At 65.4% G+C, this 229056-nt stretch carries 206 protein-coding genes, 8 tRNA genes, 3 rRNA genes, 4 pseudogenes and 2 riboswitches (2 of these 223 running past the window's edge); of the genes and pseudogenes, 141 read left to right on the top strand and 80 right to left on the bottom strand.

All coding sequences use genetic code 11. The features are described from left to right. The 14 genes from atpA to EPAKOI_RS15975 form a co-directional block, all read left to right on the top strand. Positions 1-524, top strand: the end of a protein-coding gene (gene atpA, locus EPAKOI_RS16040; RefSeq protein ID WP_124682908.1) for a F0F1 ATP synthase subunit alpha. 1018 nt of this gene lie to the left of the window's left edge; 524 of the gene's 1542 nt are visible here — the last part of the coding sequence; its start codon lies beyond the left edge, outside the window; it ends in the stop codon at positions 522-524. 70 nt (positions 525-594) lie between these two features. Then, positions 595-1470: a F0F1 ATP synthase subunit gamma gene (gene atpG, locus EPAKOI_RS16035; protein WP_124682909.1), complete on the top strand. Its 876-nt coding sequence runs from the start codon at positions 595-597 to the stop codon at positions 1468-1470. Positions 1471-1503: 33 nt separating this feature from the next. Continuing rightward, positions 1504-2907, top strand: coding sequence for a F0F1 ATP synthase subunit beta (gene atpD, locus EPAKOI_RS16030; protein WP_124682910.1), 1404 nt, complete (start codon positions 1504-1506; stop codon positions 2905-2907). Between the two features lie 129 nt (positions 2908-3036). Beyond that, on the top strand, positions 3037-3453 hold the full coding sequence (locus EPAKOI_RS16025; RefSeq protein WP_124682911.1) for a F0F1 ATP synthase subunit epsilon: 417 nt from the start codon (positions 3037-3039) through the stop codon (positions 3451-3453). Positions 3454-4267: 814 nt separating this feature from the next. Continuing rightward, a complete protein-coding gene (locus tag EPAKOI_RS16020; protein WP_423192604.1) occupies positions 4268-5224 on the top strand; it encodes an alpha/beta hydrolase in 957 nt (318 codons plus the stop codon). A gap of 114 nt (positions 5225-5338) precedes the next feature. Further along, complete coding sequence (gene hemE, locus EPAKOI_RS16015) at positions 5339-6430, top strand: uroporphyrinogen decarboxylase (protein WP_423192603.1); 1092 nt, start codon at positions 5339-5341, stop codon at positions 6428-6430. 497 nt (positions 6431-6927) lie between these two features. Then, a complete protein-coding gene (locus tag EPAKOI_RS16010) occupies positions 6928-9264 on the top strand; it encodes a primosomal protein N' (protein ID WP_423192602.1) in 2337 nt (778 codons plus the stop codon). Positions 9265-9440: 176 nt separating this feature from the next. Further along, positions 9441-13403: a trifunctional transcriptional regulator/proline dehydrogenase/L-glutamate gamma-semialdehyde dehydrogenase gene (gene putA / locus EPAKOI_RS16005; protein ID WP_423192601.1), complete on the top strand. Its 3963-nt coding sequence runs from the start codon at positions 9441-9443 to the stop codon at positions 13401-13403. Positions 13404-13563: 160 nt separating this feature from the next. Then, complete coding sequence (locus EPAKOI_RS16000) at positions 13564-14715, top strand: branched-chain amino acid ABC transporter substrate-binding protein (RefSeq protein ID WP_124682916.1); 1152 nt, start codon at positions 13564-13566, stop codon at positions 14713-14715. 261 nt (positions 14716-14976) lie between these two features. Further along, on the top strand, positions 14977-15342 hold the full coding sequence (locus EPAKOI_RS15995; protein ID WP_313837237.1) for a hypothetical protein: 366 nt from the start codon (positions 14977-14979) through the stop codon (positions 15340-15342). A 2-nt stretch (positions 15343-15344) separates the two neighbouring features. Next, positions 15345-15719: a hypothetical protein gene (locus EPAKOI_RS15990; protein WP_124682918.1), complete on the top strand. Its 375-nt coding sequence runs from the start codon at positions 15345-15347 to the stop codon at positions 15717-15719. A gap of 189 nt (positions 15720-15908) precedes the next feature. After that, on the top strand, positions 15909-17876 hold the full coding sequence (locus EPAKOI_RS15985; protein ID WP_423192600.1) for a hypothetical protein: 1968 nt from the start codon (positions 15909-15911) through the stop codon (positions 17874-17876). A gap of 185 nt (positions 17877-18061) precedes the next feature. Next, on the top strand, positions 18062-19285 hold the full coding sequence (locus EPAKOI_RS15980; protein WP_172966016.1) for a cation:proton antiporter: 1224 nt from the start codon (positions 18062-18064) through the stop codon (positions 19283-19285). Further along, a complete protein-coding gene (locus EPAKOI_RS15975; RefSeq protein WP_124682921.1) occupies positions 19285-20400 on the top strand; it encodes a YbdK family carboxylate-amine ligase in 1116 nt (371 codons plus the stop codon). Before EPAKOI_RS15980 ends, EPAKOI_RS15975 begins: the two co-directional genes overlap by 1 nt. Before the next feature lie 12 nt (positions 20401-20412). Here EPAKOI_RS15975 and EPAKOI_RS15970 read toward each other — a convergent pair whose 3' ends face one another. The 6 genes from EPAKOI_RS15970 to EPAKOI_RS15945 all read right to left on the bottom strand — a co-directional run bounded on the left by EPAKOI_RS15970 (position 20413) and on the right by EPAKOI_RS15945 (position 27956). After that, positions 20413-21159 (bottom strand): MBL fold metallo-hydrolase, encoded by a 747-nt coding sequence (locus tag EPAKOI_RS15970; RefSeq protein ID WP_124682922.1) that lies wholly within the window; start codon positions 21157-21159, stop codon positions 20413-20415. A 79-nt stretch (positions 21160-21238) separates the two neighbouring features. Then, positions 21239-22615: an L-serine ammonia-lyase gene (locus EPAKOI_RS15965; RefSeq protein ID WP_423192599.1), complete on the bottom strand. Its 1377-nt coding sequence runs from the start codon at positions 22613-22615 to the stop codon at positions 21239-21241. A 101-nt stretch (positions 22616-22716) separates the two neighbouring features. Continuing rightward, positions 22717-25641: an aminomethyl-transferring glycine dehydrogenase gene (gene gcvP, locus EPAKOI_RS15960; protein WP_423192598.1), complete on the bottom strand. Its 2925-nt coding sequence runs from the start codon at positions 25639-25641 to the stop codon at positions 22717-22719. 75 nt (positions 25642-25716) lie between these two features. Next, a complete protein-coding gene (gene gcvH / locus EPAKOI_RS15955) occupies positions 25717-26097 on the bottom strand; it encodes a glycine cleavage system protein GcvH (RefSeq protein WP_124682925.1) in 381 nt (126 codons plus the stop codon). 113 nt (positions 26098-26210) lie between these two features. Then, a complete protein-coding gene (gene gcvT / locus EPAKOI_RS15950) occupies positions 26211-27338 on the bottom strand; it encodes a glycine cleavage system aminomethyltransferase GcvT (RefSeq protein ID WP_423192597.1) in 1128 nt (375 codons plus the stop codon). 62 nt (positions 27339-27400) lie between these two features. Then, positions 27401-27534: riboswitch (glycine riboswitch) on the bottom strand. A 21-nt stretch (positions 27535-27555) separates the two neighbouring features. Further along, a riboswitch (glycine riboswitch) is annotated at positions 27556-27643 on the bottom strand. A gap of 88 nt (positions 27644-27731) precedes the next feature. After that, entirely contained in the window at positions 27732-27956 is a 225-nt protein-coding gene (locus EPAKOI_RS15945) for a glycine zipper 2TM domain-containing protein (RefSeq protein WP_124682927.1), read from the bottom strand. Between the two features lie 277 nt (positions 27957-28233). Here EPAKOI_RS15945 and EPAKOI_RS15940 point away from each other — a divergent pair, with 277 nt between their 5' ends. The 3 genes from EPAKOI_RS15940 to EPAKOI_RS15930 all read left to right on the top strand — a co-directional run bounded on the left by EPAKOI_RS15940 (position 28234) and on the right by EPAKOI_RS15930 (position 32684). Beyond that, complete coding sequence (locus EPAKOI_RS15940; protein ID WP_313837220.1) at positions 28234-30321, top strand: UvrD-helicase domain-containing protein; 2088 nt, start codon at positions 28234-28236, stop codon at positions 30319-30321. Between the two features lie 352 nt (positions 30322-30673). After that, entirely contained in the window at positions 30674-31405 is a 732-nt protein-coding gene (locus EPAKOI_RS15935) for a response regulator (RefSeq protein WP_124682929.1), read from the top strand. 4 nt (positions 31406-31409) lie between these two features. Continuing rightward, the gene (locus EPAKOI_RS15930; protein ID WP_423192596.1) at positions 31410-32684 is read left to right on the top strand and encodes an ATP-binding protein; all 1275 of its coding nucleotides are present in this window, start codon (positions 31410-31412) and stop codon (positions 32682-32684) included. A gap of 265 nt (positions 32685-32949) precedes the next feature. On the opposite strand, the gene EPAKOI_RS15925 is transcribed toward EPAKOI_RS15930, so the two are convergent. Continuing rightward, entirely contained in the window at positions 32950-34116 is a 1167-nt protein-coding gene (locus EPAKOI_RS15925; protein WP_423192595.1) for an ABC transporter substrate-binding protein, read from the bottom strand. 264 nt (positions 34117-34380) lie between these two features. Here EPAKOI_RS15925 and hemN point away from each other — a divergent pair, with 264 nt between their 5' ends. Next, positions 34381-35847 (top strand): oxygen-independent coproporphyrinogen III oxidase, encoded by a 1467-nt coding sequence (gene hemN, locus EPAKOI_RS15920; protein WP_423192594.1) that lies wholly within the window; start codon positions 34381-34383, stop codon positions 35845-35847. Positions 35848-35965: 118 nt separating this feature from the next. On the opposite strand, the gene EPAKOI_RS15915 is transcribed toward hemN, so the two are convergent. After that, the gene (locus tag EPAKOI_RS15915) at positions 35966-36871 is read right to left on the bottom strand and encodes a c-type cytochrome (RefSeq protein ID WP_423192593.1); all 906 of its coding nucleotides are present in this window, start codon (positions 36869-36871) and stop codon (positions 35966-35968) included. Positions 36872-37193: 322 nt separating this feature from the next. Between EPAKOI_RS15915 and EPAKOI_RS15910 the strand changes: the two genes are divergently transcribed. The 4 genes from EPAKOI_RS15910 (at position 37194) to EPAKOI_RS15895 (ending at position 42701) form a co-directional block, all read left to right on the top strand. Next, a tRNA-Arg gene (locus EPAKOI_RS15910) sits at positions 37194-37269 on the top strand. A gap of 244 nt (positions 37270-37513) precedes the next feature. Further along, on the top strand, positions 37514-38905 hold the full coding sequence (locus EPAKOI_RS15905) for an FAD-binding oxidoreductase (RefSeq protein WP_423192592.1): 1392 nt from the start codon (positions 37514-37516) through the stop codon (positions 38903-38905). A 72-nt stretch (positions 38906-38977) separates the two neighbouring features. After that, positions 38978-39382 carry an alternative ribosome rescue aminoacyl-tRNA hydrolase ArfB gene (gene arfB / locus EPAKOI_RS15900; RefSeq protein WP_124682934.1) on the top strand — a complete coding sequence of 135 codons (405 nt, stop codon included), beginning with the start codon at positions 38978-38980 and terminating at the stop codon, positions 39380-39382. A gap of 124 nt (positions 39383-39506) precedes the next feature. Next, the gene (locus EPAKOI_RS15895; RefSeq protein ID WP_423192591.1) at positions 39507-42701 is read left to right on the top strand and encodes a bifunctional cytochrome P450/NADPH--P450 reductase; all 3195 of its coding nucleotides are present in this window, start codon (positions 39507-39509) and stop codon (positions 42699-42701) included. Positions 42702-42726: 25 nt separating this feature from the next. On the opposite strand, the gene htpX is transcribed toward EPAKOI_RS15895, so the two are convergent. Further along, positions 42727-43605 (bottom strand): protease HtpX, encoded by an 879-nt coding sequence (htpX, locus tag EPAKOI_RS15890; RefSeq protein WP_423192590.1) that lies wholly within the window; start codon positions 43603-43605, stop codon positions 42727-42729. Between the two features lie 115 nt (positions 43606-43720). Next, positions 43721-44116, bottom strand: a complete 396-nt coding sequence (locus tag EPAKOI_RS15885) for a hypothetical protein (RefSeq protein WP_423192589.1) — start codon at positions 44114-44116, stop codon at positions 43721-43723. Between the two features lie 302 nt (positions 44117-44418). Between EPAKOI_RS15885 and EPAKOI_RS15880 the strand changes: the two genes are divergently transcribed. From EPAKOI_RS15880 to EPAKOI_RS15870, 3 genes are all read left to right on the top strand, one after another. Next, a complete protein-coding gene (locus EPAKOI_RS15880) occupies positions 44419-44853 on the top strand; it encodes a Cd(II)/Pb(II)-responsive transcriptional regulator (RefSeq protein WP_124682937.1) in 435 nt (144 codons plus the stop codon). 400 nt (positions 44854-45253) lie between these two features. Further along, positions 45254-45667, top strand: coding sequence for a nucleoside diphosphate kinase regulator (rnk, locus tag EPAKOI_RS15875; RefSeq protein WP_124682938.1), 414 nt, complete (start codon positions 45254-45256; stop codon positions 45665-45667). Between the two features lie 514 nt (positions 45668-46181). Then, positions 46182-46526, top strand: coding sequence for a hypothetical protein (locus EPAKOI_RS15870; protein WP_124682939.1), 345 nt, complete (start codon positions 46182-46184; stop codon positions 46524-46526). A 174-nt stretch (positions 46527-46700) separates the two neighbouring features. Here EPAKOI_RS15870 and ypfJ read toward each other — a convergent pair whose 3' ends face one another. From ypfJ to gcl, 6 genes are all read right to left on the bottom strand, one after another. Continuing rightward, positions 46701-47579, bottom strand: coding sequence for a KPN_02809 family neutral zinc metallopeptidase (gene ypfJ, locus EPAKOI_RS15865; RefSeq protein WP_313837197.1), 879 nt, complete (start codon positions 47577-47579; stop codon positions 46701-46703). A 105-nt stretch (positions 47580-47684) separates the two neighbouring features. Beyond that, the gene (gene pyk, locus EPAKOI_RS15860) at positions 47685-49151 is read right to left on the bottom strand and encodes a pyruvate kinase (RefSeq protein WP_423192588.1); all 1467 of its coding nucleotides are present in this window, start codon (positions 49149-49151) and stop codon (positions 47685-47687) included. Positions 49152-49196: 45 nt separating this feature from the next. Then, positions 49197-50519, bottom strand: a complete 1323-nt coding sequence (locus tag EPAKOI_RS15855) for a glycerate kinase (RefSeq protein ID WP_313837194.1) — start codon at positions 50517-50519, stop codon at positions 49197-49199. A 66-nt stretch (positions 50520-50585) separates the two neighbouring features. Next, complete coding sequence (glxR, locus tag EPAKOI_RS15850; RefSeq protein WP_423192587.1) at positions 50586-51509, bottom strand: 2-hydroxy-3-oxopropionate reductase; 924 nt, start codon at positions 51507-51509, stop codon at positions 50586-50588. Between the two features lie 223 nt (positions 51510-51732). After that, positions 51733-52512 (bottom strand): hydroxypyruvate isomerase, encoded by a 780-nt coding sequence (hyi, locus tag EPAKOI_RS15845; protein WP_124682944.1) that lies wholly within the window; start codon positions 52510-52512, stop codon positions 51733-51735. Between the two features lie 110 nt (positions 52513-52622). Then, positions 52623-54407, bottom strand: a complete 1785-nt coding sequence (gene gcl / locus EPAKOI_RS15840) for a glyoxylate carboligase (RefSeq protein ID WP_124682945.1) — start codon at positions 54405-54407, stop codon at positions 52623-52625. Positions 54408-54769: 362 nt separating this feature from the next. Here gcl and EPAKOI_RS15835 point away from each other — a divergent pair, with 362 nt between their 5' ends. Together EPAKOI_RS15835 and EPAKOI_RS15830 are read left to right on the top strand one after the other, a co-directional pair. After that, a complete protein-coding gene (locus tag EPAKOI_RS15835; protein ID WP_124682946.1) occupies positions 54770-55438 on the top strand; it encodes a hypothetical protein in 669 nt (222 codons plus the stop codon). Between the two features lie 113 nt (positions 55439-55551). Continuing rightward, complete coding sequence (locus EPAKOI_RS15830) at positions 55552-56505, top strand: LysR family transcriptional regulator (protein WP_124682947.1); 954 nt, start codon at positions 55552-55554, stop codon at positions 56503-56505. 216 nt (positions 56506-56721) lie between these two features. Here the strand turns inward: EPAKOI_RS15830 and EPAKOI_RS15825 are convergent, their stop codons facing one another. After that, positions 56722-57414, bottom strand: a complete 693-nt coding sequence (locus tag EPAKOI_RS15825) for a GntR family transcriptional regulator (protein WP_124682948.1) — start codon at positions 57412-57414, stop codon at positions 56722-56724. Positions 57415-57465: 51 nt separating this feature from the next. After that, positions 57466-58869, bottom strand: a complete 1404-nt coding sequence (locus EPAKOI_RS15820; RefSeq protein WP_124682949.1) for a C4-dicarboxylate transporter DctA — start codon at positions 58867-58869, stop codon at positions 57466-57468. 382 nt (positions 58870-59251) lie between these two features. Between EPAKOI_RS15820 and EPAKOI_RS15815 the strand changes: the two genes are divergently transcribed. Together EPAKOI_RS15815 and EPAKOI_RS15810 are read left to right on the top strand one after the other, a co-directional pair. Further along, positions 59252-60508: an allantoate amidohydrolase gene (locus EPAKOI_RS15815; protein ID WP_124682950.1), complete on the top strand. Its 1257-nt coding sequence runs from the start codon at positions 59252-59254 to the stop codon at positions 60506-60508. A gap of 66 nt (positions 60509-60574) precedes the next feature. Then, a complete protein-coding gene (locus tag EPAKOI_RS15810; RefSeq protein WP_253700053.1) occupies positions 60575-61825 on the top strand; it encodes a M20/M25/M40 family metallo-hydrolase in 1251 nt (416 codons plus the stop codon). A 99-nt stretch (positions 61826-61924) separates the two neighbouring features. Here EPAKOI_RS15810 and EPAKOI_RS15805 read toward each other — a convergent pair whose 3' ends face one another. Next, positions 61925-62440 (bottom strand): MarR family winged helix-turn-helix transcriptional regulator, encoded by a 516-nt coding sequence (locus tag EPAKOI_RS15805; RefSeq protein WP_423192586.1) that lies wholly within the window; start codon positions 62438-62440, stop codon positions 61925-61927. 58 nt (positions 62441-62498) lie between these two features. Between EPAKOI_RS15805 and EPAKOI_RS15800 the strand changes: the two genes are divergently transcribed. The 3 genes from EPAKOI_RS15800 to EPAKOI_RS15790 are packed head-to-tail and all read left to right on the top strand — an operon-like array spanning position 62499 to position 64054. Continuing rightward, positions 62499-62972 (top strand): carboxymuconolactone decarboxylase family protein, encoded by a 474-nt coding sequence (locus EPAKOI_RS15800; RefSeq protein ID WP_124682953.1) that lies wholly within the window; start codon positions 62499-62501, stop codon positions 62970-62972. Beyond that, entirely contained in the window at positions 62969-63406 is a 438-nt protein-coding gene (locus EPAKOI_RS15795; RefSeq protein WP_423192585.1) for a GNAT family N-acetyltransferase, read from the top strand. Before EPAKOI_RS15800 ends, EPAKOI_RS15795 begins: the two co-directional genes overlap by 4 nt. A gap of 24 nt (positions 63407-63430) precedes the next feature. Next, on the top strand, positions 63431-64054 hold the full coding sequence (locus tag EPAKOI_RS15790; RefSeq protein WP_313837177.1) for an FMN-dependent NADH-azoreductase: 624 nt from the start codon (positions 63431-63433) through the stop codon (positions 64052-64054). Here the strand turns inward: EPAKOI_RS15790 and EPAKOI_RS15785 are convergent. Continuing rightward, a complete protein-coding gene (locus tag EPAKOI_RS15785; RefSeq protein ID WP_423192584.1) occupies positions 64043-64615 on the bottom strand; it encodes a GNAT family N-acetyltransferase in 573 nt (190 codons plus the stop codon). The genes EPAKOI_RS15790 and EPAKOI_RS15785 overlap by 12 nt on opposite strands. A 205-nt stretch (positions 64616-64820) precedes the next feature. On the opposite strand from EPAKOI_RS15785, the gene arsC reads away from it, so the two are divergent. After that, on the top strand, positions 64821-65180 hold the full coding sequence (gene arsC, locus EPAKOI_RS15780) for an arsenate reductase (glutaredoxin) (RefSeq protein WP_124682957.1): 360 nt from the start codon (positions 64821-64823) through the stop codon (positions 65178-65180). A gap of 99 nt (positions 65181-65279) precedes the next feature. On the opposite strand, the gene EPAKOI_RS15775 is transcribed toward arsC, so the two are convergent. The 3 genes from EPAKOI_RS15775 to EPAKOI_RS15765 form a co-directional block, all read right to left on the bottom strand. Next, a complete protein-coding gene (locus EPAKOI_RS15775) occupies positions 65280-65510 on the bottom strand; it encodes a hypothetical protein (protein WP_124682958.1) in 231 nt (76 codons plus the stop codon). A 169-nt stretch (positions 65511-65679) separates the two neighbouring features. Further along, a complete protein-coding gene (locus EPAKOI_RS15770; protein ID WP_423192583.1) occupies positions 65680-66324 on the bottom strand; it encodes an exonuclease in 645 nt (214 codons plus the stop codon). Positions 66325-66335: 11 nt separating this feature from the next. Continuing rightward, positions 66336-66986, bottom strand: a complete 651-nt coding sequence (locus EPAKOI_RS15765) for an MBL fold metallo-hydrolase (RefSeq protein ID WP_124682960.1) — start codon at positions 66984-66986, stop codon at positions 66336-66338. A gap of 297 nt (positions 66987-67283) precedes the next feature. Between EPAKOI_RS15765 and EPAKOI_RS15760 the strand changes: the two genes are divergently transcribed. After that, positions 67284-68048 carry a septal ring lytic transglycosylase RlpA family protein gene (locus tag EPAKOI_RS15760; RefSeq protein WP_423192582.1) on the top strand — a complete coding sequence of 255 codons (765 nt, stop codon included), beginning with the start codon at positions 67284-67286 and terminating at the stop codon, positions 68046-68048. Between the two features lie 142 nt (positions 68049-68190). On the opposite strand, the gene rsmI is transcribed toward EPAKOI_RS15760, so the two are convergent. Then, complete coding sequence (rsmI, locus tag EPAKOI_RS15755; RefSeq protein WP_313837168.1) at positions 68191-69120, bottom strand: 16S rRNA (cytidine(1402)-2'-O)-methyltransferase; 930 nt, start codon at positions 69118-69120, stop codon at positions 68191-68193. Between the two features lie 15 nt (positions 69121-69135). Here rsmI and EPAKOI_RS15750 point away from each other — a divergent pair, with 15 nt between their 5' ends. The 18 genes and pseudogenes from EPAKOI_RS15750 (at position 69136) to EPAKOI_RS15665 (ending at position 82404) form a co-directional block, all read left to right on the top strand. Next, entirely contained in the window at positions 69136-69558 is a 423-nt protein-coding gene (locus EPAKOI_RS15750; RefSeq protein WP_124682962.1) for a YraN family protein, read from the top strand. Positions 69559-69589: 31 nt separating this feature from the next. Next, the gene (locus EPAKOI_RS15745; RefSeq protein ID WP_124682963.1) at positions 69590-70177 is read left to right on the top strand and encodes a phosphoheptose isomerase; all 588 of its coding nucleotides are present in this window, start codon (positions 69590-69592) and stop codon (positions 70175-70177) included. Positions 70178-70343: 166 nt separating this feature from the next. Then, positions 70344-71189, top strand: a complete 846-nt coding sequence (locus EPAKOI_RS15740) for a BON domain-containing protein (RefSeq protein WP_423192581.1) — start codon at positions 70344-70346, stop codon at positions 71187-71189. Between the two features lie 10 nt (positions 71190-71199). Beyond that, positions 71200-71613 carry a c-type cytochrome gene (locus tag EPAKOI_RS15735; RefSeq protein ID WP_423192580.1) on the top strand — a complete coding sequence of 138 codons (414 nt, stop codon included), beginning with the start codon at positions 71200-71202 and terminating at the stop codon, positions 71611-71613. 4 nt (positions 71614-71617) lie between these two features. Beyond that, complete coding sequence (locus tag EPAKOI_RS15730; protein WP_423192579.1) at positions 71618-72883, top strand: NAD(P)/FAD-dependent oxidoreductase; 1266 nt, start codon at positions 71618-71620, stop codon at positions 72881-72883. A 124-nt stretch (positions 72884-73007) separates the two neighbouring features. Then, positions 73008-73901: an EamA family transporter gene (locus EPAKOI_RS15725; RefSeq protein WP_124682967.1), complete on the top strand. Its 894-nt coding sequence runs from the start codon at positions 73008-73010 to the stop codon at positions 73899-73901. A gap of 289 nt (positions 73902-74190) precedes the next feature. Next, a complete protein-coding gene (locus tag EPAKOI_RS15720) occupies positions 74191-74520 on the top strand; it encodes a c-type cytochrome (RefSeq protein ID WP_124682968.1) in 330 nt (109 codons plus the stop codon). A gap of 136 nt (positions 74521-74656) precedes the next feature. Then, entirely contained in the window at positions 74657-75112 is a 456-nt protein-coding gene (gene soxY / locus EPAKOI_RS15715; RefSeq protein ID WP_124682969.1) for a thiosulfate oxidation carrier protein SoxY, read from the top strand. 56 nt (positions 75113-75168) lie between these two features. Further along, positions 75169-75480, top strand: coding sequence for a thiosulfate oxidation carrier complex protein SoxZ (gene soxZ / locus EPAKOI_RS15710; protein WP_124682970.1), 312 nt, complete (start codon positions 75169-75171; stop codon positions 75478-75480). A 29-nt stretch (positions 75481-75509) separates the two neighbouring features. Further along, the gene (locus tag EPAKOI_RS15705) at positions 75510-75965 is read left to right on the top strand and encodes a DsrE family protein (RefSeq protein WP_423192578.1); all 456 of its coding nucleotides are present in this window, start codon (positions 75510-75512) and stop codon (positions 75963-75965) included. 116 nt (positions 75966-76081) lie between these two features. Next, positions 76082-76933, top strand: a complete 852-nt coding sequence (gene soxA, locus EPAKOI_RS15700) for a sulfur oxidation c-type cytochrome SoxA (RefSeq protein ID WP_124682972.1) — start codon at positions 76082-76084, stop codon at positions 76931-76933. A gap of 12 nt (positions 76934-76945) precedes the next feature. Further along, a complete protein-coding gene (gene soxX / locus EPAKOI_RS15695) occupies positions 76946-77635 on the top strand; it encodes a sulfur oxidation c-type cytochrome SoxX (RefSeq protein ID WP_423192577.1) in 690 nt (229 codons plus the stop codon). Between the two features lie 147 nt (positions 77636-77782). Next, positions 77783-79506, top strand: a pseudogene (gene soxB, locus EPAKOI_RS15690) (thiosulfohydrolase SoxB). Between the two features lie 68 nt (positions 79507-79574). Next, positions 79575-79650 (top strand) — tRNA-Ala (locus EPAKOI_RS15685). 389 nt (positions 79651-80039) lie between these two features. After that, positions 80040-80252, top strand: a pseudogene (locus EPAKOI_RS15680) (PAAR domain-containing protein); the annotation flags it as partial. 108 nt (positions 80253-80360) lie between these two features. Then, the gene (locus tag EPAKOI_RS15675) at positions 80361-81092 is read left to right on the top strand and encodes a thioesterase domain-containing protein (protein WP_423193528.1); all 732 of its coding nucleotides are present in this window, start codon (positions 80361-80363) and stop codon (positions 81090-81092) included. Further along, positions 81089-81412 carry a hypothetical protein gene (locus EPAKOI_RS15670; RefSeq protein WP_124682975.1) on the top strand — a complete coding sequence of 108 codons (324 nt, stop codon included), beginning with the start codon at positions 81089-81091 and terminating at the stop codon, positions 81410-81412. Before EPAKOI_RS15675 ends, EPAKOI_RS15670 begins: the two co-directional genes overlap by 4 nt. A 62-nt stretch (positions 81413-81474) precedes the next feature. After that, complete coding sequence (locus EPAKOI_RS15665; RefSeq protein WP_124682976.1) at positions 81475-82404, top strand: cation diffusion facilitator family transporter; 930 nt, start codon at positions 81475-81477, stop codon at positions 82402-82404. Here EPAKOI_RS15665 and EPAKOI_RS15660 read toward each other — a convergent pair. The 4 genes from EPAKOI_RS15660 to EPAKOI_RS15645 all read right to left on the bottom strand — a co-directional run bounded on the left by EPAKOI_RS15660 (position 82396) and on the right by EPAKOI_RS15645 (position 85953). Beyond that, a complete protein-coding gene (locus EPAKOI_RS15660) occupies positions 82396-83025 on the bottom strand; it encodes a LysE family translocator (protein ID WP_124682977.1) in 630 nt (209 codons plus the stop codon). The two genes, EPAKOI_RS15665 and EPAKOI_RS15660, sit on opposite strands and share 9 nt — an antisense overlap. A gap of 385 nt (positions 83026-83410) precedes the next feature. Then, positions 83411-84034 carry a DNA-3-methyladenine glycosylase I gene (locus EPAKOI_RS15655; protein WP_423192576.1) on the bottom strand — a complete coding sequence of 208 codons (624 nt, stop codon included), beginning with the start codon at positions 84032-84034 and terminating at the stop codon, positions 83411-83413. 160 nt (positions 84035-84194) lie between these two features. Next, the gene (locus EPAKOI_RS15650; RefSeq protein ID WP_423192575.1) at positions 84195-85505 is read right to left on the bottom strand and encodes an MFS transporter; all 1311 of its coding nucleotides are present in this window, start codon (positions 85503-85505) and stop codon (positions 84195-84197) included. A 160-nt stretch (positions 85506-85665) separates the two neighbouring features. Then, positions 85666-85953 (bottom strand): hypothetical protein, encoded by a 288-nt coding sequence (locus EPAKOI_RS15645; protein ID WP_423193527.1) that lies wholly within the window; start codon positions 85951-85953, stop codon positions 85666-85668. A gap of 292 nt (positions 85954-86245) precedes the next feature. Here EPAKOI_RS15645 and EPAKOI_RS15640 point away from each other — a divergent pair, with 292 nt between their 5' ends. Next, complete coding sequence (locus EPAKOI_RS15640; protein ID WP_313837455.1) at positions 86246-87127, top strand: class III extradiol ring-cleavage dioxygenase; 882 nt, start codon at positions 86246-86248, stop codon at positions 87125-87127. Positions 87128-87143: 16 nt separating this feature from the next. Here the strand turns inward: EPAKOI_RS15640 and EPAKOI_RS15635 are convergent, their stop codons facing one another. The 4 genes from EPAKOI_RS15635 to EPAKOI_RS15620 form a co-directional block, all read right to left on the bottom strand. After that, on the bottom strand, positions 87144-88358 hold the full coding sequence (locus tag EPAKOI_RS15635; protein ID WP_124682981.1) for an MFS transporter: 1215 nt from the start codon (positions 88356-88358) through the stop codon (positions 87144-87146). Positions 88359-88392: 34 nt separating this feature from the next. Further along, positions 88393-89616, bottom strand: coding sequence for an MFS transporter (locus EPAKOI_RS15630; protein ID WP_423192574.1), 1224 nt, complete (start codon positions 89614-89616; stop codon positions 88393-88395). A 112-nt stretch (positions 89617-89728) separates the two neighbouring features. Continuing rightward, on the bottom strand, positions 89729-90079 hold the full coding sequence (locus EPAKOI_RS15625) for a GFA family protein (RefSeq protein ID WP_124682983.1): 351 nt from the start codon (positions 90077-90079) through the stop codon (positions 89729-89731). 201 nt (positions 90080-90280) lie between these two features. Beyond that, the gene (locus EPAKOI_RS15620) at positions 90281-93874 is read right to left on the bottom strand and encodes an indolepyruvate ferredoxin oxidoreductase family protein (protein WP_423192573.1); all 3594 of its coding nucleotides are present in this window, start codon (positions 93872-93874) and stop codon (positions 90281-90283) included. Between the two features lie 324 nt (positions 93875-94198). On the opposite strand from EPAKOI_RS15620, the gene EPAKOI_RS15615 reads away from it, so the two are divergent. Beyond that, positions 94199-95587: an NYN domain-containing protein gene (locus EPAKOI_RS15615; RefSeq protein ID WP_423192572.1), complete on the top strand. Its 1389-nt coding sequence runs from the start codon at positions 94199-94201 to the stop codon at positions 95585-95587. A gap of 242 nt (positions 95588-95829) precedes the next feature. Here EPAKOI_RS15615 and gspF read toward each other — a convergent pair whose 3' ends face one another. The 11 genes and pseudogenes from gspF to gspG form a co-directional block, all read right to left on the bottom strand. Continuing rightward, positions 95830-97047 (bottom strand): type II secretion system inner membrane protein GspF, encoded by a 1218-nt coding sequence (gene gspF / locus EPAKOI_RS15610; protein ID WP_124682986.1) that lies wholly within the window; start codon positions 97045-97047, stop codon positions 95830-95832. Positions 97048-97050: 3 nt separating this feature from the next. Next, the gene (gene gspE, locus EPAKOI_RS15605; RefSeq protein WP_172966018.1) at positions 97051-98592 is read right to left on the bottom strand and encodes a type II secretion system ATPase GspE; all 1542 of its coding nucleotides are present in this window, start codon (positions 98590-98592) and stop codon (positions 97051-97053) included. Between the two features lie 5 nt (positions 98593-98597). After that, on the bottom strand, positions 98598-100973 hold the full coding sequence (gene gspD / locus EPAKOI_RS15600; protein WP_124685016.1) for a type II secretion system secretin GspD: 2376 nt from the start codon (positions 100971-100973) through the stop codon (positions 98598-98600). A gap of 37 nt (positions 100974-101010) precedes the next feature. Beyond that, a complete protein-coding gene (locus EPAKOI_RS15595) occupies positions 101011-101817 on the bottom strand; it encodes a type II secretion system protein N (RefSeq protein WP_124682987.1) in 807 nt (268 codons plus the stop codon). Further along, complete coding sequence (locus EPAKOI_RS15590) at positions 101817-102422, bottom strand: type II secretion system protein M (RefSeq protein WP_124682988.1); 606 nt, start codon at positions 102420-102422, stop codon at positions 101817-101819. The genes EPAKOI_RS15595 and EPAKOI_RS15590 overlap by 1 nt, the downstream gene beginning before the upstream one ends. Continuing rightward, positions 102419-104007, bottom strand: a pseudogene (gene gspL, locus EPAKOI_RS15585) (type II secretion system protein GspL). Before gspL ends, EPAKOI_RS15590 begins: the two are co-directional and overlap by 4 nt. Positions 104008-104251: 244 nt before the next feature. Continuing rightward, a complete protein-coding gene (gene gspK / locus EPAKOI_RS15580; protein ID WP_423192571.1) occupies positions 104252-105259 on the bottom strand; it encodes a type II secretion system minor pseudopilin GspK in 1008 nt (335 codons plus the stop codon). Continuing rightward, on the bottom strand, positions 105259-105984 hold the full coding sequence (locus tag EPAKOI_RS15575) for a PulJ/GspJ family protein (RefSeq protein ID WP_124682991.1): 726 nt from the start codon (positions 105982-105984) through the stop codon (positions 105259-105261). The genes gspK and EPAKOI_RS15575 overlap by 1 nt, the downstream gene beginning before the upstream one ends. Beyond that, on the bottom strand, positions 105974-106372 hold the full coding sequence (gene gspI / locus EPAKOI_RS15570) for a type II secretion system minor pseudopilin GspI (protein ID WP_124682992.1): 399 nt from the start codon (positions 106370-106372) through the stop codon (positions 105974-105976). Before gspI ends, EPAKOI_RS15575 begins: the two co-directional genes overlap by 11 nt. Continuing rightward, positions 106369-106878 carry a prepilin-type N-terminal cleavage/methylation domain-containing protein gene (locus EPAKOI_RS15565; RefSeq protein WP_313837452.1) on the bottom strand — a complete coding sequence of 170 codons (510 nt, stop codon included), beginning with the start codon at positions 106876-106878 and terminating at the stop codon, positions 106369-106371. Before EPAKOI_RS15565 ends, gspI begins: the two co-directional genes overlap by 4 nt. Positions 106879-106896: 18 nt before the next feature. Beyond that, entirely contained in the window at positions 106897-107331 is a 435-nt protein-coding gene (gene gspG / locus EPAKOI_RS15560) for a type II secretion system major pseudopilin GspG (protein WP_172966019.1), read from the bottom strand. Positions 107332-107556: 225 nt separating this feature from the next. Here gspG and EPAKOI_RS15555 point away from each other — a divergent pair, with 225 nt between their 5' ends. The 5 genes from EPAKOI_RS15555 (at position 107557) to EPAKOI_RS15535 (ending at position 111521) form a co-directional block, all read left to right on the top strand. Continuing rightward, positions 107557-108012, top strand: coding sequence for an RrF2 family transcriptional regulator (locus EPAKOI_RS15555; protein WP_172966020.1), 456 nt, complete (start codon positions 107557-107559; stop codon positions 108010-108012). Between the two features lie 94 nt (positions 108013-108106). Further along, entirely contained in the window at positions 108107-109327 is a 1221-nt protein-coding gene (locus EPAKOI_RS15550; RefSeq protein WP_423192570.1) for a globin domain-containing protein, read from the top strand. Between the two features lie 177 nt (positions 109328-109504). Next, on the top strand, positions 109505-110029 hold the full coding sequence (locus EPAKOI_RS15545) for a type II secretion system protein N (protein WP_423192569.1): 525 nt from the start codon (positions 109505-109507) through the stop codon (positions 110027-110029). 175 nt (positions 110030-110204) lie between these two features. Beyond that, complete coding sequence (locus EPAKOI_RS15540; protein WP_313837121.1) at positions 110205-110819, top strand: EF-hand domain-containing protein; 615 nt, start codon at positions 110205-110207, stop codon at positions 110817-110819. Positions 110820-111026: 207 nt separating this feature from the next. Then, positions 111027-111521, top strand: a complete 495-nt coding sequence (locus EPAKOI_RS15535; protein WP_124682997.1) for an Lrp/AsnC family transcriptional regulator — start codon at positions 111027-111029, stop codon at positions 111519-111521. 76 nt (positions 111522-111597) lie between these two features. On the opposite strand, the gene EPAKOI_RS15530 is transcribed toward EPAKOI_RS15535, so the two are convergent. Beyond that, the gene (locus EPAKOI_RS15530) at positions 111598-112296 is read right to left on the bottom strand and encodes a GNAT family N-acetyltransferase (RefSeq protein ID WP_124682998.1); all 699 of its coding nucleotides are present in this window, start codon (positions 112294-112296) and stop codon (positions 111598-111600) included. A gap of 344 nt (positions 112297-112640) precedes the next feature. Here EPAKOI_RS15530 and EPAKOI_RS15525 point away from each other — a divergent pair, with 344 nt between their 5' ends. Continuing rightward, complete coding sequence (locus EPAKOI_RS15525) at positions 112641-113228, top strand: NAD(P)H-dependent oxidoreductase (RefSeq protein WP_313837116.1); 588 nt, start codon at positions 112641-112643, stop codon at positions 113226-113228. After that, complete coding sequence (kefC, locus tag EPAKOI_RS15520) at positions 113228-115051, top strand: glutathione-regulated potassium-efflux system protein KefC (RefSeq protein ID WP_313837114.1); 1824 nt, start codon at positions 113228-113230, stop codon at positions 115049-115051. The genes EPAKOI_RS15525 and kefC overlap by 1 nt, the downstream gene beginning before the upstream one ends. Here the strand turns inward: kefC and EPAKOI_RS15515 are convergent. The 17 genes from EPAKOI_RS15515 to EPAKOI_RS15435 form a co-directional block, all read right to left on the bottom strand. Then, on the bottom strand, positions 115048-115686 hold the full coding sequence (locus EPAKOI_RS15515) for a TetR/AcrR family transcriptional regulator (RefSeq protein ID WP_423192568.1): 639 nt from the start codon (positions 115684-115686) through the stop codon (positions 115048-115050). The genes kefC and EPAKOI_RS15515 overlap by 4 nt on opposite strands. A gap of 44 nt (positions 115687-115730) precedes the next feature. Further along, a complete protein-coding gene (locus tag EPAKOI_RS15510; RefSeq protein ID WP_313837110.1) occupies positions 115731-116528 on the bottom strand; it encodes a DUF1835 domain-containing protein in 798 nt (265 codons plus the stop codon). Positions 116529-116742: 214 nt separating this feature from the next. After that, on the bottom strand, positions 116743-117837 hold the full coding sequence (paaE, locus tag EPAKOI_RS15505) for a 1,2-phenylacetyl-CoA epoxidase subunit PaaE (protein WP_423192567.1): 1095 nt from the start codon (positions 117835-117837) through the stop codon (positions 116743-116745). Between the two features lie 12 nt (positions 117838-117849). Next, a complete protein-coding gene (paaD, locus tag EPAKOI_RS15500) occupies positions 117850-118482 on the bottom strand; it encodes a 1,2-phenylacetyl-CoA epoxidase subunit PaaD (RefSeq protein ID WP_423192566.1) in 633 nt (210 codons plus the stop codon). Between the two features lie 13 nt (positions 118483-118495). Continuing rightward, positions 118496-119347 carry a 1,2-phenylacetyl-CoA epoxidase subunit PaaC gene (paaC, locus tag EPAKOI_RS15495; protein WP_423192565.1) on the bottom strand — a complete coding sequence of 284 codons (852 nt, stop codon included), beginning with the start codon at positions 119345-119347 and terminating at the stop codon, positions 118496-118498. Positions 119348-119357: 10 nt separating this feature from the next. Next, the gene (gene paaB / locus EPAKOI_RS15490; protein ID WP_124683005.1) at positions 119358-119648 is read right to left on the bottom strand and encodes a 1,2-phenylacetyl-CoA epoxidase subunit PaaB; all 291 of its coding nucleotides are present in this window, start codon (positions 119646-119648) and stop codon (positions 119358-119360) included. Between the two features lie 22 nt (positions 119649-119670). Further along, positions 119671-120690, bottom strand: coding sequence for a 1,2-phenylacetyl-CoA epoxidase subunit PaaA (paaA, locus tag EPAKOI_RS15485; RefSeq protein ID WP_423192564.1), 1020 nt, complete (start codon positions 120688-120690; stop codon positions 119671-119673). Positions 120691-120889: 199 nt separating this feature from the next. Continuing rightward, positions 120890-122428 (bottom strand): IS66 family transposase, encoded by a 1539-nt coding sequence (tnpC, locus tag EPAKOI_RS15480; RefSeq protein ID WP_423192563.1) that lies wholly within the window; start codon positions 122426-122428, stop codon positions 120890-120892. 30 nt (positions 122429-122458) lie between these two features. Continuing rightward, complete coding sequence (tnpB, locus tag EPAKOI_RS15475) at positions 122459-122806, bottom strand: IS66 family insertion sequence element accessory protein TnpB (RefSeq protein ID WP_423192562.1); 348 nt, start codon at positions 122804-122806, stop codon at positions 122459-122461. Next, on the bottom strand, positions 122803-123168 hold the full coding sequence (gene tnpA, locus EPAKOI_RS15470; RefSeq protein ID WP_423192561.1) for an IS66-like element accessory protein TnpA: 366 nt from the start codon (positions 123166-123168) through the stop codon (positions 122803-122805). Before tnpA (EPAKOI_RS15470) ends, tnpB (EPAKOI_RS15475) begins: the two co-directional genes overlap by 4 nt. Positions 123169-123680: 512 nt before the next feature. Further along, on the bottom strand, positions 123681-125141 hold the full coding sequence (locus EPAKOI_RS15465; protein ID WP_423192560.1) for an N-6 DNA methylase: 1461 nt from the start codon (positions 125139-125141) through the stop codon (positions 123681-123683). A 1-nt stretch (position 125142) separates the two neighbouring features. Next, a complete protein-coding gene (locus EPAKOI_RS15460) occupies positions 125143-125946 on the bottom strand; it encodes a hypothetical protein (protein ID WP_423192559.1) in 804 nt (267 codons plus the stop codon). Between the two features lie 5 nt (positions 125947-125951). Beyond that, the gene (locus tag EPAKOI_RS15455) at positions 125952-127700 is read right to left on the bottom strand and encodes an AAA family ATPase (RefSeq protein ID WP_423192558.1); all 1749 of its coding nucleotides are present in this window, start codon (positions 127698-127700) and stop codon (positions 125952-125954) included. Between the two features lie 2 nt (positions 127701-127702). Continuing rightward, entirely contained in the window at positions 127703-129466 is a 1764-nt protein-coding gene (locus EPAKOI_RS15450; protein WP_423192557.1) for a restriction endonuclease subunit S, read from the bottom strand. Beyond that, on the bottom strand, positions 129463-132252 hold the full coding sequence (locus tag EPAKOI_RS15445; RefSeq protein WP_423192556.1) for a DEAD/DEAH box helicase family protein: 2790 nt from the start codon (positions 132250-132252) through the stop codon (positions 129463-129465). Before EPAKOI_RS15445 ends, EPAKOI_RS15450 begins: the two co-directional genes overlap by 4 nt. A gap of 23 nt (positions 132253-132275) precedes the next feature. Then, positions 132276-132662, bottom strand: a complete 387-nt coding sequence (locus EPAKOI_RS15440) for a type II toxin-antitoxin system RelE/ParE family toxin (protein ID WP_423192555.1) — start codon at positions 132660-132662, stop codon at positions 132276-132278. A 16-nt stretch (positions 132663-132678) separates the two neighbouring features. Next, positions 132679-132981, bottom strand: a complete 303-nt coding sequence (locus tag EPAKOI_RS15435) for a type II toxin-antitoxin system Phd/YefM family antitoxin (RefSeq protein WP_423192554.1) — start codon at positions 132979-132981, stop codon at positions 132679-132681. Between the two features lie 442 nt (positions 132982-133423). Here EPAKOI_RS15435 and EPAKOI_RS15430 point away from each other — a divergent pair, with 442 nt between their 5' ends. The 13 genes and pseudogenes from EPAKOI_RS15430 to tnpC (EPAKOI_RS15370) all read left to right on the top strand — a co-directional run bounded on the left by EPAKOI_RS15430 (position 133424) and on the right by tnpC (EPAKOI_RS15370) (position 147079). Continuing rightward, positions 133424-133813 carry a helix-turn-helix domain-containing protein gene (locus EPAKOI_RS15430; protein WP_423192553.1) on the top strand — a complete coding sequence of 130 codons (390 nt, stop codon included), beginning with the start codon at positions 133424-133426 and terminating at the stop codon, positions 133811-133813. Between the two features lie 318 nt (positions 133814-134131). Beyond that, on the top strand, positions 134132-134938 hold the full coding sequence (locus tag EPAKOI_RS15425; RefSeq protein ID WP_423192552.1) for a hypothetical protein: 807 nt from the start codon (positions 134132-134134) through the stop codon (positions 134936-134938). Continuing rightward, on the top strand, positions 134935-136914 hold the full coding sequence (locus tag EPAKOI_RS15420; protein WP_423192551.1) for a hypothetical protein: 1980 nt from the start codon (positions 134935-134937) through the stop codon (positions 136912-136914). The genes EPAKOI_RS15425 and EPAKOI_RS15420 overlap by 4 nt, the downstream gene beginning before the upstream one ends. Positions 136915-136916: 2 nt before the next feature. Beyond that, on the top strand, positions 136917-137867 hold the full coding sequence (locus tag EPAKOI_RS15415; protein ID WP_423192550.1) for a TniB family NTP-binding protein: 951 nt from the start codon (positions 136917-136919) through the stop codon (positions 137865-137867). After that, positions 137864-138244: pseudogene (locus EPAKOI_RS15410) on the top strand (TniQ family protein); the annotation flags it as partial. The gene EPAKOI_RS15415 and the pseudogene EPAKOI_RS15410, both read left to right, overlap by 4 nt. 60 nt (positions 138245-138304) lie before the next feature. After that, positions 138305-138859, top strand: a complete 555-nt coding sequence (locus EPAKOI_RS15405) for a hypothetical protein (RefSeq protein WP_423193535.1) — start codon at positions 138305-138307, stop codon at positions 138857-138859. A gap of 595 nt (positions 138860-139454) precedes the next feature. Further along, the gene (locus tag EPAKOI_RS15400; protein WP_423192549.1) at positions 139455-140321 is read left to right on the top strand and encodes a DNA adenine methylase; all 867 of its coding nucleotides are present in this window, start codon (positions 139455-139457) and stop codon (positions 140319-140321) included. Positions 140322-140335: 14 nt separating this feature from the next. After that, positions 140336-142348: an ATP-binding protein gene (locus tag EPAKOI_RS15395; protein WP_423192548.1), complete on the top strand. Its 2013-nt coding sequence runs from the start codon at positions 140336-140338 to the stop codon at positions 142346-142348. Then, positions 142349-143692: a hypothetical protein gene (locus EPAKOI_RS15390; RefSeq protein WP_423192547.1), complete on the top strand. Its 1344-nt coding sequence runs from the start codon at positions 142349-142351 to the stop codon at positions 143690-143692. After that, positions 143673-144476 carry an NYN domain-containing protein gene (locus EPAKOI_RS15385; protein WP_423192546.1) on the top strand — a complete coding sequence of 268 codons (804 nt, stop codon included), beginning with the start codon at positions 143673-143675 and terminating at the stop codon, positions 144474-144476. Before EPAKOI_RS15390 ends, EPAKOI_RS15385 begins: the two co-directional genes overlap by 20 nt. A 167-nt stretch (positions 144477-144643) precedes the next feature. After that, the gene (tnpA, locus tag EPAKOI_RS15380; protein WP_008652244.1) at positions 144644-145108 is read left to right on the top strand and encodes an IS66-like element accessory protein TnpA; all 465 of its coding nucleotides are present in this window, start codon (positions 144644-144646) and stop codon (positions 145106-145108) included. Continuing rightward, the gene (gene tnpB / locus EPAKOI_RS15375) at positions 145108-145458 is read left to right on the top strand and encodes an IS66 family insertion sequence element accessory protein TnpB (protein ID WP_008652247.1); all 351 of its coding nucleotides are present in this window, start codon (positions 145108-145110) and stop codon (positions 145456-145458) included. Before tnpA (EPAKOI_RS15380) ends, tnpB (EPAKOI_RS15375) begins: the two co-directional genes overlap by 1 nt. 31 nt (positions 145459-145489) lie before the next feature. Next, on the top strand, positions 145490-147079 hold the full coding sequence (gene tnpC / locus EPAKOI_RS15370; protein ID WP_008652249.1) for an IS66 family transposase: 1590 nt from the start codon (positions 145490-145492) through the stop codon (positions 147077-147079). A gap of 133 nt (positions 147080-147212) precedes the next feature. On the opposite strand, the gene EPAKOI_RS15365 is transcribed toward tnpC (EPAKOI_RS15370), so the two are convergent. Together EPAKOI_RS15365 and EPAKOI_RS15360 are read right to left on the bottom strand one after the other, a co-directional pair. Continuing rightward, positions 147213-148625 carry a tyrosine-type recombinase/integrase gene (locus EPAKOI_RS15365; protein WP_423192545.1) on the bottom strand — a complete coding sequence of 471 codons (1413 nt, stop codon included), beginning with the start codon at positions 148623-148625 and terminating at the stop codon, positions 147213-147215. Beyond that, entirely contained in the window at positions 148603-149592 is a 990-nt protein-coding gene (locus tag EPAKOI_RS15360; protein ID WP_423192544.1) for a hypothetical protein, read from the bottom strand. Before EPAKOI_RS15360 ends, EPAKOI_RS15365 begins: the two co-directional genes overlap by 23 nt. Positions 149593-150764: 1172 nt before the next feature. Between EPAKOI_RS15360 and tnpA (EPAKOI_RS15355) the strand changes: the two genes are divergently transcribed. Then, on the top strand, positions 150765-151142 hold the full coding sequence (gene tnpA, locus EPAKOI_RS15355; protein WP_038319240.1) for an IS66-like element accessory protein TnpA: 378 nt from the start codon (positions 150765-150767) through the stop codon (positions 151140-151142). Further along, positions 151139-151495 carry an IS66 family insertion sequence element accessory protein TnpB gene (gene tnpB / locus EPAKOI_RS15350; protein WP_423192543.1) on the top strand — a complete coding sequence of 119 codons (357 nt, stop codon included), beginning with the start codon at positions 151139-151141 and terminating at the stop codon, positions 151493-151495. Before tnpA (EPAKOI_RS15355) ends, tnpB (EPAKOI_RS15350) begins: the two co-directional genes overlap by 4 nt. Positions 151496-151581: 86 nt before the next feature. Here tnpB (EPAKOI_RS15350) and EPAKOI_RS15345 read toward each other — a convergent pair whose 3' ends face one another. The 4 genes from EPAKOI_RS15345 to EPAKOI_RS15330 form a co-directional block, all read right to left on the bottom strand. Then, positions 151582-151797 carry a hypothetical protein gene (locus EPAKOI_RS15345; RefSeq protein ID WP_011229369.1) on the bottom strand — a complete coding sequence of 72 codons (216 nt, stop codon included), beginning with the start codon at positions 151795-151797 and terminating at the stop codon, positions 151582-151584. Positions 151798-151850: 53 nt separating this feature from the next. After that, positions 151851-152684, bottom strand: coding sequence for an ExeA family protein (locus EPAKOI_RS15340; protein WP_008651548.1), 834 nt, complete (start codon positions 152682-152684; stop codon positions 151851-151853). Further along, a complete protein-coding gene (locus EPAKOI_RS15335) occupies positions 152681-154120 on the bottom strand; it encodes an IS481 family transposase (protein ID WP_008651549.1) in 1440 nt (479 codons plus the stop codon). The genes EPAKOI_RS15340 and EPAKOI_RS15335 overlap by 4 nt, the downstream gene beginning before the upstream one ends. A 111-nt stretch (positions 154121-154231) precedes the next feature. After that, positions 154232-154777, bottom strand: coding sequence for a transposase (locus EPAKOI_RS15330; RefSeq protein ID WP_124682078.1), 546 nt, complete (start codon positions 154775-154777; stop codon positions 154232-154234). Positions 154778-155077: 300 nt separating this feature from the next. On the opposite strand from EPAKOI_RS15330, the gene tnpC (EPAKOI_RS15325) reads away from it, so the two are divergent. Further along, positions 155078-156634, top strand: coding sequence for an IS66 family transposase (tnpC, locus tag EPAKOI_RS15325; protein WP_133428611.1), 1557 nt, complete (start codon positions 155078-155080; stop codon positions 156632-156634). Between the two features lie 5 nt (positions 156635-156639). Here the strand turns inward: tnpC (EPAKOI_RS15325) and EPAKOI_RS15320 are convergent, their stop codons facing one another. Then, complete coding sequence (locus EPAKOI_RS15320) at positions 156640-157164, bottom strand: hypothetical protein (protein ID WP_423192542.1); 525 nt, start codon at positions 157162-157164, stop codon at positions 156640-156642. Positions 157165-158135: 971 nt separating this feature from the next. Here EPAKOI_RS15320 and EPAKOI_RS15315 point away from each other — a divergent pair. Continuing rightward, positions 158136-158801 carry a GIY-YIG nuclease family protein gene (locus EPAKOI_RS15315; protein WP_423192541.1) on the top strand — a complete coding sequence of 222 codons (666 nt, stop codon included), beginning with the start codon at positions 158136-158138 and terminating at the stop codon, positions 158799-158801. A gap of 317 nt (positions 158802-159118) precedes the next feature. After that, entirely contained in the window at positions 159119-160036 is a 918-nt protein-coding gene (locus EPAKOI_RS15310) for a GIY-YIG nuclease family protein (protein ID WP_423192540.1), read from the top strand. Between the two features lie 153 nt (positions 160037-160189). On the opposite strand, the gene EPAKOI_RS15305 is transcribed toward EPAKOI_RS15310, so the two are convergent. Further along, a complete protein-coding gene (locus tag EPAKOI_RS15305) occupies positions 160190-161389 on the bottom strand; it encodes a hypothetical protein (protein WP_423192539.1) in 1200 nt (399 codons plus the stop codon). A gap of 301 nt (positions 161390-161690) precedes the next feature. On the opposite strand from EPAKOI_RS15305, the gene EPAKOI_RS15300 reads away from it, so the two are divergent. Next, positions 161691-162161, top strand: coding sequence for a universal stress protein (locus EPAKOI_RS15300; protein ID WP_124683007.1), 471 nt, complete (start codon positions 161691-161693; stop codon positions 162159-162161). 57 nt (positions 162162-162218) lie between these two features. Here the strand turns inward: EPAKOI_RS15300 and EPAKOI_RS15295 are convergent, their stop codons facing one another. The 4 genes from EPAKOI_RS15295 to EPAKOI_RS15280 form a co-directional block, all read right to left on the bottom strand. Beyond that, entirely contained in the window at positions 162219-162497 is a 279-nt protein-coding gene (locus EPAKOI_RS15295) for a DUF1488 domain-containing protein (protein ID WP_124683008.1), read from the bottom strand. A 95-nt stretch (positions 162498-162592) separates the two neighbouring features. Further along, positions 162593-164701, bottom strand: a complete 2109-nt coding sequence (locus tag EPAKOI_RS15290) for an FUSC family protein (RefSeq protein WP_423192538.1) — start codon at positions 164699-164701, stop codon at positions 162593-162595. 385 nt (positions 164702-165086) lie between these two features. Further along, a complete protein-coding gene (locus tag EPAKOI_RS15285; RefSeq protein WP_423192537.1) occupies positions 165087-166331 on the bottom strand; it encodes a nucleoside recognition domain-containing protein in 1245 nt (414 codons plus the stop codon). A 73-nt stretch (positions 166332-166404) separates the two neighbouring features. Next, positions 166405-166791 carry a DUF488 domain-containing protein gene (locus EPAKOI_RS15280; RefSeq protein WP_423192536.1) on the bottom strand — a complete coding sequence of 129 codons (387 nt, stop codon included), beginning with the start codon at positions 166789-166791 and terminating at the stop codon, positions 166405-166407. 531 nt (positions 166792-167322) lie between these two features. On the opposite strand from EPAKOI_RS15280, the gene EPAKOI_RS15275 reads away from it, so the two are divergent. The 18 genes from EPAKOI_RS15275 to rpoC all read left to right on the top strand — a co-directional run bounded on the left by EPAKOI_RS15275 (position 167323) and on the right by rpoC (position 187009). Then, positions 167323-168854 (top strand): 16S ribosomal RNA (locus EPAKOI_RS15275). A 64-nt stretch (positions 168855-168918) separates the two neighbouring features. After that, positions 168919-168995: transfer RNA gene (locus tag EPAKOI_RS15270), tRNA-Ile, on the top strand. An 8-nt stretch (positions 168996-169003) separates the two neighbouring features. Then, positions 169004-169079, top strand: a tRNA-Ala gene (locus EPAKOI_RS15265). 271 nt (positions 169080-169350) lie between these two features. After that, positions 169351-172229: ribosomal RNA gene (locus EPAKOI_RS15260) — 23S ribosomal RNA — on the top strand. Between the two features lie 120 nt (positions 172230-172349). Then, positions 172350-172463: ribosomal RNA gene (gene rrf / locus EPAKOI_RS15255) — 5S ribosomal RNA — on the top strand. The 16S, 23S and 5S rRNA genes sit together here with 5 tRNA genes alongside, the layout of an rRNA operon. 273 nt (positions 172464-172736) lie before the next feature. Continuing rightward, positions 172737-172822 (top strand) — tRNA-Tyr (locus EPAKOI_RS15250). A gap of 49 nt (positions 172823-172871) precedes the next feature. Beyond that, positions 172872-172945: transfer RNA gene (locus EPAKOI_RS15245), tRNA-Gly, on the top strand. A 37-nt stretch (positions 172946-172982) separates the two neighbouring features. Continuing rightward, a tRNA-Thr gene (locus EPAKOI_RS15240) sits at positions 172983-173057 on the top strand. Positions 173058-173101: 44 nt separating this feature from the next. Next, on the top strand, positions 173102-174292 hold the full coding sequence (gene tuf / locus EPAKOI_RS15235; protein WP_124683012.1) for an elongation factor Tu: 1191 nt from the start codon (positions 173102-173104) through the stop codon (positions 174290-174292). 88 nt (positions 174293-174380) lie between these two features. After that, a tRNA-Trp gene (locus EPAKOI_RS15230) sits at positions 174381-174456 on the top strand. 58 nt (positions 174457-174514) lie between these two features. After that, a complete protein-coding gene (gene secE / locus EPAKOI_RS15225) occupies positions 174515-174895 on the top strand; it encodes a preprotein translocase subunit SecE (RefSeq protein WP_124683013.1) in 381 nt (126 codons plus the stop codon). Between the two features lie 10 nt (positions 174896-174905). Next, on the top strand, positions 174906-175487 hold the full coding sequence (gene nusG, locus EPAKOI_RS15220; protein ID WP_124683014.1) for a transcription termination/antitermination protein NusG: 582 nt from the start codon (positions 174906-174908) through the stop codon (positions 175485-175487). A gap of 160 nt (positions 175488-175647) precedes the next feature. After that, a complete protein-coding gene (gene rplK / locus EPAKOI_RS15215; RefSeq protein ID WP_124683015.1) occupies positions 175648-176079 on the top strand; it encodes a 50S ribosomal protein L11 in 432 nt (143 codons plus the stop codon). Further along, positions 176080-176775: a 50S ribosomal protein L1 gene (gene rplA, locus EPAKOI_RS15210; protein WP_124683016.1), complete on the top strand. Its 696-nt coding sequence runs from the start codon at positions 176080-176082 to the stop codon at positions 176773-176775. Positions 176776-177152: 377 nt separating this feature from the next. Further along, positions 177153-177674, top strand: a complete 522-nt coding sequence (gene rplJ, locus EPAKOI_RS15205; RefSeq protein WP_124683017.1) for a 50S ribosomal protein L10 — start codon at positions 177153-177155, stop codon at positions 177672-177674. A 60-nt stretch (positions 177675-177734) separates the two neighbouring features. After that, on the top strand, positions 177735-178109 hold the full coding sequence (gene rplL, locus EPAKOI_RS15200; protein WP_124683018.1) for a 50S ribosomal protein L7/L12: 375 nt from the start codon (positions 177735-177737) through the stop codon (positions 178107-178109). A gap of 436 nt (positions 178110-178545) precedes the next feature. After that, positions 178546-182652 carry a DNA-directed RNA polymerase subunit beta gene (rpoB, locus tag EPAKOI_RS15195; protein ID WP_124683019.1) on the top strand — a complete coding sequence of 1369 codons (4107 nt, stop codon included), beginning with the start codon at positions 178546-178548 and terminating at the stop codon, positions 182650-182652. Positions 182653-182767: 115 nt separating this feature from the next. Then, the gene (gene rpoC / locus EPAKOI_RS15190) at positions 182768-187009 is read left to right on the top strand and encodes a DNA-directed RNA polymerase subunit beta' (protein WP_124683020.1); all 4242 of its coding nucleotides are present in this window, start codon (positions 182768-182770) and stop codon (positions 187007-187009) included. Between the two features lie 138 nt (positions 187010-187147). Here rpoC and EPAKOI_RS15185 read toward each other — a convergent pair whose 3' ends face one another. From EPAKOI_RS15185 to EPAKOI_RS15175, 3 genes are read right to left on the bottom strand one after another with little or no spacing between them, the layout of a single operon-like run. Further along, entirely contained in the window at positions 187148-188338 is a 1191-nt protein-coding gene (locus EPAKOI_RS15185) for a hypothetical protein (RefSeq protein WP_423192535.1), read from the bottom strand. Beyond that, positions 188322-189122, bottom strand: coding sequence for an outer membrane lipoprotein-sorting protein (locus tag EPAKOI_RS15180; protein WP_423192534.1), 801 nt, complete (start codon positions 189120-189122; stop codon positions 188322-188324). The genes EPAKOI_RS15185 and EPAKOI_RS15180 overlap by 17 nt, the downstream gene beginning before the upstream one ends. After that, positions 189119-191521: an efflux RND transporter permease subunit gene (locus EPAKOI_RS15175; RefSeq protein WP_423192533.1), complete on the bottom strand. Its 2403-nt coding sequence runs from the start codon at positions 191519-191521 to the stop codon at positions 189119-189121. Before EPAKOI_RS15175 ends, EPAKOI_RS15180 begins: the two co-directional genes overlap by 4 nt. 280 nt (positions 191522-191801) lie before the next feature. Here EPAKOI_RS15175 and EPAKOI_RS15170 point away from each other — a divergent pair, with 280 nt between their 5' ends. Both EPAKOI_RS15170 and EPAKOI_RS15165 read left to right on the top strand, forming a co-directional pair. Continuing rightward, positions 191802-193301, top strand: a complete 1500-nt coding sequence (locus EPAKOI_RS15170; protein WP_423192532.1) for a cytochrome D1 domain-containing protein — start codon at positions 191802-191804, stop codon at positions 193299-193301. Between the two features lie 11 nt (positions 193302-193312). Beyond that, entirely contained in the window at positions 193313-193666 is a 354-nt protein-coding gene (locus EPAKOI_RS15165) for a c-type cytochrome (protein ID WP_423192531.1), read from the top strand. 3 nt (positions 193667-193669) lie between these two features. On the opposite strand, the gene EPAKOI_RS15160 is transcribed toward EPAKOI_RS15165, so the two are convergent. Continuing rightward, on the bottom strand, positions 193670-195205 hold the full coding sequence (locus EPAKOI_RS15160) for a PLP-dependent aminotransferase family protein (protein ID WP_423192530.1): 1536 nt from the start codon (positions 195203-195205) through the stop codon (positions 193670-193672). Between the two features lie 183 nt (positions 195206-195388). On the opposite strand from EPAKOI_RS15160, the gene recQ reads away from it, so the two are divergent. The 36 genes from recQ to dsbD all read left to right on the top strand — a co-directional run bounded on the left by recQ (position 195389) and on the right by dsbD (position 219664). Further along, positions 195389-197239, top strand: coding sequence for a DNA helicase RecQ (recQ, locus tag EPAKOI_RS15155; protein WP_423192529.1), 1851 nt, complete (start codon positions 195389-195391; stop codon positions 197237-197239). A gap of 313 nt (positions 197240-197552) precedes the next feature. Further along, a complete protein-coding gene (rpsL, locus tag EPAKOI_RS15150) occupies positions 197553-197930 on the top strand; it encodes a 30S ribosomal protein S12 (protein WP_006576501.1) in 378 nt (125 codons plus the stop codon). A gap of 208 nt (positions 197931-198138) precedes the next feature. Further along, a complete protein-coding gene (rpsG, locus tag EPAKOI_RS15145; protein WP_124683028.1) occupies positions 198139-198609 on the top strand; it encodes a 30S ribosomal protein S7 in 471 nt (156 codons plus the stop codon). Positions 198610-198727: 118 nt separating this feature from the next. Continuing rightward, entirely contained in the window at positions 198728-200839 is a 2112-nt protein-coding gene (gene fusA / locus EPAKOI_RS15140; protein ID WP_423192528.1) for an elongation factor G, read from the top strand. A gap of 77 nt (positions 200840-200916) precedes the next feature. Next, positions 200917-202107, top strand: a complete 1191-nt coding sequence (gene tuf / locus EPAKOI_RS15135) for an elongation factor Tu (protein WP_124683012.1) — start codon at positions 200917-200919, stop codon at positions 202105-202107. Positions 202108-202186: 79 nt separating this feature from the next. Continuing rightward, the gene (gene rpsJ, locus EPAKOI_RS15130) at positions 202187-202495 is read left to right on the top strand and encodes a 30S ribosomal protein S10 (protein WP_006160488.1); all 309 of its coding nucleotides are present in this window, start codon (positions 202187-202189) and stop codon (positions 202493-202495) included. 349 nt (positions 202496-202844) lie between these two features. After that, a complete protein-coding gene (gene rplC, locus EPAKOI_RS15125; protein ID WP_066731279.1) occupies positions 202845-203489 on the top strand; it encodes a 50S ribosomal protein L3 in 645 nt (214 codons plus the stop codon). 12 nt (positions 203490-203501) lie between these two features. Further along, on the top strand, positions 203502-204122 hold the full coding sequence (gene rplD, locus EPAKOI_RS15120; RefSeq protein WP_313839996.1) for a 50S ribosomal protein L4: 621 nt from the start codon (positions 203502-203504) through the stop codon (positions 204120-204122). Then, complete coding sequence (gene rplW, locus EPAKOI_RS15115; protein ID WP_061956557.1) at positions 204119-204433, top strand: 50S ribosomal protein L23; 315 nt, start codon at positions 204119-204121, stop codon at positions 204431-204433. The genes rplD and rplW overlap by 4 nt, the downstream gene beginning before the upstream one ends. Positions 204434-204435: 2 nt before the next feature. Continuing rightward, a complete protein-coding gene (gene rplB / locus EPAKOI_RS15110) occupies positions 204436-205266 on the top strand; it encodes a 50S ribosomal protein L2 (RefSeq protein ID WP_124683031.1) in 831 nt (276 codons plus the stop codon). 22 nt (positions 205267-205288) lie between these two features. After that, positions 205289-205564 (top strand): 30S ribosomal protein S19, encoded by a 276-nt coding sequence (gene rpsS, locus EPAKOI_RS15105; protein WP_124683032.1) that lies wholly within the window; start codon positions 205289-205291, stop codon positions 205562-205564. 9 nt (positions 205565-205573) lie between these two features. Then, positions 205574-205903, top strand: coding sequence for a 50S ribosomal protein L22 (rplV, locus tag EPAKOI_RS15100; protein ID WP_092602198.1), 330 nt, complete (start codon positions 205574-205576; stop codon positions 205901-205903). Positions 205904-205912: 9 nt separating this feature from the next. Next, a complete protein-coding gene (rpsC, locus tag EPAKOI_RS15095; RefSeq protein WP_092602196.1) occupies positions 205913-206710 on the top strand; it encodes a 30S ribosomal protein S3 in 798 nt (265 codons plus the stop codon). Between the two features lie 2 nt (positions 206711-206712). After that, positions 206713-207129: a 50S ribosomal protein L16 gene (gene rplP / locus EPAKOI_RS15090; RefSeq protein ID WP_006576240.1), complete on the top strand. Its 417-nt coding sequence runs from the start codon at positions 206713-206715 to the stop codon at positions 207127-207129. A gap of 10 nt (positions 207130-207139) precedes the next feature. Next, on the top strand, positions 207140-207334 hold the full coding sequence (gene rpmC, locus EPAKOI_RS15085; RefSeq protein ID WP_008642937.1) for a 50S ribosomal protein L29: 195 nt from the start codon (positions 207140-207142) through the stop codon (positions 207332-207334). Continuing rightward, on the top strand, positions 207331-207609 hold the full coding sequence (rpsQ, locus tag EPAKOI_RS15080) for a 30S ribosomal protein S17 (RefSeq protein ID WP_008642939.1): 279 nt from the start codon (positions 207331-207333) through the stop codon (positions 207607-207609). The genes rpmC and rpsQ overlap by 4 nt, the downstream gene beginning before the upstream one ends. Before the next feature lie 271 nt (positions 207610-207880). Continuing rightward, entirely contained in the window at positions 207881-208249 is a 369-nt protein-coding gene (rplN, locus tag EPAKOI_RS15075) for a 50S ribosomal protein L14 (RefSeq protein WP_006576237.1), read from the top strand. Positions 208250-208258: 9 nt separating this feature from the next. Then, entirely contained in the window at positions 208259-208567 is a 309-nt protein-coding gene (gene rplX / locus EPAKOI_RS15070; RefSeq protein WP_124683033.1) for a 50S ribosomal protein L24, read from the top strand. A 25-nt stretch (positions 208568-208592) separates the two neighbouring features. Then, positions 208593-209135: a 50S ribosomal protein L5 gene (gene rplE / locus EPAKOI_RS15065; RefSeq protein ID WP_124683034.1), complete on the top strand. Its 543-nt coding sequence runs from the start codon at positions 208593-208595 to the stop codon at positions 209133-209135. Between the two features lie 9 nt (positions 209136-209144). Continuing rightward, positions 209145-209450, top strand: a complete 306-nt coding sequence (rpsN, locus tag EPAKOI_RS15060) for a 30S ribosomal protein S14 (RefSeq protein ID WP_008642942.1) — start codon at positions 209145-209147, stop codon at positions 209448-209450. Positions 209451-209477: 27 nt separating this feature from the next. Then, on the top strand, positions 209478-209873 hold the full coding sequence (rpsH, locus tag EPAKOI_RS15055) for a 30S ribosomal protein S8 (protein ID WP_124683035.1): 396 nt from the start codon (positions 209478-209480) through the stop codon (positions 209871-209873). Between the two features lie 9 nt (positions 209874-209882). Next, positions 209883-210416 (top strand): 50S ribosomal protein L6, encoded by a 534-nt coding sequence (gene rplF, locus EPAKOI_RS15050; protein WP_124683036.1) that lies wholly within the window; start codon positions 209883-209885, stop codon positions 210414-210416. A gap of 11 nt (positions 210417-210427) precedes the next feature. Next, positions 210428-210784 carry a 50S ribosomal protein L18 gene (rplR, locus tag EPAKOI_RS15045; protein WP_061956591.1) on the top strand — a complete coding sequence of 119 codons (357 nt, stop codon included), beginning with the start codon at positions 210428-210430 and terminating at the stop codon, positions 210782-210784. A 21-nt stretch (positions 210785-210805) separates the two neighbouring features. Further along, the gene (rpsE, locus tag EPAKOI_RS15040; RefSeq protein WP_124683037.1) at positions 210806-211324 is read left to right on the top strand and encodes a 30S ribosomal protein S5; all 519 of its coding nucleotides are present in this window, start codon (positions 210806-210808) and stop codon (positions 211322-211324) included. A 10-nt stretch (positions 211325-211334) separates the two neighbouring features. Beyond that, on the top strand, positions 211335-211517 hold the full coding sequence (gene rpmD / locus EPAKOI_RS15035; RefSeq protein WP_008642953.1) for a 50S ribosomal protein L30: 183 nt from the start codon (positions 211335-211337) through the stop codon (positions 211515-211517). A gap of 19 nt (positions 211518-211536) precedes the next feature. Then, positions 211537-211971 (top strand): 50S ribosomal protein L15, encoded by a 435-nt coding sequence (gene rplO / locus EPAKOI_RS15030; RefSeq protein ID WP_313839994.1) that lies wholly within the window; start codon positions 211537-211539, stop codon positions 211969-211971. A 49-nt stretch (positions 211972-212020) separates the two neighbouring features. Continuing rightward, positions 212021-213364 (top strand): preprotein translocase subunit SecY, encoded by a 1344-nt coding sequence (secY, locus tag EPAKOI_RS15025; RefSeq protein ID WP_124683039.1) that lies wholly within the window; start codon positions 212021-212023, stop codon positions 213362-213364. A gap of 28 nt (positions 213365-213392) precedes the next feature. Further along, positions 213393-213611, top strand: a complete 219-nt coding sequence (gene infA / locus EPAKOI_RS15020; RefSeq protein WP_010812378.1) for a translation initiation factor IF-1 — start codon at positions 213393-213395, stop codon at positions 213609-213611. A gap of 31 nt (positions 213612-213642) precedes the next feature. After that, on the top strand, positions 213643-213759 hold the full coding sequence (gene rpmJ, locus EPAKOI_RS15015; RefSeq protein ID WP_008642959.1) for a 50S ribosomal protein L36: 117 nt from the start codon (positions 213643-213645) through the stop codon (positions 213757-213759). Between the two features lie 19 nt (positions 213760-213778). Further along, positions 213779-214144, top strand: a complete 366-nt coding sequence (gene rpsM, locus EPAKOI_RS15010) for a 30S ribosomal protein S13 (protein ID WP_423192527.1) — start codon at positions 213779-213781, stop codon at positions 214142-214144. A gap of 24 nt (positions 214145-214168) precedes the next feature. Beyond that, positions 214169-214570 carry a 30S ribosomal protein S11 gene (gene rpsK, locus EPAKOI_RS15005; protein ID WP_008642963.1) on the top strand — a complete coding sequence of 134 codons (402 nt, stop codon included), beginning with the start codon at positions 214169-214171 and terminating at the stop codon, positions 214568-214570. Positions 214571-214851: 281 nt separating this feature from the next. Continuing rightward, complete coding sequence (gene rpsD / locus EPAKOI_RS15000) at positions 214852-215475, top strand: 30S ribosomal protein S4 (protein ID WP_423192526.1); 624 nt, start codon at positions 214852-214854, stop codon at positions 215473-215475. A 175-nt stretch (positions 215476-215650) separates the two neighbouring features. Then, entirely contained in the window at positions 215651-216631 is a 981-nt protein-coding gene (locus EPAKOI_RS14995; RefSeq protein WP_124683041.1) for a DNA-directed RNA polymerase subunit alpha, read from the top strand. A gap of 160 nt (positions 216632-216791) precedes the next feature. Beyond that, positions 216792-217187: a 50S ribosomal protein L17 gene (gene rplQ, locus EPAKOI_RS14990; protein WP_011299296.1), complete on the top strand. Its 396-nt coding sequence runs from the start codon at positions 216792-216794 to the stop codon at positions 217185-217187. Between the two features lie 101 nt (positions 217188-217288). Then, the gene (gene cutA, locus EPAKOI_RS14985) at positions 217289-217669 is read left to right on the top strand and encodes a divalent-cation tolerance protein CutA (protein ID WP_423192525.1); all 381 of its coding nucleotides are present in this window, start codon (positions 217289-217291) and stop codon (positions 217667-217669) included. A gap of 99 nt (positions 217670-217768) precedes the next feature. Then, positions 217769-219664, top strand: coding sequence for a protein-disulfide reductase DsbD (dsbD, locus tag EPAKOI_RS14980; protein ID WP_423193526.1), 1896 nt, complete (start codon positions 217769-217771; stop codon positions 219662-219664). Positions 219665-219694: 30 nt separating this feature from the next. Here the strand turns inward: dsbD and EPAKOI_RS14975 are convergent, their stop codons facing one another. From EPAKOI_RS14975 to yihA, 3 genes are all read right to left on the bottom strand, one after another. Beyond that, complete coding sequence (locus EPAKOI_RS14975; protein WP_423192524.1) at positions 219695-220978, bottom strand: magnesium transporter CorA family protein; 1284 nt, start codon at positions 220976-220978, stop codon at positions 219695-219697. A gap of 10 nt (positions 220979-220988) precedes the next feature. Beyond that, entirely contained in the window at positions 220989-221987 is a 999-nt protein-coding gene (gene hemB / locus EPAKOI_RS14970; protein WP_423192523.1) for a porphobilinogen synthase, read from the bottom strand. A gap of 316 nt (positions 221988-222303) precedes the next feature. Next, positions 222304-222972 (bottom strand): ribosome biogenesis GTP-binding protein YihA/YsxC, encoded by a 669-nt coding sequence (gene yihA / locus EPAKOI_RS14965; protein WP_124683045.1) that lies wholly within the window; start codon positions 222970-222972, stop codon positions 222304-222306. A 330-nt stretch (positions 222973-223302) separates the two neighbouring features. Here yihA and EPAKOI_RS14960 point away from each other — a divergent pair, with 330 nt between their 5' ends. From EPAKOI_RS14960 to msrP, 5 genes are all read left to right on the top strand, one after another. Beyond that, positions 223303-223965 carry a c-type cytochrome gene (locus EPAKOI_RS14960; RefSeq protein ID WP_124683046.1) on the top strand — a complete coding sequence of 221 codons (663 nt, stop codon included), beginning with the start codon at positions 223303-223305 and terminating at the stop codon, positions 223963-223965. Positions 223966-224163: 198 nt separating this feature from the next. Next, positions 224164-226407 carry a cytochrome c biogenesis protein ResB gene (locus EPAKOI_RS14955; RefSeq protein WP_423192522.1) on the top strand — a complete coding sequence of 748 codons (2244 nt, stop codon included), beginning with the start codon at positions 224164-224166 and terminating at the stop codon, positions 226405-226407. A 73-nt stretch (positions 226408-226480) separates the two neighbouring features. Beyond that, on the top strand, positions 226481-227698 hold the full coding sequence (gene ccsB, locus EPAKOI_RS14950; protein WP_423192521.1) for a c-type cytochrome biogenesis protein CcsB: 1218 nt from the start codon (positions 226481-226483) through the stop codon (positions 227696-227698). A 207-nt stretch (positions 227699-227905) separates the two neighbouring features. Further along, the gene (locus tag EPAKOI_RS14945) at positions 227906-228337 is read left to right on the top strand and encodes a hypothetical protein (protein ID WP_124683049.1); all 432 of its coding nucleotides are present in this window, start codon (positions 227906-227908) and stop codon (positions 228335-228337) included. Between the two features lie 144 nt (positions 228338-228481). Beyond that, positions 228482-229056 carry the 5' portion of a protein-methionine-sulfoxide reductase catalytic subunit MsrP gene (msrP, locus tag EPAKOI_RS14940; protein ID WP_423192520.1) on the top strand. 436 nt of this gene lie beyond the right edge of the window, so 575 of the gene's 1011 nt are visible here — the first part of the coding sequence; its start codon is at positions 228482-228484; its stop codon lies off the right edge, out of view.

The raw sequence follows: 229056 nt of genomic DNA, 5'->3' as shown, positions 1-229056 counted from the left end.
TCGTGCCGACCAACGTGATCTCGATCACCGACGGCCAGATCTTCCTGGAAACCGATCTGTTCAACGCCGGTATCCGTCCCGCCATCAACGCCGGTATCTCGGTGTCGCGCGTGGGTGGTGCAGCACAGACCAAGGTCATCAAGAAGCTGTCCGGCGGTATCCGTACCGACCTGGCCCAGTACCGTGAACTGGCTGCGTTCGCGCAGTTTGCCTCGGACCTGGACGATGCCACCCGCAAGCAGCTGGAGCGCGGCCGCCGCGTGACGGAACTGCTCAAGCAGCCGCAATACCAGCCGCTGCAGGTGTGGCAACTGGCCGCGTCGCTGTACGCCGCGAACAATGGCTTCCTCGACAACGTCGACGTGAAGGACATCCTGCCGTTCGAAAAGGGCCTGCACGACCACCTGAAGACCAAGTTCGCCGACCTCGTCAACCGCATCGAAGAGACCAAGGATCTGTCGAAGGACGACGAAGCCGCCCTGCGTGCCGCGATCGAGGATTTCAGGAAGTCCGCCGCGTTCTAACCGCGTGATTCCACGGACCGCGCCGTGACGCCGCAAGGCTGACGGCGCGGCACGAATGGAGAGGAAAGATATGGCCGGAACGAAAGAGATTCGAACCAAGATCAAGAGCGTGCAGAACACGCGCAAGATCACCAAGGCGATGGAAATGGTCGCCGCGTCCAAGATGCGCAAGGCGCAGGAACGGATGCGCAACGCCCGCCCGTACGCCGAGAAAGTGCGCAATATCGCCGCGCACCTGGCCACCGCCAACCCCGAGTTCAAGCATCCGTTCATGATTGGCCGCGACGTCAAGCGCGCCGGCATGATCGTGGTGACGACCGACAAGGGCCTGTGCGGCGGCTTGAACACGAACGTGCTGCGTGCGGTGACCAACGAGCTGAAGACCCTGCAGAACCGTGGCGTGGCCGTCCAGGCCACCGCGATCGGTACGAAGGGGATGCAGTTTCTGGGCCGTATCGGCGCCAAGGTGGTCTCGAACGTTGTGCACCTCGGTGACACCCCGCATCTGGAAAAGCTGATCGGCGCCATCAAGGTCCAGCTCGACGCCTTCACCAACGGCGAAGTCGACGCGGTGTACCTGGCCTATACCAGGTTCATCAACACGATGAAGCAGGAGCCGGTGGTCGAGCAACTGCTGCCGCTGGCGGCAGACAAGCTGAACCAGACCGAAGATGAAAAGCGCGCCTACTCGTGGGATTACATCTACGAGCCCGACGCCCAGACGGTTGTGGAAGAGCTGCTCGTCCGCTACGTCGAGGCGCTGGTGTACCAGGCCGTGGCCGAGAACATGGCGTCGGAACAGTCGGCGCGCATGGTGGCCATGAAGGCGGCTTCCGACAATGCCAAGAACGTGATTGGCGAACTGCAGCTGGTCTACAACAAGACCCGCCAGGCCGCGATCACGAAGGAACTGTCGGAAATCGTCAGCGGCGCAGCGGCGGTCTAAGGCGTCAAGAATTCAAGCTATCGGAGATACGAAATGAGTATCGGAAATATTGTGCAGTGCATTGGCGCCGTGGTGGACATCGAGTTCCCGCGCGACGCAATGCCGAAGGTGTACGACGCGCTCGTGCTCGAAGAGGGCAACGACAAGTCGTTCGCCGAGAAGGGTCTGACCTTCGAAGTGCAGCAGCAGCTCGGCGACGGCGTGGTGCGTACCATTGCCCTGGGTTCGTCGGACGGCCTGCGCCGCGGCATGTCGGTGAAGAGCACCGGCGCCCCCATCTCGGTGCCGGTTGGCCACGGTACGCTGGGCCGCATCATGGACGTGCTGGGTCGCCCGATCGACGAAGCCGGCCCGATCGCCGCCGATGAAAAGCGTGCGATTCACCAGAAGGCCCCGCGCTTCGACGAACTGTCGCCGTCGGTGGACCTGCTGGAAACCGGCATCAAGGTGATCGACCTGGTGTGCCCGTTCGCAAAGGGCGGCAAGGTGGGCCTGTTCGGTGGCGCCGGCGTCGGCAAGACCGTGAACATGATGGAGCTCATCAACAACATCGCCAAGCAGCACAGCGGTCTGTCGGTGTTTGCCGGCGTGGGCGAGCGTACCCGTGAAGGGAACGACTTCTACCACGAAATGAAGGACTCGAACGTGCTCGACAAGGTGGCCATGGTGTTCGGCCAGATGAACGAGCCGCCGGGCAACCGTCTGCGCGTGGCGCTGACCGGCCTGACGATGGCCGAGCGCTTCCGCGACGAAGGCCGCGACATCCTGTTCTTCGTCGACAACATCTACCGCTACACGCTGGCCGGTACCGAAGTGTCGGCACTGCTGGGCCGTATGCCTTCGGCCGTGGGCTACCAGCCGACGCTGGCTGAAGAAATGGGCAAGCTGCAGGAGCGGATCACGTCGACCAAGACCGGCTCGATCACGTCGATCCAGGCCGTGTACGTGCCTGCCGATGACTTGACCGACCCGTCGCCGGCCACCACCTTCCTGCACCTGGACTCGACCGTCGTGCTGTCGCGTGACATCGCCGCGCTGGGTATCTACCCCGCCGTCGACCCGCTCGACTCGACCTCGCGCCAGCTCGATCCGCAGATCGTCGGCACGGAACACTATGAAGTGGCCCGCCGCGTGCAGCAGACCCTGCAGCGCTACAAGGAACTGCGCGACATCATCGCGATTCTGGGCATGGACGAACTGTCGCCGGAAGACAAGCTGGCCGTGTCCCGCGCCCGGAAGATCCAGCGTTTCCTGTCGCAGCCGTTCCACGTGGCCGAAGTGTTCACGGGTTCGCCGGGCAAGTACGTGCCGCTGAAGGAAACCATCCGTGGTTTCAAGATGCTGGTCGATGGCGAGTGCGATCACCTGCCCGAGCAGGCGTTCTACATGGTCGGTTCGATCGACGAAGCCTTCGAGAAGGCCAAGAAGCTTCAGTAAGCGGCGTCTTTCGCTTTCGCGCTGCGTCGCGGCGGTCGTGCCCAGGCACGGCGCCGCGGCCAGCGTGAAGGGGGGACACAGGCTTCCTGATGTGCAGGGAGCCAACGCTTTCTGGAGAAAGGATCTTATATGGCAACCATTCTTGTAGACGTCGTCAGCGCGGAAGCGTCGATCTTCTCCGGTCAGGCGAAGTTCGTGGCGCTGCCCGGCGAGACGGGTGAACTGGGTATCCTGCCCGGCCACACGCCGCTGATCACGCGCATCCAGCCGGGTGCCGTGCGCATCGAGAAGGAAGACGGCAGCGAGGAATTCGTATTCGTTGCCGGCGGCATTCTCGAAATCCAGCCTCAGCACGTGACCGTTCTGGCCGACACCGCGATTCGCGGCGGCGACCTGGACGAAGCCAAGGCTCAGGAAGCCAAGCGTGCTGCGGAGGAACTGATGCAGAACCAGAGCAGCGACCTGGACCTGGCGCGCGCCCAGAGCGAACTGGCCGTCGCCGCTGCCCAGCTCGCCGCAATCGCCCGCCTGCGCCGCAAGAAGTAAGCGCGTCACGCAGGCCCGCCGCGCTGTTGTTTTTTCGGCGAGGCATTAAAAAAGGCAGCCAATGGGCTGCCTTTTTTATTTTCCAAACGCTATATTTCTGTGCCTGGACCACAAAAAAAAGCGCGCGGGCCGGGGAGGCTCCGCGCGGACGGGAAAATCCCTTCGAGGGGTCAATTCGAAGGAACGGGTTCGGTCCAGGATTCACTTACAAGCGCAACGGAACTTTGCGTCCGTATATTCTGGCGAGATTCCATGCTCGGAACCTCAAGCCACGCGCTACCGGTCTTCCTGGTGCCGGATCAGGCATTTGCACGAAATGTCTGATCCGGTAAATCGGGGCACTGCTCAGGCTTTCTTCCACACCCCTTATTATTTAAGGCTTTAGCGGCGGGGGTGCCTCACACCAAGCGCTGGTCTGTCAATGCATTGTGGGGGAAACTTCCGGGCGTGGCAGTAACAAAATGTATCGTTTTGCAAGTAGATGAAAGGCCGGCGAGTAAGCGGCCGGCGTTTTGAACACATTTATTCGATTTTGAAAGCGTTTTCACGGCGAGAGTTCGCCGGCGGTTACAGTCGAAATGTTAAGACATTTAATTCGTAGTGTACTGAATACATTACGTTTTTTCCGTGTCCGCTTAAGTCATTCCCTACTTTCGTGGGATGCCAGAAACGTGTTTCGCAGAAGTGTGTTCGGTAGCGCATTCAGCGTTACGATTTGAAACGGTGACTCGCAACGGCGCGCCAGCCGTTTCTGATCGCGGACAAGGGTGGCCGCCGCTACACTGGCGGACGTTTGCACCCAAGCTCGCATCTCATGGCCATCGATCCCCAGCTGCAATCCTATTACCGCCAGATGGCGGACCGTTATGCCGGCCAGCCCGCCGCCGTGACCGCGCCCGAACGTCGCGCACGTTTTGAGGACGTGGCGGCCCAGTCCCAGCTACCCGATCCGGACGGCATGACTGTCGAGGATTTCGCCATCCCGGCCGGCGGTGCGTCGCTGCCCGTCCGCCTGTTCCGTCCCGCCGGGGAAGCCAGCCCGAAGCTGATCGTCTACTTCCACGGTGGCGGCTGGGTCGTCGGATCGCCGGCCACGCACCATACGGTGGCCGCGCTGCTGGCAGCCGATACCGGGTGCGCAGTGGCCAGCGTGGACTACCGGCTGGCGCCCGAAATGCCTTTCCCGACCCCTTGCGATGACGCCATAGCCGCCGTGCAATGGCTGGCCGATGCGCGCGCATCGCTCGGCATGGCGGCCGACTTCCTGGGCGTGGCCGGCGACAGCGCCGGCGGCCACCTTGCAGCCGCCGCGGCGCGGCATATCAACGACGCCGCCGGCCGTCACATCGTCAACGCGCAACTGTTGATTTACCCGGTGACCGCGCCGGTGCTGACCACCGAAAGCTACCGCGCCTTCGCGGACGGCCCCGGCCTGACCCGCGACGAGATGGCGTGGTTCTGGACGCAGTACATCGGCGCCGATGCCTTGGCGCTGGGCGCCGACCAGTCCGACCCGCGCATCTGCCTGATGGCGACGCCGCCCGCCTGCCTGCCGCCGGCCAGCGTGGTGATGGTGGCGTCGAACGACGTACTGCGCGACGACGGCCTGGCCTATGCCGATTTCCTGGTCCGCCGCGACGCGCCGGTCATCACGATCGAAGCCAGCGGCATGACCCACGGCTTTGCCCGGCTGCAACCGGAAGCGCCGCGCGCCCGCGAATGGATGCGCCGCGCCGCGCAGGCGTTCGTGGCGAGCTTCGACGACGCCTGAAATCCAGCCCGGCGAGGCACCGCCGAAAGCCGGCGCGGATATGACGGCCATCATCCCCGTGGACGGCTGCATGCAGCGGCCTTCCCGTAGAATGGCGGTCTTACGAGGATGACCATGACCGTACTGCAGAACGACACCTTCCTGCGCGCGCTGCGCCGGCAACCGACCGAATACACGCCGCTGTGGCTGATGCGCCAGGCGGGCCGTTACCTGCCCGAGTACAACGCCACGCGCGCCCGCGCCGGTAGCTTCCTGGGCCTGGCCAAGAACCCGGCGTACGCCACGGAAGTCACGCTGCAGCCGCTGGACCGCTATCCGCTCGACGCGGCGATCCTGTTCTCGGACATCCTCACGGTGCCCGACGCCATGGGCCTGGGGCTGTCGTTCGCGCAGGGCGAGGGCCCGCGCTTTGCCCATCCGCTGCGCACCGAGGGCGACGTGGCCAAACTGGCGGTGCCCGACATGTCGTCGTTGCAGTACGTATTCGACGCGGTCAGCGAAATCCGCCGTGCGCTGGTGCAGGACGGCAAGCAGCGCGTGCCACTGATCGGCTTCTCGGGCAGCCCGTGGACGCTGGCCTGCTACATGGTCGAAGGCGGCGGCTCGGACGACTTCCGCACGGTCAAGGCCATGATGTACGGCCGCCCGGACCTGATGCACCGCATCCTCGACATCAACGCCCAGGCCGTGTCGGCCTACCTGAATGCCCAGATCGAAGCGGGCGCGCAGGCCGTGATGGTGTTCGACACCTGGGGTGGCGCGCTGGCCGACGGCATGTACCAGACGTTCTCGCTGGCCTACATGCGGCGCGTGCTGCAGGGCCTGAAGCGCGAGCACGACGGCCAGCAGATCCCGGTCATCGTCTTCACCAAGGGCGGCGGCATCTGGCTCGAACAGATCGCCGCGATTGAACCGGACGCCATCGGCCTCGACTGGACCGTCAACCTGACCCAGGCGCGCCGCCGCACCGAGGGCAAGGTGGCGCTCCAGGGCAATATCGATCCGACGGTACTGTTCGCCCCCGAAGCCGCCATCCGCGAACAAGTGCGCGGCGTGCTGGACAGCTACGCCGCCGGCGGGGGCAGTGACGGTCACATCTTCAACCTGGGCCACGGTATCTCGCAGTTCACGCCGCCGGAAAACGTGTCGGTCCTGGTGGACGAAGTCCACAATCACAGCCGCCGGCTGCGCGGCATGGCCGCCTGAACTGCTTTCCCCGCGCCGCAGCGATGTGATGGGTACGGGCGCCGCAGTGTCGCGAGAGGCGCTGCGGGCGCGCTGTCAAGTAAACTATTTCACCGCTTTTCGCCAAAAAGGTGCCCGGGGCTTGTTGTCAAGGCTTGACTTATGCACACCGATAGGTTTGCGGCACTGCACGAGCGGGTTACCCCTTAACTCAGTTGGGGGGTGTTTGCAAGTTGTTGATTCATAAGGATTTGAATCTTCTGCAACACAGGGTGCAAGGTCGATGAAAGCCTTGTGTCAAGCGCCTTGGCGGGAAGTCGGTGCGACTTTTCAACAAAGTTATCCACAGGCCCGATGGTAGGGTTGGAAAACCGTCCGTGGATCATCGACTTAGGGTCACATTTGAAGTTTTACTTTAAGTTGATGCTGCGCCGCACACCGTCTTTCGCTCCTCTTTCGCCCACTGCGCGCGTGCACAACGCCGGCGCAAAAGCGCTGCACCAGCTCGGGGTGCGGCCATGAGCGCGGGTCCGACGGACGCCGTCACTGTGGCGAATACCTTACAGACAACGAACGGCCCGACGACCGACCTTGCGCCCGATCAGCGCCCGGCCATCGTTCGTGTCGCGCTCGATACCCCGGCTGACGATTGCTTCGATTACCTGGCTGGCGATATCGACATCCAGCCCGGCGAACTGGTGGCCGTGCCGTTCGGCAAGCGGCAGGCCGTCGGGGTAGCGGTGGCGCTGGCCGACCACTCCGATGTCCCCGCGGACAAGATTCGTCCTATCGCGTCCCGAATCGGCTGGATGCCGCCGCTCAGCACGGCATGGATGGCGCTCGCCCGCTTTGCCGCGCGCTATTACCACCGCCGGCTCGGCGAAGTGATGCTGCCGTCGCTGCCCCCGTCGCTGCGCGAGGCCGAGCATTGGGATCGGCTGGGCCAGCGCGCCCGGACCACGCAGTATCAGGTACACGCCGACCACGCCCAGGCGCTGGTCGAATCGGTGCCGGCCCGGGCGCGCAGCGTCCGCGCGCTGGCTGACGCGCTGGCCGCCACCGCCGGCACGCAGGACTGGGTACGCTCGGCCGACGCCCGCGCGCTGTGCACCGCCGCCCCGCAGCGGCTGGAGGAATGGCTGGCCGCCGGCTGGATCGTGTGCCGCCACGCCGACCGGCCGCTGCTGGAGCCCGACGCCAGCCGGGCCCCGTCGCCGTCGCCCGCACTCCACGCCGAGCAGCAGCAGGCGGTCGATGCCATCGGCGCCGCAGCGGGCTATACGGCCTACCTGCTCCATGGCGTGACTGGCAGCGGCAAGACCGAGGTCTACCTGCACGCCATCGCCGCCCGGCTGGCGGCCGACCCCGCGGCGCAGGTCCTCATGCTCGTGCCTGAGATCAATCTCACCCCCCAGTTGCAGGCCCGGATCGGCGAGCGCTTCCCCCACATGCCGCTGGCCGTGCTGCACAGCGGCCTGGCCGACCAGGAGCGCAGCCTGCAGTGGCTGGCCGCCCATCGTGGCGAAGCCCGCATCGTGCTGGGTACCCGCATGGCCGTGATGGCATCGATGCCGCACCTGGCGCTGATCGTTGTGGACGAGGAGCACGACACGTCCTACAAGCAGCAGGAGGGACTGCGCTACTCCGCCCGCGACCTCGCCGTGTGGCGGGCCAACCAACTCGGGATTCCCGTGGTGCTGGGGTCGGCCACGCCGTCGATGGAAACGTGGCAGCGGGCCGAGCAGGGCGCCTATCGCAAGCTGGTGCTGCGCGAGCGCGCGCAGGCCGATGCCGCGCTGCCCGCGGTGCGGCTGATCGATCTCAACCACGAGCGCCAGCGCCAGCGTCCGCTGTTCGAGGGGCTGTCGGTGCCGCTGCTCGATGCGATCCAGCAGCGGCTGGACCGTGGCCAGCAGAGCCTGCTGTTCCTGAACCGGCGCGGCTACGCGCCCGTGCTGGCGTGCGATAGCTGCGGCTGGCTGTCGGGCTGCCCGCGCTGCTCGGCGTACCTGGTGCTGCACCGTCCGGAGCGGCGGCTGCGCTGCCACCACTGCGGCCTCGAATCGCCGGTGCCGCACCATTGTCCCGATTGCGGAAATGTGGATATCGCGCCGCTCGGACGCGGCACGCAGCGCATCGAGGAAGCGTTGTCCACACGTTTTCCACAGGCCCGGATCGCGCGGATCGACGCCGACTCCACGCGCCGCAAGGGCAGCGCGCAGGCCATGTTCGACGAGGTGCATGCCGGCGAGGTCGACATCCTGGTGGGCACCCAGATGGTCGCCAAGGGCCACGACTTCCAGCGGGTGACGCTGGTGGGCATCGTCCACCCCGATGCGGCGATGTTCAGCCACGACTTCCGGGCCGCCGAGCACCTGTTCGCGTCGCTGATGCAGGTGTCCGGGCGCGCGGGCCGCGCCGGGCTGGGCGGCGAGGTCATGATCCAAACCCGCTATCCGGACGACCCCGCGTTGCAGGCGCTGGCGCGGCATGACTATGATGGATTCGCGGCCAGCCAGCTGCGCGAGCGCCGGCAGGCCGGCCTGCCTCCGTTTGCGTACCAGGTGCTGGTCACCGCCGAGCACGGGCAACTGGAGCGGGCGCTGGACTTCCTGAAGGCGGCGCGCGAGAACGCCGAATCGTGTCCGATGGCGTTGGAGGTGCAACTGCACGACCCGGTGCCGATGTCGATGGTGCGGCTGTTCAACAAGGAACGCGCCCAGATGCTGGTGGAAGCGGCGTCGCGCCCGGTGCTGCAACGGTTTATCAGCGAGTGGGTACCCACCTTCGACGACGTCGCCACGCGGGTCAAGGGCGTCCGCTGGCAGCTCGAAATCGATCCGCTGCGCATCTGAAATGTTGCGTCAGTGCAACCTGCCCGCGCCGTCCGGAGATTAGGGGTTGCACTAGGTTGCACCTAGTAATTCAGCGAGAGTAAGATCGCGCCAATCCGGCAGCCTGCCCGGCTTGCGCGCGCGCATCGCCCAGGCTGCCTCCCGACTTTCCCGAGATCCGCTGGAGAACTGCCCGCATGGCCACCACCACCCTTGGCGTCAAGCTCGACGATGCTTCGCGCGAACGCCTGAAACGCGCCGCCCAATCGATCGACCGCACGCCCCACTGGCTGATCAAGCAGGCCATCTTCACGTACCTGGAACAGGTGGAACGCGGCCACATGCCGCACGAAGCGGGCGCCACCGCGCTGGCCGATGGCGATGGCGCCGACGCCGGCGACACCGCCCAGGCCGACGCGATGCCGCAGCCGTTCCTGGAATTCGCCCAGAGCATCCAGCCGCAGTCGGTGCTGCGCGCGGCCATCACCTCGGCCTACCGCCGCCCGGAGACCGAGTGCGTGCCGGTGCTGCTGGAGCAGGCCCGGCTGCCGCAGGCGCAGGCCGAGGCCGCCATCAAGATGGCCAAGGCGCTGGCGCAGAAGCTGCGCGAGCAGAAGGTGGGCACCGGCCGCGAGGGCCTGGTGCAGGGGCTGATCCAGGAATTCTCGCTGTCGTCGCAGGAAGGCGTGGCGCTGATGTGCCTGGCCGAGGCGCTGCTGCGCATTCCGGACAAGGCCACGCGCGACGCGCTGATCCGCGACAAGATCAGCGGCGCCAACTGGCAGTCGCACCTGGGCCAGAGCCCGTCGCTGTTCGTCAACGCCGCCACCTGGGGCCTGCTGCTGACCGGCAAGCTGGTGGCCACGCACACCGAGGCCGGGCTGTCGAAGGCGCTGACGCGCATCATCGGCAAGGGCGGCGAGCCGCTGATCCGCAAGGGCGTGGACATGGCGATGCGCCTGATGGGCGAGCAGTTCGTGACCGGCGAGACGATCTCCGAGGCGCTGGCCAACGCGCGCAAGTACGAGGCCGAAGGCTTCCGCTATTCGTACGACATGCTGGGCGAGGCCGCCATGACCGAGGCCGATGCCCAGCGCTACCTGGCGTCTTACGAGCAGGCCATCCACGCGATCGGCCAGGCGTCGCGCGGCCGCGGTATCTATGAAGGCCCCGGCATCTCGATCAAGCTGTCGGCGCTGCATCCGCGCTACAGCCGCGCCCAGCACGAGCGCGTGATTACCGAGCTGTACGCGCGGCTGAAGTCGCTGACCGTGCTGGCGCGCCAGTACGATATCGGCATCAACATCGACGCCGAGGAAGCCGACCGCCTGGAAATCTCGCTGGACCTGCTCGAACGGCTCTGCTTCGAGCCCGAGCTGGCCGGCTGGAACGGCATCGGCTTCGTGGTGCAGGGCTACCAGAAGCGCTGCCCGTTCGTGATCGACTACCTGATCGACCTGGCCCGCCGCAGCCGCCACCGCCTGATGATCCGCCTGGTCAAGGGCGCGTACTGGGACAGCGAGATCAAGCGCGCCCAGGTGGACGGCCTGGAAGGCTACCCGGTCTATTCGCGCAAGGTGTACACCGACGTGTCGTACGTGGCCTGCGCGCGCAAGCTGCTGTCGGTGCCGGACGCGATCTATCCGCAGTTCGCCACGCACAACGCGCACACGCTGTCGGCCATCTACCAGATCGCCGGCCAGAACTACTATCCCGGCCAGTACGAATTCCAGTGCCTGCACGGCATGGGCGAGCCGCTGTACGACCAGATCGTGGGCACCAAGGCGGACGGCAAGTTCGGCCGCCCGTGCCGCATCTACGCCCCGGTCGGCACGCACGAGACGCTGCTGGCGTACCTGGTGCGCCGGCTGCTGGAAAACGGCGCGAACACGTCGTTCGTGAACCGGATTGCCGACGACACGATTCCGCTCGACGAGCTGGTGGCGGACCCGGTGGCCGTGGTCGAGCAGATGCACAAGACCGAGGGCGCATTGGGCCTTCCGCACCCGCGCATTCCGCAGCCCCGCACGCTGTACGGCAAGGCGCGCGCCAATTCGGCCGGCATCGACCTGTCGAACGAGCACCGCCTGGCGTCGCTGTCGTCGGCGCTGCTGGCCGGCGCCAGCGAGACGCACCGCGCCGAGCCGCTGCTGGGCGCCGATGTGCCGCGCGGCGACGCCAAGCTGGAACCGGTGCTGAACCCGGCCGACCACCGCGACGTGGTGGGGCAGGTGGGCGAGGCCACGCCGGCCGAGGTGGAAGCCGCGCTGACGGCCGCCGTGAACGTGGCGCCGATCTGGCAGGCCACGCCGCCCGAGGTGCGCGCCGCCGCGCTGGAACGCGCCGCGGACCTGATGGAAGCCCAGATGCAGTCGCTGATGGGCATCATCATGCGCGAGGCCGGCAAGACGTTCTCGAACGCGATTGCCGAAGTGCGCGAGGCGGTGGACTTCCTGCGCTACTACGCGGTGCAGGTGCGCGAGACGTTCTCGAACGATACGCACCGCCCGCTGGGCCCCGTGGTCTGCATCAGCCCGTGGAACTTCCCGCTGGCGATCTTCACCGGCCAGGTGGCGGCCGCGCTGGCCGCCGGCAACCCGGTGCTGGCCAAGCCGGCCGAGCAGACGCCGCTGATCGCCGCCGCCGCCGTGCGCCTGCTGCGCGAGGCGGGCGTGCCGGCCGGCGCGGTGCAGTTGCTGCCGGGCCGCGGCGAGACCGTGGGCGCCGCGCTGGTGGGCGACGCCCGCGTTAAGGGCGTGATGTTCACGGGATCGACCGAAGTGGCGCGCCTGCTCCAGCGCAATGTCGCCGGCCGGCTGGACGCCGCCGGCCGCCCGATCCCGCTGATCGCCGAGACCGGCGGCCAGAACGCGATGATCGTCGACTCGTCGGCGCTGGCCGAGCAGGTGGTGGGCGACGTGGTCAGCTCGGCCTTCGATTCGGCCGGCCAGCGGTGCTCCGCGCTGCGCGTGCTGTGCCTGCAGGAAGACGTGGCCGACCGCATCGTCGAGATGCTCAAGGGCGCCATGGGCGAACTGACGCTGGGCAACCCCGACCGGCTGTCGACCGACGTGGGCCCGGTGATCGACGAGGAAGCGCGCGGCAACATCGTCCGCCATATCGAGGCCATGCGCGCCAAGGGGCGCCGCGTGCACCAGGCCGATCCGAACGTGGTGCAGTCGGGGGCGTGCCGCCATGGCACGTTCGTGCCGCCGACGCTGATCGAACTGGACTCGATCGACGAACTCAAGCGCGAGGTCTTCGGCCCCGTGCTGCACGTGGTGCGCTTCCCGCGGGCCGCGCTGGACACGATGATCGGCCAGATCAACAGCACCGGCTACGGCCTGACGCTGGGCATCCACACCCGGATCGACGAGACCATCGCGCATATCGTGGACCGCGCCCACGTGGGCAACCTGTATGTGAACCGCAACATCGTGGGCGCCGTGGTGGGCGTGCAGCCGTTTGGCGGCGAGGGCCTGTCCGGCACCGGCCCGAAGGCGGGCGGCCCGCTGTACCTGCACCGCCTGCTGTCGGTCTGCCCGCAGGACGCCGTGGTGCGCGGCGTGCGCACGTCCGACATGGGCGGCGCCACGCCGCCGGCCCCGGAAAACGCCGCACTGGCCGCGCTGAAGGGCTGGGCGCAGGGCAACCTGCCGGACGTGGCCGACGCCTGCGAGCGCTTTGCCGCCGCCTCGGCCTCGGGCATGTCGGTGACGCTGCCGGGCCCGACCGGCGAGCGCAACACCTACTCGCTGCTGCCGCGTGAGCGGGTGCTGTGCCTGGCCCAGACCGACGCCGACCTGGCGCTGCAGCTTGCCGCCGTGCTGGCGGTGGGCTCCGAGGCGTTGTGGACTGACACACCGGTGGCCAAGGCCCTGTTGGCGCGGCTGCCTGCCGCAGTACAATCGCGCGTCCGCGTGGTTTCCGACTGGCAGGGCACGGATATCGGCTTCGACGCGGTGCTGCACCACGGTGATTCCGACCAGCTCCGCACCGTCTGCGAACAGGTGGCCACGCGCCCCGGCCCGATCGTCAGCGTCCAGGGCCTGGCCCAGGGTGAACCGAATATCGCGCTGGAGCGTTTGTTGATCGAGCGTTCGCTGTCCGTGAACACGGCGGCGGCGGGCGGCAACGCAAGTCTGATGACGATCGGCTGAGGCTCCGGCCTCACGCGGGTGGTCACATGAAGCGCGTGGCGGGGGCCGGCGATCCCGACCCTGCCGCGCAACCCAGGAACGGGCCGGTGCTGCCAACGCCGGCCCGCAAATATGCCGACACCGGCACCATATGGCACCCTATGGGACCCAAGGAGAACTGATGAGCTCGACATTCCGCAAGACGGCCATGACCGTCGCCATGGCCGTTGCAGGCCTGACCGCCGCCTCGGCCGCTTTCGCGCAGGCGCAGGAAATCAAGCTGGGCTACGCCGGCCCGCTGACCGGCGGCCAGGCCCAGTACGGCAAGGACATGCAGAACGGCATCGTGCTGGCCATCGACGACATGAACGCCACCAAGCCGAAGATCGGCGGCAAGGAAGTCAAGTTCGTCCTGGTCTCCGAGGACGACCAGGCTGACCCGAAGACCGGTTCCGTCGTGGCCCAGAAGCTGGTGGACGCCGGCATCCAGGGCATGCTCGGCCACTTCAACTCGGGCACCAGCATCCCGGCGTCGATGGTCTACAACCGCGCCGGCATTCCGCAGATCGCCATGGCGACGGCCCCGGAATACACCCGCCAGGGCTTCAAGACCACGTTCCGCATGATGACGTCCGACACGCAGCAGGGTTCGGTGATCGGCGCCTTCGTGGTGAAGAAGCTGGGCGCCAAGAACATCGCCATCGTCGATGACCGCACCGCCTACGGCCAGGGCCTGGCCGACGAGTTCGAGAAGGCCGCCAAGGCCGCCGGCGGCAAGATCGTGCGCCGCGAGTTCACGAACGACAAGGCAGTGGACTTCAAGGCCGTGCTGACCAACATCAAGCGCAGCAACCCGGACGTGATCTTCTACGGCGGCGCCGAGACGCAGTCGGCTCCGATGGCCAAGCAGGTCAAGGAACTGGGCCTGAAGGCACCGATCGTCTCGGGCGAAATGTCCAAGACCGACAACTTCCTGAAGCTGGCCGGCACGGCCGCCGACGGCACGGTGGTGTCGCTGGCCGGCCTGCCGCTGGAGCAGATGCCCGGCGGCGCCGCCTACGAGAAGAAGTACGAGAAGCGCTTTGGCTCGAAGGTCCAGACGTACTCGCCGTACGCCTATGACGGCGCCACCGCGATGATGACCGCCATGATCAAGGCCGGTTCGGCAGACCCGGCACGCTACCTGCCGGTGCTGGCCGCCACGAACATGCAGGGCGTGACCACCAAGACCCTGGCCTACGACGCGCGCGGCGACCTGAAGGACGGCGGCATCACCGTCTACAAGGTCGAAGGCGGCAAGTGGACCGTGCTGGAGACCGTGGGCGGCAAGTAATCCCGCCCCAACGCGCGCCGGACGGCTTTCCTACGGCCGGCGCGCAGGCAGAACTGACGCCACCCGGGCATCGGCCCGCGGTGGCGTTTTTTATTGGCCGTGATTTTCAGGGAACACCGATTGCGGCCTATCGCCCACGCCTACTAGCCTGCTGCGTCAGCTTCGACAAACAGGGGGAACGATGGCGATGTTCTACGCGGCGGTGGAGGGTGATCCGCTGGATGTCTCTCTGCAATTCGATAGCTGGATCCGCTGACGGTCATGTGGCGCTACCTTAGGAGGCTTCTTCCCTGGGCCTTCCTTTATATCTGCTTCGGCTTCGCCGTCTTCAAGTTCCAGCGCGGCGCTCCCTACGACGACGAGTGCTGGAGCCCGAATCATGAGTACTTTATGGTGCGGAGGGAGTCGCTTGTGTCCTCCTGGACTTCGCGGCATGGAGACAGGGACGGTTGGGTCCTGATCTACGACAAGTACGGCAAGTTGCTACATCGGTGGGACGGCGGGCTCAGTTCCGAGGGCGGGCCGTGGTGGTCGGGCACTGCTATCCATTTCTTCAATGAGCCCCAAGCCACGCTCGATCTTCCGACCGACGCGGGACGGACTGATTTGGTACGGCTCTGCTATTGACCATGAGGCGTTTTTTCCGGTGGCTGCTACGCGTTTTGCCATGGCTCGTGTTTTATATCTGCTTCGGCTTCGTCGTCTTCAAGTTCCAGCGCGGCGTTCCCTACGACGACGATTGTTGGAGCCCGAATCACGAATATTTCATGGTGCGCAAGGAATCGCTGGTGTCCTCGTGGACGTGGCGACACGAAGACCGGGAGGGTTGGGTGCTGATCTACGACAAGTACGGCAATCTCGTGCATCGATGGGATGGCGCGCTCAACACCGAAGGTGGGCCGTGGTGGTTTGGCACCGAGGTCCATATCTTCAACAAACCTCAAGCCACGCTGCATCTCCCGACGGACGCGGGGATGAGCGATTTCCATCGGCTTTGCTATTAACCATGGATGCGCTTCCGGTGGCTGCGACAGGTCTCGCCATGGCTCGCGTTCTATATCTTCGGCTTCGTCTTCAAGCTCCACCCACCCCCCAAAATCCCCCCGTCAACCCCGATCAACCCCCATTCTTCCGCTGTTCTCCCGGGAGCATGTCGCGCCGTTGGCGCATAATTCCGCTTTTGCTGAATTCTGATGAAGGAGCGGGCCTTGCAGGATGTCCGTTACGACCAAGCCATTGCGCTTGCGAACGCCGGGCGCCATGACGATGCCTTGCAGGTAGCCGACCAGCTCTGGGCGGCGCATCCCGAGGTTGTCGACTACGCCGCGCTGCGTGCGCAGATCCAGTCCGACCGGGGCGACGTGGCCGGTGCGCTGGCTGCGCTGGACGAGGCGATGTCCCGGCTGCCGGAGTTGTCGCTGGCGCCGATGCACCGCTGGGCGTCGCGCGGGGCGCTGGCGCACATGTATGGCACGTTGCTGATGCGCGAAGGCCGCGACGCCGAGGCGCAGCCGTGGCTGCACGAGGCGGCGCGGCGCAACGGGCTGGCTACTGGCGAGTGGGCCGCGCATTTCTACGCCGGCTTTGTCGCGTTCCGGCTCAACGATTTCGCGTTGGCCGGCCGGTACTGGCACGACCTGCTGTACCGGGCGCCCGATCTCGGTGCGGGCGACATCCTGCCGCTGGTGCAGGACTACGTGGCCCGTAGCGACGCCGCCGCGCAGCTTGGCGAGCCGCTGTTGCGGATCTGCTTTGGCCGCATCGCGCTCGATTCGCCGGAATTGCTCGATCTCACGCCGGCGCAGGGCGATGCCCTGGCGGCGGCGCAGGCCGAACGCGTGCTTGCCGAGCAGCCCGACCATCCCGAGGCGCGCCGCCTGCGGGCCCCGCTGCGGCTGGGCTCGGAGCCGGCTGCCGCGCTGGACGACCTGGAGACCTATCTGCGCCAGCGGCCCGATCCGCTCGCGCAGGTGCGCGCGCTGACGTGGCGCCACCAGTCGCACGTGGCCGCCGGGGCCAGCGCGCCGGCCCAGCCTGCCTGGACCGGTTTTGCGGTCACCGCCGATGCCGACGATGGCGCGCTGTATTTCCACGCCGCCACGGCGCTCGGCAGCTTCCTGGACGAGGTGCCCGCCTCGCAGGCCGCGCTCAAGCCGATGCTGGAGGCCATGTGCCGCAAGGGGCTGGCCTGTTTCGAGTCGTATTTCGAGACCGGCGAGGGCGACGCCCACGGCCACGGCGGCAACGCCGATCCGCATCTGTACTCGCTGCTGTGCCGCCTGCTGGCGCGCACGCTGCCGGCCGACGCCACGCACCTGGAAGAGAAGGTCGCGCTGCACCAGAAAGGCATGGCCGCCAGCGAGTTCATCGACCACTGGATCGACCTGCTCGACGCCCACGCCGCGGCTGGCCAGCACCAGCAGGTGGTGGACCTGGCCGGCGAGGTGCTGAACCGGTATCCGGTCGAGCGCGATCCGGCCCGCGTGAGCTGGGCGTTCAGCCGGCTGGTGGCCGCCTGGGCGGCGATCGGCGGCCGCGATGCCACCGAATCGGCCAGCGCCGCGCTTTCCCATATGGACATGCGGCTCGACGCACTGCCCGTGGAGGCCCGCACCGAGGGCGCCCACGCCATGGCCCATGCCCGCGCCCACTATGCCGCGCTGCTGCAAGCCGGCATGGCGACCATGGATGAGCACGACAAGGCCGACGCGGTGGCCGAGCTGGAAGCGCTGCAACGGCGGTCGCTGCTGGTCGACGATGCCTGGGTATCGGGCCGTTTCGGCCAGCTCTGGCGCGACCTTGGCGACCACGAACGCGCGCTGCCACTGCTGGAACAGGCCGTGACGCTGGCGCAGGCCGATGCCCGCGTCCAGGCTACGGCGCGCGTGCAGCGCGCCCGGCTGCTGGTTGATCTGGAGCGTTACCCCGAGGCACTGACGGACTTCCAGATGGCGTTTGCCGCACGCGACGACTGGGACGCCCATACCTGGCTGGTGGCCGTGCAGGCGGCCCTCGGCATGGGTCAGCGCGAATCGGCGCTGGCGTGGTTCGAGCGGGCCCGTGCGCAGGATGCTGAAAAGGGCAGCACGCGTGGCTTGTTCGTCAAGGTTGAGGCGTCGCTGAAGGCCACCCGTCCCAAGTGGAAGCTCTGGGGCGTGTGAACCGGGCGCCGCGCCATGTGAGCCACCGCACGCGGCGCCATATGCGACGATTCTGATTTTGAAAGACCTACAAAACCGCTATCGGAGACGATGGCGGTTTTTGTTTGTGGATGGCGTAAGTTGCGCGCATGTTCGAGAAAGTGTCGGACAAGCACTTACATTTCCCGACGTGTCCTTCCGTTACCATGTCGCGCATGAACGGATTGAGCCAACTTTTCCCCTCCCTGCCGCTGGCGCCGGGCGGACTGTTCTGGGTGGGCCTTGCGCTGGTTGGCGCGGGTCTGGCCGGAGAGGTCTGCCGCCGCTGGCTGGGGTGCCCGCGTATCGTCGGCTACGCGGTGGTAGGGCTGTTTGCCGGCATGCTCGGCCGCAGCATCGTCGACGACAACATGATTGCGCAGACGCGCGTGCTGATCGACATGGCGCTGGCCCTGGCGCTGTTCGAGCTCGGGCATCGGGTGTCGCTGTCGTGGCTGCGGGCCAACCCGTGGCTGCTGATCACCAGCGCGGCGGAAAGCCTGCTGACCTGGGGCCTGGTGTCCACGGTGCTGCAATGGCTGGGCGCCTCGCCCGGCGTGGCGATCCTGGCTGGCGGTATCGCGGTCAGCACGTCGCCGACCATCGTGCTGCAGCTCAAGAACGAGCTTCGGGCGGATGGCCAGGTGACCGAGCGGCTGCTGGCGATGGCCGCGCTGAACTCGATCTATGCCGCCGCGATCGTCCAGGTGGCCACGGGCTGGCTTCATTCGGAATACGGCAACATCGGCGCCGCGTTGCTCCATCCGCTGTACCTGCTGGTGGGGTCGAGCCTGCTGGCGTGGGTGGTGGGCAAGGTGGGCCATGCGATCTACGCCCGGATGTCGGCTGACGACCACTACAGCTTCCTGGTGCTGGTGGGGCTGGTGCTGTTCACGCTGGCGCTGACGCGTGTGCTGAAGCTGTCGATGCCGCTGACGCTGATGCTGGCGGGCATCGTGTTCAAGCACCAGGACCGCCAGCCGCATGTCTGGCCCACGCACTTCGGCAGCGCCGGCAGCCTGCTGATCATCGTGATGGTGGTGTCGCTGGGCCTGCCGCTGACCGCGAAGGACTGGGTCATCGGCGGCACGCTGGCCGTGGCGCTGGTGTTCTTCCGCCACGTGGCCAAGCTGGCCGGCGTGGTGTCGCTGGGTTCGTTCTCGGGCCTGAGCCTGCGCCAGTGCATGGCGCTGGGCCTGGCGCTGGCGCCAATGTCGGGGCTGGCTTATCTTCTGATGAGCGACGTCGCCCGCCTGTATCCGGGCACGGGCGCGCCGCTGGCATCGATCATCCTGTGCGCGCTGGCGATCGAGCAGCTGCTCGGGCCCATCATCGCCGCGTGGGCGCTGCGGTACGCGGGCGAGGCACGGGTCAATGGAGGAGGGCGCTGATGTCGCTCGAACCGTTCAAGCATTCCGAGGCACTGACCTTCGGCGTCGAGCTGGAACTGCAGCTCGTCAATCGTCATGACTACGACCTGGCGCCGTTCGCGCCTGACCTGATCCGGGCGCTGAAGGGCGCCCAGCACGCCGGCGATATCAAGCCGGAAATCAGCCCGTCGATGATCGAGATCAGCACCGGCATCTGCCGCGACTACGCGCAGGCGCTGGAGGAGCTGACCGTGATGCGCGACCTGATGGTCAATGCATCGCGCGGCCTGAACCTGGGCATCTGCGGGGGCGGCACCCACCCGTTCCAGGTGTGGTCCGAGCGGACGATCTCCGACTCGCCGCGCTACCAGTACATTTCGGAGCTCTACGGCTACCTGGCCAAGCAGTTCACGGTGTTCGGCCAGCACGTGCATATCGGCTGCCCCAGCGCCGACGAGTCGCTGTTCCTGCTGCACGCCATTGGCCGCTACGTGCCGCACTTCATCGCGCTGGCCGCGTCGTCGCCGTACGTGCAGGGCGTGGACACCGGGTTTGCCTCGGCGCGGCTCAATTCGGTGGCCGCGTTCCCGATGAGCGGCCGGGCGCCGCATGTGCTGACGTGGGAGGGCTTCCGGGCGTACTTCGACAAGATGCACGCCACGGGCGTGATCGAGAGCATGAAGGACTTCTATTGGGATATCCGTCCCAAACCGGAGTTCGGCACGATCGAGGTGCGCGTGATGGACACGCCGCTGACGGTGCAGCGCGCCTGCGACATCGCCGCCTATATCCAGGCGCTGGCCCGCTACCTGCTGCTGTCGCGGCCGTTCATGCCCCAGGAAGACGACTACCTCGTGTACACGTTCAACCGCTTCCAGGCGTGCCGCTTCGGGCTGGAGGGCGAGTACGTGCATCCCAACGAGCTGACGCGGATGCCGATTGCTGACCATATCCTGTCGATCTGCGACGCGCTGGAGCCGCACGCCGAGGCGCTGGGGTCGCTCCAGGCGCTGGCGAACATCCGCGCCCAGGCGGCGGCGCGCGACAACGACGCGCGCATGGTGCGCACCGTCAACGACGAGGCGCACAGCCTGCGCGACACGGTGCGGCGGACCTGCGAGCAGTGGGAGTCGTAGCCGCGCGGTGCGTCAGGCCCCGTGCGGCACGCTTTCCCCGTCCCGGCCGGTCACCAGCCCAAGCTGCTGGTTCGCCGGCACGGCGACGTCGATCAGCTTCGGACGCGGCAGGTTCAGGCCGCGCATCATCGTGATGAACTCGTCGCGGGTGCGCCCGGCAACGCGGCTGTTGGTGGCGCGTTCGCGCCCGATGGTCGATTCGGTCTGGCCCTTGTAGTCGTGGGCCGGATAGACGCGCGTGTCGTCCGGCAGCCGGAAAAGCTTCTGCGTCAGGCTGTCGAACAGCGTGCCGGCATCGCCGGACTGGAAGTCGGTACGGCCGCAGCCGTCGATCAGCAGCGCGTCGCCGGTAAAGATGCGGCGCGTGGTGCCTTCCGCCGTGGTTTCTTCCCACAGATAGCTCATGCTGCCCGCCGTGTGGCCGGGCGTGTGGATCGCGCGCAGCACCTGGGTGCCGAAGGCCAGCGTGTCGCCGTCGATCAACTGCTTCAGCGCGGGCTTGATGTCGCAGCCGGCCGGGGCGGCCGTGCCGGCGCCGGTCAACCGGGCCAGATGGCCGGCCGAGGTGATGTGGTCGGCGTGGGCGTGCGTTTCCACGATCCAGACCAGCCGGGCGCCCGCCTGCTCCAGCACCGCCAGGTCGCGCGCGGACTGGCGGTCCACCGGGTCGATCAGCAGCGCGTCGCGCGTGGCGGCGTCGATCAGCAGGTAGGTGAACGTGGATGAGACATCGTCGAACAGCTGGTGAAAGGTCTGCATGGCGGTGTTTTTCTGGCAAACCGGAAAAGTGCTTCCATCATACGTCGCCGGCGCGGGCCGGCAAGCCGCGCACGGCGCGTCAGCACTCGACGATATTGACGGCCAGTCCGCCGCGCGCCGTTTCCTTGTACTTGGTCTTCATGTCGGCACCGGTCTCGCGCATCGTCTTGATGACCGAGTCCAGCGACACGTAGTGCGTACCGTCGCCACGCAGCGCCATGCGGGCCGCGTTGACCGCCTTGACCGATGCCATGGCGTTGCGCTCGATGCACGGAATCTGCACCAGCCCGCCCACCGGGTCGCAGGTCAGGCCCAGGTTGTGCTCCATGCCGATCTCGGCGGCGTTCTCGACCTGTCCGGGCGTGCCGCCCAGCACGGCGGCCAGCGCGCCGGCCGCCATCGAGCACGCCACGCCCACCTCGCCCTGGCAGCCCACCTCGGCGCCCGAGATCGACGCATTGAGCTTGTAGAGCAGGCCGATGGCGCCGGCCGTGAGCAGGAAGTCCACCACACCCGCGCGGTTCGCGCCCGGCACAAAGCGGTCGTAATAGTGCAGCACGGCCGGGATGATGCCCGCCGCGCCGTTGGTCGGCGCCGTCACCACGCGCCCGCCAGCGGCGTTTTCCTCGTTGACGGCCATCGCGTAGAGGTTGACCCAGTCCATGACCGACAGCGGGTCTGACAGCGTCCGCTCGGCGCGCTGGGTCAGGTTGCGGTACAGCTCCGGCGCGCGCCGCTTGACCTTGAACGGCCCGGGCAGCTCACCCTCGGTGCGGCAGCCGCGCGCCACGCATTGCTGCATGACGTCCCAGATGTGCAGCAGGCCGTCGACCACCTCGCTCTCGGTGCGCCACGTCAGCTCGTTCTCCAGCATGAGCCGCGCGATCGACTTGCCGCTGCCGAGCGCCATGTCCAGCATCGCCCGGCCGCTGCGGAACGGGTGCGGCAACTGCTTCTCGGCCGCCAGCACCTGCGTGTTCGGGGCGCCGGCCGTGACCACGAAGCCGCCGCCGACCGACAGGTAGCGCGCCTCGCGCAGCGGCGTGCCGTCCGCGTCATAGGCGTGGAATTTCATGCCGTTGGGATGCTCGGCCATCGCCTCGCGGCGGTAGAACGCCACGTGCTCGCGCTCGACGAACGGCACCGCGTGCCGGCCCAGCAGCGACAGCGTCCGGCTCGCGCGCAGCGCGGCCAGCCGGGCGTCGATGGTGTCGGGATCGACGGTGTCCGGCGCCTCGCCCATCAGCCCCAGGATCACGCCCTTGTCGGTGCCGTGGCCCTTGCCCGTGGCGCCCAGGGACCCATACAGCTCCACGCGCACGCTGGCCACCTTCGGCAGCAGGCCGTCCCGCTCCAGGCCGTGCGCGAACATCAGGGCGGCACGCATCGGGCCGACGGTATGTGAGCTCGACGGGCCGATACCCACCTTGAACAGATCGAAAACGCTGACTGCCACGGCTGACTCCAGATGCAAAGACGGCGTGCCCCATGGCACGCCGCCAGAACCGCCCGGCGGGGCGGATGCGTGACGCAGGGAACGGGTGCTCGCCGAAGGGCTTATTCCCCTTCAGCGTACTCGCTCATCGGCACGCACGAGCAGAACAGGTTGCGGTCGCCGTAGACGTTGTCGGCACGGCCAACCGGCGGCCAGTACTTCTGCGTGCGCAGCGACGCCACCGGGTACGCCGCTTCCTCGCGGGTGTACTTGTGGGTCCACTCGTTGCCCACCACCACGGCGGCCGTGTGCGGCGCGTGCCGCAGCGGGTTGTCCTCGCGGTCGAAGCTGCCGTCCTCCACGCGGGCGATCTCGCCACGGATGGCGATCATCGCGTCGATGAAGCGGTCCAGCTCGGCCAGCGCCTCGCTCTCGGTCGGCTCGATCATCAGCGTGCCCGGCACCGGGAAGCTCATGGTCGGCGCGTGGAAGCCGTAGTCCATCAGCCGCTTGGCCACGTCCTCGTTGGTGATGCCGGTGCTCTTCTGCAGCGGCCGCAGGTCCAGGATGCACTCGTGCGCCACCAGCCCGCCCTGGCCCGCGTACAGCACCGGGTAGTGCGGCGACAGGCGCCGGGCGACGTAGTTGGCGGTCAGGATCGCGTTCTCGGTGGCCGCGGTCAGGCCGGCCGAGCCCATCATCGCGATGTACATCCACGAGATCGGCAGGATGCTGGCCGAGCCGAACGGCGCGGCCGAGATGCCGCCGATGCCGTTGTCGTCGCGGCGATAGCCCACGCTGTCCTGGTTCGGCAGGAAGTCCGCCAGGTGCGGGCCCACCGCCACCGGGCCCACGCCCGGGCCGCCGCCGCCGTGCGGGATGCAGAAGGTCTTGTGCAGGTTCAGGTGCGACACGTCGCCGCCGAACTGGCCCGGCGCGGCCACGCCGACCATCGCGTTCATGTTGGCGCCGTCCACGTAGACCTGGCCGCCGTGCCTGTGCACGATGTCGCAGATCTGCTGCACGCCCGGCTCGAACACGCCGTGCGTGGACGGGTACGTGATCATGATCGCCGCCAGGTTCTGGCTGTGCGCCTCGGCCTTCTTCGCCAGGTCGTCCAGGTCGACGTTGCCGTTCTCGTCGCAGGCTACCACCACGACCCGCATGCCGGCCATCTGCGCCGACGCGGGGTTCGTGCCGTGCGCCGACGACGGGATCAGGCAGATGTTCCGATGGCTCTCGCCCCGGCTGGCATGGTAGGCCTGGATGATCAGCAGGCCGGCGTACTCGCCCTGCGACCCGGCGTTCGGCTGCAGGCTGACCGCCGCGTAGCCGGTGGCCGCGCAGAGCATGGCTTCGAGCTGGTCGATCATCTCGCGGTAGCCCACGGTCTGGTCCAGCGGCGCGAACGGGTGGATGTTGCTGAACTCGGGCCACGTCACCGGGATCATCTCGCTGGTCGCGTTCAGCTTCATCGTGCAGGAGCCCAGCGGGATCATCGTGCGGTCCAGCGCCAGGTCCTTGTCGGCCAGCGAGCGCAGGTAGCGCAGCATTTCGTGCTCGGCGTGGTGCGTGTTGAACACCGGGTGCGTCAGGTAGTCGCTCTGGCGGGCCAGCGCGGCCGGAAAGCCGTCGCCCACCTGCGCCTCGATCTGGTCGAAGTCGGGCACCGGCTTGCCGTGCGCGAAGATTTCCCACAGCGTGACCACGTCCTCGCGCGACGCGGTTTCGTCCAGCGAGATGCCGATGCGCGTGGCGCCGGCATGGCGCAGGTTGATGCCGCGCTGCGTGGCCGTGGCGTGGAAGGCGTCGGTGTTGAAGCCGGTTTCGAGCGTGAGGGTGTCGAAGAACGTGGCGTTGACCGGCGGCAGGCCCAGCGCCTGCAGGCCGGCGGCCAGCGTGGCGGTCAGGCGGTGCACGCGCTGGGCAATCCGCTTCAGGCCCTGCGGGCCGTGGTAGACGGCGTACATCGACGCCATCACGGCCAGCAGCGCCTGCGCGGTACAGATGTTCGACGTGGCCTTCTCGCGGCGGATGTGCTGCTCGCGCGTCTGCAGCGCCAGGCGGTATGCCCGGTTGCCCTGCGCGTCGATGGTCACGCCCACGAGCCGGCCCGGCATCGAGCGCTTGAAGTCGTCGCGCACGGCCATGTAGCCGGCGTGCGGGCCGCCAAAGCCGAGCGGCACGCCAAAGCGCTGCGAGTTGCCGACGGCCACGTCGGCGCCCCATTCGCCCGGCGCGGCGATCAGCGTCAGCGCCAGCAGGTCGGCCGCGGCCACCACCAGGCCGCCGGCGGCGTGCACGGCGTCGGCAATCGCGCGGTAGTCCGACACGTCGCCGTTGACGCCGGGGTACTGCAGCAGCACGCCGAAGGCGTGGGCCTGCGCGGCGTCGGCGGCGGGGCCGACCTTGACCTCGATGCCCATCGGCAGCGCGCGCGTGCGCACCACTTCCAGCGTCTGCGGCAGCACGTCGTCGGCCACGTAGAACGTGTTCGACGCATGCTTGTTCACGCGCTGCAGCAGCGTCATGGCCTCGGCGGCGGCCGTGCCTTCGTCCAGCATCGACGCATTGGCGATGTCCAGCCCGGTCAGGTCCGTCACCATCTGCTGGAAGTTCAGCATCGCTTCCAGGCGGCCCTGGGAGATCTCGGGCTGGTACGGCGTGTAGGCCGTGTACCAGGCGGGATTCTCGAAGACGTTGCGCAGCACCACGCCCGGCGTCAGCGTGTTGTAGTAACCCTGGCCGATGAAGCTCTTGAGCACCCGGTTCTTGGTCGCCAGGCCGCGCAGGCGCGCCAGCGCGGCTTCCTCGGTCAGCGGGGCGGTGAATTCGCCCAGCGGCATGCCGTCGCGGCGGCGGATGGCGGCGGGCACCACGGCGTCGATCAGCGCGGCGCGGCTGTCGAAGCCCAGTACCTTGAGCATGTGCTGCTGTTCGGCGGAATCGGGGCCGATGTGGCGGGCGGCGAAGGCGTCGCGCGCCTCCAGTTCGGCCAGCGTGGGCCGGGCTTGGGCGGCTGCGTTCATGGGAAGCGGGGCATTCATGGCAAGGATCTCGAGGAGCGGGCGGCGGCCGGGTGGTCAGCCCGGCGCGCCGCGCGCGGCATCAAACGGGCGGGCTCAGGCGCCGACGCTGGCCTTGTAGGCGTCGGCGTCCATCAGGCCGTTCACGTCGTCGCCGTTGGCCGGCTTGATCTTGAACAGCCACGCGTCAAACGCGTTGGCGTTGACCGATTCCGGCGAGGCCGAGGCGGCGTCGTTCACGGCCACCACCTCGCCGGCCACCGGGGCGTAGATGTCGGAGGCCGCCTTCACGGACTCCACCACGGCCAGCGCGTCGCCGGCGCCAACCGACTTGCCCACCTCGGGCAGTTCCAGGAAGACGATGTCGCCCAGCGCGTCCTGCGCGTGGTCGGTAATACCGATCGTCAGCGTGCCGTCGGACTCGACGCGCACCCATTCGTGCGACTCGGTGTACTTCAGGTCAGCGGGGAAGTTCATGAGGTTCTCCGTCAATGCAGTGTGTTTCTTGTTTCAATCACCCGGCCCGCAGCAGGTTGGGCTCGACGCGGACGGGTGGAAGGGGCGACCGTTGGGTGAAGCCGGGCGATGCCTCAGCTCACGAGTGCCTTGCCATTGCGCACAAACGGCAGTTTAACCACAGTCGCGGTCAGTTTGCGGTCGCGGATCTCGACCTGGACGTCGGTGCCGGGCGCCACGTCCTTCGGCAGCCGTGCGAAGGCGATGGACTGCTGCAGGCTCGGGCTGAAGGTGCCGCTGGTGATCTCGCCGTCGCCGGCGGGCGTGACGACCTTCTGGTGCGCGCGCAGCACGCCGCCCTTGTCGCGCAGGATCAGGCCCGCGAAGGTCTGCTTCTGGCCCCCGGCCACCAGGGCCGACTTGCCGACGAAGTCGCGCTCGCTCTGCAGGTCGACCGTCCAGGCCAGCCCGGCGTCCAGCGGCGAGGTGTGGATGTCCATGTCCTGGCCGTACAGGTTCATGCCGGCTTCCAGGCGCAGCGTGTCGCGCGCGCCCAGGCCGGCCGGGCGCACGCCGACGGCGGACAGCTTTTCCCAGATGCCGGCGACGTTCTGGGCCGGCACCACCAGCTCGAAGCCGTCCTCGCCGGTGTAGCCGGTGCGGGCCACCATCAGCTCGCCCATGTCGGGGTCCTGCACCACCAGCGCGTTGAACGGCTTGAGCGCGTCGGCCGGCTGCGTGGACGGGAAGGCCTGGTAGACCTTGGCGCGCGCGTTGGGGCCCTGGACGGCCACGATGGCCAGCTTGCCGGCGCCGTCCGGCGCCACGTCGCCCCGGCGCGGCGTGATCGTCACGTCGCTGCCGGTGGCCGCGTTGCGCTGCTGGATCCATTCGATGTCGCCCAGCGCCGTGCTGGCGTTCACCACCAGGCGGAAATGGTCCTCGGCAAAGAAGTAGACGATCAGGTCGTCGATCACGCCGCCTTTTTCGTCGAGCATGCACGAGTAAAGCGCCTTGCCCGGGGTCTGGAGCTTGTCGACGTTGTTGGCCAGCAGGCCGCGCAGGAAGGCGCGGGTCTGGGCGCCGTGGAGATCGACCACGCACATGTGGGAGACGTCGAACATGCCGGCGTCGGCGCGCACGGCGTGGTGTTCCTCGATCTGCGAGCCGTAGTTGACCGGCATGTCCCAGCCGCCGAAGTCGACCATGCGGGCGCCGAGGGCGCGGTGGATAGCGTTGAGAGGCGTGGCCTGAAGCGTCATGGAGTTCCCTCGGGGCGGTTCGAAAACGAAAAAAGGGTCATCGCCGTGACCCGTGTCACGGCGATGACCCCTCTGTCCTCGATACCTGAGAGATTACGAAGCCTGGCGCTTGCGTGCGCCGGCGTCGTGCGCCCCTTCGGTGGACATGCTCGCCTGGCCTGTGCCGCGGCGGATGTCGCTCTCCAGAGTGCGGCATGCATCGTGTGCATGTTGCATGCCGATCCGGTCGGTCCATGGTGCCTGAGAGTTTTTGGGTAGTTCCCCTTCGGCGGCGCAGTCGCTGCGCGCTCTCCCGGCCGGATGCGCGAGAATGTACGGGACCGGTCTGCCTTTGTCAAACGCGCCAGCGGCGCCCTTGCGCGGGCAGCCCGGTCTTCCCCCAGGCCGGCAAGATCAGCGGCGGTCCTTGGTCACGACGTTGCCGACCACGCCGCCGACGGCCGCGCCGCCCAGCGTGCCCAGCGCGCTGCCGTCGGTCAGCACGGCGCCGCCCAGCGCACCGGCACCCGCGCCGATGGCCGTATTACGTTGTTTCGGGGTCATGTCCGCGCAGCCGGCGAAACCTGCCAGCGTGGCACCGATCAGCACGACCTTGGAAATGGTGCGAAGCGTCTTCATGATGGGCTCCTTCTTTTCAATGGATTGTCATGGTTGCGATGGCCGTTGGCCTGGTCTCCCGAGCCGGTCGCGCCTGGCGCAAAACCCGCGCGGTCGTGCACGGTAAGAGGCAATCTCCATGCCGCGGGTGCCCCCGCTTTACGATTGTTACCAGCCTGAAACGCCTCTTGTCGGACGCCGCCCGACACCGGCCCGCGTGTTAACATCGACGCCTTTCGCGCCCGGCCCGCACGTGCGCCTTGCGCCATCCCGGCCGCACCCGTTTTCCCCCCTGCCCATGACCCACGGACTCAACGCCGCGCAATCCGAAGCGGTTCGCTACCTGGACGGCCCCTGCCTTGTGCTGGCGGGCGCCGGCTCGGGCAAGACGCGCGTGATCACGCAGAAGATCGCCCACCTGATCGAGGACAAGGGGTTCGAGCCGCGTCACATTGCCGCCGTCACGTTCACGAACAAGGCGGCCAAGGAGATGCAGGAGCGCATTGCCAAGCTCATGGAGGGCAAAACCACGCGCGAAGGGAAGCGCATTCCACTCAAGCAGCTCACGGTTTGTACGTTTCACTCGCTCGGCGTGCAAATTCTGCGCATGGAAGCCGAGCACGTGGGGCTGAAGCCACAGTTCTCGATCATGGATTCGGACGACTGTTTCGGGCTGGTCCAGGAACAGCTGGGCACCACCGACAAGAAGCTGATCCGCAGCGTGCAGAACGCGATCTCGCTCTGGAAGAACGGCATGGTCGACCCCGAGACCGCGCTGGCCCAGGCCGCCGATGCCGACCAGCACCAGGCCGCCATGGTCTACCGCAACTACGTGGCCACGCTGCACGCCTACCAGGCCGTGGATTTCGACGACCTGATCCGGCTGCCGGCCGAACTGTTCGCCCGCGACGAGGCCGTGCGGCTGAAGTGGCAGAACCGGCTGCGCTACTTCCTGGTCGACGAGTACCAGGACACCAACGCGTGCCAGTACCAGTTGCTCAAGCTGCTGGCCGGGGGCTCGCACCTGCGCGCGCCGGCGTTCACGGCTGTGGGCGACGACGACCAGGCCATCTACGGCTGGCGCGGCGCCACGCTCGACAACCTGCGCCTGCTGCAAACGGATTTCCCGGACCTCAAGGTCGTCAAGCTCGAACAGAACTACCGCTCGACGGTGCGCATCCTGGAAGCGGCCAACGCGGTCATCGCCAACAACCCCAAGCTGTTCGACAAGAAGCTCTGGTCCGAGCACGGCATGGGCGATCCGATCGCGGTGCATCCGATGAACGACGAGGAGCACGAGGCCGAGTCCGTGGTGTTCCGGCTGTCGGCCCACAAGTTCGAGCGCCGCGCGCAGTTCCGCGACTACGCGATCCTGTACCGCGGCAACCACCAGGCACGGCTGTTCGAGCAGATCCTGCGGCGCGAGCGGATTCCGTACGTGCTGTCGGGCGGCCAGAGCTTCTTCGACAAGGCCGAGATCAAGGACATCTGCGCGTACCTGCGGCTGATTGCCAATCCGGACGACGACCCCGCGTTTATCCGCGCCATCACCACGCCGCGCCGGGGCGTGGGCAATACCACGCTGGAGGTGCTGGGCACGTTCGCGGGCCAGGCCAAGGTGTCGCTGTTCGAGGCGGCGATGATGGGCGGCATCGAGGCAAAGCTGCAGCCGCGCCAGCTTGAGCCGCTGCGCGTGTTCTGCGAGTCGATGGTGCGGCTGGCCGACCGCGCCGCGCGCGACCCCGCCACCGTGGTGCTGGACGACCTGATGGAAGGCATCCACTACGAGGCGTACCTGTACGACACCTTCGACGAACGCCAGGCGCAGTCGCGCTGGACCAACACGCTGGAATTCCTGGACTGGCTCAAGCGCAAGGGCACCCGGCCCGAGCCGGAAGGCGAGGGCGAGGCCACCGGCTTCGACAACGCCGACGGCTTTGGCGACGAGGGCAAGAACCTGCTGGAACTGACGCAGACCGTGGCGCTGATGAGCATGCTCGAAGGCCGCGAGGAGGACCCGGACGCCGTGCGGCTGTCCACGCTGCACGCCTCGAAGGGGCTGGAATATCCGCACGTGTTTTTGGTGGGCGTGGAAGAGGGCATCCTGCCCCACACGCGCGAGGACGAGGACCTGGGCGACGACAAGATCGAGGAAGAGCGCCGGCTGATGTACGTGGGCATCACGCGCGCACAGCGCAGCCTGCAGATCAGCTGGTGCAAGAAGCGCAAGCGCGCGCGGGAGACCTACTCGGTCGAGCCGTCGCGCTTCATCGCCGAGATGAAGCTGGAAGAAGCCCCGGCGCCGCAGGACGCCATGCCGGCCATGAGCCCCAAGGACCGGCTGGCCGGCCTGAAGGCGCTGCTCAACAAGCCCGCCGCCGGCTGACGCTGATACAAGGCCGACAAGATTCGGCCGGGTCGTCTCACTACGATGGACATCGCGTGGAAACGTCTCGGCGTTTCTCCGACACACCGCGCCAGCCCTTCGGTTGCGGTGTGGCTGGGCGCATGCGAGCCCGGCTTCTTCCCTGTTGAACGCTCCCGGCTGCGGCAGCACCGGGAGCGTATTTTTCGGCACCCGGCGCCGATCATCGTCGATGGCGGCCCCCCCAGGTGCCGTATGGCGCACGTATCGGCGCTGATACAAAGCGGGCATCGCCTGTAATCTCGCGGCTGGTACATTGGCCGCTCGGATTTCCCGCGTTCCACCCTCCCGTTTCCCGCTTTCCCCGTTTGCCATGGACCTGTCGCTGAACCTGCCCACCCGTCTGCTGATCGTCGACGACGATCCCCAGATCCGTTCCATGCTGGCCGAATACCTGGCCACGTTCGGCATGGAGGCGGAGGGCGTGGAAGGCGGCGCGGCCATGCGCGCGGCGCTGGGGCGGCAGACGTACGACCTGGTCATCCTGGACCTGTCGCTGCCCGGCGAAAACGGCCTGACGCTGTGCCGCGAAATCCGCGAGCAGAGCGACCTGCCCGTGATCATGCTGACCGCCCGCGCCGAGCTGGCCGACCGCGTGGTGGGCCTGGAAGTGGGCGCCGACGACTACGTGACCAAGCCGTTCGAAATGCGCGAGCTGGTGGCGCGCATCCACACGGTGCTGCGCCGCAGCCGGGGCGAGACGCGCCGCGCGCCGGCCGCCGCCGCGGGCCACGAGATGCGGTTCGGCGGCTGGCGGCTGAACACCACGCTGCGGCAACTGGTCGATGCCGAGGAAACCGTGGTGCCGCTGTCCAACGCCGAATTCCGGCTGCTGCTGACGTTCATCGAGAACCCGAACCGCGTGCTGGACCGCGAGATGCTGATCAACAACGCGCGCGGCCGCGACTTGGACGTGTTCGACCGCAGCATCGACCTGCTGGTGTCGCGGCTGCGCCAGAAGCTGCGCGACGACCCGCGCGATTCGTCGCTGATCCGCACCGTGCGCGGCGAGGGCTACGTGTTCACGGTCAACGTGGAACACTGAGCGCATGGCCGCAACGCCCCCGTCCGCTGCCGGCGCCCCGGCCGCGCCCCCGCAAGCGGTGCGCCGCCGCCGGTTCAACTCGATGTTCACGCGCCTGTTCTTCGTGATGACGGCCATCATGCTGGCCGTGCACGTGCTGGGCGTGACGGTGATCGAGAGCGTGTTTCCGCGCCCGGGATCGGAGCGCTACATGGAACGGATGCGCCGCGCCGCGTCCGACGCCGAGGTGGCCGGCAAGCTGCTGTCCGGCCCGCCCGCGCATCCGCTCGAAGGCGTGTTCATGCCCGGCCATCCCGCCGGCCCGCCACCGGGCATGCGCGGCAACGAACCCTTCGATTTCGATGGCCCGCCGCTGCGCCCGGACGCCTTCATGGAACGCCCCGGCGGCCGCCCCCAGGGCCGGCCCGACGGCTTCCACATCCGCGGCATCTGGCCACCGCACCTGGGGCTGCTGTTCCAGCTCGCCGCCATCCTGATCGCGTCGTGGGTGGGCGCGCGCCTGCTGGCGCGGCCGGTGCAGCAGCTTGCCAGCGGCGCCAACCGGCTGGCGCAGGACGTACACGCGCCGCCGCTGGACGAGGACACCGGCCCGGCCGAGGCCCGCGACGCCACGCACGCGCTGAACCTGATGCAGCAGCGCATCCGCACGCAGCTCGCGCAGCAGTCGCGCTTTCTGGCGGCCGTGTCGCACGACCTGCGCACGCCGCTCACGCGCATGAGCCTGCGCATCGAGCGGATCGAGGACAACGACGTGCGCTACCGGCTGCGCCAGGACCTGGCCGAGATGAACGGGCTGATCGACGCCACGCTGTACTACCTGCGCGAGCGCGACGACGCCACCGGCCCGCGCCAGCGCGTGGACGTGCTGGCGCTGCTGCAGGCCGTCGTCGACGACGCGCAGGAGATCGGCCAGGACGTCCGGCTCTCGGGCGAGGCCGCGCCGCTGCTGGCGTACCCGGCGGAACTGCGCCGCGCCGTGGTCAACCTGGTCGAGAACGCGCACCGCTACGGCGGCGCCGCGCACATCGTGCTGGCCGACAGCCCCGAGCGCGTGACCATCGACGTCTGCGACAACGGCCCGGGCATCCCGCCCGCCGAACTTCAGCGCGTGCTGGAACCGTTCTACCGCGTGGAGTCGTCACGCAGCCGCGCCACGGGCGGCGTCGGCATGGGCCTGGCGATCGCCGCCGACATCGTGGCGCGCCACGGCGGCGAACTGAAACTGTCCAACCGCCCCGAAGGCGGCCTGCGCGTCAGCATCACGCTGCCCAGGGGATAAACCGCGCCGGTTTGCTCCCCGCTCCCGCCCCGCGCGAGAAATGTCCAGCACGAGCGCCGGCGCCGGTTTGCTCCCCGCTCCCGCCCCGCGCGAGGAGGCACGAAGGCCGGCGCCGGTTTGCTCCCCTCTCCCGCCTGCGGGAGAGGGGCCGGGGGAGAGGGCCGGCGTCTCAAGATGCGCATGTCGCAAATCCAACCACCATGCCTCACCCCAACCCCTATCCCACCGCGTGAGAGAGGGGACCAACCACCAGCATCCAGCCCCCTCAAGCCCGCTGCGGCAACCCGCTTTTCCCGATGGCCGCAAGCTGCACGTACTGCGACCCGCGCAGCCCGCGCGTGAAATCTAGCGTGAAATCGCCGACGTCGATACGGGTCTGCAGCGCGCGGCGCAGCTCGGCGGTGCCGGGCGCCTTCATGCCGGCGGCGGCGCGGACCAGCCACGCCGCGCCGATATAGCCGGCCAGCGTGGCGGGCGGTTCGTCGAGATACTGCTTCATGCGCGCCACGTGTTCCTTCACCACGCGCAGCGTCGATTCCTGCGGCCCCGGCGCGATCTGCGTCACGACCATGCCGCCGGCGTAGCCGCTGCCCAGGATCTCGCGCGCGGCCGACGGGCTTACCGCCGACAGCCCGACCAGGAAGCCATACCAGTTGCGCGCCGCCAGCGCGCGGCCCAGGCTGCCGTAGGCCAGCGTGTCGCCGGCCACGATCACCGCGCCCGGCCGCGCTGCCGCGATGCGTCGCGCGCTGTCGTCGAGGTTGCCGTCCAGCGCGACGGCCCGCGTGCCCATGTCCTTCTCCAGCCGCGCCAGCCACGGCGTGCCGGTGCCGAGCGTGCCGGCCGCGAAGTCGGGCGACACGGCCAGCGCGATGCTGCCGAGCCCGTAGCTGCGCAACTGGCGGACCGCCGCATCGAGTTCGGACTGATAGTCGGCGCGCGTGAACCAGACGTTGTCGGCGGCCAGCGCCAGCCCGGACAGCGGCGCCACGATCTGCACGCCGCGCCGGCTCAGTTCGGATGCGCCCGCCAGCGTCGGCAGCAGGCTGTCGCCGGGTCCGAACAACACTTCGGCGCGCTCGTTGTCAGCCAGCGCCACGGCCTGCGCGGCCGCGCCGCGCGGGTTGGCGGCGTCGGCATCGCGCACCACGTGGACGATGCGCAGGCCGCCGCCGGCGCCGGGCGAGGCGTTCCAGGCATCGAACATGACCTTGGCGCCGGCCAGGTAGTCGCGCGCCTGGTCGGCCTGCGGCCCGGCGCGATCGACCAGATGCGCCACCACCAGCTGGCGACGTACCGCCGGGCCCGCCGGCTGCGCGAACGCGGGCACCATCGCGGCGGACGCCAGCGCGCCCAGCGTGCGCAGCGCGGTGCGGCGGCCGGCCTGGGCGGGGGCGCAAGAGGGGATCGACTGCGGCAAGGCTTGGCGCATGGCAGTAGGCAAGTGACGGTGGAGCGGGGGTGCGAAGGCGGTGCAACGGCGGCCGGCAGACATCGCAATAAAGCGAGCCGGCACCGGGCCGGAAGCGAGACTATCGGCCCTTCATGACGCTTCCGTGACTTTTACCCGACTTGGCGCCCCCCGTCGGCGGGGCTGGCAGGCGTACGGTTGCCGTGACCTTGATTGGCATCAAGGTTTGGCGATCGGGCGAGGCATAGGATCGTTTGTCCCCCCACGCGAACCCAGAGTTTTGCCATGTCCGCCCCCAATCCCGACGTCGCCGGCACCGCCTTCGACCGCCGCGCGCTTGCCGATTTCCGCAGCCTGGCCGGCCGCATCGACGGTAACGGCCCCCGCTATACCTCCTACCCCACCGCCGACCGCTTCCACAACGAGATCGGCGACGCCGGCTACCTGCGCGCGCTGCAGGACTGCCGCGCCAACGCGCCGGCCCCGCTCTCGCTCTACCTGCACATCCCGTTCTGCGAAAACATCTGCTACTACTGCGGCTGCAACAAGATCATCACCAAGGATCACAGCCGCAGCGCGCAGTACGTCGACTATCTGGCGCGCGAAATGGCGATGGTGGCCGGCCGGCTCGGCCAGCGCCGCGCGGTGATGCAGTCGCACTGGGGCGGGGGCACGCCGACGTTCCTGGACCCGGACGAGATGCGCCGCGTCATGGCGGCGCTGCGCGAGCACTTCGACCTGCTGCCCGAGGGCGAACACTCGATCGAGATCGATCCGCGCCGCGTGACCGACGCGCGGATGGACCTGCTGGCCGAACTCGGCTTCAACCGGATCAGCCTGGGCGTGCAGGACTTCGACCCCGAGGTGCAGCAGGCCGTGCACCGCGTTCAGTCGTACGAGGAAACGCGCAACATCGTGCTGGCCGCGCGTCGGCTGGGATTCCAGTCGGTCAGCGTGGACCTGATCTACGGCCTGCCGCACCAGACCACGGCACGCTTTGCGGCCACGGTGGATCGCGTGCTCGACCTGCGCCCCGACCGGCTGTCGGTCTACAGCTACGCCCATCTGCCGCACGTGTTCAAGCCGCAGCGCCGCATCGACGCCGCGACGCTGCCGCCGGCCGCCGAGAAGCTCGACATCCTGGTGTCGACCATCGAGCGGCTGACCGCCGCAGGCTACGTCTACATCGGCATGGATCACTTTGCGCTGCCCGACGACGACCTGGCCGTGGCCCAGCGCGAGGGCTGGCTGCAGCGCAACTTCCAGGGCTACGCCACGCATGCCGGCTACGACCAGATCGGGCTCGGCGTGTCGGCCATTGGCGCCGTGGCGAGCCACTATGTCCAGAACGCCCGCACGACCGATGCCTACTATGCCGCGCTCGATGCCGGCCGGCTGCCCATCGTGCGCGGGCTGGAAATGACCGCCGACGACCACCTGCGCAAGGCGATCATCGGCGCGCTGATGTGCAACGGCACGCTGGACATCGCCATGGTGGAGGCCGAGCACGGCATCGACTTCGCATCGACGTTCGCGGCCGAGCTGGCCGACCTGGACACGCTGGCCGCCGACCACCTGGTGCGCCGCACCCCGGAACGGATCGAGATCACGCCGCTGGGCCGCCTGCTGGTGCGCCGCGTGGCGATGGTGTTCGACCGCTACCTGCGCGAGGACGCGGCCCGGCCGCAGCCGGCCCCGGCGGCAAACGATGGCAAGGTGATTCCGCTGGTGCGCTACTCGCGCGTGGTCTGAGCCTGATCGTCAGGCCAGGACTGTCCGGCCCCACAAGCAAAAAGCCCGCGATGAATCGCGGGCTTTTTCGTTCCGGAGCGGCCGGCTTGGCCGCTGAACCGGGGGCCTGGTTCGCAGCTTACTTCGCGGCGTTGGCCATGTAGTCCGACGCGGCGATCACGTCGGCATCGGGGCCGGCGTATCCGCCCTTGGGCGGCATCACGCCCTTGCCCTTGAGCGCGTAGTTGTGGACGACGTCCATGCCTTCCTTGAGGCGCGGCGCCCAGGCGGCCTTGTCGCCAAACTTCGGCGCACCGGCCACGCCAGCCGCGTGGCAGGCCGCGCAGACCTGTTCATAGACTTTCTTGCCGGTCTCGGCCGATGCCACGGCCGGTGCGGCGGCTGCAGCCGGTGCGGCAGCAGGGGCTGCCGGCGCGGCGGCGGCGGCGGGAGCGGCCGGAGCCGGGGCCGCAGCGGCGGCCGGGGCCGATGCCGCCGGTGCGGAGGCAGCCGCCTGCGCGGTGGCGCCCTGGGCCGGTGCGGCCGGCTCGGGGAACTTGGCACCGCCGGCGTCGGCCATGTAGACCACGGCGCGCGCCAGTTCGTAATCGCTCATGTCGTCGGGCGAGGTGCCGGCGCGGGCGGGCATCGCGCCCTTGCCTTGCAGCACGGCCTTGAGCAGGCCGTCGAAACCCTGGCCGATACGCGCCGTCCAGTCGCCAGCCACGCCGTACTTCGGCGCGCCCGCGGCACCCGTGGCGTGGCAGGCCGCGCACACTTCCTTGTAGACCTGCTCGCCGGTCTTGAACACGCGCGGCGCGTTGGGATCCTTGATTTCCAGCGAGGCCACCGGCGCGATACGCCCGTTTACGGCTTCCGCGCTGAACGCGGTGCCGTCCCCGTCACGGGTGCCGTGGCCGACAAAATTGACAAGCAGGATGATGACGATGATCGGCACCAGAAAGGCGGCGATCACCACGGCAATTAGTTGCTTAGGGGTCTTGATTGGCGACTCGTGGTGGTCGTTTTGATGGACGTCACTCATACAGAACTCTCGATTTTGCGGGAAACCTGGTGCACAGCACGTGGGGGCGGCTTGCTTGTCTGGCCCTGTTTTCGGGGATGAATCTGTCGGTCTTTGCGTCCGGGGCTGTCTCCACCCCGCTCGCGTCTCTGTTACGACGCAAATAGCTGCCGATTATAGACCCAAGACTTCGGCACAGGGGCCAAATGCGACGGCTCAGAGACCTGTGGAAACCCCGACCCCGCCGGCCCCGGCCCATCCCGCATGGACGCCGGCGGACAACTCGGGTATCCTATGCGACTTTCCGACGCCGGCACTCGCCGGAGTCAACGCCGTACACATCGCGCCCGTAGCTCAATGGATAGAGTACTGCCCTCCGAAGGCAGGGGTTGCTGGTTCGATCCCAGCCGGGCGCGCCAAGTCCTTCCTGGTTTTCCTCCTCCGTCGTTTTCACCCCCTTGATCGTCCCGCCACGCAGGCCGGCCGCCCCATGTCTCGCGTCCGCCGCCTCACCGTTGCAACCTTTCGTGCCGATCCGGGTGACGCGGCCAGCGGCTGCCGCGGGCCAACGTTGATGCGAGGCCGCTTGCCGGCCGCTGGCGCGTGCCTTGCATCGACGTTCCTTCGCCCATCGGATTCCGATGCAGAAGGGGAGGACCTGCCATGCCCACGCTTTCCGCCGATCATCTCGACATGCTGCGCCACGCCGTGCGCGGCAAGGTGCTGCTGCCGCAAGACGCCGGGTACGACGTCGCACGCACCGTCTGGAACGCCACGGTGGACCGACGGCCCGCAGTCATCGTGCAGTGCACCGGCACCGCCGACGTCATCCAGGCCGTCAACTTCGCGCGCGACCATGGCCTGACGCTGGCCGTGCGCGGCGGCGGGCACAACATCGCCGGCAGCGCGATCTGCAACAACGGGCTGGTGGTCGACCTGTCCCAGCTACGCAGCGTCCACGTCGATCCGCAGGACAACGTGGCGTGGGTTAGCCCGGGCGCCACGCTGGGCGATTTCGACCACGAGGCCCAGGCGTTGGGGCTGGCCACGCCGCTCGGCATCAACTCCACCACGGGCGTGGCCGGGCTGACGCTCGGCGGCGGCTTTGGCTGGCTGACGCGCCAGTACGGCATGACGGTGGACAACCTGCTGGGCTGCGAGGTGGTGACGGCCGACGGCCAGCGCCGCTGGGCCGATGCCAACCACGAGCCCGAGCTGTTCTGGGCGCTGCGCGGCGGCGGGGGCAACTTCGGCGTGGTCACGCTGTTCCAGTTCCGGCTCCACCGGGTGGGGCCGATGGTCACGGCCGGGCTGATCGTCTTCCCGGCTGTGGAGGGCAAGTCGGTGCTGCGGCAATATCGCGCGTACACGGAATCGGCGATGCCGGACGACATGAACGTCTGGGTCGTGCTGCGCAAGGCGCCGCCGCTGCCGTTCCTGCCGTCGTCGGCCCACGGCGCCAACGTGGTGGTGCTGGCGGTGTTCCATGCCGGCGATCCGGGCGCGGCCGCGCAGGCCATCGACCCGCTGCGCGGCTTTGGCCAGGCCATCGGCGAGCACGTGGGCCCGATGCCCTACACGGCCTGGCAGCAGGCGTTCGACCCGCTGCTCACGCCGGGCGCCCGCAACTACTGGAAATCGCACAACTTCACGCGGCTGGACGATGCCGCCATCGACCTGATGACCGACTACGCCGCGCGCGGCCCGTCGGCCAATGCGGAGATCTTCATCGGGCAGGTGGGCGGGGTGGCCAACCGCGTGGCGCCGGACGCCACCGCGTACCACCACCGCGACGCGCGCTATGTGATGAACGTGCACTCGCGCTGGGACCGCGCGGACGAGGACGCCACCTGCATCGGCTGGGCGCGCGACTTCTTCAACGCCTCGGCGCCGTACGCCACGGGCGGGGTCTACGTGAACTTCATGACCGAGGATGAGACCGCGCGCGTCAACGCGGCCTACGGCCACAACTTCGACCGGCTGGCCCGCGCCAAGCGCACCTACGATCCGCAGAACCTGTTCTGCACCAACCAGAATATCCAGCCGGCGCCCTGACGGCCGGCGGGCGGGCGTGCCGGAGACCATCCGGCATACTCCCGGTGGCCATGCGTTGCTATGATGCGGCGCATGGCCGACGACCTGTTCATTCCCCACCACGAGTACGAGATCACCGCCATCCGCGCGCAGGGCGCGGGCGGGCAGAACATCAACAAGGTGTCCAACGCCGTGCACCTGCGGTTCGACGTGCGGATGTCGTCGCTGGCCGCCGACCACAAGGACCGGCTGCTGGCGCTGCACGATCACCGCATCACGCGCGACGGCGTGATCGTCATCAAGGCCCAGCAGCATCGCAGCCTGGAGATGAACCGCGAGGAAGCCGTGCGCCGGCTGCACGACCTGGTGCGCAGCGTGGCCGAGCCGCCGCGCGTGCGGCGCGCCACGCGGCCCACGCGGGCGTCGAAGGTGCGCCGGGTGGACGCCAAGGTCCAGCGCGGCCAGATCAAGGCGCTGCGCGGCCGGGTGACCGACTGAGCGCCCGGCGCAAATCCGAACAAAGATTTCAAACGCCCGGCGCGGGGGCGGGACAATGCGGCGGCGGGCGGGCATGCTGTGGAGCCACGCGCCCGTCCGCCCACGACCAGGAATGCCCCCAGCCATGTCATCCGTCCCCGCCCCCGACGCCCTCGAACCGATTCCGCGCGATCCGGGCTGGCCCATCGTCGGCAACCTGTTCCAGATCACGCCGGGCGAGGTCGGCCAGCACCTGCTGGCGCGCAGCCGGCATCACCAGGGCATCTTCGAACTCGATTTCGCGGGCCGGCGCGTGCCGTTCGTGTCGTCGGTGGCGCTGGCGGCCGAGGTCTGCGACCCGGCCCGCTTTCGCAAGATCATCGGCCCGCCGCTGTCGTACCTGCGCGACATGGCCGGCGACGGCCTGTTTACGGCCCACAGCGACGAGCCCAACTGGGGCTGCGCGCACCGCATCCTGATGCCGGCGTTCAGCCAGCGCGCGATGAAGGGCTATTTCGACGTGATGCTGCGCGTGGCCAACCGGCTCGTCGAAAAATGGGACCGCAACGGCCCCGACGCAGACATCGCCGTGGCCGACGACATGACGCGGCTGACGCTCGACACCATCGCGCTGGCCGGCTTCGGCTACGACTTCCGGTCGTTCGCCAGCGACGCGCCCGACCCGTTCATCGTGGCGATGGTCGGCGCGCTCGAAGAGGCCATGCGCAAGCTCACGCGACTGCCGATCCAGGACCGCTTCATGGGCCGCGCGCACCGGCGCTTCGCCGACGACGTGGCGACCATGCGCAACCTCGTGGACGACGTGATCCGCCAGCGGCGCGCCACGCCCCGGCCCGGCATGGACCTGCTGAACCTGATGCTGGAGGCGCGCGACCCCGAGACCGACCGCCAGCTCGACGACGCCAACATCCGCAACCAGGTCATCACGTTCCTGATTGCCGGCCACGAGACCACCAGCGGCCTGCTGACCTTCACGCTGTACGAACTGCTGCGCAACCCCGCCGTGCTGGCCCAGGCCTACGCCGAGGTGGATGCCGTGCTGCCCGGCGATGCGCCGCCCGTCCATGCCGACCTGGCCCGCATGCCGGTGCTGGACCGCGTGCTCAAGGAAACGCTACGCCTCTGGCCCACCGCGCCGGCCTTTGCGGTGGCGCCGTTCGAGGACGTCGTGCTCGGCGGCCGCTACCGGCTGCGCCAGAACCGGCGGATCTCGGTGGTGCTCACCGCGCTGCACCGCGACCCGGCGGTCTGGGACAACCCCGAGCGGTTCGACATCGACCGCTTCCTGCCCGAGCACGAGGCAAAGTTGCCCGCCCATGCCTACCTGCCGTTCGGGCACGGCGAGCGCGCCTGCATCGGCCGGCAGTTCGCGCTGACCGAGGCCAAGCTCGCGCTGGCGCTGATGCTGCGCAACTTTGCGTTCCACGACCCCTACGACTACCAGTTCCGGCTTAAGGAAACGCTGACCATCAAGCCCGACAACCTGGTGCTGCGCGCGCGCCGGCGGCGTCCGCACGAGCGCATCGCCGCGCCGGCCGCCACGCCGGCCGTGACCGATGCGGCGCAGGCCGACGTGCGCGGCCACGGGCAGCCCATGGCGGTGCTCTGCGCGTCGAGCCTGGGCACCGCGCGCGAGCTGGCCGAGCAGATCCACGGCGGCGCGGTGGCGGCGGGCTTCGACGCCACGCTGGCCGACCTGGACGATGTGACCGACGCGCTGCCCACATCGGGCCTGCTCGTTGTGGTGGCCGCCACCTACAACGGCCACGCGCCCGATTCGGGCCGGCGCTTCGAGGCCATGCTCGACGCGGGCGGCGCCGACGGCTATCGCGCGGACAGCCTGCGGCTGGCGTTGCTGGGCTGCGGCAATTCGCAGTGGGCGACGTACCAGGCGTTTCCGCGCCGCGTGTTCGACGTCTTCACGCGGGCCGGCGCGGTGCCGCTGCTGCCGCGTGGTGAGGCCGACGGCAATGGCGATTTCGACCAGGCGGCCGAGCGCTGGCTGGCCGCGCTCTGGCAGGCGCTGCAGGCCGACGGCGCCGGCGCGGGCGGCATCGGGGTGGATGTGGACGTGCGCAGCGTGGCGGCCATCCGCGCGGACACGCTGCCGGCCGGCACCCGGAGCTTCACGGTGCTGGCCAACGAGGAACTGGTCGGCGACCCGGCCGGGCTGTGGGATTTCGCCGTCGAGCCGCCGCGCACGTCCACGCGCGCCATCCGCCTGCAACTGCCGCCGGGCATGACCTACGAGACCGGCGATCATGTGGCGGTCTGGCCCCGCAACGCGGACGCCGTGGTGGACGACCTGTGCGCCCGGCTGGACCTCGATGCCGACGCGATGGTCACGCTGTCCGCCCCGCATGGCGCCGGACGCGGGCTGCCGATCGGCCAGCCGCTGCCGCTGCGGCAACTGCTGACGCATTTCGTCGAACTGCAGGACGTGGTGTCGCGCCAGACGCTGCGCGCGCTGGCGCAGGCCACGCGCTGCCCGGCCACGCGCGCGGCGCTGGAACGGCTGGCATCGGACGATGAGGCCGACGGCTACGCCACGCAGGTGGCGGCCCGCCGCCTGAACCTGTGCGACGTGCTGGCGGCCCATCCGGCCGTCACGCCGACGCTGCCGCAACTGCTGGCGTGCACGGTACCGATGCGGCCGCGCTTCTATTCGATCGCGTCGTCGCCGCGCGTGTCGCCGGACGTGGCGACGCTGCTGGTGGGTACGGTGTGGGCGCCGGCGCTGTCGGGGCGCGGCCAGTTCCGGGGCGTGGCGTCCACGTGGCTGCAGGGGCTGGCGCCCGGCGCGACGGTGTCGGCATCCATCCGCACGCCGAACCCGCCGTTCGCGCCGCCGGCTGATCCGTCGGCGCCGATGCTGCTGGTCGGGCCCGGTACCGGCATCGCGCCGTTCCGGGGCTTCCTGGAAGAACGCGCTGCCCAGCAGGCGGCCGGGCAGCGCGTGACGCCGGTGCAGCTCTACTTCGGCTGCCGGCATCCACGCCACGACTGGCTGTTTCACGACGAGATTGCCCGATGGGCGGCGGCGGGTGTGGCCGAGGTGCACACCGCGTACTCGGTGGTACCCGGCGCGGCGCGCTACGTGCAGGACCTGCTCTGGCAGCGCCGCGCCCAGGTCTGGACGCAGTTGCAGGCGGGCGCAACGGTCTATGTCTGCGGCGATGGCCGCCGCATGGCGCCGGCCGTGCGGCAGACGCTGATCGACATCGGCGCGGACCAGGGCGGCATGGCGCCCGAGGCCGCGTCCGACTGGTTCGCGGCCCTGGTCCGGCAGGGCCGGTACCGGCAGGACGTGTTCAACTGAACCCGTCCCGCGCGGCGCCTGCCGGTCAGCGTGCGTTCTGCAGCGCGGCGATGCGGGCTTCGATCGGCGGATGGCTGGAGAACAGCGCCAGCCACGGCTTGCCGCCCGAGATGCCCATGGCCTGCATGTTCTGCGGCAGGCCGTCGGCGTCCAGGCCGCCCAGGCGGCGCAGCGCGGCCACCATCGGCGTCGGGGTGCCCATCAGGCCGGCCGCGCCGGCGTCCGCGCGGTACTCGCGGTGGCGCGAGAACGCGGCCACGATGATGCTGGCCAGGATGCCGAACACGATCTCGCAGATCACCACGGTGATCATGTAGCCGATGCCGGGGCCGCTCGATTCCTCGTCGTTGCGGCGCAGCCACGAATCGACGAAGTAGCCGACCACGCGCGCCATGAAGATCACGAACGTGTTCACCACGCCCTGGATCAGCGTCAGCGTGACCATGTCGCCGTTGGCCACGTGGGCCACCTCGTGCGCCAGCACGGCTTCCACCTCGTCATGCGACATCGATTGCAGCAGCCCCGTGGACACCGCCACGAGCGAGCTGTTCTTCGACGCGCCCGTGGCAAAGGCGTTGGGTTCGCCATCGTAGATGGCCACTTCGGGCATCGGCAGGCCGGCGCGCGTGGCCAGCTTTTCCACGGTCTGCATCAGCCACAGCTCCGTGCTGGTGCTCGGATGCGTGATGACCTGCGCGCCGGTGGACCACTTGGCGATGGTCTTGGACATCAGCAGCGAGATGAACGAGCCGCCAAAGCCCATCAGCGCCGCAAAGGCCAGCAGCATGCCGAGGTTCAGCCCGTTGGCGGTCAGGAATCGGTTCACGCCCAGCAGGCTGGCCGTGATACTGAGGACGAGCATGACGGCGAGGTTGGTCGCCAGGAACAGGAAGATGCGTTTCATGGTTGTGGGGCAATACGGGTAGAGGCGCGGCCGTGGCCGCAGGGGCGCGCGGCACGCGATGCGCGTGCCAGGCGTTCAGGGCAGGCGCGGGCCGCCAGGGCGCGCGCGAAACGGGTCAGCCGCGCGGCGGGCGCGGCGGCAGGGGCAGGTCGGGATCGGGCAGCGCCGCGGCGGCATAGCGCGGCACGGTGCCGCGCGCGCCCGACGTTGCCACGCGGGGCAGCGGCGCCGGCAGCAACTGCTCGGCAAAATCGGCGCCCGGCGGGGTCGGCTCGGCGGTGTCGCCGGGCAGGGAAGGGTCGGGCGTGTCCGGCGCCGCATCGGAGTGGCCGGCCACATCGGCAAGCGCGGCCAGGTCGGCCGGGTGGGCAAGGTCGGTCCGTTCTGCGCTGGCGGCTGCCGGCGCGACGGTCACCGTGTGCGCCGCGCGCGCCATCCCGGCCACTGATGCGGACGCGCCCATGCCCGCCCACGCCTGCAGCGGCAGGAAGGCAAGCAGCACGATCATCATCAGGAATCGAAACGGGTGCACGGGGGCGGGTGACGCGGAAGACCAAAAAACGATGCGCCGATTCTACAGGATGGCGCGCGGGCCGGCAGGGCGGGGCCCGCACTATCCGACGATTCTCATATGGGGCAATGGCCGGGCGGCACAAGGCCCGGCCTGGCTGGCCGCGTCGCCGCCAGACCCTGCGCGCGGCCGGGTTTTGCGCGCTGCGGCAGACAGGTCTACACTGCCGCTTAACCCTGTAGTCACTACAGAGATAGCGGCACGGCGCGCGTCACGGCGGCCGGCCATCGCGGAGATTGACCATGCGAATCGGCGAACTGTCGCGCCATAGCGGCTGCGACGTGGAAACCATCCGGTATTACGAGCGCGAGGGCCTGCTGGACGCCCCGCAGCGCGAGGACAACGGCTATCGCCGCTATGGCGACAGCCACCTTGTGCAGCTCAACTTCGTGCGGCATTGCCGCTCGCTCGGCATGACGCTGGCCGACGTGCGGCGGCTGCGCGATTTCCAGCGCAATCCGTCGCTGGCCTGCGACGACATCAACACGCTGCTGGACCGCCAGATCGAACAGATCCACGCGCAGCGCGTGGCGCTGGAAGCACTTGAAGTCCAGCTTCGGGCGCTGCGCCATACCTGCGAGAACCCCGACCCGCACCCGGCCAGCGAGTGCGGCATCCTGCAGAACCTGCAGCAGGCGGCCGAGGGCGCCGGCTGCGAATGCCATCCGCGGCACTAGCACCCGGCCCGCCGCCGCCGCGCCGGGCCTGTGCTAGCATGGCCGTTCGCGTCACCCATGACGCTCCTTCGCTACCCAGAACATTCTCATGATGTCTCGCCACCTTCCGTCCGCCGTACTGGCCCGGGTCCGCTCCATGCGGCCGGCCCGCGCGCGCATGGCGGTGGCGCAGTCCATCACCGCCAGCCGCCGGATCGACGCCCCGCTTGATCCCGCCCGGTCCCGGCCTGACCGCCCCCACGCCTGAACGGCACGGGTCCGGCGCCGAACCGGGCCCCAGCCACCCCGCATCGCCGCTGTAGAACCGCCGCGCGCCTGCGCGCTGGCGCCGACCGATTTTTCCCTGGCTGCCGTCCGCGTCGCCCCGACGCCACGCCGCCGCTTTTGCGAGACACCCGTCATGGCAAAGACCCAGAACCCGACCCTCTACCTGACCGAACTCGACGTGACGCGCCTGGAAGGCATTGCCAGCCGCGCCGGCACCGCCGAACTCGACGAGATGCTCGACGCGCTGCTGGCCCGCGCGGCCATCGTGTCGCCCGACGCCATCCCCAAAGACGTCGTGACGATGAACTCGCGCGTCGTCTGCACGCTGGAGGGCGAGCCCGCGCCGCGTGAGTGGACACTGGCTTACCCCGACGACGCCGACCTGTCCGCCGGCCGGCTGTCGGTGCTGTCCCCGATCGGCCAGGCGCTGCTTGGCGCCCGCGCCGGCAAGACGGTGGACTACCGGCTGCCCAACGGCAGCGCCCAGCGCGTGACCATCGTCAGCATCGCATTCCAGCCGGAGGCCAGCGGGCAGTTCACGCTGTGAGGCTGGCTGGGTTGGCCGGCATGGTTGGCCTGTATCCGGCGATGTCTGGCTGCCGCTCTCACCGCAGCGCGGGAGAAGGGCCGGGGGTGAGGGCGTTGAGGTACTGCTTGCCGACCTGTCGCGGATTGGACCGCTGGCCCTCTCCCCCAACCCCTCTCCCGCGCGCGGGAGAGGGGAGCTGAACCACCAGCCGTCCCAACCTCTTCCCCGTAGACCGCGCCTCCTCCCCGTAGACCGCCTCCTTCCGAAGACCGCCTCCCCGTACCGCCCGGTAGGTGGCCCATTCCGCTCCGCAGAATGACGGCCGCTTTTCCATTCGGCCGGCTACCCCTACCGTTCGTCCACAGACCCAGCGTTTCACGGCGTGCAACGCACCATTCGTCGCAGCGGTATTTCTCGTAGAACTACGAGCCACTAACCTTCACTCCGTGCTCGCATCGCTACACAGAGAGCGTCGGCGGGCAGCAGTCGGCAGCACCCATAACAAGTCGTAAATCAGTTGAAGGAGTCCCAGATGAACGCCAAACGTTTCGTTGGCGGCGCCCTCGTGCTCGCCGCGTTTGCCGCGTCGGCAGCGATTGCCGCGCCCGCCGCCACCAAGAAGGTCGGCAAGTTCGACGTGTATGCCGACGCCGCGCGCACCGGCAAGTTCGACACGTTCAGTGAAGGTTCGAAGATCAGCAAGTACGACACCTTCACGGACGGCGCCCGCCAGGGCTCGTTCGACACGTTCAGCGAAGGTGCCCGCACCGGCAAGTTCGACAGCTTCAGCGAAGGCTCGCGCGCGTTCAGCGGCGAGATCTCGGGCTCGGCGCTGGACAACGCACGCAACGGCGACCTGTACGGCTACAAGGTCTGATGACCCGTCAGCCGGCCAGAACGCAAATCGGCGGCCCCGTTCCACACGCTGGCCGCCGATCCTGATTTCCGGTTTCTCTCCCACCTGCGCGACCGACCTCCTCCTTCTCTCTCACGTCGCGCAGGTGATTTTTGCCCCGCCCCGGTCTTCTCCCCTGGTCGTTCCCCTGAATTCCTAAAGCTGCTTTTGCGCGAACGTGTCGCATTTGCGGATGTCGCCGCTCGTCAGCCCCTGCCGCAGCCAGCGCACGCGCTGTTCGCTGGAGCCGTGCGTGAAGGCTTCGGGCACCACATAGCCCTGCGACTGCCGCTGCAGCCGGTCGTCGCCGATGGCCGCCGCCGCCTTCAGCCCTTCCTCGATGTCGCCCGGCTCCAGTAGCTGCTGGTTCATCTTCTGCGCCGTGGCGGCCCAGACACCGGCCAGGCAGTCGGCCTGCAGTTCCATGCGTACCGACAACTGGTTGGCCTGCGCCTCGCCCATGCGGCGGCGCGCCGCGTCGACCTTGCCCGACACGCCCAGCAGGTTCTGGATATGGTGGCCCACCTCGTGCGCAATCACGTACGCCTGCGCAAAGTCGCCGCTGGCGCCAAAGCGCTGGCGCAGTTCGTTGTAGAACGACAGGTCGATGTAGACCTTCTGGTCGGCCGGGCAGTAAAACGGACCCATGGCCGACTGCCCCGTGCCGCAGGCCGTCGGCGTGGCGCCCGAGAACAGCACCAGCGTGGGCGCCGCGTAGCGCCGGTTCAGGTCGGTCTCGAAAATGTGCGACCACGTGCGCTCGGTGTTGCCAAGCACCTTGCGCGTGAAGACGGTGAGCTCGTCGGTGGCCGGGGCGCGCTGGGCCTGCGATGACGGCGCCGGCTGCTGCTGCACGTTGGACGCGCCGCCCAGGATCAGCATCGGGTCGATGCCGAAGAAGTAGGACGCCGCCAGCGCGATGACGATGGTGCCGATGCCGATCGACTTGCCGCCCAGCGGGAAGCCACCCCCGCCAAAGCCGCCCCCGCGGCGATCTTCCACGTTCTGGCTTTCGGCTTCGTCGTCGAGACGCATTTGGGGGCTCCGTCGGGTTTGTTGGGGTGTCCGAGGGAGTATAGCAACGGGGCACGGGGCGCCGGAGGCCGGGGCTGGCCCGGCCGTCGTCCCTCCGTCCCCCGGTCAGACCGCCGCGGCCGCCGGCGACCTGCCCAGCGCCAGCGCGCCCACTTCCGTGCCCACCTCGGCCACGCGCAGCAGGTTGGTGGTGCCGCCCTGGCCGAACGGCATGCCGGCGGCGATGGTGATCTGGTCACCGGGCGACGCGTAGCCCTCCACCAACGCGGCGCGCGCGGCGGCCTCCACCATTTCGTCCACGCTCTGCACGTCGGGGCTCACGGTGGAATGCACGCCCCAGGCAATGGCCAGCCGGCGGGCGATGTCCAGGTTCGGCGTGATGCTGACGATGGGCGCACCCGGCCGCTCGCGCGCGGCGCGCAGCGCGGTGGCGCCCGACGACGTGTAGGTGACTGTGGCCCGCGCGCCGATGATGTGCGTGACCTCGCGCAGCGCGGCACAGATGGCGTCCTGGCGCGTGGACAGCGGCACCTCGTGCTGCGCATCGATCATGTTGCGGTACAGCGGGTCGCGCTCCACCTCGGTGATGATGCGATCCATCATCGACACGGCCGGCACCGGATGGCGCCCGTTGGCCGATTCGGCCGACAGCATCACGGCGTCGGCGCCGTCGTAGATGGCGCTGGCCACGTCCGACGCCTCGGCGCGCGTGGGCACCGGCGAGTCGATCATCGACTCCAGCATCTGCGTGGCGATCACCACCGGCTTGCCGAGCTGGCGGCAGATGCGCAGGATGCGCTTCTGCACGCCGGGCACGCGCTCGGGCGGCAGTTCCACGCCAAGGTCGCCGCGCGCGACCATCACGGCGTCGGAGACACGCACGATTTCCTCCAACTGCTGCAGCGCGGCCGGCTTCTCGATCTTCGACAGCACGCCGGCGCGCGTGCCGATGATCTCGCGCGCCTCCACGATGTCCGACGGCCGCTGCACGAACGACAGCGCGATCCAGTCGGCGCCCAGTTCCAGCGCGAAAGCCAGGTCGCGGCGGTCCTTGTCGGTCAGCGCCGGGATCGGGATCACCGCGTCGGGCACGTTCACGCCCTTGCGGTCGGACAGCGTGCCGTTGTTGGCCACGCGCGTGATGATGCTGCCGCTGGACACCGACTCGATGTTCAGCCGCGCCTTGCCATCGTCGATCAGCAGCGACTGGCCCGCGCTGGCGGCCTTGAACAGTTCCGGGTGCGGCAGGTGCACGCGCGTGCCGTCGCCGGGCGTGGGGTCGCTGTCGAGCACGAACGGGTCGCCGGCGCGCACGGCCACCTTGCCGGCCGCGAACGTGCCGATGCGCAGCTTCGGGCCCTGCAGGTCCGCCAGGATCGCGATCGGGCGGCCGGTCTCGGCCTCTACCTGGCGCACGGCGTCGTAGCGGGCGCGGTGGTCCTCGTGGTTGCCGTGGCTGAAGTTCAGCCGGAACACGTCGGCGCCGGCATCGAACAACTGGCGGATGACCGCGATGTCCGAGCTGGCCGGGCCCAGGGTGGCGACGATCTTGGCTTTGCGCTGGCGTCTCATGTGTGTCTCCTTCTCCATCCTCTTTTATGCGGGGTCGCGCGTCGGTCAGACGATCAGGATCGCGCGGAAATCGTTGACGTTGGTGCGGGTCGGGCCGGTGACGATCAGGTCGTCGAGCCCGGCAAAGAACCCGTAGCCGTCGTTGTTGTCCAGGTGCGCCCGGGCCGACAGGCCGCGCGCGGCGGCGCGGGTCAGCGTGTCGGGGTCCAGCAGCGCGCCGGCGTTGTCCTCGGAGCCGTCGATGCCATCGGTGTCGCCCGCGATGGCGTGCACGCCGGGCAGGCCGTCCAGCGCCACGGCCAGCGCCAACAGGAATTCGGCATTGCGGCCGCCGCGGCCGTTGCCGCGCACCGTGACCGTGGTCTCGCCACCGGACAGAATCACGCACGGCCGCTGGAACGGCTGGCCGTGCGACGCCACCTGCCGGGCGATGGCGGCGTGCACCTCGGCCACGTCGCGGGCCTCGCCCTCGATGCTGTCGGACAGGATGTGCGCGGTCAGGCCCAGCTCGCGGGCGCGCGCGGCGGCGGCTTCCAGCGACTGCTGGGCACTGGCCAGCGTGACACTGCGGTGGCCGTCGAAGCGCGGGTCGCCGGGCTTGGGCGTCTCGCCGGCGCCCGATTCCAGATGGGCGCGCACGGCGGCCGGCACCTCGATGCCGTACTTGGCGATGACCGCGAGCGCGTCGGCGCAGGTGGTGGCATCGGGCAGCGTGGGGCCGCTGGCGATCAGCGTCGGGTCGTCGCCGGGGATATCGGAAATCAGCAGCGTTTCCACGCGCGCCGGGGCACACGCCAGCGCCAGCCGGCCGCCCTTGAGCGCCGACAGGTGCTTGCGCACGCAGTTCATCTCGCCGATGCTGGCGCCGCTGCGCAGCAGCGCCTTGTTCACGGCCTGCTTGTCGGCCAGCGTCAGCCCCGGCGCGGGCGCGGCCAGCAGCGCCGAACCGCCGCCCGAGATCAGGCACAGCACGAGGTCGTCGGCGGTCAGCCCCTGCACCATCTGCACCATGCGCTGCGCGGCCTGCTGGCCGGCGGCGTCCGGCACCGGGTGCGCGGCTTCCACCACCTCGATGCGCCGGCACGCGGCGCCGTGGCCGTAGCGCGTGACGACCAGGCCCGACAGTTCGCCCTGCCAGTGCGATTCCACGGCCTGCGCCATCGCGGCGGCGGCCTTGCCGGCGCCGATCACGACCGTGCGGCCACGCGGGGGCTGCGGCAGGTGCGGCGGCAGGCAGTGGCTGGCGCTCACGGCCGCGACGGCCGTGTCGAACAGGTCGCGCAGCAGCGCGCGGGCCTGCGCGGGGTGGCGGTAATCGGGCGGCCGCTGGGGTGACAGCAGCGCGGCATTGGCGTCGGTGGCGAACATGCGGGTCCTGGAAGGCGGGTGCGGAAAAACGGGGCCACCGCCCGGCGCGGGCGGCAGCGGTGCGGCTTAATTCGCGTTCTTGGCGATTTCGTGATTCGACATGATCTCGATCGCACGGCACAGCGCCGAGTGATCCTGCTTGCCGAAGCCGTTGGCCGCGCACGTGTTGAACAGTTCCTGCGCGGTGGCCGTGTTCGGCAGCGCCACGCCCAGCGCCTTGGCACCCTGCAGCGCCAGGTTCAGGTCCTTTTGGTGCAGTTCGATGCGGAAGCCCGGGTCGAAGGTGCGCTTGACCATGCGCTCGCCGTGAACTTCAAGAATCCGCGATGCCGCGAAGCCGCCCATCAGCGCCTGGCGCACCTTGGCCGGGTCCGCGCCGGCCTTCGATGCAAACAGCAGCGCCTCGGACACGGCCTGGATGTTCAGCGCCACGATGATCTGGTTGGCCACCTTGGTGGTCTGGCCGTCGCCATTGCCGCCCACGAGCGTGATGTTCTTGCCCATCAGTTCGAACAGCGGCTTGACCTCGTCGAATGCCTCCGACGGGCCGCCGACCATGATCGTCAGCGACGCGGCCTTGGCGCCCACTTCGCCGCCCGACACCGGGGCGTCCAGGTACGACGCGCCGAGCTTGTTGATGCGCGCCGCGAAATCCTTGGTGGCGATCGGCGAGATCGAGCTCATGTCGACGACGATCTTGCCGTAGGTGGCTTCCTTGCCGGCGGCCTTGTACGCGGCGGCCACGCCCTTGTCGGCGAACAGCACGGCCTCGACGTGCGGGGTGTCCGGCACCATGACGATGACGATGTCGGCGCGCTTGGCCACTTCCTCGGCGCTCGTGCAGACCGTCACGCCGGCATCGACCAGCGCCTGGGGCGCCGGGTTCACGTCATGCACGAACAGCGTATGCCCGGCAGCGCGCAGATGGCCCGCCATCGGCGCACCCATGATGCCCAGGCCGATAAAGCCGATGTTTCGTTGATTTGCCATGTTTGTCTCCGGTGGATGAATGAAATGTTTTGAAGCTGGTTTTCTCCCCTCTCCCGCATGCGGGAGAGGGGCCGGGGGAGAGGGCCGGCGGTTCAAGTTGCCAAGGTCGGCAAGCAGAACCGCCTTGCCCTCACCCCCAACCCCTCTCCCACTACGCGGGAGAGGGGAGCGAGAAGCGGGGGCTCCCACACTCGGGGAAACCGGCGCAACAAGCCAGCGCCGCTCAGACCCCGTGCGCCTTGCGCCAGCCCAGGCCTTCCTCGGTGGCTGTCTTCGGCTTGTATTCGCAGCCGATCCAGCCGTCGTAGCCGATCTCGTCAAGGAAGCGGAACAGGTACTGGTAGTTGATCTCGCCGGTGCCGGGCTCGTTGCGGCCGGGGTTGTCGGCCAGTTGCACGTGGCGGATCTTCGGCAGGTTGGCGCGGATCGTGTTGGCGATCTCGCCCTCCATGCGCTGCATGTGATAGATGTCGTACTGCACGTACAGGTTCGGCGCGTTGACCTGGCCGATCAGGTCCACGGCCTGCCGCGTGCCGGACAGGTAGAAGCCGGGGATGTCGAACGTGTTGATCGGCTCCACCAGCAGGTCGATCTGCTCGCGGGCCAGCGCGCCGGCCGCGAAGCGCAGGTTCTCCACCAGCGTCTCGCCGGCCTGCTCGCGGCGCACGTTGGGCGGCACGATGCCGACCAGGCAGTTCAACTGGCGCACGCCCAGCACCTTGGCGTACTTGATGGCCTCGCCCACGCCGTCCTGGAACTCGCCCACGCGGTCCGGGTGGCAGGCAATGCCGCGCTCGCCCGCATCCCACTTGCCGGCCGGCAGGTTGTGCAGCACCAGGTCGAGCTGAAAGCGGTTCAGGCGGTCGGCGATCTGGTCGGCGTGGAACGCGTACGGGAACAGGAACTCCACGCCGCGAAAGCCGGCGCGGGCGGCGGCCTCGAAGCGGTCCAGGAATCCCACCTCGTTGAACAGCATCGTCAGGTTGGCTGCGAGCTTTGGCATTGTGTTGTCTCTCTCGGTGTCTGGGGAAAAAGCACCGCACCTGCCCGCAAGGGGGCGGGGCAGGGGCGGCTTGCTGCGGAAAACTCGTGGAATGACGACTGCCGCGAAACTCAGGCGGTGGCGGTTTCCTCGGCCAGGATGGCCTCGTCGGCGTCCTCGATGTCCTCGATCGGCTCGAACTCGTTGATGTTGTCGATCTCGGTGCCCATCGCGATGTTGGTCACGCGTTCCAGGATCACCTCCACCACCACCGGCACCGAGAACTCGGCCATCAGGTCGCGCGCCTCGGCAAAGGCCGGGGCGATGTCCTCGGGCTTGAACACGCGGATCGCCTTGCAGCCCAGCCCTTCCACCACCTTGACGTGGTCCACGCCGTAGCCTTCCAGCTCGGGCGCGTTGACGTTGTCGAAGGCCAGCTGCACGCAGTAGTCCATCTCGAAGTTGCGCTGCGCCTGACGGATCAGGCCCAGGTACGAGTTGTTCACCACCACGTGGATGTACGGCACCTTGAACTGCGCGGCCACGGCCAGTTCCTCGATCATGAACTGGAAGTCGTAGTCGCCCGAGATGGCCACCACGTCCGAATCGGGCGAGGCGGTCTTCACGCCGATGGCGGCCGGGATGGTCCAGCCCAGCGGGCCGGCCTGGCCGCAGTTGATCCAGTGGCGCGGCTGGTTCACGGACAGGAACTGCGCGGCGGCGATCTGCGACAGGCCGATCGTCGTCACGTAGCGCACGTCGCGCGGGAAGTACTGGTTCATCTCGCGGTACACGCGCTGCGGCTTGACCGGCACGTTGTCGAAGTCGCTCTTGCGCTTCATGGTGCGGCGGCGCTTCTGCACGTCGGCCACCCAGCCCTTGCGGCACGGCAGGCGGCCGGCCATCTTCATCTCGCGCGCCACCTCGACGAACAGCTCCAGCGCGGCCTTGGCGTCGGACACGATGCCCAGGTCCGGCCCGAACACGCGGCCGATCTGCGTGGGCTCGATGTCCACGTGCACGAACTTGCGGCCCTTGGTGTAGACGTCGATGCTGCCCGTGTGGCGGTTGGCCCAGCGGTTGCCGATGCCCATCACGAAGTCCGACGCCAGCAGCGTGGCGTTGCCGTAGCGGTGCGACGTCTGCAGCCCGACCATGCCGGCCTGCAGCGGGTGGTCGTCGGCCAGCACGCCCCAGCCCATCAGCGTGGGCACCACGGGCACGTTGACCAGCTCGGCAAACTCCACCAGCAGTGCATTGGCGTTGGCGTTGATCACGCCGCCGCCGCAGACGATCAGCGGGCGCTCGGCCTGGTTCAGCATCGCGATGGCCTTTTCGATCTGCGCGCGCGACGCGGCCGGCTTGTACGGCTGCAGCGGCTGGTAGGTCTCTGGATCGAACTCGATCTCGGCCACCTGCACGTCGAACGGCAGGTCGATCAGCACCGGACCGGGACGGCCCGAGCGCATCAGGTGGAACGCCTGCTGGAACACCTGCGGCACCAGCGCCGGCTCGCGCACGGTCACGGCCCACTTGGTCACCGGCTTGGCGATCGACTCGATGTCGACGGCCTGGAAGTCTTCCTTGTACAGCCGCGCGCGCGGCGCCTGGCCGGTGACGCAGAGGATGGGAATCGAATCGGCCCAGGCCGAGTACAGGCCGGTAATCATGTCGGTGCCGGCCGGGCCCGAGGTGCCCACGCACAGGCCGATGTTGCCGGGTTCGGCCCGGGTGTAGCCCTCGGCCATGTGCGACGCGCCCTCCACGTGGCGCGCCAGCAGGTGCTTGATCGAACCGGCCTTGCGCATGGCCGAGTAGAACGGATTGATCGCGGCGCCGGGCACGCCGAACGCGGTGGTGATGCCTTCCTTTTCCAGCACGGCAATGGCCGCGTCGACTGCTCTCATTTTCGGCATGTCTCTCTCCAGTACGCTCAAAAACAATGGGTGGGATTCGTTCTGGCGTTGATGCTATGCCGCTGCAGCCTGTGGATAAACGGAAGGGGGATCAGTTGATTCGATACGTGGGGTTTGCAATGGCAGCGAGGAAGATGGAGGTTTATGGCGCTTTGCGCACTTCGCGCTTGGCCAATTCGCCGATGTTTGCTCCCCTCTCCCGCCATCGGGAGACGGCCCAGGGGAGGGGGCCTGCCGCCCAACCCGCGACGCGACCCATTCCAGGCCAACCTCCACCCCAGACCAAAAGAGGGTCACGCCGCACTATCGCGCGCAAGGGGCTCGGGCCAGAATAGCGGGTTTGGAATTGCCATCGCCTTGCCATGTACACGCGGCTGCCCACCACCTTCGAACTGATGGAAGCGCTCCAGACGGCGCCGGCCCAGAAGCGGCCCGACAGCCGGCTGGGCGCGGTGCTGTGGGCCGGCTTCGTGCTGGCGCTGGTGCCCACGCTGGTGGCCGGCGGGGCGCTGGTCTGGTGGCACCAGGTCCTGCTCCAGCCGCCGCCGGGCTGGCTGCCGCAGGCGTTCCACATCCTGCTGGCGGTCAGCGGCGTGTTCTACGTGGCGGCATGGCTGGCGCGGCTGCTGGGCGGGCGCGAGGTGTGGCGGCATCCGCGGCACTGGCTGTCGCGCCGGGTGGATAGCCAGAACGAGGTCGAGAACGCGCTGCTGCGGCGGCTGGGCCGGATTCCAGCGCTGCAGTTGCGCGCGCGGCAGCGGCGCATCCTGCTGCAGGCCCGCATCTGGGAAGGCAGCGCCCGTACGGTGGCGCTGGTGCTGGCGCTGGTCCCGGCCGCCGTGGTGCTGGCCGACGGCATGGCCGTGGTCAAGCCGGGCCACGCGCCGGCCGTGGTGGCCATCTACGGCGTGGTGCTGGTGCTGGGCGCGGCGCTGGCGCTGTTCGCCCAGCTACAGTGCAGCGCGCCGCTGCGGCGGCTGGCCTACGTGCTGGGCGAGGCGGCCGAGATCAGCGAGAAACTGGCCCGCTAGGGCCGGGCTGGCCCCGGTCCATGGCCGCCCGCGCATGGGCGGCATCGCCGGGCGGGCATACCGCATGGCGGCGCCCATGCCTCACAATGTGGCGGCAGGAGACAAATGGCGTTATGGACAAACTCAAACAAATCGAAGCATTCATCGCCGTGGTCGAGCACGGCAGCATGGCGGCCGCGGCGCTGACGCAGAACGTCACGCCGGTCATGATCGGCCGGCGGATCAACGCGCTGGAGGCGCGCATCGGCGTGAAGCTGCTGCACCGGTCCACGCGGCGCATCGTGGTGACGGAGCAGGGCGCCGCGTTCATGGAACAGTGCAAGAAGGCGCTGTCCGACCTGGACCGGGCCGAGATGCTGATCGCCGAAGGCAAGCACAAGGCCACCGGGCACCTGATCGTGTCGGCGCCCGCCGCGTTCGGGCGCAAGCACGTGGCGCCGCACGCTCCGGCCTTCCTGGCGGCCAACCCCGAAGTCCAGATCTCGTTCAACCTGACTGACCGCGTGGTGGACCTGGTGCGCGAGGGCTACGACCTGGGCATCCGCATCGGCGGCGCCATCGACCCCAACTTCGTGGCGATCAAGCTGGCGACGAACAAGCGCGTGGTCTGCGGCACGCCGGCCTACTTTGCGCGCCACGGCGTGCCCCACACGCTGGAAGACCTGGAAAAGCACAACTGCCTGGCGTTCAACCTGCAGGGCGGGCAGCAGCGCGGCTGGTACTTCCAGCAGAACGGCAAGACCGTGACCGTGCGCGTGCGCGGCAACCTGGACTGCAACGATGGCGAACTGCTGCACCGCTGGACCGGCGAGAGCCTGGGGCTGGGCTGGCGGTCGACCTGGGAAATCCTGCCGCAGCTGGAGAGCGGCGAGCTGATCACGGTGCTCGACGAGTTCGCGCTGCCCGACTACGACATCCTGGCCGTGTACCCGCAGCAGCGCCCGGTGCCGGCCAAGATCCGCTTCTTCATCGAGCACCTGAAGCAGGCGTTCGGCAAGCCCGGTTACTGGACCGAGCGCGACAGTAGCTGGACGCCGGGCAGCACGCGCCGGCATGGGAACGGATAGCTATCGGGTATGAAGGATCGGGAAGGGGGATGGGCGCCCGGCCGGAACCGGACGCCCGAAAGAAAAAGCCCGCAGCCATTGCGGTCTGCGGGCAGTCCTTCTTGCGAAGGACGGGGAGAGCTCATGAAGTGCGCCCCCGCAACTCCATGGCGAGAGGAATGATGCGCCTCCCACCCCGTCCTCGTCCTTGATGGCGATCAAGCCGATCGCACTGTCCTAGGCCAGCAGCGCGGCCACGAGGTCCTTGCCGCGCGCGGCGGCCGGGGCTTCCTCGAAATGCAGCGCGCTTTCCACGTGGTTCAGGTGCTCCACCATCAGCGCCACGGCGCGGTCGGCGTCGCCGGCCTTGGCGGCGTCGATGAACGCGCGATGCTCGTCCGACGAGCACGTGGCATCGCGACGGCTCTGATAGAGCATCGTGATCACGGCGCTGCGCATCGACAGCTCGCGCATGATTTCGGTCAGCACGTTGTTGCCCGCCACTTCGGCCAGCACGATATGAAAGTCGCCCAGCAGCCGCGTGCGCGTCTGCGCGTCGTTGCCGGCCAGCGACTTGCGCTCGGCCACCAGGTGCTTCTCGATCCGCTTGTAGTCGGCCGCCGTGGCGCGGGCGACGAACTCGCGCGCCAGCGCGGCCTCCAGGATGCGGCGCACGGCAAAGACCTCGCGCGCTTCCTCGGCGCTGGGCTTGGCCACGAAGGCGCCCTTGTCCGGCACGATCTGGATGACCTTGTCCTTGGACAACATCAGCAGCGCCGCGCGTACCTTCGTCCGGCTCACGCGGTACACGCTGGCCAGCGCTTCCTCGCGCAGCTTGGTGCCGGGCGGCAGACGGTGCGAGACGATGGCGGCGACGATGTCGTCGGCAATCGCCTCGGCGGTCATGTCGGGATCGATATGCTCGGGCATGGTGAGCGCGCGTCTCTTGCCGGACCTGCGCGTTGACTGGGATGCGCGATTCTACCGCCCCGGGGCCGTGCCCGGCAGCGGCGCCGGCACCGGGACTTCCCCCGGTGCCTCCGGCAGCGCGGGCAGCCCCTCGTCCAGCTCGCCGGCCGGCACCGTGCCGTTGAGCACGGCGTGCGCGCGGTCGCGGTCGATATCGCGCTCCCAGGCGGCCACCACCACCGTGGCCACGCAGTTGCCGATCAGGTTGCCCACGGCGCGCGCAATGCCGATGAACCAGTCCACCGACAGCACCAGCACCAGCCCGATGGCCGGAATGGCCGGGTGGGCCGAAAGCGTCGCGGCCAGGATCACGATCGCCGAGCCCGGAATGCCGTGCGCGCCCTTGGACGTGACCAGCGCCACGGCCAGGATGCCGAGCAGGTCGCCCAGCGCCAGCGGCGTGTTGGTGGCCTGCGCGATGAACACGGCCGCCAGCGTCAGGTAGATCGAGAACGCATCGAGGTTGAACGAGTAGCCCGTGGGAATGACCAGCCCGACCACCGACTTGCGGATGCCCATGAATTCGAGCTTCTTCATCACCTGCGGCAGCACGCTGTCGGACGACGCCGTGCCCAGCACCACCAGCAGCTCGGCGCGCAGGTAGCGGATCAGCTTGAGCACCGAAAAGCCGCACAGGCGCATGACCACGCCCAGCACGCCGAACACGAACACCGCCACGGCGCCGTAGAACAGGATCACCAGGAACCCAAGCTGCTTGAGCGACCCGATGCCGTACTTGCCCACCGTGAACGCCACGGCGCCTAGCACGCCCAGCGGCGCCAGCTTGATGATGAAGCCCATCATCTTGAACAGCGCGCTGGAGAACGCGTCGATCAGCCTCACCACCGGCCGCGCGGGCTCGCCCACCACGGACAGCGCGCAGCCGAACAGCACCGACACCAGAAGCACCTGCAGCACGTCGCCGCTGGTAAAGGCGCCCATGATCGTGTTCGGGATCAGCTTCATCAGGAAGTCCACCGTGCCCGCGCTCTTGACCTTGTCGGCCGATTCCACGTACGCGGCCATGGCCGACGCGTCCAGGCTGCCCGGGTTCACGTTCATGCCCACGCCGGGCTGGAACACATAGGCCAGCACGATGCCCAGCGCCAGCGCAAGGGTCGTGACGATCTCGAAGTAGACCACCGCCTTGATGCCGACGCGGCCCACCTTCTTGAGCTCGCCGGCGCCGCAGATGCCGCCCACCACCACGCAGAAGACCACGGGCCCGATCAGCATCTTGATCAGCTTGATGAAGCCATCGCCCAGCGGCTTCAGCTTGGCGGCGAATTCGGGAAAGGCGAGCCCCAGCAGGGTGCCCAGCGCCAGTGCGATCAGCACCTGGCCAAACAGGGAACGGGTGAAGCGGATGTGCAGGCGCGCGCGGTTGGCGGGCTGCGGGGGTACGGCATGCTGCATCGTTGTCTCCGTGCCGGGCCTGGTCCGTGGCGCCTGCTGGCGCACATCGTCCGGCCCTGATCTGGTTCAGGGGTGCCCGCCGTCACGTGCCTTGCAGACGCCGGGCTGGCATGGCACCGCCGGCAGACGCCATGTCGGCGTTGCCCGCGCTGGATAAGCCTCCCTGTTGAGGCGGAATCCGCGCTACCCGCTTGTCCGGACCGGATTGTCCGCGGCGGATTGTCGGTGCGTGCAGGCCAATATAGTGCATATCATTTTTGTATGCAATTTTTGAATTCACTGTGCTAACATGAATCGCACAGAATAGAGCCACGGCAGCGGGCGCCCGCCCGTCATCCCCGCCCAGAACCGGCTCCGCACCACCAGCAGGAGAGACACGCACATGGCAGCAACCCTTCCGCCGTTGTCGGCCGACACCGGCACCCGCATCATGTCCTGGGCCGACGCCCTGGCCGTTCATACCGAACAGCCCGGCCTGCTCACCCGTACCTACCTGACCGACGCCCACCACGGCGCGGCCGCGCAGTTGACCGAATGGATGCAGGCGGCCGGCATGTCCGTGCGCCGCGACGCCGCCGGCAACGTCATCGGCCGCTATGAAGGCACGTCGCCCGGCGCGCCCGCGCTGCTGACCGGATCCCACTTCGACACCGTGCGCGACGCCGGCCGCTACGACGGCAACCTGGGCGTGATCCTGCCCATCGCCTGCGTGGCCGAGTGGAACCGCCAGGGCAAGCGCTTTCCGTTCGCCATCGAGGTGGTCGGGTTTGCCGAGGAAGAGGGCGTGCGCTTCAAGGCCACGCTGCTGGGCAGCCGCGCCATCGCCGGCACGTTCGATACCAACGTGCTGGACAACGTGGACGACGCCGGCCGCACCATGCGCGACGTGATGCGCGACGCCGGCTTCGACGCCGCCCAGTTGCCCGCCGCGCGCCACGACCGCAGCCAGGTGCTGGCGTTCGTCGAGGTCCATATCGAGCAGGGCCCGGTGCTGCTCAACGAAGGGCTGCCCGTGGGCGTGGTGACGGCCATCTCGGGCGCCACGCGCTTCATCGTCGAGCTGGAAGGGCTGGCCGGCCACGCCGGTACCGTGCCAATGGACATGCGCCGCGACGCCGCGATGGCGGGCGCCGAGATCGGCCTGTACATCGAGCGCCGCTGCGGCGGCAAGCCGGGCCTGGTGGGCACGGTGGGCCAGTTCAACGTGCCCAACGGCGCCACCAACGTGGTGCCGGGCCGGGCGACGTTCTCGATCGATATCCGCGCGGGCGTCGACGCCGAGCGCGAGGCCGCCGTCAACGACGTGCTGGCCGAGATCGAGCGCGTCTGCGCCCGCCGCAACGTGCGCGCCCAGATCCGCAAGACGCACGAGGCGGCCAGCGTGCCGTGCGCGCCGTGGCTGCAGTCGCAATGGGCCGCCGCCGTGGAGCGCCAGGGCGTGCCGGTGCGGCACCTGCCGTCGGGCGCCGGCCATGACGCCATGGCCATCGCCGCCATCGCCGACGTGGCGATGCTGTTCGTGCGCTGCGGCAACGGCGGCATCAGCCACCACCCCACCGAAACCATGACGGCCGAAGACGCGCAGATCGCCGCGCGGGTGTTCGCAAGCTTCGTCGAACACTTCCACCGTCCGCAGTAAGACGCGGCCACGGCGCCGCCAGACATCCAGACAATCCGAGAGACCAAGATGACCGCACGAGACAACATGAACCCGATCGAGACCACGCTGACCCAGTACGTCGACCAGCACCGCCCGGAGCAGGAGGCGTTCCTGGCCGAGCTGGTGAAGGTGCCGTCCGACAACCCGGCCGGCGACTGCGAGGCCCACGGCCTGCGCGCCAAGGCGCTGCTGGAAGGGCTGGGCTTCAAGGTGGAAGCCCACAAGGTGCCCGAGGCCAAGGTCAAGGCGGCGGGCATGATCAGCGCCACGAACCTGCTGGTGCGCAAGACGTTCGGCAGCGGCGGCCCGACCATCGCGATGAACGCCCACGGCGACGTGGTGCCGCCCGGGCTGGGCTGGACCAAGGACCCGTACGGCGGCGAGATTGCCGACAGCGAGCACGGCCCGGTCATGTACGGCCGCGGCGTGGCGGTGTCCAAGTCGGACTTCGCCACCTACACGTACGCCGTGCTGGCGCTGATGGAAGCCGAGAAGCAGGGCGCGAAGCTGAATGGCACGGTGGAGCTGCAGTTCACCTACGACGAGGAAACCGGCGGCGACATCGGCCCGAAGTTCCTGCTCGACGAGAACCTGACCAAGCCGGACTACGCGATCTCGGCCGGTTTCTCGTACGGCATCACGTCGGCCCACAACGGCTGCCTGCACGTGGAAGTGACGGTCAAGGGCAAGCAGGGCCACGCCGCCATGCCGCACACGGGCGTGGACGCCATCGAGGCCGCCACGCACATCCTGCAGGCAATCTACGGCCTGCGCGCCGAGCTGGCCACGCGCAAGAGCAAGGTGCCCGGCATCGACACCGCCACGCTGAACGTCGGCCTGATCAAGGGCGGCATCAACACCAACGTGGTGCCGGACCTGGTGACGTTCCGCGTCGACCGCCGCATGATTCCGGAAGAAATCGGCTTCGATGCCGAAGGCGAACTGCGCGCCGTGGTGGAGAAGGCCGCGAAGGAGCGCCCGGGCATCGAGGTCAAGGTGGAGCGGATCATCCTGGCCGAGCCGCTGTCGGAACTGCCCGGCGTCGACAAGCTGATCGGCGCGCTGAAGACCCGCGCCGAGGCCGTGTTCGGCGTGGACATCCCGGTGCAGGGCGTGCCGCTGTACACCGACGCGCGCCACTACACGAGCCGTGGCATCCCCACGGTGCTGTACGGCGCCGGCCCGCGCACGCTGATGGAAGCGCGCGGCCACAATTCCGATGAGAACCTGCGTCTGAACGACCTGAACCGTGCCACGAAGGTGGTGGCGCTGGCGCTGTCGGACCTGATGGGCTGAGCGCCCCAGGGTTCGCGCCCGCCGCGAATCCGCTGATTTCCTGGTTGTGACGATGGCCCGCCCGGCATGCCGCCGGCGGGCCTTTTTTCATGGCGCCGGCTACTCGGCCACGGCGTCGCCGGGCACGGCCAGGCTGACCAGCCAGCGCCGCACGATCTGCTCCTCGTCGGGCGTCAGCCCCGCGCGCAACTCGCGGTCCACCGCGCTCGCGCGGACCTTGCACTGCGCCAGCAGCGCCGTGCCGGCGTCGGTCAGCGCGATGGTCTGGATGCGGCCGTGCACCGGGTGCGGCTGCCGGGCGATGGCGCCCATCTTCTCCAGGTTGCCCATGATCACGCTGACCGTCTGCGGCGTCAGCAGCGCCAGCCGTGCCACGTCGGCGCCCGACGCGCCCGGATAGGCGCCGAGCATCGTCAGCACGAAGAACTGCGGCAGCGTGACGCCAAGGTCCGCCAGCGCGCGTTCCATCCGCAGCCGGTTGGCGGCGCTGGCCTGGCGCAGCAGATAGGCCAGGTAGCCGCTTTCGCCACGCTTGCCCTCGCCGGGTGCCGGAATTTCCACCTCCGGCGCCGTGTCGCGGGTTGTTTTCCCTTTCGATGCAGGGGTCTTTGCCATGTTGTCAGAGTTCTTACATTAATCTTCGAGCTCTGACATCTTACTCCAGGAGCCCCCGATGGACTTTCAGAATTTCACGCAGCTCGCCCCGGACGTGTACGCGTCGCTGGGTGGCGTCAGCAAGGCGGTGACGGCCTCGGGCCTGGACAAGGCGCTGGTCGAACTGGTCAAGCTGCGCGTCTCGCAAATCAACGGCTGCGCGTTCTGCCTGCAATTCCACCTGAACATCGCGCGCAAGCTCGATATCGATCCACGCAAGTTCGACCTGCTGGCCGGCTGGCGCGACGCCGGCCTCTACACCGAGCGCGAGCGCGCCGCGCTGGACTGGGCCGAGGCGCTGACGCGGCTGGCCGATGCCGGCACCCCCGGCCCCCGCGACGCCGCCCTGGCCCGCGCGCGCGCCGTGTTCGACGAGAAGGAACTGGTCAACCTGGCCGCCGCCGTGGCCACCATCAACGCCTGGAACCGTATCGCCGTCGGCCTGCATTTCCCGCCGCCGCCGGCCGAGGCACCGCGCGGAGGCCAGCAATGAGCGACCGCATCGCAATCCGCCGGCTGGAAACGGCCGAGGAAGTTGCCGCCGCCTTCCCGCTGATGCACCAGCTACGCCCGCACCTGACGGACGCCGCCGAACTGGTCACGCGCTGGCGCCGCCAGACCGGCGACGGCTACCACCTGGCCGGCCTGTGGGACGACGGCGCGCTGGTGGCGCTGGCCGGCTACCGGCTGGCCGACAACCTGATCGTCGGCCAGCACCTGTATGTCGATGACCTGGTCACCGACGCCCACGCGCGCAGCGGCGGGTACGGCCGCCGGCTGATGGACTGGCTCAAGGCCGAAACGGCGGCGGCCGGCTGCACCCAGCTCGTGCTGGACACCCCACTGACCAACGTGCTGGGCCACCGCTTCTACTACCGCAACGGCCTGCTGGCGCGGGCGCTGCGCTTCTATTTTCCGATCGACTGAATCCCGGCCCGGCCGGAACGACCCATGGCAACCCTGCTTCACCTGAACGTCAGCCCGCGTGGCGACACCTCCACCAGCCGCCGCGCGGGCCAGCTGGTCCGCGAACAACTGGCCGCGCACCACGGCACGCTGACCGTGATCGAGCGCGACCTCGCCGCCAGCCCGCTGCCGCCGATCGACGCGGCCTTCACGCACGCCAACCTGGCCGTGGCGGCCGGCCATGCGGACGTGGACCGAGCCGCGCTGGCGCTGTCCGAGACGCTGATCGCCGAACTGGAGGCGGCCGACGTGGTGCTGATCACGTCGCCGATGCACAACTACACGGTGCCGGCCACGCTGAAGACGTGGATCGACCTCGTCGTCCGGCCCGAGCGCACGTTCGCCGGCACGCCGCAGGGCAAGCAGGGGATGCTGCGCGACCGGCCGGTGCTGGCCGTGGTGGCGTGCGGCGGCCGGTTCTCGGACGACGCCATCAGCCAGCGCGACTTCTTCACGCCGTACCTGACCTACGTGATGGAAACCATCGGGCTCAGGCGGGTGGACGTGGTGCGGCTGGAAAGCACCGCGCGCGGCCCCGAGCACGTGGCGCGCGCGTTCGACAAGCTCCAGGGCTGGTGCGCGACCGTGGTGCCGGCGCTACTGGCGTAGCGCGTCGGGGTCGGGCACCGAGGCGTCGCCGGCGCCCAGCGGGCGCTGCATCAGCACGGTGTCGATCCACTGGCCGTGCTTGAGGCCCACCGATTCCAGCCGGCCGACGGTGCGAAACCCCAGCCGCTCGTGCACGGCCACCGAGCCGGCGCCCTCGCCGGCCGACGTCAGCGCCACCACGGCCACCATCTGGCGCCACGGGCCGGTTTCGCAGCGCGCGATCAGCTCGGCCAGCAGCGCGCGGCCCAGGCCCTCGCCGGTATGGCGATGGTCGATGTAGATCGAATCCTCGATGGCGAAGCGGTAGGCGCTGCGGGCGCGGTAGCTTGATGCGTAGGCGTAGCCCAGCACCGCGCCGTCGCGCTCGGCCACGATGTAGGGCAGGCCCTTGCGGCGCACTTCGGCAAAACGCAGGCGCATGTCGTCGACGCTGGGCTCGACTTCCTCGAACGAGGCGCGGCCGTGCCGGACATGGTGGGCGTAGATGGCGTGGATGGCGGGAACGTCGTCGGGGGTGGCATCGCGCAGCCGGAACGGCGGGCGCGGGGAGGCGGCGGGCATCACGGAATGGTCTCGGTTATCGGGCGGAACGGCCACGGCGGGCCGCTGTGATGCAGCCCACGCACGATGCATGCCCGTGGCGCCCCAATGGTGCGCGCCAGCATGGTGCATCGGGCGGGGCCGGTTGTATAGTGCCAGTCATCGCGCCCCGCGCATGCCCGTCCACCGCACCGGATCGGCCCCAAAAGCCGGAAGGAGAACCTTCATGATCACGATCTACCACAACCCCCGTTGCTCGAAGTCGCGCGAGACGCTCGCGCTGGTGGAGACGGCGGCGCAGCGCCTGGGCGAGCCGGTGGAGGTGATCGAGTACCTGAAGACGCCGCCGACGCTGTCCACGCTGCGGCAGCTTCATACCATGCTGGGCGTGCCGGTGCGCGAGATGATCCGCGACGGCGAGGCGGTCTACAAGGAGCTGGACCTCGCCGATTCGGGCCTGACCGACGCCGAGCTGCTGGCGGCCGTGGCCGACAACCCGATCCTGCTGCAGCGGCCCGTGGTGGTGCGCGACCGCCGCGCCGTAATCGGCCGCCCGCCGGAAAACGTCGCGCCGCTGCTGGACTGAGCCGGACGGGCGCCCTGTTGCGGCGCACAAAACAGAACCGGCCTCCCCGAGGGAGGCCGGCCGGTCAGTGGGCAATCTGCTTCAGGCGCGGTCGTCGTGTTATTCGACACCGAGCCAGTGCATGGCTTCCTGACCGAAACTGATGCCTGCCAGCACCACCAGCAGCACGATGGCGGTAACCGCGCTGACGTAGATCAGCGCCTTGGCGACCTCGGCGTCTTCCGACGAGGAATGGAAATGCGAGACGACGTTGGTGCGCGCCGGAGAGCGGTGTGGCCAGTGCAGCTTGCCGGACAGGTCCCTGAGATGCAGGTCTGGATGGAATCGCATGGTCTTGCCTCCTTCCGCATGCCACCGCGCCCGGAGGCCGGGGCCGCGCTCACATGGCCGTCAGATGGCCATTCCCACCTTCCAATATAGAAGACGCCGCGAAAATGTGGCCCGGCGTGTCGCGCCGGCGCCCGTGGGCCAGCGCACCGATGCCGCGCCGCCGGCTGTGTCAGGACGTCGACGGCGGCGCGGGGTCGGCCGGGCTGCCGGGGTCGGCGGCCGCCAGCCGGGCTTCCCGCGCCCGCAGTTCGGCGAGCATGTTGCAGAACAGCGCGCCTTGCTCGCGGGCATCGTCCAGCGCCACGTGGGTATGTGGCAACGGGTCGTGCCAGTGGGCGGGAAACGCGGCCTTGACCGACTTGCGGTAGGGCCGGCCGGTCAGCGCGAAGCCCAGCGTCTTGATGTCCAGCGCGGCCCAGCCGAACGGCGAACGGCCGGCGAACCGCATCATGTACCAGAACATCCACGTGAAATCGAAGCCGGCCGGGAAGGCGATGAACACCGGCTTGCCGGGCAGCTTTTCCACCCAGTCGACGTAGCGCGGCAGCACGTCCTCGGGCCGTTCCAGGTCGCGGCGGCAGGCCGCCCAGGCGTCGGGCTGCGTCTTCCACCACTGCATCTGCACCGGATGGCCGGCCGCGCCGGGTAGCGTCTCCAGGTTGGCGGCGAACGTGCCGACGACGGTCTTGTCCGCCAGCATCGCCACCGACGCGAACGACAGCATCGAATGGGGCCCGGGGATCGGGCCGTCCGCCTCGACGTCGGTACTGACGTAGATCTCGGGCCGGGTGTCGGGCGGCTGCTTCCTGGCCATGCGGCGGGCCGTCAGGCGGCGTCGATCACGTGGTCGGCCACGAACGGGTTGCTGCGCCGCTCGTCGCCGAACGTCGAGACGGGACCGTGGCCGGGCACGAACGTCACGTCGTCGCCCAGCGGCCAGAGCCGTGTGCGGATCGACCGGACCAGGTCGGCATGGTTGCCGCGCGGAAAGTCGGTGCGGCCGATCGAGCCGGCGAACAGCACGTCGCCGACGATGGCCAACTGGTTGGCGCGCGAGAAGAACACCACGTGGCCCGGCGTATGGCCGGGACAGTGATAGACCTCAAGGGTCTCGTTGCCGAACGTGACCGTGTCGCCGTTCTGCAGCCAGCGGTCGGGCTCGAAGACCTCGGCGTGCCCGAATCCGAAGCGGCGCGTCTGCTCGGGCAGTTGCTCGATCCAGAAGCGCTCGTCCTCGTGGGGGCCCTCGATCGGCACGCCAAACTGGCGCGCCAGCGCGGCGGCGCCGGCGCAGTGATCGACGTGGCCGTGCGTCAGGAAGATCTTCTCCAGCGTGACGCCGTGCTCCTGGATCGCCGCCGTGATGCGGTTCAGGTCGCCGCCGGGGTCGCAGACCGCCGCGCGCTGCGTGGCTTCGTCGATCAGCAGCGAACAGTTCTGCTGGAACGGCGTGACGGGGATCAGGAGGACTTTCATTTTTGTGATCGACAGAGCGCTTGAAGGGCCGGCCGGCAGGGCGGATGGCGCGCCGGCGGGGTGGAATATTGTAGCCGCCGACGGCAGGCGCGGCGGTGTCCGGAATCCTTGGTTCGGCGTTTGAATCGCGAGTGAGAATCGTCTGAAAGTCGAATATGGATCACCCGAGCGCCGCGCCGGGGCAATCGGCGCAATCCCTTGTCAGACGGCGGATTGCGGGAAATTGGGCGCCAATCTTACAGATTTCGTAACAAAATCAAGGCACTAGCTTGAAACGACCGGTGTTAGACTGCGCCGATGCTCAGTCTGCCCCTATTTCGTCCGGGGTCCGTGCGCGAGGCAGCGCCCGGCTCCAACCGCTTCCTTCGTCAATGCGCCATCATCGTGTCGGCGCTGGTGATGGCCGCGTGCGCGACGCCACCGGGCAGCGAGACCGACACCGCCGCGGATGCCCCGGGCGCCATCGCCACGAAGTCCGCCAAGACCCGGCCGGCGCGGCCGGCCACGGCCGCCGGCGCCAAGTCCGAGGATCGCGGCAACTGGAACCTGTTCGGGCTGCAGGACGACAACGCGCCGTCCCAGCCGTCGATCGACGGCCTGCGCGCCGACATGGGCACGTTCGAGCAGCGCGGCATGGCGTCGTGGTATGGCAAGGGCTTCCACGGCCGAAAAACCGCCAACGGCGAGCGCTTCGACATGCGCGCGATGACGGCGGCCCACCCGTCGCTGCCGCTCGATAGCTGGGTGCTGGTGCGCAACCTGCGCAACAACAAGGTGGCCGTGGTGCGCATCAACGACCGCGGCCCGTACCACGGCAACCGGATCCTGGACCTGTCCTACGCCGCCGCCAAGCGGCTGAACTTCGTCGATCACGGCGCCACGCAGGTGGAAATCCGCCGGCTGTCGCGGACCGAAGTGGCGGCGCTGGGCCCGAACGTCGAGGCGGGCGGCATGGAAGCCGGCGACGGCAGCGGCGCCGACGAGGTGCCCGACACGGCCAGCACGCTGGTGGCGACCAAGGCGAAGGCCAAGGCCCGCACCGTCCGGCACAAGAAGAAGTAAGGCGATGCGCCACGGCTGGCACCGGATGCTCCCGCTCCCGACCTGCCGCCTCCCGCTTCTCCTTCCAGTAAGAAATATCTCAAACGGCACGACCCGCAAGGGCGTGCCGTTTGGCGTTTCAGGCAGCGTTTCAGGCAGCGATTCAGGCTTCCTGCTCGCTGCCGTCCGCACCCGCTTCGCCGCGCTGCGCGAGCGCCAACTGGTACAGCGCGTCGGTGCGGGCCCCGGTGATGGCCGCCGCCAGCTTGGCGGCACGCTTGGCCGGCAGCTCGGCCAGCAGCAGCTTCAGCACGCGCGCCGCCTCCGGGTCGGGCGTGTCGGCATCGGCGTCCTCGGCACGGCCCGCGCCTTCCACCACCAGCACGAACTCGCCCTTGCCGCGCGCCGCCTCGGCCGCCAGCCACGCGGGTGCATCGGCAACGGTCACCACCGGCGTTTCCTCGAACAGCTTGGTCAGCTCGCGGCCGATCAGCAGGCGGCGCGTGGCGGGCAGGGCCTGGGCCAGCGCGGCCAGCGTGTCGGCGATGCGGTGCGGCGCCTCGTAGAGGATCCAGGCATGGTCCAGCGCGGCCAGTTGCGCGATGGCGTCCTGGCGCGCCTTGGCCTTGCCGGGCAGGAAGCCGACGAACGTGAAGCGGCCGTCGCCGGCCTCCACCATGTCGCCGGCCACCGACAGCGCCGTGACCGCCGCGCTGGGCCCCGGCAGCGGCACGACCTTCAGGCCGGCCGCGCGCACCGCCTCCACCAGCCGGGCGCCGGGATCGGAAATACCCGGCGTGCCGGCATCGGAGACGTAGGCGATGCGCTCGCCCGCGCCCAGCCGTTCGACGATGCGCACGGCGGCTTCGCGCTCGTTGTGCTCGTGCACGGCCACCAGCGGCCGCTGCAGCCCCACGCGCGACAGCAGTTGGCCGGTGTTGCGGGTGTCCTCGCAGGCGATGGCGTCGGCCAGGCCCAGCACGTGCAGCGCGCGCAGCGACAGGTCCGCGACATTCCCGATCGGCGTGGCCACCACGTACAGCGTACCGGCGGGATAGGTCTGGCCGGCGGCCAGTTGGGTCCAGTCACTCATGCTTGAGAACTTCCGTTGAATCGCTCATTCCAATCCACCACGCCGGGCGTGGCGCGTACCGCGACGCAGGCCGGCGCGCTGGCCGAGGACCGCGCGCTGGCCTATCTGCGCCGCCAGGGGCTGGCGCAGGTCGTGCGCAATTATCGCTGCAAAGGCGGCGAAATCGACCTGATCATGCGCGCCGCGGACGGGACGCTGGTGTTCGTGGAGGTACGGCAGCGGCGCGGCCGGGGGTTTGGCGGCGCGGCGCAGAGCATCACGCCGGCCAAGCAGCGGCGGGTGCTGCACGCCGCCGCGCACTACCTGGCCACGCTGCCGAGCGTGCCGCCGTGCCGGGTGGACGTGGTGGCCATCGAGCCGGGCCGGATCGACTGGCTGCCCGGCGCGTTCGATCTCACGTCGGCCGACGGGAACGGCGGCGCAGACGCTGCGTCATAATGCGCGGGATTTCCGCGGATGTCTCCAGACCATGAGTATTGACAGTATCGAACAGCATTTCCTGGACAGTGCCGAAACCAAGCGGCTGGCCGCCACGCTGATGGCGCCGCATATCGACGCGGCCGTCGAGCGGATGGTGGCCGCGCTGACCAGCGGCAACAAGATCCTGGTGTGCGGCAACGGCGGGTCCGCGGCCGACGCCCAGCACTTTGCCGCCGAGCTGATCGGGCGCTTCGAGCGCGAGCGGCCGGGGCTGGCCGCCATCGCCCTGACCACCGACAGCTCGATCCTGACCGCCATCGGCAACGACTACGACTTCTCCGTGGTGTTTTCCAAGCAGGTGGAAGCGCTGGGCCAGCCCGGCGACATCCTGCTGGCGCTGTCGACGTCGGGCGACTCGGCCAACGTCGTGGCGGCGGTGCACGCGGCCCACCAGCGCGACATGGGCGTGGTGGCGCTGACCGGCAAGGGCGGCGGGCGCATTGCCACGGTGCTCGACGAATTCGACATCCACCTCTGCGCGCCGAGCGATCGCACCGCACGCATCCAGGAAGTGCATCTGCTGACACTGCACTGCCTGTGCGACGGGATCGACGAGGCGCTGCTGGGCGAGGCATGACGCGCCGCGCGGCAGTTATCCCCGGCTATCCACAGGGCTACCCACAGCCTGTGCACAGGAATGGCCGCGTCTTCCACAGGCTTATCCACAGGCGCGGCGGCATTGGCGCCTCGCGCAGCACGGTTTTTTCAGGCAATCTCGGCATTCATCCAGACACCCTCTACGCATGACGAACGTGACCCATTCCAAGAAGACCTCTCCCGCCCGCATGGCCCGTACCGCCGTCACCGTGGCCGCGCTGCTGGTGTCCGCCACGCAGCTGGCCGGCTGCTTTCCCGTGCTGGCCGGCGCGGTAGGAACCGGCGTGGTGCTGGCGACGGACCGCCGGCCCACGGGCACCCAGGCGATCGACCGCGGCCTGCAGGTGGAAATCGACAGCACGCTGAGCCAGCGCTATGGCGACAGCCAGGCGCGCGTCAACACCACCGTGTACAACCGCAAGGTGCTGCTGACCGGCGAGGCGGCCAACGCCCAGATCAAGCAGCAGATCGAACAGTACGTGCGCGGCCTGTCGAACGCCCGCGAGGTGGTCAACGAGCTGGAGGTCACGGCGTCGCCGGGCTTCATGACGCGCAGCAACGACACGTACCTGACCAGCAAGGTCAAGACGCTGCTGGTGACGGCCGAGGGCGTGCCGGCCAATTCGATCAAGGTCACGACCGAAAAGGGCGTGGTCTACCTGATGGGCGTGGTGACCTCGCCCGAAGGCGACAAGGCCACCGACGTGGCGCGCAACGCCAGCGGCGTGCAGAAGGTGGTCAAGGTGTTCGACTACGTGAGCGAGGCCGAGCGTGCCCGCCTGGACCAGGCGTCGAGCTCGCAGAACGGTAACGCCGGCAGCGAGGCCGTGGGCACCCCGGCGCCGGTGCAGAGCGTGCCGGGCAGCCAGCCGAACGCGCCGGTCACCTCCGATGCGCCGGCGTCGATAGGCACGTCGGGCGCCACCACGAGCCCCGTGACCGCGCCGGTATCGTCCCCGGTGGCGCTGCCGCCGGGCCGCAATCTCCCTTAAGGAAACTGCCATGACCGCGCCGCTGCGATACCCGTTCTCCCTGCGTTGGATGGCCGGCCTCGCGGCGGCGATGTGCGCCGCGCCGCTGCTGGCGCAACCGGCCGCGGCTGCGGCCCCGGCCTCGGCACCGATGACCGCCGGCCCGGCCGATACCGGCAAGATGACGGTGGAGGTCCAGCGCGCCCGGACCGACCAGGCGCGCAACCAGGCCGCATCGTGCGCGGTCTGCCACGGCCCCGACGGCCGGGCGCCGGCGGACAGTCCCGTGCCCGGGCTGGCCGGGCGGTCCCAGGCGGAGCTGATCGAACTGATGCTGAACTTCAAGAACGGCAAGCGGCCCGGCACGGTGATGCCGCAGATCGCCAAGGGCTACAGCGACACCGAGATCATCGCGATGGCCGCGTGGTTCGCGGACCAGAAGTAAGCCGATGGACCGCCGGACGGTACTGAAGGCCGCGCTGGCCGCCACGGCGCCGGGCGCGTTGTCCGTGCGGCAGGCGCGCGCGGCCGCCCGCGCGAAGGTGGTGGTCATCGGCGGCGGCTACGGCGGCGCCACGGCGGCGCGCTACCTGCGCATCTGGAGCCGGGGCACGGTGGACGTGACGCTGGTGGAGCCCGATGCCGCGTTCGTCTCGTGTCCGCTGTCGAACCTGGTTGTGGCCGGCTTCCGGCAGATGGCCGATCTCACGCTGCCCTACGACGCGCTGGTGCGGCGCCACGGCGTGCAGCACGTGCGGGACACGGCGGCCACCATCGACACGTCGCGGCGCCAGGTGCGGCTGACCGGTGGCGGCACGCTGCCGTACGACCGGCTGGTTCTCTCGCCCGGCGTGGAGATGCAGTCCAGCGCCATCGACGGGCTGGCCGGCGCTGGCGACCGGGTGGTCCATGCCTGGAAGGCCGGCCCGCAGACCGATATCCTGCGCCGCCAACTGGCCGCCATGCGCGACGGCGGCACCTTCGCCATCACCATTCCGCTGGCGCCGTACCGCTGCCCGCCCGGGCCGTACGAGCGCGCCTGCCTGGTGGCCGACTACCTGAAGCAGCACAAGCCGCGCAGCAAGGTGCTGGTGTTCGATGCCAATCCCGACATCACGTCGAAGGGTGCGCTGTTCCGCCAGGTCTGGCAGACGCGCTACGCCGGCATGATCGAGTACCGGCCGCAGCACGAGACGGTGGGCGTGGACCCGGCCACGGGCACGCTGCGCTTCGACGTGCAGGACGACGAGAAAGTGGACGTGGCCAACCTGCTGCCGCCGCAGCGGGCCGGCGCCATCGCGGTGGGGGCCGGGCTGGCCACCGCCAACGGCCGGTGGTGCGAGGTCGACTTCCTGACGATGGCGTCGAAGGTGGCGCCCGACATCCACGTGCTGGGCGACGCGGTGCAGATTGCGCCGCTGATGCCCAAGTCCGGCACGATGGCCAACCAGCACGGCAAGGTGGCCGCGGCGGCCATCCTCCAGTTGCTGGCGGGGCAGGCGCCGGACCCGGTGCCGCTCTATACCAATACCTGCTACAGCTTCACGTCGGCGACCGAGGCGATCCACATCGCCAGCGTCCACCGCTACGACCCCGCCCAGCGGACGATGGTGACGGTGCCGGGCTCGGGCGGCCTGTCCACGGCGCCGAGCGCGCTGGAGGGTCAGTACGGCTGGGCCTGGGCGCGCAGCATCTGGGCCGACATGCTCGCCTAGGCGGCGACCGGGGGCGGCGACCGGCAACAGAACCGCAGGATCGTGCAATCGGCCGACCGCAGCGGCTGGTACGCTGGCCGTGCCGGACGTCCCGCCCCCGGGACGCGGCACTTTCTTCTCGATCATGCAAGCCAAAGACCGTCTGCTCGCCCTCGCCATCATCGTGGTCTGGGGTGTCAATTTCGTCGTCATCAAGGTGGGGCTGGCCGGCGTGCCGCCGATGCTGCTGGGTACGCTGCGCTTTGCCCTGGTGGTGTTTCCCGCCATCTTCTTCATTCCGCGCCCGCGCATTCCGCTGCGCATGCTGGTGGCGTACGGGGCGTCGATCAGCCTGGGGCAGTTCGCTTTTCTGTTCTACGCGATGGCCGTGGGCATGCCGGCCGGGCTGGCGTCGCTGGTGCTGCAGTCGCAGGTGTTCTTCACGGTGGCCATTGCCGCGCTGTGGCTGGGCGAGCCGGTGCGCTGGCACAACCTGGCCGGCATGGTGATCGCGGCCGGCGGGCTGGCGCTGATCGGCAGCGCGGCGGCCCATGGCCCGGGCGGCATGACGGTGGCGGGCTTCCTGCTCACGCTGTGCGCGGCGCTGTGCTGGGCCACGGGCAATATCGTCAGCAAGAAGATCGGCCCGGTAGACCTGCTGGGGCTGGTGGTCTGGGGCGCGCTGGTCCCGATCGTGCCGTTCGCGCTGCTGTCGCTCTGGTTCGAGGGGCCGGCCCGCATTGCCCACGCGCTGACCGAGGTGTCGGGCCGGGGCGTGTTCGCGGTGTGCTACCTCGCGTTCGCCGCCACGCTGTTCGGCTACACGATGTGGGGCCGGCTGCTCACGCGCTACGCGGCCAGCAAGGTGGCGCCGCTGACGCTGCTGGTGCCCGTGGTGGGGCTGGTATCGGCCCACCTGCTGCTGGGCGAGGACCTGGCGCCCGCGCAATGGGCCGGCGCCGTGGTCGTGATGGCCGGGCTGCTGGTCAACGTGTTCGGCAACCGGCTGGGGGCGGGCAGGGCGCTGGCACGCCGATAGCGGCCACCGTGGAGCCGTGTTGGCCTGTCCCAAGGGTTAACCCGTAGCGGGGCGACATTTCCCATCGCTTTTGTGCATATGGTTATCACTGTCGCATCCGTTTGCGGACGTTGACTTCAGGCAAAATAGCGGACTGGCCGCAACCGCCCGGGAGCCCTTACCGATCACCGCAGAGGCACTCCTGAGAAGCCCGCCCCAACGGCGGCCAGCGCGCGCCGCGCCGCGGAAGCCATTCCGAGCGCGGCCATTTGCCGTCCCCACGGCTCTCATACAGTTTGGAGCACAACACATGAAGCAGTTTGTCATCGCCGCCGCGCTGCTGGCCGCCGCCGCGTCCGCGCATGCCGCCGTCGACGCCGCCAAGGCCCAGGCCATCGCCAACAAGAACGCCTGCATGGGCTGCCACCAGGCGGACAAGAAGCTGGTGGGCCCGTCGTACAAGGAGGTGGCCGCCAAGTACAAGGGTGACAAGGACGCCCTGGCCAAGCTGTCGGCCAAGGTGAAGAACGGCGGCTCGGGCGTCTGGGGCCCGGTGCCGATGCCGGCCAACGCCGCCGTCAGCGACGCCGACATCAAGACCGTGGTCGAGTGGGTGCTGGCCGGCGCACCGGCCAAGTAATCCGGATACCCCGCGCGGGCCGGCCGGCAATGCCGGCGGCCGGCGCGGGCGCCCATCCACACCACGACATGGGCCGGCGACGCACCGGCGCCGCAGGGGTCGACAGGAAACCGGGTAGTACGGGAAACACAGCAAGATGAACGCAAAACGACGAGATGTACTGCGGATGACCGCCGTGCTGTCGCTGATGGCCGCCACCGGCCTGATCAGCGAGGCCCAGGCCGCGGAATGGAACAAGACCGCCTTCGATGGCAAGAGCGTGGCCGACGTGATCAAGGCCCTGGGCGGCAGCGGCACCGAAAAGAGCACGGCCATCGTGTTCAACGCGCCCGACATCGCCGAGAACGGCGCCGTGGTGCCCGTGGCGGTGACCAGCAACCTGCCCGACACCGAGCAGATCGCCATCCTGGTGGAAAAGAACCCGAACACGCTGGCGGCGGACTTCACCATTCCCGCCGGCACCGAGCCGTTCGTGTCCACGCGCGTGAAGATGGGCCAGACGTCCGTGGTGCACGCCGCGGTCAAGGCCGGCGGCAAGTGGTACGTGGCATCGAAGGAAATCAAGGTCACGCTGGGCGGCTGCGGCGGCTGATGCCGCGCACGTACCCCGAGACCGGATTTCCCCATACCTGCTGACAGGAGAAGCACATGGCAGACCCGATGCGCGTTCGCGCCACGGAAAACGGCGGCGTCGTCGACGTCAAGATTCTGATGAAGCACGACATGGAGACCGGCCAGCGCAAGGATGCGGCCGGCAAGACCATCCCGGCCTGGCATATCCAGACCGTGGTGGCGTCGTACAAGGGCAAGGAAGTGTTCCACGCCCAGTTTGGCCCGGCGGTGTCCAAGGACCCGTTCCTGAACTTCAAGTTCAAGGGCGGCGCCAAGGGCGACAAGGTCGCCGTGACCTGGGTCGACAACCGCGGCGACAAGCGGACCGACGAAGCGACCATCGCCTGACGGCCTGAACCGGGCGAAGGAGAACCAGCATGCGCCGAGCATTCATCCGCGCGACGGCGGCCCTGGCCGCCATCGGGCTGTCCGCCAGGGCGGCGGCCCAGCAGGCCCCGGCGGCGGCGCCGGGCAAGGGCCGCGTCAAGGTGGTCTACCAGCTATCCGACGGCATCGACCAGGCCGTGCGCGCGATGGCCAACGTGCGCAACCACCTGAACGGCGCGCCCGACACCAAGATCGTGGTGGTGGCGTTCGGGTACGGCGTGGACTTCCTGGTGGAAGGCGCCAAGGATGCGCGCGGCAACACGTTCGAGGCCCCCGTGGCGGCGCTCAGTTCGTCGGGCGTGGAATTCCGGGCCTGCCGCAACACGCTGACCGCGCGCCGGATTTCCGAGCAGAGCCTGCTGATGGATGCCAAGGTCGTGCAGGCCGGCGTGGTGGAAATCGCCCGGCTGCAGTTCGACGAAGGCTACGCGTATATCAAGCCGTGACGGGCCGGGCCGGCCGGCCCAGCCCTGACAAGCCGTCCGGCAACGAGCCGCCGGACCCGCACAAGAAGGCCGTCCGCCCGCCGACCATGCGGCGCGATGGCGAGGAGAATCCCCCAATGGTTACCGTGCGCAACATCCGCCTGCGCCGCGCCGTGGCCCCCGCGCTGGTGGCGCTGGGCGCGCTGGCCGCCGCCGCGGCGGCAACGCTGGCCGGCCCCGCGCTGGCCCAGGACAAGACCGCCGAGGAAATCGCCAAGTATCGGCAGATGCTGGCCGAGGGCAATCCCGCCGAGCTGTGGGAAGCCGCCGGCGAGGAACTGTGGAAGAAGCCGGCCGGGCCGAAGAACGCGTCGCTGGAACAGTGCGACCTGGGCAAGGGCCCGGGCGTGACCAAGGGCGCCTACGCCGAGCTGCCGCGCTACTTCAAGGACGCGAACAAGGTGATGGACCTGGAGCAGCGGCTGGCCTGGTGCCGCGTGACGCTGCAGGGCCTGACGCAGGAAGAGGCGACGAAGAACCCGTTCTCGTCGCAGGGCAAGCCGTCGGACATCGAGCGGCTGGCCGCCTTCCTGACCGGCGAATCGCGCGGCGTGAAGATGAACGTCCAGTTGCGGCATCCCGAGGAAAAGCGGGTCTACGCGCTGGGCCAGAAGATGTTCTTCTACCGGGGCGGCGCCTACGACTTCGCGTGCGCCACGTGCCACGCCGCGGACGGCCAGCGCATCCGCCTGCAGGACCTGCCGAACCTGATGACCGACAAGGGCGCCCAGGCCGCGTACACGACGTGGCCGGCGTACCGCGTGTCGCAGGGCGAGGTCCGCACGATGCAGCACCGCCTGTACGACTGCCTGCGCCAGCAGCGCTTTCCCGAGCCGGCCTACGGCTCCGACGTGATCACCGCCCTGTCGATGTTCCTGGCCCGGAACGCGAACGGCGGCACGTACGACGGCCCGAACATGAAGCGCTGACCAGGGGACATCATGAAGACATTGCATACGATGGCGCTGGCAGCGGCGACGACGCTGGCGCTGCTGGCCGCGCCGGCGGCCCAGGCCCAGACTCAGGCCCAGACTCAGGCCCAGGCTCCCGCCAAGGGCGCCCGGGGCGAGAAGCCGGTCAAGGTGACCGACGCCGACCTGCGGCAGTTGATCGAATCGTCGTTCCAGTCGAAGGGCCCGGCCACGGTCGAGGGCGTGATCAACCAGGACGCCACGCAGAAGGCGTGCAGCCAGTACCCGGACCGCCTGCACGTGCCGGCGGCCGTGGCCCGCAAGGTCGAGGCCGCCGAGCTGAAGCAGGTGAAGTACCCGGCGGACAACAACTTCCTGGGCGACTGGAAGGAGGGCGAGAAGATCGCCCAGAACGGCCGGGGGATGCAGTTTTCCGATCAGGTCGGCGGCACTAACGGCGCCAACTGCTACGCCTGCCACCAGTTGACCAAGGCCGAGATCTCGTTCGGCAACATCGGCCCGTCGCTGTACCAGTACGGCAAGCTGCGCGGCAATTCGCCGGACGTGGTCAAGTACACGTGGGGCAAGATCTGGGATTCGAACGCCTACAGCGCGTGCTCGAACATGCCGCGCTTTGGCCACAAGGGCATCCTGACCGAGCAGCAGATTCGCGACGTGATGGCGCTGCTGCTGGACCCGGCCTCGCCGGTCAACCAGTAAGGGCGTACCTGAAGCAGCGCGGCTGCACGTTCCCGGCCGCCATGGGCTCCGACGGCCCGCGGCGCGCGTTTGGCCCCCGCAAGGGTTTGCCGGCGTTGCGCGTGCCGGACGCCCGTAGCCGCGCCACCCATCGAGACGGATAACAGCATGAACCGACGCGAGTTCCTGCAGGCGCTGGCGGTGGCCGGCGCCGGAGGCATGGCTTTTCCGGGCGGCGACGCCCAGGCGGCGCAGGCGGCCGCGCGGCTCTACGACGTGCCGCGCTTCGGCAACGTCCACCTGCTGCACTTCACCGACTGCCACGCGCAGCTCAACCCGGTGCACTTCCGCGAACCCAGCGTGAACCTGGGCGTTGGCGAATGGGCCGGCAAGCCGCCGCACCTGGTGGGCCAGGCGTTCCTGCGCCAGTACGGCATCGCGCCGGACAGCGCGGCGGCCCACGCATTCACGTCGATCGACTTTGCCGAGGCCGCGCGGCGCTACGGCAGGATGGGCGGGTTCGCGCACCTGTCCACGCTGATCCAGCGCGTGAAGGCCGGCCGGCCCGGCGCGCTGCTGCTGGATGGCGGCGACACGTGGCAGGGATCGGCGACGGCGCTGTGGACGCAGGGGCAGGACATGGTGGACGCGCGCTGCTGCTGGGCGTCGACGTGATGACGCCGCACTGGGAAATGACGCTCGGCGCCGACCGCGTGAAGCAGATCGTCGACAACGATTTCAAGGGCAAGGTGTCGTTCCTGGCGCAGAACGTGCGGACCAACGACTTCGGCGACCCGGTGTTCGACCCGTACGTGATCCGCGAGATGAACGGCGTGCCCGTGGCCATCATCGGCCAGGCATTCCCGTACACGCCGATTGCCAACCCGCGCTACCTGGTGCCGGACTGGACGTTCGGCATCCAGGAGGAAAACCTCCAGCAGGTGATTGACCAGGCACGCGGCAAGGGCGCGAAGGTGGTGGTGCTGCTGTCGCACAACGGCATGGACGTGGACCTGAAGCTGGCGTCGCGCGTGCGCGGGCTGGACGCCATCCTGGGCGGCCACACCCACGACGGCGTGCCGGCCCCGGTGCCGGTCCGCAACGCCGGCGGCGTGACGCTGGTGACCAACGCCGGCTCCAACGGCAAGTTCCTGGGCGTGCTGGACTTCGACGTCCGCCAGGGCAAGGTGGCCGATTTCCGATACCGGCTGCTGCCGGTGTTCGCCAACTACCTGCCGGCTGATCCCAAAATGACCGCGCTGATCCACAAGGTGCGCGCCCCGTACGAGACCCGCCTCAACGAGGTACTGGCCGTCAACCAGGGCCTGCTGTACCGCCGCGGCAACTTCAACGGCACCTTCGACCAGTTGATCCTGGACGGCCTGATGGCGGTGCAGGACGCCCAGATCGCATTTTCGCCAGGTTTCCGCTGGGGCACGACGCTGCTGCCGGGCCAGCCCATCACGATGGAAGCGCTGATGGACCAGACAGCCATCACCTACCCGTACACCACGGTCACGCCGATGACCGGCGCCACGATCAAGACCATCCTCGAAGACGTGGCCGACAACCTGTTCAACCCCGATCCGTACTACCAGCAGGGCGGCGACATGGTGCGCGTGGGCGGCTTGCAATACACGATCGACCCCCTCCAGCCCATCGGCCAGCGCATCACCGACATGCGCCTGGCCGGCCAGCCAATCGACGCCAGCCGAACCTACAAGGTAGCCGGCTGGGCCCCGGTATCGGAAGACGCCCGCCAGACCGGCGGCCCGCCAATCTGGGACGTCATGGCCCAGTGGCTGCGCGCCAGCAAGGAAGTCAGCGCCCACCCCCTGAACCTGCCAAAGGTCCGCGGCATGGACGGCAACCCCGGGCTGGCCCCCGCCTGAAACCGGGCAAACTGTTGCCCCGAAGCGATTGAAAGGCCGCTCGGGATTGGGCTACAATCCTCCGCTACGGGCCGATAGCTCAGCTGGGAGAGCGCTGCGTTCGCAATGCAGAGGTCGGGAGTTCGATCCTCCTTCGGTCCACCAGGATTTTCCTTGTAAAACAACGCACTACGTCTGGCGATGTAGTGCGTTGTTTTGCTTTGGGATGCAGTTTCTGCACGATGCGTGTGGCAAATTTCTGGCAACGGACCACATCAACTGGCGCAATGCCACCATAAGTCCGTCGCAAGCGTCCGTAGCGACGCTACGCGCAATCCGCGATCCCTTCCGCCCATCTGCCGGCTTCCCGGCCCCAAAGCCTGTAGCGGTAATCCCCCAGTAACTCCTCTTTTTAAGCGTTCCCCGATTGTTCCGTCGCCGCCGCTCCTGTCGTATCGAGGGCGCGCGCTGTCGCGCCTTGAGGGAGCGGGATATGAACAAAAAGAGGGTCGCCGTTTTGACGTTGCTCGGCTGGAACGGACTGGGGGCTTGCCATGCGTAAGGCAGTGGTTCGGGATGGCGATGCAACCACGACCGGGGGGCAGGTTATGGCGTGCACATCGACAATGCGTGACAGCGGCAAGAGAGTCGCCCTGGCAGGGGACAAGGCCACGTGCGGACGGTGTAAAGGGGCATATCCGATTGCCGGCGCGGGGCACGGCATATCGGAACAAGGTCGTCCGGCGGTCGTGGATGGAGAGGCGGTACTGTGCCCATGCGGCAAGAACCGCGTCATCGCTGGTGCGGATGCCCGAATCTTTTGCCACGCGGGAGACGGGAGCCGCTCGCATGCGTCGCCCCTTTCGCACGCGGGCTTGAAGACGGCAGGACAGGAGGTCGCCTATCCGGCCAGACAGGCAGAGGCAGAGGCAGAGGCAGAATCGGGCGCGCGGACGTTACAGCCAACGGGCCTGCCCGTTAAGTCGTATCTGCTTCGCCCGAGAGGAACGTTGTATTGGGGTGGGGCGGGGTTGGACGGCGACTATCTTCCAATTACTGCGAAAGCTTTTCAGCGGGCAGGCATCGCGGCGATCAACGTAGGCCTTACGAACACGGCGACGAAAACCGTCCTGGGAGGTGGCGGGATGTTTGTCGATGCATTGCGCGCTGGCCTGACAATACGGTACCAGGACGATGGTGAGTGGGTCATTACGTCAGGCATGGACAGCGAGGCACGCCAGTTCAATCTGATTGGCTACAGTTACGGTTCCCTCCTGGCGGCGCAGACGGCCAACTACTACGCCAACCAAGGCCATACCGTGGATCACCTGGTGCTGATCGGCAGTCCCATCGACGCCGTGTTTCTCGGAAACCTTCGAGCCAACAAGGCCATACGCAAGGTTGTGGTGATTGATCTCAAGGAGCAGGGGGACCCTCTCTACGCTGGCATATCGCAATGGGAGGTTGTTGCAGCGGCGCCGATCCTTGCTGCTCAAATGTCGGCCGGCAAGGGACATGGCCATTTTTATTACGCGCATGTCACGGCGGAGCTACCGGAACGGCTGGACAGACTGGCGCGGCGAATTGCTGCCGAAGGGGTCAGATGACTGCCACACGCTGGCTCTTCCTGTTCCCCGCTGCCTTGCTCCCGGCGTCCCTGCTGGGCCTGACGCTCTATTACCTCGTCACCGCGCCGACGAAGAACGACTTCTATGTCGGCCAGGCCGGGGCCGCGACCGGCGTTGTCCTGCTGCTCGATCTGCTGGTGGGGGTGGTGGGGCTTGGCGGCTTTGCCTATAGCCTGTGGGCCGCGCCCGTCGGACGCCTGCAGCTTTGCCTGATCGCCGTCCTGTCGGCGCTGGCTTTCGTCGCCGCCTACGGCCTGTCGATGCAGGTCCTGCGCTTCAGCTTCGGGCTCCACACCTGAAGCGCTTCATACCCCACCCCCAAAAATGCTACCGTACGCGCTACAGCCTCCCTCGTCCGGTCATGCGCGAACCGTCAGTCGCCCCCGATACCCTTTCTCCGGAAGCCCGTCATCTTGCCGGCAGGCGGTCGACGCTCGTCAGTGTCGTCGTCAACGTCGTCCTGACCGTCGCGCAGGGGACGATTGGCGTGGTGGCCGGGTCGCAGGCGCTGGTGGCGGATGCGCTGCATTCGTTGTCCGATCTCGTTTCCGATTTCGTGGTGCTGTTTGCCGGCCATCACAGCCGCAAGGGGGCCGATCACGATCACCCGTACGGTCATCAGCGGTTCGAGACCGCGGCGTCGCTGGCGCTGGGCGCGTTGTTGCTGGCCGTGGGGGTGGGGATGCTGTGGGCGGCGGTTGGCAAGATCCAGCATCCGGAGGGGGTGCAGCCGGTGCTGGGGATGGCGCTGTGGGTGGCGCTGGGCACGCTGGCGGCCAAGGAGGGCTTGTTCCGGTACATGCTGCGCGTGGCGGAGCGGGTGCGGTCGAGCATGCTCGTGGCCAATGCCTGGCATGCGCGGTCCGATGCGGCGTCGTCGCTGGTGGTGGCGCTCGGTATCGGCGGCAATCTGCTGGGCTATCACGTGCTGGACCCGGTGGCGGCCATCGTGGTCGGGCTGATGGTGTCGCGCATGGGCCTGCGGTTTGGCTGGGATGCGATGAACGACCTGATGGACCGTGCCGCCGACGAGGACGTCGTGGCCGCGTTGCGCGACGCCATGCTCCAGACGCCCGGCCTGCTGGGCCTGCACGACCTGAAGACGCGCAAGATGGGCGACCTGATCCTGGTCGACGTGCATCTGGAGATCCAGGCCGACCTGACCGTCGAGCAGGGCCATGCCATCGCCACCGAGGCCCGGCGCCGGGCGATGGCGCGCGACGACGTGCTCAACGTGATGACCCACGTAGACCCGGTGCGGCTGCCGCGCGACGCGGCGGTGTCAGCGTAGGTCGCTGCGCCGGTACAGCGTCAGGCCCACGGCCAGGCAGGCCAGCATCCCGGCGCAGCCCCGGTTGATCCACTGCACGGCCCGCGCGGACAGCGTGCGCATGGCGTGCCGGCCGCCGAACGCGTAGATCGACATCATCGCGATATCCATCAGCGCCGCCACCACGGCCAGGATCGCGTACTGCATGGCCACCGGCTGGTCCGGGCGGACGAACTGCGGCACGAAGGCCGACGTGAACAGCAGCGCCTTGGGATTCGACACCGCCACGAACAGCGCGCGCAGGAAGGCCGAACGGCCGCTGGCCGAGCTGGCGTCGGACGATGCGGCCAGCGCCTGCGTCGGTGCCCGCCACATCGCGATGGCCAGGTAGAGCAGGTAGGCCGCGCCGATCCACTTGATGGCCGTGAACAGTTGCTCGGACGCCTGCAGCACCGCGCCCAGCCCGCAGCCGACCGCGCCGATCAGGATCAGGTCCGCCAGCGCGGCGCCGGCAATGCCGCAGGCGGCCACGCGCATCGGCCGCGTGGCGCCGTTGCTCAGCGCCAGCAGCATGGTCGGGCCGGGCGTGACCATCACGGCGGCCACGGCAATCAAGTACAGGAACAGGGTGCTGCTATCCATCGAACGCGCTCCGGGCAAGGCGCCGTATCGGCGAGGCGTCAGTGTGAGCCGATTCCCGCCCGGATGCACGCGCTTCCTGTGGACATCTCCCGGGCAAGGCTGGGGACAGTCTGTGGAGCGCCATGGGGATGCGGTGTGGAGCGTATACGGACAACCCGGCGCCCGGGCCGGCGTGGCCGCGCGGCACGCCCGGCTTGTCCACGCCGGTCCACGTATACGCCGCCCGCTTGCCCAGAGGGTTATCTGCCCGGCAAGTCCCTGATCGGGCAAGGAAAAAGGGGGTTATCCACGGCCCGGACCCCGCGTTAACCACTACTACTACTATTTATGTAGGCCGTAAACAATGCAGAGGCCTCGGAGGCCGGACCGTTGCGCGTGCTGGCGTCTAGCGTGGCACCTTGAACGCCTTGCGGGCGCGCAGCACCTTGTCGCGGGTGGCGCAGCCGTCCATGTGGTCGTTGACCAGGCCCATGGCCTGCATCAGCGCGTACATCGTGGTCGGGCCGACGAACTTCCAGCCGCGCTTCTTCAGGTCCTTCGACAGCGCCGTGGATTCGGGGCTGATCGCCATGGTGCGCAGCACCTCGGGCGTCAGCCTGGCCGGGCGGCTTTTCGGGTCGGGCTCGAACTTCCAGAAGTAGGCCGCCAGCGACGGCTCGGTCTTGAGCAGTTCCTGCGCGCAGCGGGCATTGTGGATGGCCGCCTCGATCTTGCCGCGATGGCGGACGATGCCGGCGTCGCCCAGCAGCCGTTCCACGTCGCGCTCGGTAAAGCGCGCCACCTTGTCGATCTCGAAATTGGCAAACGCCTTGCGGAACGCCTCGCGCTTGCGCAGGATCGTCAGCCAGCTCAGGCCCGACTGAAAGCCTTCCAGGCACAGTTTCTCGAACAGGCGCCGGTCGTCGTCGACCGGAAACCCCCATTCGTTGTCGTGATAGTGGCAGTAGTCCTCCAGGCCGCCACACCAGCCGCAGCGTACCGGGGGCTGCGGCGCGGACGTCGTCGTCATACGGGAAAGCTCCTTTAGGCAGACAGGCCGGCCCCTCGGACCGGCAGCCGACATCGTAATCCACCGAAACCGCTGCATCCGGACATCCAACTGCCAACCGCCGGACGAAAAAAAGCCAGCCCGGGGGCTGGCTTTGCGGCAGGGCGGCAATGGCCTGGCGTCAGGCCAGCTTCTTGCCGGTGCGGTCGTGCATGAAGATCAGCGCGACGAAGCTGATGGCTGCCGCGGCAATCACGTAGTAGGCCGGGGCCAGCTTGTTCTGCGTCGATTCGATCAGCCACGTCACGATCAGCGGGGCAAAGCCGCCGAAGATCGTCACGGCGAAGTTGTAGGCCAGCGACAGGCCCGTGGAGCGCACCTCGGTCGGGAACTGCTCGGCCAGCACGGCCGGCGCCGGGCCCGTGAACGCGGCCAGCAGGATGCCGAGCACGATCTGCACCTGCAGCAGCGTGGCGGTGGTGGGCGACACGTTGAGCCAGTGGAACAGCGGGTACGCCAGTGCCAGAATGGCCAGCGCCACCACGCTCAGCATGCGCTTGCGGCCCACGCGGTCGGACAGCATGCCCATCAGCGGGCACAACACCAGGATGATGGCGCCGCAGATGGCGGTGGACTGGAACGTCGCGCCCAGCGGCAGGCCAAGCTGCTGCTTGGCGTAGGACGGCATGTAGAACACCAGCACGTAGGTGCAGACCGTCCACAGGATGGTCACGCCCAGGCCGGCCAGCACCTCGCGCGGATGGTCGCGCAGCACCTGCGACAGCGGCGAGAACTTCACGTTGCTGGCGCGGCGCTCGGCCTGGCGCTGCTCGAACTCGGGCGGCTCCTCCAGGTGCGAGCGGATGTACATGCCCACCGGGCCGATCAGCAGGCCGAACAGGAACGGGATGCGCCAGCCCCAGGCGTCGATCTGCGCCTGGTCCAGCCCGTTGGTGACCAGCGCGCCCATGGCGGCGCCGAGCATGAACGAGATGCCCTGGCTGGCCTGCTGCCAGCTGGCGTAGGCGCCGCGTTCCTCGTCCGGCGCATGCTCGATCAGGAACGCCGTGGCGCCGCCCACCTCGCCGCCGGCCGAAAAGCCCTGGATCAGCCGTGCCAGCACGATCAGCGCCGGCGCCCAGAGGCCGATGGAGTCGTACGTGGGGGCCAGGCCGATGATGGCCGTGCCCAGCGCCATCAGCAGGATGGTCAGCGTCAGCGCCGCCTTGCGGCCAACGCGGTCGGCATAGACGCCCAGCACGATGGCGCCCACGGGCCGCATGAAGAAGCCCACGCCGAACGTGGCAACGGTCAGCAGGAACGACGTCAGGTCATTGCCGGTGGGAAAGAACAGCTTGGCGATGATGACGGCAAAGAAGCTGTAGACGGTGAAATCGAACCATTCCAGGCCATTGCCGATGGTGGCGGCAATGATCGCGCGTCGTCGGGTGGCGCGGGACAGGTCGTTGGCGGATGCGGCGGTAACGGACATGAGGCAGGAAACTGCTGAAGAAGAACCGGTGGATGCCCCCGCCGGTGTGCCCCGGCGGTGACGCAAGCCGACATCTTAAGCGATTCCTTACATCGTTTCGTCGAACGGCCATGCCGCCGACGTGGATGACAGATCACGTGTCAACCATGTCCGCGCACGGTCAGCCGGCGTGGTGGCCGGGCGGATGTGCGGCCGGCGGGGTCTGGGTGGGGGCGCCGAGGTCCAGCGCGGCAGCCGGGGCGGCCGGCGCCGGGCGCTTGCGCGTGAACCAGAGCCAGGCGGCGCTGGCCAGCCATCCCACCAGGAACACGGTGTCGCCGGCGTGGTTCAGCAGGGCCGGGGCGTAGGGGGTGCCGAAGATGTCTGCCAGCACATCGGCCGGCAGCCGCGCGACGATCCACAGCAGCACGGCCGGGCCGCTGCCATAGACGCCGGGCTGCCACCACAGCGCGTGGGGCAGGGCGTGCAGGGGATCGAAACGCTTTGACACGGGCTTTCTCCGGCGGATGCGTAACGCGCATCTCTGCGGCAATCATAGGCCGATTCCCGCTGCGGCCGCTGTCAGACAAGCGGAAACCGGCGTGGGGTGTGTGCGGTATCCAACGCCCGTCACAGCAGGCGCCGCGCACGTTCAAGTTTTTTGCAGGACTTGTCCGCAAATGGCATGCGCCAGCGGCCGCCGGGTTTGCCAGACTGGGGCCATCGCTTGAAAAGCCAGACAGGTTGCTGCCATGACCCCGATGCTTCCCGCCCTTTACGTGTCCCACGGATCGCCGATGCTGGCGATCGATCCCGGCCCCACCGGCGCCGCCTTCAGCGCGCTGGGCGAGCGCCTGCGCGCGCTGCGGCCCAAGGCCGTGCTGGTGATCTCCGCGCACTGGATCTACAGCACGCTGGCCGTCGGCACGCGCGCCCGCCAGGAGGCGTGGCACGACTTCGGCGGCTTTCCGCGCGAACTGTACGCGCTGCGCTACGACGCCCCGGGCGCCCCGGACGTGGCCGCGCGGGTAAAGGCGCTGATCGAGGCCGCCGCCATTCCGGGCGCCGGCTTTGTCGCCCAGGACGAGGATCGCCCGCTCGACCACGGCGCGTGGATGCCGCTGCGCTTCTTCTTTCCCGATGCCGACGTGCCGGTGGTCCAGCTCGCCTTCAACCCGTACCTGAGCCCGGCCACGCAGATCGAGATCGGCCGCGCGCTGGCGCCGCTGCGCCAGGAGGGCGTGCTGGTGGTCGGGTCGGGCAGCTTCACCCACAACCTGCAGGAAGTGTTCGGCAGCGGCGCCCGCAAGGCCCAGCATGGGCCGCAGACCGAGCCGTACGTCGACGCGTTCCGTGGCTGGATGGCCGACGCGCTGAACGAGGCGCTGGCCACGGGCGACGTCAGCCGGATTGCCGACTACCGCACCCAGGCGCCGTACGCGCGCCGGGCCCACCCCACCGACGAGCACCTGCTGCCGTTCTACGTCACGCTGGGCGCGGCGCTGGGTCCGGCCACGGCGGCCGGGCAGGACGCGAGCGTGTCCCGCGTGGCCGACGAGGTCACCTACGGCGTGCTGGCGATGGATACGTTCGTGTTCGACGGCATCGGCGCCGGCCACGCGCCGCTGCCCAAGGCCGCCTAGGGCCGGGGCCAGGCCCTCAGGTCGTCAGGTAGCGACGCACGGCCCGGGCGCCGAACAGGGCGATGTAGCCCATCGTCAGCGCCACCACGGCCAGCCCGGCGCGCAGTTCGGCCAGGTGGGCCACGCCGCCGATCAGCACCGGGCCGATCAGCAGCCCGACGTAGGCAAAGCGCGCCACGCGGGCGATGGCCTCGGCCGCGGTCACGCCCGGCAGGCGCGACGCCGCCACGAAGAAGATCGGCACCATGTTTGCCGCGCCCAGCCCCATCAGGCTGAAGCCGACCAGCGCGGCCAGCGGGTACGGCACGGCAATCGCCAGCGCGATGCCGGCAAAGCCCAGCCAGGCGCTGCCGGTGAGCGTGCGGGCATCGCCAAACCGGGCGCGCAGGCGGTCGCCGCCAAAGCGGCCGCAGGCCATGCCGCCCGAGAACGCCGCGTAGCCGAAGCTGATCCACGCCAGCGGCGCCATCGCCACCTCGCGCATGTAGACCGTGGTCCAGTCGTACATCGCGCCTTCGCCCACCAGCCCCAGGAACGCCATCAGCCCAAGCAGCCACAGCGCGCGCGACGCGTGCTCGCGGTGGTGATCGGCCGATGGCAACACCGGATGGTCGGCCAGCAGCCCGCGATGACTGGCCAGCGCCACGGCCGCCGTCAGCGCGGCGATCAGCGCGGTGTGCGCCAGCGGCGGCACGTGCAGCGCCAGCATCAGCCCGCCAAACGCCGCGCCGGCCATACCGCCCAGGCTGAACATGCCGTGCAGCGCCGACATGATCGGCCGGGTCCGGCTGGCCTCCACGGTGGCGGCCTGCGCGTTCATGCCGACGTCGAACAGCGCGTTGGCCATGCCGAAGACCAGCAGCGCCGGCAGCAGCAGCGCAAAGCTGGGCATTGCCAGGATCGCCAGCGTCATGCAGGCGAACGCCAGCCCGCCGATCATCGACGCCCGCGCGCTGCCCATCCGGCCAACCCAGCGGCCCACCGGGCCCATGATCAGGATCGCGCCGCCGGCCACGGCCAGCATCGCCAGCGACAGCATGGCGTCGGACAGCCCGAAGCGCGCCTTGATCGTCGGGATATGGACGCCCCAAGTGGCAAACGTGGCGCCGTTGGCAAAGAACAGCGCCATCGTGCCGCGCGTGGCGCGCGAGACGGCCGCCGGCGACGGGGCCGGGGTGGCGGCAGCGGACGAAGGGGCGGATGAGGGCGTTTCGATCGAATAGTCGGACATCGGGTACGGCCGGACAGCGGATGGCGGAAAAGTTTCAGGCGGGCGCGGCTACCTGCCGCAGCAGGCCCCGCTGGTGCAGCGCGAACGCGAAGGCGCCCAGCGCGCCCACGGCCAGCGCCACCATGACCCACAGCATGAGCCAGTAGCCGCCGGCCGCGCGCCACAGCAGCGCACCGAACCACGGCGCGGCCGCCTGCATCAGCAGCACCGGGGTCATCATCAACCCGTTCAGCGTGGCGTAGTGATGGCGCGAGATCAGCTCGGGCATGGCCATCGCGCGCAGCATCGTGTTTACGCCATTGGCGCAACCGTAGCAGATGGCCGCGACCATCAGCCAGTAGCCGTGGCCGAGCGTCAGGCACAGCAGGCCCAGGCTCATGACGATGTAGACCGGCATCGACAGCCGCACCGGGTGGCGCGTGGGCAGCCGGGCCATCGCCAGGCGCCCCGCTACCTGCGCCGGGCCGATCAGCGCCGCCACCACGAGCTGCTGGCCCACGGGCATGCCCTTTTCGGTCAGCATCGGGATCAGGTGGGCGCCCAGCAGCGACGCGATGACCGCCGTGGCCGTGAACGCCAGCACCACGGCCCAGAACACGGGCTGGCGCAGCGTGGACCGCGCAATGCCCGGCGACCCCGCGCCCGGCACCGGCGTGCCGCCATAGGTGGCATGCACGGCGTAGCGCAGCCGCGCATGCAGCGGCGCGCAGACGAACAGGTTCAGCGCGGAAAAGACCACCAGTGTCTCGCGCCAGCCCAGATGCAGCACCAGCCATTGGCCCACCGGGATGAAGATCGTGCTGGCAAAGCCGGCCAGCAGCGTCACCTGGACGATGGGCTTCTGGTAGCCGTCGCCGAACGCCTGGCGCAGCACGACGAAGGCGGGTTCGTACAGCGTGGTGGCCATGGCCAGCCCGAGCGGCAGCCACATCAGCAGGAACAGCGCCGGCGACGGGCTCCACGCCCAGAGCAGCAGCCCGATGGCCGCCAGCACCGACCCCAGCCCCATCACCTTGCGCGCCGGCACGCGGTCCAGCAGGCGGCCCACCGCGAACGAGCACATCGCCCAGACCAGCAGCCCCAGCGAGAACCCGCCGGCCAGGAACGGCTTGCCGAAGCCCAGCGCGTCGTGCATCGGCCCGATGAAGACCGTGAAGGTGAAGTACAGCGTGCCCCAGCTGATGATCTCGGTGATGCCGAGCGTCCAGACGATCTGGCGGGGCGACAGCGCGGGGGCGGGGGCGGCGGAGGCGGTCATGGCGCGCCCGGCGCAGGCGGGAGCGCCGGTGCGATGCGGTGAGAGAAGCGGGAATTGTATCGGCGCGGCGGCCGGGGAGGAAAGGCGCCCGTAGGGGGGTAGGGCGCCCGGATTACTTGTGCAGCCCGTCGTAGTCGATGACCTTGAGGCCCGCCAGGTCCACGCCGTCCAGGCAGCGCGCGTTCACGGCGGCGGTGGGATTGCCCTGCGGGTCGGTGGCCTCGGAATACGGCCCGATGCCGCAGGTGGGACAGAACCGGTGCGCGATCTTCATCGTGTTGAACCGGTAGGTGGACGCGTTATCCTCGGGCGTTTTCAGCCGGAAGCTGGCCTTCGGCACGAACCACAGCAGATGGCCGCGCCGCCGGCACATCGTGCAGTTGCATTGCAGGACTTGCGTGATCTCCCCGTCGGCCTCGAAGGCGACGCGGCCACAGTGACAGCTTCCCTGGTAGGTGGGCATGGTGAGCTCCGGTTGGCGGTCGCGACGTCGGGTTGGCTCCCCTCTCCCGCGCGCGGGAGAGGGGTCGGGGGAGAGGGTGTGGCGGCTTACGTTGCGACCGGTTTCATCAGAACCGCTGGCCCTCTCCCCCAGCCCCTCTCCCGCCATGCGGGAGAGGGGAGCAAAACGATACGTCAGCCGGGAGCACCGCCCCCGGCATCCTCAAGCCGCCTGCTGCCCCGTCTTCGGGTCGCGGAAGACCTTCAGCAGCCTGTCCCACTTGGCGCGGGCGGCCTTGAGGTTGTTTTCCTTGACGTGGCCGAAGCCGCGGATGTCGTCGGGCACGTTGGCCAGTTCCACGGCCGTGGCGTGGTTGGCGGCCGACAGGCCCCGCGACAGTTCGTCCAGCAGCGTGCGGTATTCCACGATCAGCGCGCGTTCGGTGCGGCGTTCCTCGGTGCGGCCGAACACGTCCAGCGGGCCGCCGCGCAGGCCCTTGAGCCGGGCGAGGATGCGGAACAGCGTCATCGTCGACGGCCCGAAGCGGCGCTTGACCAGGTGCCCCTTGTCGTCACGCCTGGCCGTGGCCGGCGGCGCCAGCCAGAAGTTGAGCTGGTAGTCGCGGCCCGGCTCGCCCTCGAACTGGGCGCGCAGCTTGTCCAGGAACAGCGGGTCGGTGTACAGCCGCGCCACCTCGTACTCGTCCTTGTACGCCATCAGCTTGGCCAGGTTGCGCGCGGCGGCCTCGGTCAGCGGCAGCGGCTTGCCGGCGCCGACCAGCGCCGATTCGGCGGCGCGCACGCGCTGCACGGCCTCGCGGAACTGCTCGGCATAGGCCGCGTTCTGGTAGCGGGTCAGCAGGTCCGCGCGGCTGGCGATCAGCTTTTCCAGCAGCGCGCCGCTCGACGTCGGCAGCTTCACCACGTCGGCGCCTTCGGTCTGGGTCTTGAGCTTGCCGGTCAGCGCCAGCACGTGGTCCGGGTCATGGGCCATGTGGCGGCCCCAGTCGAACGCGGCCTTGTTCTTGTCCACCGACACGCCGTTCAGCTCGATGGCGCGCTCCAGCGCGGCCAGCGTCAGCGGAATCCAGCCCTTCTGCCAGGCGTAGCCCAGCACCAGCGGGTTGGTGTAGATCGTGTCGCCCAGCAGCGCCACGGCCAGTGCGCTGGCGTTGATGAAGTCGCAGGCGTCGCCCATGGCGTTGCGGATGTCCTGCTCGGCCGACATGCCCGGGAACTGCCACTTCGGGTCCTTGATGAACGCGGCGGTCGGCGTCTGGGCCGTGTTGACCACGGCGCGCGTGCGGCCCGACTGGGTCTTGGAGATGACCTCGTCGGTGGCCGACACGATCGCGTCGCAGCCGATCACCAGGTCGGCCTCGCCCATGGCGATGCGCGTGGCATGCAGGTCCTGCGGGCTGGCGGCGATCTGCACGTGCGACAGCACCGCGCCGCCCTTCTGCGCAAGGCCGGCCATGTCCAGCACGGTCACGCCCTTGTTCTCCAGGTGCGCGGCCATGCCCAGCAGCCCGCCGATCGTCACCACGCCGGTGCCGCCCACGCCGGTCACCAGGATGCCGTACGCGCGCCGCATGTCGGGCAGCGCCGGCAGCGGCAGTTCGGGCAGGCCGCCCATCGAGATGCCGTGCGCCGTGGGCTTGCGCACCTGCGCGCCCTCGGCCGTGACAAAGCTCGGGCAGAAGCCGTTCACGCAGGAGAAATCCTTGTTGCACGACGACTGGTTGATCTGGCGCTTGGTGCCCAGCTCCGTCTCCAGCGGCTCCACCGACAGGCAGTTCGACTTGACCGAGCAGTCGCCGCAACCTTCGCAGACCGCGTCATTGATGAACGCGCGGCGCGCCGGGTCCGGGAACGTGCCGCGCTTGCGGCGGCGGCGCTTCTCGGTGGCGCAGGTCTGGTCGTAGATCAGGATCGTGCAGCCGGGCACCTCGCGCAGCTCGCGCTGGATGGTGTCCAGCTGCTCGCGCGGGTGCACGGTCAGCCCGTCGGGCAGCTTGATCGCGCTGTTGTACTTCTCGGGCTGGTCCGTGACGATGACGATCTTCTTCGCGCCCTCGGCCGCCACCTGGAACGCGATGTCCTGCACGGAGAGCTGGCCGTCCACGGGCTGGCCGCCGGTCATGGCCACCGCGTCGTTGTAGAGGATCTTGTACGTGATGTTCACCCCGGCCGCGATCGACGCGCGGATCGCCAGCAGGCCCGAGTGGAAGTACGTGCCGTCGCCCAGGTTGGCGAACACGTGGCTGTCGCCCGCGAACGGCGCCTGGCCGATCCAGGCCACGCCCTCGCCGCCCATCTGGCTGAACGTGCTCGTGTTGCGGTCCATCCAGACTGTCATGTAGTGGCAGCCGATGCCGGCCAGCGCGCGCGAGCCCTCGGGCACGTTGGTCGACGTGTTGTGCGGGCACCCCGAGCAGAACCACGGCTTGCGCTCGGCGGTCACGCGCGGCGTGGCCAGCGCGCGTTCCTTGGCGTGGATCACCGCCAGCCGGGCCTCGATGCGGGCGCGGATGTCCGACGGCAGGTCGAACTTTTCCAGCCGCGTGGCGATGGCCTTGGCGATGATGGCCGGCGACAGCTCGTAGTGCGCCGGCAGCAGCCAGTTGTTCTGCGGGATCGACCACTCGCCGCCCGCGTTGTCGCGCTCGTCGAACTTGCCGTACACCTTGGGCCGCACGTCGTCGCGCCAGTTGTACAGCTCTTCCTTGAGCGCGTACTCCATGATCTGGCGCTTTTCCTCGACCACCAGGATTTCCTGCAGCCCCTCGGCAAACGCGCGCGCGCCGTGCGCCTCCAGCGGCCAGACGCAGCCCACCTTGTACAGCCGGATGCCCAGCCGGGCGCAGGTGTCGTCGTCCAGGCCCAGGTCGGCCAGCGCCTGGCGCGTGTCCAGGTACGCCTTGCCGGCTGTCATGATGCCGAAGCGCGCGTGCGGCGAATCGATCTCGATCCGGTCGATTTTGTTGGCGCGCACGTAGGCCAGGCCCGCGTACCACTTGAAGTCCAGCAGCCGGGCTTCCTGTTCCAGCGGCGGGTCCGGCCAGCGAATGTTCAGCCCGCCCTGCGGCAGCACGAAGTCGTCGGGAATCACGATCTGCACGCGGTGCGGATCCAGCTCGACCGATGCCGACGATTCCACCACGTCGGTCACGCACTTCATTGCCACCCACAGGCCCGAGTAGCGGCTCATCGCCCAGCCGTGCAGGCCGTAGTCCAGGTATTCCTGGACGTTCGACGGGTACAGCACGGGCAGGCCGCAAGCCTTGAAGATGTGCTCGGACTGGTGCGCCAGCGTGGACGACTTGGCCGAGTGGTCGTCGCCGGCCAGCACCAGCACGCCGCCGTACTTGCTGGAGCCGGCGGAGTTGGCGTGCTTGAAGACGTCGCCGGTGCGGTCCACGCCCGGGCCCTTGCCGTACCACATGCCGAATACGCCATCGAACCGGGCGTCGGGGTACATGTTGACCTGCTGCGACCCCCACACGGACGTGGCGGCCAGGTCCTCGTTCAGGCCGGCCTGGAACACCACGTTATGCGCCGCCAGGTGCTTCTTGGCCTTCCAGAGTGATTGATCGAGCGCGCCGAGCGGCGAGCCCCGGTAGCCGGAGATGAAGCCGGCGGTGTTCAGCCCGGCGGCGCGGTCGCGTTCCTGCTGCAGCATCGGCAGCCGGACCAGCGCCTGCGTGCCGCTGATGTAGATGCGGCCACGCTCCAGCGTGTACTTGTCTTCGAGGGAAACGTTTTCGAGCGCGCGGCGGATGGCGTCGCTGACCGGTGGGGTCAGGGGGGCATTCATGGGTGCTCCTCTTTGGGCCCTGCGTGGGGCATGCTGTCGGGATCACCGACACATCAGTTATGGGCGGCCGTCCGCTGGTCTCTTGTGGAGGCATTGGGCAGCCGTGTCTCTGCGCGGCATGGTAGCACCGGCGTGCAGGCCGCGGTACCGTGCGATGCAGCATAAAACGCGCCAGATGCCCCCGTGATTTCCCCTATACGCGCGGCCCGCGCGTGTACACTGCGGTGCATCCAACGGGCGCGCGCCCGCGTCGCATGACGCCCGCGCGCCACACGCCGGCCACCCCGCCATGGTGCAACCGGCCCCATCGAGAAGAACCCGACCATGACCAATTCCCCCCGCCAGGGCGCCACCCTGGCCGTGCTGATCGACGCCGACAACGCGGCGCCCGCCATCGTCGAAGGCCTGCTGGCCGAGGTGGCCAAGTACGGCGTGGCCGCCGTCAAGCGCATCTACGGCGACTGGACGCGCCCGAACCTGTCAGGCTGGAAGGACCGCCTGCTGGCCCATTCGATCCAGCCGATCCAGCAGTTCCGCTACACCGTGGGCAAGAACGCCACGGACAGCGCGATGATCATCGACGCGATGGACCTGCTGTACACGGGCCGCTTCGACGGCTTCTGCATCGTGTCGAGTGACAGCGACTTCACCCGGCTGGCGTCGCGTATCCGCGAGCAGGGCCTGATGGTGTACGGCTTTGGCGAGCGCAAGACACCCAAGCCGTTCGTGACGGCCTGTGACAAGTTCATCTATTCGGACGTGCTGCGCGCCGGCGTGGCCGATGCCGATACCGACAGCGACGCCGAGACCGAGGCGGCCCCGGCCGCGCGCCGCCGCAGCAGCCAGGAATTGCGCCAGGACTCCCGGCTGGTGCGGCTGCTGCAGAACGCGTCGCAGGCCGTGTCCGACGAGGACGGCTGGTCGACGCTGGGCGGCATCGGCAACTACATCGCCAAGCAGGCCCCCGAGTTCGATTCGCGTAACTACGGCTACGGCAAGCTGTCGGAACTGGTGGCCGCCACCAACCTGTTCGAGGTGGAAACGCGCAACGGCGGCAACAACAAGACCATCTGGGTGCGGCTGAAGAAGCGCGGCAAGGGCGAGGGCGGACAGCAGGGCGGGCATGGGGTGGTGCAGGCTTCGGGCCAGGCTTCCGGCCAGTCTTCCGGCCAGCCGCAGGCGCCGGCCCAGCCCCAGGGCGGCCAGCCGCGTCCGCCGCAGGGCCAGCCGAAGCCGGCCCCGCAACCGCCGACCACGACGGTCGCCCAGCCGGTGCCGCCGGTGGAAACCCCGGCCCCGGTCGTCGACATCGACGCCATCCCCGAACCGGCCCCGGCGCTGTCCGCCGAGACCGAGGAAGAGGGCGCCGGCTCGGCCTCGACGCTGATCGCGGAAACCGTGGACCCGGTGGAAGAAGCCCCCAAAGCCCGGGGCAAGCGCACCCGCCGCCCCGAGGTGACGCTCAGCGAAACGCCGTGGCCGATCGACCAGTCGGTATTCTCGGCGCCGGGCACGACCGTGCTGTCGGCATCGGCGCCCGTGGCGGCGGTGGAAACCGTGGAATCGGTGGAATCGCGGGAAGCGGTGGCAGAAGACGTGACGCCGGCCGCCGAGGAAGCCGCGCCGGCCAAGGCCCCGGCCAAGACCGCCGCCAGGAAGGCCGCCCCGCGCAAGCGTGCGCCGGCCAAGAAGAAGGTGGCGGGCGGGGAGTAAGGGGATTTGTCGGTGTCGGAGGCGCCGGCCCTCTCCCCCGGCCCCTCTCCCGCAGGCGGGAGAGGGTAGTCCCCCGAATTCGGCATGCCGCCGGTTTGCTGCCGGCTTCCGCGTGCCAGAGAGGGAGCCCACCGCGCGCGTCCCAAGCCCCTTGGTTTGCTCCCCTCTCCCGCGCGCGGGAGAGGGGTTGGGGGAGAGGGCAAAGGCGTATCGAAACCCGACAGCCTTGGCCCGTCCCCCAGCTACCGCACCAACTGATTGATCTCGATAATCGGCATCAGCACCGCCAGCACGATCAGCAGCACCACCACCCCCATCGTCAGGATCAGCAGCGGCTCCAGCAGGCTGGTCAGGAACAGCGTGCGGCGTTCCAGTTCCTGGCCCTCGCCCGTGGCCGCGCGCTCCAGCATGACCGGCAGGTTGCCGGTGGCTTCGCCGGAGCGGATCAGGTGCACCAGCACCGGCGGGAACTGGTTCTGCGCGGCCAGCGCGCGGGCCAGTGACGCGCCTTCGCGCACCCGCGTGGTGGCATCGTCGACGTTGGCCTTGAGCGCCACGTTGGTCAGCGTCTCGCCGGCGGCCTGCAGGCTGCGCAGGATCGGCACGCCGGCCGATACCAGGATGGCCAGCGTGCTCGCAAAGCGGGCCGTGTTGTAGCCACGGATCAGCTTGCCCACCAGCGGCGCGGTCAGCAGCCAGCGGTGCCATGACAGCCGCACGTCGGGCTGCCGCAGCAGGCTGCGCACGATGGCCGTGACCACCGCGATCACGGCCACGGCGGCCCACCACCAGTTGCGCACGAAATCGGACAGCCACAGCATGACGATCGTCAGCGTGGGCAGCTTCTGCTTGGTGTTGGCGAACACGCTGACCACCTGCGGCACCACGTACGACAGCAGGAAGATGACGATCGCGAACGCCACGAACGTGACGATGGCCGGGTAGGTGAACGCCAGCCGGATCTTCGACGTAAGCTGGTTGCGCGTCTCGATATAGGTCGCCAGCCGCTCCAGCACCACGCCAAGGTGGCCCGAGTGCTCGCCCGCCGACACCAGCGCGCGGTAGATGTCCGGAAAATCCTTCGGATGCTGGGCCAGCGCCACGGACAGCGAACTGCCGCCCATGACTTCCGCGCGGATGCCGGCCAGCAACTCGTGCACGTACTGGCGCTCGGCCTGGTCGGCCAGCGCGCCGAGCGCCTCGTCCAGCGGCAGGCCGGATACGATCAGGCTGGCTAGCTGGCGCGTGAACAGCGCCTGTTCCTGCGTGGTCAGCCGGCGCACGAACATGCCGCCGCGGCTGCGCTGGGCCAGGCCGGCGCCGGCCAGCGCATCGACGGTGATCGGCGTCAGCCCGCGCGCGCGGAGCTGCGAGCGCGCCTGCCTGGGACTGTCGGCCTCGATGACGCCGCGGTCGGCGCGGCCGGCAGCGTCGGCGGCTTCGTAGCGAAAGGCGGGCATGGCTTACTCGCGCGTGACGCGCAGCACCTCTTCCAGCGAGGTGGCGCCGCTGTCGATCCAGCGCTGCGCGTCGCCGCGCATCGTGTGCATGCCCTTGGCCAGCGCCACCTGCTTGATCTCGGATTCGGGCTGCTGGCGGTGGATCATCGTCTGGATCTCGCTGTCCACGGTCAGCAGTTCGTAGACGCCCATCCGGCCCTGATAGCCCGAATGGCCGCACTTGTCGCAGCCCACGGCGTGCCACACGCGCTGCAGCGGGCGGCCCTCGGCCTGCAGCGTGGCGGCGTCGGCGGCGGTCACCTCGATCACTTCCTCGCGCTTGCAGTGCGGGCACAGGCGGCGTACCAGCCGCTGCGCCAGCACGCCCAGCAGCGACGACGACAGCAGGAACGGCTCGATCCCCATGTCCACCAGCCGCGTCACGGCCGACGCCGAGTCGTTGGTGTGCAGCGTGGCCAGCACCAGGTGGCCGGTCAGCGACGCCTGCACGGCAATCTGCGCCGTTTCCAGGTCGCGGATTTCGCCGATCATCACCACATCCGGGTCCTGCCGCAGGATCGCGCGCAGCGCCTTGCCGAACGTCATGTCGATACGCGGGTTCACCTGCGTCTGGCCGATGCCGTCGAGGTCGTACTCGATCGGGTCCTCGACGGTCATGATGTTCGTCGTGTGCGAATCGAGCCGCGACAGCGCCGCGTACAGCGTGGTGGTCTTGCCGGAGCCGGTCGGGCCGGTCACCAGCACGATGCCGTGCGGCTGGCGCACCAGGTGGTCGAAGCCGGCCAGCGTCTCGCGCGCCATGCCCAGCTTGGCCAGGTCCAGCCGGCCAGCCTCCTTGTCCAGCAGACGCAGCACCGCGCGCTCGCCGTGGCCGGTGGGCAGCGTCGACACGCGCACGTCAACCGGCCGGCCGCCCACGCGCAGCGTGATGCGGCCGTCCTGCGGCAGCCGTTTCTCGGCGATGTCGAGCTGCGCCATGATCTTGATCCGCGAGATCAGCGCGCCGTGCAGCGCCTTCTTGGGCCGCACCACGTCGCGCAGCGTGCCGTCCACGCGGAAGCGCACCACCGACGACGACTCGAACGGCTCGATGTGGATATCGGACGCCTGCTCGCGCGCGGCCTGCGTCAGCAGCGCGTTGATCATGCGGATGATCGGCGCGTCGTCCTCGGATTCGAGCAGGTCTTCCACGGCCGGGATGTCCTGCATCAGCCGCGACAGGTCCACCTCGCCCTCCACCTCGCCCACCACCTGGGCGGCCGAGCCGTCCTGGCGGTTGTAGGCGTCGGACATCGCCGCTTCCAGCGCGGCCGGCTCCAGCACGCGCAGGTGCAGCGCGCCATGCACGCGCGCCACTTCGGCCAGCGCGGCCGGCGAGGTCTTGCGGCTGACCCACACTTCCAGCCCGTCCGGGCGCTGATGGGCGATCAGCAGCGGGGCCTCGCGCGAGAACGAATACGACACCAGCCGCGCCGCCATGGGCGACGGCGGCTCCAGCGGGGCCTCGGCCCCGGCGGCGGGATTGGCGAGTGTTTCGGTAGCCATGGTGCTCAGCCCTGCGGGCGCTGGACGGCTGCCCCGTCGTTGAGCGACAGCGGACGCGGCGGCACCTGCGGCGCCGGCTGCGGTGCGGGCGCGGCCGGCAGCGTCGGGTCCAGCGGCAGCGGTGCCTGCACCGGCCCGTTGTAGCGCGGATCGACGAACGGCGCCGACGGCGCGTCGGCCGGCGGCAGCACCGGCGTGTCCTTGTCGCGTACGACCATGTTAGGCGACACGAAGCCCTGCTGCTGGCCGCGGATGTACTCGTAGCGGTCCTGCGTCAGGCGGTCGGTCGCGCCGGCCGTGCGCATCACGTACGGCCGCAGGAACACCAGCAGGTTGGTCTTCCGGCGGTTCTTGTTCTCGTAGCGGAACAGCGAACCCAGGTAGGGAATGTCGCCCAGCAGCGGCACCTTCTGCACGCCGTCGCCGTAGCTGTCCTCGATCAGGCCGCCCAGCACGATGATCTGGCCGTCGTCCACCAGCACGTTGGTCTCGATCGACCGCACGTTGGTGGTCGGCCCCTGGATCAGCGTGGCCGTGCTGGCCACCACCGACGACGACTCCTGGTAGATCTGCATCTTGACCTGGCCGCCTTCGGTGATCTGCGGGCGCACCCGCAGCGTGATGCCGACGTCCTTGCGGTCGAAGGTCTGGAACGGCGACACCGTCGACGTGCTGCCCGTCTGCGCGTACGAGCCGGTCGTGATCGGGATGTTCTGGCCGATCAGGATCTTGGCTTCCTCGTTCTCCAGCGTGATCAGGTTCGGCGTCGACAGCAGGTTCACGCTGTCGTTGGTGCCCAGCGCGCTGATCAGCGCGCCCAGGCCCGACGACCGGTTGACCACGCCGATGTTCAGCCCGCCGATGTCCGGCACAAGCTGCTGCGCGGCGGCAATGCCGGCCGTGTTGTTGTTCCGGTACAGCAGGCCGGCCAGCGTCAGGTTCAGGATGTTCTGGCCGCCGGTGCCGAAGTTCGTGCCGGCCACGCCAATCGTGTTGCCGGCCTGGTTGACGATGCCCTGCCACTGGATGCCAAGCTGCTGCGCCTGGGTGGCCGTGACCTCGACGATCATCGTCTCGATGTAGACCTGCGCGCGGCGCGCGTCCAGGTCGTCGATCACGACGCGCAGGTTGCGGTAGACCGGCTCGCTGGCGGTGATGATCAGCGAGTTGGTCGACTGGTCGGCCTGGATCGTGCCGCCCGTGGTCGGCTGCTGGTTGACCGCGAACGACGCCGAGAACGCGTTGGAGCCCGTGCCGCTGCCGAAGCCCGAGGACGACGACGATCCGCTGCGGTTGTAGCCCGTGGTGCCGCCCGAGTACTGGCCCGCCTGCTGCGTGCCCGTGTTCTGGAACGTGCCCGTGGTGGCGCTGGTGGCGCCGGCCTGGCCGGGCTGGGCCGTGCTGGCGAACGAGCTGTCGGCCGCGACGATCGCGCGCAGCGTGGCGGCCAGCTTCACGGCGTCGGCGTTCTTGAGCGGCACCACCCAGATGTTGCCGGGCCGCGCGAACGGCTGGTCGATCTTCTCGATCAACTGGCGTGCCTGCTGCACGCGCGCACGGCTCGTGGCGCGGATCATCAGCGAATTGCTACGCGGCTCGGCCACCACGGTGGTCCGCAGCGACGCATCGGTCGCGCCCGCGCCCCCGCCGGCACCGCCGGCCGCCGACGGGTCCAGCAGCTTCTGCAGCACCACGGCGGCGTCGCTGGCCACGGCATTCTTGAGCGGGATCAATTCCACCTCGCCCGACGCCGGCGCGTCCACGGCCGCGATGATGCGGGCCAGGCGGCGCAGGTTGTCGGCGTAGTCGGTAATGACCAGCGTGTTGTTGGCCGGGTAGGCGGTAATCGTGTTGTTCGGCGCAATCATCGGCCGCAGCACGGGCACGAGGTTGTTGGCCGACTCGTAGTTCAGGCGGAACACCTGCGTCACCACCTGGTCACCCCGGCCGGCGCCGCCGCCGATCACCGTGGGCGAGCCCTGCAGCTTGGCATCGGCCTCCGGCACGACCTTGGTGAACCCGTTCGACTCGACCATCGCGTAGCCCTGCATGCGCAGCACCGAGCCGAGCGTTTCCAGCGCCTGGGCGCGCGACACCGGCTGCTCGGTCACCAGGTTCACGGTGCCCTTCACGCGCGGGTCGATCACGAAATTCTTGCCCGTGGCCTGGCCCACCGCCTTGACGACCGATTCCAGGTCGGCGTTGACGAAGTTCAGCACCACCTGGTCGCGGTTGCGCGGCGTGATGTCGTTCGGTTGCGGCACCGGCTGCTGCGGCTGCGCCCAGGCCAGGGCCGGCGACAGCAGGGACAGGGTGCACAGCAGCGCCGTGGCGCGGGCGCAGGCGGTTCGGACAAGTCGGTGGGTGGATTGCGTGGTCATCATCGGTTCCAGGCTTGGGCTTCGGCAGCTTCGGCAATCAGAAGCGCAGCCTTGTCACGTTGTTTTCTGTTCGTCCCAGCAGGCTCAGCAGGCCCGCAAGCTGGGTGGCCGCCTCGGGGTCGGCGTGCGCCGTGCCCTCGAAGCGGGACTGCCGGCCAAGGGTGCCGCTGCCCTCCAGGTGCAGCGGCCCGGCCGTGGTGCTCAGTTGCAGCTTGCCATCGGCGCCGGTCAGGTCGACCTCCGCGCGATAGCTGCCCAGCGGGCGCAGGCGGCTCACCGCCGCGGACATCTGGTCGAGCTGCAGCGTCAGATGTCCGAATTTCTGGTTGCCGGCGAACTTGCCCTGCAGCGCGGACCAGTCCACGCGCATCGTGCCGTCCGGGCGCAGCGTGTTGAACGGCGCGCCGATGCCTTCCAGCAGCGACGCCGGCAGCCGGATGCTGCCCGGCTGCACGGTCCAGCCGGCCGGCGTGGCTGCCACCGTCACGGGTGCGGCCATCGCCATGTCCTGTTCCAGCACGATGCGCAGCGTGCCGGCCAGCATCGGCCAGAACGCCACGTCCCACGTGAGCCGGCCCGGCAGGACGGTGGCCGTCTGGCTGCCCGTGCCCGCCGACAGCGCCAGCGTGGCGCTGCCGTGCCAGAGCGTGCCCGCCGCGTCGGCCAGCAGCACGCGCCGGCCGGTTTCGGTGGCGATGCGGTCCGCCATCCACGTGGCCGGCATCGATGCCACCACGGTCACGGCCACCGTCGCGACGCCCAGTATCGCCCAGCGCAGCCACTGCCAGCCGCGCGACGCGCGGGCTTGCCGGCGGGGCAGGCGCAGTGCTTCGAGCCGCGCCATCAGTTGCGGCCGCCGGCACCGGGGCCCTGCAGCGTCGCCGTGACGTTGACCAGCGCCGTGGCGCCAACATAGCTGATGCGCGCGTCGGTCACCTTGAGGCGCTGCTGCGCGCGCACGTCCTGCAGCCAGCTTGCCACGGCGCCGAACGGCACCTTGTCCAGCTGGACCTGCACGGCGTTGTCGCCGGTGGCGGCCAGCCGCGTGGCCTTCAGGCCGTGCTGGTCCAGGTTGTCCTGCAGCGCCTGCGTCAGCGCATCGCCGCGTAGCGACGGTGCCGGGCTGGCCTGCAGGCCGCGCGCTTCCTGCGCCAGCGTTTCCATTTCGGCCAGGTCCGCACGCTGGGCGGGCAGGTTGCGGATCAGGCGGTCGCGGCCCGTGGCGGCCGGCTCCCAGAGCACGAGGTAGCCGAATACCAGGACCAGCACGACCGTGCCGCCGCCCAGGATGGCCTGCTCGCGCGGGTTGCGGGCGTTCCAGAAGGTGTCAAACCGCTCGCGCCAGGCGGGCGGCACGCGCGGCCGCAGGCGGGCCAGCCGGGCGGCCGGGCTGTTGCCGGCGGGCCGGGCGGCAGGCTTTGCGGGGTTGGTGGGCTTGGCGGGCGTCATGATGCGGCCCTGCCCGGCGCCTTGCCTTCGGCGCGCGATTCGCTGCGGATCGTCCAGCGCGATCCCGGCGGTGTGGGAGCCCCGCCCGCGCGGACGGCGGCGTCGGGTGGCGTCTTGTCTTCTTCCATCTGTAGGCCCGCCTGCCGCACGGCGCTGCGCAGGGCGTTGGTGTTGGTGCCGGCCTTGAGCGCGACGTAGAGCGTGCCGGCACGGTAGTCGAGCTGCAGCAGCGCGTCCGGCGGCAGGCTCTGCGCGGCGCGCGCGAAGCCATCGGCCAGCGGCAGGAAATCGCCCGGCGTGCTGCGGCCGCTGGCGGTGCGAAGCTGTTCGATCTGGCGGCGCATTAGCAGCGGCGGCTCGGCCACGGGCGGGACGTTCGGAAAGGCGGTGTGCAGGATGTCGACCTGGGCGGCCTCGATGCGCCGCGATTCCTGGCGCAGCATCAGCCACTGGGCGTTCATGCCGATGATCTGGACCAGCACCAGCGCCACGGCCAGCGCCACCGGCAGGCGCCAGGCCAGCAGGTTCCAGCGGTCCATCGTGCCCTGGGCGAATTCGAACTGGGCCAGGTCGACCTGCGGCTCGCGCAGGCAGGCTTCGGCGCCGGCCAGCCAGATGCGCCAGTCTTCGGAAATCCGCGATGCCCGCGCGATGCGGCGCTGGTTGCGCAGCGCCGGCACGGGCGCGTGGGCCAGGGCCGCCTTGTCGCCGTGCCATTCGCCGGCCGGGGCCAGCGCCTGCCACGCGGCCAGCGCCTGGTCGTTGAGCAGCAGGCCGAAGCCGTCGTAGGGGCCGGTGCGGACCGTGAGTTGCCACAGCCGGGCCGATTCGGCGGCGGCGGGCGGGGGCGCGGCGGCGTCGAGCAGTCCGGCCGACGGGGCCAGTGCCGACGCGGCGGCTTCCACGACCAGCGTGGCGGCCGGTACCGGTTCGTCCGGCACCACGGGCGCCTGCGGCACGGCCGGGGCGGGCGCGGGCGCCGGCTCGGCGCCTTCGGCCAGCGGGGGCGCGGCGCCTTCGGCCAGCGCCGGTTCGGGCAATTCGGCCGCAGCCGGGGTCTCGGCTTCGGGTTCGGGTTCGGCTTCCGCTTCGGCCAGCGGCAGGCAAGCTGCGCGGGCAGCACGCTGCGGCGGCGGTGCTTGTGTTCGGCGAACTGGTCCAGCGCGGCGCGCAGCCAGGCACGGTCGGTCACCATCAGCAGGCGGCGGCGCGGGCCGCGCGCCGGGGCGGACGGGTCCAGCGCGGGGCCCAGCGCGATGTGGCAGGGCGCGGCGTCGGTGGCCAGCACGTCTTCGATCAGGTTCGGCAGCGCCAGCCGCAGGCGGGCCGGCGGCAGCGGCGGGACCATCGCGGCGGTCAGCAGCACGTCGCTGGCGGCGACGATCAGGACCAGGCGGTCCGCGGCAGGCATGTCGGCGGGCAGTCCGTGGCCTTCGCGCAACAGCTCGGGCGCCGGCGGCGTGGCGCCGGGCCGGCTTTTCTCGGCGGAAGCCCGTACCAGCGCAAACGGCATCGCGCCAAACTGCCACGGTTGCGGCTGGTCATGCGGCCGGTGCGGCAGGCGGACGTAGAGCGTGGTACTCAAGATTTCCCTGTTATCAGTGGCGAAGTCGCGCTGGAGGCGCCTGGGAGCTGCGATGGGCCCCGGAATGCCGCCCTGGGCGGGCGCCACGGTGGCGCGCGGCAGGGTGCCGCGGTGGGCCGGGCTCGGTGCAGCAGCATACCTTGCCTGTGTGACTTAACCGCGTCAATAGCTACCCATCTGATTCTGCGGAAGGATGACGCCGACACGCATCGGGGCAAAAACCGGCTTGCGGCCCGGCGGCGTTTCAGCGTTGCGCGGGCATGGCGTCGGCGTCGCGCACCCAGACGATGCGGGTGCTGCTGCCGCTGCCCACGACGTCCGGTCGGTAGACCAGCGACACCTTGAGCCGCCGCGCCCGGTCGTGCCGCACCAGGCCGTAGATCAGGAAGTAGCGGGTTTTTACATCCACGGTGCCGGCGGAAGCGTCCGCCTGCGGGGCGATGCCACGGAGCTGGTTGGTGATGTCGCCCGTATTCCGGAAGTAGCTGCGGTCCCGCTGGCGCACCAGTTCGCGCGCGCGGTCGATCGGCAGCTTGTCGATCACGGCCGCCAGCACCTCGGCCTCGGCGGTATTGGCGTTGACCAGCGTGCGCTCCGGCAGCACCGTGACAAACGGCTCCAGCACCGCGATCATCGCCGGGGTGTAGCCGGGGATGGCCAGCAGGTCCTCGATGCTGTCGGGCGGGCGGGGCGCCGGCTGGCCGTTCGTCGATACGCCGCGCGCGGCGCGCAGGAAATACTGCGCCGTGGGCTCTGCCAGCCCGGCGTTCATGCCGAGCGTTTGAAGCAGGCGCCGGAAGGCCGCGAGGCTGACGGGATTGACGTTGACGACCCGGCCCGTGGCGTCGGCCTGCCATTCATAGAGGTTGGTCAGGTTGAAGCGCGCCTGGGCGTCGAGGATCCGGCCAGAGACGAACGACGTCTCGCCGCCTTCGGCCGTGCTGACGCCGGCGCCCAGGAAGTCGGACAGCCGGGTTTCGGCCACGGGCACCGACCACGGCTCGCCCAGGTAGTCGACCTGCGAGCGGCGCTGGTCGTCGCGCAGGATCAGCCGCGACCAGTCGACGGCCGCCTTCTCGATCCACGCGGCCTGGGCCACCAGGCGCTGGTTCTCGATGGAGCGGATCTGCACCTGCTGGCGCCAGAGCATGCCCGAAACCACGACCACGGCCAGCGTCACCATCAGCAGCGCGGTGACCACGGCGGCGCCGTGCTGGCGCGACAGGGGGCGGAAGCGGATGGCGCGCGTCATCACATCCCCGTCATGCAGACTTTCTGGAACTGACGCGGCGTGTCGCCGTCGCCCATCCGGGCCAGCACGGTCAGCTCCACCGCGCGCAGCGACACGGCGTCAGAAAAGGTCGATGCCTGCGCGTCGCTGGCGCCGGTGGCCTGGGCGGCCGCCGCCGCCGCGCTGGCCGCCGCGTTGCCCTGCACCAGGGCCGTGCGCACGCGGTTGCTGTCGACCACCCAGCCCACCGGCTCCACCCAGGCGCGGGCCGAAAGCTGGTCGGCCTGGCCCAGCAGCGGCCGCACCTGCACGCCGGTGCTGCCGGCCTGCCGCAGCGCCAGCAGCGCGCTCTGCACGTCGTTGCGGGAAATGGCGGCGCGGCTGGCCACGCGCACCACGGTGTCGCCGTCGAGCCGGTACGCCACCACCTGCCACGTCGGCGGCTGGCCTTCGTCGCGGCGGTCGCGCACCATCAGCAACTGGTTCGGCGCGATCTCGACCGGGCTGGCCTGCAGTTGCGCGGGCTGCGCCAGGTGTTCGCAATCGGACTGGAACTGGCCGTAGAGGACCTTGAGCGCGTCGAGCCGGGCGTCGTGGTCGATCAGCCGCTCGCGCGTGCGGGTCAGGGAATCGAGCGCGCGCCAGCCGATGACGGCCATCACCGCCAGCAGCGTGATGGCCACCAGCATCTCCAGCAGCGTGAAGCCGCGCGGGCGGGCGCGGCGGAGGCGGCGCTCAGAGGACATTGCGGGATTCATTGGGCACCAGCGTCACCAGCCACGCCAGCCGTACCGACTTGTTGGTGGCCGATGGATACACGGCGATCTCGACGCGCCGGAACGACGGGTTGGGCGTGCCCGAGATCGATTCCTCGCACCACAGCGCCACGCCGCCCTGCGGGCAGTCGTAGCCGCGCGTGCCCGGTTCGGGCCAGGTCTTCGACAGCCGCAGCGTGGCCAGGTGGTTCTCGGCGCTGAACTCGGCCAGCATGCGCTGCTGCAGCGACGCGCTGGACTCGGTCATCGACCCCATCGCGCGCATGGCGGCGGTCAGCGCGACGGCCAGGATGGTCAGCGCCACCAGTACCTCGATCAGCGTGAAGCCGGCCGGGGCCGGGCGGGGGCGCCGGCTCATTGCGTCACCGTGGCCACGTAGCGGCCGCTGCCGTCGCCGGCCACATCCACGCGGATGTCGCCGCGGGTGAGCACCAGCCGCTGCGGTTCGTCGATCAGTTCACGGCCGAAGATCAGGCGCACGGGGCCGTTGCCAGGCTGGCGGCCGCCCTGGACGATCACGGCGCCGTCCAGCGGAATGCGCCAGCGGCCCGGTGCAAAGACGTCGGTGCGCAGCGGCACCCAGCCCTGCGGCGTGGATTCCAGAAAGCGCCAGCCCGTGGCGTCGCCTTCCCAGGCCAGCGGCCGGGCGCCTAGCTGTGCGTCTTCCTGGGCGAGTTCGAACAGGCGGGCGATGCGCTGGCCGTCATCGAGCACACGGCCGCGGTCGTTGGGCGTGGCGTTGACGGCCACCAGGGAAATGACGATGCCGGCGATCACCATGACCACCAGCAGTTCGAGCAGCGTGAAGCCGTGCGGCCGGCGACGCTGGAGAAAGGCGGCCTGGCCGCGCGGCGTCGCCGGCATCATGAGGAAAGTGGGCGCTTATTCCCAGTTGCCGATGTCGGCGTCGTTGCCGCTGCCGCCGGCCTGCCCGTCGGCGGCCAGGCTGAAGACGTCGATCTCGCCGCGCACACCGGGGTTCAGGTACTGGTAGGGATGGCCCCACGGGTCCTTCGGCAGCTTTTCCAGGTAGCCGCCGCCCTTCCAGTTGTTCGGCACCGGCTCGGTGGTGGGCTTGCTGACCAGCGCGGCCAGGCCCTGCTCGGTGGTGGGATAGCGGCCATTGTCCAGGCGGTACAGCTTCAGCGCCTGCATGATCGACGAGATGTCCTGGCGCGCGGCCACGATGCGGGCCTCGTCGGGGCGGCTCATGATCTTCGGCACGACCAGCGCCGCGAGCACGCCCAGGATCACGATCACGACCATGATCTCGATCAGCGTGAAGCCACGGGCGCGGCGGCGGGGAGCGTTCTGCATGGCGGAAGGCTGGAGGACGGTTCTGCGCATCGGTTGGTATGCCTTGATGTCAGGAGTGGACGATATGGTGGGAGAGTATAACCCTCGTCTCATGACCATTTGGTGTGCCGGGAGCGGCGCAGGTACCGCAATCCGGCCATGGGCGTGCCGGTGCCGCCGCAGCCATGTGCAATTGCAACAAAAATCTTGCATTGCAGATGCACGTTAACTATGATTCCCGTCAAGATGCAACTGACCCGATTCTCCGACTACGCGCTGCGCCTGCTGATGTATGTCTCGCGCGGCGACGGCACCCGGCCCATCACGATCGCCGAGGTAGGCCAGCAATTCGACATTTCGCACAACCATCTTGTCAAGGTGGCGGCGCGGCTGTCGAAGCTGGGCTGGATCTCGGCCACGCGCGGGCGCCATGGCGGCCTGCAGATGGGCCCCGGCGCCGGCAAGCTGTCGATCGGAACGATCCTGCGCGAGCTGGAAGGCCACAAGTCGATCATCGACTGCTCCGAACCCGCGTGCGCGCTGCACGGCAATTGCCGGCTCAAGCGTGCGCTGGACCAGGCGGAGGAGGCGTTCTACCAGGCGCTGGACGGCGTGACGCTGGACGATGTGTCCGGCAACAGCCGCACGGCAGAGTCGATCATCAACCTGCATCGCGATTTCCTGAGCCGGCGCGCGGCCTGAGGACGGGGCAAGACCCCGCCGCAGGCAGCCGCCGGTTTTATTGTGCGAGAAAACATGCATATAAGATGCATTAAATAACAAGGAGTCCTTTCTGATGTTGTCCGCTGCTTCCCGCCCCTATATCGATGCCAGCGTCCCCGTGCTGCGCGAGCACGGCCTTGCCATTACCACCCATTTCTACCGCGAGATGTTCGCGGCCCGGCCCGAGCTGAAGAACCTGTTCAACATGGGCAACCAGGCCAATGGATCGCAGCAGCAGTCGCTGGCGTCGGCCGTGTTCGCCTATGCCGCCAACATCGACCGCGCCGACGTGCTGGCGCCGGTGGTGGAGCGCATCGTCCACAAGCACGTGGCCGTGGGCCTGACGCCGGCGCACTATCCGATCGTCGGCAAGTACCTGCTGGAAGCGATTGCCGCGGTGCTGGGCGCCGCCGCCACGCCACCGCTGCTGGCCGCCTGGGACGAAGCCTACTGGCTGCTGGCCGGCGAGCTGATCGCGGCCGAGGCGCGGCTCTATGACCGTCACGACGTCAAGGCGGGCGAGCTGCAGCGCGTGCGCGTGGTGCAGCGCGAGGAAGAGGGCGAGCACGTGGTGGCGCTGACGCTGGCCGCGGCCGACGGGTCGCCGCTGCGCGACTTTGCGCCGGGGCAGTACATCAGCGTCGAGGCTGTGCTGGCCGACGGGTACCGCCAGCTTCGCCAGTACTCGTTGTCCGGCGAGCGCGGGCTGCCGACGTGGCGCATTTCGGTCCAGCGCGAGCCCGGCAACGCCGAGACGCCGGCCGGCGCGGTGTCGAACTGGGTGCACGACCATGCCCACGTCGACACCACGCTGAACGTGAGCACGCCGTGGGGCGACTTTGCGCCGGAAATCGACGGACGCCGGCCGATCGTGCTGATGTCGGCCGGTATCGGCGTCACGCCGATGGTGTCGGTGCTGCGCACGCTGGCCCGCGAGAATCCGCATCGGCCGGTACTGTTCGCGCACGCCGCGCGCCACGGCCAGCACCATGCGCATCGGGGCGACGTGGCCTGGGCCCGCGCGCGGATGCCGAACCTGCGTACCCACATCAGCTACGAGGCGCCGCTGGCGGCCGATGTTGCCGGTGCCGACTACGACCACGCCGGGACCATGCCGATCGCGTCGCTGCTGCAGGCCCAGGAAACGTCGGCGTTCAACGATGCCCGCTTCTACCTGTGCGGCCCGCTGGGGTTCATGCAGGCTCAGCGCCATGCGCTGATCGGCGCCGGCATTCCGGTGGGCCATATCCACCGTGAAGTGTTCGGCCCGGACCTGCTCGACGACCTGCTCTGAGCTGGCCCCGCGCCGGCCGGGCGACGCGGCACGACTGACAGACAATCGTCGCATCCGTCTGGTACGCTTGGCAGGTCTCCTGCTTCCGCCGCCCGGCGTACGTTCGTGCCCACTCTCACCCGGCCTGCCTTCCGTCTTGACCTGACCGCTCCCTGGCTGCCTCGCGCAGCCAGTCTGATGTTGTTTGTTGCACTGTGCGCGCTGGTGACGCATTGGGTGTTGGGCTTCGGCGCGATGCGGACGATTCCCGTACCCGAATCGGCGCGCGTGGCGCAGACCGAGGCCGTGGAGACCGGCGCCACAGCCACGCTGTTCGGCGGCAGCGCCCAGCCGGGCGTGCGCGACGTGCAGGTGATTGGCGTGGTGGCGACCGTCAGCGGCGCCGGCCCGGCCGCGGCGATCGTGTCGCTCGATGGCGGCCCGCCGAAGGCCGTGCGCGTCGGCGCCACGCTGTCGCCGCAGATCCGCCTGGTGGAAATACACGGCCGCACGGTCGTGATCGAACGCAATGGCGTGCGTCAGGAAATCGCGCTGCCGCTGCAGAACGCGGCGGCGGGCGGGCCTGGCAGTCTGCCGGCCCCGCCGCCGGCCGGCGCGGCCGCGCCGCTGTCGACGCCCATGCCGGCGCCGGTGCTGGCTGCGCCGCCAGCGCAGGAGCCTCACGCGGGCGGATCGGGCGAGAACCAGATTCCGCGCGACTGATCCAATCGTAAAAATCCGCGTTTCAAAGCGTTGCGCAATATTTGACTGTCTTACGTGTGTTCAGCGCGGGAGTCGAATCTGTGAGCCCCGTAACAACGTATTAAAAATGCCAACTCTGACGGGGGCGCTGCGTTCTAATCCGTACATGCCCAACGTCATGAAAAGGAGCACGGACATGCAACGCACCCAAAAGACGCACATCCTCAAGAGCTTTGTCGTGGCCTCGGCCATGGTCGTCGCGGCCGGCGCCGCCTTCGCCCAGACCAGCCCGGCCCCCGCACCGGCCGCGCCCGGCGCCACGCAGGGCGATACCGCCCCGCACCACCGCATGGGCGGTCCCGGCGAGCACGGCCACCATGGCGGCGGCAAGATGTGGATGAAGTCGGTGGACACCGACGGCGATGGCGCCATCTCGAAGGCCGAAGCCGACGCGCTGTTTAACAAGATCGACACCAACCGCGACGGCAAGCTGGACAAGTCGGAAATGGCGGCCTACCGCAAGACGCAGTGGGAACAGCGCCGGTCCGAGATGAAGGCCGAGTTCGACGCCAAGTTCAAGGCTGCCGACAAGAACAACGACGGCGCGCTGACCCGCGACGAGTTCAAGACGGCCTTCCCGCGCATGGCCAACCGGTTCGACAAGCTCGACGCCAACCGCGACGGCAAGGTGACGATGGCCGAGATCCAGTCCGACATGCAGAAGATGCACAAGGACCGGATGGACCGCATGGAACGTCGCGGCCCGGGCGGTGCCTCGGCGCCGGCGGTCCCGTCGACCAGCGGCAACTAAGCCGGCGCGCAAGCGCTCACGAACGCGGCCTCCGGGCCGCGTTTTTTCGTTGGCTGGCACCATCCTTGCCTCCTTGCACGTGATGCATGCGCCCGCCGCATATGCCCACCGTACTTGTCCTTACATGAAATAAATTGCGGACTTGTGCACGACTTGCTAAATTTGCGCAAAAAAATTGCCGACAAACATATTGCGGAGCAACAAAACGTGAGCAAGGTGGAGCTGGACAAAATCGACCGGAAAATACTGGAGGTCCTGCAGACCAATGGGAGGCTGACGAATCTGGAAGTGGCCGAGCGCGTGAACCTGTCGCCCAGCCCCTGCCTGCGCCGTATCCGCCGGCTGGAGGAAATCGGCGTGATTCGCCAATACGCCGCGCTGCTGGAGCCGAACAAGATCGGCCTCGGGCTGCTCGCCTATATCAACGTCCGGCTGGAAAAGCAGGGCGGCACGCCCAAGGGCAAGGCGCCGCTGGACCTGTTCCGCGCCGCGATCCAGAACTGGCCCGAAGTGGCCGCCTGCCACGCCATGACCGGCGAGATGGACCTGCTGCTGAAGGTCTATGTGGAAGACATGGAGCACTTTGCGCGCTTCATGCAGGAGCAGCTGCTGGCGCATCCGTCGGTGATCGACGTGCGGTCGAGCTTCGCGCTGGAGTCGATCAAGGACACCACGGCCCTGCCGGTGGCCGGCGCCGCCTGACGTCCCGCGCACCAAACGAAAAACGGCGCACCGTGATGGTGCGCCGTTTTGCATGGGGCGGCTGGCCGGCGGGCGGTCAGGCGGTGCCCTTCTGCGGCACCAGCGAACGCCAGAAGCGCAGGCCGAAACGGCGGGCATCGCGCAGGTTGCGGCGGACCAGGTAGTCCAGGTCGGCCACCTGCTCGTCAATGGCTTCGGTCAGGCGGCTTACCGTGTCGGCGGGCGGCAGTTCCAGGTAGGCATCGGCCTCGCCGTAGGCGTACTGGACCTTCATGCCGGCCTTCTTGGCGATGTGCATCATCGCCGCGTTGCGCGACAGGCAGTGCATGTAGAGCGTGCGGACATGGGTGTTGCGGCCGTGCATGGCGGCGCGCTGGAACAGGGCGCTGCCGATGCCGCGCCCGCGGGCGCTCTTCGAGACCGACACGCCAAACTCCGCCACGCGGCCCTGCGCGTTGTCGCGCAGGTTGGCAAAGTGGCCCACGCCCACCAGTTCCAGGTGTTCGTCATAGACGCCGAACACCGAGTCATGGTCGAAGTCGATGCTCTCGACGTAGGCTTCGATCACGTGGTTGCCAACGGACTGGCCAAAACGGAGCAGGCGATCTTCCTCGCCCAGGGCGAGAAAATGCTTCTGCAGGCGCGAGCGATGATGGGCCGCGAGTTCCCGCACCAGGGTGGTGGGGCGCTGGCTGGCCTGGCTCGCCTCGGCTGCGCGGCGAAGATCTTCGTCGGTGACAGCGCCGACGGCCTTGCTCAGTTCGAGCGGGTTCACTTTGGTTTCCTTCTTCCGGGATCGGTATAAAAATAGCACCGGCGCCGTGTCTGCCTGCTCGTTTTCGGACGATGCGGCATTTGTGATGCAAAATGCCGGATTCGGGCAAACACTAGGTTGCTGCGATGCGAAAAGTATTGTAGTGGAATTGTCAGCCTGGCGTAAGCTTCAGAACCGTCCGTCTGCGGCCAGAAAGTGCCGCATATCAAAAAGAACCGAATAATCATGGACTTGCCAGCGCGACCGGGCCGCTATTGGGGCGGGTGTTGTGGATATGCTGCAACGCCGCACCGGCCCGGCCCGCCGCCGGCATCGGTCCGACCGGCCAGGAATGCCCGCCCTCGATGAACGAGCCACCCATTGTTGTGATCTATGCGCATCCCGCGCCCCGCCGCTCCCGCGTCAACCACCCGCTGGCCGAGGCGCTGGCGGAACTCCCCCATGTCGAGGTGCGCGAGCTGTACCGGCGCTATGTCGACTACGACATCGACGTCGTGGCCGAGCAGCGCCTGCTGTCGACGGCCGAAACGGTCGTGCTGCTGTTTCCGGTGCGCTGGTACAGCGTGCCGGCGCTGCTGAAGCTCTGGCTCGACGACGTGCTGGAGATGGGCTGGGCCTACGGCCCCGGTGGCACCGCGCTGCGCGGCAAGTCGATGCTGGCCGTGGTCAGCACGGGCGGCCATGCCGATGCCTACGGCCCGGACGGCACCCACGGCCATCCGATTGGCGATTTCCTGCTGCCGCTGGAACAGACCGCGCTGCTGTGCGGCATGACGTGGATGCCGCCCATCGTGCTGCATGACGCCGACCGTGCCGATACCGACGCCGTCGCGCTCCATATCGAACACGTCGCGCGCCATCTGGCCGCGCCGCCGCTGCCGCCCGGCGTGCAGGACTTTCCGGAAACGGAAGTCACCGGGGAGGGCGCCTGATGAACCAGCATGACTTTCTGATCGCGCTGCTGGTGTTCCTGGTGGCCGCCGTGGTGGCCGTGCCGGTGGCACGCCGCTTCCAGCTTGGTGCCGTGCTGGGCTACCTGATTGCCGGCGCGGCCATCGGGCCGTTCGCGCTGCGGCTGGTGACCAATGTCGAGTCGATCCTCCATTTCTCGGAGTTCGGCGTCGTGCTGATGATGTTCGTGATCGGCCTGGAACTGGAGCCGCGCAAGCTCAAGGCGCTCAAGCGCAGCATCTTCGGGTATGGGTCGGTGCAGATGGCCGCCTGCGCGCTGGCTATCGGGGCGGTGGCGGCGGCCTTCGGCGCGCCGTGGCAGGTGGCGATCGTGGCGGGCCTGGGCCTGGCGCTGTCGTCCACGGCCATCGCGTTCGCCACGCTGGCCGAACGCAACCTGATGAACACCGGCGCCGGGGCGGCCAGCTTCGGCATCCTGCTGTTCCAGGACATTGCCGCCATTCCGATGATCGCGCTGCTGCCGCTGCTGGCGGCCGACGCGGGCGGGGCGGCCACCGCGCACGGCCCGGAGAACTGGCAGACGGCCGCCAAGGCCGTGGCCGTGATCGGCGCCGTGGTGGTGGGCGGGCGCTACCTGGTGCGGCCGGCGCTGCGGATCATCGCCCGGACCGGCATGCGCGAGATGTTCACCGCGTTCGCGCTGCTGCTGGTGGTGGGCATCGCGCTGATGATGGACGCGGTGGGGCTGTCGATGGCGCTCGGCACGTTCGTGGCCGGCGTGCTGCTGGCCGATTCGGAATACCGCCACGCGCTGGAGGCCGACATCGAGCCGTTCAAGGGGCTGCTGCTCGGGCTGTTCTTCATGGCCGTGGGCATGTCGATCGACTTCGCCATCCTGGCGCAGTCGCCGGGCAAGGTGGTGGGCTTCGTGGTGGCGTTCGTGCTGGTCAAGACGGCGGTGCTGACGATGCTGGCGCGGCGCTTTGGCGTGTCGCGCGGGCAGTGGCTGCTGTTCGGGCTGCTGATCTCGCAGGGCGGCGAGTTTGCGTTCGTGGTGTTTGCCGAGGCCCGCACGGTCGGCCTGCTGCCCAAGGACACCGAGGCGCTGCTGGTGCTGATCGTGGCGCTGTCGATGGTGGCCACGCCGCTGCTGCTGCTGATGTTCGACAAGCTGCTGGCACCGCGCCTGAACGCGATGTCGCAGCGGCCCGACGACGAGATCACCAATCATCACAATCCGGTGATCATCGCCGGCTTCGGCCGCTTCGGCCAGATCATCGGCCGGCTGCTGTACGCGCAGGGCGTGGGCGTGACGGTGCTGGACCACGATCCGGACCAGATCGAGTTCCTGCGCCAGTACGGCTTCAAGATCTTCTATGGCGATGCCACGCGGATGGACCTGCTGGAGGCCGCCGGCGCCGGCGAGGCGCGCATCCTGATCGTCGCGATCGAGGACCTGGACGACAACCTGGCCCTGATCGACAAGGTGCGCCACCGCTGGCCGGAACTGCGGATCTACACGCGGGCGCGGCACGTCTCGCACGTCTACCAGCTCATGGACCGCGGCATCGACGCCAGCAGCTACGAGCGCGAGATGTTCGAGGGTTCGCTGGCGCTGGGCCGCAAGGTGCTGGAAGGGCTGGGTTTCGACCCCGTGGAGGCGCGCGGCGTGGCGCTGCGCTTCCGGCGCCACAACATCCAGGCCATCGAGCGCTTCTACCCGTACTACAAGGACCAGAAGAAGCTGGTGTCGATGGCCAAGCAGGCGCGCGACGAGCTGGAGGAAATGTTCCGCCAGGACCGCGAGCAGCGCCGCAAGCAGGAAGAGGCCGAGTGGTCCTAGCGGGCCGGGCGGCCGGCCGCGGCCAGCGGCGCCGCGCCGGCCGCCAGGCCGTTTTCGAGCAGGCCGACCACCATTTCGGCAAAGCCCGAGTACGATAGCCGGCCGCCGGGCTTGAGCCACGTGAAGGTCCAGTTGATCATGCCGAAGACGGTCATGGTCAGGGCGGTCTGGTTGTCGGCGGTCACCCGCTCGGGGTAGGCCCGCTGCAGCAGCCGCGCAAAGGCCGCCACGACGTCGCGCTCGCGCTGCAGGATCTGGTTGCGCTGGGCTTCGGCCAGGAACTTCACGTCGTTGATCAGCGCGATATGGCGGGTTTGCGACGTCTCGTACTCAGCCAGGAAGGCCCGCAGCAGTTCGGCAAAGGTCTCGCGGTGGCCGCGGCCGTGGCGCTCGCCGTCGCGTTCCACTTCCGTGACGATCTGCATCAGCTGGCCCGTGTAGCGGTCCAGCAGGTCGAACAGGATTGCTTCCTTGCTCTCGTAGTAGTGGTAGAGCCGCGCTTTCGAGGTGCCGCAGGCGGCGGCCAGGTCGGCCATCGACGTGCTCGGATAGCTCGTGGCCGCGAAGGCTGTCGCCGCCAGGTCCAGGATCTGCTCGCGTTGCGCCTCGAAATCGGGCGCCTTGGTTCTTGCCATAGGGGTCGGATCGATCCGCCTGTTGTGCTGTTATCGGTACGGCGTCAATCGGCGCTGCTGGCGGCGTGGTGGCGGCGGAGTTCGCAGGAATCCAGGCTTTCGGGGTTGCCGCGCAACTGCAGCTGGCCCGTGCTGACCAGTTCGCGGCAGCGCCAGAACACGAACCAGTCGCTGGCAAGCAGGCCCTCGATGGCGCCCATGACGCTGCCGACGACCTGCGCGGCGGGCGTCCAATCGGCCGGGGCGCGGTCCTGGATCACGTCGTCGACGTTGTGATAGGCGGCCGGCACCAGCGTATTGCCCTTCCAGAGCCGCACGTCGGCGTTTTCCTTGACGTTCTGCTGCCACTCGTAGCCCAGCCGGCCCAGGCGCAGCACCGATACCGGCGCGATGGTCGAGAACCGCCGCGCCAGGCGGGCCGCCGGGTACATGCCGATGGCCGTCAGGCTGCCGTGGGCCGGGGTTTCCAGTTCGCGCAGGTCCATGGCCACCTCGTTGATGCGTTGCGGCGCCTGGTAGAGGTGGAAGACCACCCGGCGCAGCATCAACTGATCGGACGCGCTCTGGCCGTGCCAGATCGCCACCTCCATGTTGTCGCGCCGAAGCTGCTGGAGCTGGTCCAGCGCCTGGCGCATCTCGGCGGCGAAGTCGATGTCGGTGTGCGGGGCCACCCGCTGCCAGAAGCCGGAGCGGATCAGGCCGGTACTGTCGACGTCGGCGATCGGGCCCACGGCCAGGTCGTCACGCAGGACGACCACCGGGTCGGGGCGGGCGGCCTGGGCCAGTGCCTGGCGCAGCGTATTGCCCGCGACATCGCCGTTGACGACATGAATGTATTGCATGACCGTGATTGTATAGGGTGCGACGGGCTCCGGGCCTCCGGCCGCGCCCGCCGGACCGGCCGGCGAACGGCGCCACGTCGGGCGATGCGACGCATGAAGCGTGTTCCGCCATTGTAATCACGGCCCGCGGTGCGACGGACATCGGCGGCCGTCTGACATGTGGGATTCCCGCCATAGCCCGGGCGCCCCTTGACACCGGCCGGGCGTCACCGTGTCACCGTTCGTCGTAGCTGACCACCACGCGCGGGGTCAGCGCGCGGGCCTGGCAGGTCAGCACGAAGCCCTTTTCCATCTCCCACGGCTCCAGCGTGTAGTTCTTCTCCATCTCGACCTGGCCCTCCAGCACCTTGGCCCGGCAGGTACAGCAGACGCCGCCCTTGCACGCATAGGGCAGGTCCAGCCCGGCGGCCAGCGCGGTGTCCAGCACATTGGCGTCTTCCAGCGGCAGGCGCATGCTGTGCTGCTTGCCGTCGAGCACGACCACCAGTTCGGCCGTGCCGGCGTGGCTGGCATGGGCGGCCGATGTGGCCGGGGCAGGGCGCCGGGGCGCCAGCGGCACGCCAAAGCGCTCGGCGTGGATTTTGTGCGGGTCCAGCCCGGCGGCCTTGAGCGCCGCCTCCACCTCGTCGATCATCGACGCGGGGCCGCAGACGAACGCGGCGTCGATGTCATCGACGGGCAGCAGCGTTTCCAGGAAGGCGGTCACGCGCGGGCCGTCCAGCCGGCCGTGCAGCAGGTCTACCTCCTGCGGCTGGCGCGACAGCACGTGGTACAGCGTGAAGCGCGACAGGTACTGGTTCTTCAGGTCCTCCAGCGCTTCGGAGAAGATGATCGTGTCGACGCTGCGGTTGCCGTAGATCAAGGTGAAACGGCTCTCGGGCTCCACGGCCAGCGTGGTGCGGATCAGCGACAGCACCGGCGTGATGCCGCTGCCCGCCGCGAAGGCCACGTAGTGGCGCGCCGCCGCGGCATCGAGCGGCACGTGGAAGCGGCCGTCCGGCGTCATCACGTCGAGGGTCTGGCCCGGCGCCACGGTGTCGTGCAGCCACGTGGAGAAGACGCCGTCGTCCACCAGCTTGACGGCCACGCGCAGCTCGCCGCGCTCGTCGTAGTCCTGCACGCCGCAGCAGATCGAATAGGAGCGCCGCACGTCCGTGCCGTCGACCGGCGCCCGGAGCGTCAGGAACTGGCCCTGGGTGAAGCGGTAGGCGTCGCGCAGGTCGGGCGGCACGTCGAAGGCGATCGAAACCGTGTCCGACGTCTCCGGGCGGACCTGCGCCACGCGCAGCGGATGGAACTGGGGAGTCATGGCCGGCGGTGCTCAGTAGGGTTTGAAGTAGTCGAACGGCTCGCGGCAGTCCAGGCAGCGGTACAGCGCCTTGCAGGCCGTGGACGCGAAGCGGGACACTTCCTGCGTGTGCCGGCTGCCGCAGTGCGGGCAGGCGATGGCCACCGGCTGCGCGGCGCGCGGGACGAAGCGCAGCGGCTGCGCGGCCCCCGGCCGCGACGGGCCCGGCGCGCACTGCCCGGGCGGCGCGATGCCGTAGGCACGCAGGCTGGCGCGGCCGGCTTCGGTGATCCAGTCGGTGGTCCAGGCCGGGGCCAGCACGGTGCGCACGCGCCACGGCCCCAGGCCGGCGGCTTGCAGCGCGCGGCCGACGTCTTCCTCGATCTGGGACATCGCCGGGCAGCCCGAATAGGTGGGCGTGATCACGGCCTCGATGGTCGTGCCGTCGTCGGCCAGCGCTACGTCGCGCAGGATGCCGAGGTCGCGGATCGACACCACGGGGATTTCCGGGTCCGGCACGGCCTCCAGCGCCGCCCAGGCCCGCGCCAGACGGTCGTCGGCCGTACCCGGCGCTGCGCTGGCCGGGGCGGCATCGAACACCGGCGCGAACGGCGAGGTGGCGGGCGGCGTCATCGGCAAGGCTGGCGGCAAGGCAGGGCGGTGCATGGCGGGCTCCCGCTTACCACTGCGCGCCCGGATGGGCCCGCGCCAGCCCCTGCAGTTCGGCCAGCAGGTAGCTCATGTGTTCGGAATGCACGCCATGCTTGCCGGTGGAAACGAAGTCCGACGCGGCCGGACGGCGCAGCGTGGCGTCGTCGAGCACGGCGGTCACCGTGGCGTCCCACGCCTCGCGCAGGTCGGCCGTCAGCACGCCCACGCCCTGCGCGGCGGCTTCCTGCTCCACGGCATCGACGGCGAAGCACTCGTTCATGTACGGCAGCAGGTGATCCAGCGCACGCTGCATACGGTCGTGCGAAGCCGCCGTGCCATCGCCCAGCCGCACCATCCAGTCAGCCGCATGGTGCAGGTGGTAGCGCACCTCTTTGGCCGACTTGGCCGCGATGGCCGCCAGGTCGGCGTCGCGGCTGGCTTCCAGCGCCGGCCAGAGCTCGGCCATCAGCGCGCTGTAAAGGAAGTTGCGCGTGATGGTGACCGCGTAGTCGCGGTCGGCGCGTGCGGTGCCGGCCAGCGGGCCGTGGTGCGGCAGTTCCTGCAGCGTCCAGTTGCGGAAGTCGGACTCGCGGCGCCAGTAGGCGTAGTCGTCCTCGTGGCGCGCGCGGCCGGTCAGGCGGCCTTCCAGCACGCCGGCGTGGCTGTAGAGCAGGCGGGCCTGGCCGATCAGGTCCAGGCTGATGTTGGCCAGCGCGATGTCTTCTTCCAGCACCGGGCCGTGGCCGCACCATTCGGCGTTGCGCTGGCCCAGGACCAGCGCGTTGTCGGCCAGGCGCAGCACGTATTGCAGCGGCGCGGTGTGCGCCAGGGGCAGGCGCGCCAGGGCGGCGGCGCCGTCGTTGACCAGGGTTTGCGTCATGGGGCCGGCCTTACATGTGGTTCACTTCGTCGGGCAACTGGTAGAACGTGGGGTGGCGGTAGATCTTGTCGGCGGCCGGGTCGAACAGCTCGGCTTTCTCGGCCGGCGCACTGGCCGTGATGGCCGACGACGGCACCACCCAGATCGACACGCCTTCCTGCCGCCGCGTGTAGACGTCGCGCGCCATGTGCAGCGCCTGCTGCGCGTCGGCGGCGTGCAGGCTGCCGCAATGCTTGTGTTCCAGGCCCTGCTTGCTGCGGACAAAGACTTCCCACAGCGGCCATTCCTTCTGTTGTGTCATGGTGGTCTCCTTGGCCGGCGCGTCAGGCGGCCTGGGCGGTCTGGCCGGCGACGGCGCGCCGGGCGCGCTTTTCGGCATGGGCCAGCGCGGCTTCGCGCACCCACGCGCCGTCCTGGTGCGCCTTGACGCGCGTGGCCAGCCGCTCGCGGTTGCACGGGCCGTCGCCGTTGATCACGCGCCAGAATTCGTCCCAGTCGAGCGGGCTGTAGTCGTAGTGGCCGCGGTCGGCATTCCAGACCAGGCCGGGGTCGGGCAGCGTCACGCCGAGCACCTTGGCCTGCTCCACCGTGGCGTCGACAAACTTCTGCCGCAGGTCATCGTTCGAGATCCGCTTGATGCCCCAGGCCATCGTCTGGGCGCTGTTGGTGGAGGCGGCGTCGGGCGGGCCGAACATCATCAGCACCGGAAACCACCAGCGGTCCACGGCGTCCTGCACCATGGCGCGCTGGGCCTCGGTGCCGCGCATCATCGCCAGTAGCGCGTCAAAGCCCTGGCGCTGGTGGAACGATTCTTCCTTGCAGATGCGGATCATCGCCCGTGCGTACGGCCCGTACGAGCAGCGGCACAGCGGAATCTGGTTCATGATCGCCGCGCCATCCACCAGCCAGCCGATCACGCCGACATCGGCCCAGGTGAGCGTGGGGTAGTTGAAGATCGACGAATACTTGGCGCGGCCGGTGTGCAGCGCATCGACCAGGTCGTCGCGCGAGGCGTTCAGCGTCTCGGCCGCGCTATATAGATAGAGGCCGTGGCCGGCTTCGTCCTGCACCTTGGCCAGCAGGATGGCCTTGCGCTTGAGCGACGGCGCGCGGCTGATCCAGTTGCCTTCCGGCTGCATGCCGATGATCTCGGAATGCGCGTGCTGCGAGATCTGGCGCACCAGCGTTTTCCGGTACGCCTCGGGCATCCAGTCCATCGGCTCGATCTTGCCGTCCTCGGCCATGCGGGCGTCGAAGGCGGCCTGTCTGGCACCAGCGTCGGCATGCGGCGCGTCGGGCGCCAGCTGGGGCTGGCCGGGGAGGTCGAGGCTCTGTGTGTACATCGCGTCTCCTTGACTCGTCTTTGGCGGGGCCGATCGCTGGATTGGTATGGGTAGTGGGATCGGGCAGTCTGGCTACTATATAGATAAACCGACCGGTCGGTCAATTTAAGGTTTGTACGATGGACAGGCGCTGTCGTTTGTAACGGCCCGACGAGCACCGTCCTTGACGCGTGAAGCAATACGTTTGGGGCTGTGACGGTCAGGCGTGGGCAACGTCGATGGGCTGCAGTTCAGCAGCGACGGCCCAGGGCAGCAGTTCATCGATCCGGTTGATCGGATGATCGGCGATGCGCTTCAGCACGTAGCGCAGGTACGCCTCGGGGTTGAGGTCGTTGAGCTTGGCGGTGCCGATGAGCGTGTACATCGCCGCGGCCCGTTCGCCGCCACTGTCCGCGCCTGCGAAGAGGTAATTCTTGCGGCCCAATGCGACGGCGCGCAGCGCGCGTTCGGCGCTGTTGTTGTCTATCTCCAGTCGTCCATCGCCGGCATAGCGCACGAACGCCTCCCAGCGCTTGAGCGTGTAGAGGATGGCCACCGTGGTGTCGGACTTGCGGGAGAGCTTGGCCATCGTCTCTTCCAGCCAAGCTTTGAGCGCTGTTAGTCGCGGTACAGCCTCGCGCTGCCGGGTCTCCTGGCGCAGGTCTGGCGGCTGCCCTCGGATCTCGCGCTCGATGTCATATAGTTCGCCGATGCGCGCCAGCGCCTGTTCGGTGACGGCATTGGGGCGCACCGCATGCAGCTCGTAGAACTTGCGTCTTGCGTGCGCCCAGCACGCGGCTTCTTGCACTCGGCCAGTTTCATAGACCGCGTTGAAGCCCGCATACGCATCGGCTTGCAAGGTCCCGCCGAAGGATCGCAGATGGTGCTGTGGGTGCTCACCCTTGCGATCGGGCGAGTAGGCGAACCACACTGCAGGCGGCGCGGCGTTGCCTGATGGTCGATCGTCACGCACATAAGTCCACAGCCGTGCCGTCTTTGTCTTGCCATTGCCCGGCGCCAGCACCGGAATCGGCGTATCGTCGCCGTGCACCTTGTTGCCACCCATCACGTAACGCTCCACCGCTGCGACCAGCGGGCTGAGCAACGCCGAGCAGCCACCGACCCAGTCACCCAGCGTGGATTCTGGCAGATCGACCCCTTCACGTTCCCAGCGAACGCGCTGACGATACAGCGGCTGGTGGTCGCAGAACTTCGAGACCAGCACGTTGGCCAGCAAGCCCGGGCCGGGGATGCCTCGATCGATGGGACGGCTGGGTGCGGGTGACTGCACGATGCGATCGCAGCCCGTGCAAGCAAGCTTCACGCGCCGATGTCGGATGACACGTAACCGTGCGGGGACGAGTTCGAGCTGCTCGGAGACGTCTTCGCCGAGGACTTCGAAGGTGCCGCCACAATCGCAGCACGTGGTTTCCGTCGGCGAGTGAATGACGTCTTCGCGTTCCAGGTGCGCCGGTAGCGGGTTGCGTCCACCGTTGCCATGGGCCGTGCGCGAGCGAGGAGCATTTGCCGCAACGACGCCTTCATCGGTCTGCAGTTCTTCGAGCTTGAGTTCGAGTTGCTCGATCTGCCGGTCCAGCTTCTCGGACCGGTGACCGAACTGCTGGCGCTTGAGCTTGGCAATCAGCAGCTTGAGGTGTTCGATCTCGATCGCATGGTCGCGTAGTGCGCTGTCACGCGCGATGATCATCGCCTTGAGGGTGGCGATGTCATCGGGAAGCGTGGCGGGATCGGTTTGCATGTCCCGCAGTGTAGGAAGCGGCGCAGCAGTTTACAAGGCGAGTGTCGGGCGCCAGGTCCGTTCTGGCTTGCGCCAGTCGATGCCCTCGAGCAGCATCGAGAGTTGCGCCGGCGTCAGGTGGACCTTGCCGCTGTGAGCCTGGGGCCAGACGAAGCGGCCTCGCTCCAGACGCTTGGCCAGCAGGCAGAGACCGTCACCGCTCCACCACAGCACCTTGATCAGGTCGCCGCGCCGACCGCGGAAGACAAAGACATGACCGCTGTACGGGTCCTCAGACAGCGTGGTGTGTGCCTTCGCAGCCAGGCCATTAAAGCCGCAGCGCATATCGGTGATCCCCGCAGCCAACCACACCCGTGTTCCGGCAGGCAATCCAATCATGCTGTTAGCGACGCCATCAGCGCATTCAATATAGCAACGTCGACGGGACCGGTGAGGCGGATCGCGCCTCGTTCGAGTCGGATCTCCACGGCGCCTTCGTGCCGCAACGCAGGAACGACAGGCATGGAGGAGATGTCCTCGACGGTCACCGGCAGCATCGTGGACGAAGACCCTCGCTCGCCATCGAGAGCCATGCGGCGCCACTTGAAGACCTGATTCGTATTGAGGCCGTTGGCCAGCGCAATCGCCGACACAGACGCATTGGGCTGCATACACTGCGAGACGATATCGCGCTTGAACGCTTCGGAGAACCGGCGCCTCTGGATGCGCCTCTCCGAAACGGGATCGGGGAGTGTCTTCATAGGTGTCCGCCTAAATTAAGCGGACGCCTATGCGGCCCGCTAAGACACCAGAGCTTGCCTACCCGGTCTCAATTGCGGAAGACGGTACTCGCCGGGCCGTTACGTCGTTTGCCATTTCATCCTAGAGCTTTGCCAGGCAGGTCAGAGCCCGATATGTTATGAATCAAATGCTTACAAATTCGGGGCGGATATCACAGAGGATTCGTTGCCAGAAGCGAGCCTCGGCCGACCCTGAGGTAGGTCGGCCGCTGACGTTAAATCCGTAGGGGGAGATTGTCCGAAACGCGTTGCATCAAAGTCGAAATACGATCCTTAGCCGGGAGTTCCTGCTAGCCGACTAAGGAAAAAGCGCGGTAAAGGTCACTACGATTACGAGGTCCTGAGCACAGGATTCGCAGAAAGTTGTCAGGGACCGTACGGCGCGAGTGGATCCCACGGTCGTTTCCGCCCCCTCAACAGGCGGTGTGATCAGTCGCCTCTCAATCCCCAACTTCTAGGGATATTGCGACGGATCAATTTGCCTGCAGTCCAATAGCCACATCCCGAAAAGACGCCAGCGCAGCTTCCAGATGCTCAATGATTTCCTGTTGCAGCACATCCGGCGGCGGCAGGTCCTCCAAGTTATCCAGGCTGTTGTCCCTGAGCCAGAAGATATCCAGGCTGGCCTTGTCACGGGCGATCAATTCGTCGTACCTGTAGAACTTGAAACGCTCGGTCTCTTTCCGCTCGTGGCGGTTCTCAGGGTGGTAGCAAGCGATGAAGTCCTGCAGGTCATCCAGCTTGAGCGTGCGCGTCTTCAGTGTGAAGTGCTTGTTGGTGCGCATGTCGTAAAACCAGACACCTTTGGTGTGCACACGGCCATCCTTGGGCGCGTTGTCGAAGAACACCACGTTTGCCTTAACGCCCTGAGCGTAGAAGATGCCGGTGGGCAGGCGCAGAACGGTGTGTACATCGCAGGTCTCCAGCAATTTTCGGCGGATTTTTTCGCCGGCGCCGCCTTCGAATAGCACGTTGTCGGGCAGTACCACCGCCGCCTTGCCGTCCACCTTGAGCATGCTCACGATATGCTGCAGGAAGTTGAGCTGCTTGTTCGACGTGGTTTCCCAGAAGTCTTGGCGCTCATAGGTGAGTGCATCACGGTCTAACTCGCCTTCGTCGTTGGTGATGGTCATGCTGCTCTTTTTGCCGAAGGGCGGGTTGGCTAGCACATAGTCCACCTTCACCTTGGGCTCGGCGATCAGTGCATCTGAACGATCAACCGAAGGCTCCCCTTCCAATTCGCCGATGTTGTGCAGGAATAGGTTCATCAGGCACAAGCGGCGCGTGTTGGGCACGATCTCGTTGCCATGGAAAGTGGCACCGCGCAAGAACTCCTTCTTCCGCTTGTCCAGCTTGGCACCTGGACGGGTTAGCCAGTTGTAAGCGCCCAGGAAGAAGCCACCAGTCCCGCAGGCAGGGTCGGCAATGGTTTTGCCGGGCGCGGGGCGTAGGCACTCCACCATCGCCTGGATGATGGGACGCGGCGTGAAGTACTGGCCAGCACCGCTCTTGGTGTCTTCCGCATTCTTCTGCAGCAGGCCCTCATAGAGATCGCCCTTGGTGTCGGCATCCATGCCCACCCAGCTTTGCTCGTCGATCATCTGCACCAGGCGCGAAAGTTTGGCAGGGTCCTGGATCTTGTTTTGGGCTTTGAAGAAGATGGCGCCCAGCATGCCCGTGCCCTGCCCCAGCTTGTGCAGCGTGGCAAGGTAGTGCGCTTCCAGCGGCTCGCCGGTTTTGCGGCGCAGGCTGGCCCAATCGTGACCCTTCGGGATGCGGGTGTTTCGGTTATAAGGCTCCTGCGCATACTCGTGCGCCATCTTCAGGAACAGAAGGTAGGTGAGCTGCTCCAGGTAGTCGCCGTAGCCCACGCCGTCGTCGCGCAGGGTGTGGCAGAAATTCCAGACTTTCTGGATGAGCGCGCTTGTGTTCACGTCAGGCCTCTAACAGTTCTTGTATCCATGGGTGGGAGTCACTGCGCTGTCCACGCAGGAGAAAGTGCATGTCGCCACTATAGGGCGACTCACGGTCGATCGCTCGTCGCAGCCGCGCCGCAACGGACTTGAAGTCTGCCGCCCGGGCGGGTTCATGGAAAGCCAGTTCAAACATACGCTTACCTTCGTCCACATCCGACATCAACTGGACCGCAGCTGCGTGCCGTCGCTTGCAGCTGGGCTCGTAATGAAGGTGGTAAATCTCGATGGATGCTTCAGCACGCTGTTTGGCGATCGGATCGGCGCTTGTCGCGCACGGCTGACCGTTTTCTTGGTGGCATCCTAGTAAACGCCAGTCGGAAATCTCGCAAGGATCTAACAACAGCGGTTGCTCCGCAGCGACTGCACCGACGGCGTAAACACGCTGCGCTTCATTGACCAAGGGAAATCGGTCGGCTTTACCGCCAACGGTTCCATTCTCAAGATCCTTCCGTCGGCTGTTGCAGTAGGTGCATGCGTAGCGGAAGTTGCTCTCGTCAAAGGCCAGCCAGCGATAGCCCCCGTGCGGGTTGGTGGCGTCGCTAACTCTGCCCTTTGGTCGGAAGTGATCGACGGCGTTGTCCGATCGGTCTACTGCTGTTTCGCAATACCAGCACTTGTCGTGCAGCAGATTCGCAAGTCCGTCTTTGAGCTCGCGCCAAACAGCGCTGTGATCGTTTGGGTCTGCGCCGTTCGCCACGGCTTGTGAAGCGGCTTGGGCACGGGCAAGCCATCCAGCGGGCTTCACTAGCTTCGTACGGTCCACGTACCTCAAGGTGCTTCCTCTTGCGAAGACTTGGCTTCGTCAGCCAGCAATTCCGCGATTAGTTGTTTGGCTAGTTGTTCTCGCTCGGCGCGGGACATTTGCACCAGGTTCTTGGCAAGCTCCTTGGGTTGTTCCGTCTTGAACTGCTGCACGAGCAACTCATTGCGCAAGCGCAGATATCTGGAATACTCGTCGTCAGGATGGAAAAAGCGAAAGCCAAGCCTGTCAAGCTGCGCGTTAATGCCGTCCAACTCCCTCTGCTCGTCCGCTGTGAGCTTGTCCTTTGCGGCGAGCACCCGCTGTGCCTCCAGAAGCTCTTGGGTCGGATGATCAAGCGATGACGCGATGCCGAACATGTCGCTCGTCACGATTGCTGCGTAGCCCATGCCGCGTGGCGCCATTTCAGGGAAACAAGCCACGATTTGACGGTGACCGTCCTGTTTGTGCATCCGAAGGATTTGCACTTGCTCGCGATCCAGCTCAGCAATAGCCAGCGGATTGTGGGTAGTCAGCAGGATGTGGCTCGCTTCTTCTTGCTTCGTACCTATGCCGATAAATTTCTTCAGATAAGTAATGTATTCAACACTCCAACGCGGGTTCAAATGCGTGTCCGGCTCGTCCAGAAGGAATAGGCTCTCCTCCTCGGCGGTAAACCGGAGAAGGCCCAGAACAGTGAGCAACTGTTGCTCGCCCTCGCTGAGCTCTCGAAAAGTTACGCTGCCATCGTTCTTCTTCAAGCGCACACGGATACGCACCTCTTCGATCAACTCAGACACATAGGTGCTTTCCAGGTCACGGAAAAACTCTCGCGGCATTTGATTGCCGACCAGTTGGCGAAGTGCAGCGATGTCCTTTACATACAGGTATTTGAACTGAATTGTTTTCTCGTTCCAAATTGAGACGGGTACACGCCGGCTGACTTCGATAGGGGCCAGGGCAATGTCATAAAGACGTGACAGGAAGTCGCGCACTACGCCGCGAGCGTTCCAGAAGCGCGGATCGCCATCGGCAGCGTTGGATTTCCACGGCGGCTGCCGGAGTACGAATAGGACCGACTCCATGCCCTCGTCCGGGTCAAGGCCAAGGTGGTCTTTGAGGAAGTCACGTACCACGTCGGACTGTTGAATCAGAAAGGCCAGTAACACGAACTGGCTGTGCACTGGCATGGCATAAAAGAGCCGCTTAATGCCCGGGTCTTCACCATTTCGCAACCGCTTGTCGTACTTTTCAAGATACGGCCTGAACACTTCGTGCATCCGATCGCTTTCCCCGGAGTAGTACGCAAAGACATAGCGAGGCAAATATTTGCTGTCCTCCTTCAAAAACTCTGAGAGGTGTACGCGGCACTTGCGCAACTTCTGGGGACGGTCTTGTTCTTCCAAGACATACCCCCAAAGATCGTCTTGGGGTGTTTTTATAACTTCATCAATTTCAGCCTCTGAGCCAGAATAAAACTGAAGCGGGTCGGCCCTTCTGTCTGGATCCGAGTCAATAAAGATGTGGCGATAGTCTTCGCGCGAACCCGTCCGATATCTAATCTTGAAGGCGAAGGGAGGCATTCGCTTCAACGCGATTAGGTCTCTGAAGATGATGGCCAGCGCCTCAAGCACGTTGGACTTGCCAGTGCCGTTCCAGCCGATCACGACCGTGACCCAGTGATCCTGATCGAAGTCGATCGTGACGTTCTTCAGGTTCTTGAACTGGTGTGCAGGGCTGTCCTTGGCACTACCGATGATGAGCTTGTCCAGTCGCATGTTCAGCCCGCCAGCAGTTTCAGCTTTTCGTATAGCTTGCGGCCTTGCGCATCGATCACGGATTCGACGGCCAAGCGGCCAGCCTTGTCCAGCGCGCGCAGTTCCGCATAAAGCGCTTCGATCTGGTCTGTGGACGCGCCGTCGCTCACACCACAGCGGCGGAATGCTTCCTGCGCGCGCACCCAGTCTCCCGCTTCGGCGAGTACGTCAATCAGTTGGCTAACCACGGCCGCGATCTCCTTTTTTTGCTTGCTCTTGCGAGCCTTTGGCTGCTTGGCGCGCTCCACCCGCTCAGCGTGGATGCGTTCCAGCAGCACACTGGCCGGTTCGTCGTTTGGGTCCTGCGGCACGAGCTGACCGGCAAAGGCGGCGCGCAAGATGTTTTGGCGTTGAACGGTCGCTTGCTTCATCGCCAGGTCTGTCGCCAGTTCCTGCCGGTCTAGGCAGTCCAGCTGCACTTGTATCTGCGCAACGATTTCTTGCTGCTCGTGGGAAGGGCCAACCGGAACAGGAAACGCCCTTAGCATGGTCAAGTTGATCGAGGCCAGATTGGTCGTCTGCTTGCCTGCCTTCTGAAACCACAGCTTCCCAAAGGTGTTGCCGTGGTGCGATATAAGTTCGGGCTGCAAGTCACGCGAGTACGGCCGCATCCGGAAGACGTGGTTTTGGTGAATGCACTTGGCGACTTCATCTCGCCACACCCAACCTCGCCCCAACTTGTCACGGTCGCCACCTTCGGTGAACAGCACGTCGCCATCCACGAGCGTTAGCTCTTCGATGTCGCGCTCGGTCGCAAAAATGGTCTTCACATCGGACAGATCAAGGTAGCCACGCTGCACGTTCGCGACTCGAAGATAAGGCACTTCTCTTACTGGCACGGTGCCATCTCGCTTGGTTCCCTTGGCTACGCCAGATGCAATCTCCCCTAACATATCTAAGCTCGCCCATACCCATCCATCCGGCAACGCCGGCAAGTCGGTGGTACCCGGCTGCGCCGGTTCGGGATATTTTTTTTGCCAGTCTTTCGGTGGCGCTTTGCCTTGATCCTTGAACTTGGCGAGTTGCCTGGCTTCCCAGTGGGCCCGGCGCTCCGTGAGAACGCGTTCCAGCAGTTGAGCACCGGTCTCACTGGGGGGAGCGAGCTTGCACTGCGCTTCGCGCCAAGGAGCGGTGAGCGCGCCTTCGACGGCGGTCTTAAGTAGGGATTGGCGGTATTGCTGCAGCTTCTTCTGCGCGGCCTTCAGTTCCGCCACGCCGGCATCGAGGTCGGACAGCAGTTCCTCGAGCTTGGCGACGATGCGGGTTTGTTCTCCGAGGGGAGGGAGTGCTAATGGCCAAGCCTTAACGATTCCCTGCGAGATGTTGGGCTGTGCACCACCTTTGCCAGCATCGACGAAAGCCCTCTCCTGAGACAACAGAAAGTAATAGAGGAACTCTGCGCTGGTAGCTTCAGGAAAACCAACTGCACATGCTTGATTGGTGGCGGCGTCGACTCCAAAGATGGACGTCTTGCCGATGGTTGCGCCATACATCGCGATTGCGACAGAGCCCTTGGGGAACACTTTAGCGCTCGAAGCAGCTACCGCCTCTTCAGAAATGCGCTCTTCGGAATGGTGAAGTACCCGCGGCCCTAGTTCACCTGTTTTGAACCAAGGAATATCGCCTGAGTAAAAGGCCGGATTCGCTCGTGATGGCGTTCCGCCAGAAGACCATGACGCAACATTCTGAAGTGTTGTCAATGTCCAACCGCTAGGCAATTCACTCACGCCACCCACTCCTCATTCATCTCACTCATCAGCGCGTCCAGTTCCTTACCGAACAAGTTCCAGGCTTTCTGCAGTCCCCCCTTGTCAGCGAGCTCTGCGTAGTCAAAGTCGTCGCGCGATATCGAACATGAATTCGCGACGTGGTCCTTCATCAGACGCAGCCACTCGGTCTGCTCAGGCGTGAAAGACGTGCCGCGCTGCGCGTTGTGGCGGAAGATCCATGCCTGAAAGCGGCGGTCTACCTCGTCGGCAAAGGGCCTGAGTTCTGCGCCTTCGCCATCCATCCCCAACGCGAAGCGCACTAGGCTGACTAGGTCAGTGAGCTGGCGGCGGCTCGCGGCTCCTTTCACTTGGCTTCCGTGCACGCGGGCATAGGCGCTCCATAGGCGCTCGGTAGTGAGCATCAGCGGCGGTCGACTCAGGTGCTCGTGCAACTCCTCAATCATCTCGAAGGTAAGCGCGCGACGCTGGTAGGGCTGCAGGTAGAAGAATCCCAGAGCGGCAATCTCGTCCTTGTGCTGGCGGATGTAACCAGCAAATGTTTGGACCACCGTCTTGGCCTGAGCTTCAGCCTGCTCCGAGAAGCCAGAGAAGGTGACCTGATCGAGATTGATGTGGTCAATGAGCTGCTCGCGATCGCGGCGGGCACTTTCGATTTCATCGCGCAGCTCGGGCTTGTCGAACGGAGCGCAGGCGGCGGCCACGCGGCTGGTGCGAGCGGCTTCGATCTCTTCCGGCAGCAGCGTGTCTTCGCTGCGGGTGATGCCGTTGGCCTTGGCGATGGCGAGGGCGGTTTGCACTATGGCGTCCGGGTCGAGCGCTGTGATGAGCGCCTTGCCTAACTCACCCACGGGGATGCCGCCGCTGAGCTTTTCGATGCGCGCTTTCGCCTTGTCATCGAGCTGCTTGTTCAGACGGACGAGGCGGTTGGCCAGCGAGAGCACGGTGTCATTGTCGTGACTGCCCATCGCCACTCCTTGCAGCAGGTCCTTGAGCGCGACGCCGGGCTTCTTTTCCAGTGGACGGCTTTCGGTCTTGCAGGATGTTTCGACGCCCACGGCGTCGATCAGCACGAAGCGTGTCTTCGCGCCTTCGGCACTGTTGCTGACGCGCTTGAGACCGTCAGCATCCAGGCTGCGAACCCCGCGACCCTTCATCTGCTCGTAATAGCCCTTGCTCCGCACGTCGCGCATAAAGAGCAGAACTTCCAGCGGCTTCACGTCGGTACCAGTTGCAATCATGTCCACCGTCACGGCGATGCGCGGGTTGTAGTCGTTGCGGAAGCTGCTGAGGATGCTGTCGGCGTCCTCCTCGGCGCGGTAGGTCACCTTCTTGCAGAAGGCATTGCCCTGACCATAGACCTCGCGAACGATATTGATGATGTCGTCGGCGTGGCTGTCGGTCTTGGCGAAGATCAGGGTCTTGGGTGTCTCCTTGCGTGCAGGGAAGATCTGCGTTTCCACTGCAGTTTTCATCGCCTGGATCACTTGGCGGATCTGGCTGGTGTTGACCACTGAGCGGTCCAGCTCCTTGCCGGTGTATACGTTGTCTTCTTCCGTTTCGCTCCAGCGTTTTTTGCGCGTCTGGCGATCGCGGTGGTCAATCCATTCTTTGGCCTTGAGTTCAGCGCCTTTCTGTGTGATCTCGGTGATGATCTCGAAGACGTCATAGCCGACATTGACACCGTCGGCCACAGAGTTTTCATAGCTATACTCTGCGACGATGTTTTCGTTGAAGAAGCCGAAGGTGCGCTTGTCGGGTGTGGCGGTGAGGCCGATCAAGAAGGCGTCGAAGTAGTCCAATACCTGCTTCCACAGGTTGTAGATGCTGCGGTGGCACTCGTCGATGATGATGAAGTCGAACTCCTCGACTGGGAGGTCCGCGTTATAGCGAACGACTTTCTCCTGCTTGACGGTTTGCTGAACTTCGTTGAGTGAGAGGTCTTCGGCAGACTCGTCGATGGGCACACCGGACAAGACAGAGTACATGCGCTGGATGGTGCTGATGCACACCTGCGCATGTTGGTCGATGCTGGCGGAGGCTAGCCGCTGTACGTTGTATAGCTCGGTGAACTTCCGGCCGTCGTCGGGCGGCGTGTAGGCCATGAATTCCTGGTGTGCCTGCTTGCCAAGGTTGCGTGTGTCGACGAGGAAAAGGATGCGCTTGGCACCTCCGAACTTGAGCAGGCGGTAGACTGCGGTGATGGCGGTGAAGGTCTTGCCTGCGCCGGTGGCCATGTGGATCAGGGCGCGGGGCTTGTTCTGCGCCAGCGACCTCTCCAGGCCCGTGACAGCGCTGATCTGGCAGTCGCGCAGGCTGTGCTCGGAAAGCGCTGGCATGCTGTCGGCGAGGCGGCGGCGCAGCGTGTCAGGCTGGGCAAGCCATTCAGCAAGCTGCTCTGGCCCGAAGAAGTGGAAGAGTTCGCGCGAGCGCGGAGCCGGATCGGCATTGTCGGTGAAGCGGATGATCTGGCCGGTGGCTTCAAAAAGGAAGCGCAGCGCGGTGTTGTTCTTGCGCCATTTGAGGTTGGCGGTGGCGTAGCGTTCGGTCTGGATTTCCGTCACGGTGAGGTTTTCACCGGCGTTATCCTTCTTCGCTTCGATCGCGCCGCAGGCGGTGCGATTGATGAACAGGACGTAGTCGGCCGGACCAGTATCAGTGGGGTATTCGCGCACGGCTACGCCAACACCCGCCGACAAATCGAGCTGCTTCATGTCCTGAATGACCCAGCCGGCTTGTTCGAGCTTTTGATCGATCTGTTGACGGGCCTTGGTTTCCGGCGTCATCGCTATCCCTTTGGTCTACTTGCTCACGCTAGCCAGTGACTTGCCAGATCGAACGAAAGCTGTCCGTGATGGCGGATCGAGAGCAGATAAACCGTTCCTTTGCTCTGCGCATACATCAGCAGGTAATTCGTCATCACGTACTCGCGCAGTTCGCAACCTGTGGCAATGGCGTTTAATTGTTCGGTCAGGCGAGCGATGCCGTTGCTGGTTTCCACGGAGCGGGTGGGGCGTTCGAGGAAGGACCGAGCCATAAAGGAAAAACGCTCCAGATTGGGGATGATGGCATCCGTCAGTTCGTCCAACAGCGCATCAAAGACCTGCCTGGCTTCGGCTTCTAGCAGGAACGCTTCGATTTCATCGAGATTGCGCTCAAAGTTGGCGGTGAGTTTGACGGTGTGGCGGGCTGTCACGGCACGAATCGGACCGTTAGCCGGCTGTTCTAATGGTGCGGCGCTGCTTGAGGGCGGAGAGGGCGCTACGAGCATCTTTGACGTTGTCGGCAGCCACGTCAGGCAAGCTCTTGCTGGCATCTGCAATCAACAGTAAGTGGATGCGTTCTCGCTCTAGCTGGTGGTAGTAATCGAGCCGCTGCGCGTCGATGATGGCAACGTAGCTTTCGCCGTTCTTTGTGACGATTTTCTCGGCGCCGGCCTTTACCTGGTCGGCCAGTTCGGACAGATTGGCCCTAGCTTGGGACAGCGGAATCACATCGCTGGCTGAGATGGACATTGCTTACACCCTATGCTGCTAATTTGTACAGAATAACGTACATGATATCGCAATTTGTGCGCTGGCGAGGTGCGTGGCGACGCTGGATTTGGCGTGGTCTTGCCCTCCGAGGGTGCGATGGGTCAAACGTGTGAGACGGCCGATGCGAAAGCGGCCGTCCGGGTGCTCGATGCCGGCGCCGTCCACTTTTCGCCGCATTGCGGACTCAAGAACGATCACAGATCAGCAGTGACGTGCGATGACGGTCAGTTGCCGGCTTTTCCTTTTGGATCAGACCCTTCGAGACGGATACCTTTTGTATCGGTATATCAATACAAAAAAACCTTTAAATTCATGGATCTTGTGATCAAAAAAATCCTTGAAGAAGTGGGCCGCGATGTACTTTACTTTTCGGGAAAGTCCTCTTGTACTTGTTGTCAGGAGCCGACTGGGATCACGCGAAATGTTGCACACTGACTACACTTTTGCTGAGCTGTTGTTGGTTGCCAGGAAGCGCTCCGGGCAGCCCCAAAAAGTCGTCGCGCAGAAGGCAGGTATCGACCCATCGTATTTGGCATCTATGGAGGCAGGTAGAAAGGGGGCGCCCAGCGGTCACGTTCTGAACGCGTTTCTCGCTGCGATAGATGCTTCAGCGGAGGATCGGCTGAAGGTCTACCAGGCGGCTTGTGCAGAACGCGTTGGACGCGAGATCGAGTTGATATTCCCAGCGGCTATTCGGTCCGACACGCTTGAGCTGGTCTCCACCGTAGCAAGGCTTTCCCGTTGGGAAATCCGAGCCCTTTGTCAGTTGGCAAAGACTTTCGAGAACCGTCCTGTTGAGGAGGCCTTATAGAAAAGAAAACGGCGAGAACGCCTTAAAGCATTCCCGCCGCTTGGCCAGTGAGACACTGACCGGTTCGCACCTTCAGTATTGTCTCCCCGGCTAAGCATGTCAAGCCGCCTTGTCCGGCAAGGCGGCACGTATGCCGTCGTCTTGACCATAGAGTCAAGCCGACGGCAGGGAGACGTCATGCCTTCACAAACGCAGCGAGGGCTTGCCCTCGGCCCAGTAGTCCTGTCGCCGCCGAGCCAGCCGGCTAGATTGATACGTCGAGCCAGACCAACACGGATTACAGGCGAGTTTCGCCTTCCGGAATTCTGTCCGTATCCAATGGAGTGGGAGTCCAAGCTAGAAAGGAACATCCTTCTGACCCTGTTCCTTTGCTACGACGTACACGCCCTGTACACCCAGCCGTACCGATTGCCGGTATTCAAAGTTCAAGGCCATCGTACCTATACACCGGATGTCTACGTCGTACGGCCATCCACGCAGTGTTTGCTGGAAATTAAGCCACACGAGCTTCTACAACGAAAGGCCGACGAGTACCTGCAGATCGCACGCTCCCTTCAGGCCCAGTCGCTGCGATTGGAGTTCGCCACGGAGGCCGAAATCGGAGGAGATCACAGGCGACGAAACGTGGCGCTGCTTCAGCGATACCTTGGCCACGAGGTTGCCGCGGATAGAACAAGTGAAGTCATCCAGGCCACACCAATTGATGGCTGCACCGTGGAGGATCTCATGTGTGGATCAGGCGCAGAGGAGTACGAGATCCTCTGCCTCATCGCGCATCGAAGGCTCTTCCTGGATATGGAAGTCCCGTACAGCCGGCTGTCCATTCTCGTTTCACAGCCGCGCCCCGGCTTTGGGATCACCTATGAAGCAACTTTCGCTGCAAGCCGGTGCAATGCTGCTCTGGAGGACGCACTTCTGGAAAGTGGACCGGTTGGTAAATGGCCACCTACGCCTCAGGCGCCTGTACGACCAATCGATATGGTACGGTCCGGCTTCGATTTTGTTGGAGGATTCCCCGACGCTCCCGCTCGTGCTCAGCCACGAAGTGCCGGCGGAAATCAGCAGGCTCAACGCCGACGCGCTGATGCGATTGGCTCACGACATGCACAGGAGGATGTGCAATGAGTACGCCTCCAATCCTTGGGAAAGGACTTCTTGTCCGTATTAATGGAGACGATGTCTGCCAATTTCTATCGCGGGCCGGTGACGACGTTCATTTTGAGAGCGTTGCGAGTGGGAAAATCTACACGACCACCGTGCAGAAGCTCTTTGAGGCATATGCGAGCGGCGAGGTGAAGATCGTTCCGGCATTCGTTAATGAAGCGGAGATCCGGTACCAGCCGAAGACTGACAGCAAATCGTTTCCGGCGCCATTGAGCGATCTCCCTGAGCATTGGCAAAGAGATCTCCAAAGGAAGCTGGCCTATGTGCGAGCGTCCATGCGGCACGGCGCGACCCGAGGTCAGCTACGCATGCTGGAGCATGTCATCTATCTCACTGCAAAGGAAATCGGAGACGGAAGACCGCCAGGCGCATCGACCGTGAGCTATTGGGTAAAGCAATATCAGGAGGCAGACGATGACCCAGCGGCGCTAGCATCCGGCGCCGCTTGGCCGCGTAAAAGGCAACCGCGAAGCGCGGCAGTGTTAGAGACAGCCGACCGGGCTTTGCGCGAGACCTATCTCATTCGGGAAGGAGGGTCCGTAAGAGGGGCGTACAGAACATACAAATCGCTTGCGGCGAAGGAGAACAGTGAGCGCGCCGCTAATCATATGCGACCCCTCCCCGTAATGTCGGAGAGAACGTTTTACAGGCACTCCAGCAAGCTGAACGCATATGACGTTGCCGTCGCCAGGCACGGATACAACGCCGCGCGAGCACAGTTTCGCATGGTCCGAGGCAAGATGGAGGCAGACCGCCTTATGGATTATGCCGAGATTGATCACTCTGAAATTAACTGCGTTGTCATTGATGACCGCGTGATGCTTCCGCTGGGGCGTCCGAAAATTACCGCGATCAAGGAGAGGAAGAGCTCCATGGTGCTCGGCTTCTACATCAGCTTCGCACCTTCAGGGCTCGAGTGCATATCCGGCGCACTGGCGCACTCGATGCTCGAACATAAGAAAGCCTATGCCATGTGGCCGGAGCTCGAGAATCCGTGGCCCTCGCACGGTCTTGCGAGGACATATGTCATGGACCGCGGCGCTGATTTCGCAAGCGACCGTTGCGCGACGATGCTTAACGATCTAAACGCATACCCGGAATGGTGCGAAAGGCGGACGCCGTGGCACAAGCCATCCATTGAGCGATTCTTTGGCACGATGGAGCAGTCACTATTTGAGGCGATGCCAGGCAGAACGTTTGGTTCGATAGCTCGTCGAGGAGACTATGACCCACGTAAGCACGCAGTGATTCGGTTCAGCACATTTGTCTTCTTGCTGCACAAGTGGCTGGTCGACGAGCACAACGTTACTCCCAACTCACGCACCGGCCGCTCTCCGCTGGAGGTTTGGACGGAATTCCAAGAGGACATACCACCGCACTTACCGATTGACCCAAATCAGATGCGAATAAAACTTGGCCTCCCGTTCGACGGGACGTTAAGCAACGATGGCATTCGCAGAGATCGACTTTGCTTCGCGAGCCGAGAGCTCAACGCCATGTTCAAGCGATACGGACGCCGAAGCGTGCATTGCCGGATTTCGTTCAATGACATTGGCTCGGTATACGTACTGCATCCGGATGAAAGGCGGTACATACAGGTCCCCTGTACAGACCAGCAGTACGCTTCCGGCCTAACGCTGTACCAGCACAAGCTCATTCGGCAACTGGCAAGGGAGAAGACTGGGAGCAGTGATGCGCACCCCAAGGCACTAGGTGGGTTTAAGGATGTAATGCAGTATGAAATCCGCAACGCGCTCGCTGTCAAAGAGACCAAGACAAAGGTTAGGTTGGCCAGAGCCGCAGGTATAACCTCCATGGGGACATTGAACGCCGAGCACAATTCAATTGTGCCATTGCCGCGAGATCCTCTTTCTACTCCGGTATCCAACGTGTTGTTGCCGGACGCCGTTTTGCCTGAGCTCGACTGGGGGATCTGACGATGTCGGGAAGCTGTCGCGAAGGACTGCTAGACTTTCCAGCGCCTACATCTGCCGATCAATCAGTTTCACCTGCGGATGCTCGGCAGCGCGCACTCAATGGATCGCCAGAAGATCGCGAGACTTTTACGGCTAAGGTCGTAGTAAAGACTCCTTACATCCAGATGATGGACGACAGTGTTCGTTCGCTTATGGACGTTGCTTGCCGCGTACCGTTTCCAGGTGGCTTCTGCGTGGCGGGGGAGGGCGGGACGGGCAAGACGGTGTTGTTGGAGGACATCAAGAAGAAGTTCCCGCCGAGCGAAAGCTACTTCTCCTCGACTAAGCCGGTAGTTGAAATTCGACTCCCTGAGCGGCCAACTCCGGCAGGACTAGCTCAACAGCTGCTTCATGAGCTCGGAAACCCACTGGCAAACGTAAAGGTCGGCCCAAACATTGACGCCGTGCTGTTCCGGACGCTTTCGGTATGTCGAACCAAGATCGTGCTTTTCGATGAGGCGCACCATCTTATGCCGTCGTCGGGGCCGAGACGAAATTCTGCCCGCCTAACGGGTGCTACAGGAGACTACCTCAAGTTCGCGCACGACATGACCAGAATACCCTTCGGATTCTTCGGCCCACCGGAATTCCTCGATGCGTTCAATACTGATAGCCAACTACGAAGTCGATTTCCGGGGCGAATCGAGATGACACACTACGTGCGTGGTCCAGACTGGGTTCAGGTCCTTTCGGCTCTCGATCGCGCGCTACCTCTACCCGAGCTGGGAGGTCTTGCATCACCGGAGATGGCTTTGTGGCTGCACAAAGCATCATCGGGAAATTTCCGAGAGTTGAAGAGATTGTTGGGCCGCGCTGTATTCCTTGCCTCAACGGAAAGGTCTCACAAACTATCGAAGAAATACCTTGAGCAAGCCTCGCGACTTATCAACATGGGCCGAGGAGTGCCGTCGTGAGAGTTCCGATTCGTGTAGAGCCTCTTCCGGAGGAGTCCCTTCACGGCTATTTGACTCGGGTTGGCGAGGCTAACGCCATAACATTCGATCGCCTCCGCTTTGAACTCCTCGGAAGGACGCGCAAGCCTTCGTATGCATTGATCGGGGCATTTGCAGAACGCTGCAGGATCTTGCCTGATGAGGCGCTACGACTCGGCGGCTTCTGGCAGATCGGTGAAGATGGGACACTCTACAGCATGGCCGGAAGAGTAATGCTTCCAGAGCACATGCTTGCACCCAGCATGGCGCGTGTACCATGTTGCGAGAAGTGTGTCCGTCAGAACGGGTATCAGAAATCGATCTGGGCTTGCACCTTGTTGACAACGTGCCCGGTCCACAAGGTGCGACTGTACTTTGCTTGCCAACGCTGTGGTCGACCAGTGGGAAATGATCCATGGGTGACGCTGACTTACTGCGTATGCGAGTCGAAGGCGCCTATTGTTACGGAGGCAACCGATGAAGAAGTTGCTATAGCTAATCTTGTGGAGGATGGTCAGCTAAAAGCAGTTCCCGCGACTCTCGCCACAAGCCTTGAGTACCTGGCCTTGGAGCCTATTCACAGGCGACTGCATACCCTTCATTTTTTGAGCGATGTGTTCGGCCGTCAGGCGCGTGCCCTCATATCAGACAGAAGGGTAACGAGCGGACCATCACGCGCGTACATTGCTCAGCAGTTGCTCTTTGTTCTATCTGATTGGCCGGCGGGTTTCAATGAAGTCTTCGCCAAGATGTCGATGCCGATGCGTGACGGGCAGCAGAAGGCGGTATTAGCGATGCGGTTGTGGCGCCTATTTCGATACTACATCTCGGACGAGCTGTGGGCATGTAGTCCGTTCGTGCGGTCGGCGTTCGAGGCGGCGTTCAACGCAAACTTCTGCAAAACGCTTAGGAGGAGTTCGCGATTGCAGATCCAGGAGTCGTTGGACCTGACGCCATCGAAGGATACCGGATGAACTTGCTTTGGGGGCTACAGGGTCAAGTAAGGCCAGCATTGCACTGCGGCAATTGTTGAACCACAGGCATGTGCCATTCGCTGAATCGTAGGCGACAAATCACTGGTCGCGCTTCATCCCTCCGATTTTGAGCCATTGCTCCAAAGCCTCGTCCTCGAGGACGGTGACCTTCAATGATGGCGGGCCGTCAATTGTTGTCAGCTTCTTTATCCGAGGAGCGTCCTCTATACGGGAAATGCCAGGGGGCTCTACACCGGCAGCTCGTGCCCGTGCGACTGCCTCACGCACGCCTGCACTGACTGCTCGGTGGAATTCTTCGCTAAGAATGTAGTTGGCTAGGCGACTGGTGGCCATGGCTGAAACTGTGACGGTATTCAAATAAAGAGTAACCGAGCGCTGCCTGTATTGCCAGCACAACATTCAAGCTATAGATTTTTGCACCACTGCGCGTGTGGCAGATAATGCCCCTTGATACCCCACCAGATAAGTCTGGCGACGCCGTGTGCGCATCCAGTAAGATGCGCAGCTAGGGAGGCGAACACATCACAAGTGCCGCCTAGTTACAAAATGAAGGTATCCGCTTGGGGCAGGCGGGATGACGGAATTGGGGCCGACAGAATTGGGCAGCGCAATCGAGCCAGAAGTAACACGATTTGTACCGTTCCTGAAGTGGGCGGGTGGCAAGCGTTGGTTAGTGACTAGCCACGCCCACCTCCTGCCAAAGACGTTTAACACTTACATTGAGCCTTTCGTTGGGGCCGGGTCCGTCTACTTCCATTTGCAGCCCGATAGAGCACTGCTTGGCGATGCCAACAGCGAACTGATCGCCACATATAAGGCGATCCAAAGCGATTGGCAGGGTCTCGTAAATAGCTTGAAGTATCGGGAGCGACGTCATCGCGAGGATGCAGATACGTATTACTACTGGCTGCGCGGTCAGGCACCTGAAGAACTCACGCAGCGGGCATCCCGGCTAATCTACCTTAATCGTACTTGCTTTAACGGCATCTACCGCGTGAACCGCGAGGGACAATTCAATGTGCCCCGCGGCACAAAAAACAAAGTCCTGATCGAGACGGATGATTTCGCGGGAATGTCGCGCCTGCTGCAAGGGGCAGAGTTGTTAGCGGGCGACTTTGAGGACTTGGTCGACCGGGCGGAAGATGGCGATTTGGTTTTTGCAGATCCGCCCTATACCGTACTGCACAACTACAACGGCTTTCTAAAGTACAACGAAATCCTATTCTCGTGGGCAGATCAGCAGCGACTTGCTCAGGCGTTACAGCGAGCAGCCCGTCGGGGCGCTCAGGTCTTTTGCACCAACGCCAACCATCAGTCCGTGCGTAGTCTTTACGATCAACCGGAGTTCAAGCTGGAGGTCGTGTCTCGTTACTCGCACATTTCTGCGAGTAGCGCGAGTCGCAAATACTTTGAAGAACTCATCATTCGAGCCAACATCTAGGGGGAGCAAAAAGAATGTCAGAACTTGGCGCATTGCTTAACACCGCCGCCACTCAAGGTAATCCAATTGATGCACTGAGAACCTTTTTGGCTCGGGAAGACGCTATGGAGACGGCTCGTCAAATCGATCAGATGCGCTTCGTGGGGTACGTTCTGGAACTCGGGTTCGACGCAGCAAAGATCATCACCAGCGACCCATACAAGTTGGCTGTTGGCGGCATCCCCCGTGGATCGTTCTTGATTATGACGCCGGTGAACGCCGGTAACACACCGCCGCATTTCACATTGCTTCGTGTCACCGGCGTATCCCCTACTCCGCTGTCGAGCCAGGTCCAGCAAACCTATTTCGAACTACACAAGAAGTCAATGCCCGAGCTCGACGTTTGGACCCAGAGCGAGTTGCAATGGGGGGCGCTCGACTGCGATGTGCTTGGAATGTTCTACGCAAATCCGCAGGACATGCGCCGCCTTGAGTTTTCGGGTGACGTGAACAACGTGGTGAGTGCACACCGCTACAAGGTCTTCGCGCCAGACGACGCACTGCTGAAGCTGATCGTCAATGGAATGGTCAAGCAGGACAGTCGCGTTGAGATTGGCGCGTTACGTACGATGGAATGTGGGCTGTTCAGTGATGGTGGTATCACCAACATTCCAGTCCAAGTCTCGATGAAGGACTTTAAGGGGTGCCGCACGGCCATGTTCGGCAAAACTCGATTGGGCAAGTCGAATGTTGTCAAGCTGTTGGCCCAGGGAATGTTGGACGCGACCGCACAAGACCACTCGGTGGGCCAACTTATTTTTGACATCAACGGCGAGTATGCAAATGATAATCCCCAGGATGGCAATCGCTCGTTGCGTTCCGCCAATGAAGCTCGTTGTCAGGTCTATGCATTGACGGAAAGGCCCGGCACGCCATCGCGACCGCTGCGAATGAACTTTTACGAGCAGCCTGCTTCTTGTCTTGAGGTTCTGGGTCAGATGCTTGCTCAAGATAACAAGATGTCCAACTACATCCGAAGTTTCGCGGGTGTAACGCTTCCAGACTTGGCCGACATCGCAGGCATGACGACGTCTGACAAAGCGCGCGCTGTTCGAAAAATTCAGATGTACTGGGCGATTTTGAACAAAGCAGGTTTTACAGCTGACACTGCACGCCTTCGGAGTTTGAACTTGCATGCAACGAAGGACATTCAACATTTCGACTGTCACTTCAAGCAGTCACTCAGGGAAGCAGCATACGCTGCTGTGCGACAAAACCAGGCGGTCCCGCCGAATCCCGCGAACTTGGACCAATTGCAGGCCGAGTTGGAGGTAATCGCGGAATTCCGGCGCGAATGCCCTAACGATCCGAGCCTTCAAAGCAGCGATGGCCGCCCGGGCTTCGATGCCGATGCAACGGCCCTTCTCGAGTTCTTGAACCCTGCTACGGGCTCAGGCCCCACGGTGATTCGCCCGTATCGTGAATATCATGCTGCGAATGCGGGCAATTTCCAAGAGGAGATCCTGAGCCTTCTCGATCAAGGCCGGACGGTGATCCTCGACCTCGGAAATGCCACGGACTCCATTCGAAGATATTTTTCGAACATGCTCTCCACTTCGGTTTTTCGTGCTCAAGAAAGAAAATTCGTAGCCAACGCACTGGGAAATCAGTACGTGCAGTTGTATTTCGAGGAAGCGCACAATTTGTTTCCGCCAGACAGCAAAGATCTGACCGGCGTATATGCTCGGTTCGCCAAGGAAGGGGCGAAGTTCCACATAGGGATGGTTTATTCGACGCAATCGCCGTCGACGATCAACAAGGAGCTACTTGCCCAAACTGAGAATTTTTTTGTGGGGCACCTCTCCAGCCAGGATGAGACAAAGGCCCTATCGCGAGTTCAAATCGCTTTTTCAGGCGTGGAAGAGGATATCTTGAGAGCAAAGACACCAGGGTACATGCGCATGCTCACCATGTCGCACAGGTTTGTCGTGCCCACGCAGGCCTCAAAGTTTGAGGCTCGCCAAGCGCTGTCGAACGGAGTCCTCTGAATGCCATACGGTCAAGGCACGCGTCTGCCGGGGGAGTCCGCATCCAAACTAGGGCATTTGGCGGTGACCCAGAGCGATTGGGTAAAGAGCCTTGTCGACGATTTTGAGAGTACGAAATCTCGTGACGGCGACCCATCGAATACAGTCTGGCAAACGTTTGATCCAGTTGGGATAGAGCAATTGAGAGGCATTTGGGCTGTCGATGGCTCATTCGTTTCCGTAAGCTCGGGTCAAAAGCCGCCCAAGGAAGTGGCGTTCGTCAAGACGGCGCTGCTAATGCTAGACAAGGCCAAACTCGATGCCATCGACAAGGATCTGCCACACCCCCTTCTGCTGCGAGATGCACTCAAGGACAGTGGCGTTCAGCACGCTACTGTCTTTCCTTTGAAGAACGTGCGCACTGGCCTTGGCAGCAACTATGACGCTGTGCGCCACATTGTCCGCGATTCCATGCGAGTGGACCAGGGCGGAGCGTTTTATGACACCCTTCGTTGGCTCGCATACCGCGAGTGGGACAAGTCGTCGGCAACACGCTCGCCTGGCTTTCAGTGCCCCCATTGCGGACAAGAGATTGCAGACGGTCTTGCCCACGGAACAGACGCGCAACCGTGCCCGCACTGCAAAGGTGAAGTCTTTCTTTCAGACGTGTGCGGTTTCCATCTGGACATGGACGAGGACAGTGCTCCCGAGTCATTGGCATCCTCATACATGCTGGTCATGGAGCATCTAATGCTCTTCACCGCTGTGCGGCTGATGTGGCATCACACAGATCGTACTCTGGTTACTGACACGCTGTTCATAAAAGATGGGCCGTTGACGCTGAGAAGCCAGTACTCGAAGCTTGTGCCGAGTATCCGTGCCTTTCTCCAGTTCGCTAAAGGACAACAGCGGCCCGTGCATATCGTCGGCCAAGAGAAGAGTGGCGCGTTCTTCGATCATCTCGACTCTATCGCGCGATTTGCTGCGCCACATTCAAGGGGTGAACCGATGACTTACGCCCCGCTGACCCATGCGTTCGTGCGACGAGAAGTCTATCGTTCTCCGGATTTGTCTAACCCATATGGATTGCGGACTAACTGGGGCGAAAAGCTGTATGTGAAGATCGATCCAGGCGCATACATGGTGTTGAATGTACCCACAGGGAACTACATCGACGAAGCTGATCGGCCACTTGAGGAAGATCTTATCGGGTTGCCGCGGATATTGGCCACGCTGCCTTCGCTGATTAGCCACAAGTTCGAGGGGGCATTGTTTCCCGTAGAGCTAGCGAACGGGATCGCTTCAATGTCTAGTTATCCATCAGCAACCATCCTCCAGCGATTTCTTGACGGTCAACAGCGCTGAACTTTGCAGAGTTCTGACGCCGTTCTGTCTGGTCCAATTGTCGAATCAAGCTGCACCTGGTATGAAGAAACAAGCGCTCAACATCGCGGTCTATGTCGATATGGAGAACGTTGCATCCATCGACTTTGCGCTCGAGGATCTGATGAGCGCGCTACTTCTCGCGGAGGATGACCACAATTGCATCTTCGTGATCAAGGCGGCTTACGGTAGTCAAGGTAATGCTAAGAAAACCCTCAAAGAACAGTTGATTAACCACAACTTTACGTTGATCGATACGCCCAAGATAGGCGTTGAAAAGAACCGCGCGGATCTCTGCATTAGCCTTGATGCATTCGAAACTCTCTACCTTGGCAACCCGAGAATCGATCGTTACTGCTTTCTCACCAGCGACTCCGACTTTACCGTCATCGGTGATCGGCTACGAAAATATGGGAGGGAGGTTTGGCTAGCATGCCGCCGCAAGGACAAGGACAGGGCCATTCTTGCCAAAGCCTTCGACACCCTGTTGTTCCTGGAGGACTTCGCACAGGCCAAGATTCGGACGTTCGATGACGCGATTGAGAATCTCTTTGTCAAAGCTCTGCGCAATATCGAGCGCGGAAAATTGCCGGTGAACGTCTCTACCGCCAATAACAAGATGAAAGAGCTCGACCCAAGCTTCGATGTCTCCCGGACCATCTATAAGAACTTCATGCCCTTAGTGAAGGAGATGGCGATTCGTGGGCACCTTCGGTTTACCACGTCGCCGGGTGGGGAGAATCGGATTACCGACATCTTGTCCTAGGGCGCTCGATAGTTCTCCACGACGGTGCGGAAAGAGGCGGCGTTAGATTCTGACGTCGCTGCTTCCTGTCGATCGGCAGTGGATCGTAAGCGCTCAATTGACGACGTCTGGTATTGAAGGCTGAACGTTGGCAGGCTAGCGTCCGCAAAGACTTTGCGGACGCAAACATGATCCAAGACGAGATTGACCTATTTCCGCTGCAGGCGGTGCGAGTCCGCTCCAATGGGAAGCGCGACTACGAGCCAGCGGCCAAGCGGCGTCTGATTGAGTTCTGTCTTCAATCGGGAGCATCGGTCTCGGGCACGGCGCTCAAGGCCGGTATCAACGCTAACCAGTTGCGCAAATGGATTCGGGACTACCGAGATTCAGTGCAGGCGCGAGGTGCGTTGCCGGCATTCGTGCCGGTTGTCCAGGAGGTTCAGGATTCGCGGCCAATCGAGACACTTGCAAAGGTTGCGGTGCCGCGTCACGAAGCGGCATCAGCGACTGGCGATCCGCCACCGCGGCAAGCGCAACCGCTGGCGCTCTTGAGCGCAAAGCTGCCCAACGGTGTATCACTTGAGCTCGAATGCAGCGAGCGAGACGTTGGGCTCGTAAAGGCAATGATCGAAGCACTGAGTGGAGACCGTTGATGTTTCGGCTCGACGCTGAGCTGCGGGTGTATCTGCATCGCGACGCAGTGGACTTCCGTAAGAACATCAACGGCCTGGCACTGCTGGTCGAGCAGACGCTCGGGCTGGATCCGTTTGCATCGGCTGTATTTGTGTTCCGTAACCAGCGGGCCGATCGCATCAAGATTCTCGGGTGGGATCGCAACGGCTTCTGGCTATTGTTGAAGCGATTGGAGGCGGACCGGTTTGCCTGGCCACGCGAGGCGGCTGTGGCTACGCTGACGGTCGAACAGTTGCACTGGCTGCTCGAGGGAATCGACATCGAGGCGATGCGCCGGCACCCGCACCGAGAATACCATCGCGCTGCGTGAACGCTGTTTGGCGGCAGCGGTCTAACCCGCCATGCCATCCACGCCCGTCACCGTTACCGCCGCCGAGCTGCAACTGTTGCGAGACGCCGAGCGCGAGCTCAAGGCAATACTCGCGGAACGCGAGGCAATCAAGGGCGAACTGCGTGTGATGACGGTCCAGCGAGACCTGCTCTTGGAACAGCTCAAGGCGTTTCAGCGTAAGCTGTTCGCCGCAAAGAGCGAGGCGCGAGGCTCGGAGCAGAAGGACTTGTTCCTCAATGAGGCCGAGGCCTTGGCGACGGCGGCCGCGCAGCCGGCGCAGGAAGAAGAAGGTACGCCCGAGACCGAAGTGGCCGGACACAAACGCAAGAAGCGCGGCCGCAAGCCGCTCGACCCGGCGCTGCCCCGTGTCGAGGTTCGTCACGAACTACCCGAATCGGAACGCGTCTGCCCCCTCGATGGCCAGGCTCTGGTCGAGATTGGCGTCGAGGTCAGCGAACAGCTCGACATCGTGCCGCAGCAGGTCCGCGTGATCCAGCACCAGCGGGTCAAGTACGCCTGCCCATGCTGCGACGGCGGCATCAAGACGACGCCGGCACCGGCGCGCATTATTCCCAAGGGACTCCTTACCGAATCGGCGCTGGCCTGGTGCATCACCTCGAAGTATCAGGATGGCCTGCCGCTGTACCGCCAGGCAGCGCTGCTGCATCGCTTCGGCGGGGACCTCTCTCGCGGCACCCTGGCCGCAAGCATAGTGCGAGTAGGCCAGGCGGTGCAGCCAATCATCAACCTGCTGCGTGACCATCTGCTGGAAGCAGACGTCGTGTACGGTGACGAGACAACGGTACAGGTGCTCAAGGAGCCCGGCAGGCCTGCCCAGAGAAAGAGCTTCCTATGGGCGCAGATGAATGGCACAGGGCCGCCGGTACGGTTGTTTGCCTATAGCCCGACACGCGAGACAAAGCAGGCTACGGCTCTCTATGCCGGCATCAAGCCTGGGGCGGTGTTGATGACCGACGGCTATGCACCATACGACGACGTCGCAAACACCTATCAGTTGGTGCATCTCGGATGCTGGGCACACGCGCGCCGCTACCTGGTCGAGGCGGAGCAAGCCTTGCCCAAGGACAAACGCCCCGACCACCCGGTCACCGGATTCCTGCAGCGCATCGGCAAGCTGTTTGCCATCGAAAGCCACACGCTCAAGATGAAGCCGGAACAACGGCAGCAGGTTCGCGCCGAACAAAGCCAGCCGCTGCTGGCCGAGATCGAAACGATGCTGCTGCAACATCTGCATACCGTGCTGCCGCAAAGCCTGTTCGGCAAGGCGCTGCACTACCTGCATGGGCAGTGGCCAAAGCTCGTGCGCTACATCGAGAACGGAACCTGGCCGATCTCGAACAATCCCTGCGAGAACGCGATTAGGCCATTCGTGATCGGACGGAGAAACTTCCTCTTCTGCGACACCGTGGCCGGTGCCAACGCTAGCGCAAGTCTTTACTCGCTGGTGGAAACCTGCAAGGCCAACGACGTCGATCCGTATCAGTATCTCGTTGCCTTGTTCAAGGCGTTGCCACACGCACAGACCGCCGACGACTACGAGGCTCTGCTGCCCTGGAGGCTCAAGCCCTCAACCGTCTAGCGGATACCGCCGGCGGCCGCAAGGGGCGCCCTTAAAAGACCGCTTACAGTGGATCGCGCTCGGCGCGGCAACAGATCCATATCTATCGACGTTCATAACGCCTGCGTACGACGCCTCTCGCACAACGGGCCGCCTAGACCTTCACTCTTAGTCGGGTTCGCTTGGCAGACCTAACCAGGCCCAGTCTCCCATCAAAAGAATCAATGTTTGCAGACGTGCGGCAAATAGCCGTCCATTGATGTTCAGGTGTAAAGGCTGGCGTATGAGCGGGGCGCTCAACGATTCTTCTCGGATGTTGAATCGGCGGAATAGATTTTCCGGTCACGGAGTAACGATGACGCCGACGGGTCTCAAAGCCAACCGGCGCTTCTAAGTCAATAGCGCCATGATCGCGGCCATAGCGCAGGCAGCGATCGAGCTCGTAGCGATCCAGTCTCGTTGCCGCCTCGAGCTCAATGACTGTGGCCTTCCCTAGCGCTGTTAAAGCCCGGAGAACTTGCACCGTGTTGTTATAGGTGTTGAGCGGCGTGCTCAAGCGTCGCTGCGTGCCAAACGGAACGGCGTACTGAAAATCGTTCGAGGTAATGGTCTGAACCCATTTTGCGAGCGATGCTAGGCTGGGACCGACTCCGTATCGACCTTCCGCGCTACGAGGTGACCAACCTAACAGAGCTCGGCGCATGTCAACTGGGCAATCTACCGTGCGAAGGCGATCCACAAATGTGTGGCGAAACCAGTGCGGGCCCCCGACAAAGTTTCTGGCCAAGAGCCAGGACTTGAAAGCGCTCGAGCAGCTACGCATGTGTCCGTTCTTCTCAACATATCGGGGAAACGCAAAAATCTGACCGGGTGCGGCAGTTTCCACAATTCTCTTGGCAGCCCACAATGCGATGCCGGCGAGAGGAATTTTCCTCTTAGAGGCCCGTGTTTTAACGCGACGCCACGGTTTCTCCTCGACCACAAAGTGCGGTGGGTCATGATCTACGCGAAAGTCCGCGAGCGCGGCACCGCATACTTCCGCAGTACGAGCCCCAGTGTCCATCATGATGGCAAGCATCCAACGAATATCGTCGTCCTTGGCATAGCACAAGCGCATCAGTTCAATCAGTTGTTGCGGGGGCACGGGTTCGTACCGCTTCGCGTCGTGGCCAACCCGTGGCACGGGCGCGCGATAGAACGGATTACGGATTGGCAAGTCATGATCGCGGATGTATCGCTCGGTAGCAGCGCATAGCACACTGACTTCCCTGTGTACGGTTCCCGTCTTCAACCCTCTGTCCAGCGCTGCATTGATGTAGGTACGCACATCCTTCGGCATTATTTCAGTGATGCAGCGAGACTTGCCGAAGCACCGCTGAGCGTGACCTAAGACACGAATCAGCGTGCCGGTATTCACTACGCTGGTTTCGCTCTTCGTCTTCGCGTAGTATGAAAATGCAGACTCGAGTGGGTAACGTTGACGTGCTTCGACAACCTGTTGCCGGCGTACAGCTCGCGACTTAAGTATTGAAAACCCATCGAATCTATTTCGTGTCTTGGTTGTCATGGCGCGACAGCTGCTGAATTCTATGGGACGATCTCCGCCCTGTAACTTTCAGGCCCTCGAAGAGGAATTCAAGTTGGGGAGTTGGAGCGGCTTGTACACGGGATGGCCAAGGAAGCGACAACAGGAGCTTGCGATGGTCATAGTGTGGGGCGCCCGCCATTCGTCGCTGCCGCGGCCTCACAGCGTATGGACCAGAGGGAAGCGCGACGCCTGTGAGTCGGTAGGCGGGACTACGGGCTCGGTTGGCGCCTTCTTCGAGCGCGATGCATCCATGCCGTTTCGCGTAACGCAAACCGCGAACGATGTCGGGCCGTTCGATCCGCCCCGCGCGGACCATTTCCATCAAGCTGGGATACGGTAGGGCACCGACTAGCTTCATGACCGCAATTCCACACTCATAGAGCGATAATTTTCGCTCTACACCAGTAGTTAGATTTACATCACTGACGATCTGGTGACTACCGGTGATGGGAAGCATCCAACGATGCAGAGTCTGGATATTGAAGCCGATGCCATACTCTTCCTCCATGCCGACTAGGCGCCAGCCAACGATACTCGCACGGACATCCTCGGGGCAGCCCGCCATTCTCAATCGGTCGACGAAGGTTCTTCGTATGGCTGTGGGATTCGCACCGAAGTCACGGAGGGAAAGCCAGCTACCCAGCGTTCCTTTGGCGCTGTGTTGGAGTTTTCCACTTCTTACGTAGCGCGGAAATGCTACTTTTTGATCACGGAGGGAATTGCAGCGAATCCTCTCAGCGGCCCAAAGCGCTGCGCCTATCAATGGTACCTTTCGCGCGCTCGCCGGCGTCTTTAGTGTGCGCCACGGACGATCCACTATCTCGAGGTATGGCGGGTGGCTCTCCGTATGAATGTCGTCAAGCGCTAAACCCGCGATCTCGCTAACCCGTGCACCTGAATCGATGAGCATTGCCAACATCCAGCGGATGTCATCGTCCTTGCTCATGCACGCCGCTCTAAGTGAGGCCAACTGTTCGGGTGTCAATGTGGGTCGCTCGGCGACGTCAGGCCAAATCTCACTTGCCCTAAACGAAGAGAATGGATTGTGGCGCGGAAGTGCGTATTCCTTTATGAATGCGCGCACTCCGGCGTGTAGGAGATATAAATAGTGTTGTATGCCGCCGCGTGTAAGGCCTTGACTTGCGAGGTACTGCGCAAAGCGAACCACGTCATCTCGACTAACGCGGGTAAAACACCGATCTCCCAGCACGGTCACCGCTCGCGCAAATGCAAGCCGAATCCCCTTGCGCGCCTTCTCTGATTGGAACCGCTCTCGCGCTTCCAGATAGAGCTCTAGTACTGCTGTCAGCTTGTATGGCCTGTCAGGAATATCCCTCCAGTGCCGGATGTACTCGGTATCCCAGAGGCCGGAGCTCTGGGCTCTCAAACGGGCGAAAATGGGACGCATCGGCAGCGATCCATACTTTGTTGAACGTGCGATCGGTCGATCGGTTAAGGTGCGATGAAACGTTGTACTGCCGCCAGGGGTAATCTGCACATGCTAGACCCGCCCGCATAAATAGCTCTTCTCGGCGCCTGGGTAGCTTAAGGGGCGCTCGAGCGAAGCATTGTGCGGTAACTCACATCCGCGATTAACACGTGCTGCCTAGGGAATAGATTTCGACACAACTCGATGGCGCGTTCTCGCTTGCCCGGTGGTCGGAGCAGCCGCGCGTGGGTGCTTTGGATCGTTCCCCACGCGGTTGAGGCATTTGTCGCGTTGGGCCTCGTACGCCCGATCTTGGGCCGACAACTGCCTCAAATGAGCATGCAGGGGGCGGCCGAGTCGAAAGTCGACTACGATCCAGACTCGACAGTATCTTCACGTGGTTGGCATCCCTCTTGGTGTTGATGGCGCAGATCTTCGATGCCAGGGGCAATTCGGAGGTTAGGTTCGCTCGCCGGGCGCCCTCCAGTCAAGCAGCGTGTGCAAGGGATGCCGATTTTCCAATAGCTCTCTTGCCAGGGTAATGCGTGCCAGCAGTCGATTCCGTTCGTCCGCATCGAGCCGCTCAGCCGCTTGCTTTGCGGCGACGAAGGTAAGCGCCCGGTGAACCCGTCTTGAAGGGAAGCAGGAGAGCAAGGAGCATCGTGTCCATCTAAATTCTTGGTGGAGACGTGAACACTATCGAAGAGAGCGCACCAGCGCGACGCCGACGTCGGCACAGCGCCGAGTTCAAGGCTAAAGCCGTTCAGGACTGCCTGCATCGGGGTGTTTCGATTGCGGCGGTAGCGCTGCACCATCGCGTGAACGCGAATCTGCTGCGACGCTGGGTCGCTGAACACCAAGTGTTGGATAGCGCGGGCGAAGCCCGCGCATTGATGACAGTACCCCAAGCCGAGTTCATCCCGTTGCAGATCGGCGATCCCACGCCGACGCCTGCGATACCGGATATACAGATCGAAGTGCGACGCGGTGCTGCGACGATCAGTATTCGTTGGCCAGGATCGGCCGCAGCAGAGTGTGGCGAATGGCTTCAGGGGTGGTTGCGTTGATCCGCATCGAGGCAATCTGGCTAGCTACCGAGCCGCTGGACATGCGAGCGGGAACAGATACGGTCTTGGCTCGGGTGGTGAAGGTATTCGGAGCCGCCCGACCGCATCATGCTTATCTCTTCACGAACAAGCGCGCGACGCGTATCAAGGTGCTGATGTACGACGGCATTGGTATCTGGTTAGCGGCGCGGCGACTCAATAAGGGCCGCTTCGTCTGGACCGACGGTATGACGGCCATCGCGACGCCGCTGTTGTGCGTGAGCACGAGATTCGATGGATGCGCGAGCACGGTAATTGATGGTCGGCTGCGGCACCGTCCATCACCAATGTTGCGTGCCGTCGGGCAACGCTGATGGACGTGGCGATCTATCGCGGTGGACCGGATGCGGAGCAGCGGCACTGATGTAACAAGGGGCCCGGCGGGCCCCTTGTTACTGGATCAGAAGTCGTTATCTGCGAGATCGCCAAGGCCATCAGGATGCTCCTGCCGATCTTCGGCCAGCCACTGGGCCAAGGCCAATTGATAGTGAGCATGCAGACGGTCGCGCAGATCGTCGAGCAATTCGATCACAGCCCAGGCCTGCGCGGGCGTCCAGTTGGCATCAATGAGCAGGGGCAGCCCCTGGGCGATGCCGGATGGCTGGTGGAAGGTCATGGTGATGTCGTCGTTGTGTTGATGGACGTGGCGGCGATGGCCAACGGCGCCACTCACCGCCTGGCGCGGCGGTTCAGGGTTGCGCTGTAGGTTTCCAGATAGAGCTTCTCGTCGATCTGCGGTAGCTCCCGCTGCGCGGCCTGGGCCAGAAGCTCGCCCGCCAGGTTCATCAGGATGCGGTAATTGCCGGCGGCGTGCTCACACAGGGTCTGGCGCAATGGCATGGTCATCAGGGTGGCGTTGCCGGCGGCGGCCAGCAAGTGGTCCAGGCAGGCCTGCAGCTCGTCGATGCTCGCACTCTCCAGCGCCAGACGGCAGCGGATGCGGCTGCCCAGCGGGATCAGGTCCTCGCGGCTGAACTTCTCCGGCAGGCGAGCGTCGCCGGCAAGCACCACGCACAGCAGCAATTGCGAGTCGAAGCGTGCCTGTGCGAGCAGGCGCAGTTCCGAGAGGGCTGGCACCGCCATCTCCTGGGCTTCATCGATGAGCAGCACGCAGCGGCGGCGGCTGGCCTCCATGTGGGTGAGCCAGCGCTCGCGCAGCGCCTTGAAGCCGCCCCAGCGATTGTGGGGCTTGAGCGGTACGGTAAAGATGTCGCTGAGCTCGCGATAGAAGTCCGCCAGATTGCTCTGTGGGTGAGCGATCGAGCCGACCATCAGATCGGGGACGCGCATGAGGCGCTGATGGAGCAGGCGCAGCGTGACGCTCTTGCCGCAACCGGGGTCGCCATGCACCATGGCGAAGCCGCCTTCGCGGGCCATACCGTTCTCAATGCGCCAGCAGAAGTGATCGAGCTTGGGTGGCACGAACACGGCCTCGACGGGGATGTCCTGGGCGAAGGGGTTGAACTTCAGACCGTACAAGGCCAGCAGGTTGGGTTGATTCATAGCTTGGTGGGTGCGGGTGGGAGATAGGCCGGCGGCAGGCCGGTGGCGGCGTGTTCGGCGAGCAACTGACGCAGCAGCGGCGCAGTGCCAGCCTGCGCGGGTTCCTCGTTAGCAGGCGAGGCACCCTTGGCCGTGAGATGCGCGCGCCGTGCGTCGGCATTGGCAGACTTGTCCAGCGGGAACACGGCGGCCAGGATCGCGCCGATGCGCGCATCGATCAGGTCGACTTGGGAGAGATCCCAGCGCGCGTAGCTCAGGCAGACTTGCTCGAGGTGGCGGTAAGCGCCGGGGATCTCGAAGCGCACGCCGTCCAACGTGAAGGTGCCGTCGGTTCTGCGCTGGCGGCGATGCTGGCGGATACGGAAGGCCCGGCGCAAGGCCAGCGCCTCGGGACTGGGGCGCGAGACGTCGGCACAGGACAGGTAGCGCTGCAGAGGCGTCGCCTCGAGTTCGGCGTGTTCCTTGTGGTGGTATTCCTGCTCGACCCAGGCCTGCGTGGCGAGGTTCAATTGCTCCAGGGTGAGGTGCGACTCACCTTCGAGCATGGCCATCAGCCGGGACTCGAGCTGTCCCCAGAAGCGTTCCTGCTTGGCATTCTGGTATGGGCTGTAGGGCAAGGTAGTCTGGTGCAGGATGCCCAGACTGGCCAGCCCCTCGACGAACTCGTCGGCCATCATGGCTGCGCCGTTATCGGTCATGATGGCCCGCGGCAGCCCTCGCTTCATGATCGCCTGCGAGACGCCGTGCACCAGCGAGGCAGTGGTCTCGTCGAGGAACCACTGCAGGTGGCAGACCAGCCGCGAATGGTCGTCCATAATGCAGAGCAGCAGCGGCTTGTGCCACTGCCCATCGGGGGTGAGCACCTTGCGCGAACCATGGTGGAAGTCCAGGTGCCAGAGCGCGGCCACGTGGTCGACCTCGTAGCTACGCACCTCGCGTGCCTCGCGGCGAGCCGCAGCAGCGATGGCCCCATCCGTGCTCGAGCGCGGGGTTGGCTTGCGCACCAGACCCTGCGCCTTCAGATACCGGCACACCGTGGTGTAGGACGGCAGCGTGTCCGGGCCATCCTTGGTCGCGACGCGCAGGTTGTCGTAATGCAACTGCATGGTCCAGCCGGGGTGCTGACGGTACTGCTCGACCAGCGCTTCGATGATGGCTGGGCTCAGACTGACGAAGTGGCCGCAATCGTCGCGCAGTCGGTTCTTGAGTTGATCGACCGGATCCTGGACGTGACGGGCCCGGTAATACCAGCGTTCGATGGAAGACGCGCCGAACTGAACGTCGGCGCCGGTGATGGGGTGCCGCCAGACCTTGGCGGCCAGTGCCTGGAACGCTTGCTGCAATTCTCCTTTGGCAGGCGGCGAAGCCAGCAAAGGGCCAATGACCGAGAAGCGCAAGCGCGCCCATCGGTTGCGATGATCAATCGATAGTGACATGACTCTCCGTTGGGGGGATAACGGGAGCAGGCTACGGGCAGTGCGGGTGACCCGCCATCGACATGTTCTGCGGGAGATTCCCCTATCTGGCGCATCCCTCAGCCAGCGTGGTCAGGCCGGGCCCAGCAGCAGAAGCAACACCGCGGCCAGACGCTCGTCTTCGCTGTCGTGCTCGACCGATTGCAGCAGGCAGTCGGGATAGATGAACGGCTCGGGCGTTGGCGGGATGAGGCCACGCAGCCACCGACCGACGGGGGTCTTGGGGAAGGTCTCGGTCCACCACTGACGCCAGCGCTTGAGCGTGGCCCAACTGATCGCCGGCAGGCCGTCCAGGCAGGCGCCAGTGGCACGGCTCGATCGCAGTACCAGGACAATGGCCAGCCAGACACGCCGGCCGAGAAAGCGCACCGAATCGGGCGTCATGCGTTTGCGGCATCCGGCACAGCACAGGCTCAGGCGCGTATTGCAGTCCGGGTGTGCTGCCGGTGGGCATCCGCGCGGCTTACGCGGATAGTTGGCACTGTGCAGCACAGAGCCGCAATGGCAGCAGCCCCTGTCTCGCGCCACCTTCATCAAGTCTTCGTCGATCCGGCGCAACAGGGCAAAAAACGCTGGCGTTTGTAGCAAGGCATGGCACACTGCTGAGGTCTCCTTCATTGCTCGACACAATAAAGGCGACATCTTCCCTCAGGCGCGTGCATGCACGCTCCCTGAGGGAACCCCTCCAGCGTCCATCACCGTTCTTGCTCAAATCCCCACGCTTTCGGCATCACGAAAGCTGCTTATGCACACTGTGCCGAGAGCAACTGGATGCGCTGGTGCTGGGCCTGCCTTGGCAACGCCTGGGCCGCGATGAGGCGATCACCGTGCTTTAGTCGTGGCTTGGCACAAGGGCCGAGCGTCCATTGGGGGCTGTGCCAATAGTTGGAGTGACGGGGAACTGGCAAGATTCGGAACATGAATCCCGCCGAGAACCTGGACGATCTGAGCCCACAGCAACTGCGCGAGCTGGCTGCGACGCTGCGGGCACAGATCCAGGAGCAGGACGCCGTCATTGCGCGTCACGCGCAAGAGCTGCGCTACCGGCAAACCAAGATCGATCAGCTCACTCACGAGCTAGCCATCCACAAGCGCTGGAAGTTCGGCAAACGCAGCGAGCAACTGACATCTGCCCAGGCAAGCTTGCTGGAGGAAGCCCTCGATGCAGACCTTGAGGCAATCGAAGCCGAGCTCGAAGCACTGACTCCTTCATCCAGGTCGGAGCCCAAGGACAAGCCGAAGCGCCAAGCACTTCCACCCCAATTGCCTCGCACTGAGATTCGTCACGAGCCGGAGTCCGAGACTTGCACATGCGGCTGCGCGCTCAAGCGCATTGGCGAAGACGTCAGCGAGAAGCTGGACTACACCCCTGGCGTGTTCACGGTCGAACTTCATATCCGGGGCAAGTGGGTATGCGGTCAATGTGAGACTCTCACCCAGGCACCCGTTCCTCCGCACGTCATCGACAAGGGCATCCCCACCGCCGGCCTGCTGGCGCATACGCTGGTGTCCAAGTTCGGCGACCATCTCCCTCTGTACCGGCAAGAACGCATCTACGCACGCGCCGGCCTGGCGATCCCGCAATCGACGCTGGGCGCGTGGGTCGGCATCTGCGGCGTGCGTCTGCAACCGCTGGTGGATGCACTGCAGGCGGAGGTATTGACCCAGAGCGTACTGCATGCCGACGAGACACCAGTGCAGATGCTCTCGCCAGGCGACGGCAAGACGCATCGCGCCTACCTGTGGGCCTACGCACCGAGCCAACTCTCGTCGTTACGTGCGGTGATCTATCAGTTTGCCCCCAGCCGCAGCGGCGAACATGCCCGCGCATTCCTGCGGGGCTGGCTGGGCAAGCTGGTATGTGACGACTTCTCGGGCTACAAGGCCAGCTTCGGCGGCGGCATCGTCGAGATTGGGTGCATGGCTCACGCGCGTCGTAAGTACTTTGAGTTGCACGACAAGCACAAGAGCGAATTGGCTGGCCAGGCGCTGCGCTTCATTGCTGGGCTCTACGAGATCGAGCGAGAGGTGCGGGACGCCGAGCCAGAACTACGCCTGGAAGCGCGACAGCAGCGGGCCAGACCAATCCTGGATGCGCTGCATCTCTGGCTTAGTGAACAAAGGCGGAGGGTGCCCGACGGCTCGGCCATCGCGCGTGCCATCGACTACAGCCTCAAACGCTGGGCGGCGCTCGTGCGCTACGTTGAGGATCCAGCCGTGCCCATCGATAACAATCATATCGAAGGGCAAATACGGCCTATCGCTCTTGGAAGATCGAACTGGCTGTTCGCGGGCTCACTGCGCGCTGGCCAGCGCGCAGCCGCAGTCATGAGTCTGATCCAGTCGGCGAAGCTCAATGGGCATGATCCGTACGCCTACCTGAAAGACGTGCTTACGCGACTGCCGACTCAGAAGACCGCCGACATCGCGGAGCTCCTGCCACATCGCTGGACTGCTTCCGTCCTTCCTGCGTAGCCCCGTCAAGACGGGTTCACCGGGCGCTTACCGACGAAGTACGCTTCAATCCGAAGCGCTTCGTCCCATTCTGCAATCGCCGCTAGTAATTCTCTTATTGCATCCTTACGATGCCGCTCCTGCCGCTCGCGTTCCTCTGCTTCTACCCGACGGGCTTGCTCATCCCGCCACTGCCTATCCCTTTCGTGGGCCATGATTCTCGCCGCCTCTAGCTTCACAATTAGCTCAGACGCTGCTACTTCAAGTTTCTCCACAATGGCGGGCACCAAGGAAAAGAACTGTCCGGGCTTCTCTTCGGGACAGCGCTCGACCCAGTTGACGAGCCAGGATGGGCTGTACATCTGCAAGCACAGTCGACCTGACGGCAGATCCTTAGTCGTTGTCCAATACCTCGGCTCTTGGTATTTGCGTCGTTGGTTAGGGGTCAAACTTCGAACCGGCACGTAGCTATTGTTGCCCACATATAGCATTTCTACGGCTTCGGTCATCTCGAAGAGGGTCAAACCGATTGGTACATCGCCGATGTACAACACGGTTGGCCGCTCAGGCGACCACGCAGGGTGCTGATAGTGGTTCTTTCGTTGGGATTCGCGTAGATCGACGTCGGCTCGCCTCAGCTGTGCACTTGTTGGGGCAATTGTTAACCGGTGTCCACGAGCGGCTAGCGCTCGGAACAGCGCGTTGGCAGAGTTGATGGCGGCGTCCAATCCTTCCTTCGAGGATAGTACGTCGGGTAGCAGACGCTTAAACGGACGCAGGATACCGTTTTCGCTATCGCGAGTCTTCTCAAAAAATGGCTTGATACCAAGCAGGAGTGGATGGAAGCCGTTGCACGTCCCGGGTTGTTTCGAGGACGGTCGCACAAATGCGTCCGGCTTCGGTTCAGCATCGGAGGTCGGAGACTGTGACCGTGCTGTTTTTTGAGCCGCCCGTTCGATCGCGCCAATAAACTTCCCTGGGCTCCATTCTGTGACATCCCCTGCTCTGCCTTCGGGCAATGCGGGTCGTGCTGGCGCCTTACCAAATTCGAGTTGTGCCCAATATCCTCGAGGGGGGCGCGGCACGCGCAGTTCGGTGCATACTCTCGCCATGTAGCTTGATGACACTCCCAGTCGCTCGGCAACTCGAAGCATTGGCTCGCGCCAAACAAGCTCGTATAACTGCTCACGCGATATTGGAGTCGCTTCGGTGCCGGCCGCATCGACGCTCTTCGGTTCATCCGTTTTCCTCGTCACAGTAGGTCTCCCTAGCACTCTACGCGGTCGGTAACCGCTTTCGCACGGCGTAACTCGCGCCGCCCACTTTGGCGGTAAGGACTATGCCTTTGGGTCAACGGGACGTTACCGTAAACCCTCATCGCAAGGGACGATGATAGGAGCATCGGCTGTCGCAGACCTAATTTCTCAATGTCCCGCGCCGCAGCTAGTTGGAATATGAATTCGTGGTATAGAAGTCGAACATCACATCGGTAGTAAATGTACAGTTTGGAGAGGAGTCTGGAGTGTCTGCGGGATACGTGTACATTTTGATAAATTCATCGATGCCTGGGGTCATCAAAATCGGCAGGACTCTTCGAGATTCAAGGGCGAGAGCGCGGGAGCTACAGTCAACCGGTGTTCCCACTGCGTTTGAGGTCGCCTATGAAGTATTTGCAGAAGATCATGAAGCTCTCGAGGAGAAGATGCATGGGGAGATAAGTGAGTTCAGGGTTTCGGCAAACCGGGAATTTTTTCGCTATCCACTGAGGATGGCGATTGAATGCCTGCAGAGACTATCATCGCCGCCCAAGGACCCATCCTCGGCATTTTCGGCCGAGAGCATCTTTCACGAAATTTCAAAGAAGTACGAATCCTGGCTTAGGCCTGGCATCGTGGACGTCAGAATTGTTCAGACTCAGTCGCGCGTTTGGCTCGAAATTACTGAGGAAGAACATAAAGGAGAGTATCTAGTAGATCAGGTGATAAAGCGAAGTGATCTTGCGTTCTGTTCCGGCAGTATCGATGGGGAACGCTATTTTAACCCCGGCGATTCGATCTCAAATAATGCAAGAAAGTTTGTCGGAAATTGGGATCCCTACTCAATTATCATGACGACAGATCTGTTTCATCACGACGCATTTGTCGAAATAGATAATGATCCGCGGATGAACCCGCATAAACGAAATTAGGGGCTTGTGCTTGTATGAGCGCCAAACTCTTTCTGGTAGTGGGCCCTCGGCGTATCGGTCTTGCCAGAGTTTTCACCATGCAGTCCGTGTGGATTCACGGGGCTCCGGAGGATGGCTGACCGCCGACTAGGTCTGCGTATGAACGGCGGCGGCGCTTCCCACGCAGTAAGAAGCGGTGCGCGTTTGGCAAAATTCGTTTCTGCAGAGCAACGATGAAAGTGCATGACGTTCCAAGGGCGACAAGATAGCGCTGAGCTTAGTACCGGCAAGATTTATAGTTGATCATTGGAGAAGTAGATGACCAAGGAGATTCTCGCGTGAGACCGTTTTCGCTGCGCGTTTTTGTCCCGTCAGGGGACCCGACCGGGGTGTTGATTGCAACCCGAGACGATGGTATTGGCAAGGCAACAATTTTCTCGCGGTCCCTCCTAGGCGAGGTTAAGGGGCGGAAAGAGTGGAATTTGCCTGGGATCTACTTACTCGTCGGTCCTTCCAAGCTTTACATTGGGGAAGGCGACCCCGTGGGCAAGCGTCTCGAGGACCATGCTGCAAAGAAGGCTTTTTGGGAGCGAGCGCTTTACTTTACCGCTGAGACGCGACTGAACAAAGCGCATATCCAGCATTTGGAATCGAAGCTCGTCAAGCTAGCTCAAGAAGCGGGCGTAGTGCCGCTTGATAACGGGAATACTCCCCAAGCGCCTGCGTTGGGAGAGGAAGAGTACGCATTCGTCGAGAACGTGCTTGCTGATTTGCTGCTGATGCTGCCGTTGTTGGGATATCCGCAATTCGAAGCTTCGGAAGTTGCAGCTGCGAGTTCGGATGAGGAGGTGGACGCGCCCCATGCAGCAGCTACAGGGAAACGACGCGCTGCTTACTCGGCCATGCCTCGAGGCTTGCTGTTCCACAGCACGTCAAAAGACGCCCGTGCCACGATTGAGACCGTCGATGGCGGTGTACTGCTGAAAGCGGGAAGCATAGTGGCAAGCGAACCCGCGCCGAGCTTTGACGTATGGATGCCAAAGTACGCTCAAATGCGTCGTCAACTAATTGAATCCGGTGTCATCGACGCCCAGGACGGGAGACTGGTTGTGAAACAAGACCAGTTCTTTTCTTCTGCATCCGGTGCCGCCACGGTTGTGCGCGGGGTCAGCAGCAATGCGGACGGCTGGATCGGCGCAGACGGTCAAAATCTTGGCGACCTTCTGCGACAGTGGAAGCAGAAGAACTTCTGCTGATGCAGGTGACTTTGTCACTTTGATGCGGAAGTGGAAGCTCCCGCTGCCCCTCACACGAGATTGTGAACCGATAAAGGCTCATCGACTCGCTTCGAGTCGGGAACCGCAATTCAGCAGAAGCTTTTTTGCGTGCCGCCATCATCCTGAGTCGGTTCACGCATTGGGGTTGTAGTCGGATGAGGCCCAAATCAGAAGATCGAGCTCCGCGAGGTTCTTTGCCGGATAGTTGGGATTGGCTCGCAACGCCATTCGCAATTTCTTCGCGAGGTCGATATACATAGCGCCCTCGCTGGAGCCGCGCGGCGCGGTGAAGCGGTTCAGTCGTAGGAACCGGTGAACAGGGTCATTTAGCACTGGATAATCATTGGGGAAGCGCAGACACAGCATCTCCGATAGGAACGCCTTGCGTGCCGAATTTCCGCGGGCATCAAGATGATCCAGTTCCACTCTTACCACGTCGTCCCGATCGCGTTTGTTGGCGTCCAAAATCGCAACAAATGAAGCAGCGAGTTCCTGGAAATCGGCGTGCTTGCCTGTCCTTTCCCATCCTTTGCCCTGCAGTCGGCTTCCCTTCTCCATGCTCCAATACTGCGGCAGTTCGTCGAAGAACTGTGTATTCGTAATACTTCCGCTGGCCGCGCGACGGAACAACCGTATGAGTCCGTTGCGTTGCTTAGCGTAGGCCTCGAGTTGCTTCCTCCGAACCCGTAGCCGATCCGCGGTCTTCGACGGTCGGGGCAGCTTAAAAGTGACGACGGGCGACTTCTCTTTGCGAGCCGGCATGCGCTTGCCGGATCCGCCCGGGTTGCGCACGGCCTCTACGTACTGATCCAGCCAATCCTCGGAGACTGGGACCGAGCGATCTTCAATCCACTCGATCCAGTCCTTTGCTTCTTCGAAGGCCTTTTCTGAAATCGGAACCAGAACATTTGCTTCGACGTTGCCCTCAAAGGCGGCCCGACTCAGGTTGGACGAGCCAACCAGCATGAAGGCCTGCCCCTTAGCAGTGCGCCAAATAACCGCCTTTGGGTGGAAGCCCACAATAGTGTCTGCTACCAGGAAGTCTGCCTTGCGCGAAGCCGGGAGCCATCTCAGGACATCCATGCACGCACTCTTGCGAGTGATGCCGAAGTCCTTGCCGATGATGCAGCGGAACCTCTTACAGGCTGGCGTCAGCTTGATTTCCCAATCCCACTCCGTCAAATAGGCGCTCACAACATAGAGTTCCACCGCGTCCTTAAATGCTGTCAGATAGTGCTCCCCAAGAACGCTGCGCGATTGACTCCTGTGCAGAATGATTTTCATGCTTTTCATGTCGTTCGCGATCGGGGCTCCTGTTGCGGTGGAGAGCATGATACATAACACCGACCGGGTGCTCATGTTACATAAGTGACGGAGCTCGGGCGTCTTGTCCCTCGGTTTGGTGGACATCATGTTTCTCTAACCTTATGTGGCAAGATAGACGCAAACTCTCAAGAAACATGGCAAGCTACGACGGCCCAAAGTTTGGCGAGAGCCAACTAAGGTCTTGAGTTGGAAGGATTTTTGCTCCGACTTATCGTGGCAAACGACAGGCGCGACAAAACCCGATCAACACGTGAGGCCGGCGCCACGTGTAGTATCGAACTTCATCTTCTTCACGGAGGGCATGACGATGTCTGGCAAGGCTTACAGCAAGATCGCGGTGGCAGTGGACGGCAGCAGCACGTCCGACCTGGCGCTGCAAGAGGCGATTCGCGTGGCCAGCGGGGGCGGCGGTACGATCCTGGCGCTCTACGTGGTCGACAACGGCGTCATGCTGTTCGATGCCGGTTTCTACGATCCGACGCAGATCGAACGGGCCTACGTGGACAGCGGCAAGAAGGCGCTGGAATCGGCCGGGCAACTGCTGGGCAACGCGGGCGTGGCATTCGAGACGCGGCTGGTGACGGAGCCGGCCGTCATTGGCGATATCGCCGGGTCGATCAACGCGGCCGCCAGCGAATGGGGCGCCGACCTGCTGGTGATCGGCACCCATGGCCGACGCGGCGTGCGGCGGCTGGTGCTGGGCAGCGTGGCCGAGGCCGTGATTCGGCAATCGACCATGCCGGTGTTGCTGGTACGCGGCGAGGCAGCGGCCGACTGACGGCGTCGCGCCACCACGCGGCGGGCGGCCGGGGGTCAGGCTGCCATTAGCCAGCCATCATCCGGCAAAGCGGAAATGTCCGCCGCGCAGCACGATCTCGCGTGCCTCGGTCAGCTCGAATAGCGTTTCGGCCAGTTGCTCGATCCGCTTGCGGTTGGTCGTGAACGCCCGCACCAGATCCTCCTCGCGTGGCGATTGCGCCCCGCAATAGGCTTCCAGCGCCTCCGCCGTGACCGAATATTGCGACCAGTTGCCGTTGACCGTGGCGGGACAGGACAGGGTCAGGCTGGCCCCGCAGTAGGTGGGAACGCTGGTGGGAAAGGTGATATCGGCCATGGCATACCTCGTCTTGCCGGGAACGGGGAAACCGCGAATATCCTTTCAATATAGGCAATTAGCGATGCCTGGCAAGCCGCGCACCGGGTGCTGGATCAACCCGCGGCGGCGCCGGGCAGGCGCAGGCGCCGCGCCATGGCCTGCTCGGCCGCCAGCCGCCGCAGACGGGCGACGGTGTCGTGGGCGGCGTCGATATGGCCGTCCGCATAGGTGGACTGCTCGGCCAGGAACTGTTCGAACAACGGGTCGGACGGCGTCAGCGGCACCCGGCGCGCCGGCGCCACGGCAGCGCTGACGCCGGTGCGGCCCGGCCGCACGGCCACTTCGGCCAGCCGGGTTTCCAGATCGGACAGCAGGGTCTGGATGGCTGGCCCCGGCAGCGCGTGGGGCTCGCCCGATTCGGCGCCCGCCCGGACCAGCCCGGCCAGCGACGCCATGCGCCGGGCCGTGGCATGCAGCGCCACGTGGGCGGCGCCCAGTTGCGCGTCGAGATCGCCGGCGCACTGTGCCAGCGTCTCCTCGGCCCGCGTCGACGCCCGGCCGGCCGCCACGCGCAGCGCCTCCAGCCGCATCCGGGCCGGCGTGACGGTCCGCGCGCTGCTGATGGCGGCGCGCAGATAGACCGCGTTGACCGACAGCGCATCGAGCGTGTGCCGATAGGCGCGCGACAGCTCCGCGCGCGGCGCCAGCACGTAATAGCTCGCCAGCGCGATCAGGCAGCCAATGGCCGTATCCACGCCGCGCAGCGCCGCCACATGGCTGCTGCTGGACGCCGGCTCGCCGAGCCACGAAAACAGGATGACCGCCGGCGTCAGGCAGAACGCAAAGCCGCCCGCGCTGCCGGCCAGCCGCAGCGCGTAGGCGGCGGCCAGCCCCAGCGCGCTGAGTCCCAGGGCCAGCACCGGGCTGGGATGGGCCAGCCCCACCGCGCACGCCAGCAGCGCGCCGGCCAGCGACCCGGCAAAGCGCTGGAACGAGATCTGGCGCGTGGTCTGCAGGCGCGGACTCAGCACCATGATCACGGTGACGGCGACCCAGTAGCCATGGTCGACCTGCAGCAGTTGCGACGGCAGCAGGCTCAAGGCCCCGGCGAATGCCATGCGCAGCGCGTGCCGCGTGACCCGCGCATCGCGGGCGGCAATGTCGGCCAGCGCCTGTCCGATCCGGTCGACGACGGTGGCCAGGCTGGCCCTCGGCCATGCGAAGGTGTCGCGCCAGCGATCGAACGGCGGATGCTGGGCCAGCGCGGCCAGCGCCGACTGGTACGCCGGCGGGGCGCCGGCATTGGCACGCTGGCCGATCAGCCGGCGCACGTCGCGGTCGAGCATGGCGCTCAGCGCGGGCAGATCCGGGGCATGGCGGGCCAGCGCTTGCCGTACCTGCTCCTGCGTATCGGCCAGGCAGCGCGCGGCGTAGGCCAGCGGCAGCGCGTGGTTATCTCCGGCCCGCTCGCGCAGCTCGCCGGCGACGATCAGCAGCGCGAACATTGCGTCGGCCACGGCCAGCGTGTAGGCGTAGTGGAGCATGCCGACCGGATCGACAAGGCCACGCCGCGCGGCCACTGCGGCGCGCCCGGCTTCAATTCGCTCGCGGATTTCCTTCTTGTGCGGGGCCGTGTCGGCGGGCGTGGGCGCCGCCAGGCAATCGGCAAAGCGCTGCAGGGCGTCGTAGACCGCGATGATTTCGGGGCGCGGGCGCGCATCGCGCTGCGACGGCACCAGCACCAGGCACATCAGGCAGGCAAAGACGCCGCCGCGCAGGTAATCGACCGCAGCCGCGCCGGCATGGGCCAGCACGGCGGCATCGCCCACCGGCTGCAGGCAGGCGGCGATCAGCACCACATAGAGCAGCTTGAACCATAGCGCGGCGGCCGGGCCGCGCAACTCGGCCAGCCCGGCGATGACGCCCGCGGCGATCACCACGGCGAGCGCCGCAAGCGGCGAATGCGCCAGGCTGGCACCAATCAGGCTGGCCGCCGCGCCGCCGATGCCGACCGCGCCGAGGCCACGGATGCGGGAAGCCGCGGTGCCCTGGCGGTCAGCCAGGCACGTCCAGATCGATGCGGTGGCCGACCACAGGTAACCCTGGTCGCCCGTGAGCCACCCGATGCCGGCCAGGGCGAAGAACGCCAGCGCATAGACGACGCCGCGCTGGACAAACGCGGCGTCAAGCCAGAACGAGGGAAGGCGCAGGGGGCGGCGCATGGGCGGAAAGAAGCGGGATGTCTCAGGGTGAGTACCGATCCCACTCTACGGGCACTATTGCTGCGTCGCAACATTTCCATGGAATCACGGCGTTTTGCGCGTCGCTTGTGCTCGGTTGCACCAGTTTGGGGAAATGTGATCCACCCGGGTGCCGGAAGGCCATTCCGGCAGCTTTGCGACGGAAAGATGGCGGGGAGCCAAGGGATTGCCCAAATTTTGGGTAAAAAAAACCCGCGCAGGTTGTGCGCGGGTTGGAATCCACCGAGGTGGTGGAGGAGACAGACTTCACTATACACGACTTGTTGCGACGCACCAAGCTTCGGCCGTGAAAATGCCTGCAAGACCGCACAATCAGCGTTGTTGTCGTACAACAGGCGGGGGTGATTCAGCGGAAGAGGTAGGCGATCCACACGGCCGCGGCCAGTCCGACCCCATCGGCGAACAGGGCACAGCCCAGGGCGTGGCGGGTATTGCGCACGTTCACGCTGCCGAAATAGACGGCCAGCACATAGAAGGTGGTCTCGGTCGACCCCTGGATGATCGCGGCGAGCCGGCCCTGGAAGGAATCGACGCCGTAGGTGGTCATGACGTCGACCATCAGGCCCCGGGCGCCGGCGCCGGACAGAATCTTCATCAGCCCGACCGGCAGGGCCGGGACGAAATCGGTATTGACGCCCAGCCACTGGAATCCGGCCGTCAGGGCCCGCATCGCCACGTCCATGCAGCCGCTGGCTCGGAATAATCCGATCGCTACCAGGATGGCGACCAGATAGGGAATGATCTGCACCGCGACGCCGAAGCCTTCCTTGGCGCCATCGATAAAGGCGTCATAGACATTGACGCGCCGCAGGGCGCCGCAGACCAGGAACAACATGATCAGCGACAGGATGAAGCCGCTGCCGGCCAGCGCCGCCATCTGGCTGACCTGGTCGGGCGGGGCATGGCGCAGCCAGACGAACAGCCCGGCGACGGCCGCGCCGGCCAGGGCGAAGGCGATCAGCACGGCAGGCTTGAACAGGTTCAGCCGCTGGACCCACGCGACGGCGAGCAGCCCGGCCAGGCAGGACGCGCCGGTGGCCAGCAGCGTCGGCAGGAAGATATCGGCCGCGTTGAATCCGACCAGCCCCTGCTTGACGGCCAGCGCCTGGCGGATGGCGATCACCGAGGTCGGAATCAGCGTCAGCCCGGCCGTGTTGAGCACGATGAACATGATCTGCGCGTTCGTCGCGGCGTCGGGCCGGCGGTTGAGGGTTTGCAGCTCGCGCATCGCGGTCAGGCCGAGCGGCGTGGCGGCGTTGTCCAGGCCAAGCATGTTGGCGGACACGTTCATCATCATCGCGCCTTGTGCCGGGTGGCCCTGGGGGACGCCCGGAAAGAAATGCCGCAGCAGCGGGTTCATCAACCGGGCAAAGAGGTCGATCACGCCGGCGCGTTCGCCGATCCGCATGATGCCGATCCACAGGCTCATGACGCCGGCCAGGCCCAGCGAAATCTCGAACGCGGTGCGCGCGCTGTCGAAAAGGCTGGCGAGCAGGGCAGGGAAGACCGTGGCATCGCCGGCCACGAGCCGGACGCAGGCGGCCAGGAAAGACAATAGGAAGAATCCGAGCCAGACGAGGTTCAGTGCCATCGACGTATATAAGGCCAGTGGAAGGCTTCGCCCCGCGCGGCGCGGCGAAGCCTCGCATCATAGCCTGCTCGTCCTAGGCGATGTCGGCGCCGCGTTCGGCCAGCAACGCGCGCAGGATCGAGCGATGGCAGTGAGATTCGTCCTCGCAATAGCAACCGAGCGAAAAATTGGTCTGGTGGGAGAAGGCGGCGAGCAGGTCCAGCGTGCGGCTGGCGTCGGGCTGCGCCATCTCGGCACGAAACTGCCTCTCGAACGCCCGCCACGCCTTGGGATCCTTTGCCGCCTGCGCCTGGGCCACCAGGTCGGCGGAGGGCGACAGCACCGGGTACCAGACGTCATAGAAATCGCGGCTGGCGAACTCGGCCTTGGGCACGCCGCGCGGCGGCCGTCGCACGGTACCCATGCGCAGCCCTTCGTCCCCGGCACGCGCTTCGCCCAGCCTGACGACGCGGATGGCCATCGGTTTCCTCCTTATTGATTCAGTGTCGGAAAGCTTATGACAGATGGCCCGGCAGGGGTCGTCTTCCCTTTTTTCAGAAAGCCCTTGCGTACCACGTGGAACCCGTCTAATATTCGCCCCCTCGCAACACGAACCGCGCTGCAAACGCAGCAGCGACAAGGGTTGCGGGCTTGATGGGGGTTGGAGTTGGCGGGGTTTGCCAGCGCCGGCCAGCAGAAAAAAGTTCTGCGAAACCTGTTGACGAAACGTTGAATGCTCTGCATAATCTCGTTTCTCCGCTGCGACGAAATACGCAGCGACAGCGAACGGCGAAGCCGGCCCGCTGAAGTTCTTTAACAACCAAACAACCGATAAGTGTGGGCGCTTGATGGCGAACGCCGCCGGGGACTTCGGGTTCCTGGTGTTGCTTCAACAGTATCAAGTGCTCGCACAGTAAAACATGTTGGTTTGGCTCTTCGGAGTCAAGCCAGTCAGTTTTCTGAGAGTGAGCGACCGCTCGAAAGAGCGAGCCCTTCGGGGCACACAGAGATTGAACTGAAGAGTTTGATCCTGGCTCAGATTGAACGCTGGCGGCATGCCTTACACATGCAAGTCGAACGGCAGCGCGGACTTCGGTCTGGCGGCGAGTGGCGAACGGGTGAGTAATACATCGGAACGTACCCTGTTGTGGGGGATAACTAGTCGAAAGATTAGCTAATACCGCATACGACCTGAGGGTGAAAGCGGGGGACCGCAAGGCCTCGCGCAGCAGGAGCGGCCGATGTCTGATTAGCTAGTTGGTGGGGTAAAGGCTCACCAAGGCGACGATCAGTAGCTGGTCTGAGAGGACGATCAGCCACACTGGGACTGAGACACGGCCCAGACTCCTACGGGAGGCAGCAGTGGGGAATTTTGGACAATGGGGGCAACCCTGATCCAGCAATGCCGCGTGTGTGAAGAAGGCCTTCGGGTTGTAAAGCACTTTTGTCCGGAAAGAAAACGTTCTGGTTAATACCTGGGGCGGATGACGGTACCGGAAGAATAAGCACCGGCTAACTACGTGCCAGCAGCCGCGGTAATACGTAGGGTGCGAGCGTTAATCGGAATTACTGGGCGTAAAGCGTGCGCAGGCGGTTTTGTAAGACAGGCGTGAAATCCCCGGGCTTAACCTGGGAATTGCGCTTGTGACTGCAAGGCTAGAGTGCGTCAGAGGGGGGTAGAATTCCACGTGTAGCAGTGAAATGCGTAGAGATGTGGAGGAATACCGATGGCGAAGGCAGCCCCCTGGGACGTGACTGACGCTCATGCACGAAAGCGTGGGGAGCAAACAGGATTAGATACCCTGGTAGTCCACGCCCTAAACGATGTCAACTAGTTGTTGGGGATTCATTTTCTCAGTAACGTAGCTAACGCGTGAAGTTGACCGCCTGGGGAGTACGGTCGCAAGATTAAAACTCAAAGGAATTGACGGGGACCCGCACAAGCGGTGGATGATGTGGATTAATTCGATGCAACGCGAAAAACCTTACCTACCCTTGACATGCCACTAACGAAGCAGAGATGCATCAGGTGCCCGAAAGGGAAAGTGGACACAGGTGCTGCATGGCTGTCGTCAGCTCGTGTCGTGAGATGTTGGGTTAAGTCCCGCAACGAGCGCAACCCTTGTCTCTAGTTGCTACGAAAGGGCACTCTAGAGAGACTGCCGGTGACAAACCGGAGGAAGGTGGGGATGACGTCAAGTCCTCATGGCCCTTATGGGTAGGGCTTCACACGTCATACAATGGTGCGTACAGAGGGTTGCCAACCCGCGAGGGGGAGCTAATCCCAGAAAACGCATCGTAGTCCGGATCGCAGTCTGCAACTCGACTGCGTGAAGCTGGAATCGCTAGTAATCGCGGATCAGCATGCCGCGGTGAATACGTTCCCGGGTCTTGTACACACCGCCCGTCACACCATGGGAGTGGGTTTTGCCAGAAGTAGTTAGCCTAACCGCAAGGAGGGCGATTACCACGGCAGGGTTCATGACTGGGGTGAAGTCGTAACAAGGTAGCCGTATCGGAAGGTGCGGCTGGATCACCTCCTTTCCAGAGGCTTGTGTTCACAAGTCAAGCGTCCACACTTATCGGTTTGTTTGAGTGTTACAGCCAAGGGTCTGTAGCTCAGGTGGTTAGAGCACCGTCTTGATAAGGCGGGGGTCGTAGGTTCAAGTCCTACCAGACCCACCAAGTTATCCGGGGGATTAGCTCAGCTGGGAGAGCACCTGCTTTGCAAGCAGGGGGTCGTCGGTTCGATCCCGTCATCCTCCACCACTTACCTTGGGGTAGTTGTCAAAGAGAAGCGCTCGGTTGCGAGTGTTTGTCTTTGGCTGTTGCCATCGAGCATGTTTGCTCGGCTGTTCTTTAACAATATGGGATGTAGTAAAGGTGTCGCGAGTGCGTTGATGAGGCGTGCTGCAGTACGCGATACCGGGTTGTGATTGTATCAACCAAAATGTATTTAAGTGATCGAAAGATGACTTGGAATACGGCACAAACGCGAGAACTCAGACCTGTAATGGATGTGGAGACACACTCGTTATAGGGTCAAGCGAACAAGTGCATGTGGTGGATGCCTTGGCGATCACAGGCGATGAAGGACGCGGTAGCCTGCGAAAAGCTTCGGGGAGCTGGCAAACGAGCTTTGATCCGGAGATGTCCGAATGGGGAAACCCGGCCCGTATGGGTCATCCCTTGCTGAATACATAGGCAAGGGAAGCGAACGCGGCGAACTGAAACATCTAAGTAGCTGCAGGAACAGAAATCAACCGAGATTCCCAAAGTAGTGGCGAACGAAATGGGAAGAGCCTTGTACTCTTTAGCAGCATTGTTAGCAGAACGGGATGGAAAGCCCGGCCATAGCAGGTGATAGCCCTGTATGCGAAAACAGCGTTGTGGAACTAGGTGTACGACAAGTAGGGCGGGACACGTGAAATCCTGTCTGAAGATGGGGGGACCATCCTCCAAGGCTAAATACTCGTGATCGACCGATAGTGAACCAGTACCGTGAGGGAAAGGCGAAAAGAACCCCGGGAGGGGAGTGAAATAGATCCTGAAACCGCATGCATACAAACAGTCGGAGCCTGGCAACGGGTGACGGCGTACCTTTTGTATAATGGGTCAGCGACTTACATTCAGTGGCAAGCTTAACCGATTAGGGAAGGCGTAGCGAAAGCGAGTCCGAACAGGGCGTTGAGTCGCTGGGTGTAGACCCGAAACCAGATGATCTATCCATGGCCAGGTTGAAGGTGCGGTAACACGTACTGGAGGACCGAACCCACTAACGTTGAAAAGTTAGGGGATGAGCTGTGGATAGGGGTGAAAGGCTAAACAAATCTGGAAATAGCTGGTTCTCTCCGAAAACTATTTAGGTAGTGCCTCGTGTCTCACCTTCGGGGGTAGAGCACTGTCATGGTTGGGGGGTCTATTGCTGATTACCCCGCCATAGCAAACTCCGAATACCGAAGAGTGCAATCACGGGAGACAGACATCGGGTGCTAACGTCCGGTGTCAAGAGGGAAACAACCCAGACCGCCAGCTAAGGTCCCCAAGATTGGCTAAGTGGGAAACGAAGTGGGAAGGCTAAAACAGTCAGGAGGTTGGCTTAGAAGCAGCCACCCTTTAAAGAAAGCGTAATAGCTCACTGATCGAGTCGTCCTGCGCGGAAGATGTAACGGGGCTAAGCCAGTCACCGAAGCTGCGGACGCGCGCAAGCGCGTGGTAGGAGAGCGTTCTGTAAGCCTGTGAAGGTGTCTTGTAAAGGATGCTGGAGGTATCAGAAGTGCGAATGCTGACATGAGTAGCGATAAAGGGGGTGAAAGGCCCCCTCGCCGTAAGCCCAAGGTTTCCTACGCAACGTTCATCGGCGTAGGGTGAGTCGGCCCCTAAGGCGAGGCAGAGATGCGTAGCTGATGGGAAGCAGGTTAATATTCCTGCACCGTCGTATGATGCGATGGGGGGACGGATCGCGGAAGGTTGTCCGGGTGTTGGAAGTCCCGGTCCCTGCATTGGAGAAGGCGCTTAGGCAAATCCGGGCGCGGAATTCAAGGATGCGGGGCGAGCGGCCTAGTGCTGCGAAGCAATTGGAAGTGGTTCCAAGAAAAGCCTCTAAGCTTCAGTCATACGAGACCGTACCGCAAACCGACACAGGTGGGCGAGATGAGTATTCTAAGGCGCTTGAGAGAACTCGGGAGAAGGAACTCGGCAAATTGGTACCGTAACTTCGGGATAAGGTACGCCCTGGTAGCTTGACTGGCCTGCGCCAGAAGGGTGAAGGGGTTGCAATAAAATGGTGGCTGCGACTGTTTAATAAAAACACAGCACTCTGCAAACACGAAAGTGGACGTATAGGGTGTGACGCCTGCCCGGTGCCGGAAGATTAAATGATGGGGTGCAAGCTCTTGATTGAAGTCCCGGTAAACGGCGGCCGTAACTATAACGGTCCTAAGGTAGCGAAATTCCTTGTCGGGTAAGTTCCGACCTGCACGAATGGCGTAACGATGGCCACACTGTCTCCTCCCGAGACTCAGCGAAGTTGAAGTGTTTGTGATGATGCAATCTCCCCGCGGCTAGACGGACAGACCCCATGAACCTTTACTGTAGCTTTGCATTGGACTTTGAACCGATCTGTGTAGGATAGGTGGGAGGCTTTGAAGCGTGGACGCTAGTTCACGTGGAGCCGTCCTTGAAATACCACCCTGGTTTGTTTGAGGTTCTAACCTTGGCCCGTGAATCCGGGTCGGGGACAGTGCATGGTAGGCAGTTTGACTGGGGCGGTCTCCTCCCAAAGTGTAACGGAGGAGTTCGAAGGTACGCTTGGTACGGTCGGACATCGTACCTAAAGTGCAATGGCAAAAGCGTGCTTAACTGCGAGACCGACAAGTCGAGCAGGTGCGAAAGCAGGACATAGTGATCCGGTGGTTCTGAATGGAAGGGCCATCGCTCAACGGATAAAAGGTACTCTGGGGATAACAGGCTGATACCGCCCAAGAGTTCATATCGACGGCGGTGTTTGGCACCTCGATGTCGGCTCATCTCATCCTGGGGCTGTAGCCGGTCCCAAGGGTATGGCTGTTCGCCATTTAAAGAGGTACGTGAGCTGGGTTTAAAACGTCGTGAGACAGTTTGGTCCCTATCTGCCGTGGGCGTTGGAATCTTGACGGGGGCTGCTCCTAGTACGAGAGGACCGGAGTGGACGTACCGCTGGTGTACCTGTTGTCTCGCCAGAGGCATCGCAGGGTAGCTATGTACGGAAGAGATAACCGCTGAAAGCATCTAAGCGGGAAACTCGCCTGAAGATGAGGATTCCCTGGAGGCTTGACCTCCTTGAAGGGTCGTTCGAGACCAGGACGTTGATAGGCTGGGTGTGGAAGCGCAGTAATGCGTTAAGCTAACCAGTACTAATTGCCCGTAAGGCTTGATCCTATAACCAGTGTGTTTTACCTGGTGTTCCGCTGTGCCACAGGCATACAGCACAACCCCATATCTTTACTACACCCAGATTCGCCCGCGCTGACCACACGTCAGCGCCGGCAACCCCTCATGCCTGGTGACCATAGCGAGTTGGAACCACCCCTTCCCATCCCGAACAGGACCGTGAAACGACTTTGCGCCGATGATAGTGCGGACTACCCGTGTGAAAGTAGGTCATCGCCAGGCTCTTATACCCAGAACCCCCAAGCCCAAAAGCTTGGGGGTTTTGCTTTTGCAGCGGCGGTTTTGCTCGCGCCGGCCAGCCGCCATGCCGCTGCCAAAGCGCGATTTACAAGACCCTATAGGGTGAGAGCGTCGATTGCAGATCGATGATTCTGGTCCGCACAGGGCTGCCGCCAGGCAGCCAATGCAGGCTTCCGGAGTAACCGCAACAGCACAGCCCGCTTGGAAAGTGCTTGACAGCCCCGGCAAGTTAAACCATAATCACAAGTTCTCTGCGGAGAGGTGCCCGAGTGGCTAAAGGGGGCAGACTGTAAATCTGTTGGCTTACGCCTACGCTGGTTCGAATCCAGCCCTCTCCACCAGAATGCAAGACAGCAGCCGGACTGAGCCGGTGAGGCAGGAAGTAACCGGGCGGGTGTAGCTCAATGGTAGAGCAGAAGCCTTCCAAGCTTACGACGAGGGTTCGATTCCCTTCACCCGCTCCAGTGCCCAGGTTGCCGTCGCAGAAGTAAGTCAAGATTCGCCCATGTGGCTCAGTGGTAGAGCACTCCCTTGGTAAGGGAGAGGTCGGCAGTTCGATCCTGCCCATGGGCACCATCAATACCCGCACTGGCAATTGCTACCGAGACAGGAGTCGCGAAATGGCAAAGGAAAAGTTCGAGCGGACCAAGCCGCACGTGAACGTAGGTACGATTGGTCACGTTGACCACGGCAAGACGACGCTGACGGCAGCGATTGCCACGGTGCTGGCTGCGAAGTTCGGTGGCGCCGCCAAGAAGTACGACGAGATCGATGCTGCGCCGGAAGAAAAGGCGCGCGGCATCACGATCAACACCGCGCACGTGGAATACGAGACGGCCAACCGCCACTACGCCCACGTTGACTGCCCGGGCCACGCCGACTACGTGAAGAACATGATCACGGGCGCCGCGCAGATGGACGGCGCCATCCTGGTGTGCTCGGCCGCTGACGGCCCGATGCCGCAGACGCGCGAGCACATCCTGCTGGCCCGTCAGGTTGGCGTGCCGTACATCATCGTGTTCCTGAACAAGTGCGACATGGTGGACGACGCCGAGCTGCTCGAGCTGGTGGAAATGGAAGTGCGCGAGCTGCTGAGCAAGTACGACTTCCCGGGCGACGACACGCCGATCGTGAAGGGTTCGGCCAAGCTGGCGCTGGAAGGCGACAAGGGCGACCTGGGCGAAGAAGCGATCATGCGCCTGGCCGAAGCGCTGGACACGTACATCCCGACGCCGGAGCGCGCCGTGGACGGTACGTTCCTGATGCCGGTGGAAGACGTGTTCTCGATCTCGGGCCGCGGTACCGTGGTGACCGGCCGTATCGAGCGCGGCGTGGTGAAGGTCGGTGAGGAAATCGAAATCGTGGGCATCCGCCCGACGGTGAAGACGACCTGCACGGGCGTGGAAATGTTCCGCAAGCTGCTGGACCAGGGCCAGGCTGGCGACAACGTCGGTCTGCTGCTGCGCGGCACCAAGCGCGAAGACGTGGAGCGTGGTCAGGTCCTGTGCAAGCCGGGCTCGATCAAGCCGCACACGCACTTCACCGGCGAGGTGTACATCCTGTCGAAGGACGAAGGCGGCCGTCACACGCCGTTCTTCAACAACTACCGCCCGCAGTTCTACTTCCGCACGACCGACGTGACCGGCTCGATCGAGCTGCCGAAGGACAAGGAAATGGTCATGCCGGGTGACAACGTGTCGATCACCGTCAAGCTGATCGCCCCGATCGCCATGGAAGAAGGCCTGCGCTTCGCTATCCGCGAAGGCGGCCGTACCGTCGGCGCCGGCGTTGTGGCAAAGATCCTCGACTGATTTTCAGGTCGAACTGGCGAACGCGGCACCAACCAGTCGCGTTCGTTTGCCAGAGGGGTTGGCGTAAAGCCGGCCCCACAGTTGTTTTAGGGGTATAGCTCAACTGGCAGAGCGTCGGTCTCCAAAACCGAAGGTTGGGGGTTCGATTCCCTCTGCCCCTGCCAAATCAATCAGCCGCGTCGCAGGAATACCTGTGACGCGGCTTAGTCTCGTTTGCGAAACATGGCTAATCCCAATGTCGAAACCGTAGGCGCCTCGACCGGCAAGTGGATGCTTGTGGTCGCGGTACTCCTGGTGGTCGCCGGAGTCATCGGTTTCTACGCGCTGGCCCAGCAGCCGTCGTACGTCCGTGGCGCCGCGCTTTTTGCTGGCCTCGCCCTCGGCGTTGTGGTGGCGCTGGTCTCCGCGCCGGGCAAGGACTTTGTGGGTTTTGCGCGTGAGTCGTACCGGGAAGTTCGCAAGGTCGTCTGGCCGACGCGCAAGGAAGCCGGTCAGATGACCGGGCTTGTGTTTGCCTTCGTGGTGATCATGGCGCTGTTCCTGTGGTCGGCCGACAAGCTCATCGAGTGGGTCATCTTTTCGCTCGTCCTGGGCTGGAAATAAGAGGTAGCACATGACGGATAACGCTCAGCAGGAAACCACGGCCGCAGAATCGCCCGCTTCGAAGAAGCGCTGGTACGTGGTGCACGCCTACTCCGGCATGGAAAAGAGCGTGCAGCGCGCGCTGCAGGAGCGCATCGAGCGCGCCGAGATGCAGGACAAGTTCGGCCGCATCCTGGTGCCCTCCGAAGAAGTGGTCGAGATCAAGGGCGGCCACAAGTCCGTGACCGAGCGTCGTTTCTTCCCCGGCTACGTGCTGGTGGAAATGGAAATGACCGACGAGACGTGGCACCTGGTGAAGAACACCAGCAAGGTGACCGGCTTCGTGGGCGGCGCACGCAATCGCCCGAGCCCGATCTCGCAGCGGGAAGTGGACAAGATCATGACCCAGATGCAGGAAGGGGTCGAGAAGCCGCGTCCCAAGACGCTGTTCGAAGTGGGCGAGATGGTCCGCGTCAAGGACGGCCCGTTCACCGACTTCAACGGCAACGTCGAGGAAGTGAACTACGAAAAGTCGCGCCTGCGCGTGACGGTCACGATCTTCGGACGTGCCACGCCGGTCGAGCTCGAGTTCGGCCAGGTCGAGAAGGTTTAAGGATTTTGTCCGGCGCAGCCGCTGAGGCGGCGCCGGGCGGATGGAGCGGTCCGCAAGGGCGCTCAAGAGGAGCGTGAGGTCATGCCCGGCATGACGATAGCGCGTTACGACTCAACAGGATCTGATTCCGCGACAGGAACGGATCCGGATTGGAGTAGAGATGGCCAAGAAGATCATTGGCTTTATCAAGCTGCAGATTCCGGCTGGTAAGGCAAATCCCTCCCCGCCCGTTGGTCCCGCACTGGGTCAGCGTGGTCTGAACATCATGGAGTTCTGCAAGGCGTTCAACGCCCAGACCCAGGGTATGGAACCCGGTCTGCCGGTGCCGGTGGTGATTACCGCCTTCGCCGACAAGAGCTTCACGTTCGTGATGAAGTCGCCCCCGGCGACCGTGCTGATCAAGAAGGCAGCCGGCCTGACCAAGGGTTCGGCCAAGCCGCATACCGACAAGGTTGGCAAGATCACCCGCGCCCAGGCTGAAGAAATCGCGAAGGCCAAGAACGCCGATCTCACCGCTGCCGATCTCGAGGCCGCCGTGCGTACGATCGCTGGTTCGGCGCGTTCGATGGGCATCACCGTGGAGGGTCTGTAAATGGCTAAGGTTTCGAAGCGCGTCGCCGCCAACAAGGCGAAGATCGAGCGCACCAAGTTCTACCCGATCGACGAGGCCCTGAGCCTGGTCAAGAGCTGCGCCTCGGCGAAGTTCGACGAGTCGATCGACGTGTCCGTGCAACTGGGCATCGACGCCAAGAAGTCGGACCAGGTTGTCCGTGGTTCCGTCGTGCTGCCGGCCGGTACCGGCAAGAGCGTCCGCGTGGCCGTGTTCGCCCAGGGCGACAAGGCTGAAGCCGCCAAGGCCGCTGGCGCCGACGTGGTGGGCATGGAAGACCTGGCCGAGCAAGTCAAGGCCGGTAACCTGAACTTCGACGTCGTGATCGCCTCGCCGGACACGATGCGTATCGTCGGTACGCTGGGCCAGATCCTGGGCCCGCGCGGCCTGATGCCGAACCCGAAGGTTGGCACCGTGACGCCGGACGTCGCCCAGGCCGTGAAGAACGCCAAGGCTGGTCAGGTGCAGTTCCGTGTCGACAAGGCCGGTATCATCCACGCCACCATCGGCCGCCGCTCGTTCGAAGACGCCGCGCTGAAGAGCAACCTGAGCGCCCTGCTGGACGCCCTGGTCAAGGCCAAGCCGGCCACGAGCAAGGGTGTGTACCTGCGCAAGGTCGCCGTGTCGTCCACGATGGGCGTTGGCGTCCGCGTCGAACAGACCTCGCTGGCAGCCTGAGCTGACGGCAACCGCCTGACCGGAACCCGATAACGCCGGCCAGGGGAAGAATTGAGGATCGCGGCGCTGCCGCGATCGTCGCAAGGCTTTGGGCAGTGGCATCAGCCAGGCAGATTTGCTGGGCAGGTGTTGCTGGTTATCAAAGACCGCTGGTGTTCACACCGCGACGGCTCTGCCGAAGCAGCGTGGACTTAATAGGTCGGCCCTTGCGGGGCTTGCCCCGATGGCCGCCGGCCCGCCAGCGCAGATGGCGCACCCGAAGGGATTGATGATGCCGGAGCATTCCGGTGGATTCGGGCCAATCGGACGCCGTTCGTTTGGACTGATGCGTGAGGCGACGGGCAACCGCCGCATTCGCATCGTTTTGGAGCTTAACCGTGCCACTCAATATTGAAGATAAGAAGGCCGTCGTTGCTGAGGTTTCGGCGCAAGTCGCCAAGGCCCAGACCATCGTCGTGGCCGAATATCGCGGCATTACGGTTGGCGATCTGACCAAGCTGCGTGCTACCGCTCGTCAGCAAGGCGTGTACCTGCGCGTTCTGAAGAACACGCTGGCTCGCCGTGCCGTCGAAGGTACGCCGTTTGCAGGCCTCGCAGAGCAGATGACGGGTCCGCTGATCTACGGTATTTCCGAAGATGCAGTGGCCTCGGCCAAGGTTCTGAACGACTTTGCCAAGACCAACGACAAGCTGGTCCTGCGCGCAGGGTCGTACAACGGCAACGTTCTCGATGCTGGCGCCGTCAAGGCCCTGGCTTCGATCCCGAGCCGCGACGAACTGATCGCTCAGCTGCTTGGCGTGATGCAGGCGCCGGTGTCGGGCTTCGCCCGTCTGCTGGCCGCGCTGGCTGCCAAGAACGCCGAAGGCGCTCCCGCGGAAGCGGAAGCCCCGGCTGCCTGAGCTGCCGCATAGACAGATCGCAATACCGATCCCGAATCAAATCTAGTAGGAGTAATCCAAATGGCAATCACTAAAGACGACATCCTGGAAGCCGTTGGCGCGATGTCCGTGATGGAACTGAACGACCTGGTCAAGGCGTTCGAAGAGAAGTTTGGCGTGTCGGCTGCTGCCATGGCTGTGGCTGCTGCCCCGGGCGCTGGCGGTGCCGCCGCTGCTGAAGAAAAGACCGAGTTCAACGTGATTCTGGCCGAAGTTGGCTCGAACAAGGTTGGCGTGATCAAGGCCGTGCGCGAGATCACCGGTCTGGGCCTGAAGGAAGCCAAGGACCTGGTCGATGGCGCACCGAAGCCCGTCAAGGAAGGCGTGGACAAGGCTGCTGCCGACGAGGCCAAGAAGAAGCTGGAAGAAGCCGGCGCCAAGGTCGACGTCAAGTAAGTGGTACCGCGCGTGCCTCTGTGGCACGCGGCAGGGGCTGGCAAAGGGAAATTCCCGGCGCCAGCCTTTTTGCGCTTATGCGGGTGTGTTCGATGCGGCACCCAGTTAGGGCGCAGACCGGTCCGGATGGACGAAATGTGAAGTAGCGTATGCTTCGGCAGGCGATATCGATCGCTGCCTCAGCAGAAGCCAAACATCAGTGGCACACTAGGTGGTTGCTGATGTTTGTCTTCTGAACCGACTGCAGAAGACAAGTTTGGTCGGGTGCCCCCCGGACGTGTGCAGGCATTGCGCCGTGCAATGACCACACCGTCCGCAGCGTGCGGGCACCGTCAGCCAGAGGTTGGTAGCGGCCAACCGCCAAATCCCCTCCCAGTCGCTGAACACCTCAGGTGCCGGCAAGGTCCAGCCAGTCCTGCGATGATTCGGAGATCCCATGGCGTACAGCTTCACCGAAAAGAAGCGCATTCGCAAATCCTTTGCGAAGCGTGCGACGGTTCATCAGGTTCCATTCCTGCTTGCCACACAGATTGAATCCTACACCCAGTTTTTGCAAGCGGAAACGCCGGCCGCGCGTCGCAAGAGCGAGGGCCTGCAGGCCGCTTTCAACGCGATTTTCCCCATCTCCTCCCATAACGGGCTTGCCCGTATGGAGTTCGTCTCGTATCACCTGTCCAACCCGCCGTTCGACGTCAAGGAATGCCAGCAGCGTGGCCTGACGTTCCACTCGGCCCTGCGCGCCAAGGTTCGCCTGATCATCAACGATCGCGAGAACCCGGGCAAGGTGAAGGAAGTGAAGGAGCAGGAAGTCTACATGGGCGAAATCCCGCTCATGACGTCGACCGGTTCCTTCGTGATTAACGGCACCGAGCGTGTCATCGTTAGCCAGCTGCACCGTTCGCCGGGCGTGTTCTTCGAGCACGACAAGGGCAAGACGCACAGCTCGGGCAAGCTGCTGTTCTCGGCACGGATCATCCCCTACCGTGGCTCGTGGCTGGACTTCGAATTCGATCCGAAGGACATCCTGTACTTCCGTGTGGACCGCCGCCGCAAGATGCCGGTGACGATCCTGCTGAAGTCGATCGGCCTGACGCCGGAACAGATCCTGGCCCACTTCTTCGTGTTCGACAACTTCACGCTGCAAAGCGAAGGCGCACAGCTGGAATTCGTGCCCGAGCGCCTGCGTGGTGAAGTCGCACGCTTCGACATCGCCGACAAGAACGGCCGCGTCGTGGTGGAAAAGGACAAGCGGATCAACGCCAAGCACATCCGTGACCTGGATTCGGCCGGTACCAAGCTGATCAGCGTGCCGGAAGACTACCTGCTGGGCCGCGTGCTGGCCAAGAACATCATCGACCCCGATACGGGCGAGGTGATTGCCAACGCCAACGACGAGCTGACCGAGACGCTGCTGGAAAACCTGCGCGAAGCCGGTGTCAAGCAGATCCAGACGCTGTACACGAACGACCTGGACCAGGGCCCGTACATCTCGCAGACGCTGCGTGCCGACGACACCGCCGACCAGACGGCCGCGCGGATCGCCATCTACCGCATGATGCGCCCGGGCGAGCCGCCCACCGAGGACGCCGTGGAAGCGCTGTTCCAGCGCCTGTTCTACAGCGAGGAATCGTACGACCTGTCGCGCGTTGGCCGGATGAAGGTCAACAGCCGCCTGTCGCGCCCGAGCGGCGAGGGCAGCATGGTGCTGCAGGACGAGGACATCCTCGAGACGATCAAGATCCTGGTGAACCTGCGCAACGGCAAGGGCGAAGTCGACGATATCGACCACCTGGGCAATCGTCGCGTGCGTTGCGTCGGCGAACTGGCGGAAAACCAGTTCCGCGCCGGCCTGTCGCGCGTGGAGCGTGCCGTGAAGGAACGTCTGGGCCAGGCCGAGACCGAGAACCTGATGCCGCACGACCTGATCAACTCGAAGCCGATTTCGTCGGCCATCCGCGAGTTCTTCGGTTCGTCGCAGCTGTCGCAGTTCATGGACCAGACCAACCCGCTGTCGGAAATCACCCACAAGCGCCGCGTGTCGGCCCTTGGCCCGGGTGGTCTGACGCGCGAGCGCGCCGGCTTTGAAGTCCGCGACGTGCACCCGACCCACTATGGCCGCGTGTGCCCGATCGAAACGCCGGAAGGCCCGAACATCGGCCTGATCAACTCGCTGGCACTGTACGCCCGCCTGAACGAATACGGCTTCCTGGAGACGCCGTACCGCAAGGTGGAAAACAGCAAGCTGACCGACCAGGTGGATTACCTGTCGGCCATCGAGGAAGGCAAGTACGTGGTGGCCCAGGCCAACGCGACCGTCGATGCCGAAGGCAACCTGATCGACGAACTGGTGTCCGCCCGCGAAGGTTCGGAGCGTGAAACCCGCATGGTCACGCCGGACCGCGTGCAGTACATCGACGTGGCGCCGTCGCAGATCGTGTCGGCCGCTGCATCGCTGGTGCCGTTCCTGGAGCACGATGACGCGAACCGTGCACTGATGGGCGCCAACATGCAGCGCCAGGCCGTGCCTTGCCTGCGTCCGGACAAGCCGCTGGTGGGTACCGGCATCGAGCGTACCGTGGCCGTTGACTCGGGCACGGCCGTTCAGGCAATGCGTGGCGGCGTGGTCGACTATGTCGACGCAATGCGCGTGGTGATCCGCGTGAACGACGACGAAGCCGTGGCCGGCGAAGTTGGCGTGGACATCTACAACCTGATCAAGTACACGCGTTCGAACCAGAACACCAACATCAACCAGCGTCCGATGGTGAAGGTTGGCGATATCGTTGCCCGCGGCGACGTGATTGCCGACGGCGCCTCGACCGACCTGGGCGAGCTGGCACTGGGCCAGAACATGCTGGTGGCGTTCATGCCGTGGAACGGCTACAACTTCGAGGATTCGATCCTGATCTCGGAGCGCGTGGTGGCCGAAGACCGCTATACCTCGATCCACATCGAGGAACTGTCGGTCGTCGCCCGCGACACGAAGCTCGGACCCGAGGAAATCACGCGCGACATCTCGAACCTGGCCGAAGCGCAACTGGCGCGTCTGGACGAGTCGGGCATCACGTACATCGGCGCCGAAGTGGAAGCTGGCGACGTGCTGGTGGGCAAGGTCACGCCGAAGGGCGAGACCCAGCTCACGCCGGAAGAGAAGCTGCTGCGCGCCATCTTCGGCGAGAAGGCTTCGGACGTGAAGGACACGTCGCTGCGCGTGCCGTCGGGCATGAGCGGCATCGTGATCGACGTGCAGGTCTTTACCCGCGAAGGCGTGACGCGCGACAAGCGTGCCCAGTCGATCATCGACGACGAACTGAAGCGCTATCGCCTGGACCTGAACGACCAGCTGCGTATCGTGGAAGGCGATGCCTTCCAGCGTCTGGAGCGTCTGCTGCTCGACAAGACCGTCAACGGCGGTCCGAAGAAGCTGGCCAAGGGCGCCAAGCTGACGCGCGAGTACCTGGCCGACCTGGACAAGTACCACTGGTTCGACATCCGTCCGGCCGACGAGGAAGTGGCTGCCCAGCTCGAAGCCGTCAAGGAAGCCATCGAGCAGAAGCGCCACGAGTTCGACCTGGCCTTCGAAGAGAAGCGCAAGAAGCTCACGCAGGGCGACGAACTGCCGCCGGGCGTGATCAAGATGGTCAAGGTGTACCTGGCCGTCAAGCGCCGCCTGCAGCCGGGCGACAAGATGGCCGGCCGTCACGGTAACAAGGGTGTGGTGTCGAAGATCGTCCCGATCGAAGACATGCCGTACATGGCCGACGGTACGCCGGCGGACATCGTGCTGAACCCGCTGGGCGTGCCGTCGCGGATGAACGTGGGCCAGATTCTGGAAACCCACCTGGGCTGGGCCGCGCGCGGCCTGGGCCAGCGTATCGGCGACATGCTCAAGGCGCAGGCCAAGGCCACCGAACTCCGTCCGCTGCTCGCGCAGATCTACAACGAGAGCGGCAAGGCGGAAGACCTGGACAGCCTGTCGGACGCCGAAGTGCTGGAACTGGCCTCCAACCTGAAGAAGGGTGTGCCGTTTGCCACGCCGGTGTTCGACGGTGCGCACGAGGCCGAAATCCGCCGCATGCTCGACCTGGCCTACCCGGACGAGATCGCCAAGGAAAAGGGCCTGACCGCATCGAAGCAGCAGGTCACGCTGTTCGACGGCCGCACCGGCGAGGCGTTCGAGCGTCCGGTCACGCTGGGTGTGATGCACATGCTGAAGCTGCACCACCTGGTCGACGACAAGATGCACGCGCGTTCGACCGGCCCGTACTCGCTGGTGACGCAGCAACCGCTGGGCGGCAAGGCCCAGTTCGGTGGCCAGCGTTTCGGTGAGATGGAAGTGTGGGCACTGGAAGCCTACGGCGCGTCGTACGTGCTGCAGGAAATGCTGACGGTCAAGTCCGATGACGTGAACGGCCGTACGAAGGTGTACGAGAACATCGTCAAGGGCGAGCACTCGATCGATGCCGGCATGCCGGAGTCGTTCAACGTGCTGGTGAAGGAAATCCGCTCGCTGGGTATCGACATCGACCTGGATCGCTACTGATCCAGGTTTGATGCGGGTGCCGGCACGGCCGGTACCCACCAGCGAAGGTTTCCCACAGGATTGAATGCCGCCGCGCCGGACAGACTCCGGCCCGGTGGCGAAACAAGGAGTTGCAATGAAAGCATTGCTCGATCTCTTTAAGCAGGTTCAGCAGGAAGAGCAGTTCGACGCGATCAAGATCGGCCTGGCATCGCCGGAGAAGATCCGTTCGTGGTCGTACGGCGAAGTGAAGAAGCCCGAGACGATCAACTACCGTACGTTCAAGCCGGAACGCGACGGTCTGTTCTGCGCCAAGATCTTCGGGCCGATCAAGGACTACGAGTGCCTGTGCGGCAAGTACAAGCGCCTGAAGCACCGTGGCGTGATCTGCGAGAAGTGCGGCGTGGAAGTGACGCTGGCCAAGGTGCGCCGCGAGCGCATGGGCCACATCGAACTGGCCGCCCCGACCGCGCACATCTGGTTCCTGAAGTCGCTGCCGTCGCGTCTGGGCATGGTGCTCGACATGACGCTGCGCGACATCGAACGCGTGCTGTACTTCGAGGCATTCGTGGTGCTGGAACCGGGCATGACCCCGCTCAAGAAGAGCCAGATCATGTCCGAGGACGACTACATCGCCAAGTGCGACGAGTACGGCGAAGGCGAATTCGTGGCCATGATGGGTGCCGAGGGCATCCGTGAACTGCTGCGCGGCATCGACATCGAGAAGCAGATCGAACAGATCCGCGCCGAGCTGCAGGCCACCGGTTCCGAAGCCAAGATCAAGAAGTTCGCCAAGCGCCTGAAGGTGCTGGAGGCGTTCCAGCGTTCGGGCATCAAGCCCGAGTGGATGATCCTGGAAGTGCTGCCGGTGCTGCCGCCCGAACTGCGTCCGCTGGTTCCGCTTGATGGTGGCCGTTTCGCCACGTCGGACCTGAACGACCTGTATCGCCGCGTCATCAACCGTAACAACCGCCTGAAGCGCCTGCTGGAGCTGAAGGCCCCCGAGATCATCGTGCGCAACGAAAAGCGCATGCTGCAGGAGGCCGTCGACTCGCTGCTGGACAACGGCCGTCGCGGCAAGGCGATGACCGGCGCCAACAAGCGTCCGCTGAAGTCCCTGGCCGAAATGATCAAGGGCAAGGGCGGCCGCTTCCGTCAGAACCTGCTGGGCAAGCGCGTGGACTACTCGGGCCGTTCGGTCATCGTGGTGGGCCCGACGCTGAAGCTGCACCAGTGCGGCCTGCCGAAGCTGATGGCGCTGGAGCTGTTCAAGCCGTTCATCTTCCACAAGCTGGAAACGATGGGCATCGCCACCACGATCAAGGCGGCGAAGAAGGAAGTGGAAAGCCAGACGCCGGTGGTGTGGGACATCCTCGAAGAGGTGATCCGCGAGCACCCGGTGATGCTGAACCGCGCGCCGACGCTGCACCGCCTGGGCATCCAGGCGTTCGAGCCGGTGCTGATCGAAGGCAAGGCCATCCAGCTGCACCCGCTGGTCTGCGCGGCGTTCAACGCCGACTTCGACGGTGACCAGATGGCCGTCCACGTGCCGCTGTCGCTGGAAGCCCAGATGGAAGCCCGCACGCTGATGCTGGCGTCCAACAACGTGCTGTTCCCGGCCAACGGCGATCCGTCGATCGTGCCGTCGCAGGACGTGGTGCTGGGTCTGTACTACACGACCCGCGACAAGATCAACGGCAAGGGCGAGGGCATGACGTTCGCTGACATCAGCGAAGTCATCCGCGCCTACGAGAACAAGGAAGTCGAACTCGCGTCGCGCGTGAACGTGCGGATCACCGAGTACGAACTCGTGAACAAGGACGCCGACGGCGATGCCCGTTTCGCGCCCAAGATCACGCTGCAGGCCACCACGGTCGGCCGCGCGATCCTGTCCGAGATCCTGCCGAAGGGCCTGCCGTTCTCGGTGCTGAACAAGCCGCTGAAGAAGAAGGAAATCTCGCGCCTGATCAACACCGCATTCCGCAAGTGCGGCCTGCGCGAGACGGTGATCTTTGCCGACAAGCTGCTGCAGTCGGGCTTCCGCCTGGCCACGCGCGCCGGTATCTCGATCGCCATCGACGACATGCTGGTGCCGCCGCAGAAGGAGAAGATCATCTCCGACGCGGCTGCCAAGGTGAAGGAATACGACAAGCAGTACATGTCGGGTCTGGTGACGGACCAGGAGCGCTACAACAACGTCGTGGACATCTGGGGCGCCGCGGGCGACCAGGTGGGCAAGGCGATGATGGAGCAGCTCCAGCACGAGGACGTGGTCGATCGCACCGGTGCGACGGTCAAGCAGGAATCGTTCAACTCGATCTACATGATGGCGGACTCGGGTGCGCGCGGTAGCGCGGCCCAGATTCGTCAGCTTGCGGGTATGCGCGGCCTGATGGCCAAGCCGGACGGCTCGATCATCGAAACGCCGATTACGGCGAACTTCCGTGAAGGCCTGAACGTTCTGCAGTACTTCATCTCGACCCACGGTGCGCGTAAGGGCCTGGCCGATACGGCACTGAAGACCGCGAACTCGGGTTACCTGACCCGTCGTCTGGTCGACGTGACGCAGGATCTGGTCGTGGTGGAAGACGATTGCGGCACGACCAACGGCGTGGCCATGAAGGCGCTGGTCGAGGGCGGTGAAGTGATCGAAGCCCTGCGCGACCGTATCCTGGGCCGTGTGACCGTGGGCGACGTGGTGAACCCTGAAACCCAGGAAACCGCGATCGAAAGCGGCACGCTGCTGGACGAAGACCTGGTCGAGCTGATCGACAACATCGGCGTGGACGAGGTCAAGGTCCGCACGCCGCTGTCGTGCGACACGCGCTACGGCCTGTGCGCCAAGTGCTACGGCCGCGACCTGGGCCGCGGCGTGCTGGTGAACTCGGGCGAAGCGGTGGGTGTGATCGCCGCGCAGTCGATCGGCGAGCCGGGTACCCAGCTGACCATGCGTACGTTCCACATCGGTGGTGCGGCATCGCGTGCGGCAGTGGCGTCGAGCGTGGAAGCCAAGGCCACCGGTACGGTGCGCTTCACGGTGACCATGCGCTACGTGACCAACGCCAAGGGCGAACTGATCGTGATCTCGCGTTCCGGCGAGGCACTGATCACGGACGACCACGGCCGCGAGCGTGAACGCCACAAGATCCCGTACGGTGCCACGCTGCTGGTGCAGGACGGCCAGGCCATCAAGGCTGGCACGCAACTGGCCACGTGGGACGCGCTGACGCGCCCGATCGTTTCCGAGTACTCGGGCACGATCAAGTTCGAGAACGTGGAAGAAGGCGTGACCGTCGCCAAGCAGATGGACGAGGTCACCGGCCTGTCGACCCTCGTGGTGATCGACGCCAAGCGCCGCACGGCTGCCACCAAGGGCCTGCGCCCGCAGGTGAAGCTGCTCGACGCGAACAACCAGGAAGTCAAGATCCCGGGCACGGACCACTCCGTGACCATCGGCTTCCAGGTGGGCGCGCTGATTACCGTGAAGGACGGCCAGCAGGTGCACGTCGGTGAAGTCCTGGCGCGTATCCCGACCGAATCGCAGAAGACCCGCGACATTACCGGGGGTCTGCCGCGTGTGGCCGAGCTGTTCGAAGCCCGTTCGCCGAAGGACGCCGCCGTGCTGGCGGAGGTCACCGGTACGGTGTCGTTCGGCAAGGACACGAAGGGCAAGCAGCGCCTGGTCATCACGGACCTGGACGGCAACGCCCACGAGTTCCTGATCGCGAAGGAAAAGCAGGTGCTGGTGCACGATGGCCAGGTGGTGAACAAGGGCGAAATGATCGTGGAAGGTCCGGCGGACCCGCACGACATCCTGCGCCTGAAGGGCATCGAGGAACTGGCGCACTACATCGTGGACGAGGTGCAGGACGTGTACCGTCTGCAGGGCGTGAAGATCAACGACAAGCACATCGAAGTGATTGTTCGTCAGATGCTGCGCCGCGTGCAGATCCAGGAAGTGGGCGACACCAAGTTCATCCCGGGTGAACAGGTGGAGCGTTCGGAACTGCTCGACGAGAACGATCGCGTGATCGCCGAGGGCAAGCGTCCGGCCATCCACGAGAACCTGCTGCTGGGTATTACCAAGGCGTCGCTGTCGACCGACAGCTTCATCTCGGCGGCATCGTTCCAGGAAACCACGCGCGTGCTGACCGAAGCCGCGATCATGGGCAAGACCGACGACCTGCGTGGTCTGAAGGAAAACGTGATCGTGGGCCGCCTGATCCCGGCTGGTACCGGCCTGGCCTATCACCGTGCCCGCAAGGCACGCGAGGCCGCCGAGCGCGAACGCGCCCAGGCGATCAGCGACGAAGAGCAGTCGCTCTTCATCGAGCCGCCGGTGGTGCAAGCCACCGAAGGCGACGGCGACGCAGTCTGATCGCGTCCGATCCTACCGCGGTAGTCAAGAACCCGGCTCGAAAGAGCCGGGTTTTTTTCGTCCTGGGGGGCTTGCTGGCGCTGGCTCGGGGCGCCACCGTCCATCGCACAGGTCGAGTCCGCTGGGCGACACGACGCCTCAAAAGCTGTGGTTCAGATTGATCTGGAAAACACTGTCATGGCAGATCGGCGCAAAGGGGCTTTCACTGTTGCACGCGGCCTTGCGTGCCTGCAGGGCCAGGCGGATGGACTGCCCGAAGCGCCGGCTGAACTCCAGGCGATGGATCAGCACGCGGTTGGCGCGGTCGTGCAGGATGCCGTACAGAAGCTCCGCGTCGCCGGGCTCGTTGAACCGCAACCGCACGCCGCCGAACAGGGCGTTCTTGTAGAGCGCCAGCGGCGCGCTGTCGTCGCGGTCGTCCCGCAGGATCTCGAACAGCAGGGAGACATCCAGGCTCGGCTGCGTCACCGTGTACTCCCCGCCTGCGGTCCAGGACCAGAAAGGTCGTCCCTGTTCCCGTCGATGAATGGCCTCGCCTTTCCATAGCATGCTGCCCACGGGCACCTGGGCGGTCAGGCCAAGCTGACGGATGCGCCGGTAGTTCGCGGTCAAGTCCGCCGAGAAGTCCGGCTCGCGCGACAGGCCATCGAAAACATAGGCGCTCAAGTCGCCTGGGCCGACCGTACCAGACCAGTACGCCGCCACATCATGGGTGCGCAGCCAGGGCGACAGCCCATGCGGTGCGTTGTCCGTCGCCACGGGGCCTACGCGCAGGCGGCTGCCGGTGCCAAGCAGCGGCCGGGGACGGAACCAGGGCATCCAGTACGCGGCGAACCGGCCATACCGATCGGTGAAGCGCGTATAGGACAGCATCGGCTGGCCGAGCTTGGCCTGCAGATCGATATCCGCGCGCGTGTCCACCTGGTTGATGATGTTGGCCGGATGGCTGGACTCCATCACGCTCCAATCGACGGTCTCCATCCCGACTTGCCAGAGGTTGTCACCGTCCTCATAGCGCAACTGGGCTTCGCGCGCATCAACGTACCGCATCGCAGTGTCCGCCGTGTCGAGCCGCGCGTAGATCGTCAATCGCGCCGACAATTCGGGCACCGCCGGATGCGTGACGATCCAGCCGGGATTCAGGACCAGCGCACCCGAATGCCAGCGTTGGTCCGGCAGCGCGGGGCGACGGTTGAACAGCCGCGCTTCGATTCCGATGCTGCCCGACGTCTCGACGTCAGGCACGGCCTCGGTGCCACCGGATGCAAGACCGAAGCCGATGGCCGCGCACCACCGCGCAGCGATCCGCCGGCTAACGGACATACTCAAGCCGCTGCGGCAGGAAGTCCTGGCGGTTGATGCTCGATTCGCGGAACCTGTAGTTGCGCATGTTGATGCGCGTGGACTTGCCCGTCTGGTGATTCAGCATGGACATCCAGGCCGGCTTCAGCAGACGACCCTCGTAGCGCTCATATCCGCCAGTCTCCAGCGTCTTCTGCAGCGCGCCGCGCCGGTCATAGAACTCCGTCTTCAGCGTGACCCATCGCTCCTTGTCGATCCAGAGCAGTTGTCGGGTATAACCCGAGCCTTCGTAACGCGGCACGCGCTCCAGCTTGAAACTGGGCCGGTCGGCCACCGTTTCTTCGCCAACCAGCGTGTGGCTGAACTTGCGCGGCAACTGCGACGTCAGGTCCTCGAAGGAAAACTCGCTGCCAAGGAACGAGCCCGACCTGTTGTCGGACGCAATGCGCCGGGTCCGCTTCAGCGACGGCAGGTATAGCCATTGGTCGTCGGGTTTGTCGGCGTGCGAGAAGGTCAGGAAGGCGGTGTGCTTGATGTCCGCCGGCGCTTCGAAAACGATCAGGTGCTTGTCGCCATCGTCTGCGACCTCCAGCACCGCGCCTCGCATCCGCCGCACGCTCTCCCGGCCCTGCCGATCGCGCAGGATCATCTCCATGTCCATCCGGTAGCTGTCGAAGCCTCTTTCCCGCGCGTATGCTTCTGCCGCAATCGCTTCCCCGGGGTCCGGGGCACCGGCCGAGGTTTCACCGTGCACCGGCACCGCGGCGAGCACGAAAAGGAGTACGGCCAGCCTTGAAACGGTTCGCATCATGGCGTCAATGTTCCCTGTGTCATGGTTGATGGCAATGGCTTGTCGAGTTCGCGCGTGGCGCGGCGGTCCATCACGTAGAGCAGCGGCGGCAGCACCACCAGGTCGATCACGCCGGCAATGCCAATGGTCAGCAGCGACATGATTCCCAGGTTGGCATTGAGATCGAAGTGCGACAGCGTCAGGGCGCCGAATCCCAATACCAGCACGATCGTCGTCAGGACCAGCGCGACACCCGAACTGCCATACGCGTACTCGATTGCCGCGCGGGGCGGCAGCCCCTGCCGGGTCCGCGCCGCGTGATACTTGTAGATGCTGTGGATGGTGTCGTCGACGATGATCCCGTAGGCCAGGACGCTGACGATTGCAACCGACATCCCGACCTGCCCCACCGTGGCGCCCCAGACGCCAAAAGCCAGCAGCGAGGGCAGGACATTCGGCAGCAGGCTGGCGATGCCAAGGCGAACACTCTGCATGGCCACCGCAATAACCAGCGAGATCAACAGGATCTGCAGCACATACCCCTTCAGTGTCCCGGGGATGTTGGACTGGCCGATGCGCGCAAACATCATGGACGGGCCGGTGCCGTGCGTGGCCATCTTGTCAGGCAGGTTCGCGCGCATCCAGGCATGCGCGCGGCGATCGAACGCCACCAGCCCCGCGGAAGACATGTCGGCGAGCACCACGGTCAACCGGCTGGCGGATCGGTCGATCCGGATCTGATCGTTGAGGCTGAGCCCGGGTGGCAGCGACATCTCGAAGAGCAGCAGCATCTGCGCGCTCTGCACGTCGTCATCCGGTATGCGATAGGCCGCTGGCGAGTCGTTCTCAAGCGTGCGGTGAATCCGCTTCACGATGTCGGATAACGCGCTGACATGATGAACCTCGGGCTGCGACCGCAGCCACGCGGCAAGACGATCGACGTCCTGCAGATAGCTGGATGACGCAACCGACGTACCCGGCGGCGCCGGCAGGGAATAGTGGACCGCGTGCACGCCCGTCAGATGGGCGCTGATGAAGTCCGTATCGCGCCGAAACTCGACGGCGGGGCTGAAGTAATCGACGAAGTTGTCTTCGAGCTGGTTTTGCGCGGCGTAGATGCCGCCGAGGACTGCCAGCGCAGCCGCGCATCCAAAGATCGGGCGTCGCCGATCGACCATTGCCACGGCAAACCTGCCCAACGCTTGGCCCTGCCGCAGCAGACGGCCGTTGCCTTTCAGCGGCAGCAACGCCAGGCAGGCGGGCAGGAACGTCACCGAGAAGATGAAGATCGCCAGGGCCCCCGTACCCAGTATCACGCCAAACGTTGCAATCGGCGGCACGTCGGACAGGCACATGCTGAAGAAGCCGAGGGCGTCCGTGCCACACGCCATGGCAACGATCGGCAGGTTGATGGCCACCGATTCACGGACGGCGTCCTGCTGGCTCAGCCCGGCGGCCATGCGCCGCACGGCATAGACGATGACGTGCAGGCTGCACGCCACGGCGATCGTCGTCAGGATGGTCGGCGCCGACACCGACATGGCGGTGAGCCGGAGCCCTAACCATCCGGCCATTCCCAGCGACGCGACGATCGACAACGTCATGACCAGCAGCGCCGCCAGCACGCCCACCGCACTGCGCAAGGCGATGAACATTACCACCAGGATCAGCGCGTACATCAGCGGCGTCAGTGTCTCCAGGTCATTCTGCGCCTGCTCCTCGAACGCCGTATCGAGCAGGATGCCGCCGCTGGCCTTGATCTTGATGTCGGGATACTCGGCCCGATGCGCCTCTATCAGTCTGCGCAGCCCATGCACGGCTTCCGGCATGCTCGCTTCGGTGGGCGCCGGGAGCGCAAAACTGATGTTCACGCCCGACACGGCGCCGTCGTGCGAGACCAGCCGGCCCACCAGCGATGTCTCGCCCATCGCAATGGCGCGGATTCTCTCGATGCCGCTGGCGGTCTCGGCAAGCTCGGCCTGGTAGAGCGGACGAACCCGAAGCAGATCGGCGTCCGCCTCGGCGTGCTGATGATTGGTCAGGCTGTCCACGCGCCGCGCGTGCGGCAACGACCAGGCTTTCTCGGTGAACGCCGCCATGGCGCCCAGGGCGCGGGCCGAAAACACGGTGCCATCACCAGGCACGAACGCGACCAGGGCATCGTAATCGTCGGAATACGAGTGACGAAGGGATTGATGCGCGAGCAGCTGGGGGTCGTCGGGCCGAAAGAAGTCGCGGTAGTCGCTGCTGAAGCCCAGGCGATCCAGTCCAACGGCCGCAAGCGCGCAAAGGCAGATGGAGAGTGCCAGCACCAGCCTGCGCCGACGCATCAGCCAGCAGGCGTAGCGCTCCGCCCATCGGCTGCCGGGTACTGGGGTGTGCTCGCTGCTGAAACTGTAGTGGTCCTGCTGGCCGCTCATCGCTCCTCCCCCCACTGAAATTCCTCTGGGCAGATTGGAGCCGTTCGGCATGCGGGCAGCAAGCGAAGAATCCTTAAAGTGCACCTGATCTGGCGCAAACAGTGCTTCGAATCCGTACCCACGGGCGCGCGCTTTCCATCCCCTGTGGGCGTCGCTGTCCGCGCGCAGACTTGTGTAGTCGCCACCAGCAGAGCGTGGCGTTCCCCACAAAAGGTAAGCGATGCTAGGAAAAGTGCTAGGGACCGTTTTGGCGGCCGGCGTGTCGTCGGCCATATCGGCCATGCCCGCGGACGCCCTCAAGCGTGCGGACGCGCTGTACCAGGCCAACTGCGCGGTGTGCCATTCGGCCAGCCGGGGCGGCTATGTCGGGCCGGCCCTGCACAAGGACCGGCTGGTGCAGAGCGAAGCCGCGCTGCGCGGCACGATCATGACCGGCATTCCTGACACGCTGATGCCGCCGTTCCATTCGCGCATGGCGGACGAGGACATCCGGCTGGTCTCGCAGTACATCAAGACGCAGCCAGTGGGGCGCCCCGAATGGTCGATGCAGCAGATCCGCGACAGCCTGCAAGTGCTTGTCGATGAATCGACGCTGCCGTCGAAGCCCAGCTACCAGATTGGTTCGGTCTACGACCTGATGGTGGTGATGGCGCGCGGCCGCTACGGGCGCGGCACCGGCGGCGACAACGCGAAGACCGTGTTCCTGGACGGCGCCACGAACAAGGTGGTTGGCGAGATCGCCACGCCGGTTGCGCCGCACATCATGGAATTCAGCCCGGTGGAGGCGCGCTGGGCGTGGCTCAAGAGCGACGACGGGCATGTCTACAAGATCGACCTGTACACGCTCAAGGTGGTGCGCAAGGTCAAGACGGGGCTGACCGGGCCCGGCATCGCCGTGTCGAACGACGGCAAATGGCTGGCCGCGAGTTCGTTCGTGCCGAATCTCGTGGTGATCCTGAAGGCGGACACGCTGGAGCCCGTGAAGTACCTGCGCCTGGAGGGCAAGGACCCCGATGGCAAGTTCATCCAGTCGGCCGGCGGGCCGGTGGTCGGGAGCCGGATCAACAACAGGTTCGCGCTGACGTTGCGTCAGGCGGGACAGATCTGGATCGTCGACCCCGACCGCGAAGGCATGCCGGTGACGAAGCTCGAAAAGGTCGGCCGGATGCTGCACGACACGTTCCTGACGCCCGATGGCCGGTACTCGATGGTGGCGTCATACGGCGACAACAAGATCGTGGCCATCGACCTCAAGGAGAACAAGGTGGCGCGCGACATCCCGGCGGGCTGCCAGCCGCACGTGGGGTCCGGCGCGGTGACGCCGGTGGGCGGCCGGATGCTGGCGTTCGGCACCAATATCGGCCAGTGCGACAAGGGCGACGTCGTCACGGTGTGGGACACGGCCGACTTCTCGGTGGTGAAGAACATCGCCGTGGCAGGCCCGACGGAGTCGCCGGCGGCGCATCCCGACGCGCCGTACGTGGCTGTCGACATCGTCAGCAAGGACAAGAAGGCGTCGCAGATCCAGCTGATCGACAAGCAGACGCTGGAGGTGGCGCGCACGCTCGATGCGGGCGGCCATGCGTTCTTCCCGGAGTACACGCGCGACGGCAAGTACCTGTACGTCAGCGCTGGCTACTACGGCGACCGGCTGCGGATCTACGACAGCAAGACCCTGGCGCTGGTGGCCGAGCACAAGATGGAAAGCCCGGCCGGCATCTTCTCGCGCGCCCGTACCCAATGGATCTCGGTGGGTTTGCCGCCGACGCGCAAGCACTAAGGAGCCCGACCATGACACGTTCTCATTGGAAACTGCCGGTCGCGGTGCTGGCATGGCTTGGCGTGGCCGCGGCGGCCCAGGCGGCTGCGGGCGTTGAGGGGGGCAAGCCGGTGCGGAAGCCGGCCGACAAGCTGGCGGCCATCCTTCCGATGTGCGCCACCTGCCATGGTGTGGACGGCATCAGCAGCGTCGGCCTGTATCCGAACCTGGCCGGGCAGAAGCCCGAATACCTGGCCAAGCAGCTGCGCGACTTCAAGGCCGGCCGGCGCGACGATGCCGTGATGCGGCCGATGGCGGAGCCACTCGACGACGCCGCCATCGACGCCTTGTCCCGCCACTTCGGCGCGATGCGCGCCGCGCCGTAGCGATCAGGCGTCGAGGCCGGCCGGTGCGTCTGCATCGGCCGCCCGCTGCCGGCATGCGCCGACGGCCAGCTTGAGCCGGACCAGCGCCTGGCGGATCTGGTCCACGTTCTGCGACGCATAGCCGAGGAGCAGGATCCGCTGGGCCGCGGCCGGGATGAAGCCGCAGGCGGCCTCGTGCAGCGGATACAGCCGGATGCCGTGCGCCAGTGCGCGATCCGCGACGCTGGCGGCGGTCGGCCCATCGGACGGCAGATGGAGCGCGACGTGCATGCCCGTGTCCGCGCCGCTGATGACGCATCGGCCGTCCCAGATGTCATGCAGCCCGGCGAGCAGGGCGTCGCGCTGCTCGCGGTAGCGGCGGCGCAGGCGGTACAGATGCCGGCTGTAGTCGCCATATTCGATCAGCCGCGCCAGCACGGCCTGTTCGAGCCATGGGCAGCCGTGGTTGAGCAGCGCCTTGCGGCGCGCGATGGCGTCGGTCAGCCAGGGCGGGCAGGCCATGAAGCCGAGCCGCAGGCCCGGCCCGAGCACTTTCGAGAACGATCCGACGTAGACCACCCGGGAAGGATCCATCGCCATCAATGGCGGCGGCGGCGCGCCTTCGTAGGCGAAGTCGCCGTCGTAGTCGTCCTCGATGACGCAGGCGCCGGACTGGGCGGCCCAGCGCAGCAGGGCGCGGCGCCGGTCCATCGACATCGTGTAGCCCAGCGGGTACTGGTGCGAAGGCGTGGTGTAGACCAGCCGAACAGGCCCGGACGGCAGCGCATGGGCGCAGAGCCCGTCCGCATCGACCGGTACACCAATCGGCGTCGCGTGGGCAAGCTGGGGCAGGTTGCAGAAGCCGGCATAGCCCGGCGATTCGACCACGACGCGGTCGCCATGGTGGACCAGCTGCGCGGCAAGCAAGTGCAGGGCTTCCTGCACGCCGGAGACGATCAGGATCTGCGTCGGCTCGACGGCCAGCGCGCGCGTGGCGGCCAGGTAGTCGGCAATCTGCATGCGCAGACCCCAGAGGCCTTCCGCCGGCGGGTATTCGCTGATGGCCTGGCGCATCTGCCGCAGCAGCGGGTTCGACAGCATGGCCCAGCGGCGGGCCGGGAACGCATCGGGCGCTGGACGGCCAAGCTTGAAATCGTGGATCACCGGCAGGCGGGGCGGCGAGGTATGGACGCCGGGCGGGCACACCGCTGCGCGGGCGGGGGATTCCATGGGCGGCGGCGCGGCCATGGCCGGCATGGCCGATGGTGGCACCGGTGCCGGTGGCGCCGAGGCACGCGGTATGGCATCGGCCACATAGAAGCCCCGGCCCGGCTCGCCGCGCAGCAGCCCGGCATCGGTCAGGCCCTCGTAGGCACCGACCACGGTGTTGCGGGACACCCGCAGCGTGGCGACCAGGCACGTGATCGATGGCAGGCGGTCGCCGGTCTGCAGGCGCCCGGTCACGATCATGCGCTCGACCTGCCGCATGATCTGTCGCTTGTAGGGCTCCGGCCCCCCGCGCACGATCTCGATCGGAAGGGTGAAGGCATGGCGCTGCATGGTGTCTTGTGGTGGGAACCTGAGTCGCCATCGTAGGACGGTGGCGCCACGCCCTGCTTGTGCTGGCGCAAGACAGCCGGCCGCATTTGGCATCCACGCGACATCGCCACGGCCGCACCGGACCTGCGCGCCGCGTGCGGTGGTATGGTTACGCCTTTCCCGCTTTCCGTATCCGGCTGTCCCATGTCGCGCGCCCTGGCGATTCTCAAAGAAGTCTTCGGCTATCACGCCTTCCGCGGCAGGCAGGCCGAGATCATCGACCACGTGGCCGATGGCGGGGACTGCCTGGTCCTGATGCCCACCGGTGGCGGCAAATCGCTCTGCTACCAGATTCCCGCGCTGCTGCGCCAGCAGGCCGGCCATGGTGTCGGCATCGTCGTTTCGCCATTGATCGCGCTGATGCAGGACCAGGTGGCGGCGCTGACCGAAGCGGGCGTGCGCGCCGCGGTGCTGAACTCGACGCTGAGCAGCAGCGAGGCGTCGGCCGTTGAGCGCGACCTGCTGGCCGGCCGGATCGAGGTGCTGTACGTGGCGCCCGAACGGCTGATGACGCCGCGCTTCCTGGATCTGCTGGACCGCACGCGCGTGGGGCTGTTCGCCATCGACGAGGCGCACTGCGTGTCGCAATGGGGGCACGACTTCCGGCCCGAGTACATCCAGCTTTCGGTGCTTCACGAGCGGTTCCCGAACGTGCCGCGCATCGCGCTCACGGCCACCGCGGACTCGCTGACGCGCAACGAAATCATCGAGCGGCTGGCGCTGGACGATGCGCGCGTCTTCATCTCCAGCTTCGACCGGCCGAACATCCGCTACCGCATCGTCGAGAAAGACAACGCCCGGCAGCAACTGCTGGCCTTCATCAAGGCCGAGCACATGAACGGCGACGGCGGGCACGACAGCGGCATCGTCTACTGCCTGTCGCGCAAGAAGGTGGAGGAAACCGCGCAGTGGCTGGCCGGCCACGGCATCAACGCGCTGGCCTACCACGCCGGCATGGACGCCCAGGTGCGGCAGCACCATCAGGCCCGGTTCCGTGAGGAGGAGGGCATCGTCATGGTGGCGACGATTGCGTTCGGCATGGGCATCGACAAGCCGGATGTGCGCTTTGTGGCACACCTGGACTTGCCGAAGAGCATGGAAGGCTATTACCAGGAAACTGGCCGCGCCGGCCGCGACGGGCTGCCGGCCAACGCGTGGATGGCCTATGGCCTGGGCGACGTCGTGCAGCAGAAGCGCATGATCGACGAATCCGAGGCGGACGACGCCCACAAGCGGGTGTCGTCCGCCAAGCTCGACGCGCTGCTGGGTTTGTGCGAGACGGCCGGCTGCCGGCGGGTGCGGATCCTGGCCTACTTCGACGAGTCGGCCGGGCCGTGCGGCAACTGCGACACCTGCCTGGAGCCGCCGTCCACTTGGGATGGCACCCGCGAGGCGCAGATGGCACTGTCCTGCGTCTACCGCACGGCGCAGACCAGTCGCGTCCATTTCGGCGCCACGCACCTGATCGACGTGCTGCGCGGCAACTCGACCGAGAAGATCCGCCAATGGAGCCACGACAAGGTGTCGACCTTTGGCATCGGCAAGGACCTGTCCGTATCGGAATGGCACGCGATCTTCCGCCAGCTCATCGCCCACGGGCTGCTGGTGATCGATCACGGCGGCCATGGCGCGCTGCTGCTGGGCGAGCCGGCCCGGGCGGTGCTCAAGGGTGAGCAATCGATCACACTGCGGCGCCAGGTCAGCAAACCGGCCAAGTCCGGAGAGCGGGCAGGGCGCGGCGGCACGCGCACCGACCACACCGCCACGATGGACGCCGACACGCTGGCCAACTGGGAGGCGCTGCGGCGCTGGCGGACGGCCACGGCCAAGTCGCATGGCGTGCCGGCCTACGTGATCTTCCACGATGCCACGCTCGCCGAGCTGGCGCGCAGCGCGCCGGAGTCGCTGGACGACCTGGCGGAGGTGCCCGGCATCGGGGCGTCGAAGCTGGAGCGGTACGGCGACGAAATCCTCGAAGCGCTGCGGGCGGTGTGAGGCCAGACTGGACGCGGCCCGTATACGTGTACGCCGCGTATACCCCTTGACCGTTGCAAACCACGCTGCTAGAGTGCCAGATTCGAGTTTTTGGCTTCGGATTTCGCTCGTCCGTCGGGTTTGTGGCGCTTCAGGTGCCCGGCAGGCAGGACGGCAGCGGGATCCCGGCAAGCTCGCGCTCTTTGGCAAGTCTGTCACTTCACAGCCCTTCCTACAGAGCGTCCTGCTCGCCTTTCCCGCCCAAAACCCGTTGTTGCCCCTTGGTCAGATGCTGGCGGAGGGGTGTTTTTGTAAAACCAAGCTGGATTGAACAATGCCAACTATCAACCAACTGGTTCGCAAGCCGCGTGTCTCTGAAGTCATCAAGAGCAAGAGCCCCGCGCTTGAGAACTGCCCGCAGCGTCGCGGCGTGTGCACCCGCGTGTACACCACGACGCCGAAGAAGCCGAACTCGGCACTGCGTAAGGTCGCCAAGGTGCGCCTGACCAACGGTTTCGAAGTCATTTCGTATATCGGTGGTGAAGGCCACAACCTGCAGGAACACTCGGTCGTGCTGATCCGCGGCGGCCGTGTGAAGGATCTGCCGGGTGTGCGTTACCACATCGTCCGTGGCTCGCTGGACCTGCAAGGCGTGAAGGACCGCAAGCAGGCCCGTTCGAAGTACGGTGCGAAGCGTCCGAAGGCTGCCTAAGCTTTCGCGCAAAGCAATATCCGACGGCCGTGACGATGCGTCATGGAGCTGTCACCAGGCGGCGGTAAAACGGAGCGTTTTTTGTGCGCCGTGCCGTCGAGTAAGTGGTCACCCGGCGAATTTGTCCAGCCTGATGCTGGCAAGCTAGTTGGTGGCCGGAGAGCGGAAACATTCAGACCGCCTCTCAACTGAATCTTAAGGAAAGAAGATGCCACGTCGTCGTGAAGTCCCCAAGCGGGAAGTTCTGCCTGATCCGAAGTTCGGCAATGTCGAAGTTGCCAAGTTCATGAACGTGCTGATGCTGGACGGCAAGAAGTCGGTTGCCGAACGTATCGTGTACGGCGCGTTCGACCAGATCGAAAAGAAGGCAGGCAAGGCCCCCATCGAAGTGTTCTCCGTTGCGATCAACAACGTGAAGCCGGTGGTGGAAGTGAAGAGCCGTCGCGTGGGCGGTGCTAACTATCAGGTTCCGGTCGAAGTCCGTCCGTCGCGTCGTTTGGCATTGGCGATGCGTTGGCTGCGCGAGGCCGCGAAAAAACGCAGCGAGAAGTCGATGGCGCTGCGCCTGGCAGGTGAGCTGATGGAAGCTGCAGAAGGCCGTGGTGGCGCAATGAAGAAGCGCGACGAAGTACACCGCATGGCCGAAGCCAACAAGGCGTTCTCGCACTTCCGCTTCTAAGGCGCGCGAAAAACGCTGTTGGTTGCCGGGCGGGCTGTGTTTTCACACATCTCGCCCGTTTGTGTTAGGGGCGCAGCCCATGAGATTGCTGCGCCTCACGGACGAATAGAGGATTAAAGTGGCTCGTAAGACTCCCATTGAGCGCTACCGCAATATCGGTATTTCGGCTCACATTGACGCGGGTAAAACCACCACGACCGAGCGGATCCTGTTCTACACCGGTGTGAACCACAAGATCGGTGAAGTGCACGACGGCGCGGCCACGATGGACTGGATGGAGCAGGAGCAGGAGCGTGGCATCACGATCACCTCCGCTGCTACCACCGCCTTCTGGAAGGGCATGGGCGGCAACTACCCCGAGCACCGTTTCAACATCATCGACACCCCGGGCCACGTGGACTTCACCATCGAGGTGGAGCGTTCCATGCGCGTGCTGGATGGCGCCTGCATGGTCTACTGCGCAGTGGGTGGCGTGCAGCCCCAGTCGGAAACCGCCTGGCGCCAGGCCAACAAGTACGGCGTGCCGCGTCTGGCGTTCGTCAACAAGATGGACCGTACCGGTGCGAACTTCTTCAAGGTCTACGACCAGCTGAAGACCCGCCTGAAGGCCAACCCGGTGCCCGTGGTGGTGCCGATCGGCGCCGAAGACGGCTTCCAGGGCGTGGTCGACCTGCTGGAAATGAAGGCCATCATCTGGGACGAAGCCAGCCAGGGCGTGAAGTTCGAGTACCAGGACATCCCGGCCGAGCTGAAGGACACCGCTGACGAATGGCGCGAGAAGATGGTCGAGTCGGCCGCCGAAGCCAGCGAAGAGCTGATGGAAAAGTACCTGGGCGGCGAAGAGCTGACCCGCGCGGAGATCGTCAAGGCGCTGCGTGACCGTACCATCGCCTGCGAAATCCAGCCGATGCTGTGCGGCACCGCGTTCAAGAACAAGGGTGTGCAGCGTATGCTGGACGCCGTGATCGACTTCCTGCCGTCGCCCGTGGACATCCCGCCGGTCAAGGGCGTGGACGAGAGCGACGACGAGAAGAAGCTGGAGCGCAAGGCCGACGACAACGAGAAGTTCTCGGCGCTGGCCTTCAAGATCATGACCGACCCGTTCGTCGGCCAGCTGATCTTCTTCCGCGTGTACTCGGGCAAGATCAACTCGGGCGACACCGTGTACAACCCGGCGAAGCAGAAGAAGGAGCGTCTGGGCCGTATTCTGCAGATGCACGCCAACCAGCGCGAGGAAATCAAGGAAGTGCTGGCCGGCGACATCGCCGCCGCGGTGGGCCTGAAGGACGCCACCACGGGCGACACGCTGTGCGATCCGGCTGCCCCGATCGTGCTCGAGCGCATGGTGTTCCCGGAGCCGGTGATCTCGCAGGCCGTGGAGCCGAAGACCAAGGCCGACCAGGAAAAGATGGGCATCGCCCTGAACCGCCTGGCCGCCGAGGATCCGTCGTTCCGCGTGCGTACCGATGAAGAATCGGGCCAGACCATCATTTCGGGCATGGGCGAGCTCCACCTGGAAATCCTGGTGGACCGCATGAAGCGCGAATTCGGCGTGGAAGCCAACATCGGCGCCCCGCAGGTGGCCTACCGCGAAACCATCCGCAAGAAGGCCGAGGACGTCGAAGGCAAGTTCGTCAAGCAGTCGGGCGGCCGCGGCCAGTACGGTCACGCCGTGATCACGCTGGAACCGCAGGAGCCGGGCAAGGGCTTCGAGTTCATCGACGCCATCAAGGGCGGTGTGATTCCTCGCGAATACATCCCCGCGGTGGAGAAGGGTATCGTCGACACGCTGCCGTCCGGTATCCTGGCCGGCCTCCCGGTGGTGGACGTGAAGGTCACGCTGACGTTCGGTTCGTACCACGACGTGGACTCGAACGAAAACGCGTTCCGCATGGCCGGCTCGATGGCTTTCAAGGAAGCCATGCGCAAGGCCAGCCCGGTTCTGCTGGAGCCGATGATGGCCGTGGAAGTGGAAACGCCGGAAGACTACACGGGTACCGTGATGGGCGATCTGTCGTCCCGCCGCGGCATCGTGCAGGGCATGGACGACATGGTTGGCGGCGGCAAGATCATCAAGGCCGAAGTCCCGCTGTCGGAAATGTTCGGTTATTCCACGGCGCTGCGCTCGGCCACCCAAGGCCGCGCCACGTACACCATGGAATTCAAGCACTACGCCGAGGCGCCGAAGAACATCGCCGAAGCCGTGATGACCGCCAAGGGCAAGCAATAAACGTCGCACCGCCACGCATGACCTGCGTGGCGGCGCAAAAGAATTGAATCAGACTGTATTCCATTAGGAGCTGAAACATGGCAAAGGAAAAGTTCGAGCGGACCAAGCCGCACGTGAACGTAGGTACGATTGGTCACGTTGACCACGGCAAGACGACGCTGACGGCAGCGATTGCCACGGTGCTGGCTGCGAAGTTCGGTGGCGCCGCCAAGAAGTACGACGAGATCGACGCTGCGCCGGAAGAAAAGGCGCGCGGCATCACGATCAACACCGCGCACGTGGAATACGAGACGGCCAACCGCCACTACGCCCACGTTGACTGCCCGGGCCACGCCGACTACGTGAAGAACATGATCACGGGCGCCGCGCAGATGGACGGCGCCATCCTGGTGTGCTCGGCCGCTGACGGCCCGATGCCGCAGACGCGCGAGCACATCCTGCTGGCCCGTCAGGTTGGCGTGCCGTACATCATCGTGTTCCTGAACAAGTGCGACATGGTGGACGACGCCGAGCTGCTCGAGCTGGTGGAAATGGAAGTGCGCGAGCTGCTGAGCAAGTACGACTTCCCGGGCGACGACACGCCGATCGTGAAGGGTTCGGCCAAGCTGGCGCTGGAAGGCGACAAGGGCGACCTGGGCGAAGAAGCGATCATGCGCCTGGCCGAAGCGCTGGACACGTACATCCCGACGCCGGAGCGCGCCGTGGACGGTACGTTCCTGATGCCGGTGGAAGACGTGTTCTCGATCTCGGGCCGCGGTACCGTGGTGACCGGCCGTATCGAGCGCGGCGTGGTGAAGGTCGGTGAGGAAATCGAAATCGTGGGCATCCGCCCGACGGTGAAGACGACCTGCACGGGCGTGGAAATGTTCCGCAAGCTGCTGGACCAGGGCCAGGCTGGCGACAACGTCGGTCTGCTGCTGCGCGGCACCAAGCGCGAAGACGTGGAGCGTGGTCAGGTCCTGTGCAAGCCGGGCTCGATCAAGCCGCACACGCACTTCACCGGCGAGGTGTACATCCTGTCGAAGGACGAAGGCGGCCGTCACACGCCGTTCTTCAACAACTACCGCCCGCAGTTCTACTTCCGCACGACCGACGTGACCGGCTCGATCGAGCTGCCGAAGGACAAGGAAATGGTCATGCCGGGTGACAACGTGTCGATCACCGTCAAGCTGATCGCCCCGATCGCCATGGAAGAAGGCCTGCGCTTCGCTATCCGCGAAGGCGGCCGTACCGTCGGCGCCGGCGTTGTGGCAAAGATCCTCGACTAAGCAACCTTCCCGGGACATGCCTTCGGGCATGTTCCCGACAATCCGGGCACGCTGCCCATCGCTCTTTTAAGGAACAATCATGCAGAACCAGAAGATCCGTATCCGCCTGAAGGCTTTCGACTACCGCCTGATCGACCAGTCGGCCGCCGAAATCGTGGATACCGCCAAGCGTACCGGCGCGATCGTCAAGGGCCCGGTGCCCCTGCCGACCCGCATCCAGCGCTTCGACATCCTGCGTTCGCCGCACGTCAACAAGACCAGCCGCGATCAGTTCGAGATCCGCACTCACCAGCGCCTGATGGACATCGTCGATCCGACGGACAAGACCGTCGACGCGCTGATGAAGCTCGACCTGCCGGCCGGCGTGGACGTCGAGATCAAGGTGTAATCATGTGTCGGGCCGCCTGGCGGCCTGGTGCAGCGGAAACGGCGGACGCAAGTTCGCCGTTTTTGTTTTTGCGGCGCCTGCCGCGCCGGCATATGCCCGGAAAACCACGGCTTCGGCATGCAAAGTGCCGCATTGGACGCCGTGCCGGCGATTCCTGCGCTTCCCAGCCAGAAAAAGCGCCACACATCTTGCCCTTTCCAAAAGCCTGCGTTATATTGTAAGGCTACCCGTTTCTCCGGGTAGTGGGGGCCGTTTTGGCCGGCGCAGTCCTTTTCGCGCAACCCGCAAATCGCACAGTTTTCGTGTATCAATCAGCCCCGGCCAATCGCAGCTGGGAATGGAGCAAACCATGAGCCTTGGCCTTGTAGGTCGCAAGGTTGGCATGACCCGTATTTTCACGGACGACGGTGATTCGATTCCCGTTACCGTGGTCGAGGTCGGCGACAACCGCGTGACGCAAATCAAGACGGACGAGACCGACGGTTACACCGCGGTTCAAGTCACCTTCGGCAGCCGACGCGCAAGCCGCGTTACCAAGCCGCTGGCGGGTCATCTCGCCAAAGCCGGCGTGGAAGCTGGTGAAATCATCAAAGAATTCCGCATCGATGCAGCCAAGGCTGCCGAACTGCAAGCTGGCGGTTCGCTGTCGGTCGACCTGTTCCAGGTCGGTCAGAAGATCGACGTGCAGGGCGTGACCATCGGTAAGGGCTACGCCGGTACCATCAAGCGCTACCACTTCGCATCGGGTCGTGCCACCCACGGTAACTCGCGTTCGCACAACGTGCCGGGTTCCATCGGTATGGCGCAGGATCCGGGTCGCGTGTTCCCGGGCAAGCGCATGACGGGTCACCTCGGTGACGTCACCCGTACCGTGCAAAACCTCGAGATCGCCAAGATCGACGCAGAGCGCAAGCTGCTGCTGGTCAAGGGCGCCATCCCCGGTTCCAAGGGCGGCAAGGTCATCGTGACCCCGGCCGTCAAGGCCAAAGCTTAAGGAGCGCATGTAATGGAACTCAAGCTCCTCCAGGATAACGGTCAAATCGGCGCCGGCGTTGCTGCCTCGCCCGAAGTGTTCGGCCGTGACTACAACGAAGCGCTGGTTCACCAGATCGTCGTTGCGTACCAGGCGAACGCCCGTAGCGGTAACCGCAAGCAGAAGGACCGCGAAGAGGTCAAGCACACGACCAAGAAGCCGTGGCGCCAGAAGGGTACGGGCCGTGCTCGTGCCGGTATGTCGTCCTCGCCGCTGTGGCGTGGCGGTGGCCGTATCTTCCCGAATACGCCGGAAGAGAACTTCAGCCAGAAGGTCAACAAGAAGATGTTCCGTGCCGGCATGCGCTCGATTTACTCGCAGCTCGCACGTGAAGGTCGTATCAATGTGGTGGACGGTTTCGCTGTCGACGCGCCCAAGACCAAGCTGCTGGCCGACAAGTTCAAGGCCATGGGCCTGGACTCGGTGCTGATCATCACCGACAGCCTCGACGAAAACCTCTACCTGGCTTCGCGCAACCTGCCGAACGTGGCAGTCGTGGAGCCGCGTCACGCTGATCCGCTGTCGCTGGTGCACTACAAGAAGGTGCTCGTGACGAAGGCAGCCGTTGCGCAGATCGAGGAGTTGCTGAAATGACGCAAGTAGCCAAGAACGATCATCGTTTGATGCAGGTGCTGCTCGCGCCGGTGGTTTCCGAAAAGGCAACCCTGGTCGCCGACAAGAATGAACAAGTCGTGTTCGAAGTGGCTCGCGATGCCAACAAGGCAGAAGTGAAGGCCGCCGTCGAACTGCTGTTCAAGGTCGAGGTGCAGTCCGTTCAGATCCTGAACCAGAAGGGCAAGCAAAAGCGCTTTGGCCGCTTCATGGGCCGTCGCAACCACGTCAAGAAGGCATACGTGGCGCTGAAGCCGGGTCAGGAAATCAATTTTGAAGCGGAGGCCAAGTAATCATGGCACTCGTCAAGACCAAGCCGACTTCCCCGGGTCGTCGCTCGATGGTGAAGGTGGTCAACAAGGACCTTCACAAGGGCGCCCCGCACGCTCCGCTGCTGGAAAAGCAATTCCAGAAGTCGGGCCGTAACAACAATGGTCATATCACCACCCGCCACAAGGGCGGTGGTCATAAGCACCACTACCGCGTGGTTGATTTCAAGCGCAGCGACAAGGACGGCATCCCCGCCAAGGTCGAGCGCCTGGAATACGATCCGAACCGCAGCGCCAATATCGCGCTGGTGCTGTTCGCCGACGGCGAGCGCCGCTACATCATCGCCACCAAGGGCATGGTAGCCGGCCAGTCGCTGATGAATGGCTCGGAAGCGCCGATCAAGGCCGGTAACAACCTGCCGATCCGCAACATCCCGGTCGGTACCACGATCAACAACGTCGAAATCCTGCCTGGCAAGGGTGCGCAAGTCGCACGCGCTGCCGGTGGTTCCGCCGTGCTGCTGGCCCGCGAAGGCCTGTACGCCCAGGTTCGTCTGCGCTCCGGTGAAGTGCGTCGCGTGCACATCGAATGCCGCGCCACCATCGGTGAAGTGGGCAACGAAGAGCACAGCCTGCGCGTGATCGGCAAGGCCGGTGCCACGCGCTGGCGCGGCATTCGCCCGACCGTTCGCGGCGTGGTGATGAACCCGGTCGACCACCCGCACGGTGGTGGTGAAGGCAAGACTGCTGCTGGTCGCGATCCCGTGTCGCCGTGGGGTACCCCGGCCAAGGGTTACCGTACCCGCAGCAACAAGCGCACGGACAGCATGATCGTCCAGCGCCGTCACAAGCGCTAATCGGTAGGTAGGAGCTAAAGATATGACTCGTTCCGCAAAAAAGGGTCCGTTCTGCGACGACCACCTGCTGAAGAAGGTGGAAGCGGCTGCAGGCGGCAAGGACAAGAAGCCCATCAAGACATGGTCGCGCCGTTCGACGATCATGCCTGAGTTCATCGGTCTGACGATCGCCGTGCACAACGGCCGTCAACACGTGCCGGTGTACGTGACGGAAAACATGGTTGGCCACAAGCTCGGCGAATTTGCGATTACCCGCACGTTCAAGGGCCACGCGGCTGACAAGAAAGCGAAGAGGTAAGGTGCCATCATGGAAGTGAAAGCGATTCATCGCGGTGCCCGTATCTCCGCCCAGAAGACGCGTCTGGTCGCTGACCAGATCCGCGGTCTGCCGATCGAGCGCGCGCTCAACATCCTGACGTTCAGCCCGAAAAAGGCTGCCGGGATCGTGAAGAAGGTGGTCGAGTCGGCCATCGCCAACGCCGAGCACAACGAAGGCGCCGATATCGACGAACTGAAGGTCAAATCGATCTTCGTCGACAAGGCAACCTCGCTCAAGCGCTTCACCGCACGGGCGAAGGGCCGCGGCAACCGCATCGAGAAACAAACCTGTCACATCACTGTGACGCTCGGCAACTAAGGAGTCACGATGGGACAGAAGATTCATCCGACTGGCTTCCGTCTGGCCGTCAGCCGTAACTGGGCTTCGCGTTGGTACGCCAACAACACGAAGTTCGCCGGCATGCTGAAAGAAGACATCGAAGTTCGCGACTTCCTGAAGAAGAAGCTCAAGAACGCATCGGTTGGCCGCGTCGTGATCGAGCGCCCGGCCCGTAATGCTCGCATCACCATTTACAGCTCGCGTCCGGGCGTGGTGATCGGCAAGAAGGGCGAGGACATCGAACTGCTGAAGGCCGAGCTGCAGCGTCGCATGGGTGTGCCCGTGCACGTGAACATCGAGGAAATCCGCAAGCCGGAAACCGATGCGCAGCTCATCGCCGATTCGATCACGCAGCAGCTCGAGCGCCGCATCATGTTCCGTCGCGCCATGAAGCGCGCGATGCAGAACGCGATGCGTCTGGGTGCCCAGGGCATCAAGATCATGAGCTCGGGCCGTCTGAACGGTATCGAAATCGCACGTACCGAGTGGTACCGCGAAGGCCGTGTGCCCCTGCACACCCTGCGTGCCGACATCGACTACGGCTTCTCGGAAGCCGAAACCACCTACGGCATCATCGGTGTCAAGGTGTGGGTCTACAAGGGCGATCACCTGGGCCGCAACGACGCGCCTGTGGTTGAAGAGCCGCAAGAAGACCGTCGTCGTCGTCCGGGTCGCCCGGAAGGCCGCCGCCGTGAAGGCGAAGGCCGTCCGTCGGGTAACCGCCGCGGTGGTGCCGGTGCTGGTCGTCGTGCTGCGCCTGGCGCAGACGCGAAGAGTGGAGAATAACAATGCTGCAACCGAAGCGTAGGAAGTATCGCAAGGAGCAGAAGGGCCGCAACACGGGTAAGGCTACCCGTGGCAACGCCGTGTCTTTCGGCGAATTCGGCCTGAAGGCAATGGGCCGTGGCCGCCTGACCGCTCGTCAGATCGAGTCGGCACGTCGTGCGATGACCCGTCACATCAAGCGTGGCGGCCGCATCTGGATCCGGATTTTCCCGGACAAGCCGATTTCGAAGAAGCCTGCCGAAGTCCGTATGGGTAACGGCAAGGGCAACCCGGAATACTACGTGGCTGAAATTCAGCCGGGCAAGATGCTGTACGAGATGGATGGCGTGAGCGAAGAGCTGGCGCGTGAGGCGTTCCGCCTCGCGGCCGCCAAGCTGCCGATCGCCACGAATTTCGTGGTGCGTCAGGTCGGTACGTAAGGAGATTGGGATGAAAGCATCCGAACTGCGCGGCAAGGACGCCGCAGGCCTGAACCAGGAGCTCTCCGAGCTGCTGAAGGCTCAATTTAGCCTGCGCATGCAAAAGGCCACCCAACAGCTGCAGAACACCAGCCAGCTGAAGAAGGTGCGCAAGGACATCGCGCGCGTGCAAACCGTGCTGACCGAGAAGGCGAACGCGAAATGACTGAAGCTGCGAAGACTGAAACGTCGCTTCGCCGGACCCTCGTGGGCCGTGTCGTGAGCGACAAGATGGACAAGACCGTCACGGTCCTGATCGAAAACCGCGTCAAGCATCCTCTGTACGGCAAGTACGTGCTGCGTTCGAAGAAGTACCACGCACACGACGAAGCCAACCAGTACAAGGAAGGCGACAAGGTCGAGATCCAGGAAACGCGTCCGCTGTCGCGGACCAAGTCCTGGGTGGTTTCCCGGCTGGTAGAAGCGGCGCGCGTCATCTAAGTACAACAGTACGACGTTGACTTGCAAGTCCAGGATTGTGTTGCTATAATCCTGGACTTCCGCTTTATTGCGCTCGCCTTGCAACATCACCCGGCGGCCTGTGAAGCGAGCCAAGGGCAGGCATCCGGCAGGTTTGGATGCGGCCACTACCGACTTCCAAGTTGATCAACCCAAGCGGCGCTGGCGCAATGCCTGGCTCCGACGGGACCAAGACTGACCGGCTGTCCTCAATTACAGAAGGACCGGCGGATTAAGTTGGGAAGATAACACCATGATTCAGACAGAAAGCCGGCTCGAAGTGGCCGATAACACCGGTGCGCGCGAAGTGCTGTGCATCAAGGTACTGGGTGGGTCCAAGCGCCGCTACGCGAGCGTGGGCGACATCATCAAGGTGACCGTGAAGGACGCGGCGCCGCGCGGTCGCGTGAAGAAGGGCGACATCTACAACGCAGTCGTCGTGCGTACCGCCAAGGGCGTGCGCCGCGCTGACGGTTCGCTCGTCAAGTTCGACGGCAACGCCGCCGTACTGCTGAACAACAAGCTCGAGCCGATCGGCACCCGTATCTTCGGGCCGGTGACTCGTGAACTCCGTACCGAGCGCTTCATGAAGATCGTGTCGCTCGCTCCGGAAGTGCTGTAAGGAGCCGCCATGAACAAGATTCGCAAAGGCGACGAAGTCATCGTGCTGACCGGCAAGGACAAGGGCAAGCGCGGTGTCGTCCAGGCAGTGCAAGGCGACAAGGTCGTGGTCGAAGGCGTGAACGTTGCCAAGAAGCACGCTCGCCCGAACCCGATGCTGGGTACCACCGGTGGCGTGGTCGACAAGCTGATGCCGCTGCATATTTCCAACGTTGCGCTCGTGGATGCCAATGGCAAGCCGTCGCGTGTCGGTATCAAGGTCGAAGACGGCAAGCGCGTGCGCGTGCTGAAGTCGACCGGTGCCGTCCTCGCCGCTTGATTCTGGGCACAGATAGGAGTTGAGCATGACAGCACGTCTGCAAGAGTTTTACAAAGAACAAGTTGTGCCGGCGCTGATGAAGCAGTTCGGCTACAAGTCGATCATGGAAGTGCCGCGTTTCACCAAGATCACCCTGAACATGGGTCTCGGTGAAGCCATCAATGACAAGAAGGTCATTGAGCTGGCCGTTGGCGATCTGACCAAGATCGCCGGTCAGAAGCCCGTGGTGACGAAGGCCAAGAAGGCCATCGCCGGCTTCAAGATCCGTCAGGGCTACCCCATCGGCGCGATGGTGACCCTGCGTGGCGAGCGCATGTTCGAATTCCTGGACCGTTTCGTGACCGTGGCCCTGCCGCGCGTGCGTGACTTCCGTGGTGTCTCGGGCAAGTCGTTCGACGGTCGTGGCAACTACAACATCGGTGTGAAAGAGCAGATCATTTTCCCCGAAATCGAGTACGACAAGATCGACGCACTGCGTGGTCTGAACATCAGCATCACGACGACCGCAAAGAACGACGAGGAAGCCAAGGCTCTCCTGAACGCGTTCAAGTTCCCGTTCCGTAATTAAGGGGTAACCGTGGCTAAACTGGCTCTGATTGAACGTGAGAAGAAGCGCGCAAAGCTCGTGGCGAAGTATGCCGACAAGCGCGCAAACCTCAAGGCCATTATTGACGACCAAGAAAAGTCGGAAGAAGAGCGTTATCTGGCGCGTCTCGAGCTGCAGAAGCTCCCGCGCAACGCGAACCCGACCCGCCAGCGCAATCGCTGCGCGATCACCGGTCGTCCCCGCGGTACCTTCCGCAAGTTTGGCCTGGCGCGTAACAAGATCCGCGAAATCGCCTTCAAGGGCGAAATCCCGGGTCTGACGAAAGCCAGCTGGTAATTACGCACAGGCTACAGGAGAAACAGTATGAGCATGAGCGATCCTATCGCCGATATGCTGACGCGCATTCGCAACGCCCAGGGCGTGCAGAAGGCGTCGGTGGTCATGCCCTCGTCCAAACTGAAGGTTGCGATCGCCAAGGTCCTGAAGGACGAAGGCTACGTCGAAGACTACTCGGTGCAGGAAGACGGCGGCAAGGCGCAACTGACCATTGGTCTGAAGTACTACGCCGGCCGTCCGGTGATCGAGCGCATCGAGCGCGTCTCGAAGCCCGGCCTGCGCGTGTACAAGGGCCGCAGCGACATCCCCCAAGTGATGAACGGCCTGGGTGTGGCGATCATCTCGACCCCGCAGGGTCTGATGACCGACCGCAAGGCACGTGCCACTGGCGTGGGCGGTGAAGTTCTCTGCTACGTCGCGTAAGGAGCAAACATGTCCCGTGTAGGTAAGGCTCCCATCGCGCTGCCGAAAGGCGCGGAAGTGAATGTGGCGGCTGGCGTGCTCTCCGTGAAGGGCCCGCTCGGTACGCTGTCCCAGCCGATTCACAGCCTGGTGAAGGCCAACGTTGCCGACGGCACGCTGACTTTCGAACCGGCTGACGAGTCGCGCGAAGCGAACGCCCTGCAAGGCACCATGCGCGCCCTGGCGGCAAACATGGTCAAGGGCGTGACCACCGGTTTCGAGCGCAAGCTGACGCTGGTTGGCGTGGGTTACCGCGCTCAACTGCAAGGCTCCGCGCTGAAGCTCCAGCTTGGTTTCTCGCACGACGTGATCCACGAAATGCCGGAAGGCGTGAAGGCCGAAACGCCGACGCAGACCGAGATCGTGATCAAGGGTGCTGACAAGCAGAAAGTCGGTCAGGTTGCCGCGGAAGTCCGCGCGTACCGTCCGCCCGAGCCCTACAAGGGCAAGGGTGTCCGTTACGCCGACGAGCGCGTCATCCTGAAGGAAACCAAGAAGAAGTAAGGGGTGCAATGATGAACAAGAAAGACGCTCGTTTGCGCCGTGCACGTCAGACCCGCGCCAAGATCGCGGAACTGAAGATCAATCGTCTGACCGTGTTCCGTACGAATTCGCATATTTACGCTCAGGTGTACTCGCCGTGCGGCACGCAAGTGCTGGCTTCGGCCTCGACCGCCGAAGCAGAAGTGCGCAAGGAACTGACTGGCAGCGGCGCTACCGTTGCCGCCGCCACCCTGGTGGGCAAGCGCGTTGCCGAGAAGGCAAAGGCCGCTGGCGTGGAAACCGTCGCGTTCGATCGCGGTGGCTTCCGCTTCCACGGTCGCGTGAAGGCCCTGGCTGATGCCGCGCGTGAAGCCGGCCTCAAGTTCTAAGCGCTCAAAGAGAGATACGTCATGGCAAAGATGCAAGCAAAAGTCCAACAGGACGAACGCGACGACGGCCTCCGCGAGAAGATGATCTCGGTCAACCGTGTCACCAAGGTGGTGAAGGGTGGCCGTATCCTCGGTTTCGCTGCGCTGACCGTGGTGGGTGACGGCGACGGCCGCATTGGCATGGGCAAGGGCAAGGCCAAGGAAGTTCCGGTGGCCGTGCAGAAGGCAATGGACGAAGCCCGTCGCAAGATGGTCAAGGTCGCACTGAAGAACGGCACGCTGCAGCACGAAGTCGTTGGCAAGCACGGCGCCGCCAAGGTGCTGATGATGCCCGCCAAGGAAGGTACCGGCGTGATCGCCGGTGGCCCGATGCGCGCGATCTTCGAAGTGATGGGTGTGACGAACGTGGTGACCAAGTCGCACGGTTCGACGAACCCTTACAACATGGTTCGTGCCACCCTCGATGGTCTGCAAAAGATGAGCACGCCGGCGGAAATCGCCGCCAAGCGTGGCAAGTCGGTTGAAGACATCCTCGGCTAAGGTGAACGAAATGTCGCAGAAAACCGTAAAAGTGCAACTCGTGCGCAGCCTGATCGGCACGCGCGAGGATCATCGCGCCACCGTACGTGGCCTGGGCCTGCGTCGCCTGAACTCCGTTTCGGAGCTGCAGGACACGCCCGCCGTGCGCGGCATGATCAACAAGGTCTCGTACCTGGTCAAGGTTCTGGCCTGATCGGGACTTGGAGAGCAACATGCAACTGAACAACCTGAAACCGGCTGCCGGTTCGAAGCACGCCAAGCGTCGCGTCGGCCGCGGTATCGGCTCCGGCCTGGGCAAGACGGCCGGTCGCGGTCACAAGGGTCAGAAGTCGCGTTCGGGCGGCTTCCACAAGGTCGGCTTCGAAGGCGGTCAAATGCCGCTGTACCGTCGCCTGCCGAAGCGTGGCTTTACCTCGCTGACCAAGGCCTTCACGGCCGAGGTGACCCTGCGCGACATCGAACGCCTGGAAGCTGCCGAAGTGGACCTGCTGGTCCTGAAGCAGGCTGGCCTGGTGGGCGAGCTGGTCAAGAGCGCGAAGGTGATCAAGGCTGGCGAACTGTCCCGCAAGGTGACGATCAAGGGTCTGGGTGCCACCGCTGGCGCCAAGGCTGCGATCGAAGCCGCTGGCGGCCAGATCGAAGCGTAATTACGCAGTAGCATTCGCAGCATAGGCGAAGTCACAGTCGGAGCATCGTTTGGCCACGGCGAAACCCAATGCAAGCGCGCAGGCCAGGAACACGGCGAAGTACGGCGATCTCAAGCGCCGGCTGATGTTCCTGGTGCTGGCCCTGATCGTCTACCGCATCGGTGCACATATTCCGGTGCCGGGGATCGATCCGGACCAGCTTGCGAAGCTTTTCCAGAGTCAGTCGGGTGGCATCCTCGGGATGTTCAACCTGTTCTCGGGCGGTGCGCTGTCGCGCTTTACCGTCTTCGCGCTCGGCATCATGCCGTACATCTCGGCGTCGATCATCATGCAGTTGCTGACGATCGTGCTGCCGCAGCTGGAAGCGCTGAAGAAGGAAGGGCAGGCAGGGCAACGCAAGATCACGCAGTACACGCGCTACGGCACCGTGGTTCTGGCCACGTTCCAGGCGCTGTCGATTGCGGTGGCGCTGGAGTCGCAGCCAGGGCTGGTTAACGATCCGGGCCTGATGTTCCGGGCAACGGCGGTCATCACGCTGGTGACCGGGACGATGTTCCTGATGTGGCTGGGTGAGCAGATCACCGAGCGTGGTCTGGGCAACGGCATCTCGATCATCATTTTCGGCGGTATCGCGGCGGGCCTGCCCAACGCGATCGGCGGACTGTTCGAACTGGTCCGCACGGGTTCCATGAGCATCATCGCGGCGATCCTGATCGTTGCGATAGTGGCTGGTGTGACCTTCGCCGTGGTGTTTATCGAACGTGGCCAGCGCAAGATCCTGGTGAACTATGCCAAGCGTCAGGTCGGCAACAAGGTGTACGGCGGTCAGTCGTCGCACCTGCCGCTGAAGCTGAACATGGCAGGGGTGATTCCGCCGATCTTCGCATCGTCGATCATTCTGTTCCCGGCGACGATTGCGGGCTGGTTCACGTCTGACTCGACGGGCACGGTGGGACGGTTCATCAAGGACCTGGCCGCCACGCTGTCGCCGGGCCAGCCGGTCTACATCCTGCTGTATGCGGCTGCGATTGTATTCTTCTGCTTCTTCTATACGGCTCTGGTCTATAACAGCCGGGAAGTTGCGGATAACCTGAAGAAAAGTGGAGCCTTCATTCCGGGCATCCGTCCGGGCGAGCAAACGACGCGCTATATCGACAAGATCCTGGTGCGCCTGACGCTGGCCGGTGCGATTTACATCACACTGGTTTGCCTGTTGCCGGAATTCCTGGTGCTGCGCTGGAACGTTCCGTTCTATTTTGGCGGAACCTCGCTGCTGATCATCGTGGTCGTCACGATGGACTTCATGTCACAGGTTCAGTCCTATGTCATGTCGCAGCAGTACGAGTCGCTGCTGAAGAAGGCGAATTTCAAGGGTAACCTGACCTTGCGCTAGAACTGCCGGGTTGGGACGGGCACCAGGTATGGCAAAAGACGACGTCATCCAGATGCAGGGGGAGGTCCTGGAAAATCTCCCCAACGCGACGTTCCGCGTCAAGCTCGAAAACGGCCACGTAGTACTCGGGCATATCTCGGGCAAGATGCGAATGAACTACATCCGGATTCTTCCGGGTGACAAGGTGACGGTTGAGCTGACTCCATATGATCTGTCGCGCGCACGTATCGTCTTTCGGACTAAGTGACGCGAACTGGAATTGAAGGAAGAGGAAAATCATGAAAGTGCTGGCTTCTGTTAAGCGCATTTGCCGCAACTGCAAAATCATCAAGCGCAACGGTGTCGTGCGCGTGATCTGCTCGTCGGATCCCCGCCACAAGCAACGCCAAGGCTAATCGGAAAGAGGATTGACGAATGGCACGTATCGCAGGGGTTAACATCCCGAACCATAAGCACACCGAAATCGGTCTGACGGCCATTTATGGTGTCGGCCGCTCGCGCGCCCGCAAGATTTGCGAGGCTGCCGGTGTACCGTTTGACAAGAAGGTCAAGGATCTGACCGACGCCGACCTGGAAAAGCTTCGTGACGAAGTGGGCAAGGTCACGGTCGAGGGTGACCTGCGTCGTGAAACCACGATGAATATCAAGCGTCTGATGGACCTTGGTTGCTATCGTGGCATGCGTCACCGCAAGGGTCTGCCGATGCGCGGTCAGCGTACCCGCACCAATGCACGTACTCGCAAGGGTCCGCGCAAGGCCGGCGTGGCACTGAAGAAGTAAAGCCGAAGGCATAGGAAGAATCGAATGGCAAAAGGTCCGAATAACGCCGCCCAGCGCGCGCGTAAGAAGGTCAAGAAGAACGTTGCCGACGGCATCGCACACGTCCACGCTTCGTTCAACAACACCATCATCACCATCACCGATCGCCAGGGCAACGCCCTGTCGTGGGCAACCGCCGGTGGCCAGGGCTTCAAGGGTTCGCGCAAGTCGACCCCGTTCGCTGCCCAGGTCGCTGCCGAGAACGCCGGCCGTGTGGCGCAAGACCAGGGTATCAAGAACCTGGAAGTGCGCATCAAGGGTCCGGGTCCGGGTCGCGAGTCGGCTGTCCGTGCGCTGAACGCGCTGGGCATCAAGATCGCCGTGATCGAGGATGTGACGCCGGTGCCGCACAACGGCTGCCGTCCGCCGAAGCGCCGCCGTATCTAAGCGCTAGGCTGGGCCTGCGGGGCGAGGGGCTTTGCCCTATGTCTCCGGGCTGTGGTAGTATCCCGCGTTGGCCTGCTGCAATTCATTGCGGCGGGCTTTCGTTTTGCGTCCGCGTGCCGAGACTGCTGTCTCGGGCGAGGGCGATTTCGTCATGCTTTTGCGTTGCCTCCGCGTGGCTTGCCCACGGCGGATGAAGAACCATAAGCCCACCGTCCGCCACGATCTGATGGCGGACTCGCGGCGCGTCTCGATGGCGTCGCGATCGATCAAAGGAAGATAAAGTGGCACGTTATACCGGCCCGAAGGCCAAACTTTCCCGCCGCGAAGGCACCGACCTGTTCCTGAAGAGCGCCCGTCGCTCGCTGGCCGACAAGTGCAAGCTGGACAGCAAGCCGGGCCAGCACGGCCGCACCTCGGGTGCCCGTACGTCGGACTACGGCAACCAGCTGCGTGAAAAGCAGAAGGTCAAGCGCATCTACGGCGTGCTGGAGCGTCAGTTCCGCCGCTACTTCGCCGAAGCCGACCGCCGCAAGGGCAACACCGGCGAAAAGCTGCTGCAACTGCTGGAATCGCGCCTGGACAACGTTGTGTACCGCATGGGCTTCGGCTCGACCCGCGCCGAAGCGCGCCAGCTGGTGTCGCACAAGGCGATCCTGGTGAACGGTCAGACGCTGAACGTGCCGTCGGCCCAGATCAAGGCTGGCGACATCGTGTCGATCCGCGAGCAGTCGAAGAAGCAGGTCCGTATCGCCGAGGCCCTGTCGCTGGCCGAGCAGTCGGGCTTCCCGACCTGGGTGAGCGTTGACGCCAAGAAGTTCGAAGGCACGTTCAAGCAGGCTCCGGATCGCGCCGATATCTCTGGCGACATCAACGAAAGCCTGATCGTCGAACTGTATTCGCGTTAATCGCGGACCGACATTCGAACGGTTCAGCGCTTGCCTGGTTATCAAGGCTTCGCTTTCAGCCCGGCGCGCCCTGCGGCGCGCCGGGCTTATTGCCCATCATGCGATGGGTTTTCTCAGGTTCCAAACGTCAGCCTTATCGGTGTAACGAGCCGAGGGTATTGAAAAGGACAACCTAATGCAAACAGCACTCCTCAAGCCAAAAATCATCGCCGTAGAACCGCTGGGCGACCACCACGCCAAAGTCGTGATGGAGCCGTTTGAGCGCGGTTATGGGCATACGCTTGGTAACGCGCTGCGTCGCGTCCTGCTGTCGTCGATGGTCGGCTATGCCCCGACCGAAGTCACGATCGCTGGGGTCGTCCACGAGTATTCCACCATCGATGGCGTGCAGGAAGACGTCGTCAACCTGCTGCTCAACCTGAAGGGCGTGGTGTTCAAGCTGCACAACCGCGACGAAGTCACGGTGTCGCTGCGCAAGGATGGCGAAGGCGTGGTCACGGCAGCCGATATCGAGCTGCCGCACGACGTCGAGATCATCAACCCGAACCACGTGATTGCCCACCTGTCCGCCGGCGGCAAGCTCGACATGCAGATCAAGGTCGAGCAAGGCCGTGGCTACGTGCCGGGCAACGTGCGCAAGTTCGGCGACGAATCGGGCAAGGTCATCGGCCGCATCGTGCTGGACGCCTCGTTCTCGCCGGTACGCCGCGTGTCGTACGCCGTGGAATCGGCCCGTGTGGAACAGCGTACGGACCTGGACAAGCTGGTGATGAACATCGAAACCGACGGCGTGATCTCGCCCGAGGAAGCGATTCGCCAGTCGGCGCGCATCCTGGTGGACCAACTGTCGGTGTTCGCCGCGCTGGAAGGCACGGAATCGGCCGCCGAGGCCGCGTCGAGCCGCGCGCCGCAGATCGATCCGATCCTGCTGCGTCCGGTGGACGACCTGGAACTGACGGTGCGTTCGGCCAACTGCCTGAAGGCCGAGAACATCTACTACATCGGCGACCTGATCCAGCGTACCGAGAACGAACTGCTCAAGACCCCGAACCTGGGTCGCAAGTCGCTCAACGAGATCAAGGAAGTCCTGGCTTCGCGTGGCCTGACGCTCGGCATGAAGCTCGAGAACTGGCCGCCCGCAGGTCTGGAGAAGTAATTGGCAGGGCGAGGCTGCCGCAAGGTGGCTTCGCCGGTCATGTGCCCCGGGCAATTCCGCCCGTGGCAATGAAGCACTACCGGCCCGCGCCGACGCCCGCGATCTCGCAGGCGGCAGCGATAGAAGAGCTGGTCAAACACTGTAATCGAAAGGAATCATCATGCGTCACCGTCATGGCCTGCGGAAACTGAACCGCACCTCGTCGCACCGTCTCGCGATGCTGCGCAACATGTCCAACTCGCTGTTCCAGCACGAGCTGATCAAGACCACCCTGCCCAAGGCCAAGGAACTGCGCAAGGTTGTCGAGCCGCTCATCACGCTGGCCAAGAAAGACACCGTTGCCAACCGCCGCCTGGCTTTCGCCCGCCTGCGCGACCGCGACATGGTCACCAAGCTGTTCACCGAACTGGGCCCGCGCTACAACGCTCGTCCGGGCGGCTACACCCGCATCCTGAAGTTCGGCTTCCGTCAGGGCGACAACGCGCCGATGGCGCTGGTCGAGCTGGTGGATCGTCCGGAAATCACCGAAGCCCCGGCCGAAGAAGCCGCGGAATAAGTGATGCCCGGCCCGTCGCACGCTGACGGGCCAGCGGACACCGCACTACAATCGAGCCAGGCTTTTGCCTGGCTCTTTTGTTTTGTGCTTCCCGACCTGTCATGACCGTCACACCTGCCCCCACCGGCACCGCGCAGCCCGCACCCCCTGAAGCCGTCTGGATGGCGATGACCAACCTGCCGGACGAGGCGTCGTCCATCCGCGTGACGCGGGCGATACTGTCCGCCCGGGTGGCCGCGTGCGTGAACCGGCTGGCGCCGTGCCAGTCGGAGTACTGGTGGCAAGGCAAGCTGGAACAGGCGCAGGAATGGCCCCTGCTGATCAAGACGACCGCCGGCCAGTACGCGGCCCTGGAGGCCATCATCCGCGCCGAGCACCCCTACGACGTGCCCGAGGTGGTTGCATGGCCGCTGCAGGCCGGATTGCCGGCCTACCTGGGCTGGGTGCGGGCGGAAACGACCGGGCCGGCACCGCGTACCTGACGCCAGAACACATAACGGAAAAACATGGGAATGACGGGGATCTGTATCGGTGCGGCGTCGCGGCAAGGCGACAGCCGAGGCTTCGGGCTGCGGTCGGGCATGCGGCATATCGTCGCATTGGTGCTGGCGATGCTGGCCTGTCTGATCGGGCTCGGCGGCGCCCATGCCGCCACCGAGGACGACTTCCTGCCGCCCGAACAGGCGTTCAAGTTCGCCGCGCGCCAGATCGATCCGACGACGATCGAAGTCCGCTTCGACGTGGCCGACGGCTACTACCTCTACCGCGAGCGCTTTGCGTTTGCCGCCCAGCCGGCCGGGGTGGTGCTCGGCAAGCCGTCGATGCCGGCGGGCAAGGTGCATTTCGACGAGACCTTCGGCAAGGACATGGAGACGTACCGCGGCGCCGTGGTCGTCAGGGTGCCGGTGGAGCAGGCGCCCGCCGACGGCCGCTGGACGCTGGTCGTGACCTCCCAGGGCTGCGCGGACAAGGGGCTCTGCTATCCGCCGATGGAGAGCGTCTACAAGGTGGGCGGATCGGTCCTCGGCAACCTGTTCGGCGACCGCAACGCGCCGGCGCGCTCCAGCCCCGTCGCGCCCCAGGCCGATAGCCCCGCGGCCCAGCCGCCAGCCGGCGAATCGTCGGCCGGACGCGTGCGCGGCGCGCCGGTCGACGAGAACGACCGTATCGCCGGCGCGCTGGCCAGCCGTAGCCTGCCGCTGATCGCCGGGCTGTTCTTCGGGTTGGGGCTGCTGCTGACGTTCACGCCGTGCGTGCTGCCGATGGTGCCGATCCTGTCGTCGATCGTCGTCGGCGAGCACGTCACGCGCGGCCGGGCCTTCGTCGTGTCGCTGGCCTATGTGCTTGGGATGGCGGTGGTCTACACCGCCGTGGGCGTGGCTGCGGGCCTGGCGGGCGAGGGCCTGTCCGCGGCGCTGCAGACCCCCTGGGTGCTCGGCCTTTTCGCGCTGCTGCTGATCGCGCTGTCGCTGTCGATGTTCGGCCTCTATGAACTGCAGTTGCCGCAGCGCTGGCAGACGCGACTGACCGAGTCGTCGAACCGTCGCCAGGGCGGCCAGATCGCGGGCGCAGCGGCGATGGGCGCCATTTCGGCGCTGATCGTTGGCCCGTGCGTCACCGCGCCGCTGGCGGGGGCGCTGGCCTATATCGCGCAGACCGGCGATGCGCTGGTCGGCGGCGCCGCGCTGCTGGCCATGGCGCTGGGCATGGGCGTGCCGCTGCTGCTGGTCGGCGTCGGGGCGGGCAACCTGCTGCCGCGCGCCGGCAAGTGGATGGAAGCCACCAAGCGCTTTTTCGGATTCCTGCTGCTCGGGGTGGCAATCTGGATGGTCACGCCGGTGCTGTCGGCCTGGCTGGTGATGCTCGCGTGGGCCGCGCTGCTGATTGTCGCCGCGGTCTATCTCGGCGCCTTCGACGCGCTGGGCCCCGACCCGCGCGGCTTGCTGCGCCTGGGCAAGGGTCTCGGCCTGGTTGCGGCGCTGGCCGGCGCGATCCAGGTCGTCGGCGTGGCCTCGGGCGGACGCGATCCGCTGCAGCCGCTGTCCCACATTGGCGGATTCTCCGGCGCCGTGTCGGGCGCGCCGGCGGGCAAGGATGCGGCGCTCAGGTTCGACCGCGTGCGCAGCGTGGCGGAACTCGATGCGCGGGTCGCGCAGGCGGCGACCGCGGGCCGGCCGGTGCTGCTCGATTTCTATGCCGACTGGTGCGTGAGCTGCAAGGAAATGGAAAAGCTGACGTTTCCCGATCCGAGGGTCCGCGCGCGGCTGGCCAACGTGGTGCTGCTGCAGGCCGACGTGACGGCCAACAATGCGGACGACAAGGCGCTGCTCAAGCGGTTCGGGCTGTTCGGCCCGCCCGGCATCATCCTGTTCGGCCCGGACGGACGCGAGCGGCCGGTGCGGGTGATCGGCTACCAGTCGGCCAACCGCTTCCTGGACAGCCTGGAGCGGGCCCTGGGCAAGGCGCCGCAGACCTGAGCGCGCCCCGCTGGCGGCCGCCCAGGCCGCCTAGCGGTCCAGCCAGCGCCCGAGCGCCCAGATGGTGCCGATCGTCGCCACCACGCCGCCCATCAGTCCGATCGACCACCAGAAACCGTTGGGCTCCTGCAGCCACGGCATGCGGGCGAAGTTCATGCCGAAGACGCCTGTGATCAGCGTCAGCGGCATGAACAGGGCCGTGATGACGGTCAGCGCCCGCATCGTGCGGTTGGTGCGGTGGGCAACCGCCGAGAAGTGGATCTGCACCGCCGATTCGATCGAGTCTTCCAGCCGCCGCGCGTGCGCCAGCACGCGCAGGATGTGCTCCATGAGGTCCGTCAGCCGTACCAGCAGCACTTCGTCGCGGCTGGCGGCGCCGGGATCGGCATCGCCTGAGCTATAGCGGTTGTCCAGCAGGCTGTCGCGGAATTCCTGCAGCGCGTCGCGCTGTTCCTCGCTGAGGTTTTCAAGCCGGCGGAGCTGGATGCGGGCGTCGAGCAGCCCCTCCCAGCTCGAAAAACTCTGGCGCGTGCTCAGCAGCGCGCGCTGCCAGCGGTCGAGCTGGCGCGTCAGCGGCGTCCGCAGGTCCAGGTAGCGGTCCACCATCGCGTTCAGCAGCCGCAGCATCAGGTCCTCGGGCCGCGTGGGCGGGCGCACGCCGTGCAGCAGCGAACCGCTGCCATTCGGGCGCGCGGCGGACGCCGGCGCGCCGCACGTATCCAGCAGCCGCTGCCTGACCTGCTCGATGGTCCGCGAGGGCGCGGGCCGCACGGTGACCAGCACGTTGTCGAAGACGAAGAAGGCCACCGGCTGTGTGTCGATGCGCGCCAGCGCGGGCAGGAACCCGGGCGGGTACTTGCGCGATGCCTTGCGCGGCGCGGGCAGCGGCGTCGCGCCCACAGCACCGGCCGGCGGCGCGCCGGCAACGCTTCCGTTGCCGGCCGAAGGGGCCACCGTGGCGCCCGTCGCCAGCCGCTCGCCGGCCCCGTCCCCCGGCGCCGCGTCGGCTTCGGCAAACTGCCGGCTGGTCTCGAACGTCAGCTTGCGGAAGATCACCATGTCGTACGCGTTCGTCGTGTCGAAGAACGACGGATGCGCGGGATTGGTGGCGTCGGCCAGGTGCAGGTCGAGGATCGGGGCGCCGGTCAGCGCCTCCAGCCGGTCGCGCCACGCGCCGGGTGCGGGCGTGACTTCGTCCGTCGAGCAGTCGGCCCACACGAAGCGGGCTGCCGCGTTGCCGGCCAGGAAGTCGCGCGCGGCGTCCAGCGTCGCGAGCGGATGCACCTGGCTGGCTGAAAAGCCGAGTAGCTGCATGCGGCGGCTGTCAGGCCGTGGCCTTCAGCAGGCGCGCGGCGTCGCGCGCGAAGTAGGTGAGGATGCCGTCGGCGCCGGCGCGGCGGAACGCCAGCAGCGATTCCATCATGACCTTGTCGTGGTCCAGCCAGCCGTTCTGCGCGGCGGCCTTGAGCATGGCGTACTCGCCGCTCACCTGGTAGACGTAGGTCGGATAACGGAACTCGTCCTTCACGCGGCGCACGATGTCCAGGTACGGCATGCCCGGTTTCACCATGACCATATCGGCGCCTTCCAAGATGTCCTGCGCCACTTCGCGCAGTGCCTCGTCGGTGTTGGCCGGGTCCATCTGGTAGGTCATCTTGTTGCCCTTGCCCAGGTTGGCCGCGGAGCCCACCGCATCGCGGAACGGGCCGTAGAACGCCGACGCGTACTTGGCCGAGTAGGCCATGATCCGGGTGTGGATGTGGTCGGCGTTTTCCAGCGCCGTGCGCACGGCCCCGATGCGGCCATCCATCATGTCGGACGGCGCGACGATATCGACGCCGGCCTCGGCCTGCACCAGCGCCTGGCGCACCAGGATGTCGACCGTGACGTCGTTGATCACGTAGCCGTTCTCGTCGAGCACGCCGTCCTGGCCGTGGCTCGTGTACGGGTCCAGCGCCACGTCGGTCAGCACGCCCAGTTCGGGAAAGCGGTCCTTCAGCGCCCGCACGGCGCGCGGCACCAGGCCGTCGGCGCGCGTTGCTTCGATGCCGTCGGGCGTCTTGATCGACGGATCGATGACCGGGAACAGCGCGATCACGGGAATGCCCAGCTTCACGCAATCCTCGGCCACCGGCAGCAGCAGATCTACCGACACCCGTTCCAAGCCCGGCATCGACGCCACGGCTTCGCGCTTGTTCTGGCCTTCCAGGATGAACACCGGATAGATCAGGTTGTCGGCCGACAGGCGGTTCTCGCGCATCATGCGACGCGAGAAGTCATCGCGGCGCATGCGGCGGGGACGATACTCGGGGAACGTGGACATGGCAGAAACGGGGAGGATTGGGTCGTGGACGGATGGCGTGGGCCCGTCGCCGCGACAACGCGCGGCGCGCCGGGAATCCACGCACCGAAAGAAAAAAGAACTTTTGTGCGTGCCCGCTATCATACTCGCGGACACCTTGTGTTGCTTCGCGCAGCACGGTGTCCCCCGCTACTCCTCCCTGAGCGGGTACCCGCCCTGAACCGGTGGGAAAGTTGGACCCCGTTGCTTGCAACGGGGCTTTTTTTTGTCCGGCGTGCTTGGGCGACCGGCGGCGCGACCGGCGGCGTGACGGGCTGGGCAGGTGTGCGCGCCGTACCTAGGCCTGCGGGGCGGCGGCCTCGGGCGGCTGGGCCTCTGGCAGTGCCAGCCAGCCGGCCACCACGCGCTGGGCTTCCTCGATGCCGCGGCGCTTGAGGCTGGAGAACAGCTGGGCGGTCAGCGCCGGCGGGTGCTCCAGTTGCCGCGCGTAGTCCGCCAGCATCTGCCGGGTCTCGCGCAGCGCGTTGGCGTTCTCGTTGTTCGTGAGCTTGTCGGCCTTCGTCAGCAGCACGTGGATCGGCTTGCCGGTGGGCAGGAACCACTCGACCATCTGGCAATCGAGGTCGGTAAACGGGCGCCGCGCGTCCATCATCAGGATCAGGCCGGCCAGTTGCGCACGGCTCTGCACGTAGTCGGACAGCAGCCCCTGCCAGTGGAACTTGGCGCTGCCCGACACCTCGGCATAGCCATAGCCGGGCAGGTCCACCAGGAACCCGAGCGGATCGGTCGCCTTGACCGGCGCCACGGTGAAGTAGTTGATATGCTGCGTGCGGCCCGGCGTGCGCGACGAGAACGCCAGCCGCTTCTGGTTGCACAGCGTGTTGATGGCCGTCGACTTGCCGGCGTTGGACCGGCCGGCGAACGCCACCTCCGGAACGGCCGTGGCGGGCAGGTCGCGCAGATGGTTGACGGTATTGAAGAATCGGGCCTGGTGTAGGAGGGACATGCGCGGTTGCGTTGGAGCGGCTAGACCCGGGACTGGCAAGAGGCCAGTGCAGACGTCGCCACAGAGACTGACCTAAGTCAATCCGGAAAGCGATTTATTGTACAATAACCCGGTTTACGGTCTCCTGAGTGGGTGACGTGTGGCATCCTTGCCGGATGTCATCGGCGAAGCCTGAAATTGGTTGTCGGTATTGTCCGCGATCAATTTTTCGGCATTCGCGCAGCCGCGTAACCAGCTCTTGCCCCATGGCGCCTCCTCACCGCCGGGCAGGGGGAGAAAGGAGACCGGCATGCATTACGGTGTTCATAACAAATCTGACAAGGTGTAAGGATGAACCGCATTGCGAAACTTCTGGGTGTCATGGCGCTGGCCGTTCCGCTGGGGGCAATGACAGGGCTGGCATCTGCCGCAGAGCAGGCCCAGGCCGCCAAGGCGGATCCCGCCAAGGGCGAGACGCTCTATACGCAGGGTGTTCCCGATCGCAATGTTCCCGCATGTTTCTCCTGCCACGGCACGGCCGGCAACAGCACCGCCGCCGTCAATCCCAAGCTGGCGGGCCAGCAGCCCGAGTACACGCACAAGCAGCTTGCCGATTTCAAGGCCAAGACCCGTGACAACCCGATCATGTCGCTGTACGCCCAGGCACTGAGCGACCAGGACATGAAGGACATCGGCGCCTACCTGGGCAAGCAGCAGCTCAAGCCTGCCACGGCCAAGAACAAGACGACGATCGAGGACGGCCAGAAGATCTACCGCGCGGGTATCGCCGCCAAGGGCGTGCCGGCCTGCGCGGCCTGCCACGGCCCCACCGGCGCCGGCATCCCGTCCCAGTATCCGCGTATTGGAGGCCAGTATTCCGAGTACACCGAAGCGCAACTGGTGGCGTTCCGCCAGGGCACCCGCAAGAACAATTCGGTCATGAGCACGATTGCCGCCAGGATGTCGGATGCCGAGATCAAGGCGGTGGCGGATTACGTCGCCGGCGTCCGCTAAGTCGTACCTGGGCGGCGCGTCCGGGGATTCCCGCAGGGGATGAACCGCCCGCGCGGCCGACAATCGAAGAGGGTGGCCTGCTTGCCGAAGCATGTCCACCCTTTTTCATTTTCCGCGCCACCACGTCGCGTCACATCGGCGCGTGACACTGGCGGGCTCCCGATCAGCGCGCCAAACCGGCCTTAGGCTTTACCGTACATGTCCACCCCTTCCACTTCGGGCCTGCACCTGAAGACCCAACACCGCGTGCTGCGCGACGGCGTCGAGCTGTTGTCCTCGATGCGCTTCGCCATCACGCTGCTGACGGTGATTGCCATCGCAAGCATCATCGGCACGGTACTGAAGCAGAACGAGCCGTACCCGAACTACGTGAACCAGTTCGGGCCGTTCTGGGCGGACCTGTTCCACGCGCTGTCGCTGCAGAAGGTGTACAGCTCCTGGTGGTTCCTGCTGATCCTCGGCTTTCTGGTCGTGTCGACGTCGCTGTGTATCGCGCGCAACGCGCCGAAGATGATCGTCGACATGCGCTCGTGGAAAGACCACGTGCGCGAGCGCAGCCTGCGGGCGTTTCACCACCGGGGCGAGTTCGATGCCCGGCGCCCCCGTGCCGAGGCCGCCGCGCGGCTGGGCGCGCTGCTGCGCAACCGCGGCTACCGCGTCAAGCCCGTGGCGCACGACGGCGCCACGCTGCTGGCGGCCAAGGCCGGCGCGGCCAACAAGCTTGGCTACATCCTCGCGCACACGGCCATCGTCGTGATCTGCGTGGGCGGCCTGCTGGACGGCGATATGCTGATCCGCGCCCAGATGTGGTTCGGCGGCAAGTCCCCCATCTCGGGCAACGCCATCATCAGCGAGATCCCGGCCAAGCACCGGCTGTCGGCGTCGAACCCGGGCTTCCGCGGCAATGCATTCGTGCCGGAGGGCGCCACCGTGTCGACGGCCATCCTCAACGTCGCCGACGGCGCGCTGGTGCAAGACCTGCCGTTCTCGATCACGCTCAAGAAGTTCACGGTCGACTACTACTCCACTGGCATGCCCAAGCTGTTCGCGTCCGACGTGGTGGTGACGGACCGCGCGACCGGCAAGCAGACCGCGGCGACCATCAAGGTCAACGAGCCGCTGATCGTCGATGGCGTGGCGATCTACCAGTCCAGCTTCGAGGACGGCGGGTCGCGGCTCAAGTTCGTCGGCTATCCGATGGCGGGCAGCACGCACGCCACGTTCCCGCTGGCCGGCACGGTAGGCGGCAACGTCCAGCTGACCGGCACGGGCACCGCGGCCGACCAGGAAAGCCTGACCGTCGAGTTCAGCGACTTCCGCCAGATCAACGTCGAGACCGTGACCGATGCGTCGGGCAAGGCCGACGTGCGCGGCGTGGCGCGCAAGTCCACGCTGGAGCAGCACCTGGGCGCCGCCGCCAGCCTGGACAAGGACAAGGACCTGCGCAACGTCGGGCCGTCGGTCCAGTACAAGCTGCGCGACCGCAACGGCCAGGCGCGCGAATTCAACAACTACATGCTGCCGGTGCAGCTCGACGGTCAGACGCTGTTCCTGGCCGGCATGCGCGAGTCACCGAGCGAGCCGTTCCGTTACCTCCGCATCCCGGCCGACGACCAGATGAGCGTGGCCGACTGGATGCGCCTGCGCGCCGCGCTGCAGTCCAGCGCGATGCGGGGCGAGGCGGCCCGGCGCTTTGCGCTGGTGTCGATGCCCGGCGCGGACAAGGAAACGCTGCGCCACCAGCTTGCCGAGAGCGCGCTGCGCGCGATGGACCTGTTTGCCGGCGCCACGCGCGCCGCGCCGGACGCGCCGCCGGGTGGCTTCACGGCCATCGCCGCCTTCCTGGAGAAATCGGTCCCGCAGGCCGAGCAGCAGAAGGCCGCCGACGTGCTGCTGAAGATTCTCAATGGTTCGATGTGGGAACTGTGGCAGCTGGCGCGCGAGCAGGACAAGCTGCCGGCCGTGCCGAACGACGCCAAAAGCGGCCAGTTCCTGCAGCAGTCGATCAACGCGCTGTCAGACAGTTTTTTCTACGCCGCGCCGGTGTTCCTGCAGCTCGACGACTTCCAGAAGGTCAACGCCAGCGTGTTCCAGATGACCCGTGCGCCGGGCAAGAACATCGTGTATCTTGGCTGCCTGCTGCTGGTCCTGGGCGTGTTCGCGATGTTCTATATCCGCGAGCGGCGCGTCTGGATCTGGATCAAGGACAGGCAGCCCGGCGACCTCGACCATTCGGCGGGCAGCCATGTGCTGATGGCGATGTCCACCCAGCGCCGCACGATGGATTTCGAAAAGGAATTTGTCACCTTGCGTGACGACGTGGGCCGCGCCGTCGGGGCCGAAGTGACGGCGGTGCCAGCCAGCGGCCCGGCGCCGATGACGCCGGACGCACCGCGATCCGGGCCATCAGGCGCCGATGATAGGCCGGGGCCCTCGCTATAGTAGAAAGTGAGTGGCCGCCTGTGCCGGCCAACCGCAGACATAACAGTGCTTCAACAAGCAGAGCAGGAATGCCATGTCCTCCAATCTCCATCACGCCGATCCCGGCCTGACGCCGCGACAATCCGCCGCACCTGACGAAGGCGCCGGCGCGGCCCTGGAAGCCGACTTCCTGGAACCGTCGTTCCTGCGCCGGCTGGGCTGGGTGGACTGGCTGTTTGCCGTGCTGCTGGCCGTGGGCGCCGGGTTTGCGCTGATGCAGTACGGCCACTGGATGAACGGCTACGACAAGGCGGTGCTGATTGCCGCCGTGCCGACGTTCGCGCTGCTCGGCTGGCACTGGAAGGCGGTGCGGCCGCTGATGGCGGGCATCGCGGTGCTGTCGCTGTTCGCCATCCAGTTGTACCAGGGCAGCCTGGCGCGCGCCGACCAGGCGTTCTTCCTCAAGTACTTCCTGTCGAGCCAGTCGGCCATCCTGTGGATGAGCGCGCTGGTGTTCCTGTCGACGCTGTTCTACTGGGTCGGGTTTGCGTCGAGGTCCGATACGGGCTCCAGCATCGGCAGCAAGCTGTGCTGGGCGGCCGTGGTGCTCGGTTTCACCGGCCTGATGGTGCGCTGGTACGAGTCGTACCTGATTGGCGCCGACATCGGGCACATCCCCATCTCGAACCTCTACGAGGTCTTCGTCCTCTTCACACTGATCACGTCGCTGTTCTACCTCTACTACGAGCGCCGCTACGCCACGCGGGCGATGGGGCCGTTCGTGATGCTGGTGGTGTCGGCGGCAGTCGGCTTCCTGCTCTGGTACACGGTCAGCCGCAACGCGCAGGAGATCCAGCCGCTGGTACCGGCGCTGCAAAGCTGGTGGATGAAGATCCACGTGCCGGCGAACTTCATCGGCTACGGCACGTTTGCGCTGGCGGCGATGGTGTCGGTGGCGTACCTGCTCAAGCAGCGGGGCATCCTGGCCGAACGCCTGCCGTCGCTGGAGCTGCTCGACGATGTGATGTACAAGGCCATCGCCGTGGGTTTCGCGTTCTTCACGATCGCCACGATCCTGGGCGCGCTGTGGGCGGCCGAGGCGTGGGGCGGCTACTGGAGTTGGGACCCGAAGGAAACCTGGGCGCTGATCGTCTGGCTGAACTATGCAGCGTGGCTGCACATGCGGCTGATGAAGGGGCTGCGCGGCACGGTGGCGGCGTGGTGGGCGCTGGTGGGCCTGCTGGTGACAACCTTCGCGTTCCTCGGCGTCAACATGTTCCTGTCCGGCCTGCATAGCTACGGCGAACTCTGAGCCGGCGTGTCGCCGTCGTACAAAAGCCTGCCCTTGCCCGGCAGGCTTTTTTTCGCTCGCTTCCCGGTCGACAGATGCTGATAAATCCACTTTTCGCGCCGAGGCAGCACTTTTTTTCGCGCAAACGGAATAAACAAGTCACATCGGGTGTTTACTGAGGGAGAACGGGGCCGACTGGCGGCACCGACCCGAGAAGGAGACCTGAAGATGACCAATCGTCACACTGCTGTATCCGCGCTGCGTCCGTTTGCCTTGGCCGTGGGAGCCGCCGCCGTGTTGCTGGCCGGCTGCTCCGGGATGGGCATGGGCGGGTCCGGCGCGGGCAACATGCCGCCGACGGTGAAGGTGACCAACGGCGTGCTGACCGATCCGCAGGGCCTGACGCTCTACACGTTCGACCGCGACACCGCCAATAGCGGCAAGAGCGCCTGCAACGGCATGTGCGCCACCAACTGGCCGCCGCTGCTGGCCGAGCCGGGCCGCACCGCATCGGGCAGCTACTCGATCATCACGCGCGACGACGGCGCGCGCCAGTACGCGTACAAGGGCATGCCGCTGTACCGCTTTGCCAAGGACGCCAAGCCGGGCGACAAGACCGGCGACAATCTCAACAACGTCTGGCACGTCGCCAAGCCCTGACGGGCACGGCGGCTGGACGCCAGCCGCCTGCGCAGGGTGCCGCGCGCCTGCGGCACCCTGCGGACGGACCGCCAGCCGGGGCGCCGCACCTTCGCCCCGGTTTTGCTGTCCAATGCTCCAGGCTCCCCCAACACGCTGCGAATCATGCTGATCCCTTCCCCCAAATGGCTGCGCGGTGACGATATCGCCGCGTCGGAAATCACGCCCCAGTCGCTCTACCTGTCGCGCCGCCGCCTGCTGGCGCTGGGCGGCGCGGCCGCCGCCACGGGCCTGGCGTCGCCCTGGTTCGCGCGGCAGGCGTTTGCACAGGAAGCGCCGGGCAAGCTGGCCAAGCTGCCGGGCACGCTCAACAGCGCCTACGCCGTGACCGAGAAACGCACGCCGTACGCCGACGTCACCACCTACAACAACTTCTACGAATTCGGCACCGACAAGGCCGATCCGGCGCGCCACGCCGGCACGCTGCGGCCCCGGCCGTGGCAGGTGGCCGTAGAGGGGCTGGTCAAGCATCCGAAGGTCTACGACCTCGACGAACTGCTGAAACTGGCGCCGATGGAAGAGCGCGTCTACCGCCTGCGCTGCGTGGAGGGCTGGTCGATGGTGATCCCGTGGACGGGCTATCCGCTGGCCGAGCTGATCCGCCGCGTGGAACCTCAGCCGGGGGCCAAGTTCGTCCAGTTCATCACGCTGGCGGACAAGAAGCAGATGCCGGGGCTGTC

Origin of the sequence: Cupriavidus sp. H18C2, assembly GCF_049393795.1 — a bacterium.
In the GTDB taxonomy this organism is placed as follows: Bacteria; Pseudomonadota; Gammaproteobacteria; order Burkholderiales; family Burkholderiaceae; genus Cupriavidus; species Cupriavidus pauculus_C.
This window is presented reverse-complemented; position numbering and strand designations above follow the sequence as displayed.

Coding starts and splice junctions, on each gene's coding strand:
- atpG (WP_124682909.1), top strand. CDS start 595: ATGGCCGGAACGAAAGAGATTCGAACCAAGATCAAGAGCGTGCAGAAC.
- atpD (WP_124682910.1), top strand. CDS start 1,504: ATGAGTATCGGAAATATTGTGCAGTGCATTGGCGCCGTGGTGGACATC.
- EPAKOI_RS16025 (WP_124682911.1), top strand. CDS start 3,037: ATGGCAACCATTCTTGTAGACGTCGTCAGCGCGGAAGCGTCGATCTTC.
- EPAKOI_RS16020 (WP_423192604.1), top strand. CDS start 4,268: ATGGCCATCGATCCCCAGCTGCAATCCTATTACCGCCAGATGGCGGAC.
- hemE (WP_423192603.1), top strand. CDS start 5,339: ATGACCGTACTGCAGAACGACACCTTCCTGCGCGCGCTGCGCCGGCAA.
- EPAKOI_RS16010 (WP_423192602.1), top strand. CDS start 6,928: ATGAGCGCGGGTCCGACGGACGCCGTCACTGTGGCGAATACCTTACAG.
- putA (WP_423192601.1), top strand. CDS start 9,441: ATGGCCACCACCACCCTTGGCGTCAAGCTCGACGATGCTTCGCGCGAA.
- EPAKOI_RS16000 (WP_124682916.1), top strand. CDS start 13,564: ATGAGCTCGACATTCCGCAAGACGGCCATGACCGTCGCCATGGCCGTT.
- EPAKOI_RS15995 (WP_313837237.1), top strand. CDS start 14,977: ATGTGGCGCTACCTTAGGAGGCTTCTTCCCTGGGCCTTCCTTTATATC.
- EPAKOI_RS15990 (WP_124682918.1), top strand. CDS start 15,345: ATGAGGCGTTTTTTCCGGTGGCTGCTACGCGTTTTGCCATGGCTCGTG.
- EPAKOI_RS15985 (WP_423192600.1), top strand. CDS start 15,909: ATGAAGGAGCGGGCCTTGCAGGATGTCCGTTACGACCAAGCCATTGCG.
- EPAKOI_RS15980 (WP_172966016.1), top strand. CDS start 18,062: ATGTCGCGCATGAACGGATTGAGCCAACTTTTCCCCTCCCTGCCGCTG.
- EPAKOI_RS15975 (WP_124682921.1), top strand. CDS start 19,285: ATGTCGCTCGAACCGTTCAAGCATTCCGAGGCACTGACCTTCGGCGTC.
- EPAKOI_RS15970 (WP_124682922.1), bottom strand. CDS start 21,159: ATGCAGACCTTTCACCAGCTGTTCGACGATGTCTCATCCACGTTCACC.
- gcvP (WP_423192598.1), bottom strand. CDS start 25,641: ATGAATGCCCCGCTTCCCATGAACGCAGCCGCCCAAGCCCGGCCCACG.
- gcvH (WP_124682925.1), bottom strand. CDS start 26,097: ATGAACTTCCCCGCTGACCTGAAGTACACCGAGTCGCACGAATGGGTG.
- gcvT (WP_423192597.1), bottom strand. CDS start 27,338: ATGACGCTTCAGGCCACGCCTCTCAACGCTATCCACCGCGCCCTCGGC.
- EPAKOI_RS15945 (WP_124682927.1), bottom strand. CDS start 27,956: ATGAAGACGCTTCGCACCATTTCCAAGGTCGTGCTGATCGGTGCCACG.
- EPAKOI_RS15940 (WP_313837220.1), top strand. CDS start 28,234: ATGACCCACGGACTCAACGCCGCGCAATCCGAAGCGGTTCGCTACCTG.
- EPAKOI_RS15935 (WP_124682929.1), top strand. CDS start 30,674: ATGGACCTGTCGCTGAACCTGCCCACCCGTCTGCTGATCGTCGACGAC.
- EPAKOI_RS15930 (WP_423192596.1), top strand. CDS start 31,410: ATGGCCGCAACGCCCCCGTCCGCTGCCGGCGCCCCGGCCGCGCCCCCG.
- EPAKOI_RS15925 (WP_423192595.1), bottom strand. CDS start 34,116: ATGCGCCAAGCCTTGCCGCAGTCGATCCCCTCTTGCGCCCCCGCCCAG.
- hemN (WP_423192594.1), top strand. CDS start 34,381: ATGTCCGCCCCCAATCCCGACGTCGCCGGCACCGCCTTCGACCGCCGC.
- EPAKOI_RS15915 (WP_423192593.1), bottom strand. CDS start 36,871: ATGAGTGACGTCCATCAAAACGACCACCACGAGTCGCCAATCAAGACC.
- EPAKOI_RS15905 (WP_423192592.1), top strand. CDS start 37,514: ATGCCCACGCTTTCCGCCGATCATCTCGACATGCTGCGCCACGCCGTG.
- arfB (WP_124682934.1), top strand. CDS start 38,978: ATGGCCGACGACCTGTTCATTCCCCACCACGAGTACGAGATCACCGCC.
- EPAKOI_RS15895 (WP_423192591.1), top strand. CDS start 39,507: ATGTCATCCGTCCCCGCCCCCGACGCCCTCGAACCGATTCCGCGCGAT.
- htpX (WP_423192590.1), bottom strand. CDS start 43,605: ATGAAACGCATCTTCCTGTTCCTGGCGACCAACCTCGCCGTCATGCTC.
- EPAKOI_RS15885 (WP_423192589.1), bottom strand. CDS start 44,116: ATGATGATCGTGCTGCTTGCCTTCCTGCCGCTGCAGGCGTGGGCGGGC.
- EPAKOI_RS15880 (WP_124682937.1), top strand. CDS start 44,419: ATGCGAATCGGCGAACTGTCGCGCCATAGCGGCTGCGACGTGGAAACC.
- rnk (WP_124682938.1), top strand. CDS start 45,254: ATGGCAAAGACCCAGAACCCGACCCTCTACCTGACCGAACTCGACGTG.
- EPAKOI_RS15870 (WP_124682939.1), top strand. CDS start 46,182: ATGAACGCCAAACGTTTCGTTGGCGGCGCCCTCGTGCTCGCCGCGTTT.
- ypfJ (WP_313837197.1), bottom strand. CDS start 47,579: ATGCGTCTCGACGACGAAGCCGAAAGCCAGAACGTGGAAGATCGCCGC.
- pyk (WP_423192588.1), bottom strand. CDS start 49,151: ATGAGACGCCAGCGCAAAGCCAAGATCGTCGCCACCCTGGGCCCGGCC.
- EPAKOI_RS15855 (WP_313837194.1), bottom strand. CDS start 50,519: ATGTTCGCCACCGACGCCAATGCCGCGCTGCTGTCACCCCAGCGGCCG.
- glxR (WP_423192587.1), bottom strand. CDS start 51,509: ATGGCAAATCAACGAAACATCGGCTTTATCGGCCTGGGCATCATGGGT.
- hyi (WP_124682944.1), bottom strand. CDS start 52,512: ATGCCAAAGCTCGCAGCCAACCTGACGATGCTGTTCAACGAGGTGGGA.
- gcl (WP_124682945.1), bottom strand. CDS start 54,407: ATGCCGAAAATGAGAGCAGTCGACGCGGCCATTGCCGTGCTGGAAAAG.
- EPAKOI_RS15835 (WP_124682946.1), top strand. CDS start 54,770: ATGTACACGCGGCTGCCCACCACCTTCGAACTGATGGAAGCGCTCCAG.
- EPAKOI_RS15830 (WP_124682947.1), top strand. CDS start 55,552: ATGGACAAACTCAAACAAATCGAAGCATTCATCGCCGTGGTCGAGCAC.
- EPAKOI_RS15825 (WP_124682948.1), bottom strand. CDS start 57,414: ATGCCCGAGCATATCGATCCCGACATGACCGCCGAGGCGATTGCCGAC.
- EPAKOI_RS15820 (WP_124682949.1), bottom strand. CDS start 58,869: ATGCAGCATGCCGTACCCCCGCAGCCCGCCAACCGCGCGCGCCTGCAC.
- EPAKOI_RS15815 (WP_124682950.1), top strand. CDS start 59,252: ATGGCAGCAACCCTTCCGCCGTTGTCGGCCGACACCGGCACCCGCATC.
- EPAKOI_RS15810 (WP_253700053.1), top strand. CDS start 60,575: ATGAACCCGATCGAGACCACGCTGACCCAGTACGTCGACCAGCACCGC.
- EPAKOI_RS15805 (WP_423192586.1), bottom strand. CDS start 62,440: ATGGCAAAGACCCCTGCATCGAAAGGGAAAACAACCCGCGACACGGCG.
- EPAKOI_RS15800 (WP_124682953.1), top strand. CDS start 62,499: ATGGACTTTCAGAATTTCACGCAGCTCGCCCCGGACGTGTACGCGTCG.
- EPAKOI_RS15795 (WP_423192585.1), top strand. CDS start 62,969: ATGAGCGACCGCATCGCAATCCGCCGGCTGGAAACGGCCGAGGAAGTT.
- EPAKOI_RS15790 (WP_313837177.1), top strand. CDS start 63,431: ATGGCAACCCTGCTTCACCTGAACGTCAGCCCGCGTGGCGACACCTCC.
- EPAKOI_RS15785 (WP_423192584.1), bottom strand. CDS start 64,615: ATGCCCGCCGCCTCCCCGCGCCCGCCGTTCCGGCTGCGCGATGCCACC.
- arsC (WP_124682957.1), top strand. CDS start 64,821: ATGATCACGATCTACCACAACCCCCGTTGCTCGAAGTCGCGCGAGACG.
- EPAKOI_RS15775 (WP_124682958.1), bottom strand. CDS start 65,510: ATGCGATTCCATCCAGACCTGCATCTCAGGGACCTGTCCGGCAAGCTG.
- EPAKOI_RS15770 (WP_423192583.1), bottom strand. CDS start 66,324: ATGGCCAGGAAGCAGCCGCCCGACACCCGGCCCGAGATCTACGTCAGT.
- EPAKOI_RS15765 (WP_124682960.1), bottom strand. CDS start 66,986: ATGAAAGTCCTCCTGATCCCCGTCACGCCGTTCCAGCAGAACTGTTCG.
- EPAKOI_RS15760 (WP_423192582.1), top strand. CDS start 67,284: ATGCTCAGTCTGCCCCTATTTCGTCCGGGGTCCGTGCGCGAGGCAGCG.
- rsmI (WP_313837168.1), bottom strand. CDS start 69,120: ATGAGTGACTGGACCCAACTGGCCGCCGGCCAGACCTATCCCGCCGGT.
- EPAKOI_RS15745 (WP_124682963.1), top strand. CDS start 69,590: ATGAGTATTGACAGTATCGAACAGCATTTCCTGGACAGTGCCGAAACC.
- EPAKOI_RS15740 (WP_423192581.1), top strand. CDS start 70,344: ATGACGAACGTGACCCATTCCAAGAAGACCTCTCCCGCCCGCATGGCC.
- EPAKOI_RS15735 (WP_423192580.1), top strand. CDS start 71,200: ATGACCGCGCCGCTGCGATACCCGTTCTCCCTGCGTTGGATGGCCGGC.
- EPAKOI_RS15730 (WP_423192579.1), top strand. CDS start 71,618: ATGGACCGCCGGACGGTACTGAAGGCCGCGCTGGCCGCCACGGCGCCG.
- EPAKOI_RS15725 (WP_124682967.1), top strand. CDS start 73,008: ATGCAAGCCAAAGACCGTCTGCTCGCCCTCGCCATCATCGTGGTCTGG.
- EPAKOI_RS15720 (WP_124682968.1), top strand. CDS start 74,191: ATGAAGCAGTTTGTCATCGCCGCCGCGCTGCTGGCCGCCGCCGCGTCC.
- soxY (WP_124682969.1), top strand. CDS start 74,657: ATGAACGCAAAACGACGAGATGTACTGCGGATGACCGCCGTGCTGTCG.
- soxZ (WP_124682970.1), top strand. CDS start 75,169: ATGGCAGACCCGATGCGCGTTCGCGCCACGGAAAACGGCGGCGTCGTC.
- EPAKOI_RS15705 (WP_423192578.1), top strand. CDS start 75,510: ATGCGCCGAGCATTCATCCGCGCGACGGCGGCCCTGGCCGCCATCGGG.
- soxA (WP_124682972.1), top strand. CDS start 76,082: ATGGTTACCGTGCGCAACATCCGCCTGCGCCGCGCCGTGGCCCCCGCG.
- soxX (WP_423192577.1), top strand. CDS start 76,946: ATGAAGACATTGCATACGATGGCGCTGGCAGCGGCGACGACGCTGGCG.
- EPAKOI_RS15670 (WP_124682975.1), top strand. CDS start 81,089: ATGACTGCCACACGCTGGCTCTTCCTGTTCCCCGCTGCCTTGCTCCCG.
- EPAKOI_RS15665 (WP_124682976.1), top strand. CDS start 81,475: ATGCGCGAACCGTCAGTCGCCCCCGATACCCTTTCTCCGGAAGCCCGT.
- EPAKOI_RS15660 (WP_124682977.1), bottom strand. CDS start 83,025: ATGGATAGCAGCACCCTGTTCCTGTACTTGATTGCCGTGGCCGCCGTG.
- EPAKOI_RS15655 (WP_423192576.1), bottom strand. CDS start 84,034: ATGACGACGACGTCCGCGCCGCAGCCCCCGGTACGCTGCGGCTGGTGT.
- EPAKOI_RS15650 (WP_423192575.1), bottom strand. CDS start 85,505: ATGTCCGTTACCGCCGCATCCGCCAACGACCTGTCCCGCGCCACCCGA.
- EPAKOI_RS15640 (WP_313837455.1), top strand. CDS start 86,246: ATGCTTCCCGCCCTTTACGTGTCCCACGGATCGCCGATGCTGGCGATC.
- EPAKOI_RS15635 (WP_124682981.1), bottom strand. CDS start 88,358: ATGTCCGACTATTCGATCGAAACGCCCTCATCCGCCCCTTCGTCCGCT.
- EPAKOI_RS15630 (WP_423192574.1), bottom strand. CDS start 89,616: ATGACCGCCTCCGCCGCCCCCGCCCCCGCGCTGTCGCCCCGCCAGATC.
- EPAKOI_RS15625 (WP_124682983.1), bottom strand. CDS start 90,079: ATGCCCACCTACCAGGGAAGCTGTCACTGTGGCCGCGTCGCCTTCGAG.
- EPAKOI_RS15620 (WP_423192573.1), bottom strand. CDS start 93,874: ATGAATGCCCCCCTGACCCCACCGGTCAGCGACGCCATCCGCCGCGCG.
- EPAKOI_RS15615 (WP_423192572.1), top strand. CDS start 94,199: ATGACCAATTCCCCCCGCCAGGGCGCCACCCTGGCCGTGCTGATCGAC.
- gspF (WP_124682986.1), bottom strand. CDS start 97,047: ATGCCCGCCTTTCGCTACGAAGCCGCCGACGCTGCCGGCCGCGCCGAC.
- gspE (WP_172966018.1), bottom strand. CDS start 98,592: ATGGCTACCGAAACACTCGCCAATCCCGCCGCCGGGGCCGAGGCCCCG.
- gspD (WP_124685016.1), bottom strand. CDS start 100,973: ATGACCACGCAATCCACCCACCGACTTGTCCGAACCGCCTGCGCCCGC.
- EPAKOI_RS15595 (WP_124682987.1), bottom strand. CDS start 101,817: ATGGCGCGGCTCGAAGCACTGCGCCTGCCCCGCCGGCAAGCCCGCGCG.
- EPAKOI_RS15590 (WP_124682988.1), bottom strand. CDS start 102,422: ATGACGCCCGCCAAGCCCACCAACCCCGCAAAGCCTGCCGCCCGGCCC.
- gspK (WP_423192571.1), bottom strand. CDS start 105,259: ATGACGCGCGCCATCCGCTTCCGCCCCCTGTCGCGCCAGCACGGCGCC.
- EPAKOI_RS15575 (WP_124682991.1), bottom strand. CDS start 105,984: ATGTCCTCTGAGCGCCGCCTCCGCCGCGCCCGCCCGCGCGGCTTCACG.
- gspI (WP_124682992.1), bottom strand. CDS start 106,372: ATGAGCCGGCGCCCCCGCCCGGCCCCGGCCGGCTTCACGCTGATCGAG.
- EPAKOI_RS15565 (WP_313837452.1), bottom strand. CDS start 106,878: ATGCCGGCGACGCCGCGCGGCCAGGCCGCCTTTCTCCAGCGTCGCCGG.
- gspG (WP_172966019.1), bottom strand. CDS start 107,331: ATGCAGAACGCTCCCCGCCGCCGCGCCCGTGGCTTCACGCTGATCGAG.
- EPAKOI_RS15555 (WP_172966020.1), top strand. CDS start 107,557: ATGCAACTGACCCGATTCTCCGACTACGCGCTGCGCCTGCTGATGTAT.
- EPAKOI_RS15550 (WP_423192570.1), top strand. CDS start 108,107: ATGTTGTCCGCTGCTTCCCGCCCCTATATCGATGCCAGCGTCCCCGTG.
- EPAKOI_RS15545 (WP_423192569.1), top strand. CDS start 109,505: ATGTTGTTTGTTGCACTGTGCGCGCTGGTGACGCATTGGGTGTTGGGC.
- EPAKOI_RS15540 (WP_313837121.1), top strand. CDS start 110,205: ATGCAACGCACCCAAAAGACGCACATCCTCAAGAGCTTTGTCGTGGCC.
- EPAKOI_RS15525 (WP_313837116.1), top strand. CDS start 112,641: ATGAACGAGCCACCCATTGTTGTGATCTATGCGCATCCCGCGCCCCGC.
- kefC (WP_313837114.1), top strand. CDS start 113,228: ATGAACCAGCATGACTTTCTGATCGCGCTGCTGGTGTTCCTGGTGGCC.
- EPAKOI_RS15515 (WP_423192568.1), bottom strand. CDS start 115,686: ATGGCAAGAACCAAGGCGCCCGATTTCGAGGCGCAACGCGAGCAGATC.
- EPAKOI_RS15510 (WP_313837110.1), bottom strand. CDS start 116,528: ATGCAATACATTCATGTCGTCAACGGCGATGTCGCGGGCAATACGCTG.
- paaE (WP_423192567.1), bottom strand. CDS start 117,837: ATGACTCCCCAGTTCCATCCGCTGCGCGTGGCGCAGGTCCGCCCGGAG.
- paaD (WP_423192566.1), bottom strand. CDS start 118,482: ATGCACCGCCCTGCCTTGCCGCCAGCCTTGCCGATGACGCCGCCCGCC.
- paaC (WP_423192565.1), bottom strand. CDS start 119,347: ATGACGCAAACCCTGGTCAACGACGGCGCCGCCGCCCTGGCGCGCCTG.
- paaB (WP_124683005.1), bottom strand. CDS start 119,648: ATGACACAACAGAAGGAATGGCCGCTGTGGGAAGTCTTTGTCCGCAGC.
- paaA (WP_423192564.1), bottom strand. CDS start 120,690: ATGTACACACAGAGCCTCGACCTCCCCGGCCAGCCCCAGCTGGCGCCC.
- tnpC (WP_423192563.1), bottom strand. CDS start 122,428: ATGCAAACCGATCCCGCCACGCTTCCCGATGACATCGCCACCCTCAAG.
- tnpB (WP_423192562.1), bottom strand. CDS start 122,806: ATGATTGGATTGCCTGCCGGAACACGGGTGTGGTTGGCTGCGGGGATC.
- tnpA (WP_423192561.1), bottom strand. CDS start 123,168: ATGAAGACACTCCCCGATCCCGTTTCGGAGAGGCGCATCCAGAGGCGC.
- EPAKOI_RS15455 (WP_423192558.1), bottom strand. CDS start 127,700: ATGCGACTGGACAAGCTCATCATCGGTAGTGCCAAGGACAGCCCTGCA.
- EPAKOI_RS15445 (WP_423192556.1), bottom strand. CDS start 132,252: ATGACGCCGGAAACCAAGGCCCGTCAACAGATCGATCAAAAGCTCGAA.
- EPAKOI_RS15435 (WP_423192554.1), bottom strand. CDS start 132,981: ATGTCCATCTCAGCCAGCGATGTGATTCCGCTGTCCCAAGCTAGGGCC.
- EPAKOI_RS15430 (WP_423192553.1), top strand. CDS start 133,424: ATGTTGCACACTGACTACACTTTTGCTGAGCTGTTGTTGGTTGCCAGG.
- EPAKOI_RS15425 (WP_423192552.1), top strand. CDS start 134,132: ATGGAGTGGGAGTCCAAGCTAGAAAGGAACATCCTTCTGACCCTGTTC.
- EPAKOI_RS15420 (WP_423192551.1), top strand. CDS start 134,935: ATGAGTACGCCTCCAATCCTTGGGAAAGGACTTCTTGTCCGTATTAAT.
- EPAKOI_RS15415 (WP_423192550.1), top strand. CDS start 136,917: ATGTCGGGAAGCTGTCGCGAAGGACTGCTAGACTTTCCAGCGCCTACA.
- EPAKOI_RS15400 (WP_423192549.1), top strand. CDS start 139,455: ATGACGGAATTGGGGCCGACAGAATTGGGCAGCGCAATCGAGCCAGAA.
- EPAKOI_RS15395 (WP_423192548.1), top strand. CDS start 140,336: ATGTCAGAACTTGGCGCATTGCTTAACACCGCCGCCACTCAAGGTAAT.
- EPAKOI_RS15390 (WP_423192547.1), top strand. CDS start 142,349: ATGCCATACGGTCAAGGCACGCGTCTGCCGGGGGAGTCCGCATCCAAA.
- tnpA (WP_008652244.1), top strand. CDS start 144,644: ATGATCCAAGACGAGATTGACCTATTTCCGCTGCAGGCGGTGCGAGTC.
- tnpB (WP_008652247.1), top strand. CDS start 145,108: ATGTTTCGGCTCGACGCTGAGCTGCGGGTGTATCTGCATCGCGACGCA.
- tnpC (WP_008652249.1), top strand. CDS start 145,490: ATGCCATCCACGCCCGTCACCGTTACCGCCGCCGAGCTGCAACTGTTG.
- EPAKOI_RS15365 (WP_423192545.1), bottom strand. CDS start 148,625: ATGACAACCAAGACACGAAATAGATTCGATGGGTTTTCAATACTTAAG.
- EPAKOI_RS15360 (WP_423192544.1), bottom strand. CDS start 149,592: ATGAGCAAGGACGATGACATCCGCTGGATGTTGGCAATGCTCATCGAT.
- EPAKOI_RS15345 (WP_011229369.1), bottom strand. CDS start 151,797: ATGACCTTCCACCAGCCATCCGGCATCGCCCAGGGGCTGCCCCTGCTC.
- EPAKOI_RS15340 (WP_008651548.1), bottom strand. CDS start 152,684: ATGAATCAACCCAACCTGCTGGCCTTGTACGGTCTGAAGTTCAACCCC.
- EPAKOI_RS15335 (WP_008651549.1), bottom strand. CDS start 154,120: ATGTCACTATCGATTGATCATCGCAACCGATGGGCGCGCTTGCGCTTC.
- EPAKOI_RS15330 (WP_124682078.1), bottom strand. CDS start 154,777: ATGAAGGAGACCTCAGCAGTGTGCCATGCCTTGCTACAAACGCCAGCG.
- tnpC (WP_133428611.1), top strand. CDS start 155,078: ATGAATCCCGCCGAGAACCTGGACGATCTGAGCCCACAGCAACTGCGC.
- EPAKOI_RS15305 (WP_423192539.1), bottom strand. CDS start 161,389: ATGCTCTCCACCGCAACAGGAGCCCCGATCGCGAACGACATGAAAAGC.
- EPAKOI_RS15300 (WP_124683007.1), top strand. CDS start 161,691: ATGTCTGGCAAGGCTTACAGCAAGATCGCGGTGGCAGTGGACGGCAGC.
- EPAKOI_RS15295 (WP_124683008.1), bottom strand. CDS start 162,497: ATGGCCGATATCACCTTTCCCACCAGCGTTCCCACCTACTGCGGGGCC.
- EPAKOI_RS15290 (WP_423192538.1), bottom strand. CDS start 164,701: ATGCGCCGCCCCCTGCGCCTTCCCTCGTTCTGGCTTGACGCCGCGTTT.
- EPAKOI_RS15285 (WP_423192537.1), bottom strand. CDS start 166,331: ATGGCACTGAACCTCGTCTGGCTCGGATTCTTCCTATTGTCTTTCCTG.
- EPAKOI_RS15280 (WP_423192536.1), bottom strand. CDS start 166,791: ATGGCCATCCGCGTCGTCAGGCTGGGCGAAGCGCGTGCCGGGGACGAA.
- tuf (WP_124683012.1), top strand. CDS start 173,102: ATGGCAAAGGAAAAGTTCGAGCGGACCAAGCCGCACGTGAACGTAGGT.
- secE (WP_124683013.1), top strand. CDS start 174,515: ATGGCTAATCCCAATGTCGAAACCGTAGGCGCCTCGACCGGCAAGTGG.
- nusG (WP_124683014.1), top strand. CDS start 174,906: ATGACGGATAACGCTCAGCAGGAAACCACGGCCGCAGAATCGCCCGCT.
- rplK (WP_124683015.1), top strand. CDS start 175,648: ATGGCCAAGAAGATCATTGGCTTTATCAAGCTGCAGATTCCGGCTGGT.
- rplA (WP_124683016.1), top strand. CDS start 176,080: ATGGCTAAGGTTTCGAAGCGCGTCGCCGCCAACAAGGCGAAGATCGAG.
- rplL (WP_124683018.1), top strand. CDS start 177,735: ATGGCAATCACTAAAGACGACATCCTGGAAGCCGTTGGCGCGATGTCC.
- rpoB (WP_124683019.1), top strand. CDS start 178,546: ATGGCGTACAGCTTCACCGAAAAGAAGCGCATTCGCAAATCCTTTGCG.
- rpoC (WP_124683020.1), top strand. CDS start 182,768: ATGAAAGCATTGCTCGATCTCTTTAAGCAGGTTCAGCAGGAAGAGCAG.
- EPAKOI_RS15180 (WP_423192534.1), bottom strand. CDS start 189,122: ATGATGCGAACCGTTTCAAGGCTGGCCGTACTCCTTTTCGTGCTCGCC.
- EPAKOI_RS15175 (WP_423192533.1), bottom strand. CDS start 191,521: ATGAGCGGCCAGCAGGACCACTACAGTTTCAGCAGCGAGCACACCCCA.
- EPAKOI_RS15170 (WP_423192532.1), top strand. CDS start 191,802: ATGCCCGCGGACGCCCTCAAGCGTGCGGACGCGCTGTACCAGGCCAAC.
- EPAKOI_RS15165 (WP_423192531.1), top strand. CDS start 193,313: ATGACACGTTCTCATTGGAAACTGCCGGTCGCGGTGCTGGCATGGCTT.
- EPAKOI_RS15160 (WP_423192530.1), bottom strand. CDS start 195,205: ATGCAGCGCCATGCCTTCACCCTTCCGATCGAGATCGTGCGCGGGGGG.
- recQ (WP_423192529.1), top strand. CDS start 195,389: ATGTCGCGCGCCCTGGCGATTCTCAAAGAAGTCTTCGGCTATCACGCC.
- rpsL (WP_006576501.1), top strand. CDS start 197,553: ATGCCAACTATCAACCAACTGGTTCGCAAGCCGCGTGTCTCTGAAGTC.
- rpsG (WP_124683028.1), top strand. CDS start 198,139: ATGCCACGTCGTCGTGAAGTCCCCAAGCGGGAAGTTCTGCCTGATCCG.
- tuf (WP_124683012.1), top strand. CDS start 200,917: ATGGCAAAGGAAAAGTTCGAGCGGACCAAGCCGCACGTGAACGTAGGT.
- rpsJ (WP_006160488.1), top strand. CDS start 202,187: ATGCAGAACCAGAAGATCCGTATCCGCCTGAAGGCTTTCGACTACCGC.
- rplC (WP_066731279.1), top strand. CDS start 202,845: ATGAGCCTTGGCCTTGTAGGTCGCAAGGTTGGCATGACCCGTATTTTC.
- rplD (WP_313839996.1), top strand. CDS start 203,502: ATGGAACTCAAGCTCCTCCAGGATAACGGTCAAATCGGCGCCGGCGTT.
- rplW (WP_061956557.1), top strand. CDS start 204,119: ATGACGCAAGTAGCCAAGAACGATCATCGTTTGATGCAGGTGCTGCTC.
- rplB (WP_124683031.1), top strand. CDS start 204,436: ATGGCACTCGTCAAGACCAAGCCGACTTCCCCGGGTCGTCGCTCGATG.
- rpsS (WP_124683032.1), top strand. CDS start 205,289: ATGACTCGTTCCGCAAAAAAGGGTCCGTTCTGCGACGACCACCTGCTG.
- rplV (WP_092602198.1), top strand. CDS start 205,574: ATGGAAGTGAAAGCGATTCATCGCGGTGCCCGTATCTCCGCCCAGAAG.
- rpsC (WP_092602196.1), top strand. CDS start 205,913: ATGGGACAGAAGATTCATCCGACTGGCTTCCGTCTGGCCGTCAGCCGT.
- rplP (WP_006576240.1), top strand. CDS start 206,713: ATGCTGCAACCGAAGCGTAGGAAGTATCGCAAGGAGCAGAAGGGCCGC.
- rpmC (WP_008642937.1), top strand. CDS start 207,140: ATGAAAGCATCCGAACTGCGCGGCAAGGACGCCGCAGGCCTGAACCAG.
- rpsQ (WP_008642939.1), top strand. CDS start 207,331: ATGACTGAAGCTGCGAAGACTGAAACGTCGCTTCGCCGGACCCTCGTG.
- rplN (WP_006576237.1), top strand. CDS start 207,881: ATGATTCAGACAGAAAGCCGGCTCGAAGTGGCCGATAACACCGGTGCG.
- rplX (WP_124683033.1), top strand. CDS start 208,259: ATGAACAAGATTCGCAAAGGCGACGAAGTCATCGTGCTGACCGGCAAG.
- rplE (WP_124683034.1), top strand. CDS start 208,593: ATGACAGCACGTCTGCAAGAGTTTTACAAAGAACAAGTTGTGCCGGCG.
- rpsH (WP_124683035.1), top strand. CDS start 209,478: ATGAGCATGAGCGATCCTATCGCCGATATGCTGACGCGCATTCGCAAC.
- rplF (WP_124683036.1), top strand. CDS start 209,883: ATGTCCCGTGTAGGTAAGGCTCCCATCGCGCTGCCGAAAGGCGCGGAA.
- rplR (WP_061956591.1), top strand. CDS start 210,428: ATGAACAAGAAAGACGCTCGTTTGCGCCGTGCACGTCAGACCCGCGCC.
- rpsE (WP_124683037.1), top strand. CDS start 210,806: ATGGCAAAGATGCAAGCAAAAGTCCAACAGGACGAACGCGACGACGGC.
- rpmD (WP_008642953.1), top strand. CDS start 211,335: ATGTCGCAGAAAACCGTAAAAGTGCAACTCGTGCGCAGCCTGATCGGC.
- rplO (WP_313839994.1), top strand. CDS start 211,537: ATGCAACTGAACAACCTGAAACCGGCTGCCGGTTCGAAGCACGCCAAG.
- infA (WP_010812378.1), top strand. CDS start 213,393: ATGGCAAAAGACGACGTCATCCAGATGCAGGGGGAGGTCCTGGAAAAT.
- rpmJ (WP_008642959.1), top strand. CDS start 213,643: ATGAAAGTGCTGGCTTCTGTTAAGCGCATTTGCCGCAACTGCAAAATC.
- rpsM (WP_423192527.1), top strand. CDS start 213,779: ATGGCACGTATCGCAGGGGTTAACATCCCGAACCATAAGCACACCGAA.
- rpsK (WP_008642963.1), top strand. CDS start 214,169: ATGGCAAAAGGTCCGAATAACGCCGCCCAGCGCGCGCGTAAGAAGGTC.
- EPAKOI_RS14995 (WP_124683041.1), top strand. CDS start 215,651: ATGCAAACAGCACTCCTCAAGCCAAAAATCATCGCCGTAGAACCGCTG.
- rplQ (WP_011299296.1), top strand. CDS start 216,792: ATGCGTCACCGTCATGGCCTGCGGAAACTGAACCGCACCTCGTCGCAC.
- cutA (WP_423192525.1), top strand. CDS start 217,289: ATGACCGTCACACCTGCCCCCACCGGCACCGCGCAGCCCGCACCCCCT.
- dsbD (WP_423193526.1), top strand. CDS start 217,769: ATGCGGCATATCGTCGCATTGGTGCTGGCGATGCTGGCCTGTCTGATC.
- EPAKOI_RS14975 (WP_423192524.1), bottom strand. CDS start 220,978: ATGCAGCTACTCGGCTTTTCAGCCAGCCAGGTGCATCCGCTCGCGACG.
- hemB (WP_423192523.1), bottom strand. CDS start 221,987: ATGTCCACGTTCCCCGAGTATCGTCCCCGCCGCATGCGCCGCGATGAC.
- yihA (WP_124683045.1), bottom strand. CDS start 222,972: ATGTCCCTCCTACACCAGGCCCGATTCTTCAATACCGTCAACCATCTG.
- EPAKOI_RS14960 (WP_124683046.1), top strand. CDS start 223,303: ATGAACCGCATTGCGAAACTTCTGGGTGTCATGGCGCTGGCCGTTCCG.
- EPAKOI_RS14955 (WP_423192522.1), top strand. CDS start 224,164: ATGTCCACCCCTTCCACTTCGGGCCTGCACCTGAAGACCCAACACCGC.
- ccsB (WP_423192521.1), top strand. CDS start 226,481: ATGTCCTCCAATCTCCATCACGCCGATCCCGGCCTGACGCCGCGACAA.
- EPAKOI_RS14945 (WP_124683049.1), top strand. CDS start 227,906: ATGACCAATCGTCACACTGCTGTATCCGCGCTGCGTCCGTTTGCCTTG.